The 217,577-nt window shown below is 59.5% G+C and carries 242 protein-coding genes, 6 tRNA genes and 3 pseudogenes (2 of these 251 running past the window's edge); 141 read left to right on the forward strand and 110 right to left on the reverse strand.

Annotation, left to right across the window (positions count from 1 at the left end; translation table 11 throughout):
• From AC2GXZ_RS12335 to AC2GXZ_RS12345, 3 genes are all read right to left on the reverse strand, one after another.
• Window positions 1–247, reverse strand: partial view of an ABC transporter substrate-binding protein gene (locus AC2GXZ_RS12335; RefSeq protein ID WP_483759480.1) — the beginning only. It extends 1,346 nt beyond the left edge of the window; only the first 247 of its 1,593 coding nucleotides appear in the window; it begins with the start codon at window positions 245–247; its stop codon lies off the left edge, out of view.
• Between the two features lie 52 nt (window positions 248–299).
• A complete protein-coding gene (locus tag AC2GXZ_RS12340; protein WP_483759481.1) occupies window positions 300–980 on the reverse strand; it encodes an AroM family protein in 681 nt (226 codons plus the stop codon).
• 176 nt (window positions 981–1,156) lie between these two features.
• Entirely contained in the window at window positions 1,157–2,047 is an 891-nt protein-coding gene (locus AC2GXZ_RS12345; protein WP_483760239.1) for an AroM family protein, read from the reverse strand.
• Window positions 2,048–2,258: 211 nt separating this feature from the next.
• Here AC2GXZ_RS12345 and AC2GXZ_RS12350 point away from each other — a divergent pair, with 211 nt between their 5' ends.
• From AC2GXZ_RS12350 to AC2GXZ_RS12360, 3 genes are all read left to right on the forward strand, one after another.
• On the forward strand, window positions 2,259–3,338 hold the full coding sequence (locus AC2GXZ_RS12350) for a DUF917 domain-containing protein (protein WP_483759482.1): 1,080 nt from the start codon (window positions 2,259–2,261) through the stop codon (window positions 3,336–3,338).
• Window positions 3,335–4,897: a hydantoinase/oxoprolinase N-terminal domain-containing protein gene (locus AC2GXZ_RS12355; RefSeq protein WP_483759483.1), complete on the forward strand. Its 1,563-nt coding sequence runs from the start codon at window positions 3,335–3,337 to the stop codon at window positions 4,895–4,897. The genes AC2GXZ_RS12350 and AC2GXZ_RS12355 overlap by 4 nt, the downstream gene beginning before the upstream one ends.
• A 95-nt stretch (window positions 4,898–4,992) precedes the next feature.
• Entirely contained in the window at window positions 4,993–6,033 is a 1,041-nt protein-coding gene (locus AC2GXZ_RS12360; RefSeq protein ID WP_483759484.1) for a zinc-dependent alcohol dehydrogenase family protein, read from the forward strand.
• A gap of 14 nt (window positions 6,034–6,047) precedes the next feature.
• Here the strand turns inward: AC2GXZ_RS12360 and AC2GXZ_RS12365 are convergent, their stop codons facing one another.
• The 9 genes from AC2GXZ_RS12365 to AC2GXZ_RS12405 form a co-directional block, all read right to left on the reverse strand.
• On the reverse strand, window positions 6,048–7,793 hold the full coding sequence (locus AC2GXZ_RS12365) for a nitrilase-related carbon-nitrogen hydrolase (RefSeq protein ID WP_483759485.1): 1,746 nt from the start codon (window positions 7,791–7,793) through the stop codon (window positions 6,048–6,050).
• A 63-nt stretch (window positions 7,794–7,856) separates the two neighbouring features.
• Window positions 7,857–8,855 carry an acetamidase/formamidase family protein gene (locus tag AC2GXZ_RS12370; protein ID WP_483759486.1) on the reverse strand — a complete coding sequence of 333 codons (999 nt, stop codon included), beginning with the start codon at window positions 8,853–8,855 and terminating at the stop codon, window positions 7,857–7,859.
• Between the two features lie 41 nt (window positions 8,856–8,896).
• On the reverse strand, window positions 8,897–9,613 hold the full coding sequence (locus AC2GXZ_RS12375; protein ID WP_483759487.1) for an ABC transporter ATP-binding protein: 717 nt from the start codon (window positions 9,611–9,613) through the stop codon (window positions 8,897–8,899).
• Window positions 9,606–10,325, reverse strand: a complete 720-nt coding sequence (locus AC2GXZ_RS12380; protein ID WP_483759488.1) for an ABC transporter ATP-binding protein — start codon at window positions 10,323–10,325, stop codon at window positions 9,606–9,608. Before AC2GXZ_RS12380 ends, AC2GXZ_RS12375 begins: the two co-directional genes overlap by 8 nt.
• A gap of 2 nt (window positions 10,326–10,327) precedes the next feature.
• Window positions 10,328–11,404: a branched-chain amino acid ABC transporter permease gene (locus AC2GXZ_RS12385; protein ID WP_483759489.1), complete on the reverse strand. Its 1,077-nt coding sequence runs from the start codon at window positions 11,402–11,404 to the stop codon at window positions 10,328–10,330.
• Window positions 11,405–11,409: 5 nt separating this feature from the next.
• The gene (locus AC2GXZ_RS12390; protein WP_483759490.1) at window positions 11,410–12,282 is read right to left on the reverse strand and encodes an ABC transporter permease subunit; all 873 of its coding nucleotides are present in this window, start codon (window positions 12,280–12,282) and stop codon (window positions 11,410–11,412) included.
• 79 nt (window positions 12,283–12,361) lie between these two features.
• A complete protein-coding gene (locus AC2GXZ_RS12395) occupies window positions 12,362–13,567 on the reverse strand; it encodes an urea ABC transporter substrate-binding protein (protein WP_483760240.1) in 1,206 nt (401 codons plus the stop codon).
• Window positions 13,568–13,616: 49 nt separating this feature from the next.
• Entirely contained in the window at window positions 13,617–14,270 is a 654-nt protein-coding gene (locus AC2GXZ_RS12400) for an ANTAR domain-containing response regulator (RefSeq protein ID WP_483759491.1), read from the reverse strand.
• Window positions 14,267–15,424: a transporter substrate-binding domain-containing protein gene (locus AC2GXZ_RS12405; protein ID WP_483759492.1), complete on the reverse strand. Its 1,158-nt coding sequence runs from the start codon at window positions 15,422–15,424 to the stop codon at window positions 14,267–14,269. The genes AC2GXZ_RS12400 and AC2GXZ_RS12405 overlap by 4 nt, the downstream gene beginning before the upstream one ends.
• 266 nt (window positions 15,425–15,690) lie before the next feature.
• On the opposite strand from AC2GXZ_RS12405, the gene AC2GXZ_RS12410 reads away from it, so the two are divergent.
• Both AC2GXZ_RS12410 and dnaE read left to right on the forward strand, forming a co-directional pair.
• Window positions 15,691–16,452: an SDR family NAD(P)-dependent oxidoreductase gene (locus tag AC2GXZ_RS12410; protein WP_483759493.1), complete on the forward strand. Its 762-nt coding sequence runs from the start codon at window positions 15,691–15,693 to the stop codon at window positions 16,450–16,452.
• Between the two features lie 393 nt (window positions 16,453–16,845).
• On the forward strand, window positions 16,846–20,340 hold the full coding sequence (gene dnaE, locus AC2GXZ_RS12415; protein ID WP_483759494.1) for a DNA polymerase III subunit alpha: 3,495 nt from the start codon (window positions 16,846–16,848) through the stop codon (window positions 20,338–20,340).
• 75 nt (window positions 20,341–20,415) lie between these two features.
• Here the strand turns inward: dnaE and AC2GXZ_RS12420 are convergent, their stop codons facing one another.
• The gene (locus AC2GXZ_RS12420; protein WP_483759495.1) at window positions 20,416–21,744 is read right to left on the reverse strand and encodes a L,D-transpeptidase family protein; all 1,329 of its coding nucleotides are present in this window, start codon (window positions 21,742–21,744) and stop codon (window positions 20,416–20,418) included.
• 160 nt (window positions 21,745–21,904) lie between these two features.
• On the opposite strand from AC2GXZ_RS12420, the gene AC2GXZ_RS12425 reads away from it, so the two are divergent.
• Window positions 21,905–22,306: a hypothetical protein gene (locus tag AC2GXZ_RS12425; protein WP_483759496.1), complete on the forward strand. Its 402-nt coding sequence runs from the start codon at window positions 21,905–21,907 to the stop codon at window positions 22,304–22,306.
• A gap of 121 nt (window positions 22,307–22,427) precedes the next feature.
• Here AC2GXZ_RS12425 and AC2GXZ_RS12430 read toward each other — a convergent pair whose 3' ends face one another.
• Window positions 22,428–22,967: a YidB family protein gene (locus AC2GXZ_RS12430; protein ID WP_483759497.1), complete on the reverse strand. Its 540-nt coding sequence runs from the start codon at window positions 22,965–22,967 to the stop codon at window positions 22,428–22,430.
• Between the two features lie 250 nt (window positions 22,968–23,217).
• Window positions 23,218–24,504, reverse strand: coding sequence for a DNA polymerase IV (locus AC2GXZ_RS12435; protein ID WP_483759498.1), 1,287 nt, complete (start codon window positions 24,502–24,504; stop codon window positions 23,218–23,220).
• Between the two features lie 89 nt (window positions 24,505–24,593).
• Here AC2GXZ_RS12435 and AC2GXZ_RS12440 point away from each other — a divergent pair, with 89 nt between their 5' ends.
• Window positions 24,594–25,175, forward strand: coding sequence for a GNAT family N-acetyltransferase (locus AC2GXZ_RS12440; RefSeq protein ID WP_483759499.1), 582 nt, complete (start codon window positions 24,594–24,596; stop codon window positions 25,173–25,175).
• On the opposite strand, the gene AC2GXZ_RS12445 is transcribed toward AC2GXZ_RS12440, so the two are convergent.
• Both AC2GXZ_RS12445 and AC2GXZ_RS12450 read right to left on the reverse strand, forming a co-directional pair.
• Complete coding sequence (locus tag AC2GXZ_RS12445; protein ID WP_483759500.1) at window positions 25,167–25,820, reverse strand: hypothetical protein; 654 nt, start codon at window positions 25,818–25,820, stop codon at window positions 25,167–25,169. The genes AC2GXZ_RS12440 and AC2GXZ_RS12445 overlap by 9 nt on opposite strands.
• Before the next feature lies 1 nt (window position 25,821).
• A complete protein-coding gene (locus AC2GXZ_RS12450; RefSeq protein ID WP_483759501.1) occupies window positions 25,822–26,130 on the reverse strand; it encodes a DUF3572 domain-containing protein in 309 nt (102 codons plus the stop codon).
• A gap of 130 nt (window positions 26,131–26,260) precedes the next feature.
• Between AC2GXZ_RS12450 and AC2GXZ_RS12455 the strand changes: the two genes are divergently transcribed.
• Entirely contained in the window at window positions 26,261–26,632 is a 372-nt protein-coding gene (locus tag AC2GXZ_RS12455) for a response regulator (RefSeq protein WP_483760241.1), read from the forward strand.
• Window positions 26,633–26,648: 16 nt separating this feature from the next.
• Window positions 26,649–28,019: a PleD family two-component system response regulator gene (locus AC2GXZ_RS12460; protein ID WP_483759502.1), complete on the forward strand. Its 1,371-nt coding sequence runs from the start codon at window positions 26,649–26,651 to the stop codon at window positions 28,017–28,019.
• Between the two features lie 797 nt (window positions 28,020–28,816).
• On the opposite strand, the gene rpmG is transcribed toward AC2GXZ_RS12460, so the two are convergent.
• The 6 genes from rpmG to topA form a co-directional block, all read right to left on the reverse strand.
• Window positions 28,817–28,984: a 50S ribosomal protein L33 gene (gene rpmG / locus AC2GXZ_RS12465; RefSeq protein ID WP_003547442.1), complete on the reverse strand. Its 168-nt coding sequence runs from the start codon at window positions 28,982–28,984 to the stop codon at window positions 28,817–28,819.
• A 90-nt stretch (window positions 28,985–29,074) separates the two neighbouring features.
• On the reverse strand, window positions 29,075–30,259 hold the full coding sequence (locus AC2GXZ_RS12470; protein WP_483759503.1) for an MFS transporter: 1,185 nt from the start codon (window positions 30,257–30,259) through the stop codon (window positions 29,075–29,077).
• Between the two features lie 10 nt (window positions 30,260–30,269).
• Complete coding sequence (locus AC2GXZ_RS12475) at window positions 30,270–30,893, reverse strand: NUDIX domain-containing protein (RefSeq protein ID WP_483760242.1); 624 nt, start codon at window positions 30,891–30,893, stop codon at window positions 30,270–30,272.
• A gap of 62 nt (window positions 30,894–30,955) precedes the next feature.
• Window positions 30,956–31,405 (reverse strand): DUF983 domain-containing protein, encoded by a 450-nt coding sequence (locus AC2GXZ_RS12480; protein ID WP_483759504.1) that lies wholly within the window; start codon window positions 31,403–31,405, stop codon window positions 30,956–30,958.
• A gap of 1 nt (window position 31,406) precedes the next feature.
• Window positions 31,407–33,710 carry a ribonuclease R gene (gene rnr / locus AC2GXZ_RS12485; RefSeq protein WP_483760243.1) on the reverse strand — a complete coding sequence of 768 codons (2,304 nt, stop codon included), beginning with the start codon at window positions 33,708–33,710 and terminating at the stop codon, window positions 31,407–31,409.
• A 68-nt stretch (window positions 33,711–33,778) separates the two neighbouring features.
• Window positions 33,779–36,454, reverse strand: coding sequence for a type I DNA topoisomerase (topA, locus tag AC2GXZ_RS12490; RefSeq protein ID WP_483759505.1), 2,676 nt, complete (start codon window positions 36,452–36,454; stop codon window positions 33,779–33,781).
• 238 nt (window positions 36,455–36,692) lie between these two features.
• On the opposite strand from topA, the gene AC2GXZ_RS12495 reads away from it, so the two are divergent.
• Window positions 36,693–36,947 (forward strand): hypothetical protein, encoded by a 255-nt coding sequence (locus tag AC2GXZ_RS12495; RefSeq protein WP_483760244.1) that lies wholly within the window; start codon window positions 36,693–36,695, stop codon window positions 36,945–36,947.
• Here AC2GXZ_RS12495 and dprA read toward each other — a convergent pair.
• The 6 genes from dprA to AC2GXZ_RS12525 form a co-directional block, all read right to left on the reverse strand.
• Window positions 36,873–38,021, reverse strand: a complete 1,149-nt coding sequence (gene dprA, locus AC2GXZ_RS12500; protein ID WP_483759506.1) for a DNA-processing protein DprA — start codon at window positions 38,019–38,021, stop codon at window positions 36,873–36,875. The genes AC2GXZ_RS12495 and dprA overlap by 75 nt on opposite strands.
• A gap of 132 nt (window positions 38,022–38,153) precedes the next feature.
• Window positions 38,154–38,990 (reverse strand): molybdate ABC transporter permease subunit, encoded by an 837-nt coding sequence (locus tag AC2GXZ_RS12505; RefSeq protein ID WP_483759507.1) that lies wholly within the window; start codon window positions 38,988–38,990, stop codon window positions 38,154–38,156.
• Complete coding sequence (locus AC2GXZ_RS12510; protein WP_483759508.1) at window positions 38,974–39,900, reverse strand: extracellular solute-binding protein; 927 nt, start codon at window positions 39,898–39,900, stop codon at window positions 38,974–38,976. The genes AC2GXZ_RS12505 and AC2GXZ_RS12510 overlap by 17 nt, the downstream gene beginning before the upstream one ends.
• Window positions 39,901–40,057: 157 nt before the next feature.
• A complete protein-coding gene (gene plsY / locus AC2GXZ_RS12515; protein ID WP_483759509.1) occupies window positions 40,058–40,675 on the reverse strand; it encodes a glycerol-3-phosphate 1-O-acyltransferase PlsY in 618 nt (205 codons plus the stop codon).
• On the reverse strand, window positions 40,672–41,988 hold the full coding sequence (locus tag AC2GXZ_RS12520) for a dihydroorotase (protein WP_483759510.1): 1,317 nt from the start codon (window positions 41,986–41,988) through the stop codon (window positions 40,672–40,674). Before AC2GXZ_RS12520 ends, plsY begins: the two co-directional genes overlap by 4 nt.
• On the reverse strand, window positions 41,985–42,923 hold the full coding sequence (locus AC2GXZ_RS12525) for an aspartate carbamoyltransferase catalytic subunit (protein WP_483759511.1): 939 nt from the start codon (window positions 42,921–42,923) through the stop codon (window positions 41,985–41,987). The genes AC2GXZ_RS12520 and AC2GXZ_RS12525 overlap by 4 nt, the downstream gene beginning before the upstream one ends.
• A 417-nt stretch (window positions 42,924–43,340) precedes the next feature.
• On the opposite strand from AC2GXZ_RS12525, the gene AC2GXZ_RS12530 reads away from it, so the two are divergent.
• The gene (locus tag AC2GXZ_RS12530; RefSeq protein WP_483759512.1) at window positions 43,341–44,993 is read left to right on the forward strand and encodes an acyl-CoA dehydrogenase family protein; all 1,653 of its coding nucleotides are present in this window, start codon (window positions 43,341–43,343) and stop codon (window positions 44,991–44,993) included.
• Here AC2GXZ_RS12530 and AC2GXZ_RS12535 read toward each other — a convergent pair.
• Window positions 44,975–45,922, reverse strand: a complete 948-nt coding sequence (locus tag AC2GXZ_RS12535) for an AEC family transporter (protein WP_483759513.1) — start codon at window positions 45,920–45,922, stop codon at window positions 44,975–44,977. The genes AC2GXZ_RS12530 and AC2GXZ_RS12535 overlap by 19 nt on opposite strands.
• A 200-nt stretch (window positions 45,923–46,122) precedes the next feature.
• On the opposite strand from AC2GXZ_RS12535, the gene AC2GXZ_RS12540 reads away from it, so the two are divergent.
• Window positions 46,123–46,782 carry a TetR/AcrR family transcriptional regulator gene (locus tag AC2GXZ_RS12540; RefSeq protein WP_483759514.1) on the forward strand — a complete coding sequence of 220 codons (660 nt, stop codon included), beginning with the start codon at window positions 46,123–46,125 and terminating at the stop codon, window positions 46,780–46,782.
• Window positions 46,783–46,971: 189 nt separating this feature from the next.
• Here the strand turns inward: AC2GXZ_RS12540 and AC2GXZ_RS12545 are convergent, their stop codons facing one another.
• Complete coding sequence (locus AC2GXZ_RS12545; protein ID WP_483759515.1) at window positions 46,972–47,598, reverse strand: hypothetical protein; 627 nt, start codon at window positions 47,596–47,598, stop codon at window positions 46,972–46,974.
• Between the two features lie 342 nt (window positions 47,599–47,940).
• On the opposite strand from AC2GXZ_RS12545, the gene AC2GXZ_RS12550 reads away from it, so the two are divergent.
• Window positions 47,941–48,120, forward strand: coding sequence for a hypothetical protein (locus tag AC2GXZ_RS12550; protein WP_483759516.1), 180 nt, complete (start codon window positions 47,941–47,943; stop codon window positions 48,118–48,120).
• On the forward strand, window positions 48,117–48,449 hold the full coding sequence (locus AC2GXZ_RS12555) for a DUF6105 family protein (protein ID WP_483759517.1): 333 nt from the start codon (window positions 48,117–48,119) through the stop codon (window positions 48,447–48,449). Before AC2GXZ_RS12550 ends, AC2GXZ_RS12555 begins: the two co-directional genes overlap by 4 nt.
• Here the strand turns inward: AC2GXZ_RS12555 and ruvX are convergent.
• The gene (ruvX, locus tag AC2GXZ_RS12560; protein ID WP_483759518.1) at window positions 48,386–48,880 is read right to left on the reverse strand and encodes a Holliday junction resolvase RuvX; all 495 of its coding nucleotides are present in this window, start codon (window positions 48,878–48,880) and stop codon (window positions 48,386–48,388) included. The two genes, AC2GXZ_RS12555 and ruvX, sit on opposite strands and share 64 nt — an antisense overlap.
• Window positions 48,881–48,889: 9 nt before the next feature.
• The gene (locus AC2GXZ_RS12565; protein WP_483759519.1) at window positions 48,890–49,195 is read right to left on the reverse strand and encodes an alkylphosphonate utilization protein; all 306 of its coding nucleotides are present in this window, start codon (window positions 49,193–49,195) and stop codon (window positions 48,890–48,892) included.
• Between the two features lie 463 nt (window positions 49,196–49,658).
• Between AC2GXZ_RS12565 and AC2GXZ_RS12570 the strand changes: the two genes are divergently transcribed.
• From AC2GXZ_RS12570 to AC2GXZ_RS12590, 5 genes are all read left to right on the forward strand, one after another.
• Complete coding sequence (locus AC2GXZ_RS12570; RefSeq protein ID WP_483759520.1) at window positions 49,659–50,369, forward strand: metal-dependent hydrolase; 711 nt, start codon at window positions 49,659–49,661, stop codon at window positions 50,367–50,369.
• Window positions 50,370–50,476: 107 nt separating this feature from the next.
• Window positions 50,477–50,764 carry an Asp-tRNA(Asn)/Glu-tRNA(Gln) amidotransferase subunit GatC gene (gatC, locus tag AC2GXZ_RS12575; protein ID WP_483759521.1) on the forward strand — a complete coding sequence of 96 codons (288 nt, stop codon included), beginning with the start codon at window positions 50,477–50,479 and terminating at the stop codon, window positions 50,762–50,764.
• A gap of 60 nt (window positions 50,765–50,824) precedes the next feature.
• Window positions 50,825–52,306 carry an Asp-tRNA(Asn)/Glu-tRNA(Gln) amidotransferase subunit GatA gene (gatA, locus tag AC2GXZ_RS12580; protein WP_483759522.1) on the forward strand — a complete coding sequence of 494 codons (1,482 nt, stop codon included), beginning with the start codon at window positions 50,825–50,827 and terminating at the stop codon, window positions 52,304–52,306.
• A gap of 20 nt (window positions 52,307–52,326) precedes the next feature.
• The gene (locus AC2GXZ_RS12585) at window positions 52,327–52,791 is read left to right on the forward strand and encodes a GNAT family N-acetyltransferase (protein ID WP_483759523.1); all 465 of its coding nucleotides are present in this window, start codon (window positions 52,327–52,329) and stop codon (window positions 52,789–52,791) included.
• A gap of 21 nt (window positions 52,792–52,812) precedes the next feature.
• Entirely contained in the window at window positions 52,813–53,085 is a 273-nt protein-coding gene (locus AC2GXZ_RS12590; RefSeq protein WP_483759524.1) for a hypothetical protein, read from the forward strand.
• Window positions 53,086–53,171: 86 nt separating this feature from the next.
• On the opposite strand, the gene AC2GXZ_RS12595 is transcribed toward AC2GXZ_RS12590, so the two are convergent.
• Entirely contained in the window at window positions 53,172–55,601 is a 2,430-nt protein-coding gene (locus tag AC2GXZ_RS12595) for a membrane-bound PQQ-dependent dehydrogenase, glucose/quinate/shikimate family (RefSeq protein WP_483759525.1), read from the reverse strand.
• Window positions 55,602–55,883: 282 nt separating this feature from the next.
• Here AC2GXZ_RS12595 and AC2GXZ_RS12600 point away from each other — a divergent pair, with 282 nt between their 5' ends.
• Window positions 55,884–56,393 (forward strand): GNAT family N-acetyltransferase, encoded by a 510-nt coding sequence (locus tag AC2GXZ_RS12600; RefSeq protein WP_483759526.1) that lies wholly within the window; start codon window positions 55,884–55,886, stop codon window positions 56,391–56,393.
• On the opposite strand, the gene AC2GXZ_RS12605 is transcribed toward AC2GXZ_RS12600, so the two are convergent.
• Entirely contained in the window at window positions 56,390–56,710 is a 321-nt protein-coding gene (locus tag AC2GXZ_RS12605) for a DUF1294 domain-containing protein (protein ID WP_483759527.1), read from the reverse strand. The genes AC2GXZ_RS12600 and AC2GXZ_RS12605 overlap by 4 nt on opposite strands.
• Window positions 56,711–56,838: 128 nt before the next feature.
• Here AC2GXZ_RS12605 and gatB point away from each other — a divergent pair, with 128 nt between their 5' ends.
• The 5 genes from gatB (at window position 56,839) to AC2GXZ_RS12630 (ending at window position 60,358) form a co-directional block, all read left to right on the forward strand.
• On the forward strand, window positions 56,839–58,341 hold the full coding sequence (gatB, locus tag AC2GXZ_RS12610; RefSeq protein ID WP_483759528.1) for an Asp-tRNA(Asn)/Glu-tRNA(Gln) amidotransferase subunit GatB: 1,503 nt from the start codon (window positions 56,839–56,841) through the stop codon (window positions 58,339–58,341).
• A 5-nt stretch (window positions 58,342–58,346) separates the two neighbouring features.
• Window positions 58,347–58,853: an N-acetyltransferase family protein gene (locus AC2GXZ_RS12615; RefSeq protein WP_483759529.1), complete on the forward strand. Its 507-nt coding sequence runs from the start codon at window positions 58,347–58,349 to the stop codon at window positions 58,851–58,853.
• Window positions 58,854–58,878: 25 nt separating this feature from the next.
• The gene (locus AC2GXZ_RS12620) at window positions 58,879–59,340 is read left to right on the forward strand and encodes a GNAT family N-acetyltransferase (protein WP_483759530.1); all 462 of its coding nucleotides are present in this window, start codon (window positions 58,879–58,881) and stop codon (window positions 59,338–59,340) included.
• Between the two features lie 110 nt (window positions 59,341–59,450).
• Window positions 59,451–59,849 carry an NADH:ubiquinone oxidoreductase subunit NDUFA12 gene (locus tag AC2GXZ_RS12625; protein ID WP_483759531.1) on the forward strand — a complete coding sequence of 133 codons (399 nt, stop codon included), beginning with the start codon at window positions 59,451–59,453 and terminating at the stop codon, window positions 59,847–59,849.
• Between the two features lie 86 nt (window positions 59,850–59,935).
• Window positions 59,936–60,358, forward strand: coding sequence for a DUF2155 domain-containing protein (locus tag AC2GXZ_RS12630; protein ID WP_483760245.1), 423 nt, complete (start codon window positions 59,936–59,938; stop codon window positions 60,356–60,358).
• Between the two features lie 14 nt (window positions 60,359–60,372).
• Here the strand turns inward: AC2GXZ_RS12630 and aat are convergent, their stop codons facing one another.
• The 6 genes from aat to AC2GXZ_RS12660 all read right to left on the reverse strand — a co-directional run bounded on the left by aat (window position 60,373) and on the right by AC2GXZ_RS12660 (window position 67,423).
• Window positions 60,373–60,990: a leucyl/phenylalanyl-tRNA--protein transferase gene (gene aat / locus AC2GXZ_RS12635; protein ID WP_483759532.1), complete on the reverse strand. Its 618-nt coding sequence runs from the start codon at window positions 60,988–60,990 to the stop codon at window positions 60,373–60,375.
• Window positions 60,991–61,045: 55 nt separating this feature from the next.
• Entirely contained in the window at window positions 61,046–62,392 is a 1,347-nt protein-coding gene (gene accC, locus AC2GXZ_RS12640) for an acetyl-CoA carboxylase biotin carboxylase subunit (RefSeq protein ID WP_483759533.1), read from the reverse strand.
• 9 nt (window positions 62,393–62,401) lie between these two features.
• A complete protein-coding gene (accB, locus tag AC2GXZ_RS12645) occupies window positions 62,402–62,869 on the reverse strand; it encodes an acetyl-CoA carboxylase biotin carboxyl carrier protein (protein ID WP_483759534.1) in 468 nt (155 codons plus the stop codon).
• 29 nt (window positions 62,870–62,898) lie between these two features.
• Entirely contained in the window at window positions 62,899–63,336 is a 438-nt protein-coding gene (gene aroQ, locus AC2GXZ_RS12650; protein ID WP_483759535.1) for a type II 3-dehydroquinate dehydratase, read from the reverse strand.
• Between the two features lie 134 nt (window positions 63,337–63,470).
• Entirely contained in the window at window positions 63,471–64,232 is a 762-nt protein-coding gene (locus tag AC2GXZ_RS12655; RefSeq protein ID WP_483759536.1) for a DsbA family protein, read from the reverse strand.
• A 290-nt stretch (window positions 64,233–64,522) separates the two neighbouring features.
• Complete coding sequence (locus AC2GXZ_RS12660) at window positions 64,523–67,423, reverse strand: Rne/Rng family ribonuclease (RefSeq protein WP_483759537.1); 2,901 nt, start codon at window positions 67,421–67,423, stop codon at window positions 64,523–64,525.
• 625 nt (window positions 67,424–68,048) lie between these two features.
• Between AC2GXZ_RS12660 and AC2GXZ_RS12665 the strand changes: the two genes are divergently transcribed.
• The 3 genes from AC2GXZ_RS12665 to prfB all read left to right on the forward strand — a co-directional run bounded on the left by AC2GXZ_RS12665 (window position 68,049) and on the right by prfB (window position 73,266).
• Window positions 68,049–69,290 carry an N-acetylmuramoyl-L-alanine amidase gene (locus AC2GXZ_RS12665; protein WP_483760246.1) on the forward strand — a complete coding sequence of 414 codons (1,242 nt, stop codon included), beginning with the start codon at window positions 68,049–68,051 and terminating at the stop codon, window positions 69,288–69,290.
• 267 nt (window positions 69,291–69,557) lie between these two features.
• Complete coding sequence (locus tag AC2GXZ_RS12670; protein WP_483759538.1) at window positions 69,558–72,029, forward strand: penicillin-binding protein 1A; 2,472 nt, start codon at window positions 69,558–69,560, stop codon at window positions 72,027–72,029.
• 105 nt (window positions 72,030–72,134) lie between these two features.
• Window positions 72,135–73,266 (forward strand): peptide chain release factor 2 gene (gene prfB / locus AC2GXZ_RS12675; RefSeq protein WP_483759539.1). Its coding sequence is split into 2 segments (ribosomal slippage): window positions 72,135–72,203 and window positions 72,205–73,266, totalling 1,131 coding nucleotides; the frame shifts between segments, so codons are not numbered across the junction.
• Between the two features lie 102 nt (window positions 73,267–73,368).
• Here prfB and fabF read toward each other — a convergent pair.
• The 3 genes from fabF to AC2GXZ_RS12690 all read right to left on the reverse strand — a co-directional run bounded on the left by fabF (window position 73,369) and on the right by AC2GXZ_RS12690 (window position 76,386).
• On the reverse strand, window positions 73,369–74,637 hold the full coding sequence (gene fabF / locus AC2GXZ_RS12680) for a beta-ketoacyl-ACP synthase II (RefSeq protein ID WP_483759540.1): 1,269 nt from the start codon (window positions 74,635–74,637) through the stop codon (window positions 73,369–73,371).
• A gap of 72 nt (window positions 74,638–74,709) precedes the next feature.
• Window positions 74,710–75,132, reverse strand: a complete 423-nt coding sequence (locus tag AC2GXZ_RS12685) for a MarR family winged helix-turn-helix transcriptional regulator (protein WP_483759541.1) — start codon at window positions 75,130–75,132, stop codon at window positions 74,710–74,712.
• Window positions 75,133–75,192: 60 nt separating this feature from the next.
• On the reverse strand, window positions 75,193–76,386 hold the full coding sequence (locus tag AC2GXZ_RS12690; RefSeq protein WP_483759542.1) for a multidrug effflux MFS transporter: 1,194 nt from the start codon (window positions 76,384–76,386) through the stop codon (window positions 75,193–75,195).
• A 170-nt stretch (window positions 76,387–76,556) separates the two neighbouring features.
• Here AC2GXZ_RS12690 and AC2GXZ_RS12695 point away from each other — a divergent pair, with 170 nt between their 5' ends.
• A complete protein-coding gene (locus AC2GXZ_RS12695) occupies window positions 76,557–77,210 on the forward strand; it encodes a TetR/AcrR family transcriptional regulator (RefSeq protein ID WP_483759543.1) in 654 nt (217 codons plus the stop codon).
• A gap of 13 nt (window positions 77,211–77,223) precedes the next feature.
• Here AC2GXZ_RS12695 and AC2GXZ_RS12700 read toward each other — a convergent pair whose 3' ends face one another.
• Window positions 77,224–77,997 carry an NAD kinase gene (locus AC2GXZ_RS12700; RefSeq protein ID WP_483759544.1) on the reverse strand — a complete coding sequence of 258 codons (774 nt, stop codon included), beginning with the start codon at window positions 77,995–77,997 and terminating at the stop codon, window positions 77,224–77,226.
• Window positions 77,998–78,027: 30 nt separating this feature from the next.
• Here AC2GXZ_RS12700 and AC2GXZ_RS12705 point away from each other — a divergent pair, with 30 nt between their 5' ends.
• Window positions 78,028–78,273, forward strand: coding sequence for a hypothetical protein (locus tag AC2GXZ_RS12705; protein ID WP_483759545.1), 246 nt, complete (start codon window positions 78,028–78,030; stop codon window positions 78,271–78,273).
• Between the two features lie 192 nt (window positions 78,274–78,465).
• Here the strand turns inward: AC2GXZ_RS12705 and AC2GXZ_RS12710 are convergent, their stop codons facing one another.
• The 7 genes from AC2GXZ_RS12710 to rlmB form a co-directional block, all read right to left on the reverse strand.
• Window positions 78,466–78,681: a hypothetical protein gene (locus AC2GXZ_RS12710; protein ID WP_483759546.1), complete on the reverse strand. Its 216-nt coding sequence runs from the start codon at window positions 78,679–78,681 to the stop codon at window positions 78,466–78,468.
• Window positions 78,682–78,745: 64 nt separating this feature from the next.
• Window positions 78,746–79,444 (reverse strand): YrbL family protein, encoded by a 699-nt coding sequence (locus tag AC2GXZ_RS12715; protein ID WP_483759547.1) that lies wholly within the window; start codon window positions 79,442–79,444, stop codon window positions 78,746–78,748.
• A 338-nt stretch (window positions 79,445–79,782) separates the two neighbouring features.
• Window positions 79,783–80,028 (reverse strand): DUF982 domain-containing protein, encoded by a 246-nt coding sequence (locus AC2GXZ_RS12720; protein ID WP_483759548.1) that lies wholly within the window; start codon window positions 80,026–80,028, stop codon window positions 79,783–79,785.
• Between the two features lie 239 nt (window positions 80,029–80,267).
• Window positions 80,268–80,396 carry a hypothetical protein gene (locus tag AC2GXZ_RS12725; RefSeq protein WP_483759549.1) on the reverse strand — a complete coding sequence of 43 codons (129 nt, stop codon included), beginning with the start codon at window positions 80,394–80,396 and terminating at the stop codon, window positions 80,268–80,270.
• A gap of 209 nt (window positions 80,397–80,605) precedes the next feature.
• Window positions 80,606–81,424: a 3'(2'),5'-bisphosphate nucleotidase CysQ gene (cysQ, locus tag AC2GXZ_RS12730; RefSeq protein WP_483759550.1), complete on the reverse strand. Its 819-nt coding sequence runs from the start codon at window positions 81,422–81,424 to the stop codon at window positions 80,606–80,608.
• A gap of 244 nt (window positions 81,425–81,668) precedes the next feature.
• Entirely contained in the window at window positions 81,669–82,250 is a 582-nt protein-coding gene (locus AC2GXZ_RS12735) for a DUF982 domain-containing protein (RefSeq protein ID WP_483759551.1), read from the reverse strand.
• A 91-nt stretch (window positions 82,251–82,341) separates the two neighbouring features.
• The gene (rlmB, locus tag AC2GXZ_RS12740) at window positions 82,342–83,220 is read right to left on the reverse strand and encodes a 23S rRNA (guanosine(2251)-2'-O)-methyltransferase RlmB (RefSeq protein ID WP_483759552.1); all 879 of its coding nucleotides are present in this window, start codon (window positions 83,218–83,220) and stop codon (window positions 82,342–82,344) included.
• 211 nt (window positions 83,221–83,431) lie between these two features.
• Here rlmB and AC2GXZ_RS12745 point away from each other — a divergent pair.
• The 3 genes from AC2GXZ_RS12745 (at window position 83,432) to tuf (AC2GXZ_RS12755) (ending at window position 85,020) form a co-directional block, all read left to right on the forward strand.
• A tRNA-Tyr gene (locus AC2GXZ_RS12745) sits at window positions 83,432–83,516 on the forward strand.
• A gap of 31 nt (window positions 83,517–83,547) precedes the next feature.
• Window positions 83,548–83,621 (forward strand) — tRNA-Gly (locus tag AC2GXZ_RS12750).
• 223 nt (window positions 83,622–83,844) lie between these two features.
• Complete coding sequence (gene tuf / locus AC2GXZ_RS12755; RefSeq protein ID WP_483759553.1) at window positions 83,845–85,020, forward strand: elongation factor Tu; 1,176 nt, start codon at window positions 83,845–83,847, stop codon at window positions 85,018–85,020.
• 119 nt (window positions 85,021–85,139) lie between these two features.
• Here tuf (AC2GXZ_RS12755) and AC2GXZ_RS12760 read toward each other — a convergent pair whose 3' ends face one another.
• Complete coding sequence (locus AC2GXZ_RS12760) at window positions 85,140–86,435, reverse strand: capsule biosynthesis protein (protein WP_483759554.1); 1,296 nt, start codon at window positions 86,433–86,435, stop codon at window positions 85,140–85,142.
• Window positions 86,436–86,691: 256 nt separating this feature from the next.
• Between AC2GXZ_RS12760 and AC2GXZ_RS12765 the strand changes: the two genes are divergently transcribed.
• The 11 genes from AC2GXZ_RS12765 (at window position 86,692) to AC2GXZ_RS12815 (ending at window position 101,774) form a co-directional block, all read left to right on the forward strand.
• Window positions 86,692–87,987, forward strand: coding sequence for a capsule biosynthesis protein (locus AC2GXZ_RS12765; RefSeq protein ID WP_483759555.1), 1,296 nt, complete (start codon window positions 86,692–86,694; stop codon window positions 87,985–87,987).
• 112 nt (window positions 87,988–88,099) lie between these two features.
• Window positions 88,100–88,175 (forward strand) — tRNA-Trp (locus tag AC2GXZ_RS12770).
• A gap of 190 nt (window positions 88,176–88,365) precedes the next feature.
• Complete coding sequence (secE, locus tag AC2GXZ_RS12775) at window positions 88,366–88,566, forward strand: preprotein translocase subunit SecE (protein WP_483759556.1); 201 nt, start codon at window positions 88,366–88,368, stop codon at window positions 88,564–88,566.
• Window positions 88,567–88,581: 15 nt separating this feature from the next.
• Entirely contained in the window at window positions 88,582–89,112 is a 531-nt protein-coding gene (nusG, locus tag AC2GXZ_RS12780) for a transcription termination/antitermination protein NusG (RefSeq protein WP_483759557.1), read from the forward strand.
• Window positions 89,113–89,287: 175 nt separating this feature from the next.
• Complete coding sequence (gene rplK, locus AC2GXZ_RS12785) at window positions 89,288–89,719, forward strand: 50S ribosomal protein L11 (RefSeq protein WP_483759558.1); 432 nt, start codon at window positions 89,288–89,290, stop codon at window positions 89,717–89,719.
• A 1-nt stretch (window position 89,720) separates the two neighbouring features.
• Window positions 89,721–90,416 (forward strand): 50S ribosomal protein L1, encoded by a 696-nt coding sequence (gene rplA, locus AC2GXZ_RS12790; RefSeq protein WP_483759559.1) that lies wholly within the window; start codon window positions 89,721–89,723, stop codon window positions 90,414–90,416.
• A gap of 365 nt (window positions 90,417–90,781) precedes the next feature.
• The gene (gene rplJ / locus AC2GXZ_RS12795; protein ID WP_483760247.1) at window positions 90,782–91,300 is read left to right on the forward strand and encodes a 50S ribosomal protein L10; all 519 of its coding nucleotides are present in this window, start codon (window positions 90,782–90,784) and stop codon (window positions 91,298–91,300) included.
• Between the two features lie 54 nt (window positions 91,301–91,354).
• Window positions 91,355–91,729: a 50S ribosomal protein L7/L12 gene (rplL, locus tag AC2GXZ_RS12800; RefSeq protein ID WP_483759560.1), complete on the forward strand. Its 375-nt coding sequence runs from the start codon at window positions 91,355–91,357 to the stop codon at window positions 91,727–91,729.
• Window positions 91,730–91,978: 249 nt separating this feature from the next.
• Window positions 91,979–96,145: a DNA-directed RNA polymerase subunit beta gene (gene rpoB / locus AC2GXZ_RS12805; RefSeq protein ID WP_483759561.1), complete on the forward strand. Its 4,167-nt coding sequence runs from the start codon at window positions 91,979–91,981 to the stop codon at window positions 96,143–96,145.
• Window positions 96,146–96,332: 187 nt separating this feature from the next.
• Complete coding sequence (rpoC, locus tag AC2GXZ_RS12810; protein WP_483759562.1) at window positions 96,333–100,541, forward strand: DNA-directed RNA polymerase subunit beta'; 4,209 nt, start codon at window positions 96,333–96,335, stop codon at window positions 100,539–100,541.
• A 171-nt stretch (window positions 100,542–100,712) separates the two neighbouring features.
• Window positions 100,713–101,774 (forward strand): cytochrome-c peroxidase, encoded by a 1,062-nt coding sequence (locus tag AC2GXZ_RS12815; protein WP_483759563.1) that lies wholly within the window; start codon window positions 100,713–100,715, stop codon window positions 101,772–101,774.
• 82 nt (window positions 101,775–101,856) lie between these two features.
• Here AC2GXZ_RS12815 and AC2GXZ_RS12820 read toward each other — a convergent pair whose 3' ends face one another.
• On the reverse strand, window positions 101,857–102,147 hold the full coding sequence (locus AC2GXZ_RS12820) for a transcriptional regulator (protein ID WP_483759564.1): 291 nt from the start codon (window positions 102,145–102,147) through the stop codon (window positions 101,857–101,859).
• Between the two features lie 484 nt (window positions 102,148–102,631).
• Between AC2GXZ_RS12820 and rpsL the strand changes: the two genes are divergently transcribed.
• From rpsL to AC2GXZ_RS12995, 35 genes are all read left to right on the forward strand, one after another.
• On the forward strand, window positions 102,632–103,003 hold the full coding sequence (rpsL, locus tag AC2GXZ_RS12825) for a 30S ribosomal protein S12 (protein ID WP_003547537.1): 372 nt from the start codon (window positions 102,632–102,634) through the stop codon (window positions 103,001–103,003).
• 87 nt (window positions 103,004–103,090) lie between these two features.
• Window positions 103,091–103,561, forward strand: a complete 471-nt coding sequence (gene rpsG / locus AC2GXZ_RS12830) for a 30S ribosomal protein S7 (protein ID WP_483759565.1) — start codon at window positions 103,091–103,093, stop codon at window positions 103,559–103,561.
• Window positions 103,562–103,594: 33 nt separating this feature from the next.
• On the forward strand, window positions 103,595–105,694 hold the full coding sequence (gene fusA, locus AC2GXZ_RS12835; protein ID WP_483759566.1) for an elongation factor G: 2,100 nt from the start codon (window positions 103,595–103,597) through the stop codon (window positions 105,692–105,694).
• 96 nt (window positions 105,695–105,790) lie between these two features.
• Window positions 105,791–106,966: an elongation factor Tu gene (gene tuf / locus AC2GXZ_RS12840; protein ID WP_483759553.1), complete on the forward strand. Its 1,176-nt coding sequence runs from the start codon at window positions 105,791–105,793 to the stop codon at window positions 106,964–106,966.
• A 315-nt stretch (window positions 106,967–107,281) separates the two neighbouring features.
• The gene (gene rpsJ, locus AC2GXZ_RS12845) at window positions 107,282–107,590 is read left to right on the forward strand and encodes a 30S ribosomal protein S10 (RefSeq protein ID WP_003547547.1); all 309 of its coding nucleotides are present in this window, start codon (window positions 107,282–107,284) and stop codon (window positions 107,588–107,590) included.
• Window positions 107,591–107,622: 32 nt separating this feature from the next.
• Window positions 107,623–108,264, forward strand: a complete 642-nt coding sequence (gene rplC / locus AC2GXZ_RS12850; RefSeq protein WP_483759567.1) for a 50S ribosomal protein L3 — start codon at window positions 107,623–107,625, stop codon at window positions 108,262–108,264.
• Window positions 108,265–108,277: 13 nt separating this feature from the next.
• The gene (rplD, locus tag AC2GXZ_RS12855; RefSeq protein WP_483759568.1) at window positions 108,278–108,898 is read left to right on the forward strand and encodes a 50S ribosomal protein L4; all 621 of its coding nucleotides are present in this window, start codon (window positions 108,278–108,280) and stop codon (window positions 108,896–108,898) included.
• On the forward strand, window positions 108,895–109,188 hold the full coding sequence (locus AC2GXZ_RS12860; RefSeq protein ID WP_483759569.1) for a 50S ribosomal protein L23: 294 nt from the start codon (window positions 108,895–108,897) through the stop codon (window positions 109,186–109,188). Before rplD ends, AC2GXZ_RS12860 begins: the two co-directional genes overlap by 4 nt.
• An 11-nt stretch (window positions 109,189–109,199) precedes the next feature.
• Window positions 109,200–110,033, forward strand: a complete 834-nt coding sequence (gene rplB, locus AC2GXZ_RS12865; protein ID WP_483759570.1) for a 50S ribosomal protein L2 — start codon at window positions 109,200–109,202, stop codon at window positions 110,031–110,033.
• A gap of 16 nt (window positions 110,034–110,049) precedes the next feature.
• On the forward strand, window positions 110,050–110,328 hold the full coding sequence (gene rpsS / locus AC2GXZ_RS12870) for a 30S ribosomal protein S19 (RefSeq protein ID WP_112454903.1): 279 nt from the start codon (window positions 110,050–110,052) through the stop codon (window positions 110,326–110,328).
• Window positions 110,329–110,330: 2 nt separating this feature from the next.
• Window positions 110,331–110,720, forward strand: a complete 390-nt coding sequence (rplV, locus tag AC2GXZ_RS12875) for a 50S ribosomal protein L22 (RefSeq protein WP_483759571.1) — start codon at window positions 110,331–110,333, stop codon at window positions 110,718–110,720.
• Window positions 110,720–111,457: a 30S ribosomal protein S3 gene (rpsC, locus tag AC2GXZ_RS12880; RefSeq protein WP_483759572.1), complete on the forward strand. Its 738-nt coding sequence runs from the start codon at window positions 110,720–110,722 to the stop codon at window positions 111,455–111,457. The genes rplV and rpsC overlap by 1 nt, the downstream gene beginning before the upstream one ends.
• Window positions 111,458–111,495: 38 nt before the next feature.
• Window positions 111,496–111,909, forward strand: coding sequence for a 50S ribosomal protein L16 (gene rplP, locus AC2GXZ_RS12885; protein WP_093000489.1), 414 nt, complete (start codon window positions 111,496–111,498; stop codon window positions 111,907–111,909).
• A gap of 12 nt (window positions 111,910–111,921) precedes the next feature.
• Window positions 111,922–112,122, forward strand: coding sequence for a 50S ribosomal protein L29 (rpmC, locus tag AC2GXZ_RS12890; protein ID WP_093000490.1), 201 nt, complete (start codon window positions 111,922–111,924; stop codon window positions 112,120–112,122).
• A gap of 11 nt (window positions 112,123–112,133) precedes the next feature.
• Window positions 112,134–112,370, forward strand: a complete 237-nt coding sequence (gene rpsQ, locus AC2GXZ_RS12895) for a 30S ribosomal protein S17 (RefSeq protein ID WP_483759573.1) — start codon at window positions 112,134–112,136, stop codon at window positions 112,368–112,370.
• A gap of 235 nt (window positions 112,371–112,605) precedes the next feature.
• Window positions 112,606–112,974 carry a 50S ribosomal protein L14 gene (gene rplN, locus AC2GXZ_RS12900; RefSeq protein ID WP_003495199.1) on the forward strand — a complete coding sequence of 123 codons (369 nt, stop codon included), beginning with the start codon at window positions 112,606–112,608 and terminating at the stop codon, window positions 112,972–112,974.
• Between the two features lie 12 nt (window positions 112,975–112,986).
• Window positions 112,987–113,295, forward strand: coding sequence for a 50S ribosomal protein L24 (gene rplX / locus AC2GXZ_RS12905; RefSeq protein WP_483759574.1), 309 nt, complete (start codon window positions 112,987–112,989; stop codon window positions 113,293–113,295).
• Window positions 113,288–113,845, forward strand: a complete 558-nt coding sequence (gene rplE, locus AC2GXZ_RS12910) for a 50S ribosomal protein L5 (RefSeq protein WP_483759575.1) — start codon at window positions 113,288–113,290, stop codon at window positions 113,843–113,845. Before rplX ends, rplE begins: the two co-directional genes overlap by 8 nt.
• A gap of 33 nt (window positions 113,846–113,878) precedes the next feature.
• Window positions 113,879–114,184: a 30S ribosomal protein S14 gene (gene rpsN, locus AC2GXZ_RS12915; protein ID WP_119939785.1), complete on the forward strand. Its 306-nt coding sequence runs from the start codon at window positions 113,879–113,881 to the stop codon at window positions 114,182–114,184.
• A gap of 12 nt (window positions 114,185–114,196) precedes the next feature.
• Window positions 114,197–114,595 (forward strand): 30S ribosomal protein S8, encoded by a 399-nt coding sequence (gene rpsH / locus AC2GXZ_RS12920; protein ID WP_471887391.1) that lies wholly within the window; start codon window positions 114,197–114,199, stop codon window positions 114,593–114,595.
• Window positions 114,596–114,637: 42 nt separating this feature from the next.
• Window positions 114,638–115,171 (forward strand): 50S ribosomal protein L6, encoded by a 534-nt coding sequence (rplF, locus tag AC2GXZ_RS12925; RefSeq protein WP_483759576.1) that lies wholly within the window; start codon window positions 114,638–114,640, stop codon window positions 115,169–115,171.
• A 12-nt stretch (window positions 115,172–115,183) separates the two neighbouring features.
• Complete coding sequence (rplR, locus tag AC2GXZ_RS12930) at window positions 115,184–115,546, forward strand: 50S ribosomal protein L18 (RefSeq protein ID WP_483759577.1); 363 nt, start codon at window positions 115,184–115,186, stop codon at window positions 115,544–115,546.
• 142 nt (window positions 115,547–115,688) lie between these two features.
• Complete coding sequence (gene rpsE, locus AC2GXZ_RS12935) at window positions 115,689–116,258, forward strand: 30S ribosomal protein S5 (protein WP_483759578.1); 570 nt, start codon at window positions 115,689–115,691, stop codon at window positions 116,256–116,258.
• 14 nt (window positions 116,259–116,272) lie between these two features.
• Window positions 116,273–116,482 (forward strand): 50S ribosomal protein L30, encoded by a 210-nt coding sequence (gene rpmD, locus AC2GXZ_RS12940; protein ID WP_483759579.1) that lies wholly within the window; start codon window positions 116,273–116,275, stop codon window positions 116,480–116,482.
• Window positions 116,483–116,498: 16 nt separating this feature from the next.
• Window positions 116,499–116,978 (forward strand): 50S ribosomal protein L15, encoded by a 480-nt coding sequence (gene rplO / locus AC2GXZ_RS12945; protein ID WP_483759580.1) that lies wholly within the window; start codon window positions 116,499–116,501, stop codon window positions 116,976–116,978.
• A 222-nt stretch (window positions 116,979–117,200) separates the two neighbouring features.
• Window positions 117,201–118,541 carry a preprotein translocase subunit SecY gene (gene secY / locus AC2GXZ_RS12950; RefSeq protein ID WP_483759581.1) on the forward strand — a complete coding sequence of 447 codons (1,341 nt, stop codon included), beginning with the start codon at window positions 117,201–117,203 and terminating at the stop codon, window positions 118,539–118,541.
• Window positions 118,538–119,188, forward strand: a complete 651-nt coding sequence (locus AC2GXZ_RS12955) for an adenylate kinase (RefSeq protein ID WP_483759582.1) — start codon at window positions 118,538–118,540, stop codon at window positions 119,186–119,188. The genes secY and AC2GXZ_RS12955 overlap by 4 nt, the downstream gene beginning before the upstream one ends.
• Before the next feature lie 272 nt (window positions 119,189–119,460).
• Complete coding sequence (gene rpsM / locus AC2GXZ_RS12960; protein WP_483759583.1) at window positions 119,461–119,829, forward strand: 30S ribosomal protein S13; 369 nt, start codon at window positions 119,461–119,463, stop codon at window positions 119,827–119,829.
• A 113-nt stretch (window positions 119,830–119,942) separates the two neighbouring features.
• Window positions 119,943–120,332, forward strand: coding sequence for a 30S ribosomal protein S11 (gene rpsK, locus AC2GXZ_RS12965; protein ID WP_007766864.1), 390 nt, complete (start codon window positions 119,943–119,945; stop codon window positions 120,330–120,332).
• 172 nt (window positions 120,333–120,504) lie between these two features.
• Window positions 120,505–121,515: a DNA-directed RNA polymerase subunit alpha gene (locus AC2GXZ_RS12970; RefSeq protein ID WP_483759584.1), complete on the forward strand. Its 1,011-nt coding sequence runs from the start codon at window positions 120,505–120,507 to the stop codon at window positions 121,513–121,515.
• Window positions 121,516–121,654: 139 nt separating this feature from the next.
• Entirely contained in the window at window positions 121,655–122,080 is a 426-nt protein-coding gene (gene rplQ, locus AC2GXZ_RS12975; RefSeq protein ID WP_483759585.1) for a 50S ribosomal protein L17, read from the forward strand.
• A 71-nt stretch (window positions 122,081–122,151) separates the two neighbouring features.
• Window positions 122,152–122,568, forward strand: a complete 417-nt coding sequence (locus AC2GXZ_RS12980; protein ID WP_483759586.1) for a ribosomal maturation YjgA family protein — start codon at window positions 122,152–122,154, stop codon at window positions 122,566–122,568.
• A 61-nt stretch (window positions 122,569–122,629) separates the two neighbouring features.
• On the forward strand, window positions 122,630–123,208 hold the full coding sequence (locus AC2GXZ_RS12985) for a DoxX family protein (RefSeq protein WP_483759587.1): 579 nt from the start codon (window positions 122,630–122,632) through the stop codon (window positions 123,206–123,208).
• 157 nt (window positions 123,209–123,365) lie between these two features.
• A complete protein-coding gene (locus AC2GXZ_RS12990; RefSeq protein WP_483759588.1) occupies window positions 123,366–123,797 on the forward strand; it encodes a DUF1801 domain-containing protein in 432 nt (143 codons plus the stop codon).
• Between the two features lie 9 nt (window positions 123,798–123,806).
• Window positions 123,807–124,220: a DUF1801 domain-containing protein gene (locus AC2GXZ_RS12995; RefSeq protein ID WP_483759589.1), complete on the forward strand. Its 414-nt coding sequence runs from the start codon at window positions 123,807–123,809 to the stop codon at window positions 124,218–124,220.
• An 80-nt stretch (window positions 124,221–124,300) separates the two neighbouring features.
• On the opposite strand, the gene msrQ is transcribed toward AC2GXZ_RS12995, so the two are convergent.
• The gene (gene msrQ, locus AC2GXZ_RS13000) at window positions 124,301–124,954 is read right to left on the reverse strand and encodes a protein-methionine-sulfoxide reductase heme-binding subunit MsrQ (protein ID WP_483759590.1); all 654 of its coding nucleotides are present in this window, start codon (window positions 124,952–124,954) and stop codon (window positions 124,301–124,303) included.
• A gap of 2 nt (window positions 124,955–124,956) precedes the next feature.
• On the reverse strand, window positions 124,957–125,901 hold the full coding sequence (gene msrP, locus AC2GXZ_RS13005) for a protein-methionine-sulfoxide reductase catalytic subunit MsrP (RefSeq protein ID WP_483759591.1): 945 nt from the start codon (window positions 125,899–125,901) through the stop codon (window positions 124,957–124,959).
• A gap of 191 nt (window positions 125,902–126,092) precedes the next feature.
• Between msrP and AC2GXZ_RS13010 the strand changes: the two genes are divergently transcribed.
• Complete coding sequence (locus AC2GXZ_RS13010; protein WP_483759592.1) at window positions 126,093–126,515, forward strand: DUF4112 domain-containing protein; 423 nt, start codon at window positions 126,093–126,095, stop codon at window positions 126,513–126,515.
• A 2-nt stretch (window positions 126,516–126,517) separates the two neighbouring features.
• On the opposite strand, the pseudogene AC2GXZ_RS13015 reads toward AC2GXZ_RS13010, so the two are convergent.
• Both AC2GXZ_RS13015 and AC2GXZ_RS13020 read right to left on the reverse strand, forming a co-directional pair.
• Window positions 126,518–126,711: pseudogene (locus AC2GXZ_RS13015) on the reverse strand (type II toxin-antitoxin system HicA family toxin).
• Between the two features lie 2 nt (window positions 126,712–126,713).
• Window positions 126,714–126,911: pseudogene (locus AC2GXZ_RS13020) on the reverse strand (DUF1902 domain-containing protein); the annotation flags it as partial.
• Between the two features lie 303 nt (window positions 126,912–127,214).
• On the opposite strand from AC2GXZ_RS13020, the gene ilvD reads away from it, so the two are divergent.
• On the forward strand, window positions 127,215–129,050 hold the full coding sequence (gene ilvD / locus AC2GXZ_RS13025) for a dihydroxy-acid dehydratase (protein ID WP_483759593.1): 1,836 nt from the start codon (window positions 127,215–127,217) through the stop codon (window positions 129,048–129,050).
• 72 nt (window positions 129,051–129,122) lie between these two features.
• Here the strand turns inward: ilvD and AC2GXZ_RS13030 are convergent, their stop codons facing one another.
• From AC2GXZ_RS13030 to AC2GXZ_RS13040, 3 genes are all read right to left on the reverse strand, one after another.
• Window positions 129,123–130,049: a bestrophin family protein gene (locus tag AC2GXZ_RS13030; protein WP_483759594.1), complete on the reverse strand. Its 927-nt coding sequence runs from the start codon at window positions 130,047–130,049 to the stop codon at window positions 129,123–129,125.
• Between the two features lie 227 nt (window positions 130,050–130,276).
• The gene (locus tag AC2GXZ_RS13035; RefSeq protein ID WP_483760248.1) at window positions 130,277–130,591 is read right to left on the reverse strand and encodes a lysozyme inhibitor LprI family protein; all 315 of its coding nucleotides are present in this window, start codon (window positions 130,589–130,591) and stop codon (window positions 130,277–130,279) included.
• 72 nt (window positions 130,592–130,663) lie between these two features.
• Entirely contained in the window at window positions 130,664–131,038 is a 375-nt protein-coding gene (locus AC2GXZ_RS13040) for a YkvA family protein (protein ID WP_483759595.1), read from the reverse strand.
• A 129-nt stretch (window positions 131,039–131,167) separates the two neighbouring features.
• On the opposite strand from AC2GXZ_RS13040, the gene AC2GXZ_RS13045 reads away from it, so the two are divergent.
• On the forward strand, window positions 131,168–132,571 hold the full coding sequence (locus AC2GXZ_RS13045) for a DegQ family serine endoprotease (protein WP_483759596.1): 1,404 nt from the start codon (window positions 131,168–131,170) through the stop codon (window positions 132,569–132,571).
• Window positions 132,568–133,881, forward strand: coding sequence for a replication-associated recombination protein A (locus AC2GXZ_RS13050; protein WP_483759597.1), 1,314 nt, complete (start codon window positions 132,568–132,570; stop codon window positions 133,879–133,881). Before AC2GXZ_RS13045 ends, AC2GXZ_RS13050 begins: the two co-directional genes overlap by 4 nt.
• Window positions 133,882–133,915: 34 nt before the next feature.
• Here the strand turns inward: AC2GXZ_RS13050 and AC2GXZ_RS13055 are convergent.
• The 4 genes and pseudogenes from AC2GXZ_RS13055 to AC2GXZ_RS13070 all read right to left on the reverse strand — a co-directional run.
• Window positions 133,916–134,206, reverse strand: a pseudogene (locus AC2GXZ_RS13055) (DUF1883 domain-containing protein); the annotation flags it as partial.
• A gap of 252 nt (window positions 134,207–134,458) precedes the next feature.
• Window positions 134,459–135,460, reverse strand: a complete 1,002-nt coding sequence (locus AC2GXZ_RS13060) for a ketopantoate reductase family protein (RefSeq protein ID WP_483759598.1) — start codon at window positions 135,458–135,460, stop codon at window positions 134,459–134,461.
• A 96-nt stretch (window positions 135,461–135,556) separates the two neighbouring features.
• On the reverse strand, window positions 135,557–135,772 hold the full coding sequence (locus AC2GXZ_RS13065; protein ID WP_483759599.1) for a hypothetical protein: 216 nt from the start codon (window positions 135,770–135,772) through the stop codon (window positions 135,557–135,559).
• A gap of 83 nt (window positions 135,773–135,855) precedes the next feature.
• Window positions 135,856–136,950 carry an acyltransferase family protein gene (locus tag AC2GXZ_RS13070; protein ID WP_483759600.1) on the reverse strand — a complete coding sequence of 365 codons (1,095 nt, stop codon included), beginning with the start codon at window positions 136,948–136,950 and terminating at the stop codon, window positions 135,856–135,858.
• A gap of 381 nt (window positions 136,951–137,331) precedes the next feature.
• Between AC2GXZ_RS13070 and AC2GXZ_RS13075 the strand changes: the two genes are divergently transcribed.
• Complete coding sequence (locus AC2GXZ_RS13075; protein ID WP_483759601.1) at window positions 137,332–137,967, forward strand: outer membrane protein; 636 nt, start codon at window positions 137,332–137,334, stop codon at window positions 137,965–137,967.
• 476 nt (window positions 137,968–138,443) lie between these two features.
• Entirely contained in the window at window positions 138,444–140,426 is a 1,983-nt protein-coding gene (locus tag AC2GXZ_RS13080; protein WP_483759602.1) for a methyl-accepting chemotaxis protein, read from the forward strand.
• A gap of 92 nt (window positions 140,427–140,518) precedes the next feature.
• On the opposite strand, the gene AC2GXZ_RS13085 is transcribed toward AC2GXZ_RS13080, so the two are convergent.
• Both AC2GXZ_RS13085 and AC2GXZ_RS13090 read right to left on the reverse strand, forming a co-directional pair.
• Complete coding sequence (locus AC2GXZ_RS13085) at window positions 140,519–140,701, reverse strand: YegP family protein (protein WP_483759603.1); 183 nt, start codon at window positions 140,699–140,701, stop codon at window positions 140,519–140,521.
• A 142-nt stretch (window positions 140,702–140,843) separates the two neighbouring features.
• The gene (locus AC2GXZ_RS13090; RefSeq protein ID WP_483760249.1) at window positions 140,844–142,169 is read right to left on the reverse strand and encodes a peptidoglycan L,D-endopeptidase MepK; all 1,326 of its coding nucleotides are present in this window, start codon (window positions 142,167–142,169) and stop codon (window positions 140,844–140,846) included.
• 478 nt (window positions 142,170–142,647) lie between these two features.
• Here AC2GXZ_RS13090 and AC2GXZ_RS13095 point away from each other — a divergent pair, with 478 nt between their 5' ends.
• Complete coding sequence (locus AC2GXZ_RS13095; protein ID WP_483759604.1) at window positions 142,648–143,739, forward strand: glycerol dehydrogenase; 1,092 nt, start codon at window positions 142,648–142,650, stop codon at window positions 143,737–143,739.
• Between the two features lie 163 nt (window positions 143,740–143,902).
• Here the strand turns inward: AC2GXZ_RS13095 and AC2GXZ_RS13100 are convergent, their stop codons facing one another.
• From AC2GXZ_RS13100 to AC2GXZ_RS13110, 3 genes are all read right to left on the reverse strand, one after another.
• The gene (locus tag AC2GXZ_RS13100) at window positions 143,903–147,721 is read right to left on the reverse strand and encodes a vitamin B12-dependent ribonucleotide reductase (protein WP_483759605.1); all 3,819 of its coding nucleotides are present in this window, start codon (window positions 147,719–147,721) and stop codon (window positions 143,903–143,905) included.
• Window positions 147,722–148,470: 749 nt separating this feature from the next.
• Window positions 148,471–148,968: a xanthine phosphoribosyltransferase gene (gene gpt, locus AC2GXZ_RS13105; protein ID WP_483759606.1), complete on the reverse strand. Its 498-nt coding sequence runs from the start codon at window positions 148,966–148,968 to the stop codon at window positions 148,471–148,473.
• A gap of 118 nt (window positions 148,969–149,086) precedes the next feature.
• Entirely contained in the window at window positions 149,087–150,361 is a 1,275-nt protein-coding gene (locus tag AC2GXZ_RS13110) for an MFS transporter (RefSeq protein ID WP_483759607.1), read from the reverse strand.
• An 88-nt stretch (window positions 150,362–150,449) separates the two neighbouring features.
• On the opposite strand from AC2GXZ_RS13110, the gene AC2GXZ_RS13115 reads away from it, so the two are divergent.
• Window positions 150,450–151,391 carry a LysR family transcriptional regulator gene (locus AC2GXZ_RS13115; RefSeq protein ID WP_483759608.1) on the forward strand — a complete coding sequence of 314 codons (942 nt, stop codon included), beginning with the start codon at window positions 150,450–150,452 and terminating at the stop codon, window positions 151,389–151,391.
• Here AC2GXZ_RS13115 and AC2GXZ_RS13120 read toward each other — a convergent pair.
• Window positions 151,378–152,217, reverse strand: coding sequence for a universal stress protein (locus AC2GXZ_RS13120; RefSeq protein ID WP_483759609.1), 840 nt, complete (start codon window positions 152,215–152,217; stop codon window positions 151,378–151,380). The genes AC2GXZ_RS13115 and AC2GXZ_RS13120 overlap by 14 nt on opposite strands.
• 77 nt (window positions 152,218–152,294) lie before the next feature.
• Entirely contained in the window at window positions 152,295–153,080 is a 786-nt protein-coding gene (locus AC2GXZ_RS13125) for a competence/damage-inducible protein A (protein ID WP_483759610.1), read from the reverse strand.
• 295 nt (window positions 153,081–153,375) lie between these two features.
• Here AC2GXZ_RS13125 and wrbA point away from each other — a divergent pair, with 295 nt between their 5' ends.
• Complete coding sequence (gene wrbA / locus AC2GXZ_RS13130) at window positions 153,376–153,975, forward strand: NAD(P)H:quinone oxidoreductase type IV (RefSeq protein ID WP_483759611.1); 600 nt, start codon at window positions 153,376–153,378, stop codon at window positions 153,973–153,975.
• 121 nt (window positions 153,976–154,096) lie between these two features.
• Here wrbA and AC2GXZ_RS13135 read toward each other — a convergent pair.
• Both AC2GXZ_RS13135 and AC2GXZ_RS13140 read right to left on the reverse strand, forming a co-directional pair.
• Window positions 154,097–154,181: transfer RNA gene (locus AC2GXZ_RS13135), tRNA-Leu, on the reverse strand.
• A 205-nt stretch (window positions 154,182–154,386) separates the two neighbouring features.
• Window positions 154,387–154,809, reverse strand: a complete 423-nt coding sequence (locus AC2GXZ_RS13140; protein WP_483759612.1) for a DUF3597 domain-containing protein — start codon at window positions 154,807–154,809, stop codon at window positions 154,387–154,389.
• Between the two features lie 193 nt (window positions 154,810–155,002).
• Here AC2GXZ_RS13140 and AC2GXZ_RS13145 point away from each other — a divergent pair, with 193 nt between their 5' ends.
• The 5 genes from AC2GXZ_RS13145 (at window position 155,003) to AC2GXZ_RS13165 (ending at window position 162,247) form a co-directional block, all read left to right on the forward strand.
• On the forward strand, window positions 155,003–155,902 hold the full coding sequence (locus tag AC2GXZ_RS13145) for an alpha/beta hydrolase (RefSeq protein WP_483759613.1): 900 nt from the start codon (window positions 155,003–155,005) through the stop codon (window positions 155,900–155,902).
• 144 nt (window positions 155,903–156,046) lie between these two features.
• Entirely contained in the window at window positions 156,047–157,315 is a 1,269-nt protein-coding gene (gene ilvA, locus AC2GXZ_RS13150; protein ID WP_483759614.1) for a threonine ammonia-lyase, read from the forward strand.
• An 81-nt stretch (window positions 157,316–157,396) separates the two neighbouring features.
• Entirely contained in the window at window positions 157,397–157,717 is a 321-nt protein-coding gene (locus AC2GXZ_RS13155; RefSeq protein ID WP_483759615.1) for an HlyU family transcriptional regulator, read from the forward strand.
• A 145-nt stretch (window positions 157,718–157,862) separates the two neighbouring features.
• Complete coding sequence (locus AC2GXZ_RS13160; RefSeq protein ID WP_483759616.1) at window positions 157,863–160,907, forward strand: EAL domain-containing protein; 3,045 nt, start codon at window positions 157,863–157,865, stop codon at window positions 160,905–160,907.
• 74 nt (window positions 160,908–160,981) lie between these two features.
• Window positions 160,982–162,247 (forward strand): GGDEF domain-containing protein, encoded by a 1,266-nt coding sequence (locus AC2GXZ_RS13165; RefSeq protein ID WP_483759617.1) that lies wholly within the window; start codon window positions 160,982–160,984, stop codon window positions 162,245–162,247.
• Between the two features lie 55 nt (window positions 162,248–162,302).
• Here the strand turns inward: AC2GXZ_RS13165 and AC2GXZ_RS13170 are convergent, their stop codons facing one another.
• Complete coding sequence (locus AC2GXZ_RS13170) at window positions 162,303–162,920, reverse strand: FMN-dependent NADH-azoreductase (protein WP_483759618.1); 618 nt, start codon at window positions 162,918–162,920, stop codon at window positions 162,303–162,305.
• A 154-nt stretch (window positions 162,921–163,074) separates the two neighbouring features.
• On the opposite strand from AC2GXZ_RS13170, the gene AC2GXZ_RS13175 reads away from it, so the two are divergent.
• Window positions 163,075–164,046 carry a LysR family transcriptional regulator gene (locus tag AC2GXZ_RS13175; protein WP_483759619.1) on the forward strand — a complete coding sequence of 324 codons (972 nt, stop codon included), beginning with the start codon at window positions 163,075–163,077 and terminating at the stop codon, window positions 164,044–164,046.
• Between the two features lie 198 nt (window positions 164,047–164,244).
• Window positions 164,245–164,805 (forward strand): DUF2087 domain-containing protein, encoded by a 561-nt coding sequence (locus tag AC2GXZ_RS13180; protein ID WP_483759620.1) that lies wholly within the window; start codon window positions 164,245–164,247, stop codon window positions 164,803–164,805.
• Window positions 164,806–164,842: 37 nt separating this feature from the next.
• On the opposite strand, the gene AC2GXZ_RS13185 is transcribed toward AC2GXZ_RS13180, so the two are convergent.
• Window positions 164,843–166,822: a bifunctional 2',3'-cyclic-nucleotide 2'-phosphodiesterase/3'-nucleotidase gene (locus AC2GXZ_RS13185; RefSeq protein ID WP_483760250.1), complete on the reverse strand. Its 1,980-nt coding sequence runs from the start codon at window positions 166,820–166,822 to the stop codon at window positions 164,843–164,845.
• 124 nt (window positions 166,823–166,946) lie between these two features.
• The gene (locus AC2GXZ_RS13190; RefSeq protein WP_483759621.1) at window positions 166,947–167,285 is read right to left on the reverse strand and encodes a PilZ domain-containing protein; all 339 of its coding nucleotides are present in this window, start codon (window positions 167,283–167,285) and stop codon (window positions 166,947–166,949) included.
• 216 nt (window positions 167,286–167,501) lie between these two features.
• Between AC2GXZ_RS13190 and AC2GXZ_RS13195 the strand changes: the two genes are divergently transcribed.
• Window positions 167,502–168,335 carry an EamA family transporter gene (locus tag AC2GXZ_RS13195; protein ID WP_483759622.1) on the forward strand — a complete coding sequence of 278 codons (834 nt, stop codon included), beginning with the start codon at window positions 167,502–167,504 and terminating at the stop codon, window positions 168,333–168,335.
• Here the strand turns inward: AC2GXZ_RS13195 and AC2GXZ_RS13200 are convergent.
• Window positions 168,330–168,791, reverse strand: a complete 462-nt coding sequence (locus AC2GXZ_RS13200; RefSeq protein WP_483759623.1) for an Lrp/AsnC family transcriptional regulator — start codon at window positions 168,789–168,791, stop codon at window positions 168,330–168,332. The two genes, AC2GXZ_RS13195 and AC2GXZ_RS13200, sit on opposite strands and share 6 nt — an antisense overlap.
• A 156-nt stretch (window positions 168,792–168,947) precedes the next feature.
• Here AC2GXZ_RS13200 and ald point away from each other — a divergent pair, with 156 nt between their 5' ends.
• Together ald and AC2GXZ_RS13210 are read left to right on the forward strand one after the other, a co-directional pair.
• Window positions 168,948–170,066 (forward strand): alanine dehydrogenase, encoded by a 1,119-nt coding sequence (gene ald, locus AC2GXZ_RS13205; RefSeq protein WP_483759624.1) that lies wholly within the window; start codon window positions 168,948–168,950, stop codon window positions 170,064–170,066.
• Between the two features lie 162 nt (window positions 170,067–170,228).
• Complete coding sequence (locus tag AC2GXZ_RS13210; RefSeq protein ID WP_483759625.1) at window positions 170,229–170,966, forward strand: PadR family transcriptional regulator; 738 nt, start codon at window positions 170,229–170,231, stop codon at window positions 170,964–170,966.
• 740 nt (window positions 170,967–171,706) lie between these two features.
• On the opposite strand, the gene AC2GXZ_RS13215 is transcribed toward AC2GXZ_RS13210, so the two are convergent.
• From AC2GXZ_RS13215 to AC2GXZ_RS13235, 5 genes are all read right to left on the reverse strand, one after another.
• Window positions 171,707–172,240 (reverse strand): DUF1203 domain-containing protein, encoded by a 534-nt coding sequence (locus AC2GXZ_RS13215; protein WP_483759626.1) that lies wholly within the window; start codon window positions 172,238–172,240, stop codon window positions 171,707–171,709.
• Window positions 172,241–172,318: 78 nt separating this feature from the next.
• Window positions 172,319–172,876: a GNAT family N-acetyltransferase gene (locus tag AC2GXZ_RS13220; protein ID WP_483759627.1), complete on the reverse strand. Its 558-nt coding sequence runs from the start codon at window positions 172,874–172,876 to the stop codon at window positions 172,319–172,321.
• A gap of 14 nt (window positions 172,877–172,890) precedes the next feature.
• The gene (gene sseA, locus AC2GXZ_RS13225; protein ID WP_483759628.1) at window positions 172,891–173,751 is read right to left on the reverse strand and encodes a 3-mercaptopyruvate sulfurtransferase; all 861 of its coding nucleotides are present in this window, start codon (window positions 173,749–173,751) and stop codon (window positions 172,891–172,893) included.
• A 78-nt stretch (window positions 173,752–173,829) separates the two neighbouring features.
• The gene (locus tag AC2GXZ_RS13230) at window positions 173,830–174,567 is read right to left on the reverse strand and encodes an alanyl-tRNA editing protein (protein ID WP_483759629.1); all 738 of its coding nucleotides are present in this window, start codon (window positions 174,565–174,567) and stop codon (window positions 173,830–173,832) included.
• A gap of 20 nt (window positions 174,568–174,587) precedes the next feature.
• Window positions 174,588–175,625 carry a cysteine synthase A gene (locus AC2GXZ_RS13235; protein ID WP_483759630.1) on the reverse strand — a complete coding sequence of 346 codons (1,038 nt, stop codon included), beginning with the start codon at window positions 175,623–175,625 and terminating at the stop codon, window positions 174,588–174,590.
• A gap of 213 nt (window positions 175,626–175,838) precedes the next feature.
• On the opposite strand from AC2GXZ_RS13235, the gene AC2GXZ_RS13240 reads away from it, so the two are divergent.
• Complete coding sequence (locus tag AC2GXZ_RS13240) at window positions 175,839–176,486, forward strand: cupin domain-containing protein (protein WP_483759631.1); 648 nt, start codon at window positions 175,839–175,841, stop codon at window positions 176,484–176,486.
• Between the two features lie 109 nt (window positions 176,487–176,595).
• Here the strand turns inward: AC2GXZ_RS13240 and AC2GXZ_RS13245 are convergent, their stop codons facing one another.
• Both AC2GXZ_RS13245 and AC2GXZ_RS13250 read right to left on the reverse strand, forming a co-directional pair.
• Window positions 176,596–176,838: a DUF982 domain-containing protein gene (locus tag AC2GXZ_RS13245; RefSeq protein ID WP_483759632.1), complete on the reverse strand. Its 243-nt coding sequence runs from the start codon at window positions 176,836–176,838 to the stop codon at window positions 176,596–176,598.
• Window positions 176,839–176,957: 119 nt separating this feature from the next.
• Window positions 176,958–177,263: a hypothetical protein gene (locus AC2GXZ_RS13250; protein ID WP_483759633.1), complete on the reverse strand. Its 306-nt coding sequence runs from the start codon at window positions 177,261–177,263 to the stop codon at window positions 176,958–176,960.
• A 148-nt stretch (window positions 177,264–177,411) separates the two neighbouring features.
• Between AC2GXZ_RS13250 and AC2GXZ_RS13255 the strand changes: the two genes are divergently transcribed.
• Both AC2GXZ_RS13255 and AC2GXZ_RS13260 read left to right on the forward strand, forming a co-directional pair.
• Window positions 177,412–177,486: transfer RNA gene (locus AC2GXZ_RS13255), tRNA-Asn, on the forward strand.
• 233 nt (window positions 177,487–177,719) lie between these two features.
• Window positions 177,720–177,893: a hypothetical protein gene (locus AC2GXZ_RS13260; protein WP_483759634.1), complete on the forward strand. Its 174-nt coding sequence runs from the start codon at window positions 177,720–177,722 to the stop codon at window positions 177,891–177,893.
• Between the two features lie 48 nt (window positions 177,894–177,941).
• Here AC2GXZ_RS13260 and AC2GXZ_RS13265 read toward each other — a convergent pair whose 3' ends face one another.
• The 24 genes from AC2GXZ_RS13265 to AC2GXZ_RS13380 all read right to left on the reverse strand — a co-directional run bounded on the left by AC2GXZ_RS13265 (window position 177,942) and on the right by AC2GXZ_RS13380 (window position 192,941).
• Entirely contained in the window at window positions 177,942–178,586 is a 645-nt protein-coding gene (locus tag AC2GXZ_RS13265; RefSeq protein ID WP_483759635.1) for an exopolysaccharide biosynthesis protein, read from the reverse strand.
• Between the two features lie 664 nt (window positions 178,587–179,250).
• The gene (locus AC2GXZ_RS13270) at window positions 179,251–179,508 is read right to left on the reverse strand and encodes a DUF982 domain-containing protein (RefSeq protein ID WP_483759636.1); all 258 of its coding nucleotides are present in this window, start codon (window positions 179,506–179,508) and stop codon (window positions 179,251–179,253) included.
• A 192-nt stretch (window positions 179,509–179,700) separates the two neighbouring features.
• On the reverse strand, window positions 179,701–180,297 hold the full coding sequence (locus AC2GXZ_RS13275; protein ID WP_483759637.1) for a CatB-related O-acetyltransferase: 597 nt from the start codon (window positions 180,295–180,297) through the stop codon (window positions 179,701–179,703).
• A gap of 239 nt (window positions 180,298–180,536) precedes the next feature.
• Window positions 180,537–181,703 carry a tyrosine-type recombinase/integrase gene (locus tag AC2GXZ_RS13280; RefSeq protein ID WP_483759638.1) on the reverse strand — a complete coding sequence of 389 codons (1,167 nt, stop codon included), beginning with the start codon at window positions 181,701–181,703 and terminating at the stop codon, window positions 180,537–180,539.
• Window positions 181,700–181,960 carry a helix-turn-helix transcriptional regulator gene (locus AC2GXZ_RS13285; RefSeq protein WP_483759639.1) on the reverse strand — a complete coding sequence of 87 codons (261 nt, stop codon included), beginning with the start codon at window positions 181,958–181,960 and terminating at the stop codon, window positions 181,700–181,702. Before AC2GXZ_RS13285 ends, AC2GXZ_RS13280 begins: the two co-directional genes overlap by 4 nt.
• A 97-nt stretch (window positions 181,961–182,057) precedes the next feature.
• On the reverse strand, window positions 182,058–182,324 hold the full coding sequence (locus tag AC2GXZ_RS13290) for a hypothetical protein (protein WP_483759640.1): 267 nt from the start codon (window positions 182,322–182,324) through the stop codon (window positions 182,058–182,060).
• Window positions 182,314–182,949: a hypothetical protein gene (locus AC2GXZ_RS13295; RefSeq protein ID WP_483759641.1), complete on the reverse strand. Its 636-nt coding sequence runs from the start codon at window positions 182,947–182,949 to the stop codon at window positions 182,314–182,316. The genes AC2GXZ_RS13290 and AC2GXZ_RS13295 overlap by 11 nt, the downstream gene beginning before the upstream one ends.
• Window positions 182,946–183,530 (reverse strand): hypothetical protein, encoded by a 585-nt coding sequence (locus AC2GXZ_RS13300; RefSeq protein ID WP_483759642.1) that lies wholly within the window; start codon window positions 183,528–183,530, stop codon window positions 182,946–182,948. Before AC2GXZ_RS13300 ends, AC2GXZ_RS13295 begins: the two co-directional genes overlap by 4 nt.
• Window positions 183,531–183,532: 2 nt before the next feature.
• The gene (locus AC2GXZ_RS13305; protein WP_483759643.1) at window positions 183,533–184,186 is read right to left on the reverse strand and encodes a hypothetical protein; all 654 of its coding nucleotides are present in this window, start codon (window positions 184,184–184,186) and stop codon (window positions 183,533–183,535) included.
• Between the two features lie 58 nt (window positions 184,187–184,244).
• Entirely contained in the window at window positions 184,245–184,640 is a 396-nt protein-coding gene (locus AC2GXZ_RS13310) for an HNH endonuclease (RefSeq protein ID WP_483759644.1), read from the reverse strand.
• Complete coding sequence (locus tag AC2GXZ_RS13315) at window positions 184,637–185,584, reverse strand: HNH endonuclease (RefSeq protein WP_483759645.1); 948 nt, start codon at window positions 185,582–185,584, stop codon at window positions 184,637–184,639. The genes AC2GXZ_RS13310 and AC2GXZ_RS13315 overlap by 4 nt, the downstream gene beginning before the upstream one ends.
• Window positions 185,581–186,165, reverse strand: coding sequence for a J domain-containing protein (locus AC2GXZ_RS13320; protein WP_483759646.1), 585 nt, complete (start codon window positions 186,163–186,165; stop codon window positions 185,581–185,583). The genes AC2GXZ_RS13315 and AC2GXZ_RS13320 overlap by 4 nt, the downstream gene beginning before the upstream one ends.
• Window positions 186,162–186,398: a hypothetical protein gene (locus AC2GXZ_RS13325; protein ID WP_483759647.1), complete on the reverse strand. Its 237-nt coding sequence runs from the start codon at window positions 186,396–186,398 to the stop codon at window positions 186,162–186,164. Before AC2GXZ_RS13325 ends, AC2GXZ_RS13320 begins: the two co-directional genes overlap by 4 nt.
• Window positions 186,395–186,730, reverse strand: a complete 336-nt coding sequence (locus tag AC2GXZ_RS13330) for a YkgJ family cysteine cluster protein (protein WP_483759648.1) — start codon at window positions 186,728–186,730, stop codon at window positions 186,395–186,397. Before AC2GXZ_RS13330 ends, AC2GXZ_RS13325 begins: the two co-directional genes overlap by 4 nt.
• Entirely contained in the window at window positions 186,727–187,161 is a 435-nt protein-coding gene (locus tag AC2GXZ_RS13335) for a hypothetical protein (RefSeq protein WP_483759649.1), read from the reverse strand. Before AC2GXZ_RS13335 ends, AC2GXZ_RS13330 begins: the two co-directional genes overlap by 4 nt.
• Window positions 187,161–188,066 (reverse strand): ATP-binding protein, encoded by a 906-nt coding sequence (locus tag AC2GXZ_RS13340; RefSeq protein ID WP_483759650.1) that lies wholly within the window; start codon window positions 188,064–188,066, stop codon window positions 187,161–187,163. Before AC2GXZ_RS13340 ends, AC2GXZ_RS13335 begins: the two co-directional genes overlap by 1 nt.
• Complete coding sequence (locus AC2GXZ_RS13345) at window positions 188,066–189,031, reverse strand: PD-(D/E)XK nuclease family protein (protein ID WP_483759651.1); 966 nt, start codon at window positions 189,029–189,031, stop codon at window positions 188,066–188,068. The genes AC2GXZ_RS13340 and AC2GXZ_RS13345 overlap by 1 nt, the downstream gene beginning before the upstream one ends.
• A complete protein-coding gene (locus AC2GXZ_RS13350; protein WP_483759652.1) occupies window positions 189,028–189,234 on the reverse strand; it encodes a hypothetical protein in 207 nt (68 codons plus the stop codon). The genes AC2GXZ_RS13345 and AC2GXZ_RS13350 overlap by 4 nt, the downstream gene beginning before the upstream one ends.
• Window positions 189,234–189,494 (reverse strand): hypothetical protein, encoded by a 261-nt coding sequence (locus tag AC2GXZ_RS13355; RefSeq protein WP_483759653.1) that lies wholly within the window; start codon window positions 189,492–189,494, stop codon window positions 189,234–189,236. Before AC2GXZ_RS13355 ends, AC2GXZ_RS13350 begins: the two co-directional genes overlap by 1 nt.
• Entirely contained in the window at window positions 189,487–190,641 is a 1,155-nt protein-coding gene (locus AC2GXZ_RS13360) for a DUF7666 domain-containing protein (protein WP_483759654.1), read from the reverse strand. Before AC2GXZ_RS13360 ends, AC2GXZ_RS13355 begins: the two co-directional genes overlap by 8 nt.
• A 26-nt stretch (window positions 190,642–190,667) precedes the next feature.
• The gene (locus AC2GXZ_RS13365) at window positions 190,668–190,946 is read right to left on the reverse strand and encodes a hypothetical protein (protein WP_483759655.1); all 279 of its coding nucleotides are present in this window, start codon (window positions 190,944–190,946) and stop codon (window positions 190,668–190,670) included.
• A 251-nt stretch (window positions 190,947–191,197) separates the two neighbouring features.
• The gene (locus AC2GXZ_RS13370) at window positions 191,198–191,944 is read right to left on the reverse strand and encodes a DUF3800 domain-containing protein (RefSeq protein ID WP_483759656.1); all 747 of its coding nucleotides are present in this window, start codon (window positions 191,942–191,944) and stop codon (window positions 191,198–191,200) included.
• Between the two features lie 12 nt (window positions 191,945–191,956).
• Window positions 191,957–192,175, reverse strand: a complete 219-nt coding sequence (locus tag AC2GXZ_RS13375; RefSeq protein WP_483759657.1) for a hypothetical protein — start codon at window positions 192,173–192,175, stop codon at window positions 191,957–191,959.
• 184 nt (window positions 192,176–192,359) lie between these two features.
• A complete protein-coding gene (locus tag AC2GXZ_RS13380; RefSeq protein ID WP_483759658.1) occupies window positions 192,360–192,941 on the reverse strand; it encodes a hypothetical protein in 582 nt (193 codons plus the stop codon).
• A 93-nt stretch (window positions 192,942–193,034) separates the two neighbouring features.
• Between AC2GXZ_RS13380 and AC2GXZ_RS13385 the strand changes: the two genes are divergently transcribed.
• From AC2GXZ_RS13385 to AC2GXZ_RS13525, 29 genes are all read left to right on the forward strand, one after another.
• Complete coding sequence (locus AC2GXZ_RS13385; RefSeq protein WP_483759659.1) at window positions 193,035–193,235, forward strand: helix-turn-helix domain-containing protein; 201 nt, start codon at window positions 193,035–193,037, stop codon at window positions 193,233–193,235.
• Window positions 193,232–193,933: a hypothetical protein gene (locus tag AC2GXZ_RS13390; RefSeq protein WP_483759660.1), complete on the forward strand. Its 702-nt coding sequence runs from the start codon at window positions 193,232–193,234 to the stop codon at window positions 193,931–193,933. Before AC2GXZ_RS13385 ends, AC2GXZ_RS13390 begins: the two co-directional genes overlap by 4 nt.
• Window positions 193,930–194,610, forward strand: coding sequence for an NERD domain-containing protein (locus AC2GXZ_RS13395; RefSeq protein ID WP_483759661.1), 681 nt, complete (start codon window positions 193,930–193,932; stop codon window positions 194,608–194,610). The genes AC2GXZ_RS13390 and AC2GXZ_RS13395 overlap by 4 nt, the downstream gene beginning before the upstream one ends.
• Before the next feature lie 139 nt (window positions 194,611–194,749).
• Window positions 194,750–194,947: a hypothetical protein gene (locus AC2GXZ_RS13400; protein WP_483759662.1), complete on the forward strand. Its 198-nt coding sequence runs from the start codon at window positions 194,750–194,752 to the stop codon at window positions 194,945–194,947.
• 348 nt (window positions 194,948–195,295) lie between these two features.
• The gene (locus AC2GXZ_RS13405) at window positions 195,296–195,676 is read left to right on the forward strand and encodes a hypothetical protein (protein WP_483759663.1); all 381 of its coding nucleotides are present in this window, start codon (window positions 195,296–195,298) and stop codon (window positions 195,674–195,676) included.
• 3 nt (window positions 195,677–195,679) lie between these two features.
• Complete coding sequence (locus AC2GXZ_RS13410) at window positions 195,680–195,880, forward strand: hypothetical protein (protein ID WP_483759664.1); 201 nt, start codon at window positions 195,680–195,682, stop codon at window positions 195,878–195,880.
• Window positions 195,877–196,131 carry a hypothetical protein gene (locus AC2GXZ_RS13415; protein ID WP_483759665.1) on the forward strand — a complete coding sequence of 85 codons (255 nt, stop codon included), beginning with the start codon at window positions 195,877–195,879 and terminating at the stop codon, window positions 196,129–196,131. Before AC2GXZ_RS13410 ends, AC2GXZ_RS13415 begins: the two co-directional genes overlap by 4 nt.
• Window positions 196,128–196,775 carry a methyltransferase gene (locus AC2GXZ_RS13420; protein ID WP_483759666.1) on the forward strand — a complete coding sequence of 216 codons (648 nt, stop codon included), beginning with the start codon at window positions 196,128–196,130 and terminating at the stop codon, window positions 196,773–196,775. The genes AC2GXZ_RS13415 and AC2GXZ_RS13420 overlap by 4 nt, the downstream gene beginning before the upstream one ends.
• The gene (locus tag AC2GXZ_RS13425; protein ID WP_483759667.1) at window positions 196,772–197,038 is read left to right on the forward strand and encodes a hypothetical protein; all 267 of its coding nucleotides are present in this window, start codon (window positions 196,772–196,774) and stop codon (window positions 197,036–197,038) included. Before AC2GXZ_RS13420 ends, AC2GXZ_RS13425 begins: the two co-directional genes overlap by 4 nt.
• Complete coding sequence (locus AC2GXZ_RS13430; RefSeq protein ID WP_483759668.1) at window positions 197,035–197,397, forward strand: RusA family crossover junction endodeoxyribonuclease; 363 nt, start codon at window positions 197,035–197,037, stop codon at window positions 197,395–197,397. The genes AC2GXZ_RS13425 and AC2GXZ_RS13430 overlap by 4 nt, the downstream gene beginning before the upstream one ends.
• Window positions 197,394–197,918 carry a hypothetical protein gene (locus AC2GXZ_RS13435; RefSeq protein ID WP_483759669.1) on the forward strand — a complete coding sequence of 175 codons (525 nt, stop codon included), beginning with the start codon at window positions 197,394–197,396 and terminating at the stop codon, window positions 197,916–197,918. Before AC2GXZ_RS13430 ends, AC2GXZ_RS13435 begins: the two co-directional genes overlap by 4 nt.
• Entirely contained in the window at window positions 197,911–198,549 is a 639-nt protein-coding gene (locus AC2GXZ_RS13440; protein WP_483759670.1) for a hypothetical protein, read from the forward strand. The genes AC2GXZ_RS13435 and AC2GXZ_RS13440 overlap by 8 nt, the downstream gene beginning before the upstream one ends.
• Window positions 198,546–199,055 carry a helix-turn-helix domain-containing protein gene (locus AC2GXZ_RS13445; RefSeq protein ID WP_483759671.1) on the forward strand — a complete coding sequence of 170 codons (510 nt, stop codon included), beginning with the start codon at window positions 198,546–198,548 and terminating at the stop codon, window positions 199,053–199,055. The genes AC2GXZ_RS13440 and AC2GXZ_RS13445 overlap by 4 nt, the downstream gene beginning before the upstream one ends.
• Complete coding sequence (locus tag AC2GXZ_RS13450; RefSeq protein WP_483759672.1) at window positions 199,052–199,450, forward strand: hypothetical protein; 399 nt, start codon at window positions 199,052–199,054, stop codon at window positions 199,448–199,450. Before AC2GXZ_RS13445 ends, AC2GXZ_RS13450 begins: the two co-directional genes overlap by 4 nt.
• 47 nt (window positions 199,451–199,497) lie before the next feature.
• A complete protein-coding gene (locus AC2GXZ_RS13455; protein WP_483759673.1) occupies window positions 199,498–199,743 on the forward strand; it encodes a hypothetical protein in 246 nt (81 codons plus the stop codon).
• Window positions 199,740–199,985: a hypothetical protein gene (locus tag AC2GXZ_RS13460; RefSeq protein WP_483759674.1), complete on the forward strand. Its 246-nt coding sequence runs from the start codon at window positions 199,740–199,742 to the stop codon at window positions 199,983–199,985. Before AC2GXZ_RS13455 ends, AC2GXZ_RS13460 begins: the two co-directional genes overlap by 4 nt.
• Window positions 199,986–200,018: 33 nt before the next feature.
• The gene (locus AC2GXZ_RS13465) at window positions 200,019–200,570 is read left to right on the forward strand and encodes a DUF6362 family protein (protein ID WP_483759675.1); all 552 of its coding nucleotides are present in this window, start codon (window positions 200,019–200,021) and stop codon (window positions 200,568–200,570) included.
• A gap of 884 nt (window positions 200,571–201,454) precedes the next feature.
• A tRNA-Thr gene (locus AC2GXZ_RS13470) sits at window positions 201,455–201,530 on the forward strand.
• A 560-nt stretch (window positions 201,531–202,090) separates the two neighbouring features.
• Complete coding sequence (locus tag AC2GXZ_RS13475; protein WP_483759676.1) at window positions 202,091–202,387, forward strand: DUF5681 domain-containing protein; 297 nt, start codon at window positions 202,091–202,093, stop codon at window positions 202,385–202,387.
• Window positions 202,351–203,805: a PBSX family phage terminase large subunit gene (locus tag AC2GXZ_RS13480; protein WP_483759677.1), complete on the forward strand. Its 1,455-nt coding sequence runs from the start codon at window positions 202,351–202,353 to the stop codon at window positions 203,803–203,805. The genes AC2GXZ_RS13475 and AC2GXZ_RS13480 overlap by 37 nt, the downstream gene beginning before the upstream one ends.
• 16 nt (window positions 203,806–203,821) lie before the next feature.
• Window positions 203,822–205,207 carry an anti-CBASS protein Acb1 family protein gene (locus tag AC2GXZ_RS13485; RefSeq protein WP_483759678.1) on the forward strand — a complete coding sequence of 462 codons (1,386 nt, stop codon included), beginning with the start codon at window positions 203,822–203,824 and terminating at the stop codon, window positions 205,205–205,207.
• A gap of 333 nt (window positions 205,208–205,540) precedes the next feature.
• Window positions 205,541–205,876 (forward strand): HNH endonuclease, encoded by a 336-nt coding sequence (locus AC2GXZ_RS13490; RefSeq protein ID WP_483759679.1) that lies wholly within the window; start codon window positions 205,541–205,543, stop codon window positions 205,874–205,876.
• Window positions 205,877–205,964: 88 nt separating this feature from the next.
• Window positions 205,965–206,162 (forward strand): hypothetical protein, encoded by a 198-nt coding sequence (locus AC2GXZ_RS13495; protein ID WP_483759680.1) that lies wholly within the window; start codon window positions 205,965–205,967, stop codon window positions 206,160–206,162.
• A complete protein-coding gene (locus AC2GXZ_RS13500) occupies window positions 206,159–207,283 on the forward strand; it encodes a hypothetical protein (protein ID WP_483759681.1) in 1,125 nt (374 codons plus the stop codon). The genes AC2GXZ_RS13495 and AC2GXZ_RS13500 overlap by 4 nt, the downstream gene beginning before the upstream one ends.
• Before the next feature lies 1 nt (window position 207,284).
• Window positions 207,285–207,731 (forward strand): hypothetical protein, encoded by a 447-nt coding sequence (locus tag AC2GXZ_RS13505; protein ID WP_483759682.1) that lies wholly within the window; start codon window positions 207,285–207,287, stop codon window positions 207,729–207,731.
• 12 nt (window positions 207,732–207,743) lie between these two features.
• Window positions 207,744–208,778 (forward strand): major capsid protein, encoded by a 1,035-nt coding sequence (locus tag AC2GXZ_RS13510; RefSeq protein ID WP_483759683.1) that lies wholly within the window; start codon window positions 207,744–207,746, stop codon window positions 208,776–208,778.
• Window positions 208,779–208,830: 52 nt separating this feature from the next.
• Window positions 208,831–209,160: a hypothetical protein gene (locus AC2GXZ_RS13515; RefSeq protein ID WP_483759684.1), complete on the forward strand. Its 330-nt coding sequence runs from the start codon at window positions 208,831–208,833 to the stop codon at window positions 209,158–209,160.
• A gap of 36 nt (window positions 209,161–209,196) precedes the next feature.
• Entirely contained in the window at window positions 209,197–210,690 is a 1,494-nt protein-coding gene (locus tag AC2GXZ_RS13520) for a hypothetical protein (protein ID WP_483759685.1), read from the forward strand.
• A 405-nt stretch (window positions 210,691–211,095) separates the two neighbouring features.
• A complete protein-coding gene (locus tag AC2GXZ_RS13525; RefSeq protein WP_483759686.1) occupies window positions 211,096–211,602 on the forward strand; it encodes a DnaT-like ssDNA-binding protein in 507 nt (168 codons plus the stop codon).
• 6 nt (window positions 211,603–211,608) lie between these two features.
• Here the strand turns inward: AC2GXZ_RS13525 and AC2GXZ_RS13530 are convergent, their stop codons facing one another.
• Window positions 211,609–211,806, reverse strand: a complete 198-nt coding sequence (locus tag AC2GXZ_RS13530) for a hypothetical protein (RefSeq protein WP_483759687.1) — start codon at window positions 211,804–211,806, stop codon at window positions 211,609–211,611.
• 44 nt (window positions 211,807–211,850) lie between these two features.
• Between AC2GXZ_RS13530 and AC2GXZ_RS13535 the strand changes: the two genes are divergently transcribed.
• The 11 genes from AC2GXZ_RS13535 to AC2GXZ_RS13585 form a co-directional block, all read left to right on the forward strand.
• A complete protein-coding gene (locus AC2GXZ_RS13535) occupies window positions 211,851–212,213 on the forward strand; it encodes a hypothetical protein (protein WP_483759688.1) in 363 nt (120 codons plus the stop codon).
• Window positions 212,214–212,252: 39 nt separating this feature from the next.
• Window positions 212,253–212,726: a hypothetical protein gene (locus AC2GXZ_RS13540; RefSeq protein WP_483759689.1), complete on the forward strand. Its 474-nt coding sequence runs from the start codon at window positions 212,253–212,255 to the stop codon at window positions 212,724–212,726.
• A 72-nt stretch (window positions 212,727–212,798) separates the two neighbouring features.
• Window positions 212,799–212,972 (forward strand): hypothetical protein, encoded by a 174-nt coding sequence (locus tag AC2GXZ_RS13545; RefSeq protein WP_483759690.1) that lies wholly within the window; start codon window positions 212,799–212,801, stop codon window positions 212,970–212,972.
• A complete protein-coding gene (locus AC2GXZ_RS13550) occupies window positions 212,969–213,199 on the forward strand; it encodes a twin-arginine translocation signal domain-containing protein (RefSeq protein WP_483759691.1) in 231 nt (76 codons plus the stop codon). The genes AC2GXZ_RS13545 and AC2GXZ_RS13550 overlap by 4 nt, the downstream gene beginning before the upstream one ends.
• Window positions 213,199–214,251 carry a head morphogenesis protein gene (locus tag AC2GXZ_RS13555; protein WP_483759692.1) on the forward strand — a complete coding sequence of 351 codons (1,053 nt, stop codon included), beginning with the start codon at window positions 213,199–213,201 and terminating at the stop codon, window positions 214,249–214,251. Before AC2GXZ_RS13550 ends, AC2GXZ_RS13555 begins: the two co-directional genes overlap by 1 nt.
• A complete protein-coding gene (locus AC2GXZ_RS13560) occupies window positions 214,251–214,721 on the forward strand; it encodes a hypothetical protein (RefSeq protein WP_483759693.1) in 471 nt (156 codons plus the stop codon). Before AC2GXZ_RS13555 ends, AC2GXZ_RS13560 begins: the two co-directional genes overlap by 1 nt.
• A 170-nt stretch (window positions 214,722–214,891) precedes the next feature.
• Complete coding sequence (locus AC2GXZ_RS13565; protein WP_483759694.1) at window positions 214,892–215,323, forward strand: phage tail terminator-like protein; 432 nt, start codon at window positions 214,892–214,894, stop codon at window positions 215,321–215,323.
• A gap of 59 nt (window positions 215,324–215,382) precedes the next feature.
• Window positions 215,383–216,114, forward strand: a complete 732-nt coding sequence (locus AC2GXZ_RS13570) for a hypothetical protein (protein WP_483759695.1) — start codon at window positions 215,383–215,385, stop codon at window positions 216,112–216,114.
• A 13-nt stretch (window positions 216,115–216,127) separates the two neighbouring features.
• Complete coding sequence (locus AC2GXZ_RS13575) at window positions 216,128–216,550, forward strand: hypothetical protein (protein ID WP_483759696.1); 423 nt, start codon at window positions 216,128–216,130, stop codon at window positions 216,548–216,550.
• Between the two features lie 20 nt (window positions 216,551–216,570).
• Entirely contained in the window at window positions 216,571–216,897 is a 327-nt protein-coding gene (locus AC2GXZ_RS13580; RefSeq protein WP_483759697.1) for a phage tail assembly chaperone, read from the forward strand.
• Between the two features lie 299 nt (window positions 216,898–217,196).
• Window positions 217,197–217,577 carry the 5' portion of a hypothetical protein gene (locus tag AC2GXZ_RS13585; protein WP_483759698.1) on the forward strand. Its footprint extends 30 nt past the window's final position, so only the first 381 of its 411 coding nucleotides appear in the window; the start codon lies at window positions 217,197–217,199; the stop codon falls past the right edge of the window.

A 217,577-nucleotide genomic window follows, 5' to 3' on the forward strand; every position in this document is an offset into this window, starting at 1 on the left:
CAAGCCAGGGCTTGATCTCGGCCGGATCGCCCTCGTATTTGACCAGACCATCATAAACGGCCTGCTGCATCATGCGCGTCGACCAGTCATAGCGGATATGCGGATCGAGAACCGGGATGGCCTGGCGGCCGCCAAACACGATGACATTGCCCTTGTCGGTGCGCTCGAAAGCGCTGGCAGGGGTATTCAGAACCGACGAGGCAAGCAGCCCCGCGATTGCGATATTCCTGATGATCTTGCCGAACATGTAGTTCCCTCTCTTTTTTAAACGGCTTTTCCGGCCGGGCCGAAATCCATTGTCACAGCATCTGGCGCACGACGCCTGCGACGAGTCGGCGTGACAGCAGCACCGGCGCATCGATCGAGTTGCGCACATGCTCATGCATGTCGGCCGAATAGCCCATGCAGTGCATGACCACGAGATCGCAGCCCTCGAGCAGCTTGGCCCGTTCGCCCATGTCGTCGCCGGCATAGGGCGACGCGGAGACGAGGCTGGGATTACCGGGCAGAACATGGCGCTCTTCGAAATCCTTGACCTGCCGCTCAAGCGGCACAATGACGCCGAGCCTGCGGGCAGACGCCGCCAGTGCCTCGACCGTCGAATCGACGATGCGCTGGGCTTCGACCACAAGGGTGTTTTCAAGCGGCTCGATTGTGGTGCCGGTGCATAAGAGCACGACGATATCAAAACCTTCGCCGTCGATCTTCTGAAGCAGGGCGTTCAGCTTTTCTTCCGTCAGCGCCTTTGAAGAGACGATCTCTTCGCCGTTGTTCAGCCGTGTGGCAAAGGAATGTTCGCCGTCCCTTGCACGCATCGCGTCGAGTTCTGCCGCGCTCATGCCGTCAAGCACGCCGAACTCTTTGTATTCGATACGGCCCTTTGGCAGGCCGACCGTGATCTCGGCCATCATTTCCGGAACGAGATCGACGCGCGGCGTCTGGCCGATGGTCACGAATGCAATCTTGGATGTGGAAGGCATGCTCTCGTTCGTTCCCTGCATGTGTCTTGTTGACAGGGAGCCTAGCGCCCGATGGCGCGGCTTCACTATAGGGTAATGCCCCTAGAGCGGCACAATTCCAACAGGGTGTTAGTGATCAAGTTTTAGGCGTTTTGCGTTTTTCCCGCAACTTTATTGCGCAAGAGCGATTATTTTCGTTACGGATGCCCAGCCGCAACGACCATCCGGATCAACGCGTTCGAAGAGGTCACTTCCATTTTCGCCATCACGTTGGAGCGATGGATTTCGACCGTTTTCGGGCTAATCCCGAGTTGCCGCGCAATTGCCTTGTTCGACAGACCTTCGGCCACCAGTGAAAGCACTTGTCGTTCGCGCGGCGTGAGGCGCTGGAGCTTTTCCGAAAATTCCGCCGGCACGCCCGGCAATGCGGCCGGATGCGTTCCGTGCAGAAGCAGGCGGATCGCGCTTGCAACGATGCGCCGGGCAAGAACCACAGGTTTGCCGCTCGCCTTGGCAACTGTCTGCCGGTCGGTTTCGGTAAAGCTTACCGAATTCAGAACGATGATTTCCGTGTCCGCGAGATCGACGAGAGCGCTTGCAAGCAAACGCTTGTCGCCGTCTGCAGCATAGCTGGCGGTGATCTTGTAAGGTGCAAGCGCTGGAATATCGAGTTCATCTATCTGCTGCTGCAACGGCTGGATCAGACCGACGGCAGAGCCGTGCGCGGCAAGCGAAATCACGGTCGATTCCATTGCGCGCTGGGCGTTGACCATCGGGCATGTGCTCTCGAAATCCCGGAAAAGCCCGGTCGAAAGGATCACCACCAAGTCAAATTCATTGGGCTGGAATGCAGCGGCGATCTTGGCCATCCGCTCAGCAATCCGAGGTTTGGACACGATGATGTCGCTGCCGTCAAAAAGCCGGGTGACGATGCTTGTCTCGCCAGGCTTCACCTTCAGATCATTGATCTCGGCCTGAGAAAGGCCGTCCAGAGCGCCGATTTCCAGCGCTTCGATCGGCAGATCGAGATTAACCAGCATGTCGTCGATAATGTCTGCACGCGGCGACTGGCCGACGCTTAAAAACATCACTCGATGAGGCGGTTCCGCTGCTTCAGGGTGAGGCGAAGACAGATTGTAAGGGCTCTTCGTCACGGGCAGGGAATCGGTCCTTCTGATCGTCTCGGCATGCTGGTTCTAGGCATGCACAAATTAAAGGCAAGCTCATTCTAGGGGCAGTCCCCTATAGGCATCCTTCGTCTCACATGGCTAGGTTCTAGCACATTATTCGGAGGCAAACATGATCCGTGATTTCGAAGCAAGCGAGATCGATCCGCTTGCCGTTGGTGCCTGGATTCTCGGGACCGGCGGCGGTGGCAGCCCTTATCTGGCGCAGCTTAACCTGAAAAAGCTCTACAAGGAGGGTAAGCGCGTCAAACTTATCGATCCAAACGCGCTCGACGATGGCGATGCCGTCGCCGTGGTCTCCAAGATGGGCGCACCGCTCGTCGGCCAGGAACGTCTGGTCGATCCGGCCCATCTCGCCCGCGCCATGCAGCTGATGGAAGAATATACCGGCCGCAAGTTCCGCGCCGTGATGAGCGTCGAGATCGGTGGCGGCAACGCGCTGTCGCCGTTCCTCGCAGCCGCCATGCTCGACATTCCGGTCGTTGACGCAGACGCGATGGGCCGCGCTTACCCGGAAGCGCAGATGACCAGCTTTGCCATCGGCGATCTGCCGATGTACCCGCTGACGCTGGTCGACTGCCGCGACAACGAGGCGATCGTCGCCAAGGCTGCATCCTGGAAGTGGATGGAACGCATCTCGCGAAAGATATGCACCGAAGTCGGCTCGACGTCTGCCACCTGCAAGGCCCCGCGCACCGGCAGGGAAGTCAAGGACTGGGGTGTGCTCCACACCGTCACCAAGGCTGTCAGCCTCGGCCGTGCGGTACTCGAAGCCCGCGCCGCCCACACGGATCCGATCGAGGCGGTGCTTGCGCATGAAGGCGGAAAAATCCTGTTCAAGGGCAAGGTTGCCGACGTTGATCGCACCACGACCGGCGGCTTCCTGCGCGGTGCAGCCCAGATTGATGGCCTCGACGCAGATCGCGGCGCCAAGGTCGAACTCGCCTTCCAGAACGAGTGGGCGGTTGCGTTCCGCGACGGTAAGCCGATTGCCATGACGCCTGACCTGATCTGCCTGCTCGACACCGTGTCGGGCGAAGCGATCGGCACGGAAACGGTGCGTTACGGCCAGCGTGTGACAGTCGTCGCTTTGCCGGCACCGGCGGTTCTGACCAGTCCCAAGGGCCTCGAACATGTCGGCCCGCGTGCCTTCGGATATGATCTGGATTTCAAATCGGTGTTTGCAGCATGAAGCGGATCGGAATTGACGTTGGCGGCACCAATACGGATGCCGTGCTCATCGATGGCGAGAAAGTCGTCTCGGCCATCAAGTTTCCCACCACCGCGGATGTGATGCAGGGCGTGGTCAACGCCATCGGTCATGTCGTCGCATCGCAGACACCTGACGCATCGCCGATCGATGCGGTGATGATCGGCACGACGCATTTTACCAACGCCGTCGTCGAGCGTGCCCGCCTCGAGCGGATTGCTGCGATCCGCATCGCCATGCCGGCCGGCGCATCCCTGCCGCCGATGATCGACTGGCCAGATGACCTGCGCGAAAGCGTTGAACCTTTGTCCTTCATGGTCCATGGCGGCCATGAATATGACGGTCGCCCGCTTGTGCCGCTCGGCCGCGACGAAATCCGTAACGCGGCGATGAAGATCCGCGATGCCGGCATCACCTCCGTCGGTATCACCGCGCTCTTTTCGCCATTAACGGCTGAAGGGGAGCTTGAAGCCGCCGAGATCGTCCGTTCGATCATCCCGGATGCGCGTATCACGCTGTCGCACACACTTGGCCGTATCGGCCTTTTGGAACGCGAAAACGTCACGCTTCTCAATGCAGCACTTCAGGGCCTCGGCACCAAGACGATCGACGCCTTCAAGGATGCACTCAAGCAGGCAGGCGTCAACGCACCCTTCTACCTGACGCAGAACGACGGCACTGTGGTACTTGCAGATGTCGCAGCCGCCAACCCGGTCTACAGCTTCGCATCCGGCCCGACCAATTCGATGCGCGGCGCAGCTTTTCTGACCGGTCTCAAGGAAGCCATGGTCATCGATGTCGGCGGCACCACGTCGGATGTCGGCTGCCTCGTCGGCGGTTTTCCGCGCGAAGCCAACAACGTCGTTGAAGTCGGCGGCGTGCGCACCTTGTTCCGCATGCCCGACCTTTTGCCGATGGCACTTGGCGGCGGCACGATCATCGACCCGCAAACCCGCAAGATCGGTCCGCGTTCGGTCGGTTATCGTATTACCGAAAAGGCGCTCGTCTTCGGCGGCGATACGTTGACCACGACGGACGTGGCGGTTGCTGCCGGCCTCGTCGAGATCGGTGACCGTGATCGTGTAAAACATCTCGACAAGGCGATGGTCGCCGACCTCCTGAAGCGTATCGAAGCCATGGTCGAGGATGGCGTCGACCGGATGAAGACATCGGCAGATGGTGTCAGCCTCATCGCCGTTGGCGGCGGTGCGTTCCTCATCCCGGAAAAGCTCAAAGGTGCAAACGAAGTTCTGCGCGTCGAGCACGCCGGCGTCGCCAATGCACTGGGTGCCGCAATGGCACAGGTTTCCGGTGAGGTTGATCAGGTCTTCTCCGACATGTCACGCGATAATGCGATTGCCGAAGCCGATCGCCTTGCTCGCCAGTGCGCAATTGAAGCCGGTGCCGATCCGAGCTCCATCGTCACGCTGGATACCGAAGACATACCGATCGCCTATCTTCCAGGTGATGCCCGCCGCGTCCGTGTCCGCGTCGTCGGCGATATCGCTTTCATGAAGGATCAGCATAAACAGGCTTCGTAAAAGCGGTTCACCGCGTTACCGTAGCCGAAGCGAACAGAGGTCCCCGATCCCGCGCGAGATCGGGGACTTTTCATTGTCACCAGCAAGGATGCGTCATGAAAGCCATGTATTACGAAGCGTTCGAACAGACGCCCGAAATCAGGACGCTTCCCGATCCCGAACCGACCTTCGCTGGCGTGGTCATCAAGGTCGGCGCGACCGGTCTTTGCCGCAGCGATTGGCATGGCTGGAAAGGCCATGATCCCGACATTCAACTGCCGCATGTTCCAGGCCACGAACTGGCCGGCAAGGTGGTGGCGACGGGCAAGGGCGTCATGCGCTTCAAGGTCGGCGATCGTGTCACCGTGCCCTTCGTATCAGGCTGCGGCCATTGCGCCGAGTGCCATTCCGGCAACAGCCAAGTCTGCCCCGATCAGTTCCAGCCGGGCTTCACCCATTGGGGATCGTTCGCCGAATATGTCGCGATTAACTACGCCGACACCAACCTGGTGCATCTGCCGGAGGAAATCGACGATGCGACGGCTGCAAGCCTCGGCTGCCGTTTTGCAACATCCTTCCGTGCGGTCGCGGATCAAGCCCGCACCGGTCCCGGCGACTGGGTGGCCGTGCATGGCTGCGGCGGTGTTGGCCTCTCGGCGATCATGATCGCCACCGCACTCGGCGCCAATGTCATCGGTATCGACCTGACCGAAGACAAGCTTGCGTTTGCAAGGCAATGCGGCGCGGTTGCGACGATCAATGCCGGTTCGGTGCCGGATGTCGTGGAAGCCGTCAGGGAAATCACCAAGGGTGGTGCGCATGTCTCGATCGACGCGCTCGGCCACCCGACGACCTGCTTCAACTCGATCAAGAACCTGCGCCGCCGCGGCCGTCACGTTCAGGTCGGCCTTATGCTCGGCGAACACGCGACACCACAGATCCCGATGGCGCAGGTGATCGGCCATGAACTCGAGATCTACGGAAGCCACGGCATGCAGGCCTGGCGTTACGACGCGATGCTCTCCATGCTTGCTGCCGGCAAGATGAAGCCGCAGCAGCTGATCGCAAAGAGGATGGATCTTGCCGACGCAGTCTGCGAATTGGTCAATCTGGACAAGGCCGAAACGCCTGGTATCGCCGTGATCACCAGCTTCTGAAACGAGACGTGACGTCAGGCTCGGGAGTTTACAAGTGCTAAATAATGATGCGGTTGTCGCATCAGAACCAGATCCTTTCGGCGCACCACGTTGGTCGGGTAGATGCTGCCTGTGCTGGACAGATCTATATCGGCAAACGTCAGTTCTCCGTTGATAAGGATCGCTTCGTTTCTCGGGAAGGCGAACGTGTCTGGTCCAAAGATCCCGCTGAGCCCGGTCTTGTTGCTGCCGTCCGGTCGGGTATTGGCAAACGCAAGGTAGCAATTATTCTCGCCGGCCCGAACGCGGTAATGGTGCCAATGCACAGGGTCGGCGCCAACGGGGATCGGCTCCGGCTGCCGCACCGTGCTGCCGGCATGACCGAAATAAAACCCGTCGGTTATGTTTGACGGGCAGCAGATGATATCACAGCCCTTAAGCGCCAATATTCGACCAGCTTCCGGGAAGGCTGCATCATGGCCGATGAGGACACCCATTCTTCCAAACGGCAGGTCGATCACGCAAAATTCGTCTCCTGCCGTCGCCCAGCGACGCTCGCTGACCGTCAGATGGATTTGGCGGTAGCTTTTCAAAGCCTGTCCGGGCACGGCGATCACCGCACTGCAGAATGTCCGGACACCGCTTTTTTCCGCAAGGCCTGCAACGATGCTGATGCCCAGCCGCTGCGACAGGGCGTCGAGAACCTCGATGGCCGGATGAGAGATAGCAGGATCAGAGATGGCAATGGCGTTTGCCGCAGGGTCTTCCGCTCCCGTCAGTGCGAAGGCCGGGAAAACCAATAATTCCACTCCCTCGTTTTTCGCGGTTTCCGAAAGGCGGGTGATTGTCTTCAGGTTGTCCTCGACATCAGATACCGGCGCAAACTCCGCGACCGCGATCCGGGCGACACGCCCGTCAGGCATCGGCTGGTGTCCGTAAAGTCGATAAAAGTCGTTCGGATTCCAGACGAAGGTGTTGGTCATCAGCTCCATGTAGAGTTCCGGCCGGCGCTGGCTCATGACGGGTTCTCCGCCGACCTGCCGCAAACGGGCCCGCTGCGGATCGATCATGCCGTAAGCAATCCCGTCGCCGTCGTCGACGACATTAAGGATTTCGGCATCCGGCGCGATGATGCAGCTGCCGCCGGAAAACTTGACGCCACGTTCCAGACCCCAGCGATTGCTTTCCATCAGGTAGCAACCATTCTCGAATGCGCGGCTGATCCAATAGGGGGCAGGGGTCCGCTCAGCCAGCCAATTGGAGATGTGGCAGATCACATCGGTACCGCCGAGGGCGACCAGGCGCGCCGTCTCGATGAAGTGGATATCCATGCAGATCAGCATCGCGATGCGGCCGATCTTGGTGTCGAACACCTGGTGGCCAAGGTCGCCGGATGCCGCCCATTTGGGCTCGGAAATATAAGGATGTGTCTTGCGGTGAACACCGACCAGGCCTTCGGGCCCGATCAGAGCCGCAGAATTATAATAGATATTCGTGTCCGCATCGACTTCCGGCAGGCCGAGGACGACGTAGCAGTCGTATGTGCGGGCGATTTCGGCAAAACGATTAGTGCTCGGCCCGGGAATGGTTTCGACAAAGCCGGTGACTTCGCCGCGGTCGTACCAGCAATAGCCGGTCGTGCCCATTTCCGGCGTGGTGATGAGTTTTGCTCCGGCTTTTGCTGCCTCTTCCACCAGCGTCAAAAGCGCATCGATATTGCGCTCTTTTTCGCCGAAATGCGGTTCGAACTGGATTGCTGCGGCTTTGAAGGGGGCGATCATCACGGGCTCCATCGGCGATTGGAAAAGAGCCGCCCGCAAAGGCGGCTCTGCAGGTTTTTTTCGTCAGGCAGCGATGCCGATGATCGATTTCAGCACCGAGGCGCCGACCGTATATTTCGGGTCGACCATATTGCCGAGGCGCACGCGACCGCACTGGGTCAAAAGCATGTAGGCGTCGATCTCGTCGAAGCCGAAATCGGCGACCATCCAGCGGATGAGCTCGCGATAGGCGCTGCGGGCAGCATCCTCCATCGGCCGGGCCGAACCGACCGTCATGTAGAAGCGGTCGTTTTCAAGACGTGGGGTCTTGATCGTCCAGCCCTTGATCAGATCGATCTGCAGCGTCGTGACTGTCGGGTGTTCGAGCGCCACGCCGCAAAGTTCGCCATCGCCCTGGGCGGCATGGCAGTCGCCAAGGTAAAGATAGGCGCCGGCGGTGTTGACCGGCAGGTAGACCACCGTGTCGAGGCAGACATCGGGCAGGTCCATGTTGCCGCCGTAATAGTCTGGAACGAGCGACGATATCGCCTCGATCTCCGGTGCCGTGCCGATCGTACCGATGAAGGGCTCGTAGGGCAGGGTGATCTTGTCGCTCCATTTGATGCCCGTTTCAGCATCGACATGCAGCTTGCGCACGCGCTCGGGAAGCGGTGCTGTCAGCAATGCCGTATCCGCGGTCGGAACAAGCCCGCCGAATTCCGGCATGATCACCGTCGTTCCGCGTGGCTGCGGCCCGCGCGGCACGATGCTCTTGATGTAGACGGCAAGGCAGTCGCCCTTCTCCGCGCCGTTCACATAGATAGGCCCGTTCTGAGGGTTGAGAAACGGGAAATTGAGGATTTTGGACGGAATGTCTGTCTCGTTCTTTATGGCTCCCTCAAAGGCGTCATGTGTCTCCGCCGAGACCACCGAGCCCGGATCGACCTTCAGCACGGGATCGACATAGGCGCCGTAGACATAATGATATTTGCCCTGGCTTTCCTCGGTGATGCTGTAGGTTTCTCCGACCTTGCCCCTGGCAATGCCCTTGCGGGCCATGATCGTTTCGTCGAACCAGCTCATCGGTGCGCTCCTTTGTTCGCTCATTTTGCTGTTTTCAGATGTCAGACTGCCAGGTAGCGGCGGACGGCATCGCGGTCCTCCAGCGTTTCCGGCATGATCTCGTTTGTGATCCGGCCCTTGTCGATGACATAACAGCGCTGCGCCATCGCTCTGATCATGTCGATATTCTGCTCGACGAAGACGACGGTCACGCCGGTCGACCTGTTGAGTTCGACCATGATGCGCGCAATGTCCTGGACGATGTTTGGCTGGATGCCTTCGGAAGGTTCGTCGAGCAGGATCAGGGATGGTTTGCCCATCAAAACACGGCCGATCGCAAGCTGCTGCTGTTGACCACCCGACATCGTGCCTGCCGGCTGATTGCGACGTTCCTTCAGGATCGGGAAATAGCTGAAGATCTGCTCGATCTCATCGGCCGTTGCTCGTTTGCCGCTGATCGACTGGCCGACCATCAGGTTTTCGATGACGCTCAGCCGCGGAAACACGTCGCGCCCCTGCGGCACATAACCGATACCAAGTCTGGCGCGTTTATAGGCGGCAACCGCGTCGATCGAGGAACCGCGAAAAATGACCGATCCCTTTGTCCCCGGCAGAAGCCCGATCAGGCTTTTCATCAGCGTTGACTTGCCGACCCCGTTGCGCCCGATGACGGCGACGATTTCGCCCTCGCGGACCTGGATGTCGACGCCCTGCAAGACCGGCTTTCCACCATAACCGGACCACAGGCCGACCGTGTTCAACAGGACTTCGCTACGCATGGACGGTATCTCCGAGATAGATTGCAGCCACCCGCTCGTCGGCGACGATCTCGTCGATCGTGCCTTGGGCGAAAATCTTGCCGAAATGGAGAACCGTCACCTTGTGGGCGATCTGGCGCACAAACGCCATGTCGTGCTCGACGGCAAGAACGGTCACGCCGTCTCTGTTCAACGCCTGCACCATTTCGCCTGTGGCGGCAGTCTCGTCGGGTGTCATGCCGGCGGTCGGCTCGTCGAGCAACAGAAGCCGCGGCCTCAATCCGACGGCCATGCCGATCTCCAGCCATTGTTTCTGGCCGTGGCTGAGGTTGCCGGCCAACTGGTAGCGCGCCTCAGAAAGCTTCAGGAATTCGAGAATTCGGTCGATCTCCTCGTCGAGTTCAGATGGTGCGCGGTGGTGCTGCAGCGCGATCTGCAGGTTCTGGCGGACGCTGAGTGCCTTGAATATGCCCGGAACCTGAAACTTGACGCTGATGCCGCGACGAATGCGCTCGAAGGATTTCGCCTTGGTAATGTCGGCACCCTCGTAGAGGATCTGACCGCTGCTCGGCAGATGTTCTCCAAGGATGAGGCGAAAAAGCGTGCTCTTGCCGGCGCCGTTCGGGCCGATCAGGCAATGGATCTCTCCAGGCTCAAGCGAAAAATTGACACCGCCTGTCACATGCAGGCCGCCAAACCATTTGTTGAGGTCACGTGTCTTAAGAATGGCCATGCTCATTCTCCCCGACCAGTTGTTTTGCGGCGCAATAGTTGGGTGGCAAACGCTGCAAGCCCGAAAATCAGCCCGCGCGGTGCAATCAACACGGTCAGCACCAAAAGCACGCCCATGACCACCAGCGCATATTGGCTGCCGTGGATCGTCAGCGCCTGAAATCCGGCAAGGACGACGACGGTACCGATCAGTGTCGTGGTCAGGTCGCTCCGGCCGCCCACCGCCACCCAGACGATCGGCAGCGCCGCTGCCGTCATTCCCATCGATGCCGGCGTTATGTAATTGCCCCAGGAGGTGTAGAGAACTCCGGAAAGCCCTGCCAGTGCCGAGCCGATGATGAAGGTGACAAGCTGGTAGACACGAATGTCATAACCGAGCATTTCCGCACGTTGCGGGTTCTCACGAATGGCGACCAGCACGTTGCCGAAGCGGGAATTCACCAGAATGCGAAGGCCAAGGTAGCAGAGCACCAGCAGTGCCAGCGTGAAATAATAAAGCTGGATGTCGGGAAAAAGCACGATGTCGCCGCCGAACCAGGGGATCGTCAGTGATGGCATGGCTCCCATGCCGTTATAGCCATTCAGCCTTGCCGTCCCGACCCGCCATTCCGGACCTGCGGTCTGGGCCATGAAGCGCTCCAGCACGAGCGTGATGGAAAGTGTCACGATCCCTAAAAATACGCCGCTGATGCGGCCGAAGAACAGGAAGTAGCCGAGAACGGCCGAAAGCAGCGCGGCTGCCGTAACCGATGCAATAAGGGCGAAAAGCGTCAGACCATAGGCATCGCCGAGATTGATCGAGATAATACCGTAAGTGTAGCCGGCGACGCCGAAAAAGGCGGTCTGACCGAAGCTTAAGGTTCCGCCGTAACCCCAGATCAGGCTGAGGCCCAGCGCCATGAAGGCCCAGTTGAAGAAGTAGACGTTGTTGCCGACGTCATAACCGTCGGCAAACAGCGGATAAAGTGAGGCCAGCACGATCACCAGCGTGAAGACGGCCCAGAAGGATCTGCCGCGACCGAGTGTCTGCGGCCCCTGTAACAGTGCAAGTGTTTTCGACAAGCGATTGCCTTTATGCATGGGTGTCAGGCTCTCTCACGTAGGATCCAGCCGGAAATGCCGCGCGGCAGGATGCGGATGACGATGATGACGGCGACCAGAAGGCCGATCTGGCCGGCGAGTTGCCCCTGCCAGGACGTCAGCGCAGCCTTCACCGCACCAAGGATGAGGGCGGCAGGGGCGGTGCCGAGGAAAATATCGGCTCCTCCAACGACGACGGTGACGAAGGCTTCAACCACGAACGAGGCCCCCATTGTCGGCACGAGCGTCATCGTCGGCGCGTAAAGGCCGCCGGCAAGGCCGGCAAGGGCTGCGCCAAGGCCGAAGGTGAGGCTATAGACAAGGCCGGTATTAACGCCGAGCGCCTGGGCGATATGCGGCACCTGGATCGTCGCCCGTGCCAGCACGCCGAAGCGGGTCTTGGTAAAGCCGAGAAAGAGCAGGCCAAGCGTTGCCAGTGCGGCCGCCATCAGCACGACGCGATAGATCGAATAGGAATAGGGGCCGACGGCAAAGCTGCCGAACGGTGTGCCTGTGCCCGGCATGGTCGATCCGAGCAGGATCAGCGTGCCCTGGGTGACGATCATCGAAACACCCCATGTCGCCACAATCGTGTCGAGCGGCCGGTCGTAGAGAGGACGGATGACGATCCTCTCGATAACCATTCCGGCGATGCCGGCAGCGACGGCACCTGCAACGATTGCCAGGGGAAGCGGCAGGCCGGCCCGCGCGGTGGCTGAACAGACATAGGCGCCGCACATGATGAATTCGCCATGGGCAAGGTTGATGACGCCCATCATGCCGAAGATGATCGCCAGCCCGCAGGCCGACAGGACGAGAAAGGCAAAAGCGTCGCCGGTCTGGTAGAGGAAGCTGAACAAGGTGAAGAGAACGGTCATCGCGAGGGACTTCCTTGCGCCTGGAGGAGCGGCCGATTCAGAGAAAAAAACGGCCGGAGAGGCTCCGGCCGCCCACGCGTCACTTCGAAGGTGGCGGGCTTGACGGCGTATATTGTGCGCTCGGATCGTTCTTCGTCAGGTCGCAGCCCGAATCGCCCAGCCAGTAAGGCTTGATGTCGTTCCAGACCTTCGGGAAGCTGATCGAATGATCGTTGTTGACCTTTGCCAGGTAGATGGTGTGCGACATATGCTGGCTTTTCGGGTCAAGGCAGACCTTGCCTTCAGGCGCGTCGTAGCAGACATCACCCTCGGCGATGACCTTGCGCAGGTCGTCCTTCTTCGTCGATCCCTTCGCCCGCTCGATCATCTGCTTGTAGAGGTAGACGGCGAGATAGGAATTTTCTGCTTCCTGGTTGATATAGGGCTCGTCCGGGAACTTCTTGTGCCACTTCTCGACGAAGGCCTTCGACTGCGGATTGTCGACCTCTTCGATCCAGTTGACGGTGGCATACATGTTGGCAAGGCTCGGCGGCTTGAAGCGCTTGTGCTCGTAACCCTGGCCGACATTGACGGAGGATGCCATCGGCTTGTTGACGTTGGCCGCTGCCGCCTGTTCGTAATAGGAGGCCTGCGCCGTGCCGACGAGAAGCGTCACGATGAAGTCCGGCTTGGCCGCCTGAATGTTCTGGATCGTTTGCGAGAACTGCGAGACGCCGAGCGGGACAAATTCCTCACCGACCATTTCGCCGCCGTTTTCCTTGACGATGTTGCGCACCCATTCGGCCGAGATCTGGCCGAAATTGTAGTCGGCGGCGATCGTGTAGACCTTCTTGCCATAGGTCTGCATCATGTAGGGCAGGAGGGTCGAGAACTGCTGTTCGGGAACCGCGCCGGTGACGATCATGTTGGCGTCGCAGACGCCGCCCTCATACTGGTTGTTGTAGAAGGCAAGCGCGTCGAACTGGTTTACGATTGGCCGGTAAGCCTCGCGCGAGGCCGACGAAAAGCCGGCAAACACTGCATCCACCTTGTCGCGTTGAAGCACGCGACGCATGAACTCCTGATACCGGGTATTGTCCGACTGGGTGTCGTAGATCACCAGTTCGAGCGGCCGACCGGCAATGCCGCCGCCCGCATTGATCTCTTCCGTCGCAAGTTGGATGCCGTGAACCTTGCCGATCGTGGCAGCGGCGAAATCGCCGGACTGGTCTTCGAGCACGCCGAGCTTGATCGGCTCCTGGGCACTGGCCGCGGAGCAAAGCAAAATCAGGCCGAGCGCCGTCATGGCGCCGTTAAGCGTCTTCATCATCTTGTTCTCCATGGAGGTGGTTTGGTTAGTCGGCGGCGGCCTGTTTCTTGCCAGGTTCCGTATCGCAGACAGTGCGCGTCGTGCTTCGTTGAACGACGCCTTCACAATAGGCTTCCAGGCTCAGACGCGCGCGCATGGCCTCCTTGCGGAGAAGCGCGAACGCTCCCTCATCGTCGAGGGAATGGGATTTCATCACCATCGTCACCGCCTTGATGACGTGCCGGCGATAGCGACGGCGGTGCTCGAGTTCTGCGATGGAAAGGCGCAGATCCGCCTTCTGATCGAATGTATTGATGGCCAGATAAAGAGCCGAGAAGATCGATCCGCTCTGAATTGGCTTGGACAGGAATGCGGTTGCGCCGAACTGCATCAATGTCCGCAGTCGGCTCGGCGCTTCGATGCCGACCAGCCCGATAACGGGAATATGCGCCAGCTCGGCCGTGGCACCCTGACTGGTTTCTGGGAAGAGGTTGAGGTCTCCGTCAAGAAACAGCACGTCGCGCTGGGCATCTGCTGCGTCCAGAATGGCGCGAAATTCGCCATCGACCAGCGATAGCGGTTCCATCGACATGCCAAGCCTGGCCACCATGGCAGCGGTCGTCTCGACGGCACGGGCATCGTTGCTGAGCACAAGCGCGCGGCGCTGGCGAAAGTTCTGGACGTAACGGTTGGACCTCATGACACAATCCTCAGGGCTGGGCGGCGTGACGGAGCCTCAAGAGTGGAGGTGGAGTTGATGAGATAGGGATCGGGTGCGACCGGTTTTCCCGCGTCATAGACGATATCGAACTGGCCATCCTGTCGTGATCGCCCGATGCGCGGCGTTAAAAAGGCATGGAACGTGTTCGGGTCGATGGCGACCTTTCCCTGGGGGGCCAGGATATGCTGGCGTGCCGCGCAGGCCTTGACCGCCTCCATGGCGTCGCTGCCCGCATCGCGCAGCGACTGCGCCAGGAAGATCACCGCGGTATAGGCCGCCTCCGCCTCTGCAGAGGGTGCGCTTTCTTCAGGAAAGGCGTGATTGTACCGGCTGACGAAGTCATGGTTTTCGCGCGTGTCGATCGAGGCGAAATAGACGCTGGAACTCAGATGGCCGGCGACCGCATCCTTTCCGATGCGATCCAGTTCCGGTTCCGACAGGTTGCAACTTGCGACCGGATAACGTTTGACCTGGTCAATGCCGCGCTCCGTGCAGGCGGCGCGGAAGGCACGGAAAAACGCATAGGCGGACTCACCGATCAGCGAGTTGAACACAATGTCCGGATCGGCATTGAAGATCGACTGGATGATGTTTTCGAAATCCGTCTCGCCGACCGCAAGATAGCGCTCGCCCACCAATGCCCCGTGCCGCAATGCGAGTTCCTCGCGCAAAACCCGGTTGCTCTCCCAAGCCCAGATGTAATTCGATCCGACGCAGAAAACCCGCCGGCCGATATGCCGGGTGAAATAGTCGACGAGCGGCAGCATGTGATGGTTGGGCGCCGCACCCGTGTAGATGACGTTGGCGCAACTCTCGAAGCCTTCGTAATGTGTCGGATACCACAAAAGCGCATCGCGCTTCTCAAACACCGGTATCACTTCCTTCCGGCTCGATGACGTGTAGCAGCCGACAATGTGCTTCACGCCGCTGCCGATGATGTCTTCAACGGCCGGGGCGTAGGCATTGAGGTCGCAACCGGGATTATGTTCGACCGGCCGCAGCCTGATGCCGAACTTGGATTGGCCATTGATCTGTTCGACGGCAAGTTTGGCGCCATTCAGCATGGATTTGCCGATGGTTCCGTACGACCCTGTGGTCGAAAATAGCAATCCGACGGGATATTCCCTGACCATGTTCCGGCAGCCACGAGGTTGGACCAATCAGCGTTCGCTGATGGTGGCGACGTTGCCAAGAAATGAAACGGATTCCCCAGTTTTGGCGCAATTTTGAGCATCTTTGCTCGGCGCCGCGAAATTAAGCTGCCGGTTTGCCCGCGGGATGTCAAGCGGTCGATTTCAACTTTTTTGCGCCATGAATGGCCTTGACGCCCCTCGAAAACGGGACGGATCCTATACGCGTATGGGCGCCGGCGAGACGGCTCAAAAACGAGGGGAACAGAATGGATCTGGGTTTGAAAGGCCTGCGGGCCGTGGTGACAGGCGGGACACGTGGGATCGGGCTGAAGATCGCCGAAACGCTTGCATCCGAGGGCGCACATGTCGCCATTTGCAGCCGTAATGGCGACGAGGCGAAAGCCGTTGCTGCGGGCCTTTCTGAGAAAGGCGTTTCCACCCTGGGTAGTTTCGTCGATGTGGCTGACGGTCCTGCGATCGCGGCCTGGGTGGAGACGGCGGCCGGACTGTTCGGCGGTGTTGACATCGTTGTGGCCAATGTCAGCGCTCTATCGATCGGCAACGACGAGGAAAGCTGGAAACAGGGCTTTGACGTCGACATGATGGGAACCGTCAGACTGGTCAATGCGGCCATGCCCTATCTTGAAAAAAGCAAGGCGGCATCGATCGTTGCCATATCCTCGGTTTCCGGCCGGGAGATCGACTTCGCAGCCGGACCCTATGGGGCCTTCAAGGCCGCACTGACCCATTATACCCAAGGGCTTGCCTATCAGCTCGCGCCCAGGGGGATCCGTGCAAATACCGTATCTCCTGGAAACACCTACTTCGCCGGTGGTGTGTGGGAGAACATCGAGAAAGGCAATCCGGAGTTGTTTGCGGCTTCGCTTGCATTGAACCCGACCGGGCGCATGGCGACGCCGCAGGAAATTGCCAATGCGGTGGCATTTCTTGCCAGCCCCGCCGCAAGTTTTATCTATGGCACGAACCTCGTGGTCGACGGTGCGCTGACCCGTGGCGTGCAGCTTTAAAGCCGTTCGGAGCCGCAGTTCTGGCCAGTCGGGGGCGGGCAGGCTGAGGTTAAACGATAAGTCGGTGGCAAATTAACCATGGTTTAAAGGTTGGAATTCTCTTTTTGTTCTTCTGTTGACTCTCGGACGAAAAGAGAACAAAAAGAAAACATAACGAACACGGGAGACAACGATGACCGACCTTCTTCGTGATATTGCCGCATTCGCATCCATCGCAACCTTCGTCGCGACACTGTCGATGATCATGATGGCGATGTAGGAGATCGCTCCGGCACGTCACGTGCCGGCGCCGGATTGCCCCGAAAGACGTTGACCACCGGAATCTGAACTGGACTTGTGTGGTCGCGCGCCCGAAAATGCCCCCGATTGAATCAGTGGTGATGGCGCATAGATATGGCAGAGCAGGCAAACACAGGATCAGCGGACGAAAACATGGGTGCGAGCCCGCAATTCGTTCACCTGCGTCTGCATTCCGCCTATTCGCTGCTCGAAGGTGCCTTGCCACTCAAGAAGGTCTTGGGCAAGGCGGTCGCGGACAACCAGCCTGCGATTGCCATCACCGATACCAATAATCTGTTCGTCGCGCTCGAATTTGCCCAGAAGGCAATCGGTGACGGATTACAGCCGATTATCGGCTGCCAGCTGTCGATCGACATGCAGGATCAGGACGAAGACCGGCGGGCAAATCAGCAGCTTGCCAAGCTCCCGGCCATCGTCCTGCTTGCTGCGACGTCCGAAGGCTATGAGCGGCTGGTTGATATGGTCAGTCGCGCCTATCTTGCCGGCGAGGGAAGCAGCGAAATCCATATCTGCGCCTCCTGGCTGGAGGAGGGCGGGACGGCCGGGCTGATTGCCCTTTCCGGCGCTGCATTCGGGCCGGTCGACAGGGCGGTCAGGGAAGGGCATGCAGAGCTTGCCGCGAACCGCCTCCTGCGGTTGAAGGACCTGTTCGGCGACCGGCTCTATATCGAATTACAACGCCACGGTGCTTACGATCGCCGTCATGAGCAGCGGATGATCGACATGGCGTATCGCCATGACATCCCGCTTGTGGCGACCAACGAGGCTTTTTTCCCCACCAAGGCCGATTATGACGCCCATGATGCATTGATGGCGGTTGCCCACGGCGCGATCGTCTCTGATGACAGCCGTTTCCGTCTGACGCCGGACCACTACCTGAAGAGCCGTGCCGAGATGGCAAAGCTCTTTGCCGATCTGCCGGAAGCACTGGAGAACACCGTCGAGATTGCCAGACGCTGCTCTTTCGTCCTCAAGACACGCAACCCTATCCTCCCGCGCTTTACCGGCGCGACCGACGATCCGGGGGAAGCCGAGCGCGCCGAGGCTGAGGAATTGCGCCGGCAGGCGGTCGAGGGACTTGATCATCGTATCGCCGAACTCGGATTGAGCGCCGGTTTTACCGAGAAGGAATATCGCGAGCGTCTGGATTTCGAACTCGGCGTCATCGAGAAGATGAAGTTTCCCGGCTACTTCCTGATCGTTGCCGACTTCATCAAATGGGCCAAACTCCAGAATATTCCAGTCGGCCCCGGCCGCGGTTCGGGTGCGGGCTCTCTGGTCGCTTACGCGCTGACCATTACCGACGTCGATCCGTTGCGCTTTTCGTTGCTGTTCGAACGGTTCCTTAACCCGGACCGCGTTTCGATGCCCGACTTCGACATCGACTTCTGCCAGGATCGCCGTGAAGAGGTGATCCGCTATGTGCAGCGGAAATACGGTCGCGAGCAGGTTGCGCAGATCATCACCTTCGGTTCGCTGCAGGCGCGTGCGGCCTTGCGCGACGTCGGCCGCGTTCTGGAAATGCCCTACGGTCAGGTCGATCGTATCTGCAAGCTGGTGCCCAACAACCCGGCCAATCCCACGCCATTGTCGAAGGCGATCGAGGAAGAGCCGAAGTTTCAGGAAGAGATCGACAAGGAGCCGGTGGTCGGGCGCCTTCTCGATATCGCCCAGAAGATCGAGGGTCTTTACCGCCACGCCTCGACCCACGCTGCCGGCATCGTCATCGGTGACCGGCCATTGTCGAAGCTGGTGCCGATGTACCGGGATCCGCGCTCCGACATGCCGGTCACCCAGTTCAACATGAAATGGGTGGAGCAGGCCGGGCTCGTCAAATTCGACTTTCTTGGTCTGAAGACGCTCACCGTGTTGAAGACGGCGGTCGATTTCTGCCGCAAGCGCAATATCGAGGTCGATCTGGCGAAAATCCCGCTCGACGATAAGCTGACCTATGAAATGCTCTCGCGCGGCGAAACCGTTGGCGTGTTCCAGGTGGAAAGTGCCGGCATGCGCAAGGCGCTGATAGGCATGCGGCCGGACTGTATTGAGGATATTATTGCGCTTGTGGCGCTCTATCGTCCTGGCCCGATGGAGAACATCCCGACCTACAATGCCCGCAAGCACGGTGAGGAGGAGATTGAATCGGTCCATCCCTCGATCGACTATCTGCTGAAGGAAACCCAGGGCGTTATCGTCTACCAGGAACAGGTGATGCAGATCGCCCAGGTTCTGTCCGGTTATTCGCTCGGCGAAGCCGATCTTCTGCGCCGTGCGATGGGCAAGAAGATCAAGGAGGAGATGGACAAGCAGAGCGAACGCTTCGTCGACGGCGCCATCAAGAACGGTGTCTCCAAACCGCAGGCGAAGAATATTTTCGAACTGCTTGCCAAGTTCGCCAACTACGGTTTCAACAAGTCGCACGCGGCCGCCTACGCCATCGTGTCTTATCAGACCGCCTATATGAAGGCGCATTATCCGGTTGAATTCCTCGCCGCGACGATGACCTACGATATGGCAAATAGCGAGAAGCTGAATGACTTCCGCGAGGATGCCGGGCGTCTCGGCATCAAGGTCATCCCGCCATCGGTACAGACGTCGTTCCGTCATTTCGAGACGGGAGAGGCGAAGATCTATTATGCGCTCGCTGCCATCAAGGGCGTCGGCGAATCGGCCGTCGAGCACATTACAGAGGTCCGTGGCGACAAGCCGTTTGCCGGCATCGAGGATTTTTGCCTGCGCGTCGATCCGAAGCAGATCAATCGTCGTGTCCTCGAAAGCCTGATTTCGGCCGGCGCATTCGATTGTTTCGGTTTTGACCGCGCCCAGTTGATTGCCGGCCTCGACCGGGTGATCGGCTACGCCCAGCGGGCGCAGGAAGAGAAAGTCTCCGGCCAGTCGGATTTCTTCGGCTCATCGGCCAATAGCGGACCCGAAAAGCTGGTCCTGCCGGCTTTCGACCCGCTGATGCCATCGGAAAAGCTGATGCGCGAATTCCAGGTCCTCGGCTTTTATCTTTCGGCTCATCCGCTCGATACCTATGCCGATGTGCTTGCCAAGATGCGGGTCCAGACATTTGCCGATTTTTCCGCGGCAGTGCGTCAGGGGGCGACCGCCGGTCGTCTGGCAGGCACGGTGACAGGTCGTCAGGAGCGCAAGACCCGCACCGGCAACAAGATGGGTATCGTGACGTTTTCGGATTCATCCGGTCAGTTCGAGGCGATTTTGTTTTCCGAAGCGCTGGCGCAGTATCGCGATCTTCTCGAGCCGGGCAAATCGCTGGTGATCACCGTGCAGGCCGACGAGCGCCCTGAAGGGATCGGCCTGCGCATTCAAACAGTGCAGTCGCTGGAAGAGCAGTCGGTGCGTATGCAGAAGGCGCTGCGGGTTTTCGTGCGCGACGCCGGGCCTTTGAAAACTGTCGCACGTCATCTCAATGCGAGAGGCGAGGGACTGGTGTCCTTCATCGTCATCAAGGAGGATGGTCGTCGGGAGATCGAGGTCGAGTTGACCGACAGATATCGCCTTTCGCCCGAGATGGCGGCCGCACTCAAGGCGGCGCCGGGCGTTCTCGATGTCGAACTCGTCTGACCGAGATTTGGCCTGAACCCTTCGCCTTCATCGATGGATAAGAGAAAAGGGGCCGTTCGGCCCCTTTTTCCTTGATCAGTAAAGCCCGACGCCACTGGCATAGGAGCTTTTCGACCGCCGCGCCGGTTTCTGCTGGCCGTCGGATGGCTGGACGAGCGCGAGATTGGCCTGTGAGCGGGTCAGTGTCACGAAATCGGTGCCCTTGCCGGTTTCCGGTCCGAGCCCTTGGTCGGTGATCGTCAGGGATGTGCCGTTTGCCATCAGGACGCCGATTTCGTCGCGGATATCCTTGGGAATATCGATCCGGTCGAGTGCTGCAGTGGCGGCATTCGGCAGGCTGTCATCGGCCGCCTTTACGATGCCGAACTGCTTCATTTCGTCGTCGGTCATTTCGTTTTTCAGCGTCACCGCATGCCATTCGGCAGTTTCGGCATTGCGCTGGATATGATCGGCGGTGAAGAAATGCGTGCCGAGTGCTCTTTCCGGGTCCTTGATGCCGACCGGTGCCTCGAACAGTGGTTCGAAATTCCGGCGCACCAGGATCTGGCCCGCCGGCGCTTCCGGCTTGCCCGCCGACTGGTAGAGCGCGGCGAGAAATTCCTTGCCGATCATCGGGCCGTTGGCGGCCATGCCCTTCCAGCGTTTGTAGGCGGCGATCGCCTCGCGGGTCGTCGGACCGGCAATGCCGTCAACCGTGCCGGCGTCGAACCCGAGTTCGGTCAAAAGCGCCTGGACATCGAGCATGGTTTCGCGTGCGCCGCGGCGATGGATGAGGATGCGCAGCGGTGCATCGTCTTCTTCGACCATCGGCTGCAGCGAGCCCGTCGTTACCGGGTCGGTTCCGGCCATTGCCACATCATAGGAACCGTCGGCAGCCTTTTTCATTGCTGTCGGACGCAGGTCCGCGTTCGGGAACAGCGGCGCGGACGGCATCGGCTTCAGTGGCTTGAACAGCTTGATATCGTCGATCCTGACCGGAACCACCGGCGCATCGGAGATCACCACATGGACGCCGCGCTCGGTCATGTCGTAGAGCGCCTTGGCGGTGCCCGTCGGGATGCGCACACAGCCGTGAGACGCCGGATAGTTGGGTACCTTGCCTTCATGGAGCGCAATACCCGACCATGTCAGACGCTGCATGAACGGCATGGGCGCATTCGAATAGATGTTCGATTCGTGATATTTGGCCTTTTCCAGAATGGAAAAAATGCCGCTCGGCGTCGTATGTCCGGCTTTGCCTGTCGATACCTTGGTCGTCGTCACGACCTTGTCGCCGTCATAGACCGTCATCGACTGCTGGTCCTTGGAGACGATGATCTGGAGTGTCGCGGCTTCGGCAAAAGCAGACTGTGAGAGAATGGTCCCGGACAGGAGCCCGAGGCTGAAAATGATGCCACGCAACATGAAGACCTCTTACGCATTACAATGGTCATCACATTAGCGCGTCGAACTTAATGAAAATTTTCTGAAAAGTGGCGAGATCGTGTCAATTCATCACGTTCCTGCGATTTCCTGTGGCTTCATCAGGGCAGGTCCCATGCATGATCCCGAGCAGGCATGACGGATGCGACCAGACATTGGACGGGGCTCTGCCCCATTCATCCACGCAGGGAATTTCCCCGCATACCTCTGCCTCTCCACGGCAACGTTATCGGAAAAACGCCTCAAGCATGGAAACACCGCCAATCGGCGCGATAATCAAGGCGAGGACATTGAAGGCAAGGATCAATATGCAGATTTTTTCTTCTCGCGGCGTCAGCCTGCGTGGCGGTTTGGGACGTTCCGGGCGCGAATGATAACCATTCAGATCACGAAACATTATCTCGTCCTTCCCGCCGGTTTTGATGACTGGCGATCATGTGGGATCGAACAGGAATTCGGCTCAAACGCCGTGTTGATCAAAGCCCTGCAGGTTTATATTGGCAAGTGTTATTCCGGCAGGCAGCCAACACGAATGTCTCGTTGATTGCAGCAAATCGGCCTCCCGGCCCCAAGGCAGGGTCCGGGATTGCCGGGAGAGGTCGTCGGTCAGCACGCATCCCTGGATGCCCGCACCCTTGGATGCCCGCACCATCGACCGCGCGGGGCTATGATGAATAAAAGCTATGTGCGTCCGGCAATTTGCCGCCGGGCGTCAGATCGTCGACAGCCTTGGGCAGGTCACGGCCCAGCCTGGCGAGAATTTCATCGGAGGAAAGGCCGGTCTTTTCCGCCAGTTCCCGAAGCACATCCGGACCGATTGCCTGAGAAAGCTGATCGGGCTCGATGTCGGCATTGTCTCCCGGATCCACCCAGGATTTGGCCTTGTCGCCCTGACCGTTCTGCTGGAAGGTTTCCAGAAGATCGCCAAGCCCGCCACTCAGGATGCCGCCGGCCGTAAGCCCTCCCAACAATCCGCCAAGGCCACCTGCGCTGCCGCCTCCGCCTGTCAGGCTGCCGAGAATATCTCCAAGCCCGCCGTGCCGGGCAGCGCCGGCATCCGGCGATGGTGGGGACCCATCGGGTTGCTGTGATCCCTCGGGTTGCGGATTTTGTATGCCGCGCAGGACTTCTGCAATCTTGTCCCTGTTCTGGTAGCCGGCGACGGCGAGAACGCCGAGCAGGGCTTTCAGTTGACCGCTTACCATGATCTGCTCCTATTGGGTTCGAGGAGCGGCGTGTGTCTGCTTGATCAGTCTGTCCCGCTCATCACTCGCTTCAACGCCATGCCGGCAAGCTGGTTCCGGCGCTTCAGGGTAGGCCGAAAAATACTATCGCTGAGCGTCGCCGGTTCGTTATGGATGGCGAGCCGACGGCGTCGACCACCGTCGTTTGCATGAAGCCCCCTGGTGAACTGAGCGCGATGAAAAGCGCACCGTGGGAGTGCCTCTTTGGCGACTAGCGGCGCTTGTCGCCAAACGTGTATCCGGTCTCCACCGCCGTTTTTCCGAACCTGTCGCGAAGCTTGTCCATCGCCGCTTCCGCTGCCGCCCGGCGGCCTGCCTGATGATCGACGAGGTCAGGCGGATCGGCGAGTGCGGGATCGCACAGATCGGTCACGCCGATGCCGAGAAGGCGAAATTTGGTGCCGTCGGTTTCCCGCTCCATCAGCGACAGTCCTGTACGAAAGATCCGATCGGCAAGCTGGGTAGGGTCTTCCAGCCGCTTGTTGCGCGTACGGCTCCTGAAGTCCGCCGTTTTCATCTTGAGGACGACAGTATGGCCGGCAATCTCGTGCTTCTTCAGACGTGCCGAAACCTTCTCGGACAAACGACGAAGAATGGGGACCAGATCGTCGTGGCGGGAAATGTCGTCGAAGAATGTGGTTTCGGCAGACACGCTTTTGGCCGGGTCGTTGGGATGCACGTCACGCTCGTCCATGCCCCGGGAAAGCCGGTAAAGCCGTTGGCCCATCGAGCCGTAGCGTCGCATCAGCGCGCCTTCCTCCATCTGCTGGAGCTGACCGATCGTGCGGATGCCATCAGCCTCAAGCGTGTTGTTGAAAGCCTTGCCGACACCCCAGATCGTGGTGACCGGTCGGGGCGCCAGAAAATCCCGCGCCTCCGCTTCGCCGATGACGGAAAAGCCGCGCGGTTTCTGCAGATCGGAGGCCACCTTGGCGAGAAATTTGCAATAGGAAAGGCCGACCGAAATCGTGATGCCGAGCTCGCTTTCGACACGTTTGGCAAGCCGTGCCAGAATGCGCGCCGGTGGGTCGCGATGCAGGCGCTCGGTTCCCGCCAGTTCGAGGAATGCCTCGTCGATCGAAAGTGGTTGAACGAGAGGCGTCAGCTCCATCATCAACTGCCGCACCTGCCGTCCGACGGCGACATATTTTTCCATATTCGGCCGGACCACCACGGCATCGGGGCAAAGCTCCAGAGCCTTGAACATCGGCATTGCCGAGCGAACGCCGCTGATGCGGGCGATGTAGCAGGCTGTCGACACGACGCCGCGCTTGCCGCCGCCGATGATCACCGGCCTGTCGGCAATCTCCGGATTGTCCCGTTTTTCGATCGTTGCATAAAAGGCGTCGCAGTCGACATGCGCCAGCGTCAGGTCGTAAAGCTCGCGGTGATAGACGAGGCGTGGCGAGCCGCAGGATCGGCATCGGCGCTGTTCTGCCTTCTGCTCGGCAAGGCAGTCGCGACAGAAGCCGGTCATGTTGTCGGCCGGAGACGCCATATGTCGAATAAACTCGCCTGGAACAAAGATTGAACATCTGCACAATAGGCGCTAACCTGGCATTCCTCAAGGGTATGCGGGGGGAATGCATGAATGCGTTTCAAGCCTGTCCGTTGACGCCGGACCGATGGGCCGATTTCGTCCTGCTGTTTGGCCCGAGCGGTGCCTGTTACGGCTGTTGGTGCACCTATTTCCGCATCCGGCCGGCGGAGCGGAAACTGCTTCGCCGCGATGACAAGCGGGACTTCATCCGCCAAAGGATTTTGGCCGGGCCTCCGCCCGGTATGCTCGGTTATGTCGACGGCGTGCCGGCCGCCTGGATACAGGTCGGGCCGCGTTCGGATGTCCCGCAATGGAATTCGCCACGCGCGGTATCGCGGCCGCTTGAGCCGGGCGATGCGGAGGACGAAAATGTCTGGGCCGTCAGCTGTTTCTTCATCGGCCGGCGCTTCAGGGGGCAGGGCAACAGCCACCTTATCCTCAAGGCTGCCGTCGATTTTGCTGCGGGTCACGGCGCCCGGTTCGTTGAAAGCTGTCCGATGGAGCATGCGAACACCGCCAATTCACCCGGTCTTTATGTCGGGTCTGCCAGCGTGTTCCGCTCTGCGGGTTTTGTCGAGATCGCCAGCCGCAAGCCAGGGCGGCCGCTGATGCGGCTGACGTTAGGGTGAGGGAGTGCGGGCGATATGTGCGCGGATCAACTCGCCGGCATGCGGCCAGTCCACCGCTCTGGCGATGCCGTCGTCCGGCTTGGGGGCAAGCAGATGCAGCGGCGAATCCGGCATCATATGCAAGACAAGGCAGCCATCCACATGGTCGCGGACAGAATGGAGATTATGCGCCATGTCGTCGATGAATGCCGAGGCAAACAAGCGATCGCCGTGAATTCGGCGCATCACCGGACCTTTCGGTTCTTCCGTTGCGACCAGCGGAAAATCGAGGCCGAGACGGTCGAGCAGCCGGCGGCGAACCTGACTGTATCGTGGGGGCATGGCAGTCAGGAACATGACGTCCGCATCTTGGGCGAGCGCATGCAGCGTGTCGGTCGCCTGGTCGAACGGCGTCTGCCATTCATCCTGCCGTTCGAAAAACGAACCGATCAGCTGCTTGACCGCAATCTCCTCCAAAGCCACCTGCGTTTCGACCGATACGATATTTCCGGTCAACCGGAAGGAGCGGGGCAGAAGTTCCAGACCGTCCTTTTTCAGATAGTCCTCGAATGGAGCGAAAAAATTCAGCACCACGTCGTCGACATCGCAGACGACCAGCGGCCTGTCGGTAACCCGGACATGGGAAAGGTCAAGTATCTCGCTCATCTCAATAATCACCCGATCCCATATAGGGGCCGCAATAGTGATGCGATGCCGCCACCACCGTTTCCGGCTTCGTTCCTGTCGCTTCGCAGAAGGCCAGAAGTGTCGGTTCATGTCCCATCACGAAGTCGATCATGCCGGCGAGAAAACCGGGTTCTGTCATGGCTGAGCGGATCTGGTTCGGAGCAACGCCCGATAATGACAGGAAGCGTTGCAGCATGTCCGGCTCGCCGGCCAGCCAGCCGAGGACCGCTGCAGCAGTTTCCTCCGCCTGTTTTGCCGCGGGCTCTTGTAGATTTGCTTTCGGTGGCATTGGCGGGAAGTTACCTCTTTTCAACTAAATGGCCTTAGCCTTGTCGGAGCAGGCTCCACGGAATCGATCGCACCGGAGCTTATATATCGAAGATATGCTTTTGAAGGCGCGATTTAAGGAACGGATCGCAATGCCCAAACGGGTCATGATTGTCGAAGACAACGAGCTGAACATGAAGCTCTTCCGCGATCTGATTGAGGCGTCGGGCTATGAAACGATTCAGACGCGCAATGGTATGGAAGCACTCGATCTTGCGCGCAAGCATCGCCCGGATCTCATCTTGATGGATATCCAGCTGCCGGAGGTCTCGGGGCTTGAGGTCACCAAATGGCTGAAGGAAGACGATGAACTGCACATCATCCCGGTCATCGCGGTCACCGCCTTCGCGATGAAGGGTGATGAGGAACGCATTCGCCAGGGGGGCTGCGAGGCTTACGTGTCGAAACCGATTTCGGTGCCGAAATTTATTGAGACGATAAAGACCTATCTGGGCGACGCATGAAGCGGGGAACACGGGTATGACAGCACGGATATTGGTCGTCGACGACATTCCGGCAAACGTAAAGCTGCTCGAAGCCCGGCTTCTTGCCGAATATTTCGATGTTCTAACGGCCGATGATGGCTACAAGGCGCTGTCGATCTGCGACAATACCAATGTCGACCTCATCCTGCTCGACATCATGATGCCCGGAATCGATGGATTTGAAGTCTGCGAGCGGTTGAAAGCCAATCCGAAGACCGCTCATATCCCGGTCGTGATGGTGACGGCGCTGGACCAGCCTTCGGACCGCGTGCGTGGACTGAAAGCCGGTGCCGATGACTTTCTCACCAAGCCGGTCAACGATATCCAGCTGATCTCGCGCGTCCGCAGTCTTGTGCGGTTGAAGACGCTGAGCGACGAATTGCGCATTCGCGCGGATACGACCCACAACCTCGTACTGGAAGACATGCTGAAGGGCGTCGAGGGGCGCGACGACAGCGCGCAGGTTCTGCTCGTCGATGGCCGCGCGAGCTCGCAGGAGCGCATCATCAAGGCATTGAAGCCCGTCTGCAACGTCGTCGCCATCTCTGATCCCCAGGCGGCGCTGTTCGAGGCTGCCGAAAGCGCCTGGGACCTGGTGATCGTCAACGCCAATTTCGATGACTATGATCCGCTTCGGCTCTGCTCGCAGCTCCGGTCTTTGGAGCGGACCCGCTTTCTGCCGATCCTGCTTGCCGCGGAAACCGGCGCCGAGGACATGATCGTTCGCGCGCTCGATCTCGGCGTCAATGACTATATCGTCCGCCCGATCGATCCCAATGAGCTCCTCGCGCGCACCCTGACCCAGGTCAAGCGCAAGCGTTACAATGATCGCTTACGGATGAGCGTCAAGCAGACGATCGAACTGGCCGTCACCGATGGCCTGACGGGGCTCAACAATCGCCGCTATCTCGACAATCACCTGAAGATCCTGTTTACCCGCGCAGCCGTCCGTTCGCGCCCGCTGTCGATTTGCCTGATCGATATCGACCGCTTCAAGTCGGTAAACGATACATACGGACATGATGCTGGCGATGACGTGCTGCGGGAATTTTCGACGCGTATCCGCTCGACGGTGCGCGGTGCGGATCTCGCCTGCCGTTATGGCGGCGAGGAATTTGTGGTCGTCATGCCGGACACCGATCCGGCGGCCGCAGCAGCGGTTGCCGAGCGCCTCCGCGCGATCATAGAGAAGACGCCATTCATGCTGAAAAGCGCTGGCACCGCCCTGAATTTGACGGCGTCCTTCGGTCTGTCCTGCAGCATCAGCGGAGCCGAAACGCCCGAACAGTTGTTGAAGCAGGCCGATCAGGCGCTTTACACGGCAAAGGCCGAGGGCCGCAATCGAGTGGTCGCCAACGCCGCCTGATCGGAACTTATGACCTGACTTCCGGTCACTTTTTTGTCAGATTGGTGTCGTGCGGCGGCTCTAATCGCCGATTTTTGCCATGCAAACTGCAATAATCACAGATTTTTGGCGCCTTGGAAGTGCTTGGTGCTGACTGCGCCAAGACAGTTGGCATGGGCACTTTCAGTATTTTAACCTCTGCGACATTCGTCGGCTCAAGGTAGACGGCAAGGATATACGATGTCTAGCGGTTGCAATATCATCGAGATCGCCGGTCTCCGTCGGGTTTGATCGATCGCAAGTTGTTCTCGTCAAGAATTTAGATCGATCTCGCCGGCGGATTTACTTCCACGCTATTGGCAAAGCTTACTTGACGTTGCGGCAGAGCACGTAAATTTTAACCAACAGTGGAACCAATTTTTCCGCCCAGTTAAGAATCTATTGATTTTCTTTTTACTTTGCGCAATTTTGACCCTAACGACAAACATGTGCCTTTAAGCGGCACCGTCATACCCCATGATGCTCAGGTCCGCCGCATCTCCTGGGTCGTGGGGTCGGTCGACCGGCAGGCATGCCAATGCGGTTCCTCGTGCCGTTATTGCAGGCTGGTCGACCCCCAATTTTAAACGCCGCTCCCGTTACGGGATGCGGCGTTTTTTCGTTTCCGGACCGGAAGTTGCAAAACTCTGCAACCGTTTGGCTTCTGGAATTGCACGGAAAGCCTGGTCCGCAGGGCAGGGAGTGAGGCCGCATGCCGGACAAAAGAAAAGGCGCCTGACCAATGGTCGGCGCCTTTTTCTAAAACCCATTATCAAGTCTTACTTGATCTTGGTTTCCTTGAACTCGACATGCTTCTTCGCAACCGGGTCATACTTGGTCTTGGTCATCTTGTCGGTCATCGTGCGGCTGTTCTTCGTCGTGACGTAGAAGAAACCGGTGTCAGCCGTCGACAGCAGCTTGATCTTGATGGTCGTAGCTTTCGCCATGGTTGTTCTGCCTCTAACAAATAGGAAGCCGCTGGCGCGGTGTGCACCACAGCTAAATCTGGCGCGAAATTACAAATTGCGAGCCAAAAGTCAACTCCGTTTTGACTGGAAAAGCGGTCGGCTGAGCGCCACGAGCACGTAAAAGCCGAAGAAAGCCGCCAGTGTCCAGGCGTAACCGCTGTTTCCGACGACATCCATGGCCGCGCCGATCCCCTGCGGGCCGACGACCGTTCCCACCGCGTAACAGAAAATGAAGGCTGCGTTTGCGGCTGCCAGATCCGCGCCGGTGAGTCGCGCTCCAAGATGCGCAAGCCCGACCGTATAGAGGCCGGACACGCAGCCGCCCCAGAAAAACAGGATGATCGCCATCAGCACCCAGTTGTGGATCAGCAACGGCAGGGCGAGCGAGCCAAGCACGCCGAGGATCGCCATGCCGGCCAGAAGAGGGCGACGGTCGTGCAAACGGTCCGACATCAGGCCGAGCGGGATCTGGAAGGCCATGTTGCCGATCCCCATGATGGTCAGCAGCACAGCCGCCTGCGATTCCTGCAACTGTTCGCGCAATGCGTAGATCGGAAACAGCGAAAGACCGCCGGCTGAAACCGCCCCGAAAGCGAAGACTGCGGCGGTCGCCGTGGGCACGAGGAAGATGTAGTGGAGGAAATGCCGCTCCGGCGCCGTATCGAGAACCGGGCTTTCATGCCGGGCAATGAAGATGGGGATCAGCGCCAGAAGAATGATCAGCGCGCCGACGAGGAAAGGCATCACGCCGTCGCTCCCGAGCGCCGAAAACAGCAGCGGCCCGCCGGCAAAGCCGATGGCCAGCACCGTGGCATAGATGCCGAGCACGAGACCACGGCGGCGCGGCGGCGCAGCAGCATTGATCCAGAATTCCGACAGGATGAACAGCGTCGTCGTTGCGCCGTGAAAGGTGAAGCGCAGCGGAAACCACATCCAGAACGATTTCGCATAATAGAAGCCGAGTGCGCTGATCGCAGCGACGACCACGGCAAACATCATCGTCCTCGCCACGCCGCAGCGATGCGCGAGTTTGGTCGTGACCGGTGCAGCCAGCATCGAGGCAATGCCGGCCATGGCGGCGTTCAGCCCGATCAGCGTCGATGGAATGCCGCGCTTTTCCAGAATGATGGACAAAAGCGGCAGGCCGAGGCCGATCGCGATCCCCACCGCGCTGATTGCGGCGATGGCGGCGGCCAGCGATGACCAGTGGATTGTCTCGACATGCCCGTTTTCGTCGGTCGTCGGCTGCGGCATTCACTCTTCCTTACAGTCGGCTCTGGACGAAACGCCCGTGACGCATCGAATAAAAGGGAACGGGGGTTCCGAAGGGCAAAGACTGATTGAGCTTTATCAGGTCTTCGACGTCTTCCAGCACCGTCTTTGTAATAGGCGCGAGTTTCAGACTAAAAATTGTTGCAATGTCAAGCCATTGCACGTCCTCCAGCTCGTCCGTATCGCCGAAATGCGACATGTCGAAGACACTGCCTTCGCAAAAGCTAAGAAAGAAGCGGGTGTCATAGCGGCGCGGGTGGCCGGGCGGCGTGACGGCCCGCGCGACATAACGCAGCATGCTGAGATCGGGACCATCTGCGCCGGCCGCTTTTATCCCGGTTTCTTCCCGCAATTCGCGCAGGGCAGCGAGTGCGAGTGCCCGGGCGCGGGCCGGGCCCATGCGCCGCGGCACGCCCGCCATCAGCTTTTCCATGACCTGCGGATTGAGGTCGCGGCTGAACGGAAGCGCATGGTCGCCGCGATCGCGGCGACCGCCGGGAAAGACATAGACGTCGGGCAGGAACACGTGTTTGGCTGCCCGCCGTCCGATCAGGATGCGGGGGGTGGAAAGCGACCGATCGACGAGGATCAGCGATGCGGCGTCGTGGATGCGCACGCCAACCGTGCTTGGCCCGCTGCCTTTTTCCAGCGCCTCTCGTTTATCAACGCTCTCGGCGATCACCGCTGCGGGCCATCGATATCGGCGTTGTCCTTGCCGCTGGTAGCGGAAAAGCCATGCATCCGGTTGGCCCATTGCAATCCGATGACACCGCCCTTGATCGGCTGGATTGTTGCGATCGCCGAAAGCACCGCAAGCGGTATCCATATCGCCGCATGCACCCAGAAAGGCGCCCGCCAGATCATGTCGGTCAGCATGTAGCCGGTCATCAGCACATGGCCGACGATGATGATGACCAGATAGGCGGGCAGGTCGTCGGCGCGCTGCGGCGTATAGTCTTCGCCGCAGACGGCGCAATGATCGACGGGTTTGAGGAAGGCACGAAACAACCGGCCTTCACCGCAATTCGGGCAGCGGCACTTGAGGCCACGCTTGATCGAGCGGCCCAATGGCCGTTCCGCCTCGCGCTGGCCTCCATATTTGACGGTCGATCCTGCGCGCTCGTTCATCTTACCTCCCGCGGCCGCGGGGAGGGCGCGTGCCAGGCTTTTTCGGTCCGCCGCCTGGCCGGTTGCGTCTGCCGGTCTTGTGGAACGAGCGCGTCGCTGTCGGCAGCTTCTTGCCTTCGCTCAGCATCTCGAACTGCAATGCGCCGGCAAGCGGTATGGCAGCTTTCAGCCTGACATCCACCATGTCCCCGAGCTGGTATCCGAGCCCGCTGCGCTCACCCGACAGCGCCTGATACGCTTCGTCATAGATGTAATAGTCGTTGCCGATCGTCGAGATCGGCACAAAACCATCGGCGCCATAGGTCGGCAATGAGACGAACAGGCCCGCCTTGGTGACACCGGAAATCCGCCCCTCGAAATCCTCACCGATGCGTGTCGCGAGATGATGGGCGACGAGACGGTTGACGGTGTCGCGTTCGGCAGCCATTGCCCGGCGCTCGAAGGTCGAGATTTCCGCGGCGATGTCGTCGAGCTGCGCTTCCTCCTCCGGCCTGATGCCGCCGTCTCCAAGGCCCAACGAACCGACCAGTGCGCGATGTACGATCAAGTCGGCATAACGACGGATCGGCGAGGTGAAATGCGAGTATTTCATCAGGTTGAGGCCGAAATGCCCGATATTGTCCGGGCTGTATACGGCCTGGCTCTGTGAACGCAGCACCATCTCGTTGACCATGATCTGATGCGGCGTGCCTTGCGCCTGCGACAGGATGCCGTTGAACGAGTTGGAACGCATGTTGCCGCCCTTGGCCATGGAAATGCCGAGCGTGGCGAGAAACTCGCGCAGCGTTTCCTGCTTGGCCAGCGACGGCCCGTCATGGGCGCGGTAGATCAGCGCCTGTTTCTTTTTTTCCAGCGTTTCGGCGGCGCAGACATTGGCCTGGATCATCATCTCTTCGATGAGCTTGTGCGCGTCCAGACGTTCCGGCACGAACACCCGGTCGACGGTGCCGTCGGGTTTCAACAGGATCTTGCGTTCCGGCATGTCGAGTTCGAGCGGCTGTCGGCGGTCGCGACCGATCTTCATGATCCGGTAGGCGTCCCACAGAGGCTTCAGGATCGGCTCGAGCAGCGGCCCGGACTTGTCGTCCGGCCGACCATCGATTGCGGCCTGCGCCTGTTGATAGGACAGCTTGGCGGCACTCTTCATCATGATGCGATGGAACGTGTGGCCGGCCTTCCGGCCTTCCTTCGAAAACGTCATCCGCACGGCAAGCGCCGGGCGATCCTCGCCTTCGCGCAGCGAGCAGAGATCGTTGGAAATCCGCTCCGGCAGCATCGGCACGACGCGGTCGGGGAAATAGACGGAATTGCCGCGCTTCAGCGCCTCGCGGTCGAGCGGTGAACCGGTGCGCACATACCAGGAGACATCAGCAATCGCGACCGTCACGATCACACCGCCGGGATTGTCGGGTGACGCGTCCGGTTCGGCATAGACGGCGTCGTCATGGTCCTTGGCGTCGGCCGGGTCGATCGTCACCAGCGGCACGTCGCGCCAGTCTTCCCGTTTCACCATCGTCGCAGCCTTGGCCGCTTCCGCTTCATCCATCACCTGTTTGGGGAAGATATGCGGAATGCCATGTGAATAAATCGCGATCATCGAGATCGCCTTTTCGGACGCAACCGATCCGACCACAGACAGAACGCGGGCACGCGGCAGGCCAAAACGGCCGCTGCGAACGGTTTCCGCCTCGACCAGATCGCCATCCTTGGCATCGCCCATGCCATCGGGCTCGATGACCATTTCCTCGCCGCGCCTGTCGGTCGGCAAAAGACGTATTTCGCCATCGGCGAGTTTCTGCACGACGCCGAGCGAAGCGCCGCGCCTTTTGTCGATTACCTTGATCACACGGGCCGTATAGGCAGGGCCGGAACGGTCCTTGTTCGGAAAGATCTTTGCGAGAATCCGGTCGTTGAGCCCAGCAGCCGGGGCCTTGCCCTTGCCACGGTTATCCGACGACTGGCGGATCAGCACTGCCGGTGCCGCCCCCTGATCCTCGGGCCATTCGGCAGGGCGGCCGATCAGTTCGCCGTCCTTGTCGCGGGTGGTGATGTCGAGAACGGTAACCGGCGGCAGGGCGCCCGGCCGCGCCAGCGACTTGCGGTTCTTGGTCAAAAGGCCTTCGTCTTCGAGCTGGCGCAGCAGGTCCTTCAGCTCGACGCGTGTCTCGCCTTTCAGCCCGAAAGCCTTGGAGATTTCACGCTTCGATGCCTTGTCCGGGTTGTCGGAGATGAATTCGAGCAGGACTTCGCGCGGCGGAATGGCGCCCTGGATGATCGCGGGCCGGCCTTTCGAGCCGGCGGCCATACCCCGTTCGGCTCGCTCTGTGCGTTTCCGCTGTCGGTGCGATCTGTTGTCGTCGTCCTGCTCTTCGCTCACGTATCCGTCTTCTTTGCCTTCGGAGCAGCTTTCTTGGCCGATGCCTTTTTGGCAGGCGCCTTCTTGGCCGCGGTCTTCGTCTTGTTCTCGCCGTCTGCCTTGGCAGCGGCTGCCTTTTTCGGTTTGGCCTTGGCCTTGCCCGATGATGCCTTGCCACCCTTTTCGATGATCAGCGCCATCGCCTGTTCCATCGTCACGGATTGCGGGTCCATGCCCTTCGGCAATGTCGCGTTGACCTTGCCCCAATTGACGTAAGGCCCGTATTTGCCGTCGCGTACCGTCACCGATCCGCCATCCGGATGATCGCCGAGTTCCTTCAGCGCCGCCGGCGTGCCACGCCCACGTCCACCCGGACCCTTTGCTGCCTTTTCGGCAATCACCGTCACTGCGCGGTTGAGGCCGATCGAAAACACGTCCTCGATGCTTTCGAGATTGGCATAACCGCCATCATGCAGCAGGAACGGCCCATAACGACCGAGCCCGGCCGAGATCATCTTGCCCGTCTCGGGATGCTGGCCCACGTCGCGCGGCAGGCCGATCAACGCCAGCGCCTTTTCGTGGTCGATGTCTTCCGGCTTCCAGCCCTTTGGCAGCGAGGAGCGTTTGGCTTCTTTGCCGTCGCCACGCTGGATATAGGGTCCGAACCGGCCCGAGCGAAGCGTCAACGGCTCGCCGGTATGCGGATCGTCGCCGAGCGCCTTCGGTTCGTTGAGGCCGGAGGCTTCCGCATCCGTGCCGCCTTCGGAGGAAAGCTGGCGGGTGAAATTGCATTCGGGATAGTTCGAGCAGCCGACGAAAGCGCCGTATTTGCCGAGCTTCAGCGACAGGTTTCCAGTGCCGCAGACTTGGCAAATGCGCGGATCCGAACCGTCTTCGCGTTTCGGGAAGACGAGCGGAGCCAAGGCCTCGTTGAGGGCATCCAGCACGTTGGTAACGCGCAGTTCCTTGGTGTCTTCGATCTGGGCAAAAAAGTCCTGCCAGAAATCACGCAGGACCTGTTTCCAGTCGAGTTCGCCGGCGGAAATCTTGTCGAGCTTCTCTTCCAGATCGGCGGTGAAATCATATTCCACATATTTGGTGAAGAAGCTCTCGAGGAACGCCGTCACCAGACGGCCCTTCGAATGCGGGATCAGCTTGCGCTTTTCAGTGACCACATATTCGCGGTCCGACAGCGTCTTCAGCGTCGCGGCATAGGTGGAAGGGCGGCCGATGCCGAGCTCTTCCATCTTCTTGATCAGCGAGGCTTCCGAATAACGCGGTGGCGGTTCGGTGAAATGCTGGCTGGAATTGATCTTCTGCTTGGCGAGGTTTTCGCGCGCATTGATCTCCGGCAGGCGGCCATCCTCATCGTCATCCTCGGACTTTTCGTCCTCGTCACGGCGGTCCATGTAGGCGCCGAGGAAGCCATCAAAACGCACGACAGAGCCAACCGCCCTGAGGCCCGCTCTGTCTGCGCCATTGGAGGCGAGGATTTCGACTGTTGTCCGCTCCATCTCGGCGGACGCCATCTGGCTGGCAATGCCGCGCTTCCAGATCAGTTCGTAAAGACGGGCCTGATCGGCGTCGAGGAACTTGCGCACCTTGTCCGGCGTGCGGTTGAAGTCGGTCGGGCGAATCGCTTCATGCGCTTCCTGGGCGTTTTTTGCCTTGGTGGAATAGACGCGCGGCTTTTCCGGCAGGTAGCGATTGCCGAACTGATCGACGATCGCCGCACGGGCGGCATCGATTGCTTCCGGCGCCATCTGCACGCCGTCGGTACGCATATAGGTGATCAGACCGACGGTCTCGCCATCGATGTCGAAACCTTCATAAAGCTTCTGCGCCACCTGCATGGTGCGCGACGCATTGAAGCCGAGATTGGAAGACGCCGCCTGCTGCAGCGTCGACGTCGTGAACGGAGGGCCGGGATTGCGCTTGACCGGCTTCGCCTCGACCGTGTCGACGACATAGGACGCGCCTTCGAGCAAAGTTTTCAGCCGGTTGGCATCGTCTCCGGTCTTGATCGAGCGGCCTGCCAAGCGCTTGCCATCGGCCTGCACCAGCTTGGCCTCGAACTCGTCGCCGCGCGGCGTCTTCAAAAGCGCCGAGAGGTTCCAGTATTCTTCCGAAACAAAGCGCTCGATCTCGTTTTCGCGGTCGCAGACGAGGCGCAGCGCCACCGACTGCACGCGGCCGGCCGAGCGGGCGCCGGGCAGCTTGCGCCAGAGGACCGGCGACAAGTTGAAGCCGACGAGATAATCGAGAGCACGGCGGGCGAGATAGGCATCGACCAGCGGCACGTCGATGTCGCGGGGGCTGGCCATCGCGTCGAGCACGGCTTTCTTTGTGATGGCGTTGAAGACGACCCGCTTGACCGGCATATCGCCGAGCACGCGCTTCTTTTTCAAAAGATCGAGGACATGCCAGGAGATGGCTTCACCTTCGCGATCCGGGTCGGTCGCGAGAAACAGACCATCGGAGCCCTTGACGGCGTCGGCTATGTCTTTCATCCGCTTTTGCGATGCGCTGTCGACCTCCCAGGACATTTCGAAGTCCTGGTCGGGAAGCACGGACCCGTCTTTCGCCGGGAGATCGCGGACATGGCCGAAGGATGCGAGAACCTTGTAGCCCGAGCCGAGATACTTATTGATCGTCTTGGCTTTGGACGGGGATTCTACAACGACAACATTCATTTTGTTTCTCTGCAATAGAGCGAGACCCGGAACTCTTTTCGGTCCAGGCGGAACTTTGACTTCCCGACATGGAGGGCGTTTGTCCTCCGGTCAAGGCCTTAAGTGAAATTAGCGCACTTCAAGGAATGCTCTCAATGAGAGTTATTATGCGACTTGCAATCATGAATATTTCTAATAAAGTCCACTATATTCAATCTGGTGAATAAAATTTCATATGATGATTGGTGAGGGATGGGGCATGTCAATTCATTTGAGTGGGCTCCGCGAGGGGCATTCGGTCGAGAATGTCGCATATATTCGTCAGATGCTGGGTGAGCTGCGGCAAGTGGCCTCCGGTGAAGGCGCAGACATGCTCTGCTATCTTATCGAAATGGCCTATGTCGAAGCCGGTGACATCCAGTCGGGCAGGCGGCCCTGCTCATTCGTCGGGCGCAATGGAAACAAGCCCGCCGGGATGGCGGTAGAGCCGCCCTGCGAGATCCAGCTCAAGTAGCACCAGATAGACAGACGAGGCCGGAAGGCCGGTATGACGGATGATGTCGTCGATCTCTGCAGGGCTCGGCCCGAGCGCGCAGACGATCCTGTACCGCTCTTCGTCGTCGGGCGGCAGCATCGTTCCCGTCGGCTTGTCCGGTTCGTCGATCACCGGCGGCTCGAACAAGTCGAGTTGCGACAGGGGTGCCAGCGCGTCGAGCACATCTTCCGGACCGGTCGTCACCACCGCGCCCTGCTTGAGCAGGCCATTGGTGCCATGGCAACGCGGATCGAGCGGAGATCCCGGCACGGCAAACACGATCCGTCCGAAATCGCCGGCCATCCGCGCGGTGATCAGCGAGCCGGATTTCTCCGCCGCCTCGACCACCACGATGCCGAGCGAAATGCCGGCGATCAGCCTGTTGCGGCGTGGAAAATCCCGTGCCCGTGGCTCCCAGCCGAACGGCATTTCGCTGACGGCTATTCCCGCGCCGCCGGTAATCTCATCCAGAAGCCCGAGATTTTCCGGCGGGTAGGGCCGGTCGAGCCCGCCTGCCAGAACTGCGGTCGTGCCGCTCTCGACGCCCGCCCTGTGCGCTGCCGTATCGATCCCGCGCGCCAGTCCGGAGGTGATGACGTAACCGGCCTGGCCGCAGCGGCGGGCGATCATGGCAGCGAACTTGGCGCCGACGACGGAAGCATTGCGTGAGCCGACGATCCCGAGAGAGGGGCGGGTGGCACTGGCAAGATCCCCCTTCATCGCCAGCAGCGGCGGGGCACCATCGACATGTCGGAGCGCCGGCGGGTAATCCGGCTCGCCGATGCCGACGAACGAGGCGCCGCAGCGGTATGCGGTTTCCAGTTCGCGTTCCGCTTCGGCAACGCTTGCAATGCGCAAGGTTCGCGTGGCGCCGCCACGCTGGGAAAGCTCCGGCAGCATGGACAGCGCACTTTCCGCCGAGCCGTAGTGATTGATGAGTTGCCGGAAGGTCGCCGGGCCGACATTTTCTGAACGGATCAGCCGCAGCCAGGCGATCCGCTGCCTTTCCGTCAGTCGTATGCCTGCACGTTTTTCCCCGATGTCGGCGGCCATGCTTTGAGGTCCTGCGGCAAAGATATGGGTGATGACGGAAGACTGCCGGCCTGCCGGTTGACGGTTGCTTTCGATTATCCGAGACGTTATCGCAAAATCGGCGAATGCCGCAAGTCGCAGCCTTGTTTCGGCCTAACACGCTGACGCCCGATCGCGGCGTTTCAATAGAAACAGGCCGGCGAGCGGCAGGGGAAGCGTCACGGCAAGCATCAGCCACAGCAGTGCATAGACCTGGTCGATGCCTTCATTCTGCAGATTGACGTAAAGCTTGACCGGAATTCCCTGGGGAAAGTAGGCGAAGATGGTAACGATGCCGAATTCCCCCATCACACGCACGAAGGCGACGATCAATCCGGCGAGAAGCCCGCGCACGGCAAGCGGCACCGTGACCCGCAGGAAGGTCTGGATGCCGGTGGCGCCGAGCACGGTTGCCGCTTCTTCGTTATCGGCGGGCACGCCTTCGAACGCTGCCGTTGCCGCCATGATGAAATAGGCGATCCCGCCGTAGACCTGCGATAGAATGAAGGCGCCGGCATTGTTGTTGAGTTCGATGCCGATCCTGCCGAGCAGTTCTCCGACCGTCGCATAGGGGCCGTAGACGGAAAGCAGCAGAATTCCCATTGCAAGCGGCGGGGTCAGAAGCACCGCCAGCACCATGACATCGACGATCGGCTTCAGGCGTGAACGTGTCCGTGCCAGCCAGAATGCCACAGGCGTGCCGAGCGCAAGGATGAGAATGATCGAAACGAGCCCCAGCCCGAGCGACACGGCAACCGCGTCGCCGTCGCCATAGGCAAGGTGGACCGTATCCCAGCGCGTCACCCAGCCGAGCCCCGCAAAGGGCAGGATGCAAAGAAGGATGGCAGGCAGGGCGAACAGGGCGGGGGCGGGGAGGCCAAGGCTGAGCGACCGGCTCATCGAGCCGGCCGCCGGCTTTGCGGGCCGGATTGGATCAATGATAGAGTTCATCGCCTTTCGGTGTGTCATAGCCATTGTCGGCAAACAGCTTCTGGCCGTCTGCGCTGTTCATGAACGCCACGAATTTTTGCGCGGCATCCGGATTGGGCGCATTTTTCAGCACGGCCGCGTAAAAGACCAGCGGCTGCGGTTTCAGCGTCTGTTGCTTGCCGTCTGCGCCAGTCACCTGGAAGCTGACGGTGTCGTACCAGCTGGCCGAATCCGTCGGATTGCTGAGATTGATCTCGTCAGGCAGTTCGACATAGGGCAGCTTGGCCGAAATGACGGCGCTCTTGTAACCCGAAGACGCATCGATCTGGCCGGCTTCGAGCCGCGCCAGCATACTGCCCTCCATGAACACCTGGTCATGGTTCAGCACTTCGCCGAGCGCGGTTTCCTCCAGCTTCGGCTGCTTGTAGTATTTTTCGGCCAGGAGCATGGTGAAGATGATGTTCTGGCCCTGCGGGTCGCCGACAGGATCGGTACGACCGAACTTGAGGCCTGGGGTTTCGAGGATTTTCCACCACGGATTATTTCCACCAGTGCCGGTCGCTGCGGCCTTGAAGGCCTCGCCGTATTTTCCCTTCGGATTATACGCGATCACCATGCTGGTGCTGGCAACGGGAACTGCCGTGTCGACCAGTCCAGCCTGTTTCAAGAGGTCCATCGGTCCGGGTGTGATCGAAACGAAGACGTCGGCGGGGACCTGTTTGGAAATGATCAGCCGCGCCATGGCATAAGCGCCGCGCCCTTGTCCCTGGTAGGTGACGTCGTTGCTCTTGGCAAAGCTCGGCCCCAGCGCCTTTTCCATCACCACACCCATCGACCCGGCATAGGTGACGTTGAGAGCGGCGGCATTGGCGAATGAGGCGCCCGAGACCATTGCCGAGGCGATGGTCAGTAGCCTTATATATCTGATCACGCTGAAATTCCTTCGTTATATCCGTGCGGATACATTGATGGTTAGACCAATGCCGCCCGCCTGCGAATATCCAAGGCGCACGCGGAATTTCACGTTTGTGTGAGACGGATCAAGGCGAGGTTCTGGTGCGGGACGGGACGCTCGCGCCCCGGTTGCCTCAGCCTTTCTTGCCGATCTTGCTTTCTGTGCCGGCAATCAGCCGTTCGATATTGGCCCTGTGTTTGGCCCAGGAGATCACGGTCATGATCGCCATGATAGTTGCGATCTTCGGTTCGTCCATGAACAACAGGACCACCGGCACGACGAGCGTGGCGATCAGCGCCGAGAGGGACGAATATTTGCTGATCTTGGCAACCGACAGCCAGACGGCGGCGAAAACCAGCACCATGATGGGGGCAACGCCGAGCAAAGTGCCGATATAGGTGGCGACACCCTTGCCACCCTTGAAACCGAGCCAGACCGGGTAAAGATGCCCGAGAAAGGCTGCAAAACCTGCCAGCAGGCCCGCTTCCGGACCAAAGGCATACGTCCCTATCAGGGCAGCGACCGTCGCTTTCAGCGCGTCGAGCAGAAGTGTTGCCGCCGCCAGCTTCTTGTTGCCGGTGCGAAGAACATTGGTCGCGCCGATATTGCCCGATCCGATCGAGCGGATGTCGCCGAGACCCGCCGAGCGGGTCAGGATCAGGCCGAACGGGATCGAGCCGAGCAGATAACCGAGGATCAGTGCTCCGGCGGCAATCGGCAGGGTGATCTGCCAGGTGAGGAGTTCGGTCACGCTCTATCCTCCCAGATTGCGTGCACGCATTTGCCGGCGACATAGGTTGCAACCGCCCGGCCGGAGAACCGCGCTTCATCGAACGGCGTGTTTTTCGACCGGGAGATGATTGCATCCTTGGAGACGATCCAGGGATGGTCAATATCGATCAGGGTTATATCGGCTTTCGAGCCCGGCTTCAAACTTCCAGCCTCAAGGCCGAAGATCTGCGCCGGCCGCGTTGACATCGCATCGATCAGCCGCATCAGCGGCACGCGGTTGTCGTGATGGAGGCGAAGTGCTGCCGACAACATGGTCTCCAATCCGATTGCGCCATCGGCGGCGTCGGCGAAGGGCAGCCGTTTGGTGTCGACATCCTGCGGATCATGCGAGGAGACGATGATGTCTATCGTCCCGTCGGAAAGCGCATCCACCATGGCGCTGCGATCGTCTTCCGTGCGAAGCGGCGGCGACAGCTTGAAGAAGCTGCGGTATTCGCCGATATCGTTCTCGTTGAGCGACAGATGGTTGATCGATATGCCGCAGGTGGCGTTGGCGCCACGCGAGCGGGCAAGCTTCATTGCCTCGACCGATTCCGGCACCGAGATCTTGGCGGCGTGATATTTGCCCTTGGTCAGCGCCGCGATCCGCAGATCCCGTTCGAGAGGAATGAGCTCCGCTTCCTTCGGCACGCCGGAAAGACCGAGCCAGGATGCAAACAGGCCCTCGTTCATCACTCCGTTGCCGAGATATTTTTCCTTGAGTTCGAGCGAGATGACCGCATCGAATTCGCGCGCATAGGTCATCGCGCGGCGCAGAAGCAGCGTATCCGAAAGCCCATGACGGCCATTGGTGAAGGCGACCGCACCGGCTTCCTGCAGAAGCCCGAATTCGGTCATTTCGCGGCCTTCCAGTCCCCTGGTCAGGGCGGCGGCCGCATAGACGTTGACGATCGCCTTGTCGCGCGCGGTCTTGTGAACGAATTCGACCAGCGCGATGTCGTCGATCACCGGATCGGTCTCCGGCATCATGATGAAGGAGGTGACACCGCCGGCAGCCGCCGCGCGGCTTGCCGATTCGATCGTCTCCGTGTGCTCGGCACCGGGTTCGCCGACGTAGACGCGGGCATCGACGAGGCCGGGTGTGGCAACAAGGCCGCTGCAGTCGCGAACCGTAGCACCGTCGGGAACGCCCTGGTTCTGCGCCTGCCGGCCGGCGGCGAGGATGCGGCCGTCATCGCCGATGATGATCGTGCCGGTCTCGTCGAGATTGCGCGACGGATCGACGATGCGGACATTCTTGAGGACCGCGCTCTTTGAAAGGCTTGGCGTCATGCGCGTTCTCCCTGGTTGGAGGTGAGAAGCGTCTCCATCACCGCCATGCGCACGGCAACCCCCATTTCGACCTGCTGTTCGATGACGCTCTGCGGTCCGTCGGCGACTTCCGAGGCAATTTCGACGCCGCGGTTCATCGGGCCGGGATGCATGACGAGGGCGTCTTCCTTGGCAGCCTTCAGCTTTTCAGCATCCAGCCCGTAGAAATGGAAATATTCACGCACCGAAGGCACGAAGGCGCCGGCCATCCGCTCGCGCTGCAGTCGCAGCATCATCACCACGTCGGCGTCCTTGAGGCCTTCCTCCATCGAGTGGAAGACTTCGACGCCCATGTCGCGAATGCCCGAAGGCAGAAGCGTCGATGGCGCGACGACACGCACGCGCGCTCCCATGGCGTTGAGCAGCAGGATATTGGAGCGCGCCACGCGCGAATGCAGAACATCGCCGCAGATCGCCACGATGATGCGCGACAATTTACCCTTGGCGCGGCGGATCGTCAGTGCGTCGAGCAGAGCCTGGGTCGGATGTTCGTGCTGGCCGTCACCGGCATTGACCACCGAGCAGGCGACCTTTTGCGCCAGAAGTGCGGCCGCACCGGCAGACGAGTGGCGCAGCACCAGCACGTCGGGACGCATCGCGTTCAGCGTCATCGCCGTATCGATCAGCGTCTCGCCCTTCTTCACCGAAGAATTGCCGACCGACATGTTCATCACGTCGGCGCCAAGCCGTTTGCCGGCAAGTTCGAACGAGGACTGGGTTCTGGTCGAGGCTTCGAAGAAGAGGTTGATTTGCGTAAGGCCGCGTAAGGTGGACGTCTTTTTCTCCCGTTGCCGGGAAATCTTCACGGCCTCGTCGGCCTTGTCGAGAAGAAAGGTGATGTCCTGTTCGGTAAGACCCTTGATGCCGAGGAGGTGGCGATGGGGGAAGAAGACCATGGATCGTGTCTCCGCTTGCGTTCGGCGGTCTATAGGCCGTGGGACGAGAGGCTGCAAGCGGGCGTTAAGGTTATCTACGGCTTGTTCGTCATCATATCGTTGCGGCGGCGGATGATGCGCAAGCCAAGGTGCGGTCAGGCGAGCGGTATATCTGTTTGCAAAAATCGCCATCCTTATAGAAAAGCCGCTCGCCGGTGAGCTTTGCCAGCGCGTAGCAAAAGCAATCGCGATAGTTTTAGGCGAACTCGCGACACTTGATCTGCCCACCTATCGAGCCGGGGTGCGCTGACGACTGCTGGGCTCCGGATGATCAATCGCGCGGTAGGCTAATCCATGACTGCGACCTTTTGTTGAGAACGGCCGAATTCCTCAAACGGCGCCGTTTCCACTCCCGTTAACTTCCGCTAGAAGCGGAGCATGAACGACTTGACCCGCGCCGAAGAAAAATTTGCCGAATTGAACCAGCCTGCGCCCTGGTCCGGCATCAATGCCTATCGCTCCGATCCGCTTCTGGTCGATCTGACGGGCGGTCTCAACCGCACGATCCGCGAGGAATATGACCAGCTCGGCCGCTATGTTACATCGCCTGAGGCGCAGGAACTGGCGCGCATGGCCAATGAGAACCCGCCAAAGCTGAAGACCCACGGTCCGCGTGGCGAGCGTCTCGATATCACCGAATTTCACCCGGCCTGGCACGCGCTGATGCGGCGCTCGATGCAGAGCGGCCTTCATTCTTCGATCTGGGAAAATATCCCGGAAGCCAAGGGCAACGAACACAAGGTTCGCGCCACCCGTTTCTATCTCACGGCACAGCTGGAGACCGGGCATCTTTGCCCGCTGACCATGACCAGCGCATCCGTTGCCGCCCTGATGGCCTCGCCCCGCGTTCAGAAGGAATGGGCGCCAAAAATCCTGTCGCGCAAATATGATTCGACCAACCGCCCGGCGATGCAGAAGTCGGCGGTTACGCTGGGCATGGGCATGACCGAAAAGCAGGGCGGTACCGATGTGCGCGCCAACCGGTCGACGGCCGAGCGGGTGGGGGAGGGCATCTATCGCCTGTCCGGCCACAAGTGGTTCATGTCGTCGCCGATGAGCGACGGTTTCGTCATGCTGGCCAAGACCAGGGATGATGTCAGTTGTTTTCTCGTGCCTCGATTGCTGGAAGACGGCTCCGCCAACGGCCTGCAGTTCCAGCGCCTGAAGGACAAGCTCGGCAATCGTTCGAACGCCTCGGCCGAAGTCGAGTTTTCCGATGCCTTCGGATACCTGCTCGGCGATCCGGGTGCCGGCATCCGCACCATTCTCGACATGGTGACGCTGACGAGGCTCGACTGCGCGATCGCTTCTGCCGGCATGATGCGCGCCTCGCTTGCAGAGGCTGTCCATCATACGCGTGGCCGCAGCGTCTTCGGCAAGAAGCTTGTCGACCAGCCGCTGATGACGCGGGTTCTGGCAGACATGGCGCTTGATGTCGCGGCGGCCACGGCGCTCGGTTTCCGTCTCGCCGAAGCGTTTGATCGTGCTGCCAGCAACCCGGCCGATGCCGCCTTTGCCCGCGTCATGACACCGGTCGTCAAATACTGGAATTGCAAGATTGCGCCGTCGCTGATTTACGAGGCGATGGAATGCCTTGGCGGCAATGGTTACGTCGAGGAACGCCCGATCGCCCGTCATTACCGCGAGGCGCCGGTCAATGCGATCTGGGAAGGCTCCGGCAACGTCATGGCGCTTGACGTTCTTCGCGTCCTGCAGCGTGGCCGCGATCTGTTCGATCTGGTTCTCGCGGGCTTCGAGCGCGATCTCGGCGCATCGGGCCGCAAGACGGTTGAGGTCCTGAGGGCGGCCATGGCGCTGTGCGAGCGTGATGAAGGGGCGGCCCGTCTTCTCGTCGAGCAGCTGGCGCTCGCAGCCGGTGCCGCCGAACTGGCGCGTCTTGGTGCCGGCAAGATCGCCGACGCCTATGTCGAAACGCGTCTCGCCGGCGGCTGGCGGTCAACCTACGGCATGCTCGATGCCCGTTTCGACGCCAGCTATATCGTCGATCTGCTTTATCCCCCAGCGGCGTAAATGGCGGCGTAGTTGGCCAGATACATGGCGATCGGGATGGTGAAGAAGGCAAGCGCCGTCTGCACCGTGGCGGCGGCGGCGTAGAAATCCGCATCGCCGCCCATCTGCTTGGCCAGCACATAGCCGTTCATCGCCGTCGGTACGGCAGCGCTCAGCGCCAGAAGGGCAAGATTGGTGCCGGTGAGGCCGACGGCCATGCCGACTGCGATCGCAAGCACCGGAAAGACCACCAGCTTCATGACGACGGCAGACAGCACGCCAATGCTGGGTTTCAGCGCGTCCGCCACCTTGAGGCCGGCACCGACGGTGATCAGGCCGAGGCTGAGCGATGCCTGCGACAGGAGGTCGACGGTTGCCATCAGCGGCCGGTAGATCGGAATGCCGATCAGGTTGACGCCAATGCCGAGGATGGTGGCGATGATCATCGGATTGCTGAGGATGCGGATGACGATGGCGCGGTAATCACGCTTGCGCCCGGAAAAGACGGCAAGAACCGCAATGCTTCCGGCGTTGACCGGTACGATGACCGCCGCCATCACCATGCCGACAACAACAAGCCCATGCGCATCATACGTCTTTGCGGCAATCGCAAGCGCCATGAAGCCGTTCCAACGGGTCGAGGTCTGGTAGAGCGAGGTGAAGGTGGACGGCGTCATCCGTCCGCGCTTGAGTACCGGCCAGGATGCCAGCACAACGACCGACATGGTGGTAAAGGCGAGGATGGCGATAAGGCTGACATGGACGCTGCTTGCGTCGGAAAAATCGGCTCTTGCCATGGTCTGGAACAGCAGGGCGGGAAATAGCACATAATAGCTGCACTGCTCCATCCCTTCCCAGAAATTGGCATTGATCACGGATGTCCGCTTGAGGCCGATGCCGAGAAGCACGAGCAGGAAAACGGGCAGGATGCTTTCGAATATGGTCAGCATGGGAATGTCGATGGAGAATGTGACGGGTGATAAGGCGATCTCTGATCCAACAGGCCCGGAGATGCCGTAAAAGCGCCAATGTGCATGGAAAATGCGGGAAAGCAATGCCCGCATTTCTGTGCATCATGTCGCAACCCGCTTGCCGCTGGTCTTTTCGCAGCTTATCCGACATCGACGGATTTTCTGGAGACCGGCGACGAATGCTGCAAATGCCCGACGCGATGACGCCCGACGCGATGACCAAGCAAGGCATGGCCTTGAGGCCGCGCAATCGCGCGAGCACCGAAAAGGCGATCTTCAATGCGGCCCGTGACCTTCTCGCCGAACAGGGTTTCCAGGGTTTCGGCATCAATGCCGTCGCACGCCGCGCCGGCTGCGACAAGCAGTTGATCTACCGTTATTTCGGCGGCCTCGACGGCCTGATCGACGCGATCGGCGAGGAACTCGGCAGCTGGGTCAACGACAAGATCCCGCAGGATACCGGCGGCATGTTCATCCTCACCTATGGCGACCTGATGGAAAAGCTCTCCATGTATTTCATGGAGGCCCTGAGGGACGACCCGCTGGTCTGCAAGATCATCGCCTGGGAAGTCTCGCAGGATACGCCGCAGGTCCGTCGCCTGTCCGAGTCGCGCATGAAGGCGCTCGGCAAGTGGCTGGAAAAGATGCGCGGTTCGCTGACCCTTCCCAAAGGCGTCGATACCGCGACCACCAATGCGCTCCTGTTTGCCGCCATCCAGCATCTGGTGATTTCCGCTTCCGTCAGCGGCCAGTTCGCCGGCGTTCCGTTGAAGACGGAGAAGGACTGGGAGAAGGTCGCGGCTTCCGTTCGCCGTCTCGTTCGAGCGATATACGGCTAAGCCCTGCAGTGACCCGCAAGTGAAACGCCGTGCCGATACGTCGGCTGCTTTCTTTGTTCTGATCCCTGTACCGTCTGGCGAAAGGCCGGCTTCGATTAAGCTTTTAGGCAGGTGGGCTGCCATCGGTATCAGCCGCGGGAAGGCCCTTGGCGCCTGACCATCCATTAAAGGCCCTGCGAGGGTGTAAAGTCAGCGAAGAAGACCGTCGCTCCCGAACTCGTCCCATCCCCGTAGATCAGGGTCGTGTTCGTCAGCTCCAGCAGTTTTCGAGGTCTTGCCCGGCGCCTTCTTCAAAGAGCGCGTCAGCTTCGCCTGATAGGCAGCCTTGAGCCGCTTTTCCGCCTTCGCTTCGGCATCCTGCTCGCGCCATTCGTCCGCCGCACCCCGATTAAGCAGGTCCTCGACGATCCGGGGGTCGAAGACATGGAATGTAATCTGCCGCGCGCGGCCGTTCAGCCTGACCGTCCTCGTGCCGGCGCTCTGCAGACGTCCGTCCGCAAGCCAGCGGTGCCGTTCGCTGGTCTTGATGGTGAGAATGTCTTCAATCTCGCGCGGGATGACAGGCAGGTTTTCGGCCTCCGCCATCGTCCTTGTGACGATGGCCACCGCGGCATTGAACGCAGCCTTTTCGCTCGCGGGCATGGCCAGGGTGATATCGCTGCCTTCGAGGATGACGGATTTTTTCGACACGGCAGGCAGCCGCGCCTGCATCTCCTGCAGAATCCCCTTGGCGCGGACCGAAGATCCCAATGTCGCTGCCGCCGGCAGCGCCCATGTCCTCAGGAGTTCGATGTCTGTCTTCTCGTGTTTCGGCATGCCTGTTAGATGGCCCCCTTTATCTCCCGCGTCAACGATATGCCAAGGCCAAGGAAACGCGGCCATCTTGCCGTCCGAGGTCAAAGGCTGGACGGCCGCCACCGAATACCCGTTGGGTAGCCTGCTTGTCTGGCTTTCCATGTTCGGGACTGGCAGGCCGTCGCTCTAGACCCAATCCCGGCTTCGTTGAGATTGCGTTTCGTCGATTGACGGCAGCATCCCGCACCCCGGCTTGTCCACAGTTGGCCCGTCGAAATTAACCATACTGCGTGGTTTGCGTTGCATTGCACTGGTGCAGCTCTAGGCTGGTTAATGTATTGTTAACCAGGTTTCGTAACACAAATGCCAGGTGTGGTAACATTCATCAGACAGCGTGCGCTGCTTTTGGTCCTGACGGGGGCGTTTGCGGCATTGGCACTCAATATCGCGGTTCCTGCGGTGGTGCTGAGCGTAATGGCGCTGTCGCGATGGGTGGTCTCGGCGGATATGGATCTGGCAGAGTTGGAAGGTAAGGCCGCATGAAGTGGTTCTTGATACTCTGGGCTGGTCCGGTTGCCCTTTTGGGCAGCTGGTACGGGCTGTCCTATTACGACATGAGCTTCGGTTTCTTCATGCTGACCCGCAACACACATGATCTCGTGTTCCAGGTCTATGGCAACATCCTCGGTATCCCGCCGGAGACGATCCCGCCGCTGGTCGCTCGTGCGATCGCATTCGACAGCCTGATCGTTTTTGCCATCATTGCCTACCGCAAGAGAAAGGCGATTTCCGCCTGGTGGCGGAAGCGTCAGGCGTCCGGCATGCCTGTCGCCGACGTGCGCAGCGAAAAGAGCCTGTCCAGCGCACCCTGAAGAATGAAGCTGGCGGCCGCCGAATCGATCCGTTCGGCGCGCTTGGCCCGTGACACGTCCATCTCCAGCAAAGCCCTTTCCGCCGCGACAGTCGATAGTCGTTCGTCCCAGTAGATGAACGGCAGGTCGGTCTTGTCCGACATCGCGCGCACGAAAGCGCGCGTCGCCTGAACCCGGGGACCGGCCGAGCCATCCATGTTCACCGGCAGGCCGATGATAAAAGCCGCGACCTTTTCTCTCGCCGCGAAATCCATAAGCACGACCGCATCCTGGGTGAATTTAACCCGCTTGATCACCGTTCGTGGCGACGCGAATCGACGGCCGAGATCCGACATGGCAAGGCCGATCGTCTTGGTGCCGAGGTCGAGCCCGGCAATCGCCTGGTTCGGCGCGAGCTGTCCGGCGAGTTCCTCGATTGTCAGCGTTGCCATGTGTTGTTCCTAGCTTTTCTTGCGGACGAATTCGGTGCGCAGCACCAGACCCTTGATCGCATCATGCCGGCAATCGATCTCTTCCGGATTGTCGGTCAGCCGGATCGAACGGATGACGGTACCCTGCTTCAGCGTCTGGCCGGCGCCCTTGACCTTGAGATCCTTGATCAGCGTGACCGCATCGCCGTCGGCAAGCACATTGCCGGCGCTGTCGTAGACTGCAGAAGCCGCAGCGGCCTTTGCCGCAGCCTCGGAAGCCGGCAGCCATTCGCCGCTTGCTTCGTCATAGATATAGTCGTCGTCATTGCCTGCCATTTTATGTCCTTAGGTCCTGAAAAGAGCGGCGTTGCCGATATTGCTCAAAAGAGCTGGCAACGGCTGCAGGTCGCTTAGCCCACGGCCCCGCTGCTTGCAACCGCAGTCGGCGGTCGCGCCAGCCGGATTGCTCTGCTTCCGGTGGTCGGCATCATCAAGCCGCGGACGCACAAGACAACCATCGCGAAGTTTGAAATCGCCGGGTGCCGTGCTATCATTGACAGAGGAGGTGAGACGACCTTCTTTCCGGTGGGAGCCGGGCTTTCGCCCGACCCCCGTTCTGTTAACGGCTCATCGTCAGTGTCAGGCGCCAACCGAACAAACTAACGATTACCGTAACCCGGATTTTCAATCGTCTCACCTCCTTTCGTCGCGTCGAAACCTCCGTTTCGACCTTTCCCTTCTATCAAAGTTCATTTGGTCTTGTTCCCCCTCATTCGACCATGTTGAAGGATGCTTTCCCATGAAGATCACCTGGCTCGGCCACGCCGCGTTCCGTATCGAGACCGCCAAGGCCAAAATCCTGATCGACCCGTTCCTGTCCTATAACCAGCCCTTCGCCGATGCCGGCCTCGACTTGAAGGACGTGACCGAAGGGATCACCCATATCCTTCTCACCCACGGCCATGCCGACCATGTTGGTGATACCGCCGCGATTGCCAAGGAAAAGGGTGCCGTCGTCCTGGCCAATGCCGATCTCGCCTCATGGCTCGGCACCAAGGGCGTCGAGAAGATCGAGATGGGCAATACCGGTGGCACGGTCGGTTTCGAGGGGTTTACCGCGACCTTCACCCAGGCGCTGCATTCCTCCGGCCAGGTTGATGAAATGGGCGTCGCCCATTCGCTCGGATCGGCCAACGGCCTGATGCTGCATTTCGATGACGAAATGTCCGTGCTGCACATGGGCGATACCGACATCTTCACCGACATGGGCCTGATCAACGAATTGCACCAGCCGGATATCGGCCTCGTGCCGGTCGGCGATCGCTTCACCATGGGCGGTGCCGTAGCAGCTCTTGCCTGCCAGCGCTTCTTCGATTTCAAGCACGCCATTCCCTGCCATTACGGCACATTCCCGATCATCGACCAGACGCCGGAAAAGTTCGTCAAGGGCATGGAAGGCAGCCGCACCCGTATCGAGACGCCGACACCCGGTACGACGCTCAGCTACTGACAAGTCCAGACATTATGCAGCGCCGGTGAAATGAACGGCGCTGCCTGTTGCGAAGGGCGGGCATGGCCATTATAGCGGAGGGGATTTTTATTGCCCGGAGTTGAGCCATGTCCGTCGATCTCGCCACCGTCAAGCGCGTTGCGCGCCTTGCCCGTATTGCCGTCTCAGAAGACGACGCCAATCGCATGGTCGGCGAGTTGAATGGCATCATCGATTTCGTCGAACAGCTTTCCGAAGTCGATGTGACCGGCGTCGAGCCGATGACATCAGTAACCCCGATGGACATGCGCAAGCGCCAGGACGCCGTGACCGACGGCGACAAGGCCGACGATATCGTCGCCAATGCGCCCGTCACCGACCGCAATTTCTTCCTGGTGCCGAAGGTCGTCGAATAAGCCGCTCCTACACTCGAGCGCTTCCGACCTCTCCACGCATTCGAACATTTTGAAGAGACCATGACCGAACTCACCAGCCTCACCATTGCCGAAGCCCGCGAGAAGCTCGCCTCCAAGGAGATCACCTCGGTCGAACTGACCAAGGCCTATGTCGATGCAATCGACGCCTTTAACGGCACGTTTAATGCCTACATCACCACCACGCCGGAAAAGGCGATGGAAATGGCAAAGGCCTCAGACGAACGCCGCGCGTCCGGCAAGGTCGGTGCGCTGGAAGGCATTCCGCTCGGCATCAAGGACCTGTTCGCCACCGAAGGCGTCCACACCCAGGCCGCCTCGCACATTCTCGACGGCTTCAAGCCGAAATACGAATCGACCGTCACCCAGAACCTCTGGGACGATGGCGCCGTCATGCTCGGCAAGCTGAACATGGACGAATTCGCCATGGGCTCGTCCAACGAAACCTCGTTCTACGGCCCCGTCATCAACCCGTGGAAGGCCGAAGGCTCCAACCAGCAGCTCGTTCCGGGCGGCTCGTCGGGTGGTTCTGCCGCAGCCGTTGCCGCTCATCTGTGCGCCGGCGCCACCGCCACCGATACCGGCGGCTCGATCCGCCAGCCGGCTGCGTTTACCGGCACGGTCGGCATCAAGCCGACCTATGGCCGCTGCTCGCGCTGGGGCACGGTTGCGTTTGCATCCTCGCTCGATCAGGCAGGCCCGATCGCCCGCGACGTGCGCGATGCCGCGATCATGCTGAAGTCGATGGCCTCGGTCGACAAGAAGGACACGACCTCGGTCGATCTGCCGATCCCGGATTACGAAGCAGCGCTCGGCCAGTCGGTCAAGGGCATGAAGATCGGCATTCCGAAGGAATACCGCGTCGACAACATGCCGGAAGAGATCGAAGCGCTCTGGCAACAGGGTATCGCTTTCCTCAAGGATGCCGGTGCCGAGATCGTCGACATCACTTTGCCGCACACCAAATACGCCCTGCCGGCATATTATATCGTGGCGCCTGCCGAAGCCTCGTCCAACCTTGCCCGTTATGACGGCGTTCGTTACGGCCTGCGCGTCGACGGCAAGGACATTGCCGACATGTATGAAAAGACCCGCGCCGCCGGTTTCGGCACCGAGGTCAAGCGCCGCATCATGATCGGCACCTATGTTCTGTCGGCCGGTTATTACGACGCCTATTACCTGCAGGCGCAGAAGGTCCGCACGCTGATCAAGCGCGATTTCGAACTGGCCTTCCATGCCGGTGTCGACGCGATCCTGACCCCGGCCACCCCGTCGTCTGCCTTCGGCATCGCCGACGAAAACCTCGCAGCCGATCCGGTCGCCATGTACCTGAACGACATCTTCACGGTGACGGTCAACATGGCTGGACTTCCGGGGATTGCAGTTCCCGCCGGCCTCGACAAGAAGGGCCTGCCGCTCGGCCTGCAGCTCATCGGCAAGCCGTTTGAGGAAGAAACGCTCTTCCGCACCGCTTACGTCATCGAACAGGCCGCGGGGAAATTCACCCCCGCCAAGTGGTGGTAAGCGGACTGAGCATACGGAATATGACTGTCGCCGACCACATCATGGTCGGCGAAGTCGGTTTTGCTGCCTGGCAATCCAGCGACGCCTTCAAGGGCGTCGACCTTTCTGCCGATGTGCTGGAGCGAACCCGCAAGGCCTACGAGATTTTTGCGGGCGAAACCAAAGGCGACATCTGGATTGCCGAGCTTGATGGCAGGGTCGTCGGCTGGTGTGCCCGCGATGGCGCGCGCAACTATATTTCCGATCTCTGGGTCTTGCCGGACTGCCAGGGCAGGGGCATCGGCCGGGCGCTCGTGCTTTACGCCTGCGACCGGATCAGGGCGGATGGCCACGAGACGGCAACCATCCAAACCCATGCCCGAAACACAGGTGCGATCCGGCTTTACGAGCGCTGCGGTTTCAAGATCGTCTGGCGCGGCATCGAGCCCTCGAAAAGCATGGGCGTCGATCTTGAAAAGATCCATCTCGCAAAACCGCTGGACTGACCAAACCATCTGGAGATCGCGATGAAGCCCGAAATTGCCTCACTGATCGCCACCCTCGACAGATTGGCCATCGACGATTTCACGATGGGATCGGACTGGGCAGCCGTTCATGATCTATGCCAGGCCAATGAAGGCGAGGCGCCCTTCGACTGGGCCCATGCGCTCTGCCATCGCATCGAAGGTGATGACTGGAATGCCGCCTACTGGTATCGCCGCGCCGGCAAGCCGGTCGCAACCGGTTCGTTTGCAGGCGAATGGGCGGCGATGAGGACTGCTCTCGACGCGCTCCGTTGAGCGTCTCTCCAGACTGATCCGCTGCACACAAAAAAACGCGCCGGTCTCCGGGCGCGTTTTTCAATCTCAAAATATCCTGTCGCTGCTCAGTCGAGCGTATAGGCAATCACCGAATCGCCCGGTGTCGTGCCGAGCGAGCCGTGGCCGCCGGCGGCAACGACGATATACTGTTTGCCGTCCTTGCCGCGATAGGTCATCGGCGTGGCCTGGCCACCGGCGGGCAGCGCCATTTTCCACAATACTTCACCGGTCTGCATGTCGTAACCGCGGATCGCGTCGTCGAGGGCAGCAGCCGTAAACGCCACGCCACCGGCGGTCGTCAGCGTGCCGCCATGGGCGAGCATGCCCATTTCGAACGGGATCGGGAACTTGACGCCGGCGAACTTCTGTCCGGCAACCGTACCGTTGCGGTATTTCCAGGCGGTCTTGCCGGTCGTCAGATCGACGCCGACGCGAACGCCCCAGGCCGGTGCATTGCACGGTGCGGCAAGCGCCGAACGGAAATGCTGGATCGATACGGCATAGGGTCCGCCGAGGTTTTCGTTGCCGGGCTTGGATTCGCCGCCCGAATTGTCGCCACCGAACATCCGTTTGTCGAGCTGACCTGCCGGACGCGGATAGAGCTGGTAGAGATAGGCGAGATATTGCGGTGTGCCGATCAGCCACTTGTTGACCGGATCAACGGCGATCGAACCCCAGTTGAACACACCGATATTGCCCGGCCATACGAGCGAGCCGGTCGTCGTCGGCGGTGTCCAAGGATTGCCGTCATAACGATACTGGTTGTAGGTCGTGCGGCATGCCATCTGGTCGAACGGCGTCGCACCCCACATGTCGGCTTCGCGCAACGGCGCCGGCGTGAAGTTGAGCGACGACATTGGCTGCGTCGGCGAAAGTTTTTCACCGGCAATATCGGTATTGGTCTTCACCGGCACGTCGCTGATCGGCAGGATCGGCTTGCCGTTGGTCCGGTCGAGAACCCACAGATTGCCGATCTTGGTCGGGATGATGATCGCCGGCGTATCGACGCCGTCCTTCGGCAGGTTCAACAGAACCGGCTGCGAAGGGTTGTCGCGATCCCAGAGATCGTGATGCGAGGTCTGGAATTTCCACTTCAGCTGGCCGGTCTTCAGGTCGAGCGCGGCGAGCGCATCAACGAAGGCCTCCTGTTCGGGCGTGCGCGAAATGCCGACCTGGTCGGGAGATGCGTTGCCGAACGGGATATAGGCAAGACCGAGCTTTTCGTCGGCGGCAAACTGCGTCCAGGCAACGACCGAGTTCGGTTCGTAATGCTGGCCAGGAGCAAGCGGTGCCGTGTCGTTCGGCTTGCTGGCATCGAACTTCCAGACGATCTTGCCGGTGCGCACATCGAAGGCGCGGATGACGCCCGACGGATTGTTTTCGTAATAGTTGTCGGCGATCGCGCTGCCGAGGATGATCAGATCTTTGGTCACCAGCGGCGCGGATGTCTGCTGGTAGGTGGCGCGGTTGGTATCGATCATGCCGTCCATCAGGTCGACATAACCGTCCGTGCCGAATGTCTTGCACAGGGCGCCGGTATCGGCGTTGAGCGCAAACAGGCGGGCATCGACCGTCGAGGCAAGGATGCGGCGCGGGCACTCGGCTACAGCCGCAGCGGTTGCTGCCTGCTGATCGGGAGCGCTGTCGGCCGGAGCGGCAAAGGCGGTCGAATCATTCCATGACACGCCGCGGCATGTCTGGTGCTGATAGAACGGATCGCGCTTCATCATCGGGTCGAAGGACCAGCGGACCTTGCCGGTTTCCGGCTCGAGCGACTGGATGACATTGTGCGGCGTGCAGAAATAAAGACCGCCATCGACTTTGATCGGCGTCGCCTCGAACGTGTATTCGGACGAATCCTGATCGGCCTTGCGCAGGTCGCCGGTATGGTGTTCCCAGGCAACCTTGAGGCCCTTGACGTTCTGGACATTGACGTCCTTCAGCGCCGAATACCGCTGGCCGAGATTGGTGCCACCATAGGCGGTCCAGTCATTGGCAGGGTAGGGTGTGCCGCTTGGATCGGTCGCGACATCCGCGGAGGCCGTCTTGGCGAGCTTGCCGGTGATCGACAGCGGATCGTAGAACCAGGCGATGACGCCGAGAACCGCGATGACGGCAACGACGGCGCGCAAGGCGAAGACGCCATTGCCAAGGCTCGGTGCCCAAAGCTTCTGCGGTCGGTCACGCAGGCCGTTGGTGACGAAAGGCAGGCTGAGAAGAATGCCGAGGAAAATGACCAGTGCACCGCGCGGAATCCACTGCCACTTGTCGAACCCGACTTCGTAGAGCGTCCAGATGAAGGTTGCGGCCAACGTCAGCGCATAGACCCAAAGGCCGGCCTGGCGCCGCATCATCAGCAATATGCCGGCAACGGTCAGGCCAAGCCCCATGAGGACATAAAACGGGGAACCTCCCGCAAGCGCCAGCTTTCCTCCATAACCGAGAATAGCGAGGCCGAGCAGAGCGGTAATAACCCCTCCGATACGAGACATCATGGCGATGTGCTCCTTTGTGTTGAGTTCAGAAATTGAGTTCAAGAAATGTCGAATTGCCCAGGAAGGGTGCGACGTAAGGCCGCGACCTCACTATCGAGGAGGTATGCCTCATAATTCTTGTACGCAATGCTCTTAAAGTTGCGTTGGCGTGCGTTTTGTCAATTGCCAAGCAAGGGTCTGCAATTGAAAGTGGATTAGGCGCCGGCTGGCGGGGAATGGGAGCGTTGCCTCTGGCCAAATTCCGGACACGATGTTTCTATCGTGCCGACAACAGGGGAACGCATGGCCACGACGCGCAACGCACGGGAAGACGATGTGGACATGCTGGCCGAGATCGGCTTTCGAGCCTGGGAAAAGGCGATGGAGGCGATCGGCGATATGGCCGATATGCGCGGCAATGCCCGCAGTGCCTTCCTGAATTTTGCCCGCTCGTCCTGGATCACCATCACCGTCGTCGAGCAGCATGGTTATCTGGCCGGCTGGGCGGCGCGCGAACATCTGGATGAGCTGATTTCGGATTTCTGGATCGATCCGCAATATCAGGGGCAGGGGCTTGGCAAGGCTTTACTCGATGAAGTCGAGGCGGAAGTCGTCCGCCAGGGTTTTGAGAAGACGCGGATCGAAACCCACGCGCAGAACAACGAGGCGATCGGCTTTTTCGAGAAGCACGGTTATGCCATCCATTGGCTCTCGGTCGCCTATTCGCCGAAGATCGATCGCGACGTTCAGTCCGTCGGACTGTCGAAGCAATTGGTGGAAAGCCCGACCGAAGCTTATGGAAGGGAATTCTAGCCGGCGCTCACCCTCTCCAGCAATGTGAGCGCTGCATCGGGCGCCACTGTCGCCATGATCAGCAGCAGGATCTGCAGCCCGAAAAACAAGGGCAACAGCACCGGAAAGGGCTGTTTGCGGGTCTTGTGGCGCAGCAGTCTCTGGGCGGCAAGCGCTCCGGCGCCTCCACCGGCAAAGGCCAGCAGCAGCAAGGTTGTCTCCTGCACCCGCCATGTGCCGTTGCGGGCCGCCTGCTTGTCCCACCAGTAAACCCCGTAGACGATCAAGTTATAGAGGATCGTCATTGCGGCGAGCGACAGGATTGTCTGGATCGTCATGAAAACTCCGGAAGTCTGCTTTTTTGTCTGGCCGGACGGCTGCCATCCGGCGCCCACAAGCCTTGCGCCACCACGGCATTTGTTCTACCTCACGACTTCAAAGAATTCACGCATGAGACGAGCCCAAGATGACCCTGATCGACGTCCGTACCCCTGATCCGAAACGCTTCATTCCCGGCGCCACCGGCGATTGGGAAGTGATCATCGGCATGGAGGTTCACGCTCAGGTCCTCTCCAATTCAAAACTCTTTTCCGGCGCCTCGACGGAATTCGGCAAGCCTGCCAACGGCAACGTCTCGCTGGTCGATGCCGCGATGCCTGGCATGCTGCCGGTCATCAACGAGGAATGCGTTCGTCAGGCCGTGCGCACCGGTCTTGGCCTCAAAGCCCAGATCAACAAGCGCTCGATCTTCGACCGCAAGAACTATTTCTATCCCGACCTGCCGCAGGGCTACCAGATCTCGCAGTTCAAGGATCCGATCGTTGGCGAGGGCCAGATCGTCATCTCGCTCGGCCCGGATCGCCAGGGCCAGTTCGAGGATATCGAGATCGGCATCGAGCGCCTGCATCTGGAACAGGATGCCGGCAAGTCGATGCATGACCAGCATCCGACCATGTCCTATGTCGACCTCAACCGCTCCGGCGTGGCGCTGATGGAAATCGTCTCCAAGCCCGACATGCGGTCTTCCGATGAAGCCAAGGCCTATATGACCAAGCTGCGCTCGATCGTCCGCTATCTCGGCACCTGCGACGGCAACATGGACGAAGGTTCGATGCGCGCCGACGTCAACGTTTCCGTTCGCCGTCCGGGCGAAGGTTTCGGCACGCGCTGCGAGATCAAAAACGTCAACTCCATCCGCTTCATCGGTCAGGCGATCGAATACGAAGCCCGCCGCCAGATCGCCATCCTCGAAGACGGTGGCGTGATCGATCAGGAGACCCGCCTCTTCGACCCGGGCAAGGGCGAGACGCGTTCGATGCGGTCCAAGGAAGACGCGCATGATTATCGCTATTTCCCCGATCCGGATCTCTTGCCGCTTGAATTCGACGATGCCTTCATCGAACGGATGCGCGCCGACCTGACCGAACTGCCGGACGACAAGAAGGCTCGGTTTGTCGCCGAACTCGGCCTGTCGATCTATGACGCGTCGGTGCTGGTTTCGGAAAAGGCGATTGCTGACTATTTCGAGGCCGTTGCCGAAGGCCGCGATGGCAAGATGGCGGCCAACTGGGTCATCAACGACCTGCTGGGCGCCTTGAACAGAACCGGCAAAGACATTGAAGAGACTCCGGTTTCTCCCGCTCAGCTCGGATCGATCATCGACCTCATCAAGTCCGAAACCATTTCCGGCAAGATCGCCAAGGACCTGTTCGAGATCGTGCTCACCGAAGGCGGTGATCCGGCAGAGCTCGTCGAGACGCGCGGCATGAAGCAGGTCACCGATACCGGCGCAATCGAAAAGGCGGTCGACGAAATCATCGCGGCGAACCCGGATCAGGTCGAGAAGGTCAAGGCCAAGCCGACGCTTGCCGGCTGGTTCGTCGGCCAGGTGATGAAGTCGACCGGCGGTAAGGCCAACCCGCAGGCCGTCCAGGCACTGGTCAAGGCCAAGCTCGGCATCGAGGAATAAGCCTCTTGGTCTACTTCGTTCGTACAGCCGGGCAGGAGGACGTGGAGAAGATCCGCGCCCTTCTGGGCGAGACATTCCACGCGACCTACGATCAGTTCTACGGAACGGATAAGGTTGCGCAGATGGTGGGTGGCTGGCACACCGCCAACGCGATCCGCTCGCGTATCGGCAAGAAGGACGGTGAATTCCTCGTCGCCGACGACGGGCGTCGGATCGGGGGCATCGCTTATGCCGCCGTGTATCCGAAAATGGCCAAGACCGTGATGCTGCATCAGCTTTATGTCCGGCCGTCCTGCCAGAACGAAGGCATAGGTCGCGATCTTTTCGCCGAGATCGAAACCTGCTTCCCCGATGCGGAAATCATGCGGGTCGAGGTTGCTCTTCCGAATATCCGCGCCATGTCCTTTTATCAGCGCCTCGGTTTTTCCGAAGTCGACCGGATGGAGGAATGGGGCGCACCGAATTCCGGCCTGCCCGCAATCATCATGGAAAAGCGGTTGCAGCAGCACTGAGGTTAATATGGGGGAGGCAGGTCCTATGGGCGAACTGATCATCAGAAGGGCGCATGAAGAGGACCTGGGCGCCCTGATCGCAATGTTTGCCGAGGACGACAAGGGCGGCCACGGCGATACGACCGACGCGGATGCCTACGAAGACTATCTTCGCGCCTTTCATGTCATCGATCACTCCGCCAACGAGCAGCTTTTCATCGCCGAACTGAATGGCGAGGTCGTCGGCACATTCCAGCTTCTTTTTACCCGCACGCTGACATCGCGCGGCTCGCTCAGCATGATCATCGAGGCGGTGCAGACGAGACCGGACATGCGTGGTCGCGGTGTCGGCGCGCGGATGATGGATTTTGCTGTCGAGGAGGCCAAGCGCCGGGATTGCCGGCTGGCCCAGGTAACCTCCAACGCCGCCCGCACCGATGCCCACCGCTTTTATGAACGGCAGGGGTTCATCAGGACCCATGCCGGTTTCAAGATGAAGCTGAGATAGTCAGGCCTTGAGAATCGCTGGACATCAACAACCGCAGGCGTCATAAGCAGGAAAGCCGTTCTTCGGCCCCGCGTGTCCAATCCGATCATGTCAAATCGACGGAATGCCCCATGAAAGAACTTCTGCTGCAGATATTCACCTGGTGGAACGGTCAGACGATGGGGACGCGTTTCTTCACCTGGCGGCACGGCAAGAAGGTCGGTGAAGACGAATTGGGCAACATCTACTACGAAGGCCCGATGGCGTCCTGGGGCAAGCCGAAGCGCTGGGTCGTCTACAAGGGATATGCCGACGCCTCTGCAATTCCTCCCGGCTGGCACGGCTGGATGCATTACCGCACGGACGTGCCCCCGTCGCAGGAAAGCTACAAGCCGCGCGAATGGCAGAAGGCTCACCAGCCTAACATGACCGGCACGCCGCTCGCCTATTACCCTGAAGGGTCAATGGCCGGCAGTGGGGAACGTCCCCGCGTTACCGGCGACTACGATGCCTGGACGCCCGGCAACTGACGCTTATTGGCCATAATCGCAGTCTAGTCACTGATGCGCGTCGCTCACGCGCTTGGCGCAAGAGTGACAGTATGGATATGACACGTATGATGATTTCTCCCCGCAAATTCGTTCTCGGCGCACTTGTTGCGATGGCGCCATTGGCTGTGGGAGAAACTGCATTCGCAGCCCGGATTTCTAATCCGGTGGCCGTTTTTGCCGGTATCGACAAGATCACCGGCCGCATCACCACCTTCGATGTCTATGTCAACGAGACGGTGCAATATGGCGCGCTCCAGGTGACGCCAAAGGTCTGTTATTCGCGCGACGACAGCGAGGCGCAGAAGATCGACGGTTTTGTCGAGGTTGACGAGATCACGCTTGACCGCAAGATCCGCCGTATCTTTTCCGGCTGGATGTTTGCCGACAGCCCGGGCCTCAACGCCGTCGAGCATCCGATCTATGACATTTGGCTGACCGGCTGCAAGCCGAAATCCGATGTGCCGCCACCAGCCGACGCGACCAACTGATCATCCAACCTGAGTTAAAACGGCATATGCGGTGTATCCACCGCGGCTCTCAGCATCACGATATAGTCGTCCTTCGGCACGTCGATCGCGCCGAAGGTTTTCAGGTGGTCTGTGGTGAACTGCGTGTCGAGCAGTCTGAAGCCGTTTCGGTTCAGGTGCTCCACCAGATGCACGAGGCAGATTTTCGAGGCGTCCGTGCGCCTTGAAAACATGCTCTCACCGAAAAACGCTGCTCCCAGCGACACGCCATAGAGACCGCCCACCATCTCGTCTCCATCCCATGCCTCGACGCTATGGGCATGCCCCATGCTGAAAAGCTCGTTATAGAGTTGCCTGATGGTCGCGTTGATCCAGGTGCTTGGCCGATCCTCCGCCGTCTCGGCGCACATGCAGATCACCTTCTCGAAGGCGCTGTCGAAGCGGATTTCGAAAGGTGCCTTGCGGATGGTCTTGGAGAGGCTTTTGGAGATGTGGAAGTCGTCGAGCGGAATGATGCCCCGCATCTCCGGCTCGACCCAGAAGATTTCCGGATCGTCGGCCGACTCGGCCATCGGGAACAGGCCTATCGAATAGGCTCGCAACAGAACGTCCGGGGTGATTGCCGGGTAATATCTGCCGCGCCGCCCTGCCATCTTGATCCCTGCAGAAAAACGCCCGGAAGCGGTTGCCCCGGGCGTTGTATTATACTCAGTGTTCCTTGGTCCCGGCCAGATAATTTTCCAGCCAGTGAATATCGTAGTCGCCCTTGGCGATATCCGGATTGTCGACCAGATCCTGGAACAGCGGCAGGGTGGTCTTGATACCGTCGACGACGAACTCGTCCAGCACGCGGCGAAGGCGCTTGATGCATTCCTCGCGCGTGCGGCCATGCACGATCAGCTTGCCGATCAGGCTGTCGTAATAGGGCGGGATCTTGTAGCCGGCATAGACGCCGGAATCGACGCGCACGCCGAGACCGCCGGGCGCATGATAATAGGTGATCGTGCCCGGAGACGGAACGAAGGTCCGTGGATCCTCGGCATTGATACGGCATTCGATCGCATGACCCTGGAACTGGATCTCTTCCTGCGTGACCGAAAGGCCGTTGCCCGAAGCGACGCGAATTTGTTCGTGCACCAGATCGATATTGGTGATCGCTTCGGTGATTGGATGTTCGACCTGAAGACGGGTGTTCATTTCGATGAAATAGAACTCGCCGTTTTCGTAGAGGAACTCGATCGTGCCGGCGCCGCGATATTTCATCTTCTTCATCGCATCGGCGCAGATCTGGCCGATGTTCATGCGCTGCTCGACGGTCAGGGCAGGGGAATTGGCTTCTTCCCAGACCTTCTGGTGACGACGCTGAAGCGAGCAGTCACGCTCGCCGAGATGGATCGCATTGCCTTCGCCGTCGCCGACGACCTGGATCTCGATATGCCGCGGCTTGCCGAGATATTTTTCCATGTAGACGGCACCGTTGCCGAAGGCTGCGAGCGCTTCGGTACGGGCAGTGTTGAAGGCTTCCTCGAGGTCGTCTTCGGTTTTGGCGACCTTCATGCCGCGTCCGCCGCCGCCGGCCGTTGCCTTGATCAACACCGGGAAACCGATGTTGCGGCCGGTTTCCAGCACGTTTTCAGGCGTAACTTCGCCTTCAGAACCGGGAACGACCGGGATGCCGAGCTCGACGGCCGTCTGCTTGGCGGTGATCTTGTCACCCATCAGGCGGATGTGCTCAGCGGTCGGGCCGATAAAAGTAATGCCATGTGCTTCGAGGATTTCCGCGAACTTGGCATTTTCCGACAGGAAGCCGTAGCCCGGATGCACGGCGTCAGCGCCGGTGATCTCGCAGGCCGCGACAATCTGATGGATGTTGAGATAGCTTTCGCGCGACGGCGGGGGGCCGATGCAAACGCTCTCGTCGGCGAGGCGGACATGCATGGCGTCCGCATCGGCCGTGGAATGCACGGCGACGGTGGCAATGCCGAGCTCTTTGCAGGCTCTCAGCACGCGCAACGCGATCTCGCCGCGATTGGCTATGAGGATCTTGGAAATCATGAAGGTGCCTTACTCGACGATGACGAGCGGCTGACCGTATTCTACCGGCTGCCCGTCGTTGACCAGGATTTCAGTGACCTTGCCGGAGCGCGGCGCCGGGATCTGGTTCATGGTCTTCATCGCTTCGATGATGAGAAGCGTCTGGCCTTCCTTGACGGTCGCGCCGACTTCGATGAATGCCTTGGCGCCTGGAGCAGGCGACAGATATGCCGTTCCGACCATTGGCGCGGTCACGGCATTCTTGTTGTCGGCGGCACTCGCAACCGGTGCAGCAGCAGCAGCGGCCGCAGGCGCAGCGACTGCGGCAGGAGCGGCAGCGGCGATCGGAGCCTGGACATACTGCATCGTTGAAGCGCGCGAGACGCGGATGCGCATATCATCCTGTTCGACTTCGATCTCGGTGAGATCGGTATCGTTGAGGATGTTCGCGAGGTCGCGGATCAGTCCCTTGTCGATCCCGTTCTTCTTCTCAGACATGGCAAACCCTATTGTTCTGTTTTATCTTGTCAGGCGATTGTGTATTTCAAGGCATGCAGCGCGAGAATGTAGCTCGCCGTGCCGAAACCGCAGATGACGCCTTTGGCAGCCGGCGCGATCATCGACGTATGGCGGAATTCCTCGCGTGCATGAACATTCGAGATGTGCAACTCGATCACCGGCACGGATACGGCCTTGATCGCATCATGAAGCGCGATCGACGTATGCGTATAGGCGCCGGCATTGATTGCCACGCCCACAGCCTCGGTCCCGGCCTCGTGAATCCAGTCGATCAGCGTGCCTTCGTGGTTGCTCTGCCGGAAGTCCACATCGAAACCGAGCTCCTTGCCCATTGAAAGGCATTGGCTCTTGACGTCCTCAAGAGTCTGTCCGCCATAGATGCCGGGCTCTCTTTTGCCAAGCATGTTGAGGTTCGGGCCGTTGAGGACGAAAACCGTCTTGCTCATCACTGATCTATTGTTCCATCCGAATTTAGCGGCCACCTATAGACCGTGAGGCTCGCAAGGGAAAGCCCCCGCCGCGCCGAAACGCCGCTGGTCCACCGCCCGGAGATAAATGGGAGCTGCCGTGGGGTTAAAGGTCAGCAGCTGGCCTTGCCGCAGGAACGGACATTCTTCACCTTGCCCTCGATTTCTTCCAGCCCGACGGCGCCGAACACGGCCTCGTCACCGACAACATAGGTCGGTGTGCCGGTAATGCCGATCGCATTGGCCAGCTGGTACGCCTGGCGTACCACGTCGTCGTTGGGGTTTTCGGTCATCGACTTGCGGATCGCGGCTTCATCGATGCCCAGCCCGGTTGCGACCGCCATGGCGGTATCTTCCGAAGCATGCTCCTGTCCACCCAGCAGGTCACGGTGGAACTCGGCATATTTGTCCGGCGCCACAAGCCGAACGGCATTGGCAACTTTGTGCGCGGCAAGCGAATCGGGACCGAGGATCGGGAATTCCTTCAGCACGAAGCGGATATTCTTGTCCTTCGAAAGGATGTCGTCCATGTCGCCCATCGCGCGTTTGCAATAGCCGCAATTGTAGTCGAAGAACTCGACGACGGTGACGTCGCCCTTGGGATTGCCCAGCACCACGTCGGTCGGCGAGGAAAAGATCTCGTCCTTGTTGGCAGCCACCGCCTTGGTCGACTGATCGGTACGCTGCGCCTGCTGCTTGGCTTCCAGCGCGTTCTGAACCTCGATCATCACTTCCGGGTTCTGGATCAGATATTCGCGAATGAACTCGCCCATTTCTTTCTTTTGGGTGTCGTCCAGGGCAAAGGCCGGCGCTGCAGCGCAAAGTGCCAGCGACAGGCAGGCGCCGGCAGCGAGGGTCTTGAACAGGCGGATCATCGTTTTCCTCATCGGTTGGCGATCGCGAATCCACGCCGCCGCAATATCATGTGCCTGGCGAGGCTAAGCCAACCGGCGCGCATGAGAAATAGGAAATGTGCATTGCGGCATGAGCAAGGCTTCACATCTGTGTAGTGATCGCCGGCAAAGGCGACAATGCTCCCGCACAAACAACAGCATGCCGGGATTTCATGATTCATTTTGCGAGCCCCGCTCTGGTCAGGAATGGACGGCGCTGCAAAAGAAAATGGCCGCAGAAGCGGCCATTTTCATCGGATGTTTTCTTCGGATCAGAAGAAGCCGCGGCGCTGCCACCAGCCGGCCTTTTTCGGCTTCGACGGATCGCCATCACCTTCCGGCGCGCTGCTGCCTTCAGAGCTCTTCACCACCGCCTCGCTGGAGGAAATGTTGGAGCCGCGATTGCCGCGAACCGGCTTGGCTTCGTCATTCTCGACCGTTGCCTCGGCCTCGACAGCCTTCGGAGCAGCGTCTTCGACCTTTGGTTCAGCAACGGTGATTTCCGCGGGCTGAGGCTCTGCGGCCTTCGGCTCTTCAACGACGGGAGCGACCACAACCGGCTCGGCGATAACTTCGACGGCTGCTGCAGCCTCTGCTGCGGCCGCCTCGGCCTCGATCGCCTTCTTGCTGCGACGGGCACGCTTCGGCTTTGGCGCCGCTTCGGCCTCGACGGCGGGTTCGATGACGACCGCTTCGACAACGGTTTCCGCGACAACGGGCTCGGCGGCAACTTCCGCCTGAGCTTCGGTTTCGACAGCAACGGAGGCCGCGTCGCCTTCCAAAGCGTCATTGTCGCCGTCTGCGCTGACTTCTACGCCGTCCTCGCCATTGCGGTTGCGACGGCCACCACGCTTGCCGCGGCGGCGGCGCTTGCGGCGGTTGCCTTCATCGGTATCGGCGTCATCGGCTGCTTCGGTCGAAGTCGATGCTTCTGCCGCATCATCCTCGTCCTCGTCGTCACCCTCATCGGCGTCGTCGGAAATCTGTTCGACATTGCCGCCCTGCGCCAGCGCATCGCCATCGCGTTCGCCGTTGCGGTTGCGACGACGCCGGCGGCGCTTGCGCTTGCGACCATTCTGATCGTCGCCCTCAGCGCGTTCCGGCTTGGCAACGGCCTGTACCGGTGCCAGCTCTTCGTCTTCTTCCTCTTCCATGTCGATGACGACATCATCGTCGTCTTCCTCGACCGGAATGGCAGCGAACTGCATCAGGCTTTCGATCTTGACCGGGTTTTCCACCGGCTCGCCACGGTCGATCGCGAAGTGGCTGGAACCGACGCCGGCATCGGATTCGATGAAGATCGAGACGCCGAAGCGGTCTTCGTAATCCACCACGGTGCCGCGCTTGTGGTTGAGCAGGAACAGCGCGATGTCAGGCGTGGTGCGCACGGTGATGTCATGCGTGGTGTTCTTCAGCAGATATTCCTCGATGCCGCGCAGGACGTGCAGGGCAACGGAAGACTGCGAACGAACGTGGCCGGTACCACCGCAATGCGAGCAGATCTGCGTCGTCGATTCCAGAACCGAGGCGCGGATACGCTGACGCGACATTTCCAGAAGGCCGAAATGCGAGATGCGTCCGACTTGGATGCGGGCGCGGTCATTCTTCAGGCAATCCTTCAGCTTCTTCTCGACGGCGCGGTTATTGCGCTTTTCTTCCATGTCGATGAAGTCGATGACGATCAGGCCGGCAAGGTCGCGCAAACGAAGCTGGCGGGCGACTTCCTCAGCCGCTTCGAGATTGGTCTGGAGTGCGGTGTCCTCGATCGAGTGCTCACGGGTCGAACGACCGGAGTTCACGTCGACGGCCACCAGCGCTTCCGTCTGGTTGATGATCAGGTAACCGCCGGACTTCAGCGTTACCTGCGGCTGCAGCATGCGATCGAGCTGCGCCTCGATGCCCGAGCGGGCAAAGATCGGATGCAGGTCGCGATACGGCTGGACCACCTTGGCATGGCTCGGCATCAGCATCTTCATGAAGTCTTTCGCTTCACGATAGCCTTCCTCGCCGGAAACGACGATCTCGCTGATATCCTTGTTGTAGAGATCGCGGATCGAACGTTTGATCAGCGAGCCTTCTTCATAAACGAGGCATGGCGCAGTCGACGACAGCGTCAGCGTTCTGACGTTTTCCCAAAGGCGCATCAGGTATTCGAAGTCGCGCTTGACTTCGACGCGGGTGCGGTTGGCACCGGCGGTACGCAGGATCACGCCCATGCCCTGCGGCACGTCGAGCTCGCGGGCGATTTCCTTCAGGCGCTTGCGGTCCTGCGGCTGAGTGATCTTGCGGGAAATGCCACCGCCACGCGCCGTGTTCGGCATCAAAACCGAATAACGACCGGCAAGCGACAGATAGGTGGTGAGAGCGGCGCCCTTGTTGCCACGTTCTTCCTTGGCGACCTGCACGAGCAGGATCTGGCGGCGCTTGATGACTTCCTGGATACGATACTGCTTGCGCGGCTTGCGCTGGATACGGTCCGGAACCTCTTCCATGGCGTCTTCCGCGCCAACGGATTCGATCTCTTCCTTCTCGTGGTTGTCATCATCGTCATCGTCGTCACCATCGTGACGGCGACGCGAATCGACATCTTCCGAAATCGTGTCGGTGTCGATCATCGCAGCCATGCTGTCCGGCGTCGAATCGTCGCCTTCAGAAGCTGCACCTTCCGATGCCTCTGCTGCGGTTTCTTCGACCGAGGCCTCGACGACCTTCTTGCGCGAACGGGCGCGCTTCGGCTTGGCCTTCTTTTCGGGCTCGGCGGCTTCTACGGAAGCTGCCGGCTCAGCCGCGGCTTTGGCTTCAGCAACAATGCCGACATCCGGCTGGTCTTCGTGGGCCAGATCGACAGCCGGATCGGCGGCTTCCGCCTCGGCGATCTTGCGCTGATCCTCGGCTTCCTGCTGCATCAGGGCCTGACGGTCTGCCAGCGGAATCTGGTAATAATCCGGATGGATTTCCGCAAAGGCGAGGAAGCCGTGACGGTTGCCGCCGTAATCGACAAAAGCAGCCTGAAGCGACGGTTCGACGCGCGTTACCTTCGCCAGGTAAATATTGCCTCGGATCTGCTTCTTGTGCTGCGATTCGAAATCGAATTCTTCGATGCGATTGCCGCGAACGACAACTACGCGCGTCTCCTCTTCGTGGGACGCATCGATAAGCATTTTGTCTGCCATTGAAATTCTGCTCCTCGGCGTAGCCGCGCAAATGCACGAAAGCCTGTCGCGAGGACAGGCTCGTTATGCAGAACGGTCATGACGCCGGATAAAGGTGATCCCGCACGGTCGAGGCGATACGGCAACCGGAAAGGCAATGAAGCCGCGGGCCTCTTCCTTCTTTCCGTGATCTGAAAAATTTGCCGCAACATTAAGGACCAGACGAGAATGACGATAACTGGATCCTGGGGGATCCGATGGGGTGCTCCATGCGAGCGGTGGGTGGCGTACCACCCGGCATTGTTCCGGCCGCGGCCGGAGTGATCGTTTACTAAAGGTCAAAGTGTTGCGACGGCGGATGTTTACCGGTACTTGGCGCCAGATCCTTGAGGCTGGCCAGCCCATCGGCAGACTATCCCGTCAACCCTCTAACCTGTCTGGCTTTGTATGTTTTATCTGTCACAATAGCAAGGGAAAAGCCGTATCCGCCACATTGTCGATGGATTTGACGGCCTTATCAAAAATAGGGTTCTCGCGTCGATTCTTGATCGCTGGAACAGAAATGCCTGAAATGCAGGCCTTTCATGCGGATGGCAGGTTTTGCATGGAAGATCAGAAGGCGGAATATTGGTTGAAATTGGCTAGAATGTTAGTGATCTGCGCCGCCGTCGGAATGCGGGCTGCAAGCGGGATTTGGCGAATCGCTGGCCGGATATTGCCCGCCGCGTTTCTTGCGTCGTTCGTTGTGGCAGGCCAGGGGTTTGCCGCCCAGCAGCCGGTGCTGGCATTTTCCGCCCGTGTCGCCGGTGACGACGCCCGCACCCGCGTGGTGATCGATTTCGAGGAAAAGCCGTCCTTTTCCATCCATTATATTGGCGGCCCCGAACGTATCGTCGTTGATCTGCCCGCCACGGCCTTCGGGTTTCCGGCAGCCGATCTTGCTCCGCGTGGCCTGTTCAAGGATATCCGTTACGGCACGATGGGCGCCGAAAGCGCCCGCCTGGTGTTCACCACCAGCAGGCCGGTCAAGTTGGTCACTGCCGAGGTTCAGCAGAATGAGGAGAGGGGATATCGCCTCGTCCTCGATGCCGAAATCACCTCCAAGCAGCAGTTCCAGGACATGTTGAAGACGCAGGACTGGACGTCGTCGGCCGCCGTGCCGCCGCATGATGTCGAGCCGGTGGTCGAGGATGGTGTCTTTACCGTCGCGGTCGACGCCGGGCATGGCGGCATCGATGCCGGCGCCAGCGGGGCGGTGACGAAGACGCCGGAAAAGACCGTGACGCTCGACTTTGCAAAACTGCTCGCCGACCGGTTGAACAAGATCCAGGGCGTGAAGGCTTTTCTGACGCGTGAGGATGATACGTTCCTGTCGTTGTCCGAGCGTGTCGTGATCGCCCGCCAGCATCATGCCGATCTCTTCATCTCCATCCATGCCGATACTCTGGGGCAAAAGGACATCCGCGGCGCGACGGTCTACACCCTTTCCGACAAGGCATCGGACCGAATGGCCGAGAACCTCGCTGCGCGCGAAAACCTGTCCGATCAGCTGGCGGGGTTCAAGATCGAGGAAGGCAGGCCGGAAGTGGCTGATATCCTGCTCGATCTGACGCGCCGCGAAACCCAGGCCTTTTCGGTCGCGCTGGCGGAAAACGTGGTGAAATCCTTCGATGGCCAGGTGGGCCTTATCAACCATCCGCACCGCCAAGCCAATTTTCAGGTTCTGCGGGCCCCCGATATCCCCTCGGTACTGCTCGAAATGGGCTTCCTGTCGAATGGCGAGGACGAAAAACTGCTGCTCGACGAGGGCTGGAGGACAAAGGTTTCGGCCTTGCTGGCCGATGCGGTGGATCGTTACCGCAAGCGCTCCATGGCCAATGGAGATTGAACGGGCGACCGGGTAGAGGAGGCGTGACTTCGATACCACAGTCGCCCGCCGATCCTCATGCGAAGGGCGGAAGTGGCGGAAATACTTGTCAAAAGCCCTACTTTCCTCACATTCGAAGGGCATTGCGCCAGGATGGTTTTCGCATGGACCGAAGTTTCGCAGAGTTGAACCGGTCTCCCTTGCGCTGGTGGAAACGTCGTGCAAAAGGCCTGCATGCATGCGATGGTGCTTTTGCGCCGATAGAAAAGCTTAAACGGTAGCTCAGACATGATCAGACTGATTGGATATTTCTTCGGAGTGGCGTGCGTGCTCTTCCTGGGCGTTGCGGCCGCCGCTGCCATCTATCTGAATGGCATGACCAAGGATTTGCCCGATTACGAGGTCCTGAGCTCCTACGAGCCGCCGGTGGCGACGCGCGTTCACGCCGGTAACGGCGCGCTGATGTCGGAATATGCCCGCGAGCGGCGTCTGTTCCTGCCGATCCAGGCCATTCCCGATCGTGTCAAGGCGGCGTTCCTGTCTGCCGAAGACAAGAATTTCTACAATCATCCGGGCGTCGATATTTTCGGCCTTGGTCGCGCCGTGGTCAACAACCTGCAGAATTTCGGTTCTGGCCGCCGTCCTGAAGGCGCGTCGACGATCACCCAGCAGGTGGCGAAGAACTTCCTGCTGTCCGCCGACCAGACGATCGACCGCAAGGTCAAGGAAGCGGTCCTCTCCTTCCGCATCGAGCAGGCCTATTCCAAGGACAAGATCCTCGAACTCTATCTGAACGAAATTTTCTTCGGCCTGAATTCCTACGGCATTGCCGGTGCGGCACTCACTTATTTCGACAAGTCGGTGACGGAACTGACCACCGCCGAGGCCGCCTATCTTGCAGCCCTGCCCAAGGGGCCGAACAACTATAACCCGTTCCGCCATACCCAGGCGGCGCTTGATCGCCGCAACTGGGTGATCGACCGCATGGCCGAGAATGGCTACATCACGCAGGCCGATGCCGACGATGCCAAGACGCAGTCGCTCGGCGTCAAGCCGCGCCGCGGTTCCTCGGGCCTTTTGGGTTCGGAATATTTCTCCGAAGCCGTCCGCCGCCAGATCATCGAACGTTATGGCGACAAGGCCCTCTACGAGGGTGGCCTGTCGGTCCGCACCTCGCTTGATCCCGATCTGCAGGTTCTCGCCCGCGCTGCCCTGCAGAAGGGGCTAGTCGATTACGATGAACGCCGTGGTTTCCATGGTCCGCTCACAAATATCGAAATCTCGCCTGACTGGGCCGTTCCGCTCGTCACCCTTGTGGCGGACAACAAGGTCCCCGAACTGCGCGACGTGCCGGAATGGACAATCGCCGTGGTGCTCAGCGTGTCGGCCAAGGGCGTCGAGATTGGGCTTGAACCGCAAAACGGCAGCAAGACCGATCCGGACCGCAAGACCGGCACGATCGCTGCCGACGATATGAAATGGGCCTATCGCGATGCCGACGGCGATCGCAAGACCGCCAAGTCCCCCGAAGGCGTGCTGAAGCCGGGCGACGTGGTCTATGTCGAACCGTTGACCAAGGACGGCAACGCCTACAGGCTTCACCAGCCGCCGAAGGTCCAGGGTGGCCTCGTGGCGATGGACCCGAATACCGGCCGTGTTCTCGCCATGGTCGGCGGCTTCTCCTATTCGCGTTCGGAATTTAACCGCGCAACCCAGGCGATGCGTCAGCCGGGTTCGTCGTTCAAGCCGTTCGTCTACGCTGCAGCACTCGATAACGGCTACACGCCGGCCTCCGTCGTGCTCGACGCCCCGATCGAAGTCGTCTCCGGCGGCCAGACCTGGAGCCCGAACAATTACGGCAATGAAGGCAGCAACGGCCCTTCGACCCTGCGCTTCGGCATCGAGCATTCCCGCAACCAGATGACGGTCCGCCTGGCGCAGGACATGGGCATGGATCTCGTCGCCGAATATGCCGAACGTTTCGGCATCTATGACAAGATGCTGCCGGTTTTGGCCATGTCGCTCGGCTCCGGTGAAACCACCGTCATGCGCATGGTGTCCGCCTATGCGGTGATCGCCAACGGCGGCAAGCAGATCAAGCCGACCGTGATCGACCGCATTCAGGACCGTTACGGCAAGACGATTTTCCGTCACGAGGAGCGCGGTTGCGACGGCTGCAATGCCAGCGGCTGGAACAATCAGGAAGAGCCGGTTCTGGTCGACAACCGTGAACAGGTTCTCGACCCGATGACCGCCTACCAGATCACCACGATGATGGAAGGCGTCGTCCAGCGTGGAACGGCCGCCGGCAAGATCCATATCAGTGACCGCCCGGTCGCCGGCAAGACGGGCACGACCAATGACGAGAAGGACGCCTGGTTCGTCGGCTTCACTCCCAATCTTGTGGCCGGACTATATGTCGGTTTCGACACTCCGGCACCGCTTGGTCGCGGCGCCACCGGCTCAGGCCTTGCCGTGCCGATCTTCGCCGACTTCATGGAAGCGGCTGCCAAGCAGACGCCGGCCGAAAAATTCCATGTGCCGGATGGCATGAAGTTCATCCCGGTCAACCGCAAGACCGGCATGATGGCCTTCGAGGGTGAGCCGGACACGATTGTCGAGGCCTTCAAGCCCGGAACCGGCCCGGCCGATGTGTTTCAGGTCATCGGCGACGGCGAATACATGACGCAGGACCAGATCCTGGATTCGTCGCCACAGGCCCAGCAGGCCATCACATCGGGCGCTTCGGGTCTGTACTGATCCGCTGAACGTCGTTTGCGGCCGGGCGCGGGCTTTACATCCGCCCCCGGCGCAACTATGTCCCACCGCATCTCAAATCCCCAATGATGAAGAGAAGAATACGCCATGCGCGCGGAAATGCTGAATGTTGTCGACGAAATCAAGCAGGCCATAAGCCTGCTGAGGAGGCATCTTTGACTGGGATCAGGCTGTAAGAAGACTGGACTGGTTGAATAACAAGTCAGAGGATCCGAACCTCTGGAACGACGCCCAGGAAGCCCAGAAGCTGATGCGCGAGCGTCAGCAGCTCGACGACGGCATCGGTGGCGTCAAGGCGATGGAGCAGCAGCTCTCCGACAATATCGAGCTTATCGAGCTTGGTGAGGAAGAGGGCGACGAGGCGATCGTCAAGGAAGCCGAAGACGCGCTGAAGGCCCTCAAGGCCGAGGCCGGCCGCCGTCAGGTGGAAGCCATGCTGTCCGGCGAGGCAGACAGCAACGACACCTATGTCGAAGTGCATTCGGGTGCCGGCGGTACCGAAAGCCAGGACTGGGCGAACATGCTTTTGCGCATGTATACCCGTTGGGCTGAACGTCAGGGCTACAAGGTCGAGCTGCTCGAAGTCCACGACGGCGAAGAAGCGGGCATCAAGTCCGCGACCATCCTCGTCAAGGGACACAACGCTTTCGGCTGGATGAAGACCGAATCGGGCGTGCATCGCCTCGTTCGTATCTCGCCCTACGATTCGAATGCGCGTCGCCACACCTCGTTCTCTTCGATCTGGGTCTATCCGGTCGTTGATGACACGATCAATATCGAGATCAACGAAAGCGATTGCCGCATCGACACCTACCGTTCGTCGGGTGCCGGTGGACAGCACGTCAACACCACCGATTCGGCCGTGCGTATCACCCATATCCCGACCAATATCGTGGTCGCCTGCCAGCAGGAGCGTTCGCAGCATAAGAACCGTGCCAAGGCGTGGGAAATGCTGCGCGCTCGCATGTATGAGGCGGAATTGATGAAGCGCGAAGCCGCCGCCAACGCGGAAGCCGCTTCCAAGAGCGATATCGGCTGGGGCCACCAGATTCGTTCCTACGTGCTGCAGCCCTATCAGCTGGTCAAGGATCTGCGCACCGGCGTTGCCAGCACTGCTCCGGACGACGTGTTGGACGGCGACCTGAACGAGTTCATGGAGGCAGCCCTGGCGCACCGTATCAGCGGCAAGCCGGATGTCGACGCTGCCGACGCCGACTGAGGCAGTCTCGAAGAAATACAAAAGGCCGGGCTCAACGCCCGGCCTTTTTGTTTTGACATCGACTCCCGGCAGCAAAGCCCTGGAATTCCGCCAGGCGACCCGTCAGCGATATTCGCTGAACACCAGTGCTGCATTGACACCCCCGAAACCGAAGGCGTTGGAAAGCGCATGGCTGATCCGGGCGGGGCGAGCCCCTGTCCTGATCAGATTGAAGTCTTCGGCCTTGGGCATCGGCATATCGATGTTGAGGCTCGGCGGGAGGATCTGTCGCTGGATGGCGAGAATGGAGAATACCGCCTCAATCGCTCCGGCTGCTCCCAGCATGTGGCCCGTCGCCGATTTGGTCGAGCTGATCGGCACTTGTCCGCCGCCGCGGCCAAACAGTTTTTCGAGCGCCGCCAGTTCTGCAGCGTCACCGACCGGAGTGGAGGTGGCGTGGGCGTTGATATAACCGATCTCGCCGGGAGTGACGCCTGCCATATGCAGCGCGATGTCCATCGCCCGGGCGGCCTCTCGACCATCCGGCCATCCCGACGTCACGTGATGCCCATCGGTCGTGGTCCCGTAACCTGCCAGCACGGCCAGAGGGCGGGCGCCCCGTCGTTCGGCATGGCTGAGCGTTTCTATGACCAGCATCGCAGCACCTTCCGATAACACGAAGCCGTCGTGCCCGGCATCGAAGGGCCGTGAGGCTTTCTGCGGCTCTTCATTGAAATCGAAGGAAAGCGCCTTGGCTGCGGTGAAGCCGCCGATCGCTACCGGATCGACACAGGCTTCCGTGCCGCCGCAAAGAGCAATATCGACCTCGCCGGCGCGGATCATCCGCATCGCATCGCCAATCGCCTGGGCCGAGGCGGCGCAGGCCGTGGTCGGCGAACCGGCGGGACCATGGAAGCCGAAGCGAATGGCGATCTGGCCGGCGGCAAGGTTGGGAAGGAAGGACGGAACCACAAATGGCGATAGCCGTCGCACGCCGGATATGCGGATGGTGTCGCTTGCAGCGGTAATCGCCGGCACCCCACCGACGCCCGTGCCGATCACCGTCGCGGTGCGCGTCCGGTCAGCATTGAGCTCTGGACGCCAGCCGGACTGATCGAGCGCTTCCTGCGCGGCCGCCATGGCGTATTGGATGAAAAGATCGTTGCGACGCACGTCCCGTGCGTCCATCGCGCTCTCGGGGTCAAAGCCATCCGGGTCATCCATATGGCTGGGGACCAGCCCGGCGATACGGCATTTCCAGTCAGCCGTATCAAAGCGCGTATTGGTGCCTATGCCGCTTTTTCCTGCAATCAATCGGTTCCAGTTTGTCTCAACGCCAGCACCAAGAGGCGATATTGCTCCGAGCCCGGTTATAACAATGGGATCTTTCATCACGGTTCCTCAGTCATTACGCTAAGTGTGTATATACACAGTAAGTGACGTCGGCAATATTCGTCATACGCGTCACTCTGACGTCAGATGTCGCGCGACCCGGAGATAGGTTTCCACATCCTGGCTGGAAAAATCCTTGAGGAGCGCGGTCTGTGACTGTTGCCATTCGACCATCAGCTGATCGAGAAGCAGGTCGCCGCTCCCGGTTAGTTCGCACAGGCGCGCATTTCCGGTCTCGTTCGATACACGCTGAACCAGTTCCTTGCGCTGAAGGAGGTCGAGATTGCGGGTCAGGCTGGTTCGATCGAGCAGAATGCGCTGGGCCAGCACCATGACGGGTTCGCCGGGGTGGAACCGGATGGCGGCAAGCAGTGAGAATTGCTGTACCGTAACCCCGTAGGGCCGCAGCTTCGCATCCCCGATCCGCAGCAACATGCGCGACGCGGCAACCGTGTTGAGGATGAGGCAGTTCGAAAGTTCATCAGGCATCGACATGGTGAAACTTGGCGGGCCTTTTCCCGTCCAAGTCAAGGCCGGGTTTCGCATTTGTTGCCGTCATTCCGCTGCGGACATGCCCGCGCGGCTGCGCAGCACGAACACGGAAAGCATCAGAACCACGACGGAGCACATTGCGATGATCGTGGTCATCGGCCGTGCCGTGCCGTCCATCACCAGCCCGCCGAGGCCGATCACGATCGCCGAGGTGATGAACTGGATCGTTCCCATCATTGCCGATGCGGTGCCGGCAATCCGGCCATGGTGTTCGAGCGCCAGCACCGCGGCAGTCGGTACGATCAGGCCGAGGAAACCATAACCACCGAACAGAAATGCAGCCATCACCTCGAGCCGGTCGAAGCCGAGCGACATGGTCAGCACCATCAGCACCATCATCGAGGAATAGCCGATCGTGGCGCCGCGGATCACCCGGCGCAGTCCGATGCGCCGCGAAAGCCATCCGTTCAGCTGCGACATGCCGATGAAGGCGACCGCGTTCACCGAGAAGACGATGCTGTAGAAGGACGGTGACAGACCGTAATGGTCGATCAGGATGAAGGACGAATTCGCCACGTAGATCATGTAGCTCGACATGCCGAAGGAGGCGATCATCACCAGGCCGAGATAATAGGGGTCCCGGAGCAGCATGCCATAGGAGCGCAACGCTCCGCCGATGCTGCTTTCGCTGCGCGCTGCCGGCAATCTGGTCTCTTCGAGAAAGAACAGCGCGACGATCAACCCGGCCACGCCGGCACCGACCATCACCCAGAAGATCAGCCGCCAGTCGCCGAATGCCGTGACGATACTGCCGGCAAGCGGCGCAAGGATCGGCGAGACGCTGAACACCAGCATCAGACGCGACATCAATTGTGCAGCGGCAGGACCCGTATGCAGGTCACGCACGACGGCACGGGAGATGACGACGCCGGCGCAGGCGCCCATGCCCTGTAGGAAGCGGAAGCCGATCAGCCAATCGATATTTGCCGACAGCGCACAGCCGACGCCACCAAGGATATAGAGACAGAGCCCCGCATAAAGCGGCGGCTTGCGGCCGAACATGTCCGACAGCGGGCCGTAGATGATCTGCGACATGGCCATCGCCGCGAAGAACGAGATCAGGCTCGCCTGCACGGCATGGCTGTCCGCTTGCAGGTCCCGGCTGATCGTGGGAAGAGCAGGAAGATACATGTCGAGGGCAAACAGCCCGACGGCCGACAGCAGTCCGAGCGAAAGGGCGTGGGATGGAGCGCGCATTGGAAAAGACCTTTCCCGTCGCCACATCCAACGCATAAGCGATAGGGCGGAAGACGATGATCGATTGCGAAAAATGGGTGCCAGTGCAGGACAAGGCTGCTGCATGTTCGGCGTCGTCAATAATTTTGGACACAATTGTCCAATTCGTCAAGGCCTGTTAGGGTGATGTCATGAAAGTTTCGTCCGCGGATGCAAAACCTGATTCTGCCGCATGGCCGCCGGCGCAGACCAAACGCCAGGCGATCCTCAATGCGGCGGCCGATGTTTTCGCCGCGGATGGCTTTGCCGCAGCCAGCATCGATGCGATCGCCGCAAGGGCAGGGGTATCGCGCCAGACGGTCTATAATCAGGTCGGCGACAAGGATAATCTGTTCAAGATCGTCGTATCGGAAATTACCGACCGCTCGAGTGCCGGTTTCTTCCGTGTGCTCGACACATTCCCAGCCGCTCCGCAGAACCTCGAGGACGAACTGACGGCGTTTTCGGCGCAACTGTTGCGCAAGGCGATCTGTGATCCGAACGGCCGCTGGCTGCGCAAGCTCGTCGAGACGGAGGGCACGCGGTTTCCCGAGCTTTTCGAGACCTGGCGGGAATATGGGCCGGGCAAGAAATACCCGGCGATTGCCGCGCGTCTGGCGCAACTGGCCCATGCCGGTTATCTGGAAATCGACGACCCCGCACTTGCCGCGCGCCAGTATATGGCCCTGCTTGCAACCGATCTCCGCATCGACCAGCAGATCGGTCGACAGACGCCCGAGACGGAAATAGACCGTATGGCGCAGTCTGCCACACGCACTTTCCTGAGGGCTTTCGCCAGGCGTTAGAGGCGAAGCCGGATCAGTTGGTGAACTGCTCGGCCAGAATCCGGTCGGACCAGGAATGATCCGGGTCGGAAAGGATGCGTGCCGTCAGCTCCGTCGATTGCGATATATGCACGTGCAGAACCGACTTGACCTCTGCATTGTCCGCCACCGCATTGACCGGCCGCTTTTCCGGCTCGAGGATGGTGAGATCGACATGCACGTGGTTCGGCAGCAAGGCGCCGCGCCAGCGTCGCGGACGATAGGGTGAGACCGGCGTCATTGCCAGAAGCGGTGCCTCGAGCGGCAGGATCGGGCCGTGGGCGGACAGATTGTAGGCGGTCGAGCCGGCGGGCGTCGCGACCATCACTCCGTCGCAAATCAGTTCGTCCAGTCGCACATGGCCATCGACCTCCACCCTCAGCTTCGCTGCCTGATAGGACTGGCGAAACAGGTAGACCTCATTGATCGCCAGTGCCACCGACGTCGAGCCGTCGGTGCTCGTCGCCGTCATTTTCAGCGGATGGAATTCGTTTTCCACGGCAACCGCGATCCGCGCCGGCAGGTCGTCCGTTCTGAAATCATTCATCAGGAAGCCGACCGAGCCGCGGTTCATGCCATAGACGCGTGGTCCATGCGTGATGTTTTCATGAAGTGTCTGCAGCATGAAACCATCGCCGCCGAGCGCGACGATGACGTCGGCGTCTCTGATCGGCGTGTTTTTGTAACGCCGGGTAAGCTCCTCGAGCGCGGCCTGCGCCTCCGGTGCCGGGGAGGCGATGAACGAGAGCTTCTCGCATGGGCTGGGCATAAACGGACGGGCCTCTGACGATGCCGATTTTTGATCGCGCCGGCGGGATTGCTGAAACACCTTGCAGCCGAAAGGCCTAAGGCGTTCCACTGGTACAGGAAAAGAGCTGCCAAGGACAAGCATCTTGGGCTTGTGCAACAGGCGATTGGCCGCTGCCGACAGGCGGACGGCCGCCAGATGATCGGCAACTCGAACCAACTGCGACATTTTGCTGAATGGCAGACCGAAATCTGGCACCCCGCCCAATCCGGCAGTGCCATTGCCGTCCGGTTGTGAGAGCGGCTGATTTGCGTTCAGGTCAAGAAAGGTCCGAGCCCTGCGGGGCGGGCAGTTGGTCTGCCGGCCCAATTCTTCGCCAATCTTTCCGTCCCATGCGCGGCGGCCTCATTACCGACTGTTGTCACGGCACAGGCTGCGTTGGTCAGCTTGAATGTTTTCGCCGGGGCTCGAGAATTTTTCTCGATCGTCTCAGAGATGGTCGATGATCCGGCCGTCGAGGGCGTCGATGCCGAGGCAGAGTATGGCCAGTGAAAAAATAACGATCAGATAGGTCGTGGCTTGCGCCCTGAACCTGCTGCGCGGTGCGCCTTCCACGGCGGATGCCAACAAGGCGTTGGCGGAGCTGATTTTACCAGCGAGCGCTTCATTCAATATGTTGTCAGCAATGTCTCGGTCATTCTTCATGCGAAAGGTCCTTGATCAAAGGTCCCAGGTAACGGGTGTTGCTGACAATCACCTGAAGACCTGTTCACACGGTCATACCAACCAAAGATGACACATTCATGCCAGCGGCCTGTGCCTGCGCGCGGATATGTGCGTGCAGCTTGGCCTGATAGCGTTTCAGTTTCAGTCGATTGAGCGCACTGCTCATCGCATAGAGACCGAACACGGATTTCTCGCCGGTCCCGTCGACGCAGATGACCCGCGGCTCCCCCTCGTGGCTGTTGCACCAGACGAAGTTTCCAAGATTGGCATCCATCAACACCACATGGAGTTTTGCCGCTTCCCGAAAAAAGCTGTTCAATCCATCAAGATGTTTCTGTTCAAAGCGCTTTTCCTGGATGAGGCGCCGCAGCGTCGGAGCAAGGGAGCCATCACGCGACGCGATCCGCTCGACCACCATTCCCAGCCCCTGGCTTGTCTGGACGAAGCCGTGAATTTTCGCGATCGGCAGTTTCTGCTGTTCACCGCCGAATTTACGCGCAAGGTTGAGATATTCCTCAAGCTCCCGGCGAAAAACCATATAGGCGCCAAAACGGCGCTTCTTTTTCAGAAAGTAGAGCCTGCTCTTGACCTTGCGGTTTCCACCTGCGGTCTGGGCACTGGCCTTGACGGTCTTGATAAGAATATCCGGGTTCGACCTGCTTTCGAACAGATTGCGAGCGGCGCCTTGTCCGGCGAGCCTCCATTGGGCGAGATCCACCCATTCAGAAATCAGGTGCGTCATGCAATATTCCGTCGTTACATAAATGTGCCTCGGCCTGTGCGACGTCGCTCAGCCGATCTTCCGGCAGAGGATCCATGGCTGGGATTCGTCTGCGGCGTGGACAAGCATATTATTATGCGCTTGCAGTCGACCAATGCAATCCGAAGATCGCGGCAGTCCCGAGATTGAACGTTACTATATAGAAACGTGACGCGGTCCGGACAGTGGATCGTGCCCTATGCCGCAGGTCGTCATTGAGCATGACTGTCATCGCCGGCAATTCGAATCGCGGGAGCAGCCGGCTGCGCCATGGTGCCGTTGCAACCGACACGAATGTCGGCAGCCGTGCAGCCCTGGCGCTAATCCTTGATCTCGATCCCCGCTTCGATTGCCGCGGCAATGAATGCGAGCTTGGCGGCTTCCGCCGATTTCTTGCCTTTCATGGCCTGTTCGAACACGATCAGCGCCTTGTCGAGCGCATCTCCGTCTTCGACCGGCCAATCTTCGATCAGTGCCCACGAGGCTTCTTGAAGGTTGCTGATGGTGGTGAATTGACCGGGGCCTTCCAGCGCCAGGGTCACTCCCTTGTTCCAGCTGATGCTCAACTCGCTATCTCCAGATGCAGATTTGGCAACCTCTTAGCGCCAACCGGCAGACATTGCGAGATGTCGGCATCCTTATCTCCTTGCCGATAAGGTATGTGCTGTCCCGCATGCCCTAGAGCCAGCGAGGCTCAACCGAACGGCGAGGCCACGAGGTATGGAGCCGGAGCTTTTCGCACAGGAGGCCATGACCATCCTGCAGCCACTCCGGATCATCCCGTCCCGGCCTCGCTCTTGTCGTATCACTTCTTTTTCACACCGCTATCTGTGTTTTTGACCTGTGAACCGAGCGTGGCGGCGGGCGTTGCAGCCGCCTTGTCCTTCTTGGGTTTGCGGGTTTCCTTGTTGCTTCGAACTTGACCTTTAGCCATTGTCTGCTCCTGCTGTGTCTGGAAGCGCATAACCCGCCCAAAGCAAAGGGAATGCAAGCGTTTTTGTCGGGGCTTTGCTCGAAATGATTGCCGATCCTGCAAGCCGCAGGATTTAACCGTCGAGGTCGATCCGCATGGCGTGGAAAACTGCCCGTGGCCGGATAAAGCGACACCCGCCAGAGGATCGGGAGGCCGGTACGACACGAGATCTATCCGGCGCGATTTCCCGCGCCGCACCGCGCGACAAAGTCTGGATTGGCGAAGTCGGCGCAGTCCGCACGCCCGGTTTTGCCGTAACGCAGCGGCTGCCCATTGAGGTCGAATGTCATTCCGCCTGCGGCCCGAAGCACGGCGTCGCCGGCAGCAGTGTCCCATTCCATCGTTCGGCCAAAGCGCGGATAGATATCGGCCGTACCTTCGGCGATCAGGCAGAACTTCAGCGAAGACCCGACAGTCCTGATTTCCGAGGCGCCGCAGCGGCTGAGAAAAGCGTCCGTTTCCGGTGACCGGTGAGAGCGGCTGGCAAGCGCGATATCCGGCATGGCGAGTGTTCGGGCGCGCATCGGTTCGCGGCGCAGGACCTGAAAATGCCCGTCGATCCAGAGTTTTTCCGCGCCGTTCGGACTGCCGAGATAGGCGATGCCAAGCGCCGGGGCATAAACGACGCCTGCGACCGGCACGCCATTCTCGATCAACGCGATATTGACGGTAAAGTCGTCATGGCCGCCGACGAATTCCTTCGTGCCGTCGAGCGGATCGACCAGAATGAAGGGCGTGCCGGCAATCTTCGGGATGTGCCCGGCGGCAGCCGATTCTTCGGCGACGACCGGGATCCGCGGGCAGGAAGAGTGGAGTTCAGACAGAATGATCGCCTCGGCCCGCTCGTCGGCTTCGGTCACCGGCGAGGCATCGGCCTTGTAATGGACATCCGGTCCGGCAAGGTGGATGTCCATGATGGGCTGTCCGGCCAGAAGGGCCGCGCGTTCGAAAATGGACAGGATGGCGGTGAGGGGTGGGGTGATCATCATGATCGTCATCCCATGCCACGTTTTCGGACTTTATTGGAGTCCCTCGTCAAAACATGGTGGGCAAAGGCATTCGGCGGTGCCGACATCTGACGCGGCAACCACCTGAGGCGTCAAAGGCGATCCTAATGATTGCGTCGCGCATCAGAGCAATTCCAGCGAAATTAGGAACCGGTCTTGTGTCCGGAATTGCGTGGAAACAAAAAAGCAGGAGCAGTTTCGCGTCTCGAAGAGAGGCAGAGATGCTCTAATGTGCCTGCCTGCCTGTCCTCCTCACCATTCCGACGGTGAAAAGGCTGGTAAGGGACCAGACGATCTCGAGGCCGATCTGCCCGAGCAGATGGATCAGCCTCCCCATCAGCTCGATGAGACCGGGCTCCTGCATGTTCGGCATCTGCGGCAGCGGCCGTGAGCCGGGAACTGCCGTATGATCGGCGGCAGTTCTAGCCGCGGAACTGTCCGTCCCTGTATCACCGCTCGCCAGCATTGCCCGCTTGCTGATCAGCGCCGCCAGCCCGAGCGTCGGCCGCTGCGTGTCATCATCCTGCGGCGTCAGGTCCCACCGGCCGGATAGAAACGTCTCCGGTTCTATCCGGTAGCCGGCCTCGATGGCAGCCTCGATGAAGTGAACCCGCGCCAGCGCCGGCTCGGCACTGCCGGTCAGGACGTTGCGGCAGGAGAGCACCGCCGCCATATGGGTTTCGGTCCGCTTCGTCGGCCATGCGCCGACCAGCATCAATGCGGCGTCAAGCGTGTCGGTAATGAACACCGTCCCCGGTCGTCCATACATCTCGATGACGACGGGAGTTTTCCAGGCACCTGTTTCCATGCGTGTCTCCTGCGTTCAATATTAGGAGATGAGCATGTAAAGCTTGCGCCAGGATGGATTTATGAGGAAATCCTAATTTTACCGAACGCCATCAGCGCTTGGCCGCCAGATGCAGGCGAGACGCATAAAGAGCGATCGCTGCAGCATTGGAGACGTTAAGTGATTTGATCACGCCGGGCATGTCGAGACGGGCGAGTGCACTCACGGTTTCGCGGGTTTTCTGCCTGATACCCTTGCCTTCCGACCCCAGCACCAGAGCGATCCGATCACCCGTAAGCGTTGCCTCGATCGGGGCAGGGCCCTCCGAATCGAGCCCGATCGTCAGGAAGCCGAGCTTGTGAAGTTCCTGCAGCGCATCGGCAAGATTGGTGATCTGGATATAAGGAATGAGTTCGAGCGCGCCGGACGCCGACTTGGCGAGCACGCCGGATTCGGTCGGGCTATGTCTCTGGGTGGTGATCACGGCGCCGGCGCCGAAAGCGACGGCCGAGCGCATGATGGCGCCGACATTGTGCGGGTCCGTCACCTGGTCGAGGACCAGAATCAGCGGGCTCTCCTTCAGGGCTTCGAGCCGGCGTACTGGAAGCGGCTGGGTTTCCAGCATCACGCCCTGATGGATTGCCTCGGGGCCGAGTACCTTGTCTATATCCTGCGGCGAGACGAATTCGACAGGGAAGGGAAGGTCCGTCGAGACACCGATATCGAGCCGCACGAAGGCATTCTGCGTGACCGTAAGCTTGATCAGCTTGCGTTCCGGATTGTCGAGCGCCGCACGCACCGTATGCAGGCCATAAAGATAGACCTGGTCCGCCTGCAGTTGCGGCGGCTTCCAGTCCTTGGCCGGTTTCTGGCGCGTCGGGCGCGGCGTGGGGATTTCTCCGCTTTCACGCTTCTGGTCGCGCACCGCGCGCCTCAACGTTGCGTAATGCGTGTCGCGGGGAGATTTGTTTTTGGGGTCTTTTGTGCTCATGCAGCCTTATATCTGTGAGCGCCTGCGCAGCATAGCCCTCTCAGTTGGGGGTAATGCAGCGAATGAAATTTTTTCGTCATTTTTCCAAAGAGGTCGTGTTGACAGACGGAAACGAGGCGGTCATATAGCCGCCACAGACGACGGGGCGACAAGCTTTCGGGCCAAGCCTCCTGATCTGACGAACTTGGTCTCACGATCCAGACGGAATACTGGAGGGATGCCCGAGTGGTTAAAGGGGACGGACTGTAAATCCGTTGGCTCAGCCTACGTTGGTTCAAATCCAACTCCCTCCACCATTCTGTCACCGGATCGGAACCAACCCATACCGCGGGTATAGCTCAATGGTAGAGCAGCAGCCTTCCAAGCTGAATACGCGGGTTCGATTCCCGCTACCCGCTCCAAAAAATCCGATCAAAGACCATCTGTAAACGCGCAAACGACGCCTTCGGCCGCGTTTTGTAGGCAGCTGCCTCGCTTTTATACGGCCCGCAGCAAGGCTTTTTCCCCTCCTCCCTTGTCCCGGAGGCCTGCCGCAATTATGTCTTGCGCAATCCCATGGAAAGCCTTAAACGGCTGCACCAAACCCGGGTCCGGGTCCACCTCTATATTCACAGGAAGCATTCAATGGCAAAGAGCAAGTTTGAGCGCAACAAGCCTCACGTTAACATCGGCACGATTGGTCACGTTGACCACGGCAAGACGTCGTTGACGGCAGCGATCACGAAATACTTCGGTGAATACAAGGCGTATGACCAGATCGACGCTGCTCCGGAAGAAAAGGCGCGCGGCATCACCATCTCGACGGCGCACGTCGAGTATGAGACGCCGGCTCGCCACTACGCCCACGTTGACTGCCCCGGCCACGCCGACTACGTCAAGAACATGATCACCGGTGCCGCGCAGATGGACGGCGCGATCCTGGTTTGCTCGGCCGCCGACGGCCCGATGCCGCAGACCCGCGAGCACATCCTGCTTGCTCGTCAGGTTGGCGTTCCGGCTCTGGTCGTGTTCCTCAACAAGGTCGATCAGGTCGACGACGCGGAACTTCTCGAGCTCGTCGAAATGGAAGTTCGCGAACTTCTGTCGTCCTACGACTTCCCGGGCGATGATGTTCCTGTCGTCAAGGGTTCGGCTCTGGCTGCTCTCAACGATTCTGACAAGACGATCGGTGAAGACGCGATCCGCGAGCTGATGGCTGCTGTCGACGCCTACATCCCGACGCCTGAGCGTCCGATCGACCAGCCGTTCCTGATGCCGATCGAAGACGTGTTCTCGATCTCGGGTCGCGGTACGGTTGTGACCGGTCGCGTCGAGCGCGGCATTGTCAAGGTTGGCGAAGAAGTCGAAATCGTCGGCATCAAGGCAACCTCGAAAACGACGGTTACCGGCGTTGAAATGTTCCGCAAGCTGCTCGACCAGGGCCAGGCCGGCGACAACATCGGTGCGCTCGTTCGCGGCGTCCAGCGTGACGGCGTCGAGCGTGGCCAGATCCTGTGCAAGCCGGGCTCTGTCAAGCCGCACAAGAAGTTCATGGCTGAAGCCTACATCCTGACGAAGGAAGAAGGCGGCCGTCATACGCCGTTCTTCACCAACTACCGTCCGCAGTTCTACTTCCGCACGACGGACGTGACGGGCATCGTTTCGCTGCCGGAAGGCACGGAAATGGTTATGCCTGGTGACAACGTCACGGTTCAGGTTGAACTGATCGTTCCGATCGCGATGGAAGAAAAGCTGCGCTTCGCAATCCGCGAAGGCGGCCGCACCGTCGGCGCCGGCATCGTTGCTTCGATCATCGAGTAATCGATAGATCTTCGGATCAGAAAAAAGCCCCGCTGGAGACAGCGGGGCTTTTTTCGTCAGTGTCGTGCCGATAAGGGCTTCGACGGAGGATGTGTTTCCGGCGCTGACAAAGAGCCAAGTTAGCCGCCAAGAAGCTCCTGTACATAACGGAATGTGCCGCGGTTGCGCGGCTTTCTCCATCTTTCCGGCAGCCGTGTGTCTTTTTCCATCAATCGCGCAGCAATGTTATTTGCGCCGGTCTCGAGTGCCGCACGGCCGATAAAGCCGCCGCGTACCTGCGTCGTCGCGGCGAGCGCCCGCATGAAGATGTCGAACAGTTCTGGATCGGGAAGGGGCGGGGCGGTCCAGAATTCCGCCAGCGGCGCCTGAGACGTCAGTCCCGCCACGTCATATATGGCCGAGCCGAGAGCAATGACTGGCCGGTTGAGGCCGAGAGCCGTCAGCCCGACTGTCGAGTTGACGGTCACCACGCCGGCGGCCTGTTCGATCAGCCTGTCCGTATTTCCTCCGTCCGCAAGGAAAATACGTTCACCGACGCCAAGGCGGGCGGCGACGCCGCCGATCCTGTCGGGCCAGCGCGACAGTCCGTTATCGATCGGATGAACCTTGAAGAGAAGCCGCGTTTGCGGTGACGCATGGCGGGCAAAGGACGCGATAACTGCATCGACTATGCGATACAGGTCACCGCCTGGTGAGTGGCGGATGATCTGGTAGTCGCCGGGCAATTGCAGCGGAAACAGGAAGAAGCACGCATCGCTTCCGTCGGGCAATGTCGTTGCCGTCGTAATGGTTCGCCCGGCCTCGCGCCGTCGCCGCCCGGCGGTAAGGCCTTTGCGGATCCAGCCGCTATATTCGAGGAAGGGATGGACCGCTCCATGCGTCCTGTAATGCGGATGAAACAGCGGTCCGGGCACGACATTGGGCAGGTGATAGGCGAGATCATAAAGAGCGTATGTCAGGAAACTCGCCGGGAACAGGCCGCCGCCTGTCACCGGCGCAGCATCGGCGGCAAGCGCCCTGATCGCTTCCGGCGCCTGTGGAAAACGCGAATGCGCCGACATGCCGTCCGGCTCGACGGTCAGCCAGTCCGGCCTCAGATACCCATGCTCGATGATATGGACCCTGACACCGGATGTTTGGCCGATCTCGGCAGCCGCTGCATGATAGTCGCGTCCATCGCCCAGCATCACGATGTCCGTCACCAATCGGTGACGCAGGAATTCGGCGAGATAGCGCGGCCATTCGCTTCGGCGGCCACGATAGAACGTGCCTTTCCTCGGCCACCAGAACACCATGTCGCCGAGGCTGAAATTGATACGCTCGACGCGCGCCCCGGCGGCCTCCAGCCGGTCGGCGACCAGTCTGAATATCGGGGAGGCAGGTCCCTGGAGAAACAGGAAGCTTCGTGCTTTCATGCCACACTGCTAACGTGATTTAACAACTTGAATCCGTATTTGCATTGACGACGCAGCGCGTTTGATGAGAATGCCGGATACCTTAACGACAAATAGCCGATTATCACTGCTTTTGTGTCGAAATATTCGGTGCATCCAAGGTCTCGAAGGTACCAGATCGCGTATGACCAAAGTTCTCTTTCTGCAAGGTCCCCCTTCGGTTTTCTGGAGGGAACTCTCAGATGCCTTCGAGGCGCAGGGGGTGGAGACCCGGCGGGTGAATTTTTCCTTTGGCGACCAGGTGTACTGGTTCAAGCGGGGCGCCATCAATTACCGCGGCACGCTGAAGAAGTGGCCGCGTTATCTCGCCGAACTGCTGAAGCGCGAAGGCATTACCGACATTCTCTATTACGCCGACCGTCTGCCCTATCACCGGTTTGCCGCAAGGGTGGCACGCCGTCTGGGTGTGCGCTGTCACGCGGTTGAGTTCGGCTATCTGCGGCCTGATTGGGTGACACTTGAACGAGACGGCATGGGCCGCTTCTCGCATTTTCCCAATGATCCCGACAGCATTCGCCGGATCGCCGCGCAGGTTGGCGACCCGGACTTGAAGAATCGCTATCCGCATACATTCGGGCAGGAAGCGACCAACGAGGTCATCTATAATCTCGTCGCCTATTTCGGCCGCGTGATGTTCCCGTTCTTCCGGTCCGACAAATATTACGATCCGCTTTTCGACTACCTGTCATGGCTGCCGCGCATGTTCAGGCAAAGACACGACCTGCCGGAAGGGTATTTCGACGACAAGCTGAAGCGCAACTACCTGCTCGCACTGCAGCTCCAGAGCGACTACCAGATCAGGGCGAATTCGCCTTACCATCATCTGTCGCAGATGCTTGATCAGGTGATGCAGTCGTTTTCCCGCCATGCGCCGGAAAACGGCCGGCTGATCATCAAGCAGCATCCGCTCGATAACGATCTCGAGAACTGGCGCAAGGTCGTCGGCGAACTGGCGGAAAAATACCACATCCAGAATCGTGTCCTCTTCATCGAGAAGGGCAATCTGGCGGAGATCCTGCGGCATTGCCATGGCTCGATCGTCGTCAACTCGACCACTGGCCTGCACAGCCTGAGGGCGGATGTGCCGACCATCGTGCTCGGCGCGGCAATCTTCGACATAGCTGGTCTCACCCATCAGGGCGGGCTCGACGCATTCTGGCGGCACCCGGAGCGAATCGATCGCAGCCTTCTTGCCTGTTTCATCCGTGCGCTTGCCGGCACCATTCAGGTAAAGGGCAATTTCTATCATCCGGAAGGTCGGAAACTGGGGATATCGACAATCATCGAGCGGATTGTCGCCGAGCGGGTCAATCAGCCTGACGCCTATGTCGCGGATCCTCCGCGCCTTGCCTGGCAAAGATTGCCGTGGCGCCAGCAACGCAAGGGTGTTCAGGCTCTTTTGCCCGGTGCAATCGACATTACCGGCGGTGATCTTCTCGGTGCCGGCGAGCCGGCGCTTTCGGGCGCACGCCTGGGCGATGGCGCCGATCCGCGGGGCAGTGGCTACCGATAGCGGCGGGAACGCAAAAAACACACTTGCCAAGTCGGGCGCTGCGTCTTAAAGGGAGCGCCTAGCTTACGTACGACGGTGAAAATGATTGTCATTTCACCGTTGGCCAGGGCGAAGGGGTATAGCTCAGTTGGTAGAGCGGCGGTCTCCAAAACCGCAGGTCGTCGGTTCAAGCCCGGCTGCCCCTGCCATTTAAAGATGGTCGCCGAGGCGAAATCTGGAAGCCGTTATTGGATATCCGGATGGCTGGGCGAAATTTAATCGAACATTGTTTTTCCTCTTGTGTAAAGAGGATGCGGTGTTTATGTAAGGCAAAACAGACACGCGGTGCGTGGAGCTGAGCGGAATCGGCTTTACGTGCCGTAATCGCGTGGAAAATCGATGGCATCCAAGACCAATCCGGTAACGTTCTTCAAGCAGGTTCGCTCCGAAGCCTTGAAAATTACATGGCCGTCCCGCCGTGAGACTGGGATCTCGACGGCGATGGTTCTGGTGATGGTTGTCTTTGCTGCACTGTTTTTCTTTGCTGCAGACCAGCTGATCGGTTGGCTGATACGGCTCGTGCTGAACGTCAGCGTTTGAATCTGGAGAGTGAAGATGGCGGCGCGCTGGTATATCGTCCACGCATATTCGAACTTTGAAAAGAAGGTCGCAGACGACATCGAGAACAAGGCTCGCCAGAAGGGGCTTGAGCATTTGTTCGAGAAGATTCTCGTTCCGACCGAAAAGGTGGTTGAAGTGCGCCGCGGCCGCAAGGTTGAAGCCGAGCGCAAGTTCTTCCCGGGTTACGTTCTCGTTCGCGCCAACCTGACGGACGAAGCCTACCACCTGATCAAGAACACGCCGAAGGTTACCGGGTTCCTCGGATCCGATAGCAAGCCGGTTCCGATCCCGGATTTTGAAGCCGACCGCATCCTTGGTCAGGTTCAGGAAGGTGTCGAGCGGCCGAAGTCCTCGATCTCGTTCGAGATCGGCGAGCAGGTTCGTGTTTCCGATGGTCCGTTCGCGTCGTTCAACGGCGTCGTGCAGGATGTCGACGAAGAGCGTTCGCGCCTCAAGGTCGAAGTTTCGATCTTCGGCCGCGCAACGCCGGTCGAGCTTGAATACGCTCAGGTCGAGAAGGTCTGAGTTTTGGGAATGGGATCCGCTTGGCGGGTCTCGCGCGGCGACAAGTCGCGAACCGCGTGGAAGGTGAGGGGTCTTAGCCGGACCTCAAATGATCCGCACCACGCAACCGCAGCCGCCGGACTTGTTCCGGCATCGAGGGTCGGGCAACCGGCTCGTTAGTGAAAGGCAGAGAGATATGGCTAAGAAAGTAGCAGGCCAGCTCAAGCTTCAGGTCAAGGCAGGATCGGCAAACCCGTCCCCGCCAATCGGCCCGGCGCTTGGTCAGCGTGGCATCAACATCATGGAATTCTGCAAGGCGTTCAATGCCGCCACGCAGGAAATGGAAAAGGGCATGCCGATCCCGGTCGTCATTACCTATTACCAGGACAAGTCCTTCACCTTCGCGATGAAGCAGCCTCCGGTCAGCTACTGGCTGAAGAAGGAAGCGAAGATCACCTCCGGTTCCAAGACGCCCGGCAAGGGTGGCAAGGCCGGTACCCTCACCAAGGCTCAGATCAAGACGATCGCCGAGGCCAAGATGAAGGATCTGAACGCCGCTGATATCGAAGGCGCAATGGCCATGATCGAGGGCTCTGCCCGCGCCATGGGTCTGGAAGTGGTGGCTTAACATGGCAAAGATTGCAAAGCGTCTCCAGAAGATCCGCGAAGGCGTTGATCCGACGAAGCTTATCGCTCTGACCGATGCCATCGGCATGGTCAAGGAACGGGCTGTCGCCAAGTTCGACGAAACCATCGAGATCTCGATGAATCTCGGCGTTGACCCGCGTCATGCTGACCAGATGGTCCGCGGCGTTGTCAACCTGCCGAACGGCACCGGCCGTGACGTTCGCGTCGCTGTCTTCGCACGTGGCGTCAAGGCTGACGAAGCGAAGGCTGCCGGCGCAGACATCGTTGGTGCCGAAGACCTCGTCGAAATCGTCCAGGGCGGCAAGATCGACTTCGATCGTTGCATCGCAACCCCGGACATGATGCCGCTCGTCGGTCGCCTCGGTAAGGTTCTCGGCCCGCGTGGCATGATGCCGAACCCGAAGGTCGGTACGGTTACGATGGATGTCGCTGGTGCCGTCAAGGCTTCCAAGGGCGGCGCCGTTGAATTCCGCGTCGAAAAGGCTGGTATCGTCCATGCCGGCATCGGCAAGGCCTCTTTCGAAGCCAAGGCTCTCGAAGAAAACATCAAGGCATTTGCCGACGCGGTCATCAAGGCCAAGCCGGCTGGCGCCAAAGGCAACTACGTCAAGCGTGTAGCGATCTCCTCGACCATGGGTCCGGGCGTAAAGATCGATCCGTCGAGCGTATCGGCCTGATTAAGAATTGCCGGCACCTGATTGATTTCGGGTGCCGGCGGCATGAATTCCTGGCTCTTTTGAGCCGGGAATTTCCGGAGAAATCCGGAATTCCTGTCCGAGATTGTGGGTGGCTTTAGATCCTTCGGGACTGCGGCCTTAATAATTCAAACCTGCATGAGACGGGTAAGACCCAAGTTTTCAGATGCTTGAGGCATCTCTAGAAGTTTGGTTCGAGCCTGGTGTGCCTTGTGCCTGTAGCAGATGCTGCAGAGCAGGGGGGCAGGATCCTCAAGCGCCGCTTGGGGTCTTGAAAGAGGCCCTTTGTGGCAAAGGCAAACCGATGGGGCCTGCAGGATTGCGGTCCCGTCAACTGGAGACAGACAGTGGAAAGAGCGGAAAAACGCGAATTCGTCACGGAGCTGAACGAAGTCTTCAAGGCTTCCGGTTCGGTTGTCGTGGCCCACTATGCTGGTGTCACAGTTGCGCAGATGAACGACTTCCGTTCGAAGATGCGCGCTGCTGGCGGCACCGTCAAAGTCGCGAAGAACCGCCTGGCCAAGATCGCTCTTCAGGGTACGGAGTCCGAGGGGATCGTTGATCTCTTCAAGGGTCAGACGCTTATCGCATATAGCGAAGACCCGATTGTGGCACCGAAGGTCGTCATGGATTTCGCCAAGACCAACGACAAGGTCGTTGTTCTGGGCGGCGCCATGGGTTCCACGACGCTCGACGCCGAAGCAGTCAAGTCGCTTGCGACCCTGCCTTCGCTCGACGAGCTGCGTGCAAAGCTTCTGGGCATGATCCAGACGCCGGCTACCCGTATCGCAGGGGTTGTTGCAGCACCGGCAAGCCAGCTTGCCCGCGTGTTCGCGGCCTATGCAAAGAAGGACGAAGCCGCTTAAGGCGGTTTTTCGCTGTTCAAAACCAAGTTCGAACCCATATAAGGAACTATGAAAATGGCTGATCTCGCAAAGATCGTTGAAGACCTCTCGGCTCTGACCGTTCTGGAAGCTGCTGAGCTTTCCAAGCTTCTCGAAGAAAAGTGGGGCGTTTCTGCCGCTGCTCCGGTAGCTGTTGCTGCTGCTGGCGGTGCTGCTGCTGCCGTCGTTGAAGAAGAAAAGACCGAGTTCGACGTCATCCTCACGGATGCCGGCGCGAACAAGATCAACGTCATCAAGGAAGTCCGCGCCATCACCGGCCTGGGCCTCAAGGAAGCCAAGGACCTCGTCGAAGGCGCTCCGAAGGCTGTCAAGGAAGCTGTTTCCAAGGCTGAAGCTGCTGACCTCAAGAAGAAGCTCGAAGACGCCGGCGCTAAGGTCGACGTTAAGTAATATCGAATACGACGGGGGAGAGATCATCTCTCTCCCGTTGATTTCTTCCGAACTTTTTACCCAGGATCCGTGTCGAAACGGATCCTGGGTAATGGGTTCTCAAGAGGATGGTCCCCACCGAGGTGCTAGGCAATCCGGCCTAGGGTTTCGGCAAGCGGGACGAGATTGAGAATTCATGTTCGACGGGATATCGGTTGGCCTCCGATAGCCGTCCGTTGCAGGCCCGGATGCAATTTTGAAGGAGCGACGATGGCTCAGCAGACCCTTTCGTTTAATGGTCGCAGGCGCGTACGCAAGTTTTTTGGTAAAATCCCTGAAGTCACGGAGATGCCGAACCTGATCGAGGTTCAAAAGGCATCCTATGACCAGTTTCTGATGGTTGAAGAGCCTAAGGGCGGCCGTCCGGACGAGGGCCTCAATGCGGTCTTCAAGTCCGTCTTCCCGATCACAGACTTCTCCGGCGCTTCGATGCTCGAGTTCGTGTCCTACGAATTCGATCCTCCGAAGTTCGACGTCGAGGAATGCCGTCAGCGCGATCTGACCTACGCAGCTCCCCTCAAGGTGACGCTGCGCCTCATCGTGTTCGATATCGACGAGGATACGGGCGCGAAGTCCATCAAGGACATCAAGGAACAGTCTGTCTACATGGGCGACATGCCGCTCATGACGGATAACGGTACGTTCATCGTCAACGGCACCGAGCGCGTTATCGTGTCTCAGATGCACCGTTCGCCGGGCGTCTTCTTCGACCATGACAAGGGCAAGAGCCACTCTTCCGGCAAGCTGCTTTTCGCAGCCCGCGTCATCCCCTATCGCGGTTCCTGGCTCGACATCGAATTCGACGCCAAGGACATCGTTTTTGCCCGTATCGACCGTCGCCGCAAGATCCCGGTATCGTCGCTGCTGATGGCGCTCGGCATGGACGGCGAGGAAATTCTCTCGACCTTCTATACCAAGTCGATCTACAAGCGTGACGACAAGGGCTGGCGCATTCCGTTCCAGCCTGAGACGCTGCGCGGCACCAAGAACCTTGCCGATCTCGTAGACGCTGACAGCGGTGAAGTTCTGGTCGAATCCGGCAAGAAGTTGACCCCGCGTCTGCTCAAGCAGCTGACCGAAAAGGGCGTCAAGGCTCTGCGCGCGACCGATGAAGACCTCATCGGTTCGTTCATCGCTGAAGATATCGTCAACCCGGAAACCGGTGAAATCTACCTGGAAGCCGGCGACGAACTGGATATGGCAATTGACGCCAAGTCCGGTGAGCGCAAGGGCACCCTGATCGATCTGATGAATCTCGGCTTCGACGAGATTCCGGTTCTCGGCATCGACCATATCAATGTCGGCGCCTATATCCGCAACACGCTTGCGGCCGACAAGAATGTCAGCCGTCAGGATGCGTTGTTCGACATCTATCGCGTTATGCGTCCCGGCGAACCGCCGACGATGGATTCTGCCGAAGCGATGTTCAACTCGCTGTTCTTCGATGCGGAGCGTTACGACCTGTCGGCTGTCGGCCGCGTCAAGATGAACATGCGCCTCGACCTTGATGCGCCTGATACGATGCGCGTCCTGCGCAAGGAGGACATCCTTGCGGTCGTTCGCATGCTCGTCGAGCTGCGTGACGGCAAGGGTGAAATCGACGACATCGACAACCTCGGCAACCGCCGTGTTCGTTCTGTCGGCGAACTGATGGAAAACCAGTACCGTCTCGGCCTGCTCCGCATGGAGCGCGCGATCAAGGAGCGCATGTCGTCGATCGAAATCGACACCGTCATGCCGCAGGATCTGATCAACGCCAAGCCGGCTGCTGCTGCCGTCCGCGAATTCTTCGGCTCGTCGCAGCTGTCGCAGTTCATGGACCAGGTGAACCCGCTTTCGGAAATCACCCACAAGCGCCGTCTTTCGGCTCTTGGCCCGGGTGGTCTGACCCGCGAGCGCGCAGGCTTCGAAGTCCGCGACGTTCATCCGACCCATTACGGCCGTATTTGCCCGATCGAAACGCCGGAAGGCCCGAACATCGGTCTGATCAACTCGCTTGCCACCTTCGCCCGCGTCAACAAGTACGGCTTCATTGAATCGCCTTACCGCAAGATCGTCGACGGTGTCGTGACCAAGGAAGTGCTTTACCTCTCCGCAATGGAAGAGGCGAAGTATTATGTCGCGCAGGCAAACTCCGAGCTGACGTCGGACGGTTCGTTTGTTGAAGAGTTCGTGGTCTGCCGTCATGCCGGCGAAGTCATGCTGTCCCCGCGCGACACCATCAACCTGATGGACGTCTCGCCGAAACAGCTCGTCTCCGTCGCTGCGGCTCTGATCCCGTTCCTCGAAAACGACGACGCCAACCGCGCTCTGATGGGCTCGAACATGCAGCGTCAGGCCGTGCCTCTGGTGCGCGCCGAAGCGCCGTTCGTCGGTACCGGCATGGAACCGGTTGTTGCCCGTGACTCGGGTGCAGCGATTGCGGCACGCCGCAGCGGTGTGGTCGACCAGGTCGACGCGACGCGTATCGTTATCCGCGCCACCGAAGATCTCGATGCCGGCAAGTCCGGTGTTGACATCTACCGCCTGCAGAAGTTCCAGCGCTCCAACCAGAACACCTGCGTCAACCAGCGTCCGCTGGTGGCCGTCGGCGACATTCTGAACAAGGGCGACATCATCGCTGACGGTCCGTCGACCGACCTCGGTGACCTGGCGCTCGGCCGCAACGCGCTCGTCGCGTTCATGCCGTGGAACGGTTACAACTACGAAGACTCGATCCTGATGTCGGAACGCATCGTCGCTGACGACGTGTTCACCTCCATCCACATCGAGGAATTCGAAGTCGCTGCCCGTGATACCAAGCTTGGTCCGGAAGAAATCACCCGCGACATTCCGAACGTTTCGGAAGAAGCGCTGAAGAACCTCGACGAAGCCGGCATCGTCTATATCGGTGCGGAAGTTGCTCCTGGCGACATCCTCGTCGGCAAGATCACGCCGAAGGGCGAAAGCCCGATGACGCCGGAAGAAAAGCTTCTGCGCGCCATCTTCGGTGAAAAGGCCTCCGACGTTCGCGACACCTCCATGCGCATGCCTCCGGGCACGTTCGGAACGATCGTCGAAGTTCGCGTCTTCAACCGTCACGGCGTCGAAAAGGACGAACGTGCGATGGCGATCGAGCGTGAGGAAATCGAACGCCTCGCCAAGGACCGCGACGACGAACAGGCGATCCTCGACCGTAACGTCTACGGTCGTCTGGTCGACATGCTGCGTGGTCAGATGTCTGTTGCCGGTCCGAAGGGCTTCAAGAAGGGCATCGAGCTTTCGAACGCCGTCGTCTCCGAATATCCCCGCTCGCAGTGGTGGATGTTCGCTGTCGAGGACGAGAAGGTCCAGGGCGAGATCGAAGCGCTTCGTGGCCAGTACGACGAGTCGAAGTCGCTGCTCGAGCATCGCTTCATGGACAAGGTCGAAAAGGTCCAGCGCGGCGATGAAATGCCTCCGGGCGTCATGAAGATGGTCAAGGTCTTCGTCGCTGTGAAGCGCAAGATCCAGCCGGGCGACAAGATGGCCGGCCGTCACGGTAACAAGGGCGTTGTCTCGCGTATCGTGCCTGTCGAAGACATGCCGTTCCTCGAGGACGGTACCCATGTCGACATCTGCTTGAACCCGCTCGGCGTGCCGTCGCGCATGAACGTCGGTCAGATCCTCGAAACCCACCTTGCCTGGGCTTGCGCCGGCATGGGTAAGAAGATCGGCGAAATGCTCGACGAGTACCGCAAGACCATGGACATCACGAACCTGAAGACGGTTCTGACGGACGTGTATTCCAGTGAAGCCAAGGACGAAGTCGCACACTTCGACGACGACTCTCTCGTCAAGCTGGCCGAACAGTCCCGCAAGGGCGTCTCCATCGCAACGCCGGTCTTCGACGGTGCGCATGAGCCGGACGTTGCTGCGATGCTGACCAAGGCTGGTCTGCATTCGTCGGGTCAGTCGGTCCTGTACGATGGTCGTACCGGTGAGCCCTTCGACCGCAAGGTCACTGTCGGCTACATGTACATGATCAAGCTGAACCATCTCGTGGACGACAAGATCCACGCGCGTTCGATCGGTCCGTACTCGCTCGTCACCCAGCAGCCGCTCGGTGGTAAGGCGCAGTTCGGCGGCCAGCGTTTCGGGGAAATGGAAGTCTGGGCTCTGGAAGCCTATGGCGCTGCCTACACCCTGCAGGAAATGCTGACCGTGAAGTCGGACGACGTGGCCGGCCGTACCAAGGTCTACGAGGCGATCGTCCGTGGCGACGACACGTTCGAGGCCGGCATTCCGGAGAGCTTCAACGTTCTCGTCAAGGAAATGCGGTCGCTTGGTCTGTCCGTCGAGCTGGAGAACTCGAAGATCGAGACTCCGGAAGGTCAGCTGCCCGACGCAGCCGAATAATATTTTGACAACGGCGTGCGTGAGAAATCGCGCACGCCATTCCCTCCCTGATCGGACCCACCGGTCGGGGAAGGGGAGTTTCGCCGCATTTGGCGTCTATTGTCATTAAGGGTCAGGTTCGGCAGCCCGGGAATTTGCCGAAACCGCGACCCATCTGAGGGCTCTAAGCCCCATCAAGGAGACAGGCATGAACCAAGAGGTCATGAACCTTTTCAATCCGACAGTGCCCGCACAGCACTTCGATTCGATCCGCATCTCGATTGCGAGCCCGGAAAAGATTCTGTCGTGGTCCTACGGCGAAATCAAAAAGCCGGAAACCATCAACTACCGTACGTTCAAGCCTGAGCGCGACGGCCTGTTCTGCGCGCGCATCTTTGGACCGATCAAGGACTACGAATGCTTGTGCGGCAAGTACAAGCGTATGAAATACAAGGGCATCATCTGCGAAAAGTGCGGCGTCGAAGTCACGCTGTCGCGCGTTCGCCGTGAGCGCATGGGCCATATCGAGCTCGCCGCTCCGGTTGCCCATATCTGGTTCCTGAAGTCGCTTCCTTCGCGTATCTCGACATTGCTCGACATGACGCTGAAGGATGTCGAGCGCGTTCTCTATTTCGAGAACTACATCGTCACCGAGCCCGGCCTGACTGCTTTGAAGGAGAACCAGCTTCTCTCCGAAGAAGAGTACATGATCGCCATCGACGAATATGGTGAAGATCAGTTCACGGCGATGATCGGTGCGGAAGCCATCTACGAGATGCTCGCCTCGATGCAGCTCGACAAGATCGCCGGCGACCTGCGCACCGATCTGGCTGAGACCACCTCGGATCTCAAGCAGAAGAAGCTGATGAAGCGCTTGAAGATCGTCGAGAACTTCATCGAATCCGGCAACCGCCCGGAATGGATGATCATGAAGGTCGTACCTGTCATCCCGCCGGACCTGCGCCCGCTGGTTCCGCTCGATGGCGGCCGTTTCGCGACGTCTGACCTGAACGATCTCTATCGCCGCGTCATCAACCGTAACAACCGTCTGAAGCGCCTGATCGAACTGCGCGCTCCGGGCATCATCATCCGCAACGAAAAGCGCATGCTGCAGGAATCTGTAGACGCGCTGTTCGACAACGGCCGTCGTGGCCGCGTCATCACCGGTGCCAACAAGCGTCCGCTGAAGTCGCTGTCCGACATGCTCAAGGGCAAGCAGGGTCGCTTCCGCCAGAACCTTCTCGGCAAGCGAGTCGACTATTCCGGCCGCTCGGTTATCGTGACGGGTCCGGAACTGAAGCTGCACCAGTGCGGCCTGCCGAAGAAGATGGCGCTCGAGCTGTTCAAGCCGTTCATCTACGCCCGTCTTGACGCCAAGGGCTTCTCGTCCACCGTCAAGCAGGCCAAGAAGCTGGTCGAAAAGGAAAAGCCGGAAGTCTGGGATATCCTCGACGAGGTCATCCGCGAGCATCCGGTTCTGTTGAACCGCGCACCGACGTTGCACCGCCTGGGCATCCAGGCCTTCGAACCGATCCTGGTCGAAGGCAAGGCCATCCAGCTGCACCCGCTCGTCTGCACGGCCTTCAACGCCGACTTCGACGGTGACCAGATGGCCGTTCACGTGCCGCTGTCGCTCGAAGCCCAGCTCGAAGCCCGCGTCCTGATGATGTCGACGAACAACATCCTGCACCCTGCAAACGGTGCACCGATCATCGTTCCGTCGCAGGACATGGTTCTCGGTCTCTACTATCTGTCGATCATGAACCAGAACGAACCGGGCGAAGGCATGGCTTTCTCCGACATGGGCGAACTGCACCATGCTCTGGAAAACAAGGTCGTCACCCTGCATTCCAAGATCAAGGGCCGTTTCAAGACCATGGATGCCGACGGCAAGTTGGTTTCCAAGATCTATGACACGACGCCTGGTCGCCTGATCATCGGCGAACTTCTGCCGAAGAACGTCAACGTGCCTTACGAAACCTGCAACCAGGAAATGACCAAGAAGAACATCTCCAAGATGATCGACACGGTCTACCGTCATTGCGGTCAGAAGGACACGGTGATCTTCTGCGACCGGATCATGCAGCTCGGCTTTACCCATGCTTGCCGCGCCGGCATTTCGTTCGGCAAGGACGACATGATCATCCCGGACAGCAAGGTCAAGATCGTCGGCGACACCGAAGCTCTCGTCAAGGAATACGAGCAGCAGTACAATGACGGCCTGATCACTCAGGGCGAAAAGTACAACAAGGTCGTCGACGCCTGGGGCAAGGCAACCGAAAAGGTCGCCGAAGACATGATGGCCCGCATTAAGGCTATCGAGTTCGATCCGGAAACCAAGCGCCAGAAGCCGATGAACGCCATCTACATGATGTCGCACTCGGGTGCCCGTGGTTCTCCGAACCAGATGCGCCAGCTGGGCGGCATGCGCGGCCTGATGGCAAAACCGTCGGGTGAGATCATCGAGACCCCGATCATCTCGAACTTCAAGGAAGGCCTGACCGTTAACGAGTACTTCAACTCGACCCACGGTGCCCGTAAGGGTCTCGCAGACACCGCCTTGAAGACGGCTAACTCCGGTTACCTGACCCGTCGTCTCGTCGACGTGGCCCAGGACTGCATCGTCAACCTCGTGGATTGCGGTACCGATACCGGCCTCACCATGACTGCCATCGTCGATGCCGGTCAGGTTGTTGCTTCGATCGGTGTTCGCGTTCTCGGACGTACCGCCCTCGACAATATCGACCATCCGGTCACGGGTGAGCGTATCGTTGATGCCGGCAAGATGATCCTCGAGCCGGATGTCATCGAGATTGAAAAGGCTGGCATCCAGTCGATCCGCATCCGCTCCGCATTGACCTGCGCGGTACAGACGGGCGTTTGCTCGGTCTGCTACGGCCGTGACCTTGCGCGCGGTACGCCGGTCAACATGGGCGAAGCAGTCGGCGTTATCGCGGCTCAGTCGATCGGCGAGCCGGGCACGCAGCTGACCATGCGTACGTTCCACCTTGGTGGTACGGCAAACGTGGTTGACCAGTCGTTCCTGGAAGCCTCCTACGAAGGCACGATCCAGATCAAGAACCGCAACATGCTGCGCAACTCGGAAGGCGTTCTCGTCGCGATGGGCCGCAACATGGCGGTGACCATTCTTGACGAGCGTGGCGTCGAGCGTTCTTCGCAGCGCGTCGCATACGGTTCGAAGATCTTTGTCGATGACGGTGACAAGGTTAAGCGTGGTCAGCGTTTCGCCGAGTGGGACCCCTACACACGCCCGATGATGACGGAAGTCGCCGGTACGGTTCAGTTCGAAGACGTGGTCGACTCGATCTCGGTTTCGGAATCCACCGACGAATCCACCGGTATCACCAAGCGTCAGGTTATCGACTGGCGTTCGACCCCGCGCGGTGTGGACCTCAAGCCTGCGATCGTCATCAAGGATGATGCCGGCAACATCCTGAAGCTGGCCCGTGGCAGCGATGCTCGCTTCAACCTCTCGGTTGATGCGATCCTGTCGGTCGAACCGGGTCAGAAGATTGCTCAGGGTGACGTGCTTGCACGTATCCCGATGGAAAGCGCCAAGACCAAGGACATCACCGGTGGTCTGCCGCGCGTCGCAGAACTGTTCGAAGCCCGTCGTCCGAAGGACCATGCCATCATCGCTGAGATTGATGGTACGATCCGCCTCGGCCGCGACTACAAGAACAAGCGTCGCGTCATGATCGAACCTGCCGAAGATGGCGTCGAAGCAGTCGAATACCTGATCCCGAAGGGCAAGCCTTTCCATCTTCAGGATGGCGACTACATCGAAAAGGGCGACTACATCCTCGACGGCAATCCTGCGCCGCACGACATTCTGGCGATCAAGGGCGTGGAGGCACTCGCTTCTTACCTCGTGAACGAAATCCAGGAAGTCTACCGACTGCAGGGCGTTGTCATCAACGACAAGCATATCGAAGTCATCGTCCGTCAGATGCTTCAGAAGGTCGAGATCACCGACAGTGGCGACAGCCAGTACATCGTCGGTGACAATGTCGACCGGATCGAGCTGGACGATGCCAACGACGCGCTGATCGAAGAAGGCAAGAAGCCTGCCTATGGCGATCCGGTTCTTCTCGGCATCACCAAGGCATCGCTGCAGACGCCGTCCTTCATCTCGGCCGCATCCTTCCAGGAAACCACCAAGGTTCTCACGGAAGCTGCGATCGCCGGCAAGGTGGACACGCTGCAGGGCCTGAAGGAAAACGTCATCGTCGGCCGTCTTATCCCGGCCGGTACCGGCGGCACCATGACGCAGATCCGCCGTATCGCCACCTCGCGCGACGAGCTCATCCTCGAAGAGCGCAAGAAGGGCACCGGATCGGATACAGCGACACCGATGCTGCGGGACATGAACACGGAAACGACGCCTGCCGAATAAGGCAGGCGAGGGGCCACGCGCCCCGCCGGTTCAACCTTTGTGATATAGAAACGCCCGGAGCAATCTGGGCGTTTTTTTTGTTTTGAATAGATCTAGACTATTGATTGAGGACAAAGCAGCAGATTGGAGAGGTTCTAAGCTTCCCGAATTCGACGACGAATGGAGGCTCGAATGAAACGCTTTTTCTCATCTGCCGCTATCTGTCTGTTGCTGGCGACGACCGCTTTCGCTGCAGACATCAATCCCGCCGATCTACGCCAGCAGGCCCAGGACATCTTCAAGCCGCTCCCGTCAACGGTTCCGGCAGTCAAGGGCAACAAGATTACCGCGGAAAAGATCACGCTCGGCAAGGCATTGTTCTTCGACCCGCGCATGTCCGCTTCGGGTGTGTTTTCCTGCTATTCCTGCCACAACCTTACGACCGGTGGTGACGATAATCTGGAAACGTCCATCGGCCATGGCTGGCAGAAGGGGCCGCGCAACGCACCGACCGTCTTCAACGCCGTCTTTAACATCGCCCAGTTCTGGGATGGCCGGGCGGAAGACTTGAAGGCGCAGGCCAAGGGGCCCGTTCAGGCGGGTGTCGAGATGGCCAATACGCCGGGCCAGGTGGTCGCCACGCTGAAATCGATGCCGCAATATGACGAGTGGTTCAAGGCGGCTTTCCCCGGCGAAGCCGACCCGGTGACCTTCGACAATTTCGCCAAGGCGATCGAGGCCTTCGAGGCAACGCTGATCACGCCGGCACCTTTCGATGCCTTTTTGAATGGTGATGACGATGCGATGACTGCCGAAGCCAAACAGGGATTGTCGGTTTTCATCGAGACCGGCTGCGCATCCTGTCACAACGGCATCAATGTCGGTGGCGAGGCCTATTATCCCTTCGGCCTGATCGAAAAGCCTGGCGCCGACGTCTTGCCGGAAAAGGACAAGGGGCGTTTTGCGGTCACCAATACGGCAGATGACAGCTATGTCTTTCGCGCCGGTCCGCTCCGCAACATCGCCCTGACCGCCCCGTATTTCCATTCAGGCAAGGTTTGGGATCTGAAGCAGGCCGTCGCGATCATGGGGACATCCCAACTTGGGGAAAAGCTCGAGGACAAGGATGTCGATCTGATCGTTGCCTTCCTCAATTCGCTGACGGGTAGGGCTCCGGAAGTGGTTTATCCGGTGCTGCCAGCCGAAACGGGAACCACGCCGCGGCCGACAGGTGTCGTTCGTTCGGCGAATTAGGGCAGGGCGGCATCCCTGGTCATTCATGCCGAGACACAAGACCGCGCCGGATAAAGCGCGGTCTTGCCAATTCCAGCGAAACTCAGTCGAAGCGGATGATCGCCACTTCTCCTTCGAGCGCGCCCTGATAGGCCGACGCATGCGGTTCTTCCGGCGGCTCTTCCTGCAGCACGCCGATCTGGTCGAGATCGGCTTCGAGGAAACCTTCCTCGGTCAGCGCGTTCAACGCTTCGCGGACCGCCGAATCGTCGTCCGGAGCTCGCAGCATGATGTGAAGTTCGACACCTTCACCGCCCTTCGTCTCGTAACCCTTGCCGATGATGATGAAAATCATCGGCTCATCGCTGTTGTCATTGTCGGCGGGCGAAATCATGATAGTCTCCTGAATAGGTGCTCTTGGGACCCAAGGCGATCGGAAGAGGAAAGTTCCCTCATCCCATAGACTCGTCTCCGGCGATTCCCAAACACAATCCGCAATCGTCCTCCGTCGTGACGGATGAGTGACCGCTGCGGTGGAGGAAACCCCGGCAAACAGGGCTTCAGGGCATTATTTTAGGCCCCGCCCTTGACGCAGAAGGGTTAAGACAGTAAACGCCCGGCATCAGATGCGATGTGAGACTTGCGCATCCGGAGTGCCAAAATTCCGGAGTTCGTCTCAAACAGGCTTCTAAAACGCACGAAGACTAAAAGAATGCTGCACGCATGACGCATTTCTGATGCGTCCTCTGCCTTCCGTGGTCCATCCGTACAGGGATTGGGCCACGTTTGTGTATGAGGGATGTGGGTGCTTCAGCCGGAAACGGCACCAGGATGGTTCCGCAAGGGGCTTTGAAGAAGATTTTGCAAGGGATGGTTATATGCCTACCGTAAACCAGCTGATCCGTAAGCCGCGTCAGGCAAACGTAAAGCGCAATAAGGTTCCTGCCCTGCAGGAAAACCCGCAGAAGCGTGGCGTTTGCACGCGCGTCTACACCACGACCCCGAAGAAGCCGAACTCGGCTCTGCGTAAGGTTGCCAAGATCCGTCTGACCAATGGCTTCGAAGTCATCGGCTACATTCCGGGTGAAGGCCACAACCTGCAGGAACACTCTGTCGTCATGATCCGTGGCGGCCGCGTAAAGGACTTGCCGGGCGTTCGTTACCACATCATCCGCGGCGTTCTCGATACCCAGGGTGTCAAGAACCGTAAGCAGCGCCGTTCGAAGTACGGTGCAAAGCGTCCGAAGTAATCCTTCGGACCTTGAATTTATCAATCCGGCGCTGCGCGAGGTTCTCCGCGTGATGAAGCGCCCGTAACGTTTAGAGACGAGATTAGTATGTCCAGACGCCATCGTGCAGAGAAGCGTGAGATCAACCCGGACCCGAAGTTCGGCGACCTGATCGTCACCAAGTTCATGAATGCCATCATGCTCCACGGCAAGAAGTCCGTAGCTGAAAGCATTGTTTACGGCGCATTTGACGCTGTGCAGGGCAAGGCCAAGGCCGACCCGCTGGGTATCTTCCATTCGGCGCTCGACAATGTCGCGCCGCATGTCGAAGTTCGCTCGCGTCGTGTTGGTGGTGCGACCTATCAGGTTCCGGTTGACGTGCGTCCGGAGCGCCGCCAGGCCCTCGCAATTCGCTGGCTGATCACTGCAGCCCGCAAGCGCAATGAAACCACCATGATCGATCGTCTTTCGGGCGAACTCATGGATGCCGCAAACAACCGTGGCTCGGCCGTCAAGAAGCGTGAAGACACGCACAAGATGGCAGACGCGAACCGCGCATTCTCGCATTATCGCTGGTAATCTTAACCGATCGAATTTCGAAAGGCAGTCATTATGGCTCGCGAATATAAAATCGAAGACTACCGCAACTTCGGTATCATGGCGCATATCGACGCCGGCAAGACCACGACCACCGAGCGTATTCTTTATTACACCGGCAAGTCGCACAAGATCGGCGAAGTTCATGATGGCGCCGCCACCATGGACTGGATGGAGCAGGAGCAGGAGCGTGGCATCACGATCACCTCCGCTGCCACCACGACCTTCTGGAAGGGTCGCGACGGCACCATGCGCCGCTTCAACATCATCGACACCCCCGGCCACGTCGACTTCACCATCGAAGTCGAACGTTCGCTGCGCGTTCTCGACGGTGCGGTTGCTCTTCTCGATGCAAACGCCGGCGTAGAGCCGCAGACGGAAACCGTCTGGCGTCAGGCTGAGAAGTACAACGTTCCGCGCATGATCTTCTGCAACAAGATGGACAAGACCGGCGCGGACTTCTACCGCTCGGTCGAAATGATCAAGACCCGTCTGGGCGCGATCGCTGTCGTCATGCAGCTGCCGATCGGTGCGGAAACTGAATTCAAGGGCGTTGTCGACCTGATCGAGATGAATGCTCTCGTATGGCGCGACGAATCCCTCGGTGCGGCCTGGGATGTCGTTGAAATCCCGGACGACCTGAAGGAAAAGGCTGCCGAATATCGCGAGAAGATGATCGAACAGGTCGTCGAAGTCGATGAAGAAGCGCTGGAAGCCTACCTGAACGGCGACATGCCGGACAACGACAAGATCCGCGCCCTGGTTCGCCGCGGTACGATCGACGTCAAGTTCCACCCGATGTTCTGCGGCACTGCCTTCAAGAACAAGGGCGTTCAGCCGCTGCTCGACGCCGTTGTCGAATACCTGCCTTCGCCGCTGGATATCCCGGCGATCAAGGGCATCGACTTCAAGACCGAAGCAGAAATCGAGCGTCACGCTGACGATGCCGAGCCGCTTTCGATGCTGGCGTTCAAGATCATGAACGACCCCTTCGTTGGTTCGCTGACCTTCGCGCGCATCTACTCCGGCAAGCTCGAAAAGGGTACGTCGGTTCTGAACACGGTCAAGGACAAGCGCGAGCGTGTCGGCCGTATGCTGCAGATGCATTCCAACAGCCGTGAAGACATCGAAGAAGCCTTTGCAGGCGACATCGTTGCTCTCGCTGGCCTCAAGGAAACCACCACTGGCGATACGCTCTGCGATCCGCTGAAGCCGGTTATCCTCGAGCGCATGGAATTCCCCGAGCCGGTCATCCAGATCGCGATCGAGCCGAAGTCCAAGGGCGACCAGGAAAAGATGGGCCTCGCGCTCAACCGCCTGGCAGCAGAAGATCCGTCGTTCCGCGTCAAGACCGACCAGGAATCCGGCCAGACGATCATCGCCGGCATGGGCGAACTTCACCTCGACATTCTCGTCGACCGTATGCGTCGCGAGTTCAAGGTTGAAGCCAACGTCGGTGCTCCGCAGGTTGCCTACCGCGAAACCATCACGCGTCAGCACGAAGAAGATTACACGCACAAGAAGCAGTCCGGTGGTACCGGTCAGTTCGCGCGCGTCAAGATTGTCTTCGAACCGAACCCTGAAGGCGAAGACTTCAAGTTCGAATCCAAGATCGTCGGTGGTTCTGTTCCGAAGGAATACATCCCGGGCGTTCAGAAGGGTATCGAAAGCGTCCTGTCTTCCGGTCCGCTCGCTGGCTTCCCGATGCTCGGCGTCAAGGCCACCCTCATCGATGGTGCCTTCCATGACGTCGACTCCTCGGTCCTCGCCTTCGAAATCGCATCGCGTGCCTGCTTCCGTGAAGCAGCCAAGAAGGCCGGCGCTCAGCTGCTCGAGCCGATGATGAAGGTCGAAGTCGTAACGCCGGAAGATTACGTCGGTGACGTTATCGGCGACCTGAACTCGCGTCGTGGCCAGATCCAGGGCCAGGAACAGCGCGGCATCGCGATCGTGATCAATGCTCACGTACCGCTCGCCAACATGTTCAAGTATGTCGACAACCTGCGCTCCATGTCGCAGGGCCGTGCACAGTATTCGATGACCTTCGATCACTACGCACCGGTTCCGTCGAACGTCGCGACCGAAATCCAGGCGAAGTATTCCGGCCAGAAGTAACCGGAATACCGATCCAGAAATACGCCCCGGTCACGCGCCGGGGCGATCACATGAATGAGAGCCCTCCGGGTTCAGACAAATTATGGAGAGCCTGTAATGGCAAAGAGCAAGTTTGAGCGCAACAAGCCTCACGTTAACATCGGCACGATTGGTCACGTTGACCACGGCAAGACGTCGTTGACGGCAGCGATCACGAAATACTTCGGTGAATACAAGGCGTATGACCAGATCGACGCTGCTCCGGAAGAAAAGGCGCGCGGCATCACCATCTCGACGGCGCACGTTGAGTATGAGACGCCGGCTCGCCACTACGCCCACGTTGACTGCCCCGGCCACGCCGACTACGTCAAGAACATGATCACCGGTGCCGCGCAGATGGACGGCGCGATCCTGGTTTGCTCGGCCGCCGACGGCCCGATGCCGCAGACCCGCGAGCACATCCTGCTTGCTCGTCAGGTTGGCGTTCCGGCTCTGGTCGTGTTCCTCAACAAGGTCGACCAGGTCGACGACGCGGAACTTCTCGAACTCGTCGAAATGGAAGTTCGCGAACTTCTGTCGTCCTACGACTTCCCGGGCGACGATGTTCCTGTCGTCAAGGGTTCGGCTCTGGCTGCTCTCAACGATTCTGACAAGACGATCGGTGAAGACGCGATCCGCGAGCTGATGGCTGCTGTCGACGCCTACATCCCGACGCCTGAGCGTCCGATCGACCAGCCGTTCCTGATGCCGATCGAAGACGTGTTCTCGATCTCGGGTCGTGGTACGGTTGTGACCGGTCGCGTCGAGCGCGGCATCGTCAAGGTTGGCGAAGAAGTCGAAATCGTCGGCATCAAGGCAACCTCGAAGACGACGGTTACCGGCGTTGAAATGTTCCGCAAGCTGCTCGACCAGGGCCAGGCCGGCGACAACATCGGTGCGCTCGTTCGCGGCGTCCAGCGTGACGGCGTCGAGCGTGGCCAGATCCTGTGCAAGCCGGGCTCTGTCAAGCCGCACAAGAAGTTCATGGCTGAAGCCTACATCCTGACGAAGGAAGAAGGCGGCCGTCATACGCCGTTCTTCACCAACTACCGTCCGCAGTTCTACTTCCGCACGACGGACGTGACGGGCATCGTTTCGCTGCCGGAAGGCACGGAAATGGTTATGCCTGGCGACAACGTCACGGTTCAGGTTGAACTGATCGTTCCGATCGCGATGGAAGAAAAGCTGCGCTTCGCAATCCGCGAAGGCGGCCGCACCGTCGGCGCCGGCATCGTTGCCTCGATCATCGAGTAATCGATAAGGGCAGGGCGGTATCTACCGATACCGCCCGCTTCAATTTTTTTTAAGCAAGTGGCGATTAGCGACTTGCTTATGACACAAAAACATAGCAAATGGCGCGCAAGCGCGATTTGCGCCTGCTTCGCTATGGCGGCGCAGGAAGTTGCACAAGAATTTAAGGTGGGCCTTCGGGCCTGAAGGCTGGAAGTGGGCGCCTGCTGGAAGCGGTGTCCTCTTCGATCTTTGAAACCGGTGATCCGCCTTAGGTAAACGAACAACCCGTGCCATCACGTTTGGTCTCGGGAGAACAGAAAACAAGGATAACGTCGAATGAACGGCCAAAATATCCGCATTCGCCTTAAGGCATTCGATCACCGTATTCTCGACGCTTCTACGCGCGAGATCGTGTCGACGGCGAAGCGCACCGGAGCAAGTGTCCGGGGCCCCGTTCCGCTTCCGACCCGCATCGAGAAGTTTACGGTTAACCGGTCCCCCCACATCGACAAGAAGAGCCGCGAGCAGTTCGAGATGCGCACTCATAAGCGCCTTCTCGATATCGTTGACCCGACACCTCAGACGGTGGACGCGCTGATGAAGCTCGACCTCGCCGCAGGCGTCGATGTTGAGATCAAGCTCTGAGAAATCAGAGCTGAGTTGGAAGGATTGAACCGATGCGTTCAGGTGTAATTGCACAAAAGATTGGGATGACCCGCGTCTATAACGACGCCGGTGAGCATATCCCGGTAACCGTATTGCGTCTCGACAGCTGCCAGGTTGTTGCACACCGTACCGTAGAAAAGAACGGCTACACGGCTGTTCAGCTCGGTGCAGGCGTTGCCAAGGTGAAGAACACCTCCAAGGCTATGCGTGGCAACTTTGCCATCGCCAATGTCGAGCCGAAGTCGAAGCTCGTCGAGTTTCGCGTTTCTGAAGACAACATGATCGAAGTCGGCGCTGAGCTGAAGGCCGATCATTTTGCTGCTGGTCAGCTGGTCGACGTGACCGGTACTTCGATCGGTAAGGGCTTTGCCGGCGCCATGAAGCGCCATAACTTCGGCGGTCTGCGCGCAACCCACGGCGTTTCCGTTTCGCACCGTTCGCACGGTTCGACCGGTAACAACCAGGATCCGGGCAAGGTCTGGAAGGGCAAGCGTATGGCTGGTCACATGGGCAGCACGCGCATCACCACCCAGAACCTCGAAGTCGTGTCCACCGATGAAGGCCGCGGCCTGATCCTCGTCAAGGGTGCCGTCCCCGGCTCCAAGGGCGCCTGGATCGTTGTTCGCGATGCCGTCAAGTCGGCAGCGAAGTAAGGGAACCAAGCACATGGAATTCAACGTCAAGACCCTCGAGGGAAAAGACGCCGGCAAGGTCTCCCTGTCGGACGCGATTTTCGGCCTCGACCCGCGCGAGGATATCCTCGCCCGCATGGTTCGTTACCAGCTCGCCAAGAAGCAGCAGGGCACGCACAAGACGCTTACGCGCGCTGAAGTTTCGCGCACCGGCGCCAAGATGTTCAAGCAGAAGGGTACGGGCCGCGCTCGTCACCATTCGGCTCGCGCTCCGCAGTTCCGCGGTGGTGGTAAGGCTCACGGCCCGGTTACCCGGAGCCATGCCTTCGACCTGCCGAAGAAGGTTCGCGCTCTGGCCCTGCGTCACGCGCTCTCTGCCAAGCTGAAGTCCGAAGATCTGATCGTCATCGACGACCTGGTTTCGACCGAAGCAAAGACCAAGGCTCTCGTCGGCACGTTCGCGTCGCTCGGCCTGACCAATGCTCTGGTCATCGGCGGCGCCGAGATCGACACCAACTTCAAGCTCGCAGCCCAGAACATCCCGAACGTCGATGTTCTGCCTGTTCAGGGCATCAACGTTTACGACATTCTGCGTCGCGGCAAGCTCGTGCTGTCGAAGGCCGCAGTTGAAGCTCTAGAGGAGCGTTTCAAGTGACCGATCTTCGCCACTATGATGTGATCGTATCTCCCTCGATCACCGAAAAGTCGACCCTGCTGTCCGAGCAGAACCAGGTCGTCTTCAACGTTGCCAAGACTGCTTCCAAGCCCGAGATCAAGGCTGCCGTAGAAGCTCTCTTCGGTGTGAAAGTCACTGCCGTCAATACGCTGGTCCGTTTGGGCAAAACGAAGCGCTTCAAGGGCTTCATCGGTAAGCAGAAGGACGTCAAGAAGGCTGTTGTCACCCTGGCCGAAGGTCAGACGATCGACATCTCCACCGGTCTCTGAGGTAAAGAAAAATGGCACTGAAAAGCTATAATCCGACGACCCCGAGCCAGCGTCAGCTGGTCATCGTCGACCGTTCGGGCCTGTGGAAGGGTAAGCCTGTCAAGGCGCTCACCGAAGGTCTTTCCAAGAGCGGCGGCCGTAACAACAACGGCCGCATCACCGCCCGCTTCATCGGCGGCGGTCACAAGCGTACCTACCGCCTGGTCGACTTCAAGCGTCGCAAGTTCGACGTTGAAGGTACGGTCGAGCGTCTGGAATACGACCCGAACCGCTCTGCGTTCATCGCGCTCGTCACCTATGCCGACGGCGAACAGGCCTACATCATCGCTCCGCAGCGTCTTGCTGCCGGCGACAAGGTCATCGCTTCCGACAAGGCTGTCGACGTCAAGCCCGGCAACACCATGCCGCTGCAGTACATCCCGGTTGGCTCGATCGTTCATAACGTTGAGATGAAGCCGGGCAAGGGTGGCCAGATCGCGCGTTCGGCTGGCACCTATGTACAGCTCGTCGGTCGTGATAGCGGCATGGCTATCCTTCGTCTGAACTCTGGCGAGCAGCGTCTCGTCCCGGGTTCCTGCCTTGCTTCGATTGGCGCCGTATCCAACCCGGATCACGGCAACATCAACGACGGTAAGGCCGGTCGTACCGTATGGCGTGGCAAGCGTCCGCATAACCGCGGCGTTGTCATGAACCCGGTCGACCACCCGCACGGCGGTGGTGAAGGTCGCACCTCGGGTGGCCGTCATCCGGTTTCGCCTTGGGGCAAGCCCACCAAGGGCAAGCGCACACGTTCGAACAAGTCCACGGATAAGTTCATCATGCGCTCGCGCCACGTGAAGAAGTAAGAGAGGAAGTCGTTCAATGGCTCGTTCAGTATGGAAAGGTCCGTTTGTTGACGGCTATCTTCTCGCGAAGGCTGAGAAGGTACGTGAAGGCGGCCGCAACGAAGTGATCAAGATGTGGAGCCGTCGCTCCACCATCTTGCCGCAGTTCGTCGGTCTGACCTTCGGCGTCTACAATGGCTCCAAGCACATCCCGGTTAATGTCAACGAAGACATGGTCGGTCATAAATTCGGTGAATTCGCTCCCACCCGGACCTATTACGGTCATGGCGCGGACAAGAAGGCGAAGAGGAAGTAGTCATGGCTAAGGCAAAGACCGAACGCCGGCTGAAGGACAACGAGGCACAGGCAATCGCCCGTACTCTCCGCGTCAGCCCGCAGAAGCTGAACCTGGTTGCCGCCATGATCCGCGGCAAGAAGGTTGAACGTGCGCTCGCAGAACTCGAGTTCTCGCGTAAGCGTATCGCAAGCACGGTGAAGAAGACTCTCGAGTCCGCTATCGCCAACGCTGAAAACAACCATGACCTCGACGTCGACTCCTTGATCGTCGCCGAAGCCTATGTCGGCAAGTCGATCACCATGAAGCGTTTCCACGCTCGTGGCCGTGGCCGCGCCTCGCGCATTGAAAAGCCGTTCGCGCATCTGACGATCGTCGTGCGCGAAGTCGAGGAAAAAGGGGAGGCCGCATAATGGGTCAGAAAATCAATCCTATCGGTTTCCGCCTCGGCATTAACCGTACCTGGGACAGCCGTTGGTTCGCCGACAATGCCGAATACGGCCAGCTGCTCCATGAGGACCTGAAGATTCGTGCATACCTCATGCAGGAACTCAAGCAGGCCGGCATCGCCAAGGTGGTCATCGAGCGTCCGCACAAGAAGTGCCGCGTCACGATCCACTCGGCTCGTCCGGGCCTGATCATCGGCAAGAAGGGCGCCGACATCGAAAAGCTTCGCAAGAAGATCGCTTCGATGACCAATTCCGAAACGCACCTCAACATTGTTGAAGTGCGCAAGCCGGAAGTCGACGCAACTCTGGTTGCCCAGTCGATCGCCCAGCAGCTCGAGCGCCGCGTGGCTTTCCGCCGTGCGATGAAGCGTGCTGTTCAGTCCGCAATGCGTCTTGGCGCCGAAGGCATCAAGATCACCTGCGCAGGCCGTCTCGGCGGCGCGGAAATCGCTCGTACCGAATGGTACCGCGAAGGCCGCGTTCCGCTTCACACGCTGCGCGCCGACATCGACTACGGGACGGCTGAAGCCGAAACCGCATTCGGTATTTGCGGCATCAAGGTATGGATCTTCAAGGGCGAGATCCTTGAGCATGATCCGATGGCTTCCGAACGCCGCGCGCTGGAAGGCGACGCTCAGGGTCCGGCAAGCCGTGAGCGTGGCGACCGTGGCGACCGTCGCCGCGAGCGCGAAAACGCTTGATTGACGCTGGCGAAAGATAAGCTCGGAGAAGTAATAAAATGTTGCAGCCAAAGCGTACCAAGTACCGCAAGCAGTTCAAAGGTCGCATCAAGGGTGTGGCCAAGGGCGGCTTCGATCTGGCATTCGGCGAATTCGGCCTGAAGGCTCAGGAACCGAACCGCGTGAACGCCCGCGAAATCGAGGCGGCTCGCCGCGCGATTACGCGTTACATGAAGCGCGCGGGTCGAGTTTGGATCCGCGTATTTCCTGATGTTCCGGTCACTGCCAAGCCTACCGAAGTTCGTATGGGTAAGGGCAAGGGTTCGGTCGAATACTGGGCTTGCAAGGTCAAGCCTGGTCGTATCATGTTCGAGATCGACGGCGTTTCGGAAGAAATCGCGCGCGAGGCACTTCGCCTCGGTTCTGCCAAGCTCTCGGTCACGACGCGCTTCGTTCAGCGCATCGCAGAGTAAGGAGAAGGCACGATGAAAGCCGAAGACGTACGCGGCCTCAGCGCCGACCAGCTCAAGGACAAGCTCGCCGACCTTAAGAAAGAGCAGTTCAACCTGCGCTTCCAGAAGGCCACCGGTCAGCTCGAGAAGTCCTCGCGCATCACCGAAGTCCGCAAGGACATCGCTCGCGTGAAAACCATTGCCCGCCAGAAGGCGGCAGAAGCCAAGGCCTAAGGAAAAATAATATGCCAAAACGCATTCTGCAGGGCGTTGTCGTTTCCGACAAGAACGAGAAGACCGTTGTTGTCCGCGTCGAGCGCCGCTTCGCGCACCCGCTGCTTCAGAAGACCGTTCGCCGGTCCAAGAAGTACAAGGCGCATGACGAAAGCAACCAGTACAAGGTTGGTGATGTTGTTTCCATCGAGGAATGCGCACCGATTTCCAAGGATAAGCGCTGGACGGTAATTGCCGCCCAGGCTTAAAACGACCAGGATGTTCCGCCAGGCCCTTGCGTCTGGCGGAGAATCCTGTATGAAGCACGCCACTGGCGTAGAACGCTCGGAAACGGGCGTTCTTTTGCTTTGAGCGCACGGAAGGTCCCTTTCAGGGAAACCACCTTGGCAAGACCCATCCAGCGCACACTGAAGATCTGTTCATTGCCGGCTCCGGGCGTTTTTTCGCTTGGATGCTCCGGTCATTAGAAAAAGGCGACCTGACATGATTCAGATGCAAACAAACCTCGACGTGGCGGATAATTCCGGCGCACGTCGTGTCATGTGCATCAAGGTGCTGGGCGGCTCCAAGCGCAAGTACGCTTCGGTCGGCGACATTATCGTCGTTTCGATCAAGGAAGCTATTCCGCGCGGCCGCGTGAAGAAGGGCGACGTGATGAAGGCGGTTGTTGTGCGTACCGCTAAAGACATCCGTCGCGCCGACGGCAGCGTCATCCGCTTCGACAACAACGCAGCGGTCCTCATCGACAACAAAAAAGAGCCGATCGGCACCCGTATCTTCGGACCGGTTCCGCGCGAACTTCGCGCCAAGAACCACATGAAGATCATCTCGCTGGCTCCAGAAGTACTGTAAGGAGCGGGACCCATGCAGAAGATTAAGAAGGGCGACAACGTCGTCATCCTCGCCGGCAAGGACAAGGGCCGTACCGGTGAAGTTCTCCAGGTTATGCCGAAGGAAGACCGTGCGGTCGTCCGTGGCATCAACATGGTGAAGCGCCACCAGCGTCAGACACAGACTCAGGAAGCTGGCATCATCAACAAGGAAGCATCCATCCATCTGTCGAACATCGCAGTTGCTGCGAAAGACGGTAAGCCGACCCGCGTTGGCTTCTCTGTCGTCGACGGTAAGAAGGTGCGTGTAGCCAAGCGTACGGGAGATGTCATCGATGGCTGAGGCAAAGTATGAGCCGCGGCTCAAGACGGAATACGTAAGCCGCATCCGCGCTGCGCTGCAGGAGCAGTTCTCCTTCGCCAACGAGATGATGATCCCCAAGATGGACAAGATCGTCATCAACATGGGCGTTGGTGAAGCCACTGCCGACAGCAAGAAGCCTACGATTGCTGCAGCCGACCTCGCAGCGATTGCCGGCCAGAAGCCTGTCATCACGCGCGCTCGCAACTCGATTGCCGGCTTCAAGGTTCGTGAAGACATGCCGATCGGCGCGAAGGTTACTCTCCGCGGCGCCCGCATGTATGAATTCATGGATCGCCTGGTCAATATCGCGCTTCCGCGCGTTCGCGACTTTCGCGGCCTGAATCCGAAGTCCTTCGATGGTCGTGGCAACTTTGCCATGGGCCTCAAGGAGCACATTGTGTTCCCGGAAATCAACTACGACAAGGTTGATCAGATGTGGGGCATGGACATCATCGTTTGCACGACGGCTACCAACGACGACGAAGCTCGGGCTCTCCTGAAAGAGTTCAACTTCCCGTTCCGCACGTAACCGTAACGACGAGCGTTAAAAAGGAACTACGATATGGCGAAGACCAGCGCAGTTGAAAAGAACAAGCGCCGCCGCAAGACAGTTGCCGACCATGCCGCCAAGCGCGCTGCATTGAAGGCAACCATCATGAACCAGGAACTTCCGATCGAAGAACGGTTCAAGGCAACTCTGAAGCTCGCTTCCCTGCCGCGCGATGGCTCGAAGACGCGTATCCGCAACCGTTGTGAAGTCACCGGTCGCCCGCGCGCTTTCTATCGCAAGCTCAAGATGTCGCGTATTGCGCTTCGTGAGCTCGGCAACCTCGGCAAGGTGCCGGGTATTGTTAAGTCGAGCTGGTAAGGAGATCGTTCGATGACCATGACTGATCCCTTGGGCGATATGCTCACCCGCATCCGCAATGGCGCTTCCCGCCGCAAGTCGACCGTCACGACGCCTGCTTCCAGGCTCCGTGCTCGCGTTCTCGACGTGCTCCAGGCTGAAGGCTACATCCGCGGTTACACGGAAACCGACTTCGGTAACGGCAAGGCCGAGATCGAAATCGAACTGAAGTATTACGAAGGCGCGTCGGTGATCCGTGAGATCGGCCGCGTGTCCAAGCCGGGCCGCCGAGTTTATGTCTCGGTCAAGTCCATTCCTCAGGTCGCGAACGGCCTCGGCATCACCATCCTTTCGACCCCGAAGGGCGTGATGGCCGATCACCAGGCTCGCGAACAGAACGTAGGCGGCGAGGTTCTTTGCTCGGTCTTCTAAGGCTGAGCAGAGATCTCCATAACGGACAGACAGGATAACAAAATGTCTCGTATCGGTAAGAAGCCCGTTCCGGTTCCTGCAGGCGTGACGGCTACCGTCGACGGCCAGAAGGTCACCGCAAAGGGCCCGAAGGGCGAACTTTTCTTCGTCGCCAATGACGAAGTGAAGGTCGAGTTCAACGACAACGCTGTATCGGTCACCCCGGTCGCTCAGACCAAGGATGCTCGTTCGAAGTGGGGCATGTCCCGCACGATGATCGAGAACATCTTCAAGGGTGTTAAGGACGGCTATGAGCGCAAGCTCGAAATCAACGGCGTCGGTTACCGCGCGTCGCTGCAGGGCAAGAACCTGCAGCTGGCACTCGGTTTCAGCCACGACGTTGTGTATCAGACGCCGGAAGGCATCACCATTGCCGTGCCGAAGCCGACGGAAATCATCGTCTCCGGTATCAATAAACAGCAGGTCGGTCAGGTAGCAGCGGAAATCCGCGAATACCGCGGTCCAGAGCCCTACAAGGGCAAAGGCGTCAAGTACGCTGAGGAACGGATCGTCCGCAAGGAAGGCAAGAAGAAGTAAGGACGCGGGATCATGGCAACCAGAAAAGAAGCACTCACCAAGCGTGCGAGCCGTGTTCGCCGTCAGATCAAGAAGGTCGCAAATGGCCGTCCGCGTCTGTCGGTTCACCGCTCCTCGAAGAACATCTACGTACAGGTCATCGACGACGTGGCCGGCCGCACGCTTGCTGCCGCCTCCACGCTCGACGTCGATCTGCGCAAGTCGCTGAAGACCGGTGCGGACGTTGCAGCAGCTGCTGCCGTCGGCAAGCTGGTCGCAGAGCGCGCCGAAAAGGCTGGCGTGAAGGAAGTCGTGTTCGATCGCGGCGCCTTCATCTACCACGGCCGTATCAAGGCACTTGCTGAAGCTGCCCGCGAAGGCGGCCTGAGCTTCTAAGAAATTTCGCCCGGTCTGCCTTTTGAAGAGGGCAGGCCGGGCGAATTGCGGTTCTGCCGCATCTCCTCCGGACCGTTGAACTGACGTGCCGGAAATAATGTGAACCTGCCGTTCCACCCGTAAAAGAAAAAGGACAAGGACAATGGCACAGGAAAGAAGAGGTTCGGGCAACGATCGCCAGAACCGCGAAGAACGCGATAGCGAATTCGTCGACAAGCTGGTCGCGATCAACCGCGTCGCCAAGGTCGTCAAGGGCGGCCGTCGTTTCGGTTTTGCTGCTCTCGTCGTCGTCGGCGACCAGAAGGGCCGCGTCGGCTTCGGTCATGGCAAGGCACGTGAAGTGCCGGAAGCCATCCGCAAGGCGACAGAAGCTGCCAAGCGCGAGCTGATCTTCGTACCGCTGCGCGACGGCCGTACGCTGCATCACGACGTCAATGGTCGTCACGGCGCAGGCAAGGTTCTGCTTCGTTCGGCCAAGGCTGGTACCGGTATCATCGCCGGCGGCCCGATGCGCGCCGTTTTCGAAACGCTCGGCGTTCATGACGTTGTTGCGAAGTCGACCGGTTCGTCGAACCCGTACAACATGATTCGTGCGACGTTCGATGCTCTCAAGCACCAGGTGCATCCGAAGGACGTGGCAGCTCAGCGTGGCATGAAGTATGCTACGCTTCAGGCTCGCCGTGCCGCTTCCGGCGTTGCATCGGAAGAATAAGAGGAGTCTGAACCATGGCTAAGGCTACGAAGAAGACTGAAGCAAAGACGATCACGGTCGAGCAGATCGGTTCGCCTATTCGCCGTCCGGCCGTCCAGCGCGCAACGCTGGTTGGTCTGGGCCTCAACAAGATGCACCGGGTAAGCACGCTGGAAGATACGCCTTCCGTTCGTGGCATGATCCGGGCTGTCCAGCATCTCGTTCGCGTCGTCGACGAGAAGTGAGACGGAGGAAACGATCATGAAACTGAATGAGATCAAGGACAACGAAGGCTCTTCGAAGGACCGCATCCGCGTAGGTCGCGGTATCGGTTCGGGCAAGGGCAAGACCGGTGGCCGCGGCGTCAAGGGTCAGAAGGCCCGTTCCGGCGTTGCCGTCAACGGCTTCGAAGGCGGTCAGATGCCAATCTACCGTCGTCTGCCGAAGCGTGGCTTCAACAACATCTTCGCATCTGAATACGTCACCGTTTCGGTTGGCCGTATCCAGGCAGCGCTCGATGCCAAGAAGCTCGACCCGAAGGCCACGATCGATGCAGCAGCTCTCAAGGCTGCCGGCGTCATCCGTCGCCTCAAGGACGGCGTTCGCGTCCTGTCCGGCGGCGAACTGACGACCAAGGTTACGATCGAAGTTGCCGGTGCCTCCAAGGCTGCCGTCGAAAAGATCGAAAAGGCTGGCGGTTCCGTCAAGCTGCTCGCTGCTGCAGAAACTGCCGCAGAGTAAAACGTTTAAAATCGCCCGGCGTGTGCTTCACACCGGGCGATTTTATGTCCATATGTGAGCCTCACGATTTGGCGGCCCCAATGGGCGCCGATCACATGAAGACAGGGTGAGGCACCCGATTGCGACAGCAATCTCCGCGCCCGGTTTTTTGAACCAGAATTCACGATCGCTTTCCTGGCCAGGCAATTTCAGCCGGCGGACTGTGATCGGGCGGAGAAATGCATGGCTTCTGCAGCGGAACAACTTGCTTCGAACCTTAATTTTTCGACCTTCGCCAAGGCTGAGGATCTCAAGAAGCGGCTGTGGTTTACCCTCGCTGCTCTCCTCGTTTATCGCCTCGGCACGCATATCCCGCTTCCAGGTCTCAATCCGGAAGCCTATGCGCAGGCCTTCCGCGGCCAGGCCGGCGGCATCCTCGGTCTTTTCAACATGTTTGCTGGCGGCGCCGTCGAGCGCATGGCGATCTTCGCGCTCGGAATCATGCCGTATATTTCCGCGTCGATCATCGTCCAGCTGATGACCTCGGTGGTTCCCTCGCTCGAAAACCTGAAAAAGGAAGGCGAGGCGGGCCGCAAGATCATCAATCAGTATACCCGCTACGGTACGGTTATCCTCGGCGCGCTTCAGGCCTACGGCATTTCTGCCGGTCTTGAAGCAGGGCAGGGCATCGTCAACGATCCGGGCATGTTCTTCCGCCTCTCGACGGTGGTTACGCTTCTCGGCGGCACCATGTTCCTGATGTGGCTCGGCGAACAGATCACCTCGCGCGGTATCGGCAACGGTATTTCGCTGATCATCTTTGCCGGTATTGCCGCAGGTCTGCCGACGGCTCTCGCCAGCACGATGGAACTGGGTCGCACCGGTGCTCTTTCGACCGGACTGATTCTCCTCGTTCTGATCGTCGCGATCTTCGTCATCGCTTTGATCGTGTTCGTCGAGCGCGCCCAGCGTCGCCTTCTGATCCAGTATCCGAAGCGTCAGGTCGGCAACCGCATGTTCCAGGGCGACACGTCGCACCTGCCGCTCAAGCTCAACACGTCCGGTGTCATCCCTGCGATCTTCGCCTCGTCGCTGCTGCTTCTGCCGGCCACTGCTGCAGGCTTTGCCGGCGGCGCGGATATGCCTGCCTGGGCGACGGCTGCAATTGCATCGCTCGGTCACGGCCAGCCGCTGTTCATGCTGTTCTACGGCCTGCTGATTGCCTTTTTTGCCTTCTTCTACACGGCCATCGTCTTCAATCCGAAGGATACGGCCGACAACCTGAAGAAACACGGCGGTTTCATTCCGGGCATCCGTCCGGGCGAGCGTACCGCCGAGTATATTGACTATGTGCTGACCCGCATCACGGTTATCGGCGCGATCTACCTCGTATTCGTCTGCATTCTGCCGGAGTTTCTGATCGCCCGTACAGGCGTCCCATTAGCCCTTGGTGGTACTTCGCTTTTGATTGTTGTCAGTGTTACCCTTGATACGGTTGCGCAGATCCAAGGACATCTCATCGCGCAGCAGTATGAGGGTCTGATCAAGAAGTCGAAGCTGCGCGGAGGAAAGAGGGGACGATGAGACTGATACTTTTAGGACCGCCGGGCGCTGGTAAAGGAACCCAGGCCCAGCGGATCGTGGAGAAGCACGGCATTCCGCAGCTTTCCACGGGTGATATGCTGCGCGCCGCCGTTGCGGCCGAGACGGAAGTCGGCAAGCGTGCAAAGGCTGTCATGGACGCCGGCAACCTGGTCTCTGACGAGATCGTAAATGCCATCGTTTCCGAACGTATCGATCAGCCCGACTGTGCCAACGGTTTCATTCTCGATGGTTTCCCCAGGACGCTGGTCCAGGCGGATGCCACCGAGAAGATGCTGGCTGCAAAGGGCATGGATCTGTCGGTCGTCATCGAGCTTCGCGTCGACGACAAGGAGCTCGTCCGCCGGGTGTCCGGTCGTTATTCGTGCGGCCAGTGCGGCACCGTCTACCACGACACGGACAAGAAGCCTTCCAAGGAAGGCGTCTGCGACAAGTGCGGCTCGACTCACTTCAAGCGTCGGCCCGACGACAATGCCGAGACGATGACCAAGCGCCTTGAGGTCTACTACAAGGAAACCTCGCCGCTGATTGGCTATTATTATGCCAAGGGCAAGCTCAAGGTCGTCGACGGCATGGCCGAGATGGACAAGGTCACGGCCGATATCGAAAAGATCGTCGACGGGCTCTGAAACCGCGCCTCGGAAGGGGCTCGGGGTCGGAACTGTCACCGGTCTGTTAAAGAATCTTGGGGTCAGCAGTTGCATTCGAGCGCTGATTCCGTTAAACACCGCGCCAACTCGCGATAGACTTGAGCGATTGGCGCGGATTTCCGAGCAGGTTATCCGGGGCTGATCGTTTTGACCTGTCTCGTATGGTGTTGTTGAACTGGTGACCTTTCGGGGTTGCTATCATGGAAGAAGTACCGCTTGCCGGATGGCAACCGGAACGAAGGAGAATAGACGTGGCACGTATCGCTGGCGTCAACATCCCGACTGCGAAGCGCGTTGTAATCGCGCTGACCTATATTCACGGGATCGGCCCGAAGTTTGCGCAGGAAATCATGGAAAAGGTCGGTCTTCCGGCCGAAAAGCGCGTCCATCAGCTGACGGATTCTGAAGTTCTTCAGATCCGCGAAACCATCGACCGCGATTATCAGGTGGAGGGCGATCTTCGCCGCGAAACCTCGATGAACATCAAGCGTCTGATGGACCTCGGTTGCTACCGTGGTCTGCGTCATCGTCGTGGCCTTCCGGTCCGCGGTCAGCGCACCCACACCAATGCCCGCACCCGCAAGGGTCCGGCTAAGGCAATCGCCGGTAAGAAGAAGTAATTTTGGATGGATGTCGCGGAGCGGGCAGGTTCCTGTCCGCTCGATTGTGACATTGCGTTCCAAGGTGGAGCCGCTGGAACTACGGCGGTGCAGAGATCAACGAAAGGGAAAAAATGGCCAAGGAAGCCACACGCGTTCGTCGTCGCGAACGTAAGAATATCACGTCGGGCGTTGCCCACGTCAATTCTACCTTCAACAACACCATGATCACCATCACCGACGCGCAGGGCAATGCTATTGCCTGGTCGTCTGCCGGTGCAAAGGGCTTCAAGGGTTCGCGTAAGTCGACCCCGTTCGCGGCTCAGATCGCTGCTGAAGACTGCGCCAAGAAGGCTCAGGAACACGGCATGAAGTCGCTTGAAGTTGAAGTTTGCGGTCCGGGTTCGGGTCGTGAATCGGCACTTCGCGCCCTCCAGGCTGCCGGCTTCATGATCACTTCTATCCGCGACGTCACGCCGATCCCGCACAACGGTTGCCGCCCGCGCAAGAAGCGCCGCGTCTAATGGACGTTTTTGGAGATCGCTTTGCGGCGATTTCCATCTGAACTCGGGAATAGCCGCTTCGCCTCTGGAAAGTTGCGAGGCGGCTTTCACCGTATCGCCGGATGGGTATCCGGTGTTCCTAGTGCTCGGTTGCCACGATTGGATGGTGGCAACGAACGGAAGGTAGTAGGTCATGATCCAGAAGAACTGGCAGGAACTGATTAAGCCGAACAAGGTGGAGTTCACCTCGTCCGGTCGTACCAAGGTAACGCTTATTGCCGAACCTCTTGAGCGCGGCTTCGGCCTGACGCTCGGCAACGCGCTTCGTCGCGTGCTTTTGTCGTCGCTTCGCGGCGCTGCCGTTACGGCAGTCCAGATCGACGGCGTCCTGCACGAGTTCTCCTCTATCCCGGGCGTTCGGGAAGATGTGACGGACATCGTGCTGAACATCAAGGAAATCGCCATCAAGATGGACGGCGATGACCCGAAGCGCATGGTCGTGCGTAAGCAGGGCCCGGGTTCGGTAACCGCCGGAGACATCCAGACGGTTGGCGACATCGAGATCCTCAACCCCGACCACGTGATCTGCACGCTGGACGACGGTGCCGAGATCCGCATGGAATTCACGGTCAACAACGGCAAGGGTTATGTCCCGGCCGATCGTAACCGTGCCGAGGATGCCCCGATCGGTCTTATCCCGGTCGACAGCCTCTACTCGCCGGTCAAGAAAGTGTCCTACAAGGTGGAAAACACCCGTGAAGGCCAGGTTCTCGACTACGACAAGCTGACCATGACCATCGAAACCGATGGCTCGGTCACGGGTGAAGACGCCGTAGCCTTTGCCGCCCGCATCCTTCAGGATCAGCTCGCTGTATTCGTCAACTTCGACGAACCGCAGAAGGAAGCTGAAGAGGAATCCGTCACTGAACTCGCGTTCAACCCGGCGCTCCTCAAGAAGGTCGACGAACTGGAACTTTCCGTCCGTTCGGCCAACTGCCTGAAGAACGACAACATCGTTTATATCGGCGACCTCATCCAGAAGACCGAGGCGGAAATGCTCCGTACTCCTAACTTTGGTCGCAAGTCGCTGAACGAGATCAAGGAAGTTCTCGCATCCATGGGCCTCCATCTTGGCATGGAAGTTCCCGCATGGCCGCCGGAAAACATCGAAGATCTCGCTAAGCGTTACGAAGACCAATACTAAGGTCGCCCGCGCCCGCAAGGGCGCGGAAAGCTGACCTTGGCAACTGAAACTTGCGCATGGACCTTTATCCCGCAGATGCGGAATGGACATGCGCCTAATCAGACTGCAGGCGAATGCCTGCAAGTGAAGGAGACCAGATATGCGCCACGGAAAATCCGGCCGCAAGCTTAACCGCACCGCAAGCCACCGCAAGGCTATGTTCACCAACATGGCTGCCTCGCTCATCACCCATGAGCAGATCGTAACCACGCTGCCGAAGGCGAAGGAAATTCGCCCGATCGTCGAAAAGCTCGTCACGCTTGGTAAGCGCGGCGATCTGCACGCTCGTCGTCAGGCCGTTTCGCAGGTTCAGGATCAGGACGCAGTTCGCAAGCTGTTCGACGTCATCGCTTCGCGTTACGCAACCCGCAACGGCGGTTACCTGCGTATCATGAAGGCCGGCTACCGTCAGGGCGACAACGCTCCGATGGCCGTCATCGAGTTCGTTGAACGCGACGTCACTGCCAAGGGCGCAGCCGACAAGGCTCGCGCTGCTGCAGAAGCAGAAGCCGCAGAAGCTGCATAATTCGATCTTTGATCGTAAGTTTGAAAAGCCGGGTGGAAACGCCCGGCTTTTTTTATTTGCAGGGGTAGAGCATGACGGTTGGAAACTGGCTTTCGGCAGCGCGAGGGCGAAGGATCTTGGGGGCCATCGTTGTTATTGCCGCCGGGCTCGCGCTGCGCCGTTTCGGCTATGAGTTGGGTTTGCCTTTCACAGTTGTGAAATACGGAGGCTCAACGCTTTGGGGCGCGATGGTCTTTCTGCTGGTCGCATTTGCCTTGGGCCGGCGTGGAGTGATCGTTTCCGCCGCAACGGCGCTGGCGATCGCGGTCGCCGTCGAATTTTCCAGACTCTACCACACACCGCTACTCGATGAGTTTCGCCTGACGATGGCAGGAAAGCTGCTGCTTGGCCGTGTGTTTTCTCTCTGGAATATTCTTGCCTATGCCGCAGGTATCGGACTTGGCATGGCAGCCGATATCCGGTTGCGATCTGTTGACCGGAATCAATGATGGATCGCAAGGGCAGCATAATGTCGGAACACATCAACCAGTGGGGTTGTGAGGGACGACAATGGCATACACACCCGTATTCGATAACGAACGTAAAGACCTGATTATTCCGGCGCTCGGCGGCTTCTACGAGAAGGTCGCGCAGCCGATGGCATGGAGCATTTTCCGGCTGGCGGTCGGCGGCATGCTGGTCCTCGAAGGCTGGCCGAAGCTGATGGCCCCGTTTGCGCAGATAGGTTTTGTCGAAAATCTCGGCTTTTACCCCGGCTGGTTTTGGTCCCCGACACTTGCGGTCATCCAGGTGCTGGGAGGGATATTGCTGGCTATCGGCCTGTTCACCCGGCCGGCGGCTCTCGCGGGTGGCGTCATGTTGGCGATCACGCTGTGGTACCACTTTGCCCACCCCTATGGCGGCGCCGTCCTCACCCAGGCGGGCATTGATGCCCTGAAGGCCGGCGGCGACCTGTTTACCCAAAATGGCGTGGCCCGTCTGGCCGATGGTGGCGTCAAATTCCTCGGCCAGGTCCAGGAAAAGGCCGAGCAGGACTCGCTGTTCTGGACCGGCGGTGCTTTCCTTTTCGCAGCCTTTGGCGGCGGTTACCTGTCGCTGGATCGCCTCCTGTTCAGGAAACAGTTCTGAAGGCAGGGCCGGGGTCTCTATAACGCGCGGCAACGGCCGGATCATTGCGATCCGGCCGTTTTGCTCTCTGCATCATCGTGCCGCAGCATACGGATTGGCCGGCAGGCCCGACGCGGTTATGATCGCCAAGGGATGCGAGGGAGAGGAGCCCGAAGGCATGACCGGCAAAACCACGACAAAAGCGATCGAGCCGAAACTCCTGTCTGGCGGCAATCCGCAGATTGGCAAGGGGGATGGCAATGCGCCCGTGCAGGCCTATATCGCCGCAATGCCGGGCTGGAAGGCCGAGGTCGGGCGCAAGCTGGACATTCTGGTGGAAAGCACCGTGCCCGACGTGGCAAAGGCGGTGAAGTGGAACAGTCCGTTTTACGGCGTAAAAGCGCAGGGCTGGTTCCTGACCGTCCACTGTTTCAACAGATATGTAAAGCTCACCTTTTTCCGCGGTTCGGCGCTCGATCCGTCTCCGCCTGAGCCATCGAGGACAGCTGGGGTACGGAGTTTCCATATTCATGAAACGCACGAGTGGAATGAGGTCCAGCTCCGCTCCTGGATCAGCCAGGCAAGTCTGCTGCCGGGCGAGAAACTATAGGAGGAAACCATGACGGACGATGCACAGCAAAATGGGCCAGACCCCGCCCGGCTGATCGACCAGCGAATCGCGGAACTGGGGGACTGGCGGGGAAAGACGCTCGCGCATGTTCGTGCGCTCATTCACCACGCGCTGCCCGATGTCATCGAGACATGGAAATGGAGGGGCGTGCCGGTATGGGAGAAGGATGGCATCCTCTGTACCGGCGAAACATACCGGAACGTCGTCAAGCTCACTTTCGCCAAAGGGGCGTCGATCGATGATCCCTCCGGCCTGTTCAACGCGAGCCTTGAGGGCAATACCCGCCGGGCGATCGACCTGCAGGATGGCATGATAATCGACGAGGCAGCGTTCGTCACGCTCATCGGAAACGCAGCCGCACTGAATGCGTCAAAGACCGCAAGCAAGACCACGCGCAGCTGATTGGGTCATTGACCCGCGGGGTGTCCGAGCCTCTTTTGCGGGAAGCCAATCCTTGGACCGGTTGTCGCTTATGGGCGACGTCAGCGCGTTGCCTGCGCCGGCTGACGCCGTCCCCGCTTCCAGTTCATGATTGGTCGCCGCAGTGGCCGGTAAGCGAGAAGCAATGCGATCAGTCCGATATGGATTGCCGGGCCGGTGGTGATCGACTTGACCGCCAGGAAATAATGCAGGGCGCCGCCAAGCGCGATCGGGTAGATCAAGTGATGCATGTCGATCCACAGCCGGCCAAGGCGGCGGATCGAATAATTGTTTGATGTCACCGCCAGCGGTACCAGTGCCGCAAGACAGACCATGCCGATGGTGATGTAGGGACGCTTCAGGATGTCTCCGACAACGGAGTGAAGATCCATGCCAAGGTCGAGCAGCATCCAGACGGCAAAATGCATCAGCACATAATAGAAGGCGAGCAGCCCGAGTGCCCGGCGGTAGCGCACCCAGTTTATACCGACTAGATCACGCAGCGGCGTGACGACGAGCGTGGCAATGATCAGGCGCAACGCCCATATGCCGAGAAGATGCTCGAATTCCTTCACCGGGTTGAACCCCAGTCCGCCGGTTGCCGCCTGATAGAAATACCAGGCCGCCGGACACAGGCCGATGACGTAAAGCGCCCAGATGCTGGCGGCGTGATATTTGCGGGGCAGGGCGGGAAGGATGGCTGACGGAAAAGCCATGATCAATAATTCGCCTTCAGGTCCATGCCCGCATAAAGGCTTGCCACTTCCGTGCCGTAACCGTTGAACGGCAGCGTATCGACCCGCTTGGTGCCGAAGAAGCCGCCTTCACCTATCCGCTGCTCGGTTGCCTGGCTCCAGCGCGGATGATCGACCGCCGGATTGACGTTCGAAAAGAACCCGTATTCGCGGGCGTTGGAATTTTTCCACGTCGTTTCCGGCTGTTTCTCGACAAGCTTGATCTTGACGATCGACTTGATGCTCTTGAAACCGTATTTCCACGGAACGACGAGCCGGATCGGCGCACCATTCTGGTTGGGCAGCGTCTCGCCGTAAAGCCCGACGGCCAGAATGGTCAGCGGATGGCTGGCCTCGTCCATCCTCAGTCCCTCGACATAGGGCCAGGGCAGGGGCTGGAAAAGTCCGCTCTGGCCGGGCATTTCCTCGGGCCGCACGACGGTCTCGAAGGCCACATATTTGGCGCTGCCAAGCGGCTCGACCTCGTCGAGCATGGCAGAGAGCGGAAAGCCGATCCACGGAATGACCATCGACCAGCCTTCGACACAGCGCATCCGGTAGGTTCGGTCCTCGAGTTTCATCTTGAGGATTTCATCGAGCCCGAATTCTTTCGGCTTGCCGACCAGGCCTTCGACCTTCACCGTCCATGGCGTCGGTTTGAAGCTCTCGGAATTCTGAGCCGGGTCTTCCTTGTTGACGCCGAATTCGTAGAAATTGTTATAGGTCGTCACCGCCTTTTGCGGCGTCAGCTTTTCGTCGAGCTTGTAGGGACCGGGGCTTGCGGTCAGCGGTGCGGCAAATGTCTCGCCTGCCCCCAGCACAAGCCCGGCGGCAGCCGCCGCAGTGCCGATAAACTGGCGACGTGAGACGTAGATATCCTTCGGGGTGATCTGCGAAGGCGCAATATGCGGCGGGCGATAGGCGGGCATGTCCATGTCTCCTTCGACGTCGTGCCGTTCCTGAGCTTATACGTAATCCGGACCGGTGCGGTTTCACAGCCTAGCAGATATTCCCGCAAACCACGTTTGCGTGAGAAAAACCGCATGTACTCTGGCTGACACCTCTTGGAACCGCCGGCGTCGATGTTCATTTGTAGTCCTGAACATGGACGAGGACGACGATGGCCACAAAGACCTGGGATGCCGCCACCAAGCGATTTGTCGATGAAGGGCTCGATCATGTCGAGCGCTTGCGGCGTCTGCGCCGGCTGCATGCTGTTGCCCGGATGATGGATACGGCCATCAGGATACCCGGCACAGGCATCCGTTTCGGCGCGGATTCCGTCTTCGGGCTGATCCCGGTCATCGGCGACGCGGGTGGTGCGCTGGTCGGTCTTTACATCGTCAACGAGGCGCGCCGCATGGGGGTGCCGGTCAACAAGCTCGTCCAGATGCTCGGCAATATCGCAGCCGATGGAGTGCTTGGCAGCGTTCCGGTCGCCGGTGATCTTTTCGATCTGTTCTTCAAGTCGAACCGCCGCAACCTCGATATCATCCTCGACCATTTCGACGTGCGGGCGGAAGAGTTGAGGAACGCACGTTAGTGTCATAACGCTTTGGGAGGTCCCGCTTGTTTCAATGTCTCGTTGGCAGTGTGCCGAGATTTTACGCCATGATCCACGGTGAAATAACGCTTGTTGATCGGACTATACCAAATCTCATGGCCGCCTTTGCCTGAGCGATGAAATGAGCATCCGCCTTCTCAAGCAAGTCCTTGAGTTCCCGCAGATAGCCTCCCATCGTCAGGCCGCATAGGGATTGGAAACGCGTGAAGTTTGCTCGGCGATGATGGGGAACGAAATTTCCTTCAGTGGCGAAGAGATGCCGTTGAGCTCGATCAGATCGGTCAGCGCAGCCCTCACTTTAGGCTTCAGCGCCTCCAAACTGCCTGCTTCGACGATGAGTCCGTCAATATCCATGCTGGTGGCAACCCAGATCGATGCCTCCTCATCCTAGGTGGCTTGGACGATGATGGACAGGGTAGGCGTCATGGGTTTTACCTCTCGATCGGCGAAACCAACTCGCTATCTGCGGAATTGCATAATTTGAGACTGACCATATACCGCACCGAACCGTACCGTACCGTACTGTTTTGCCTCGATCTGGCAGTGACAGCCGGTGCTGGTCCGGCTAGGAGAAACTAAAACAATTGGCTTTTTGCGCCTCCGCTGTGAAGCGGATAGAATGATGGCCTGCTAAAGGCCGCGGGCAAAGGCCGAAATTAAGTGAGCGAGGAAAGATCCATGCCAGTTTATCGTTCGAGAACCACCACCCACGGCCGCAACATGGCCGGTGCCCGCGGCCTCTGGCGCGCCACCGGGATGAAGGACGGCGATTTCGGCAAGCCGATCATTGCGGTCGTCAATTCGTTCACCCAGTTCGTGCCGGGCCATGTGCACCTGAAGGATCTCGGCCAGCTGGTCGCCCGCGAGATCGAGGCGGCCGGCGGTGTCGCCAAGGAATTCAACACGATCGCCGTTGATGACGGCATCGCCATGGGCCATGACGGCATGCTTTATTCGCTGCCGTCGCGCGAGATCATCGCCGACTCGGTCGAATACATGGTCAACGCCCATTGCGCCGACGCCATGGTCTGCATCTCCAATTGCGACAAGATCACCCCCGGCATGCTGAACGCCGCCATGCGGCTCAACATCCCCGCCGTCTTCGTCTCCGGCGGTCCGATGGAGGCAGGCAAGGTCACGCTGCATGGCAAGACGGTCGCTCTCGACCTCGTCGATGCCATGGTCGCGGCAGCCGACGACAAGATTTCCGACGAGGACGTCGCCGTCATCGAACGGTCTGCCTGTCCCACCTGTGGCTCGTGCTCCGGCATGTTCACCGCCAACTCGATGAACTGCCTGACCGAAGCGCTCGGCCTGTCGCTGCCGGGCAACGGCTCGACGCTTGCCACCCATTCGGACCGCAAGCGCCTGTTCGTCGAGGCCGGCCATCTGATCGTCGATCTCGCCCGTCGTTATTACGAGCAGGATGACGAGACCGTTCTGCCGCGCAACATCGCCACCAAACAGGCGTTTGAAAATGCCATGTCGCTCGACATTGCCATGGGCGGCTCGACCAACACCGTGCTGCATATCCTTGCAGCCGCCTATGAGGGCGGCGTCGATTTTGGTATGGAAGACATCGACAAGCTGTCGCGCAAGGTGCCGTGCCTGTCCAAGGTCGCGCCGGCCAAACAGGACGTCCACATGGAAGATGTCCACCGTGCAGGCGGCATCATGCGCATTCTGGGCGAACTCGAGCGCGGCGGCCTGATCAATCGTGATTGCTACACCGTCCACGAGGCAACGCTCGGTGACGCGATCGACCGCTGGGACATTACCCGCACCAATTCCGAGACCGTTCGCGAATTCTTCAAGGCAGCCCCCGGCGGCGTGCCCACCCAGGTCGCCTTCTCGCAGTCCTCGCGTTGGGACGACCTCGACACCGATAGCGACAAGGGCGTCATCCGCTCGGTCGAAAAGCCGTTCTCGAAGGATGGCGGTCTGGCCGTGCTTTACGGCAATATCGCGCTGGACGGCTGCATCGTGAAGACCGCCGGCGTCGACGAATCGATCCTGAAATTCACCGGTCCGGCCGTCGTTTTCGAAAGCCAGGACGCCGCCGTGAAGGGTATTCTCAGCAATGAGGTCAAGGCCGGCGATGTCGTCGTTATCCGCTACGAAGGCCCCAAGGGCGGCCCCGGCATGCAGGAAATGCTCTATCCGACCAGCTATCTGAAGTCGAAGGGCCTCGGCAAAGCCTGCGCGCTGATCACTGACGGCCGTTTCTCCGGTGGCACCTCTGGCCTGTCGATCGGTCACGCGTCTCCCGAAGCGGCTCAGGGCGGCGCCATCGGACTCGTCCAGCCGGGTGACCTGATCGCGATCGACATCCCCAACCGGACGATCCATCTGGACGTTTCCGATGCCGAGCTCTCCGCCCGCCGTCACGAACAGGATGCGCTCGGCTGGAAGCCGGCAGCGCCCCGTAAGCGCAATGTCACGACGGCACTGAAGGCCTATGCCGCCTTCGCCTCCTCCGCCGACAAGGGCGCCGTGCGGATCCTGCCGGAGTAGTCTCTGTCACGGGCGAAAAACAAAAAAAGGCCGGCGAATCGCCGGCCTCTTGCGTCGTGAATCAGACCCTCTTCACATCAGGATATAATCCACCGGTTTTGGCATCGACGGCAGGTCGGTATCGCCCAGCATGCCGCGTGTCTCGATCTCGATGACGGTCGCGATCGCAGCGATCGGCAGGTCGTTCGGCATCGATCCGAACGGTTCCTCCAGTTCGTCCCCAAGCGCGTCGAGGCCGAAGAACGTATAGGCGACGAGGCCGGCTGCAAGCGGCGTGACCAGACCCAGCACATCGGCAAAGCCGAACGGCACCATGAAGCAGAACAGATGGGCCGTGCGATGAATGAGCAGCGTGTATCCGAACGGCACCGGCGTGTTTCTCAGGCGCTCGCAGGCGGCAATCGCATCGGCGAGCCGCGTCACGGTCCGCTCGAGAAGCGTGAACTCGATATCGCTGATGACCTTGCCGTTCAGGAGCGCGATTAGTTCGCGGTTCATCCGGTTGATGATCTCGGCAGGTGGATTGCGCGACGCGCGCACCGCGGCCGCAACCTTCACCGGCAAAAGCCGCCGCGTGGCATTGCTGGGACATTCGCCGCCGCGCAGGAATTTCACCGTCTCGTCGGCAAGTGCTGCAGTCAGCAGCAGGATCGTGCGGCGGGCGGCTGTTGCCGCTTCGCCGCGTTGCTCGAAGAGTTCGCTCTGGCGGGACAGGTGACGGCTGACGGCGAGCAATTCGCCCCACAGCTTGCGGGCTTCCCACCAGCGATCATAGCAGGCACTGTTGCGGAAGCTCAGGAAGATAGAAAGCGCGATACCGATCAGCGCGAAAGGCGCACCGGCAACGGAAGGCACGAATTGCGGCACTTCGCGATGTCCCCACACGATGAGGGCGGACATCGCCATGACGACGAGGATCTGCGGGAAAATGCGAGGGAGGACGGAACCGCGCAGGATGAAGAAAAGCTGCCCGAGATTGGGGCGTTCACGAATGATCATGGATGGACTGCCGGAAAGGCTGGATACGGGGAGGGGTTTTCCGGGCACGTGCCGGACCCGGTCGCGGGTCGTTGAAGGAAATCCTGCCCTCGGCGATTCCCTCAGGAAAACCATCCGCGACCACTCGACGCAATCAAACTAGTCGAATGCCGGTCGGGCTGGATAGAAGAAGAAGGCACATGCGGCGGAAAGCCGCATGCACGCTTGCGCCAGATCAATGCGAAATCTCACAGAGGCCGGCTTAGCCCTTTATAGGCCTCGTTGAGCTCTTTCATCCGCTCTTCATAGGCGGCCGCCAGACAGGCCGCATCGGCGCCGCATGCCTGGCGTTTCTTCAGCCACGCGCTTTGCCCATCCTTCAACTGGTCGCGATTGCCCATCGCCAGCAGGCTGGTCAGGATGTCGAATGTTGTCGCCATCTTCACGTCGGCATCGTTGAGACTGCGCGTGTCGCAGATCATCTTCTCATCGGCTGCGAGACCGGCCTTTTCGCAGTCGAAACTGGCCGCCGCCGCGGGCAGGCAGAAAATGGCGGTGAACATTCCGCTGATGAGGCTGATTGCAGCCACCTGTCGTTTCATGCCGGATACTCCTGATCTTTCCTCGGAGCCTGTTCAGAAATAATCCCTGATGCTCCAGACGAGGAAGATGATGCAGCAGAGCCAGATGGCAAGGATGACGGCGAGACCGGTACGGCTGGCCGGGCGGCTGGAACGCCGCGCCGCTTCGAGCCGGAATTCGGTCATCAGCGCCTGTGGCACAAGGCGGATCGCCAGCACTATCCCGAGCGGCACGATGATCAGGTCATCGAGATAGCCGAGTATCGGAATGAAATCCGGAATGAGATCGACGGGAGACAGGGCGTAGGCCGCCACCGCGCCCGCTGCAAGTTTGGCGCCGAGCGGCACGCGCGAATCCCGTGCCGCGATCCAGAGCGCGACGATATCCCGTTTCAGCGCCTTTGCCCATGTTTTTGCCTTTTTCAGCATCATCTTGTCCCTGCATCTGCCCGATATCCATATAGACGAACAAGATCCTGTTTCGTCTGGTTTCGGCCACCTTTCTTTTCCTGCCCGCAACGCTAAAACTTCAAGCGGAATTTTCTGAAGAGGAATCAAATGCTCAGCCTGTTCAAGCATATGTCGGTCGGCCTTGTTGCCCTGGCTGTGATTTGTCCCGCGACGGCCTTCGCCCAGGAGGCGAGGACCCTCCCGCAGACCCGCGAGGAAATGCAGCTGTCGTTTTCGCCGCTCGTCAAACAGACGGCGGGGGCGGTGGTCAATGTTTATGCGGAACGCGTCGTCCAGCGTCAGGGTTCGATGACCGGCGATCCCTTCTTCGACCAGTTTTTCGGCCAGCGCATGCCGAACCGTTCGGAAAAGCAGTCCTCGCTCGGCTCGGGCGTGATCCTGTCGCATGACGGTCTGGTGGTGACCAACAATCACGTCATCAAGGGGGCCGACGACATCAAGATCGCACTCGCCGATGGTCGCGAATTTGCCTGTGATGTGGTGCTCAAGGATGAGACCGTCGATCTGGCGGTGCTCCGTATCAAGAGCAAGGAAAACTTCCCGGTCCTGCCGATCGGCAATTCCGACAGCGCCGAAGTCGGTGACCTCGTGCTGGCCATCGGCAATCCGTTTGGCGTCGGCCAGACGGTGACCAGCGGCATCGTCTCCGGCCTTGCACGCAACCAGATCACCGACGGCGATTTCGGCTTCTTCATCCAGACCGATGCGTCGATCAATCCGGGCAATTCCGGAGGTGCGCTGATGAACATGAAAGGTGAGCTGATCGGAGTCAACACGGCGATCTTCTCCCGCGGTGGCGGTTCGAACGGCGTCGGTTTTGCCATTCCCGCCAATCTGGTCAAGGTCTTCCTTGCGGCAGCGGCCGAAGGCAAGACCACATTCGATCGTCCCTATGTCGGCGCCACTTTCGATGCCGTGACCTCCGACATTGCCGAGGCGCTCGGCCTGAAATCCGCGCGTGGTGCACTGGTCGTCAGAACCGTCGAGGGCGGACCGGCCGACAAGGCGGGTCTCAAGCCGGGTGAGGTGATCACTGCCGTCAACGGTATTTCGGTCGAACATCCCGATGCCCTCGGCTATCGCCTCACCACCGCCGGCCTCGGCAAGAAGGCCGAACTGGCGGTCCAGACCAGCGAAGGCCAGCGGCAGATGACGCTGATGCTCAACACCGCGCCGGAAACGACGCCGCGCGACGAGCGGCTGATCGAGGGACGCAATCCCTTTGCCGGGCTGCATGTCGCCAATCTTTCGCCCAAGCTTGCCACCGAGCTTCGCGTCCCGGTCGAAAAGACCGGCGTCGTCGTCACCGATGTGACCCGCGGTTCGCCATCGGGCCGCCTCGGTTTCCAGCCGAACGACATCATCGTCTCGATCAATGGTGCGGATGTCGCAACCACCAAGACCATGGCCGGCATGATCGATCAGGATCCCGGCTTCTGGCGGGTGGAAATCGAACGCGACGGCCAGCGCATCCGGCAATTTTTCCGATGAGCGGCGACCTGTTCTCTCCCAATCTGCCCAAGGATGTCGCCAGCCGGAGACCCCTGGCTGATAGGCTGCGTCCGACGTCGCTTGGCGAAGTCACCGGCCAGTCGCATTTGACGGGGGAGGACGGTGCGCTGCGGCGCATGATAGCCTCGGGCACGCTCGGTTCGATGATCTTCTGGGGCCCGCCCGGAACCGGCAAGACCACCGTCGCCCGTCTCCTGTCGGGTGAGACGGGGCTGGCGTTCGAGCAGATCTCGGCGATCTTTTCCGGTGTCGCCGACCTGAAACGGGTTTTTGAGACGGCAAGGCTGCGACGCATGGATGGCCGCCAGACGCTGTTGTTCGTCGACGAGATCCACCGCTTCAACCGGGCCCAGCAGGACAGCTTTCTGCCGGTCATGGAGGATGGCACGGTGATCCTCGTCGGCGCGACGACCGAGAATCCGAGCTTCGAACTCAATGCCGCTCTTTTGTCCCGCGCCCGCGTCCTGACATTCAAGTCCCATGACGAGGAAAGCCTCGAAGAACTGCTCAAGCGTGCCGAACAGGTGGAGCAAAAGCCGCTGCCGCTTGACGGTGATGCCAGGCTCACGCTGGTCCGCATGGCTGATGGCGACGGGCGGGCGGTACTGACGCTGGCCGAGGAAGTTTGGCGTGCCGCAAGGCAAGGGGAGGTCTTCGATACCGCCGGGCTGACGGAAATCGTCCAGCGCCGCGCCCCGGTCTACGACAAGGGCCAGGATGGCCACTACAATCTGATTTCCGCCTTGCATAAATCGGTGCGCGGTTCGGATCCCGACGCGGCACTTTATTATCTCGCGCGGATGTTTGATGCCGGTGAGGATCCGCTTTATATCGGCCGTCGGCTGGTGCGCATGGCGATCGAGGATGTCGGCCTTGCCGACCCTCAGGCACTCGTCATCGCCAATGCCGCCAAGGATGCCTATGACTATCTCGGTTCGCCCGAGGGCGAGCTCGCCTTTGCCCAGGCCTGCGTCTATATCGCCACCGCGCCGAAGTCGAATGCGATCGAGATGGCGCTGGCTGCGGCCTCGCAGGCGGCCAAGCAATATGGCTCGCTGATGCCGCCAAAGCATATTCTCAACGCGCCGACCAAGCTGATGAAGCAGGAAGGTTACAACGACGGCTATCGTTACGATCATAACGAGCCGGACGCCTTTTCAGGCCAGGACTATTTCCCCGAAAAAATGGGGCGCCAGACCTTCTACGATCCGGCGGAGCGTGGCTTCGAACGCGAAATCAGGAAGCGGATGGATTGGTGGGCAAAACTGCGCAAGGAGCGCAACGCCTGACTGTTGAGCTTGAGGAGGCCTGTTTCTGCGGACTCTGCAATGCCGGGCCGGCAAGCATCTTCACCGAGGATTCGGCAAGCCCGTGATGGCCTTCCATGTCGACGATCAGGTGCCAGTGGCCGTTTTCGGGAATGACCAGCCGAATGGGCGACTTGCGCGCAACGCCGCCGACATACTTGAAGTCGAGGCGCTCGGTGAAACGCTGGTAATTGCCCGCATTCATCAGCCGGACATTATTAACCACGCTGAGGGTCACCTCGATCGCCGTGCCCGCGCGCTGCGGCTTCAGATCGTAGTGGGTGAAGCGGAAATTTGGCTCAGCCATGTCTGTCTCGTCGATATGTAATCCGGGTTTGCTCAACCATAGCGGCTACCGAGTTAAGGATTGGTGGAACTTAAACCGTGCTGGCGGGTTATCTTTGCAAGTGACAGAGAAGACAGCAACCACGCTGTGTCACAGCGAATAAAAACGGCGGTGCCCGTCCCCTGTGCCGTCAAACAATAATAATTTTTGACCTCCAATTAAAACCTCGCCGCGTCCCCTCGGCGAGGTTTTCTTTTGTTTGTGAACGGCCGCTCAGCGGCGGTTCTCGACATCGAGTTGCTGGGTCAGCGACAGAATGGTCTCGCAGACGGGGGTCGGCACGCCGGCAAGCCTGCCGAGTGACACGACCATGCCGTTGAGCGGCACGATTTCCAATGCCTTGCCGGCATTCAGATCCTGCAGCATCGAGGTCTTTACCGGGCCGAACCCGTTGGCGCTGGCAAACTGCTCGTCGGCCGAGCGTGTGAAACGGCAGCCGAGTGCGGTGCCGACCGCCTGCACCTCGTTCATGATCTTGCGAACCATCTGCGCCAGATCCGCATTGGCCATTAGATCGACCATCAGCGCGCGGGTCAGCGCGCTGATCGGATTGAAGGCCGCGTTACCGCGCAGCTTCGCCCAGATCTCGTCGCGAATGCGTGCCGTCGGGCGGGTGTCGAGATTGGCTTGGGCCAGAAGGTCGGTTATCGCCTGCAGGTCGGAGGACATTTCTCCGCTTGGCTCGCCGAGGTGGAAATGGCCATTGCCGCTGAGCTTCGTGCAGCCCGGCTCGATCACCTCCGCGCCCTGATAGGCGACGCAGCCGATCACCCGTTCCGGTCCGATCGACTGCCACAGGCGACCGTCCGGATCGACCTCCGGCAATTGCCGTCCTGAAAATGCGCTATCCTTGTCCGCGTGAAAATACCACCACGGAATGCCGTTGAGGATCATCACCACCCGCGTGCGATCATGAAGCAGCGAGCCTATACCATCCGCTGCCGCGGAAAGCTGATGTCCCTTGAGGCCGGTGATGACGAGGTCCTGGGGAGGCAGGCTCGACGGATCGTCGGTCGCCGTGACGCTGGCAGAGATCGAAGCGAGGTTCGGATCGTCATAAACGATGCGGAGGCCGATTTTGCGGATTGCTTCGAGCTGTGCTCCGCGTGCAATGACGGAAATCTCTACCTTATCGTGGCAGGCGCTGGCGATTTTGGTTGCAAACGCGCCTCCGAGCGCGCCTGCGCCATAAATGCAAACTGTCTTGATGGTCATTGTCCCTCGCTGCATGCCGGCTGTCGGTATCGGCAAGACTTAGAGCAGCGGGGTTGATCAGGCGAACGAGTTTTTGTGATGAATGAAGTCTGGTTTTTAATGAGGCCAGCTGATCGGCAACAACTCGTTGCGCCGCAACTCATCGATTGCGGCCACCGCTTCATTCAGCGGCCAGCCGGCATTGAGCGCAGCCGACAGCATCTTGACCTCGGCTTCCTGTTCCAACGCCAGAAAGAGTGGTTCCAGTGCCTCCTGGACGGTGAGAACGTGTTCTTCGGGCGAGGTGACAGCTTGGCGTGCAGCGTTCGGCATGGGGACGGTTCTCCTCTCTCTTTCGTGAACGAATCCTTGTAAATCCCCCTGCAACCGGAAAAGTTCCGTCGTCTCGCGATATTTTATCTCTGGGTCGCAGCCATGCGTCTGAGCACCTGCCTTTTCAGCAGCCTCTGCAGTGGCTGATCGAGCCTTACCGTCAGGCACCAGGAGATCAGCACGATCAGTGTCACCAGCATGATCCCCGCATAGGGTCTCAAATCCGGGTTGGCGATATCCGGCCAGAGGACATGCGCCCAGTCGAGAAGCGGCGTGTGCATCACGTAGACGGCGTAGGATGCTGTCCCGAGGAAACTTGCAATGGCGGTCGTTATCTTTCCAGGCACGATCGCGCTTGCCCAGTAGAGCATTGCCGGCCAGACGAGAAACACGACGGTGAGGTCAAAGATCCAGCGCATCTCCCGCGGCGTTGGAAAAGCCAGGATGACCATCAGCAGCGCCAGGCAGGCGAGCGCCTGAAACGGCCGCACCAGCGGTACTTTGCGGCGATACCGATAGATCAGCACGCCGGCCGAGAAGGAGAAGAATACCCGCGCCATGCCGGCATACATCTCATGCCAGCGAAAACCGGCATGCAGGCGGTCGAATTGCAGCGCTGCGATCACCAGCAATACGGCGCTGATGCCAAGGACGATGCCGATCTGGCGCAATGTCGCCCTGGCGCCGCGAAGTGCGTAGAAAAAATTGGCCACCAGCTCGTTGAACAGCGACCATGCGGGGTGGACGAGGAAAAGTGCGGCATTGAACGAGATTGTCAGCGGTGAGGGCAGGAACAGCAGACCGGTAAAAAACGCCAGCACCAGTTCTCTCGGCGCCACATATTCATCGGCCATCACCAGCCGGCCGGCCAGATACATGTGGATGTAATAGCCGGTCGCCAGCGCCAGCGCGACGGCATAGAGCGGATAAAGCCGCATCAGCCGTGCCTTCATGAACTGGCGCGTCGACATGCGGCCATCCGAAAGTACAGAACCATAGGCATGCGCCAGCACAAAACCGCTCAGGGCGAAAAACAGATCGACTCCGAGATAGCTGGACGGCAGCGCATTGCCGAGCAGGTCTTCAGCATGGCGCTGGATGATGAAGATGGCTGCGACGCCTCTGAGCCCATCGAGAAGCACGAAGCGGTTGGCTGACGGGTTTGTCTTGTCTGTCATCTGTTCTCTGGTGTCGGGTCGGTGGCGGCGCCGGCCATTGGTCTTTTGCCGGCGGAAGATAACATCGATCGCCGCGCTGGCCAGCCGGATAGCCGGCGTCTCGGTGACATTGTCGCGATCATATGAGGTTTCGAGGCCGAGTTTCCGCCCAGGGTCGGGCACCTCGCGGATTCGTGATCTCGGGCCGCATGTCATATTTTCGGTCGTCGCTCCGCGGTTAATGGAGTGTTTATGAATTCATGAAAATAGAAGGCTATCGGTGCGTGATCGCACATGCGGCCAGGGGTAGGGCAAATCCGCATGAGTGGTCCGCTTACTGTAAAGTCGGATGTATCGCCTGCCCATCCGCCAGACGCAGGCTGTGTATGGAGTAACAGTATCATGACTAAGAAGCCCCTCGCGCTGGCGATTGTCGCCGCTTTCATTTCTGCCCCCGCTTTTTCCGTATCGGCTGCCGACTTGGCCAGCTCCTATGAGCCGCCGGCCTATAACGAGCCTTCCGTTCCGTCCTCGGATTGGACTGGCGCCTATGCCGGTATTCATGCCGGTTCGGCGAACGACGATATCAGCCCCTTCTCGAGCGGCTCGAAGTTCATGGGCGGCGTCCATGGCGGTTACAACACCGAGATCAATGGCGTCGTTGTCGGCGGTGAACTCGAACTTTCGCATATGGGCGACACCAAGGTCGACGTTCGCGGCGGCAAGCTCGCTGAACGCCAGCGCGTTGCCATCAAGGGCAAGGTCGGCGCACCGCTCGGCAGCACGCTGGTCTACGGTACGGCCGGTGCAGCCATGACCAACCTGCGCGACACGTCGAGCGCCGAAGGCCCGGATGGCTGGAAGCCCGGTTACGTCATCGGCGCCGGCGTCGAGCAGAAGATCACCGGCAATCTGTCCGGCCGCGTTGAGTACAACTACACGCATACAAGCGATGTCCGCAGCTTCAACGGCGTCTCGACGTCTGAAAGCAGCATCGGCGATCACACGATCAAGGCCGGCGTGAACTACAAGTTCTAGTCTTTGAGCGGGCCTCGGCCCGCTGCCAAAAACATCTGCAGCGCCGCGTACCCCCGGGTACGTGGCGCTTTTTGCGTTTTGGCCCAATCGCGTTTGTCGGTGGCTTTGACGCCGCAGGCGCCTGTCGGATTGGCGTGCCTTTCGAAGGGCCGACATTCGTTGAATTAATAGTATTATCTGATTTCTGTATTCAATTCCATTTATTGCTGAATTTTCGTATTTTTAAAGGCATGGAAACGTCGAAATAAATACATGTAATATTGGCGTATGCTAAGTAATGTCCGACTGTTCGCAGTGCTTTATTATGCTGCTGTTAATTGCCGCCGCTTCTTATGGGGCCGTACAGGCGATGCTGTACCGATCCGCCGCATGATGCGCGCCAAAATCACCCCTTAGCACCAGACAATTAGCCGACGCCGATTGCGCCGTGGGGATGGCCCATGGCCGTTCGGCCGGATTTTATAGGCGATATTACGATGTTGAAGCATATACGCATCAAAACCAAGATCCTCCTGTCCATCTGCGCTCTGGCTCTCGTCTCCATTTGCGGACTGTCCTTCGTGACCTACAAGTTCAACGAGGCGAGCATCAGCTACAACGACTTCCTCAACCGGGAAGCCAAGGCCGCCTTGCTTTCGGCAAGGGCAAGTTCCGGTGTTAACGCCTCGGCGGTGCGTCTGGGCCGGCTCATTTTTACCGCGCCCGATAGTCCGCAATTTTCGACCGCCCAGAAGGAGTTCGATTCCCTTCTGGGCATTGCCGTCGACCGTATGAAGGAATTGTCGACGCTGGTCCCCGGCACCAAGGCGGCGATGGATGATCTTATGCCGGATATCGGCGATCTTCGCACGCTGCTGGCCGACGTGGTCAAACTGCGCCAGGCGGGGCAGAACGAGGCCGCCATCACTCGCATTGCGGCGCTCGAAGCCATTACCAGCCGCATCTCGAAGAAATTCAACGACAGCAATTCCGCGTTGCAGGCGGTTCAGACCGCCGGCACGGATCGGTTGGCAACACTGGTGCATGATACGATTGTGGCAAACATTGTCGGCATGGCCGTCGGCGTCGTGATCGCTCTCCTGCTTGCCGCCTATTTCGTGCAGGTAGGCATTACCCGGCCGATGAACAGTTTGCGCCAGCGGATGCAATTGCTGGCAGAGGGAGAGACCATGGCTGAAATCGTCGGCACGGATCGCCGCGACGAGATTGGCGAGATGGCGGTAACCGTCTCCGTCTTCCGGGAAAACGCCGTGGAGCGTGCGCGTCTGGAAAACGAAACGGAAGCGGCCAGAGATCTTGCGGAAGGTGAGAGAGACCGCCGGGAGCGCGATAAGGCCGCAGAGGCCGGGAATGTTCAATTTGCGCTTCGCTCGCTCGGTGATGGCCTCAGGCGCCTGGCCGGAGGTGATCTCGTCACGGTGATCGATATGCCGTTCACCGCCGATCTCGATCCCGTCCGGCAGGACTTCAACCATTCGCTCGGCAGGGTCCGCGAGGCAATGCAGGCGGTCGGTGTCAATGCCCAGGCAATCAGTGCCAGTGCAAACGAGATGCTGGCCTCGTCGGACGACATGTCCACCCGCACCGAACAGCAGGCCGCCTCCGTCGAGGAAACGGCAGCAGCACTCGAAGAGATCACCACGACGGTCAAGGATGCCGCAAGCCGTGCCGAGGAGGCGAGTCAGCTGGTTGCCCGCACCCGTGCCGGTGCCGAGAGGTCGGGTGAGATCGTCCGCAGCACGGTGAGCGCGATGCAGCAGATCGAACGCTCTTCGTCCGAAATCAGCAATATCATCGGCGTGATCGACGATATTGCCTTTCAGACCAATCTTCTCGCGTTGAATGCCGGCGTCGAGGCTGCCCGTGCAGGTGATGCCGGCAAGGGGTTTGCCGTGGTCGCCCAGGAAGTGCGCGAGCTTGCGCAGCGCTCGGCCGCTGCCGCCAAGGAGATCAAGACGCTGATCAATACCTCGGGCGGTCACGTCGAGCACGGGGTTAATCTCGTCGGCGAGACAGGCAAGGCGCTTGATGCGATCGTCGCCGAAGTGCATGAGATCAACCGCCACGTCCAGGCGATCGCCGAGGCCTCCCGCGAACAGTCGATCGGCCTCCAGGAGATCAGCACGGCGGTCAATACGATCGATCAGGGCACGCAGAAAAACGCGGCGATGGTCGAACAATCCACCGCCGCAAGCCACGGCCTTGCAACCGATGCGGCGGCGCTGATGTCTCTTCTGGCCCAGTTCCAGGTCGGCGATGAGAGCGCCCTGGTGCCGCCGGCACATTATCCCGCCAACCGTCGACCACAGCCCGTCTCGCCAGGTGTCCATCCTGCCTTGCAGGACGAGCGGCCCCAGTCGTCACCGGCGCGGGCGCTCGGCCGCAGGCTCGCCTCGGCCTTCGGTGGTGCCTCCGCCTCGTCTGCAGTGGCGAAAAATCAGGAATGGTCGGAGTTCTGACGTCTTTCGGTTGACGGCAGGCCTGAACGAGCAGAAACGGCGCCGCATCATGGAATGAACGCGGCGCCGTCTTTTATGCGAAAGGGGTTTTTCTACACCGGATTGCAGGTCATCCCGTTGCGCTTGGCATTGGCGATGCAATCGCTTCTGTTATTGTATCCCTCGGACGATTGACCGACGATGCGCCCGTTGGCGGCCGTCCGCCGCCAGCGCCATTCGCTGCCGCTCTGGTAGATTTCCCAGGTGTCCCCATTGCTTTCCTTGCAACTTGCCATGGTTTTCCTCCCTTTTGTTGCGAGGCAAACCTAGGCAAATTTAAACGCCACCACCACGAAGCGGACGCAATCTAAGGTGGTGCATTTGTGTGCGGCGGGTTGAGCCGCCGGCCGGGAATCATGCTGCGGCGGAGGCCTTATATCAGCCGCCGGACCAGAACCTGTCGGTGTCGAATTCTTCATCGATCGCGCGCGGCAGCGGCTCCGTCCGGGATGCTTTCGCCGTCAGGTCGGTCAACGTCCGGCCGACAAGCACCGGAGCGGCCATTCCTGCTGCTTCGCCCGGTGCCGAAAGCGCCCAGGCGAGCACCGTGTCCTCGCCGTCGAATTCGTCCTCGACATCGAGATCCGGCCCGGTGATCGGCAGGAGCGCCAGCGAACCTTCCGCCATGCGCAATTGCCGGCCCATCGACGGACGCTCAAACGATGCAGCCTTGCGGAAGGCCGAAGTGGAGGCGAGCTTTGGTTCCGCGACCGGTTGCGGAAGGGCAGACAAGAGCGGCACCGCCGGTGCGATCGACGCCGTCCGAACCGGATCCACCGCAGGCGCCGGTGCTGGTGCCGGGCGCAAAAGCGGCAGCGGCGCCGCAAGCGATGCCAGATCGGCAAATCCTGACTCCGCTTTGTCCGAAGGTCTTGCCACCGGCTGCGGATTGGCCTGCTCGGCCAGCGCCTCTATGGCGCGGCTCTTGGGGGTCGGCAGCATGGCCGCGATCAGGCCGCTGCCCGGGCGCTTGGCGGAGCCGTTATCGTCGTCGTCATCCGGCAGGGTGCTGGCGATCTGGATAGACTTTGCCCCGACGCGACGCTTGTAGTCGGCCACTGCCTGATCGTAACCGGGCAGGGGGCCGCCGCTTGCCGGAAGATGCATGGTCTTGCCGCCCGGGAAAATCCGCGCCAGTTCCTTGCGCGACATTCTCGGCCAGGCGCGGACATTGCCGACATCGAGATGCACGAAGGGTGAGCCAGAGGTCGGATAGAAGCCGACGCCGCCGATCTGCATCTGCATGGCAAGCTGCCTGAGCGTCGCCAGCTTGACGCCTGGAATGTAGAAATCCATCGCCTTGCCGAGTGTATGCTGGCTCATCTTTGCGACGCCCGAACTGCGCGACCGGCCTCTCAGCATCTTGTTGGTGCCGGGTGAGCGATAGGCGGAAACGACATGGATATAATCTTTTGCACCGCTGCGATCATAGACTTCCCAGACGAGGTCGAGCAGGCGCGGGTCCATGCGGGTCGGTTCGTTCTTGCGCCAGTCGCGCAGCAACCGGTTGATCTTGGCAAGGCCCTGGGTGTCGAAACGGCCGTCACGTTTGTAGGTGATGGTGGCGCGTTCGCCGGTATGGATGAAATACAGCCTGAGCGACCTGTCTTCGGCTTCTGCGCCGACGGTCGAACCGAGCAATGCCGCCAGCCCGAAGGTCGCAGCACGAGAGGCACTGGAAATTCGGCTGCCGATCGATCGCAGGGCGCAAAGCGCAGCCTCCGCGACAAGGCTCGCGATGGGGCGGACAGGCTGGGACACACTCGACTGATACTCGGACACGACAAGACCCGTTCGATGAAACACCGCAATCGCGGGGCACTCTGCTTGGCAGGCGTCCCGGTTCGAACCGCCATTATGGTCAATGAAAGGCTAATGGAAGGTTGACGAATGGTTAGGACGGCGGGCGGATGTGCCGGATTGGAAACACAGTGTCCACCATGTGCCGCAGACCGTCGGTCCGACATCGCCTGTCCTTGTCCCGGAAATCGCCTAACGCCTTGCTTTTGCTGGGCTCCAATTTCGCCGCTGCAATGATCTCCCTCAATGAATGAACCGATGTCGCAGCCTAGCCTGCCCGGTAACGGTTTCGTTGGTTGGTGCTCCAACTCTTGCCCTGGACTGCCAGCCGACCGATATCCGCCGCGTAGTTTTGTCCATTGACGAATTGGAAGTGACAGACATGAGCAAGCGAATTTTTGCATCCCCCGGCCGTTATATTCAGGGCAGCGGCGTGATTGCCGAACTGGGGGATTATCTTTCCGAAATGGGCAGCAAGGCCCTATTGGTAGCGGACGATATCGTCTGGGGCCTGATCGGCCAGAAGGTCGAAACGGCTTTGTCCGGCAAGCTCGAATCCCAGCGGGAACGGTTTTCCGGCGAAGCCTCCAGCAACGAGATCAATCGCCTTGTCGAACTGGCGAAAAAGGCCGGCACCAACCTCGTCGTCGGCATCGGCGGCGGCAAGACGCTCGATACCGTCAAGGCGGTGGCCGATGAACTGAAACAGCCCGTCATCATCGTGCCGACCATCGCCTCCACCGATGCGCCCTGCAGCGCACTGTCGGTCATCTACAGCGATGACGGCGTCTTCGAACAATATCGTTTCTACGCGAAAAACCCGGATCTCGTCCTCGTCGATACCTGGGTCTGCGCCCAGGCGCCGGTTCGCCTGTTCGCCTCGGGGATTGCCGATGGCCTTGCAACCTACGTCGAGGCGCTCGCCGTCCAGCGTTCAAATTCGAAGACCATGGTCGGCGGTGCAACCACGATTGCCGGCATGGCAATTGCCGAAGCCTGCGAAAAGACGCTTTTGACCTATGGTCTGAGTGCCTATCAGGCCGTCGAACAGAAGTTGGTCACACCTGCCGTCGAAGCGGTCGTTGAGGCCGCCACACTTCTCTCCGGCCTCGGTTTCGAAAATGGTGGCCTTGCGGGCGCCCACGCCATCCATAACGGCTTTACCGCGTTGCACGGCGATATCCATCACCTGACCCACGGCGAAAAGGTGGCCTACGGCACGCTCGCCCACATGATCCTCGAACAGCGCCCCGACGACGAGATCGCCGGTTACATCGACTTCTACCGCTCGATCAAGATGCCGGTGACGCTGGCCGAACTGCATCTGGAAGGTGTGTCCCGCGAGGACCTGATCAAGGTCGGCAAACTCGCCAACAGCGATCAGGACACGCTGAAAAACCTGCGCACCGATTTCACTGCCGAAGAAGTGGCCGACGCGATCTTTGCGGTGGATGCACTGGCCAAGGTTGTTTGACCTTTTCCTCCCCCGCAAAGGGGGAGAAAGAGATCGCGGCTTCCCCGAAAAACTCTTCTCCCCTTGCGGGAGAAGGGCGCGGTTCTTCAGGTATTTTCTCGATGTCACGAAAAAGGCTCTGCTGTTTCCAGCAGAGCCTTTTTCATTTTTAAAACCCGTCAGCTCAAGAGCAACCGCTCGTTGCGCCGCATGTGTCGCACTTCTCGCATGTCCCGTTGCGCACCATCGTGAAGTTCTGGCACTCGGAGCACATGTTGCCGGTGTAACCCTGCATCATCGACTTCATCCGGCGGTCGTTTTCCACCTTTTTGGCTTCCGTCTTGGCGGCAGCGGCGTCGGCTGCAGCCTTGTCGGAAAACAGTGCGGTGGCCGACTGCCGGCTTTCGCTGTGGAGTTCCTCATGAACCTCCTCGGCGATCTCCTCGGCCAGTTCCTTGGCGCGCTCTTCGTAGTCGCGTTTGAAGGAGACGACTTCCGAGGTCGAGATGGCCACCGTCGGTTCCAGCTTGCGGGCGGCAGAGCCGGCAAACGAGGTTACCGTGGCCGAGGCGCGGGCAGGGGCGGCGGTGGCCGATCCCTTCGGTTCGCCGGAAGCCCGGTCGAGGCCGGTATTGGAGACGAGCGTCGGCTTGTAGCCGCGTGTCCAGCCGGTCGACACCAGGTTGGTTTTGCCTTCCTTGATGCCCTTGCCGAGTGCCGTGTTGGAAAAATCCGACGTGTCGACATGCGCCAGGTCATGACGGCCGAGATAGGAAACGGCGAGTTCGCGGAACACGTAGTCGAGGATCGACGTGGCATTCTTGATCGCGTCATTGCCCGTCACGATGCCGGCCGGCTCGAACTTGGTGAAGGTGAAGGCCTCCACATATTCTTCCAGCGGTACGCCGTACTGGAGACCCAGCGAGATGGCGATGGCGAAGTTGTTCATCATCGCACGGAAGGCAGCACCTTCCTTGTGCATGTCGATGAAGATCTCGCCGATCCGGCCATCGCCGAATTCGCCGGTGCGCAGATAGACCTTGTGTCCGCCGACATTGGCCTTCTGGGTGTAACCCTGACGGCGGTTCGGCAGCTTTTCGCGTTCGCGGGTGACGCGCTCGATGACGCGTTCGACAATCTTTTCAGTGATCTGCACCGCCTGGGCGGCGATCGGAGCCTGCAGCAGTTCCTCGATCGCGTCGTCCGCATCGTCTTCATCGATCAGCGAAGCATTCAGCGGCTGGCTGAGCTTGGAGCCGTCACGATAAAGCGCGTTGGCCTTCAGGGCCAGCTTCCAGGACAGCATGTAGGCGGCGCCGCAATCCTCGACGGTTGCGTCGTTCGGCATGTTGATCGTCTTGGAGATCGCCCCCGAGATGAACGGCTGGGCAGCCGCCATCATGCGGATATGGCTTTCGACCGAGAGGTAACGCTTGCCGATCTTGCCGCAGGGATTGGCGCAATCGAACACGGCCAGGTGCTCGTCCTTGAGGAACGGCGAGCCTTCCAGCGTCATCGCACCGCAGACATGGATATTGGCAGCTTCGATGTCCTTCTTCGAAAAGCCGATATGTTCGAGCAGGTTGAAGCTCATGTCGGCAAGCTGTTCGTCGCTGACCTTGAGCGTGTCCTTGAGGAAATCGGTGCCCAAGGTCCACTGGTTGAAGACGAACTTGATGTCGAATGCAGCCTTGGTGGCGCCGTTGATGGCTTCGATCTTCTCGTCGGAAAAACCCTTGGCCTTCAGCGAGCCGGGGTTGATGCCGGGAGCCTGATTGATGTTGCCGTGACCGATGGCATAGGCCTCGATTTCGGCGATCTGGCTTTCGGAGTAACCCAGCGTGCGCAGGGCTTCCGGAACTGCACCGTTGATGATCTTGAAGTAACCGCCGCCGGCGAGCTTCTTGAACTTCACCAAGGCGAAATCGGGTTCGATGCCGGTCGTGTCGCAATCCATGACCAGGCCGATCGTGCCGGTCGGCGCGATAACCGTTGTCTGGGCGTTGCGGTAGCCGTGCTTCTCGCCGAGTTCAAGCGCCTTGTCCCAGGCGGCCTTGGCATGGGCGGAAAGATCCTGGTCCGGGTTTTCCGAATGGTAGAGCGGAACCGGGTCGACCGAGAGCGCTTCGTAACCGGTCGTCTCGCCGTAGGCTGCGCGGCGATGGTTGCGGATGACGCGCAGCATGCTTTCGCGGTTCGGTGCAAAATTCGGGAACGGGCCGAGTTCGCCGGCGATTTCAGCAGACGTCGCATAGGAAATACCGGTCATGATTGCTGTCAGCGAACCGGCAATCGCACGGCCTTCCTTCGAGTCGTAGGGAATGCCCGACGACATCAGGAAACCGCCGATGTTTGCATAACCGAGGCCGAGCGTGCGGTACTGGTAGGAGAGTTCGGCGATTTCCTTCGACGGGAACTGCGCCATCATCACCGACACTTCGAGAACGACGGTCCACAGGCGAACCGCGTGTTCGTAATCGGCGATCGCGATGTTCTTCGTTGCCTTGTCCTTGAACTGGAGAAGGTTGAGCGAAGCAAGGTTGCAGGCCGTGTCGTCGAGGAACATGTATTCCGAGCACGGGTTGGAGCCGCGGATCGGGCCACCGGCAGGCGACGTGTGCCAGTCATTCATCGTCGTGTTGAAATGGATGCCCGGATCGGCAGACGCCCATGCGGCATAGGAGATCTGTTCCCACAGGTCCTTGGCCTTCAGGGTCTTCATCACCTTGCCGTCCTTGCGGGCGGTCAGGTTCCAGTCGCCGTCGTTTTCGACGGCCTTGAGGAAGTCGTCCTTCAGCGAAACGGAGTTGTTGGAGTTCTGGCCCGATACGGTCAGATAGGCTTCCGAATCCCAGTCGGTGTCATAGGTCTTGAACTCGAGATCCTTGTAGCCCTGGCGGGCGAACTGGATGACGCGTTTGACGTAGTTTTCCGGAACCTGATCCTTCTTGGCAGCGCGGACTTCGCGCTTCAGGGCAGGGTTCTTCATCGGGTCGTAGCAATCGTCGCCATCTGCTTCGCAGTTGACGCAGGCCTTCATGATCGCCTTGAGGTGACGGTTGACGATCTTCGAGCCGGTCACGAGGGCAGCAACCTTCTGCTCTTCCTTGACCTTCCAGTTGATGTATTCCTCGATATCCGGATGGTCGATATCGACGACGACCATCTTGGCCGCGCGGCGGGTCGTGCCGCCCGACTTGATCGCGCCGGCTGCCCGGTCACCGATCTTGAGGAAGCTCATCAGGCCGCTGGAGCGACCGCCGCCTGAAAGCCTTTCACCTGCACCGCGCAGATGCGAGAAGTTCGAGCCGGTGCCGGAACCGTATTTGAACAGGCGCGCTTCGCGAACCCACAGGTCCATGATGCCGCCTTCGTTGACCAGATCGTCGCCGACGGACTGGATGAAGCAGGCATGCGGCTGCGGATGTTCATAGGCAGACTTCGACTTGGTCAGCTTGCCGGTGAAGGGGTCGACATAAAAATGGCCCTGGCCGGGACCGTCGATGCCATAGGCCCAATGCAGGCCGGTATTGAACCACTGCGGGGAATTGGGGGCAACGCGCTGGGTTGCGAGCATGTAGGCAAGCTCGTCCATGAAGGCGGATGCATCGTCTTCGGACGAGAAATAGCCGCCCTTCCAGCCCCAATAGGTCCAGGTGCCGGCAAGACGCGAGAAAACCTGACGGGCATCGGTTTCCGAACCGTAGCGCTCGTCTTCGGCAATGTCCTTCATCGCCTTTTCGTCGGCGACCGAGCGCCACAGGAAGGAAGGCACGTCGTTTTCCTCGACGCGCTTCAGGATTTTCGGAACGCCGGCCTTGCGGAAATACTTCTGCGCCAGAACGTCGGTCGCCACCTGGGAAAATTGCGAGGGCACGTCAATGTCGGCAAGCCGGAAGACGATGGAACCGTCCGGGTTGCGGATCTCGCTGGTCGCCTTGCGGAATTCGATGGTTCCGTAGGCGCCTGTCTCAGGCTTGGTGAAACGACGTTCGATGCGCATTGCCTTTTGTCCCTCATCCTTTGTCGCCATAGAGGCGCACGTGTCCGCTGCGGCCGCTCTCCATCATGGGCAGCCGGCTGAAATTCCATCCAGAATCATTGGATGTCTATCTGTATATTGTGCTGGATGATGGCTGCCAACACTAAATATAGTGTTAATAAGGTCTTTCCACCAGTACCAATCACCGTCTCGAAAGCGTTTTCGAACACACGGAAACCCATCGCCCAGCTGCCTGTCAAAACAAGCCGTGCGCTCAAATGTTTCCGGAAACCTCGAAAAAGAACCGGCCTCGATACTCCCGGTTCAGTCGCCGCCGCAACATGGGTTCATTCATGACGATTCGAGAGATTCGGGTCAAGCCGTAGTTCGTAGGACTTTTTAAACCACAAGATATTGTGGCTCATGCCTGTGGATAATGGGGAATAAAAAACAGCGTTGTTTCTCAAGCGTTTGGCGGAACAGGCTGAAACTTGCGCGAAGCTTGCAGGCTCCAATTGTGGCATCATCTGGGCCGGTCGGGAGGGCCGGAAGCCCTTCTACAAGGGGTGTTTTAGCAGCTTGTCATGCCATATTGAGACATCTTGGTAACAGGCGGTCCCAAATGTCGAACGGCCCGCCATTCTGTGGATGACGGGCCGGCTATTGACACCGAAACGGCAGGGCAGGGTATGTCTCACTGCATATCACGCGGCCCACGGTTGCGCGGGCGTCTGGATCACTATCCGTTGCGCCGGCTCTAACCTGATAGTCTATCCCTTGTGTCCCTTGGCGATCGGCTCCTGGTAGGTGAAACCCATGTCCCAGGGAAAATAGATCCAGGTGTCCTGGGAAACTTCGGTGACGAACGTGTCGATCGTCGGCACGCCGGAGGGTTTTGCATAAACGCAGGCGAAATGCGCCTTGGGCAGCATCTCGCGCACTTCCTTGGCTGTCTTGCCGGTATCCGTCAGGTCGTCGACCACCAGCACGCCTTCGCCGCTATCCACCATCAGTTCCGGCGAAATGCCCTTGAGCAGCAGCGTGTCACCCTGATCAACGTAATCATGGCGGGTCGCGATACAGACGGTGTCGATCAGCCGGATATTGAGTTCGCGCGAGATGATGGCCGCAGGTACAAGGCCGCCGCGGGTGATGCAGACGATCGCCTTGAATTCCCGGTTGAGGCCCGAAAGGCGCCAGGAAAGCGCACGGGTATCGCGGTGGAATTGGTCCCAGGAAACGGGAAATGCTTTTTCGGGAAGAGACATGGAATTTGCCGCCAGAACGAGAGTTTCTTTGGCTCTCGCTAATAGCGGGAAGAGGGGGCAAAGCGCAAGCGGTTGAAGGTCAGGCCTCGTGGGCTGGTTTTGCCCCCGCCGGTTGCCCTCACGCGGCCGGCTCGCGACCGCTGACGGAAGGCGGCAGATGCCGGTCGAAGCTGAAACCGACAAGCAAACCGATCACCGCGCAGGCCGAGGTCAGCCCGGCGACAGCCGCCCACCCGCCATGGATCCAGAACCAGCCGCCCACCCAGCCCGTCACGCTGGCGCCGATATAATAAAACAGCAGGTAGAGCGCCGATGCATGGCTCTTCGCGGCCCCGGAACTTGCCCCGACGCCGCTGCTTGCCGCTGAATGGCCGATGAAAAAGCCGATCGTGATCAGTGATATGCCCAAAATCGTCAGGATCAGGCTGACGGTCAGTGTCATCAGCACGCCGATGAGAATGGTCGCGAAGGTGACGATCAGCATCGTGCGTCGTCCGAACCGGTCGACCAGCCGCCCGCCGGAAGACGAGGCGACGATTCCGAGCGCATAGGTGAGGAAAATCATGCTGACGGCAGTCGGGCCGAGACCGTAAGGCGGACCGGACAGCCGGAATGTCGAATAGTTGAACACCGTGGTGAACACGCTCGTCAGCATCGTGCCGATCAGATAGAGGCGCAGCAGGGTGGGGTTGGCGAGATGCTGCCGCCAAAGATGAAGATGCCGCCTCAAGGGCATGGACTGCGGCCGGAAGTTCCGCGACGGCGGCAAAAGCACAAAGAAGCCGATTGCGGCGGCGACGCAGGCGGTGCCGAGCGCATACATGGCGAAATGCCAGGAGGTGAAGGCCGACATCAACCCCATTCCGACCCGCCCGACCATCGCCCCGAAGGCTGTGCCGCCGACGTAAAGGCCCATGGCGCGGCCAAGGCTTGCAGGCTCGATCTCTTCGGCCAGATAGGCCATGGCGATCGCCGGCACCCCGCCAAGCACAAACCCTTCGATCGCCCTTGCTGCCAGAAGCCAGCCCCAGCCGCCGGCACTTGCGGCAACAAGATTGCAGACGGCCGCCAACATCATCGAAGTGAACATCAGGCTCTTGCGGCTGACGATCTGTGCAAATGCGCCGGACAGCAGGATCGCGAAGGCAAGCGCCCCGGTGGTCGCCGACAGCGCCAGCGAGGCCGTCGCGGCATTGACGCCGAATTCTCCCGGAAATTCCGGCAAAAGTGGCTGGACGCAGTAGATCAGCGAGAAACTGGCGAAACCTGCCAGAAACAAGGCCCAGCTCGCCCGGCGAAAGGCCGCGCTGTCACCGGCAATCCACACGGGCGCCGCTGCCGGCTGATCCTGGGGAATGCCGATCTCGACGGTGACTTGCTGCGGCTGTGGCATGACGGGTCCTTTTCATCGACCTATAGCGCCGCGTCGTCTTCACCGCTAATATATGGATGAGACATTCTCCATATGCGGAATTAATATCATGGAGCTGCGGCACATCCGCTATTTCATTGCCATCGCGGAAGAGGGCAGCTTCACGCGGGCCGCGGCACGGCTCGGCATCGCGCAGCCGCCGCTCAGCCAGCAGATCAAGCTGCTGGAACAGGACATCGGCGTACGGCTTTTCCGCCGCCTGTCGCATGGCGTCGACCTGACGCCTGCGGGCAAGGCTTTTCACGCCGCGATCGGCAATGTTCCTCACCAGGTCACTGAGGCAACCCGGCTGGCGAAAAAGGCGGCGGCCGGCGAAAGCGGTGTCATCCGCATCGGTTTTACCGGCACGGCCGCCCTGAGCCCGGTCGTGCCAGCCTGTATCCGCCGGTTCCGAAGCGCCTATCCGGATGTCGAGATCCAGGTGACCGAGGCCAATTCGGTGGCGCTGGCGCAGGCACTGATCGACGACCGGCTGGATATCGCCATCCTGCGGCCGTCGAACTCCGATCCTGACACGCTGGGCGAGGATATCCTTGCCGATGAGCCGATGCTGGCAGCGCTGCCCGCGACCCATCCGCTGGCGACGGTGCACCGGCCGATAGACCTGGCCGAGCTTCGCGAGGATCCCTTCATCTTCACCCCGCGCAGTGTCGGCGTCAGTCTTCACGATGCGATACTGGCAGCCTGCGCCCGTGCCGGCTTCACGCCGCGGGCAGGGCCCACCGCCCCTCATATCGCCTCGATTTTGTCGCTGGTCGCAGCCGATCTCGGCGTCTCGCTGGTCCCCGCATCAAGCGCCAGTGTCAGCCTTGCCGGTACGGTCTTCCGTCATCTTGTGGGGCCGCCCGTCAACGTTGCGATCGCCATTGCCTATCGTCGCACGACAACATCACCCGTGGTGCGGAATTTCCGCGCCGTGGCCAGGCGGCTGCCGGTGGACGGTGAGAATGCCCAAGGACTGGCGAGCCGGCCCGGCGTCAACGCGAAATAAGCGTCAACGCCGTCATCGAATCGAGCAGGCTGCGGGTCACACCGCCGAAAAACACTTCCCACCAGCGCGAATGGCCGTAACCGCCCATCACGAGCAGATCGATGCTCTGGTCGGCAAGCCGGTTCTCGATCGCTGTCGCCGCCGAGTTGCGGCCGCTGTCCTGCGTCGTCACGGTTACGGTGATCCCGTGGCGATCAAGCGCTGCGGCGATTTCCGCCCCGGCAAATTCCGGGCTCTGGCTGCCGCGCTCCGGCGGATCGATGACGAGGATTTCGACCGATGAGGCAAGTTTCAGAAGGGGAAGCGAATCGAATGTGGCGCGGGCGGCCTCACGTGAGCCGTTCCAGGCGATCAGCACCCGCTCGATTGGTCGCGGCTGTTTCAGCGTATAGGGCACCAGCAGCAAAGGCCTTCCGCTTTCGAACAGGAATGTCTCGAGGTCGGCACGGTGATCGGCCTTGCTCGGATCGCTCTGGTTGGCGACGATCAGGTCGGCCGTGCGTGCCGTCTCCTGCACCGAACTCGAGGCATAACCGGCCGCCAGCATGTAGCTGCGCCATTCCGCCGAAAGCCCCTCGCTCACCGTATGCTGCCTGAAGATCTGCTCGATTGCCGCGGTTTCCTTCTGGGCGCTTTCCTGCAGGATTTCCACCGCGGTCGGATCGGGGATTTCCATCGGCGCGATCAGCGGCACCGCCGCCAGTGTCTCGGCATGCACGCCGATCAGATGGGCGTCGAATTTCTGCGCGATCGCGACGGCGAAATCGCTGATCTGCGCTGCGTTGCGCTGGGTGTCGAGGACGGCGAGAATGGTCTTGTAGGACATCGATATTTCCTCATCGGGCAGCTTTTGCCAGGCCTTCTGTCCATAAGGTGGGGCGGGGTCCGGTGCCGGTCAATGCATCAGGCGTCAGCCGTCGGATTGGCGGCAAGCCCGGCCTTGTCCAGCCCGTCGATCATCGCGATAACGGCTTCGGCAGCAGCATCCATCGGTCCTTCGGCGCGTGCCCGAACGACGATCTCGGTCGAGAATTTCTTGCCGTCGAAACGTGGATAGGAACCGATGCTGGTGTCCGGATGCGCCTTCTGGATATCGGCCAGCAACGTTCCGATATCGCCCTCGCCGTAAGGGCAGGAGACGGCCCGCGACAGCATTTTCGCGCCGGAGCGGAGCGTCGGCAAAACATTGTCGACCATCGCCTGGAACACCTGCGGCACGCCCGCCATCACATGCACATTGCCGATCACGAAACCCGGCGCGGTCGACACCGGATTGTCGATATGCGCGGCACCTTCCGGCATGCGGGCCATGCGCTGGCGCGCCGGAGTGAACTCCATCTCGCGGCGTTTGTACATGTCCGCAAGCAGCGTCATCGCTTTCGGATCGTGGATGCAGGCCACGCCGAACGCCTTCGATATCGCATCGGCGGTAATGTCGTCATGGGTCGGCCCGATCCCGCCCGAGGTGAAGACATAATCATAGCGCGCCCGCAGCGCATTCAGCGCCTCGACGATGGCATCCTCCTCATCGGCGACGATCCGCACCTCCTTGAGGTCGATTGCCGACAGCGTCAGCATGTCCGCCAGATGGCCGATGTTTTTGTCCTTGGTGCGCCCGGACAGCAATTCGTCGCCGATCGCCAGCATGGCGGCGGTGACGATGGTGGAGGAGGCGTGGTCGTCGGTCATGATGCTTCTCTTTCTGTGTTGTCCCGACCCTAATCCGCCCGCCGCCGAATGCAATCCTGTGGCCGTCGGGTTGACGATGCTCAAATTGAACAAGATCCGGCGCTATCGTTCAGAAATAGTGGACAGTGCGTCGTGATGCAGCCGTCTGGCCGACAATGCGGCACTCCGCTAGCTATTGGTCACACGCTTGTAAAAAGGCAGATCGATGATCGTTGAATTCTTGAAAAGAGTGCTTGGCGGCGCACCTTCCACAAGTCCCGTAACTGTTTCCACACCTCAAAAGGAAATGAAGAAAATGACGAAAGTTCTGGTTCTCTATTATTCTTCCTACGGCCATATCGAAACGATGGCCTATGCGGTTGCCGAGGGCGTCAAGTCCACCGGCGCCGAAGTCACGGTAAAGCGTGTGCCGGAACTGGTTTCGGAAGAGGTGGCCAAGGCCTCCCATTTCAAGCTGGATCAGCAGGCGCCGATCGCCACGGTCGACGAGCTCGACCAGTATGACGCCATCATCGTCGGCGCCGGCACTCGCTTCGGCACCGTCGCGTCGCAGATGCGCAATTTCTGGGATCAGACCGGTGGCCTGTGGTTCAACGGCAAGCTGGTCGGCAAGGTCGGTTCGGTATTCACCTCGTCGGCGACCCAGCATGGCGGCCAGGAATCCACCATCCTCGGCTTCATCCCGACGCTTCTCCACCATGGTATGGCCGTTGTCGGTCTTCCTTATGCCTTCCAGGGCCAGATGGGTACCGAGGAAGTCAAGGGCGGTTCGCCTTACGGCGCAACGACGATCGCCAATGGCGACGGTTCGCGCCAGCCTTCAGAAGTCGAACTCGAAGGTGCAAAATTCCAGGGCGCCCACGTCGCCAGGATCGCAGCCAAGCTGTCTGCCTGATCGACATCCGATCCTGAAATCACAAAAAGGGGAGTGGCCACGCCGCTCCCTTTTTCAGTTCCGCCGATCTGACGCAACGCAGGTGCAGGGCAAGCACGTCGGCAGAGACAATATTGTAATCTGGTGCGGACGGCGGGGATCGAACCCGCATGACCGAAGTCGAGAGATTTTAAGTCTCTTGCGTCTACCAGTTTCGCCACGTCCGCGTGGCCTTGCTTTTCAGGTAGATAGACGATTCCGTCAAGCGCGCCGCTACAAATCATTTGCAGGCGGGCTTGTTAAGGCTTGACCTGCCGTGTCCGGCTGGGGAGGGCGCTGAGGCGCTTTGCCTATGCCTGCAGCGTTAAATCCGCAAAAAGATGGGGCCATGCCCGCGCATTGCCCCATCCTTGAAGTTTCGCCGGGCTTTGCCTAGTCGAGAAGCTCGGCCGGAACCTTGCCGCCATTTTCCGAGAGCTTCTTCATCAGCGCCTTGTGCAGCCACATGTTCATTTTGGCGGAATCGCCGGTGTCGCCGGTATAGCCGAGCTCGTCGGCAAGCTCCTTGCGTTCGGCAAGGCTTGCATCCATGCCGAGCGCCTTCATCAGGTCGACGATCGAATGGCGCCAATCGAGCTTCTGGCCGTTCTTCTTGACTGCGGCATCGAGGATCGGCGCGACATCGACGGCTGTGGCAGCCGGCGTGCCGGCGGCGGGTGCGGCGGCGGTGGCTGTTGCGGCCGGTGTCGAAGATGACGGCGTGGCAGGGGATGTCTCGCCGGCAGCTGCCGGGGCTTCTGCTGCTGCGGCAGGGGATCCGAAAATCGCGTTTTTGATCTTGCTGAATATGCTCATGGGTGCGCTCCTCTAAATTAGGCAAGGCAGAAACTAGGGCGCCAGGGCCTGCGTGGAAATCCCCTTGTGTTCCAAAGAGAAACAAAATCATCTGCCGCCCGACGACGGATCTTTCGCCGCTGCCGCCCGATCGCAGGTTGACCTCTCCCGCCACGAAGCTATCTGCTGCTACCTGAACCTGGAGGAGACCTGTATGTTGAGGAAAGTGTTGTTCTTTCTGATGGCGATCTGCGCCGCGTCAGTCGCCCGTGCCGAGGGCACGGTCAAGGAAGGGCAGTTCATGGCGAGCCGCATTCTCAACAGGAATGTCGAGTTCACGCTTTACCTTCCGCCGGGTTACGGTCGCGACGACCGGCGGTATCCGGTCATTTTCCTGATGCATGGCGGTGGCGACGGCAGAAACCAGGACTGGTATCGTTTCGGCAATGCCAATCTCATCTTCGACAAGTTGATCGAAAGCGGCGAGGTGCCGCCGTTCATCGCCGTCACTCCGGATGGCTTGCGCGACGAAAGCAATGCCTTCAACACCTATTACATGAACGACGCGGACGGAAAATATCTCTGGCAGGACATGTTCGTGAAGGAATTCGTGCCTTATGTCGAAAAAACCTTTCCGGTCAGGCCCGGCAAGACGTCGCGCGGCATTCTCGGCCTGTCGATGGGCGGATATGCCGCCATGGCCTTCTCGCTCAAATATCCCGATCTCTTTGTCGGTGCCGCAGCCTTGAGCGCGGCCTTCCGCACCGACCAGCAGATCGTCGATATGGACCAGGCCGGTTATGACCGCCGTTACGGCAAGGCCTGGGGCATCGGGCTGAACGGCCGCGATCGGCTCAACGGCGCCTATTATGCCAACAGCGTTCTGGATCTGGTCGACAAGACGCCGCCCGAGGTGATCCGCAAGACCGAACTTTACCTCGATTGCGGTTCCTATGATGATTTCTTCGTCGGCAATGCCGAGCTGACGCTGAAACTGCAGAAGCTGAAAATCCCGCACCATTTCACGGCACGGGAAGGACAGCACGACTGGACCTATTGGCGAACCGGACTGCCGGATGCCACGCGGTTTCTCGGCCGGCTTTTCCTCCAGTAGCCGGCCGGCGGCCCGTCGATCCTTTGGCCGCCGCATCTGCCGGGCAGCAAAGACCGCGAGGGAACCGAAAGGCCGCAAAACGGGCTTGGTCTTGGGTCGCAAGCTATGGCATAGCGAGGGCGAATTGACGACGCAGGATTGCAAATGTTGACGAAGACCGGTGTAGACGATGCCAGGGCGGCGGTAAGGACGATCTTTCCCGAGACGCCGCTGCAGTTGAACGAGCACTTGAGCCGCCGCTTTGGCGCGGATATCTGGCTGAAGCGCGAGGACCTGTCTCCGGTTCGCTCCTATAAGATTCGCGGCGCCTTCAATTTCCTGCGTAAGGCGATCGCCGCGATGCGCGAGACCGGTGGCGTCGGGGACAAGACCTTCGTCTGCGCCTCCGCCGGCAATCATGCCCAGGGTTTTGCGTTTGTCTGCCGGCATTTCGAGGTGCAGGGCATCGTGTTCATGCCGGTCACCACGCCGCAGCAGAAAATCGACAAGACCCGCACCTTCGGCGGCGAATTCATCACCATCAAGCTGGTCGGCGATATTTTCGACCAGTGTTACGCTGCGGCCCGCACCCATGTGGAAGAAATCGGCGGCATGATGGTGCCACCCTTCGACGATGCCGACATCATCGAGGGCCAGGCAACCGTCGCCTCGGAAATCGTCTCGCAACTGCCCGACGGCGTGACCCCGGACATGGTTATCCTGCCTGTCGGCGGTGGCGGCCTTGCCTCCGGCGTCACAGGGTACCTGATCGACAAGGTCGGTGCCGATGGGTTCCTGTTCACCGAGCCGACCGGCGCGCCGAGCCTGAAGAAAAGTCTCGAGGAGGGCGCCCCGGTCACCCTGTCGAAGGTCGACAACTTTGTCGATGGCGCAGCCGTTGCCCGTATCGGCATGGCAAATTTCGAGGCGCTGAAAGGCTTTTCGCCGGATCAGGTGCTTCTCGTCCCGGAAAACGCGATCTGCGTGACGATGACCGACATGCTGAATGTCGAGGGAGTCGTGCTCGAACCCGCCGGCGCATTGTCGATCACCGCCCTTGCTCTGCTTGAGCCCGAAAAGATTGCCGGCAAGACAATCGTCTGCGTCGTGTCCGGTGGCAATTTCGATTTCGAGCGGCTGCCCGACGTCAAGGAACGGGCCATGCGTTATGCCGGCCTGAAGAAATATTTCATCCTGCGTTTGCCCCAGCGCCCCGGCGCGCTGCGTGACTTCCTCAATCTTCTCGGCCCGGATGATGATATCGCCCGGTTCGAATATCTGAAAAAGTCGGCCCGCAATTTCGGTTCGATCCTGATCGGCATCGAGACGACGGCGTCCGACAATTTCGCCGGTCTCTACGAGCGTTTCGAGGCGGCCGGTCTCGGCTACGAGGATATCACCGAAAACGAGATCCTGGCGAACCTCATCATCTGACGGTTTCGTCGATTGCGACGTGGACAACAATCCGGCCTGACGGGCGCTTCCGGCGCGCAAGGCAATGTGTTAGGCAAGGTTATGGCATCGATATTTTCATCTCTGATTTCCGCCTTCTCGGGCAAGGACAAGCCGGTCAAGGCCGCGCGCGAAGCCGAGCCCGTGCCTTACAACGACTGCCTGATCTTTGCGGCGCCGATCGCCGAGGGTGGCCAGTACCGGCTTGCCGGCCGGATCGAAAAGGATGTCCAGGGTGAAAAACTGGTCAGGCACATCATTCGCGCCGACATGTTCTCCTCGATGGAGGACGCGGTAACCTTCACCGTACGCAAGGCCGAACAGATCATCGACCAGAACGGAACATCGCTTTTTTCCGATGGTGAAAAGTCCCGCTCTGCCTGAGCCAGCACTTCTTTGAGCCGGTCACGTCTTGATCCGGCGCTCGTCGGCGAAGGCTGAACGCCGCAGAAATTCTGTCACTCACTCATTATTAAAATCTGTCAATTAGAACCGTTGGACATTTATCAATTTTCAGCGGTTTTTATCGATGGAATTTCGGCGGCTATTCACGGTCGTACAAAGCTTTTTCCTGACCGCAGCTTGCCTGCCGCGCAATGCTTATTCTGCTGAATTCGGTTCGCGGCAAGGCTCGGCCGGCTTCGGCTCGTCGTCTTCCAGCCTGCCCGCCGAGTGGTTGCCCGCCGAGTGGTTGATCGCCTGCCTCGCGCTGGCAATGCTCGCCTATCTGGGCTTCTCGCTGCTGGCCCGAAACGTTGCGCCGCAGCAAAAATCTCCGTCCACACTCGTCAGGGAGCTCTCCGGTCTGGGGCTTTGCTGTGCTTTTTTTACCGTCCCCGGCCTGATGCTGGCCTTTTCGCAATCGGCCGGCATGCCCTTCGGTTCCAGCTGGAGCATCTACCGCCCTGGTGATGCCGCGATGCCGGCGGTCGCCTTCTTCGCCTTCCAGGCGATGCTCTGCTCCATGGCCGTTATCGCGGCCGGCGCCCCGCTTGCGGCGCGGATCGGTTATCCTGCCCGTCTGTTCATCGCTCTTTTTCTGTCGGCGGTCATCTTCCCGATCTTCCTGCATTGGGCGCGCGGCGACACGATGGTCGGCAATGCCACCGCCTTTCTTGCCAATCTCGATTTCGTCGATCTCGGCGGTGCCGTCGTCCTTCATGCAACGGCCGGCTGGGCGGCGCTCTCTGCTCTGATGATCACCGGCCGGGCAGGGGCGGCGTTGCCTGTCCATGTCCGGCCGGGTCTCGATGGCCGCAGGGTTTCGATCCGGACGATTGCCGCTGTCCTTCTTCTTCTGTCGGTCTGGACCGGCGTCAACGCAGTGTCGGCGATCTCAGCCGGTATGCCGGTGGTGCCGGTCATCGTAAACAGCCTCCTTGCCGCCATGGCGGGCATCGCCATCGCCTTTGCCATTGGCGCCGGTCGCGGGCAGATGTTGTCTTCAAGGATGATTGCCGCCGGCGCTCTGGGCGGCGTTATCGCGGTCGCGGCAGGGGCGCATCTGTTCGGGCCGTTCGCAGCACTGGTTGTCGGCGCGCTTGGAGCATTAGCAGCGATTGCCGGCAACGCCTTCGTCGATCGCTGGTTGAAAGTTTCAGATCCCATCGGTGTTGTCGGAATGCACGCCTTTGCCGGATCCGCCGGAGCATTGCTTCTGCCGTTTTTCGCGGCCGCCGGCAATCAGCCCGCGGGCGGCATGCTGATGCAGCTTTGGGTACAGGCGGTCGGCATCGGCATCAATTTTTACTGGGCTTTTGGACTGACCTACATCGTCCTGCGGCTTTTCGCGCGACGTCTCGTAGCTGTCGCGTCGCAGACGGAATGCCCACCGACAGGTCAGATTGTCCGCAGCGGATCGGAAGAGGCGGAACGTCTGGCGGCGCTGGCCAAGGCAACGTTCGAGGCGATCATGATCCATCGCAACGGCATCGTCGTGGATGGCAATGACGAATTGGCCAAGCTGGTCGGCCGGCCCCTGGAGGATCTCGTCGGTCGCTCCATCTTCGAGTTTCTCCGCGATGGACATGCGATCAGTGTCTCCGACGTCATCAAACTGAATGACGATGCCAGCCACGAGCTGTGCATCTGCCTGCCAGGTGGCGAGGAAGTGCCGGTGGCTGCAAGGGGGCGCGACATCACCTTCCTCGGCGAGAAGGCCCGGGTGGGGTGTTTCGTCGATCTGCGCGAGCGCAGGGCGGCCGAGAGACGGATCCGCCACCTCGCACAGCACGATCCGCTGACCGGACTGCCGAACCGGGTGCTGTTTACCGAGCGGCTGACGGAGGTCATGACGCGCGCAGATGGACGCCAGAGCTGTGGCATCGTGATCATCGATTTCGACCGGTTCAAGGATATCAACGACCTTCACGGACATCGGGCCGGCGATGCGGTGATCAACGAGGTCGCAGCGCGGTTTGCCGCTCTTGCGGGGCCTCATGATATCGTCGCCCGGCTTGGCGGTGACGAATTTGCCGCCATTCTCGGCCAGCTGTCGAGCGAGGACGAGCTCGAGGCGTTTGGCCGTCGCGTGCTGGCAGCGATGGCGGCGCCGATCCATATCCGGCACAATGAGCAGGTCAATGTCACCGTCAGTGTCGGTGGCGCGCTTTATCCGGCCCATGCTGGCGAGATCGATGCGCTGATCGGCTGCGCCGATATTGCGCTCCATCACGCGAAAACCTCGGGCAGAAATGCCTTCCGGTTGTTTCTCCCGGGCATGAATGAACTGATCGACAAGCGGCGCGCCCTTGAGGCGGACCTGGAACAGGCGCTGCATCAAGGGCAATTCGAGCTTTACCTGCAGCCGCGCGTCAACGTCGGCGATCTCTCCATCAGCGGCTACGAGGCCCTGCTTCGCTGGTTCCATCCGACGCGCGGCATGGTCAGTCCGGCGGATTTCATCCCGGTGGCCGAGGCCTCGGGAAAGATCATCCAGCTCGGCGAATGGGTGCTGGCCGAGGCCGTCAAACTGCTTGGACGGATAGACGGACATATCAGCGTCAATGTCAGCCCATTGCAGTTCCGTCATTCGGATTTCGTCGCCAATCTGGCGCAATTGCTCAAGCGTTCAGGCGCCGATCCCCGCCGCATCGAACTGGAGATCACCGAAAGCGTGCTGATCGACGACGACAGTCGCGCCGTCCAGATCCTCGACGAGCTGAAGCGCATGGGCTTTGCCATTGCGCTTGATGATTTCGGCACCGGTTATTCGTCGCTGAGTTATCTCAGTCGTTATCCCTTCGACACGATCAAGATCGATCGCAGTTTCGTCCAGAATCTCAGCCTTGCCGACAAGACGCAGCTGATCGTCAGGACGATTATCGATCTGGGCGAAGCGCTGGGGATGAAGGTCGTGGCCGAAGGTGTCGAAACGATCGAGGAGGCACTGTTCCTCAGTCAGTCGGGATGCCACGAATTGCAAGGTTATCTGCTCGGAAAACCGTCGAAAGTGGCCGAGCTGGCGAAAAGCATTGCGCCTGAAGTGTCGGCGCTTTTGAAGGCAATGCCGGCAAATCGCCGCGACCGTTCCGTGCCGAAAGCCTTGCCGAAGATTGATGGCGCTCATGCCTGAACGGCCGGGAGTTTGATAAACCTTAACCGTGGGACCTCTAGAAGGAAATATACGAATGGGGCGAAGGGTTTCCCATGCATTGGCTTAATCTCGGCCTCTTCCTGATCGAGGCAGTCGTCTACTTCTCCGTCATGACCCTGTTTCTGCATTTTCGCAGGCCGCTCGGGCTGGGCGTGTTCCTGGCAGCGCTTGGCGTCATGCATTTCATGGAGACCTATCTCGCTGCGGTCTTCTATGTCCATCTGCCGTTCGGCACTGTTTCGCCGGGATCGTCGGTATTTTTTGCCGGCAAGCTGATGATGATCCTGCTGCTCTACATCAAGGAAGATGCAGCGACTGTACGCCAGCCGATCTACGGCCTTTTCCTCGGCAACCTTCTGACCGTCGGCATCGCGCAGATCCTGCAAGCCCATGCCTCCGTCACCCTGCCGGGCGGCCGTGTCGCCGATATGGCCTTTCTCGACGAGATGGGCTGGCTGATGGTCTGGGGAACCTCGATCCTCTATCTGGATTCGATCGGCATCATCCTCTTCTACGAGCGGCTGGGGCGTTTCATGGAACGCCATCTCGTCTTGAGGTTTGCGATCAGCGGTGCCGTGCTGCTGACCTTCGATCAGATCGCCTTCTACATCGTCCTTCACATCCTTCTGGATGCGCCTCTCTCCGTCCTCTTCGGCGGCTGGTATGCCAAGATGCTGTCGGTGGGCATCTACTCGCTTCTCTACGCCGCCTACCTGAAGATCGACAAGAACGACCGCTGGTCCAACCCGTCGCGCCAGATTACCGATATCTTCCATGACCTGACCTTCCGCGAACGGTACCAGGCCTTGCTTGCAAGGGCCGGCGTCGACGGTCTGACGGGCGTGTTCGATCGTGGCCGTTACGAGGCCGACGGTCCCGAACTGCTGAAGGAAAGCATTGCCAGGGCGCGGCCGATCAGCATGGTGATGATCGATGCAGACCGGTTCAAGGAAATCAACGACCGGTTCGGTCATCAGCGGGGTGACGCTGTGTTGAAGGAACTGGCCGCCTGTCTGACCAAATGTGTCCGTCCGGGCGATCACCTGTCGCGGTTCGGCGGCGAGGAATTCGTCCTGCTCCTCGGCGACACCGATCACGAAACCGCACTGCGCGTTGCCGAGCGGCTGAGGCTGGATATCCGTGGCTTCATCATTCGCCCGGACGGGGAGGGGCTGACCGTTTCCGTCGGTGTCGCAACGGCGCCCGATGACGGCAGGACGCTCGACCTGCTTCTAGGACGGGCGGATGAACGGCTCTACCAGGCAAAAAACAGCGGCCGCGATAATGTTCACGGCCGCCTGGGAAGGTTTGTCGCCTGATCGGGCGAATGGATCCGCCGATTCGATCAGGAGGATTTGGCGCCGGCTGGCGAAATTACGCCGCGAGGGCGAGTTGCTGGCTGCGTTCCTGGGCCGAGGCTATTGCCTTGTCGAAGGCCTCCGGGCCGAAAGCCGTGCCTTCGACATAGATCACTTCGACATCGGTCATGCCCATGAAGCCGAGAACCGTCTTCAGGTAAGGGATGGCATGGTTCATCGCCATCGCCGGGCCTTCCGAATAGATGCCGGCGGCCGACAGCACGATATAGACCTTCTTGCCGGTCGCGAGGCCTTCCGGGCCTTCAGCCGTGTAACGGAAGGTCATGCCGGCGCGTGCAACATTGTCGATCCAGCTCTTCAGCGTCGAATAGATGTTGAAGTTGATCAGGCCGGTCGCCAGCACGACGGTGTCGGCGGCGAGCAGTTCGGCAACCAGCTTGTCGGAGACTTCGGCGGCAGCGGCTTCGTCTGCATTGCGGGCGTCGGCCGGCTTGCGGATGGCCGCGGTCGTGACCGTATCCAGATGGGCGATCGGGTTCTGGCCGAGGTCGCGGTTGACGACGGTCGAGCCGGGGTTGTTCGCCTTCAGCTTATCGACGAATTCGTTGGCGATCTTGGTCGACAGGGATTCGTCGCCGCGCGGGCTGGAGGTCACGAGAAGGATGGAGGACATGGTGCCAATTCCTTGATTATCTTGGAGGCCTTCTGTCGACCTCATGTTGCCTTGCGAGACTGGAGGGCTCGTCTGGCAGAGAAATAGGAGTAGACCGCTATCGATAAAACGGTGATAATGTCGAAGGTTATTATCGAATATCTGGATAGCTCGCATGGATGCCAATCCGACCCTCGATCAGTTGCAGGTGTTTATCGCAATTGCTGAAACCGGAAGCTTTTCGGCCGCTGCAAGGTCGCTTAACCGGGCGCAATCCGTCGTCAGCTACACGATCGGCAATCTCGAGGCACAGCTGGAAGTCACGCTTTTCGAGCGCAGCGGTGCACGCCAGCCGAAGCTGACAGAGGCGGGCAGGGCGATGCTGGCCGATGCAAGGCGGATCGTTGCCGACCTGCAGGTCATGCGATCGCGCGCCAAGGGCATAAGGCAGGGGCTGGAAGCGGAAATATCGCTGGCGATCAGCGTCATGGTCCCGGCCGATGCGCTGGTTGCCGAACTCAAAGAGTTCCGCCAGGAATTTCCGACCGTTGCGCTCAATCTGAATGTCGGTGAACTCGGCATGGTGATGAACCTTGTCATGACCGGCAAGGCCGATATCGGCATCGGCGGTGCCCTGTTGAAACAGGATGACGCGCTTATCGCCGACCGGATAGGCCATGCCTTCCTGCTGCCGGTCGCGGCCGCCGATCACCCTCTGGTTCGGCTGGGCCGCCCGCTGACGCTGGCCGACGTCCGCGAGGAGACGCAGCTGGTGGTCACCGATGCCTCGGGCATCACCACCGGCCGTGATTTCAACGTCCTCTCCTACAAGATCTGGCGCGTCAGCGACATCGCCACCAAGCACCACCTGGTCAAGGGCGGGCTCGGTTGGGGCGGCCTGCCGGCCTCGCTGGTGCGTGATGACGTGCGCGAGGGCAATCTGGTCGTCCTCGATATCGACGCCTACGAGCAGGGCGAATATCCGCTTTACGCGCTGCGCCGCACGGCCAATCCGCCGGGTCCTGCCGGCCAGTGGCTGATCGATAGCTTCGCCCGGCGGCTTTCGACCTGCCCGAACAAGGAGCATTTCACCGAGAGCCTGCAGGCCGATCGAGGCCGGCAGACCTATCCGCAAGCGGCGGAATGACGGGCGGCGTGCCGAGGGCGTTGACCGTGCTTCACGGATCTTGATATAGGTTGTGCACGGTCAGCAGTTCACCGAGGCGTCACCGTCCCTTATGGGAAGCTAAACCTGCGAAGAGAAGATCAGCACTTATCCCGTGCCGAAGTCGACAAGACGGTGACCAGCGACAGTCAGAGATGATCGGCGCATCGAGGATAAGCCATGCCCAGAACCATCTTCCCGATGGCCGTCGCAGATATGTCGGCCTTCGCCAAATCCCTGAGAGACCAGATCGACCGGCTTGACCACAAGCCGAGCCATGTCGAGATGCTCAATCTCTTGAGCCGCGCCGCCGGCTTTCGCAACTATCAGCATTTTCGCGCAACGTCGCACAGTACCGATGCGAGTGAACCCCGCGGTATCGCGTCCGAGCCCGAACCACAGGCCGATCAGCGCCGTGTCATGCACACGCTGCGCGTCTTCGACGCCGAAGGCCGTATCATCCGCTGGCCGGGAAAGCGTGCTCAACAGCAGCTTTGCCTCTGGTATCTCTGGTCAAAGACGCCGCGCGGAAAGTCCTTTTCAGAGCGCGAGATCGGCGCATTTTTGAACGACCTGCATCTGTTCGGTGATGCGGCCTTGTTGAGGCGCGATCTTTTCGATCTCGGCCTCGTCACCCGCAAACGCGACGGCAGCGATTATCGGCGGGTGGAACGCAAGCCGCCACCCGAACTGACATTGCTGTTGTCACGCTTCGGCCGTGACGCAAGGAGGGCCGCCTGAGAGCGGCCTCCTCGCCGATCAACCTGCGTGCCAGTCGTTACAGCACCAGTCGGAATTTGGCGAAACCGTTCTCGCCGTCGCCGGCATCCTCGATTTTCGCGCCCTTGATCTCGTCGGCAAAGTGACGCCCCTTTGGTCCGGTCTCGAATACTGCCGTGGTACCCGGCAACGGCTTGAACGACCAGTTGTCGTCCGCAGAAGGATTAATCGTGCCCTGGTCGACGATATAGCGGACGATCACGTCACGATTGGTATCGGGTGCGACGAAGATCACCTTGTCGCCGGCGATTTCAGGAAACTTGCCGCCGCCACCGGCGCGGTAGTTGTTTGTCGCGACGACAAATTTCTGTTCGCGATCAATCGCTTTTCCGCCGAACTTAAGGTTGAATATGCGGTTTGAATCGGCATTGACCAGTTTGCCGTCCTTGTCGAAACGCACAGGCTGCGACACGTCTATCTGATAGGTCACACCATCGATGACATCGTAGTTATAGGATGGAAAACCGTCATTCAGCAGGGCCGCGTCCTTCGACCCTTGGCTGATCTGGTTGAACATGCCGGCCGACATTTCCAGCCAGTTCTTCACCTGCTCGCCGGTGACCAGTACCGCCTGGACCGTGTTGGGATAGAGGTAGAGATCGGCGACGTTCCGGATGGCGATGTCGCCGGCCGGAACGTCGGTGTAATATTCGGCGCCGCCGCGACCGCCGGCCTTGAACGGGGCTGCGGCCGACAGGATCGGATAGTGCTTGTACGGTCCGTCCTTCAGCATCTCCCGGATATACCAGGTCTGCGCATTGGAGACGATCTGCACCGAGGGATCGTCGGCCACCAGCGCGAAATAGGAATAGAGCGGCGCGGATGTCTTGCCGACCGGGCGCCGCACATAGGCAAGCGTCGCCTCATGCTCGGTCTTTGCGGCAGCCAGCACTTGCGGTTTGTCGGCGACGTCGGCGACGATCTTGCGGTTCTCGTCGCGGTGATAGATCGGCCGGGCCTCGGAGGTGGAGGAAATGATCTTCCAGCTGTTGCCGTCCTTTTCGACGAGCAGGTCGATCAGCCCCATATGCGATCCCCAGAACCCGGCCATCACCGCCGGCTTGCCCATCAGCGTGCCTTTTTTGGCATCCGCACCGGCGATCCCGTCGAAATCCTTCGGGCCGGGAAACACCAGATGCTGGTGGCCGGTAAAGATCGCGTCGATCCCTTCGACACCGGCAAGATAAAGCGAGGCATTCTCCATCCGCTCGCTCTGGCCGGCTCCATCAATGCCGGAATGCGAGAGCGCAATGACGATATCGGCGCCTTCCTCCTTCATCTGCGGCACCCAGGCCTTGGCCGCATCGACGATATCGCGCGTCTGTGCCTTGCCCTCGAGGTTCTTGGCGTCCCAGGTCATGATCGGCGGCGGCACGAAGCCGATGAACCCGACCTTGATCTTGCCCATCGCGCCGGACCCGTCACGGATCTGTTTTTCTAGGATCACATAGGGCTTGAAGAACAGCTCATCCTCTTTCGCATCGGATGCCAGCATACCTTTGGTAAGGTTTGCACAAACATAAGGGAAGCCCGATCCGGACAGCACCTTGAACATGAAGCCCAGGCCGTAGTTGAATTCGTGGTTGCCGAGCGTTCCGACATCATAGCCGAGCACGTTCATCGCCTCGATGACCGGATGCTTGTCGCCCTCCTTCATGCCGCGTTCAAGCGCGATATAATCGCCGAGCGGATTGCCCTGCAGGAAATCGCCATTGTCTATCAGCATCGAATTGCCGGCTTCGGCGCGGATCGCATCGATGATCGATGCGGTGCGCGCGAGCCCGAGCGTATCGTTCGGCTTGTCGGCATAATAGTCGTAAGGGAAGACATGGACATGGATGTCCGTCGTTTCCATGATCCGCAGATGTGCCTGATTGGCCTGCGCAAGTGCTGCGAACGGATGCAGCACGACAAGCGCCGACGAGGCGGCCGCGCCGGCAAGAACCGAGCGGCGCGACATCGGCTGGGCCGTCATCATTGGCGATTGGGTGGAAAGCGACATGATATTTCCCTCATTCGTCATTGAAAGGCGTGACACTAGGCCCATTCGCACGGACCTGCATCAGCAAAATGACAGGGGGAAATATCGACGCCTGAGTGTTTTACGACCTCAGGGTCGGCGTGACGTCCCGGTGGAAGAACCGGAAATAGGCGGCCACCTGGGCGGCGGCATTGGTGTTCGGCCGGAACTGGATGCCGAGCCGGCCGCTATGCTGCCACTTGACGGTGCCTTCCAGAACACCGAGTTCCTCGCTGTCGATTCTGATCGGGCTGCCCGGTGCGGCGTTGAACGGGCCGCTGAGATCGAGCGCCAGGCCCGTCGCTGAAATGTCGACGACACGGCCGCTGACCGATTGCCCGTAATATTTCACCGTGCCCGCGATACGCGCCTTGCGACGCGGTGCCGAGCGCACTTTCATGTTCAGATTGTTGACCGCCATGGATCCTGCTCCTGTCTCTGTCCGATCATAAGCTGACATCAATTGAAACGGGTTTAGCGACCATCACAAAATTGTAGCGAATCGGGTAACCACGGCTTTACTTACGCATCTGGCGGGCGCGAATAGGGCTGTCTGGGAAGTGTGATTCCCGCTTGGGGAGGAACGGCAACTGCCCGTATCGAGCGCCGATTATGCGATGACCGACGGGCGTGCCGCATGAGCACCTCCGTGATCTTCCTGGCGCTGTTTGCCGCCGTGCTTCATGCAAGCTGGAATGCCTTCCTGCGCTCCGGTGCGGACCGTTTCTGGATGATGACGGTGATGAACCTCGCCATCAGCATTGCAGCTCTTCCGGTCGCCCTCTTCCTGCCTTGGCCGGCACCCGCTGCCTGGCCCTATATTTTCGGATCGTCGGTTTTCCAGGTGGCCTACGGTTTGCTGCTCGTCGCAGCCTATCGCCACGGCGAACTGGGTCAGGTCTATCCGATCATCCGCGGCAGCGCGCCTCTGCTGGTCACCGCCGCCAGTTTCTGGCTGATCGGCGAAGTGCTGCATCCGCTGGCCATGCTTGGCACCGGCTCGATCGTCATCGGCATCATGGCGCTTGCCTTCGGCAAGGCGAGGGCATCGACAACCTCCATGCTGTTTGCGCTGGCGACGGGCGTGGCGATTGCCGGTTATTCCACCGTCGATGCGATCGGCATCAGGCTGTCGGGTGGAAGGGCTTCCTATATCGCCTGGGTCTTCATCCTGCCCGGTTTCATGCTGATGGTCGCCTATATGCTGATGCGCGGCCCGCTGCGCATCGATCCTCGTACCTCCGAGACCCGCAAGGCGATCGGCGGCGGTCTGGTGTCTTTATGTTCCTACGGCACCGTGCTTTTCGCTTATTCGATGGCGCCCGCAGGTCCCGTCTCGGCATTGCGCGAGACCAGCGTCGTTTTCGCCGCCCTGATCGGCTGGAAGTTCCTGGGCGAAAAGCTGACGCCTAAGCGCGTCGTCGCCTGTATCATGGTTGCGGCCGGCGCAGTTCTGATTGGCGTCTCATAACCCGACATTCGGTCGGTCGATGACCTCGCGCAGCGCAAAGCTGGAATTGATCTTCACCACATGCGGCAGCGCCGAGATCCAGTCCCGGTGCACACGCTCGTAATCTTGCAGGTCCTTTGCCGCGACCCGCAGGATATAGTCGTATTCTCCCGACATCAGATAACAGACCAGCACGTTGGGGCAGAGTTTCACCGCCGCCTCGAATTCGGTCAGTGTTTTGGCAAACTGCCCCGATAGCGAGATGTGCACGATGGCGATCATCCTGTAGTCGAGCGCCTCGTTGGAAAGGCGCGCATAATAACCGCTGATCGTGCCTTTCCGCTCCAGAATGTCGAGCCGGCGGGAACAGGCGGATGGCGACAGGCCGACGCGCTCGGCAAGCTCGGCATTGGAGATCCGGCCGTTTTCCTGCAGCGTGCGCATCATCGCACGATCGATTGCGTCAAAGCTGCTCATTCGATGGTCCTTCGAAATTGGCCGGTCTGGCGCAATAGTCTTCGAAAATTGTGGTTCCGGCAATTCGTCTTCGCAAGGACATTCTGTCGCTTTTCTGGTGTGCTTGCCCGGCAAGAAACAACTGGCGGATGCCATGATAAAAGAGAGGAATGCTGCATGCGTGTCGGATGCCCAAAGGAAATCAAGAACCATGAATATCGTGTCGGCCTGACCCCCGGTGCCGTGCGCGAATATGTGGCCCACGGCCATGACGTGCTGATCGAAACGAAGGCCGGCGCCGGCATCGGTGCCGATGACGCCGCCTATCAGGCCGCCGGCGCAAGGATTGTCGCCAGCTCGAAAGATATCTTCGAAAAATCCGACATGGTGGTAAAGGTCAAGGAACCGCAGCCGGCGGAGTGGGCTGAGCTTCGCGATGGCCAGATCCTCTATACCTATCTGCATCTGGCGCCCGATCCGGAACAGACCAGGGGGTTGCTTGCCTCCGGCGTCACCGGCGTCGCCTACGAGACCGTCACCGACGAACGCGGCGGCCTGCCGCTTCTGGCGCCGATGTCGGAAGTTGCCGGCCGTCTGGCGATCCAGGCAGGCGCCACCGCCCTGCAAAAGGCCAATGGTGGCCTCGGCATCCTGCTCGGCGGCGTACCCGGCGTGCTGCCGGCCAAGGTCGTGGTGCTGGGCGGCGGTGTCGTCGGCCTGCATGCGGCCAGAATGGCGGCCGGCCTCGGCGCCGATGTCTCGATCATCGATCGTTCGCTGCCGCGCCTGCGCCAACTGGACGACCTGTTTGCCGGCCGCGTCCATACCCGCTATTCGACCATCGATGCGCTGGAGGAAGAAGTCTTTTCCGCCGATCTGGTTATCGGCGCAGTCCTGATTCCGGGTGCGGCCGCGCCAAAGCTGGTCACCCGTGAAATGTTGTCGGGCATGAAAAAGGGCGCGGTCATGGTCGATGTCGCGATCGATCAGGGCGGCTGCTTCGAGACCTCGCATGCCACGACCCATTCCAATCCGACCTATGAGGTCGACGGCATCGTCCATTATTGCGTTGCCAATATGCCGGGCGCAGTACCTGTCACCTCGACCCATGCGCTCAACAACGCCACGCTGCAGCATGGCCTTGCACTGGCCGACCGCGGCCTGCGGGCAATTGCCGAGGATCGGCATCTGCGCAACGGCCTCAATGTTCACAAGGGCAGGGTGACCAATAGTGCCGTCGCAGAGGCCCTCGGTTACGAGGCCTTCGCGGCGGAAAAGCTTCTGAACGTCGCCTGATCCGGCTGAAATTCCAGCCGATAGAACGCCGGCCGTGCGCGTCCGGCGTTTTTCTGTCAGCAAATTCAATCCGATATGATTTAGATATATCGAACATCTTGTGCGGGAAAATCCGATCGACTACCTTTAGATATATCGAAAGACAGTCTTAAGGAGGCAGAAATGTTTGGACACAGGTTTGATGGCCGCGATGGATGCGGCGAACATGGAGGCCGCAAGGGCGGCCACAGGGGTTTCGAGGAAATCTTCGCGATGCGCGGTGGCCCGTTCGGCCGCGGTTTTGGCGGTCCGGGTCGCGGCGGCCGCGGTGGTCCGCATGGCGGGCCGGGCGGTGGTGGTCCGGGCGGTCGCGGTTTCGGTGACGACGGGGATGGCCGCATCGGCCGCTTCCTGATGCAGGGTGATCTGCGTCTTCTGGTTCTCGCCCTGATCGAAAAGGAGCCGCGCCACGGCTACGAGATCATCCGGCATATCGAGGAAATGACCTACGGGTTTTATGCCCCGAGCCCGGGCGTCGTTTATCCGACGCTGACCTATCTCGAAGAAGCCGGTTATGTGGTCTCCGAGCCCGATGGCAACAAGAAGCGTTATGCCATCACCGAGGAGGGCCGTGCCCATCTCGACGAAAACCGCAGTTTTGCCACGACCATTCTCGACCGGCTTTCCGAGCTCGCCGAGCACATCAAGCAGCGGCAGGAAAAAAGCGAACGCCATCAGCAGAAGGAAAGAGGCCCGGACCTGCCGCGCAGCGTCGATGCCGCACTCCTCAACCTTCGAGAAGTCATCGCCGGAAAACTGTCGGGGGATCAGAAGAAGGCAGGCGACATCGTCCGACTTCTTCTGCAGGTGGCCGAGGATCTCGATGGCAAGGATGGCGAAGGCGAAGAAGGCCGGGATTGATCCGGTCTTCTGGAGTGCTGCAAGGCGCTCACCGGTCCTGCGAAAAGACCCTCCCAAGCCCTCCCCACAAGGGGAGGGCTTAACCTAGCCGAGCCGTCTAAGCCAAATCGAGGCAGGCGAGCGCCACGAGTCTTCTCCCCCTTGTGGGGGAGATGGCCGGCAGGCCAGAGGGAGACTTTGTGCGCAGAGCAGAGGTATCAGCCGGTTTGCTTTGAATCTGCCTCGCATTGGGGATTTTTCGTCACCCTGCCTGAGCAATTTCAACCAATTGCCTCCGCTGCCATCCCTCTCTCTCAACCCATGCCTAAAATCACCTCGTTCCGCTTCGGCTACAGCGGTCCGCATAACCGGCGAGGCGGGGCCGGTGATCCGGCAAACCGCCCTTATGCAGGCGGCAACCGGGGGCCGCGCAGAAAATGGTCTGCCTCTCCTGAGCAAGGGGGCGGTGCGTGTGTCGCACACATACCGGTCCAGGCAGCCCGCAAGGGCATAAGTCCCGGATCGCCGCAGACGGACCGGAGTTGCGCGGAAAAACACACCGAACGGGACACGCCGTGTGTCATTTTATAAAAAATCAATTCGAGGCACCCGACGTGCCCCGGCCGACCTGAAAAAAAACGGGATCGCCAAGGGAGGACGCTGTGCTGCTGCTGCAACGCATTGAACCTCGCAGCCTTTTCCGAACACGGCAGGCGCTACAACCGGCGCCATACCCGTCACGATGCCTTGCGGTTTCTCGCTCAGATACCCGCCCCGGCATCGGCGAAATCGGCAACGAGAGACCTGTCGATCCGGCACTGGTAGCAATTGTTGCGCGCCGAACGCACATGCAAATAGGCGATATCCGGCCGCTCGAACAGTTCCATTGCCCTTTCCCGGATGATCGCCGTTGGTGTCACCGCGCCGCTGCCATAGACGATCCGGTCGTCGCGCCCGTAACCGCGGACGATATAGTCGGGACTTTCGAGCATCGGCGGCAATTCCTCCTCGCAGGCATAACGCCGGCAGGGCGTCGCGTGCAGGAAGATCGGCCCGGTTTCGGCATAGGGCTGCAATGCGGGGAAGGGGCGATAAGCCAGAACCAGCAGAGCTTCGCCGGAATCGATATTGTTCAGGCAATGGCGGCAGGGATAACCGCTGCCATCGGAAACCTTTGTCTCCGGCGCATTTGCATAGGCATCGCGGCCGCCGTTCCACAGCCTCTCGGCATCGGCGGTCGGCATGGCTTTGAAACGGATTGCAGGAGGGATTGCGGACATGGGGATTACAGGCATGAGGGTCTCCTTCGGTTCGAGACCCCATCTGATGGCGGTGATTTGACCCGGCCGCCACCCGAAACCTGCAGGATCGGACTATCCGTCGATTGCCTTGAAAAGTTCGGCATCCGTCATCGGCAGGATCAGCCCTTCGCTGGTGCCCACCGGCGAAAATCCCATCATCTGGTAAAGTTGCAGGGCGCGCGGATGGTCGAGATTATTGGTGGTCACCGTCACTTTCGACGGATTGTCCTGCCATGCGGCATAAAGAGCCTGCAGCAGGAACCATTTGCCGATGCCAAGCCCCATCGCGCGCTCGAACAGGCCGAAATAGGAAAGCTCCATCACGTCGTCGGCCTGTTGTGCAAGCTCGAAGAAACCCGAAGGAGCACCATCGACATAAAGAACGCAGATCGACACGTTCTTGGCGTGGATCACCGCCGTCAGCTCGTCATTGCTCATCCGCAGCCGTTCATACCATTGCCAGCGCTTGCCGATCTGCCGGTAGAGATAGCGGTAGAAATGCAGCGGTATCTCCGGCGTGCGCATGATCGCCGTCTGCACGTTGACCGGCACCGGCAGGCTCGCCCTGGGCGGTGCCGTCATGTCGAGCCGGGTGACATGAACGGTCTGCGGAACGGGTTTCTTCGCCATCGAAACGTCCTGACCTATCGTGCGTCCGCAGGGCCGGTCACCACCGGTGCCTCGTCGCGTGCGCCCCACTCGGTCCATGAACCGTCATAAAGCGCATTGTCCTCGTGCCCGAGCGATTCGAGCGCCAGCGTGATGATCGCCGCGGTAATGCCCGATCCGCAGCTGGTGACGATCGGCTGGCCGAAATCGATGCCGGCATCCTCGATCGCCTGGCGCAGTTCCGGCAGGCTCCTCAGCTTGCCATTAACCGAAAACGTGCCCGAGGGAAGGCTGCGGGCACCCGGCATATGGCCAGAGCGCAGGCCGGGTCGGGTTTCCAGCTCGGTTGCGGCAAATCGTGCCCCGCTCCGCGCATCGGCGATCTGTCGTTTGCCGTCGACGACGATCGACAGCATCTCGCGAAAATCGATCACCTTGTCGAGGCGAAGGTCCGCCTTGAAGGTCGCAGCTGATGGGGCAGGAGTTGCGGTCTCCAGCGTCCGTCCCTCGGCCTTCCAGCCATCCAGCCCGCCATCGAGCACGAAGACCTGGGTGGCCCCCATGACGCGAAACAGCCACCAGCCGCGCGGCGCCGAAAATATTCCCGGACCGTCATAAACGACGATCCGGTCGTTTTCGCAGATGCCGAGCTTGCCGACCGCATCGGCAAAGAATTCTGGCGTCGGAACCATATGCGGCAGGCCGGTGGAATGGTCGGCGATCCTGTCATGGTCGAAACGGATGGCGCCCGGAATATGGCCGGCGGCATATTCGGCATCGGCATCGCGGCCCTGCGCCGGCAGGTAAAAGGAAGCATCGACGACTTTGAGGTCAGACGCGCCGAGCTCGGCCTCCAGCCACTCGGACGAAACCACGAAACGGCTTTTTTCGGTCATCGGATGCCTCCCAATTCTCTTCAGGCTTTTTGGTTCACGGCCGTGCGCGCCATGTCCCGGTTTGTCACGCCGTGATCGTCAGGCGTCTGGCGCGGGATCGCCGAACCGGATCCGGAAGCGGCGGTTCTCCTTGCCCTTTTTCTCGATCTTGGCGATGTGGATGGCGCCGACTTCGCTGGTGCGCGCCACATGTGTGCCGCCGCAGGGCTGGCTGTCAACGCTGGAATTTTCCCCGATGCAGACGAGGCTGACCCGCCCGAGCCCGACCGGCGGCCGCACGTTCTTCGACTTGACGATACCCGGATTGGCCGCCAGTTCCGCGTCGGTGATCCATTGCAGATAAATCGGATGGTCCGCCTCGACCAGTGCCATCAGCTTTGCCGTGACCTCGTGTCTGTCGATCGTCTCCGTCATGTCGAAATCGACGCGCGACTCTTCCTCGCCGACGGCTGCACCGGTGATCGGATATTGGCAGACGACCGACAGCAGATGGCAGGCCGTATGCATCCGCATTAGGTTGAAACGGCGCGGCCAGTCGATCTGCAATACCACCGTCTCGCCGACCACCGGCTGCGGCTGGCCTTCGAGCGGCACATGGATGACGATGTCCTTTGTCGCTCCATGCCGCGCCTGGTTAAGCAGGATACGCGTCCCGTCGGCCCGGTCGAGAAACCCAGTGTCGCCGGGTTGCCCGCCGGATGTCGCATAAAAACAGGTGCGGTCGAATTCGAGCCCACCATCCTCATGGACGACGGTCACGACCGCGTCCGTCGAGGCGAGATAAAAATCGTCGCGGTAAAGGAGCTGGGAAGACATGTATGACTCGCGAATTTCGCTCAGGCGGTTTCGAACGGCACGGCGATATGCCGCTTCTGCGTCAGCCATGGCGGCACTGGCAGCCCCTTCGACTTGAGGAAGTCGGGATTGAACAGCTTTGACTGGTAGCGGTTGCCATAGTCGCAGAGAACGGTGACCACCGTATGGCCCGGCCCCAAATCCTTCGCCAGCCGGATCGCGCCGGCAATGTTGATGCCCGACGAGCCGCCAAGGCAAAGCCCTTCGGTCTCGACCAGATCGAAAATGTAAGGCAGGGCTTCCGCGTCCGGAATGCGGTAGGAAAAGTCCGGCGTAAAACCCTCGAGATTGGCGGTGATGCGGCCCTGGCCGATGCCTTCGGTGATCGAATTGCCTTCCGACTTCAATTCGCCATGGGCGTAGAACTCGTAAAGTGCCGCGCCTTCAGGATCGGCAATACCGATCTTGATGCCGGGGTTCTTCGCCCGCAACCCCATCGCCGTGCCGACCAGCGTGCCGCCGGAACCGACCGAGCAGATGAAACCGTCGACCTTGCCGCCGGTCTGCTGGAAAATTTCCGGTGCCGTCGTTTCGATATGGGCCTGGCGATTGGCGACATTGTCGAACTGGTTGGCCCAGATCGCGCCGGCTGGTTCGGTCTTTGCCAATTGCTCGGCAAGCCGCCCGGACACTTTCACGTAATTGTTCGGGTTCTTGTAGGGAACCGCCGGGACCTCGACCAGTTCCGCGCCGAGAAGCCGCAGCGCATCCTTCTTCTCCTGGCTCTGCGTTTCCGGAATGACGATCACCGTCCGGTAGCCGAGCGCCTTGGCGACCAGCGTCAGCCCGATGCCGGTATTGCCGGCCGTGCCTTCGACGATCACGCCGCCGGGCTTCAGCAACCCACGGCGTTCGGCATCGCGGATGATGAACAGCGCCGCCCTGTCCTTCACCGACTGGCCGGGATTGAGAAATTCGGCCTTGCCGAGGATCTCGCAGCCCGTCTCGTCAGATGCGGCCTTGAGCCGGATCAGGGGAGTGTTGCCGATGATATCGATGACGTTGGGATAGGGGGTCATGAAAACGCGCCTTTTTTTCCAGACTTAAGCTGCGTCTTTTCCACCGGCAAGCTTGTCTGCGCAAGAAAATCCGTTCCCGGTCGTCAATCCCGCAGGAAATCATCTTCCCGAACCATGCAGGGGCTCTCCTTCTGCGTCAGTGCCGCCCGAGCGTACCCCTGAAATCTACCATCTTTACGTTGTGGACTGTTGCCGCTAGATTTGACGATAGACATGTTGCTAAATCTCGAACGGCTCGATTTTCTGATTGCGCATTACGTCGCCGGTTGTCTGCCGGAGCCGGCGCATATCCTCATGGGCTCTCATCTGGAGATGCATTCGTCATCCGCAAGGATGGCGGATAGGCTCGATGATCTTGCCGGCCAGAGCCTCGACATGGAGGTGCCGAACCCTCTGTCGGCTGCGGCTGAAAGATTAAAGGCGATTTTCGAATCATCGCCGCAGGACACCCCCAGGACGCTGGCGCCGGCGGATGAAAATCCGCATCTGCCGCGTTTCCTCAGGTCCTATGCCGGCACGGATCTCGATGGGGTTCCTTGGAAGAACAAGCTTCCCGGTCTCAAACAGCATGTGATCGAAAAGTCTGACGGCATGGAGGCGAGCCTGTTATGGGCAAAGCCTGGCCGCGCCCTGCCGCATCATCGCCATCGCGGGCTGGAGCTGACGCTGGTTCTCAACGGCGAGTTTCACGATCACAGGGGTGCATTCACGCAAGGCCATGTCTCCGTGGCCGACGAAACCATCGTTCACCGTCCCGTGGCCGGTGCCGATGCGCCATGCCTGTGCTTCTCGGTGCTGATGGCGCCGATCGCCTTGAGCGGTCCGGCCGTCAGGGTCGTCGCGGATATATTGGGACTATAGACGGGAAACGCTCCGGCTCGCATGTCCGGAGCGCCCCATGGGCATTTGTCCACCCGCAAACCCGTATGTGCTTGCCGGCCCTGTCAATTGCTGTCTGCGATGCCGACCGTCAGTTGACGTGCAGCTGTGCCTCGCTGACGGCCTGCTCGAACTGCTGTCTTGCTTCTTCCGGCGTGCGGCGCCCGTCGAGCGCTGCCCGGCAGAAGCTGCGTGCCTTGACGAAATGCGGCCCGCGCAGATCCGGCCAGCGATCGGCAAGCACTGCCAATGCTTCGGAGGGGCAGGTGACCACCTCCGTACCGAGATTTCCGAATGCAACCTGTACCGGCTTTTGCCAATGTGCCTGCGGCATGAACCATCCTCCCAGTGATTTGCCTTGAACACCGTGGAGACTACACCTCAAGTTGTTATCGCACCATGAATTCTTTGCTGGCCGTCGGGCGATCTCGCCGCGGCATGCTGTCGCCTGTTTCAGCCTCTCTGCGGCTTGTCGGATGCGGCGGCCCGGCGTGCGCGCCGCCGTGCCCACCAGACGGCCATGCGCCGGCGGCGGCGGCGGATGAAGGATATGTCGTTCGACAGTACCACGACACCCAGAGGCAGCATCCAGAAGCCGAGCACGGGCAGGAAGCCGAGCGTACCGCCGACCATCAGCGCCGAACCGATGCCGATGCGACCGGCCCGCGAACGCGGCATGGGAATGTGCCACGAGCCGAGAACCAGTTTGCCGCTGCGCGGATCGATGCCGAACCGCCGTGTTTGCCGTGTTTCCACCATCAGGCCAGGCTTCCTCCAATGCTTTTTCTTAACCGGCAGATGGTGAGGAGTTGGGGATTACGCAAGTTAGTTTGATTTTTTTCGAAAAATCGCTTGGCAAATCGGAAAAGCATTTGTATTACCCGCCGCACACGCAGCGACGCTGTGTTCCCTGGTAGCTCAGCGGTAGAGCATTCGACTGTTAATCGACAGGTCGCCGGTTCGAATCCGGCCCGGGGAGCCAAATTCAAACGCCTGTTTCCATTCAATATGGAAGCAGGCGTTTTCATTTCCAGACACATTTCGCTATCGGCAACGCAACGCCGCTTTAGCCCCGTCGTCCGGCCAGCTCTCCTCCTCATCCCACGCATGCCGATCGTTTTTAGATCCCTGATTTCGGTCCTGCAGCCCGCGACGCATGCCTCTTGACTTTCATGCATGGAAATGGAACATATAGAGAACAAGATGGAGGTGCATATGAGACGTGCCGATGAAGTCGCAGAACGTGCCTTGGCTCTTGTGGCAGCATCCCGTGCTTTGCGGGAGCGCCAGGACCAGCAACGTCGGGAAGTTTACGAGCGCGTGCAGATCGCAACGCTGCGAAAGCCCTATATCCCGAAAGGTATCCAGCTGAGATTAAACCTGCAGTGATCCCGTAAGTCGCGGCTGGTGATGTCCGTAACCGTGTCCGTGATGGGATCAGCTGAAAAAGCTGGCGAGGCCCTGGCCTGCACTGAAGGCTGCGTAGGCGAGTGCCGCAAAATAGACGATCGTTATGACGTTGAAGAGATGTCCGCCGAGCACGATTGCGCCGTCGCGCTGAAGAATGCCGGCGGCCAGAAGCAGGATCGCGATGCCGGGCAGGGTATTGGAAAACGGAATGAGGCCGAGCGGAAACATCAGCAGCACGCCAGCCAGCGTGATGGCAAGTCCGTTCACGCGATTGACCGTCACGCCCGTCGTAAATGCCGTCAGGCGCGGTTTGAGGTAACGATCGAGGCGTGAGACGAGGTTGGCACCCTTTTGCAGTGCCGGCAGCAACTTTTGCGTATCGAGCCGGCGATCGAGTATCCTGGCAGGAAGCCAAGGCATCCGGTTCAGCGTGATTGCGATGCTGACAAGGATAATCGCCGCTCCGAACACCGTGCTGACGCCCGGAATGGAAACCGGAATGAGAAAAGGAAGGGCGGCCAAGGCGCACACGAGCAGCAGCCCCTGTTCGCCGATGCGCTGCATCAACTGGCGCAAGGTGACGCTCGGCCCCTCGATACTGCCGATCAGCTGCCGCAATGTCTCGCTGAGCGACGTATTCGTATCCTGAAAGTCCGACGTGTCGTGCAACATCACTCTCCCTGTCGCCTCATGGGAGTGACAGGGATAACAGCATCCGCTGATCAATCAAAGCCGAACGGCTTACTTTTGCGGGAAATCGCGCAGCAGGATACGGCCTGTGATCCGTATTTTCTACTTGTGGTGTGTCTCGATCCAGCGATCATAAACGCCGCAGATCACCACGACGGCCAGCACGCCGAGCACGAACGGATTTATGGACGTGAAAAAATCCAGGTAATGCATCTCGGTCTCCTCCTTATGCATTGCTGTGACCGGCGTCTCCCACACCGGTACATCTGCATATTATCACTGACGAGGAAGTGATGCAAAACCATTGAATGCCGGCAAAAGGACGCAGCCGGGCGGCTGCGCAGCCTTTGGCGAGGCGGGCGCTCTATGTCAGCAAAAATCGGACATGCCGGTCAGAACAGCGCGACCACGACATGCAGGACATAGAGGATGCTGGAAAACGATATGATAGCGGCGAACGCAGCAAAGGCGTCTGAAAGGGTCAGCTTCATGTCAATCATCGCCGTCATGGCGATCCTTCTTGAATAAAAAGGTACTCGCGGCAACATCGCCGACATGGACATGAATAGCCAAACCATCTGAAAAATGGTTCAACAGGGACCGTAAACGATAGGTTAAAGACGCGAGCGGTCGATGCGCTGGCCGTTCAGCCGAGCATCTTCGCCTCGATGCTCGCCAGAACGAATGTCTCGCGCACCCTGTCGAGCGGGATCTGCCGCTGCAGCGATGCGGCACATTCCTTGAGTGCCTTCATGTAATAAACGCCCTCGCGCACCGGCCAGCGCCAGTTGAGGTAATCGAGCGCTTCGCGAGGCCCTCTGATCGTTTCGGCAAAACCGTAACCGACGCGAACCCGCACCGGCTCCGACCAGATGATCTGGTCGTCAAATTGTCTGTCGCTCATTATAGCACCTTCATTGCGGCGCTTAGAACGGGCGAGGACGGTCATGGTTCCGCCAAATCGCCAAAAAAATTAGGCGGGTGCCGGAAAGATGATCGGACAGGAATGTGGTGGCGGACCTGGTCTGCCGCGATGGCCCAAGGCCACGGCGGAGCGTGGGATATCCGATGGCCCGTAGTCTGGCCGGTAATGGCCTCAGTTGGCCTCAGGGGAGGCGCTGGTGGCGAGATGGCGGTCGACGAATGCCTCGATAGGTCCGGCGAGGTTTTCGGCTTCGCTGCGTATCCTCTCGTCGCTCCAGTCCCACCAGCGGATTGCCAGCATCTGGCGGATATAGTCTTCCGATGTCCTCATGCGGATCGGTCTGGCCGGATTGCCGGCAACCACCCCATAGGGCGGCACGTCCTTCGTCACCACCGAACCGGCGCCGATCACCGCCCCGTCGCCGATCGTGACGCCTGGAAGAACCATGGCGCCGCGGCCGATCCAGACGTCATTGCCGACCGAAATGCCCGCCTTGCCATGTGGCAGATCACGGCTTCTGTCCTGCAGCAGGACACGGTGGATTGGAAACACCGATGCGGCCTTCAAATCGTGGCCGCCGGCATGGCAGAGAAACAGCACGTCCTTGGCGACGGAACAGAACGCGCCGATGGTGAGCGGCGAGTTCGCGGTTGCCCGAAAGGCATTTTCCGATCCGACCCCATAGGTATGCCGCCCGACGCGGATATGCGGGTTGCGGATCGTCGATCCGCGCCACCTGCTCTTGAGGCGTTTCAAAAACTTGAGCACTCGGCAATCTCCGCCTTTGGTATCGTTGCTCTGCATCCGGCCACGCCCGGTCGCTGCGATGGGATGAAACATGATTCGGACGCCGACCGTGGAAATAAGGCGGGTGGCATCGATATCAGGTGTAAGTCGTATTGCTCAGGAAGGGGATGGAGGCCTCGCCCGGTCCTCCCAATGTCAATGATCACATACTCTTAAGAGCGCAATGTGCCACACGGCGCTAATTTAAATAGTGAATGATTTCAGTCCGCGCCGCCACACCGCGCCACACCTTTTCCGTCATCGTCGATCGGCAGAAGCTTTGTACCGATACCGTCCCAATTTATCTTGGCGACGGTCTGTCTGGCAAGCCGCGCCCGCTCAGCCTGGCGGGTGTAGATCTTCGATGTCTTTCCATCTTTCCAGCCGAACATAGCCTCAAGCATGCTGTCCGTCGCCTCATTGTGGGCGGCGTCTGTTGCCGCTCCCTTACGCACCGAATGGGAGGTGAGATGAGGCATGTCCGCTTGACGGAACCAGTCTGAAATCCTGTTACCGAGGCCCTTGACGCTGAACGGCTTCCCGTACTCGGTCACCAAATAGGTGAGGTCGGTGATCTTGTGTGAAGCTAGTACCGCCTCAAGAATGGGGTGGATGATCAACTCGATATCAACCGGCGTCCGGTTCCTGTTCTTGAACAGGCGCAGTCGGAGCGCATCCCTGCGGCGATGCTGGGGGCCAAGGACAGCCAAGTCCGATACACGCAGGCCGGTATACATCCCGAGAGCCAGGTAGAGAACGGCCTTAGATTGAGTGCCGTGATGGGCGATGAATCTTTCGAGTTCTTCCGGCGTTGCTGTGGCGTGCCCATCGGAGCGGACTTTGAATGGTTCCACCAATCTGGCGTGGTTCGCCACAAATGGCTTCCCGTCAGGTCGCTTGAGGTCCATCACCTGTCGGAGAACCTTCAAGCGTTCGTCGGCCGCGAACGGGACATTTTGCTTTCTGTCGCGCAGTGCCGTTATGTTGGCCACATCCATGCGGTTCATGGGCATGTCGCCGAACCGGCGATCGTCCTTCGGTCCAAGCCGCTCTTCCCACATTGATTCCATGATCGACCGGCGACGAGCCTGCGTCGTCACATCCAAGCTGGTGAAGGCCATATCCTTCATGTAAGCCATGCACAGCCATTGAAAGCTGTTCGGCTTAACGGAAAGATGAGCAAGCCGTTTTGCCGGCTCCTCCCTTTTTAGGTAGCTTTCGGCCGCCCTTCGGGCCTTCCAATACTCGATTGAGAATTCTTCGCTGTTGATATCATTCGGCAGCCGGCAGATGCGTTTGCCATCGATCCGCAAATAATACCGGATCGTCTTGTGACGACTTTTGTTCGTCTCAACATACGGCAGGTCTACATTGGCCACGTCGTTCATGCAGACGCCCGCCAGTCATCACCGTCGTCAGCGCCTTCCTCTACCTTGGTTCCTTCTTCCGGCCACGAAGCTATCGCTGCGACGACATCCGCGACAAGCCAAACTTTGCGGGTGTGCCATTTGCGTGGCCTCGGAAGAAAACCCTCCTCAACCATGGCATCCACCGTGTTTGCGCTCACCCCGAGCGCCATCGCGACCTCAAGCCGGTTCAGCCCAAGGCGCGGCACATTGCGGTTCAGATCAACGCTGTTCGCCATCAATCCCCGCTTTCCCCGTTATTAACAGGCTGGTTGTCCACAGGTAGACCCATCGCCCTCGGTGCAGGGGATGGGTTCTGGTTATCGGCCATGGTCATCACCCCGCTACCGAGTGAACGCATGAAGGGAAGCGAACATACACAGTGCCGCCGTTGATATCCGCTCCCGCTGCCGCAACGGCGGCGCCGAAATCCAAACGTTCGTTGCGGGACTGGATATCGTTGATGGCGCGCTCTTTGCTCCCGTCATAAACGGTCACGGCTGGATCGCCGATTGTGTAGAAGCCGAGACGCTTGGAAGGGCAGGCGTCGAGGATGGCTTGCCGATCTGCAAGCCATTTCTTTTCAGCGGCATTAAGCTTCATTGCTCTTGCCCTCCATTTGTGGTGAGGGCGGCGCGTCGTCTGGCTGATCGCGGCCGGTCTTGGTCGCGTTGTCCAGAAGGTTGAGGATTTCGAAACGATCAACGATGCGCTGGATCATGGTCGCCGCATCGGGCTGGTGACGAATGTCGTCTTCCATGCCTAGGCAGTAACGATACTCGCCATCGCCGCCCGTCTTCTGGTCGATGTCCTGCACGGCTTCTTCGTAGCCGTCGCGCTTGGCAATCTCGCACATTTCATCGCATTCGGCCTGCGTGTACGTCACCTCCATTTGTGGTTGGGGCGAGGCAGCGAAGGCCATCATGGCCCTGGCGATGACGACATACGCATCGGTTTTCAGGATCTTGTCGTCAGCTTCCTGCCAAGCAGCCTGTGCGGCGCGCAAGGCAGCTTCAGGAATGGTGCCGTCTGCCTTCGGTGACGGTGAGGGGCTGGCCTCGCCCCGGATCATCTCGACGAGTTTTTGCGCAATGTGCTTCAAAGCGACCGACTGCCAGCCATGGTTGGGGCCGATTTCATCTACCGGCAAACCGAATAGGCCGAACAGTTTCAGACGCTGTTCGTCGTTCAGGTCGCGGAAGAACCACAGTTTGATTTTGTCGGTCATGATCCGCTCCTCATTTTGATGGTCGGCAAGGTGCGATCGTCCTGCAGGGCGCGATAGGCGAAGCGCTGGTTCCAACGGGAATGGGTAGAAAAGCCGAATGCGTGCTGGCCGATGTTCTGCCGCGCCTGGCGTTCGGCCATCTGAATGCGCAGGGTCATGATGGCGATGTCTCGCCGGCACTGGCCGCTGTTTCGCAGGATGTCGACGAGCAAGCCCCATCCGGGTTCCTCGGCCTTCGACAGGCGGGGTGGCCGCTTCACGACGCGCCATGTAGAACCGTCCCATTCGATGAGGCCGGCCCACGGCGGCACGTCCAGCTTCGTCAGGAGGCCCGGCGGGGTCACGTAGATGAAGCGGTCGGAATGGCGCAGCGCGCCTGTCTGCTTCTCTTCGCTGTCGCGCTTGAAGTCCTGTCGGGAAACCTTGATCTCGTAGCTAGTCGCACGAAATCCAGCGGATCGGGTCGGCTCCAAGGTCCAGAAGTCGATGCGCGTCGTCGATCCGCGGAATGGAACCTCGGTGGCCCAGATCTTGTCGCCGCTGATGGAAACCAGCGCGTCAAGGATATGATCGGCGGTCATGCTCATGGCTGGCCCTCCGTGGTGAGAGCAGGTGCAATCCGGCGCTGGTAGACACGCTCAAGATAGGCTTTTGCCTCCTCGTAGCCATCCTCATAGACCGTGCCCTGATGCTCGCCAGGCTTCGTGATGTACGTTTTTCCACCTGGGAAATACCAGACTTCCCATTTTCCGAGGATGCTGTCCGCTACGGCCGCTTCGCGATCCGTTACATCCAGCGCTCTCCATTCGAGCGGCTTCACCCGTGGTGAGGGCGGCGTAGCCGGCTTCAAGCGCGGCCGCTCCATCTGTTCGCGATGGATGTCTTCCATCGTTTGTGGTGAGGGTGCCATAGCTCGGATCGCAACGTCCGCAAGTTCGGGGTAGCCGCCGCCTTCTGAAAGCTGGCGATCTATCTCCTTCTCAAGTGCGTCGGCTACGGCAACCCGCAAAAGCGTCTGGTGCGGTGGGTTATGCGTCAATGAAGCGACATGTTCCTTGCGATGCGCTCGTATTTCCCGTTCCATCTGGTCGAACAGGTTGAACATATCGGTGAGGTCGACATCAGAGTTTCGATTGCGCATGGATTCGGCAGCTAAGCTGTCCAGTGGATCAGGCCAGCCGGGTGATGGCCCTCTCTGGTCGAGTTCAGAAGGCAAATGCTTTTGATCGTCGGTCATGGCTAAAACTCCCGCGAGGGCAGGCGATTGGCGCCGGCAAGGTGTTGATTGATGATAGTCATCTCTGGTGTCCTCTGATTACCTCACCAGTCCGGCGGTCAACGACCGTGCCGTCCATCAGGCGTTTGAGTATTGGGTGGTTAAGGTTGGAAGGCTTCTTGCCAAGAAGATGTTTTTTCTTCACCCGCGCGATCTTGGACTTCACGCCCATCTCGACTGCAGTTTTCTTGCGATGTGCCTCTCGAAGCGCAGGAAAGAGGTTTGTCTCCCGGTGTTCGCCCCCGAGGATCAGCGACACTTTGTGATCAAAATCGAACTCGTCTCGCAGCGGGTCGATCCTGGCCCCGGTGATATGACAGACGAAGTTTTCGCGCTCCAGTATCCTGACTTTGACCCGATCTGGAACCTTGGTGTCGTCGGTTTTCCCTATCCACTCGTCTACAGCGCGGGTCATAGAAGCCTCCCCAGAGAACGCATGTAGTCGATAGGGTCTTTGGCGCTTTTCCGGACATTGCACGGCGCGCATAATATTTGGATGTTGCGGGGTGCGTGCTCCCCTCCCTTCGATAAGGGAGTGATGTGATCGACATGAAAGCCGTCATTCAGCTTCACCCTGCAGATGGCGCATTTGTTTTTCTGGATAGATCGGATGGACGCTACGGTTCCGCGCGGTAATCTTCCCGTCGCCGACTTGGCAGCCCTCCTCCTCTGTGAAAACTCCCTGATCTTTTCAGGATTTTCTCTGCGGTAGCGTCTAACCCATTCAGCAGATTTCCCAGAACTGATCTGGCGCTCTCGAAGAGCTTTGGGCCCTCCTTTCCAAAGTGGGTTTCCCGGGCCAGAACGAAAAACAACCTGACCTCTAGCGATGGCCTTGCGTCTTCCTTCTTGAGCCAGTGCTAAGTGTTCCGTCGAGGTAATGCGTCCATCTGCGTTATTGCATTTCTGAGAGCAAAAGCGCTGGGTCTTGTTCCAAGCGCTAAAGTCGGCGCCGCATACGACGCACTTTTTAGCAAGGGCACGCTCAGTCAGCTCTATACGGCACTCTAAGCTGCAGAACCTTCTGTTGGTTTTCGACGGCGGAAGGTGCATCGTTTTGTGGCAACCTTCACAGTCCTTCTCTACCGTTGTGTCGCGCTTCTCCCATATGCGCCCTGCCCAGGCAGCGACTTTTGGGCCGGATAGGGACAACTGGATGCAGGACCGAGAGCAATTCGAAATCTGGGATATCTTTGAAGCTGGGACGAACATTGCGCGCCCGCAGGTCTTGCACGGCTTTTCTACCGCAGACTTCCTCTCAACAAAGAGGTTATCCATCCAGCCTTTGCTCTTCGCTGCCTTTGTCTTTGGTGTTGGGGCTGGGGAGGCGGTCTGTGCCGCTATACGGAAAGCGCTCATCCCTTGATCTCCTTCAAGGCTTCGGACCTAGCCGAGTTGAGTTCCGCCATGGCTGCATCACTGCCGCCGGCATCAGGATGAGCGCGCTTCGCATATGAACGGAAGGCGATATCTATGCCTTCACGGGATGGATACGCGCCGGCAGGAAAGCCCAGGATTTCACGCCATGTCTTCTTTGCGTTGGGTGACGGCAATGCAGTGAAGCCGGTGAAGGCTCGCTCCAGCATGTCGGATGCTCCCCACCTCTCAATGCCGCGGATCGCCTCGATGGTCTTTTCCAGCGCCCGGATGTTGTCTTTGATCCGATCCCATCGGTCGCAGGCAAAGACACGCTGTTGACCCTTCCACTGGAAGTAGACGGCCACGCCTTTATCTGCCGGCTCCCGTTGGTTGGCGTAAGGAAGTCCATCACGGCGAAGCTCAAGGTCGCTGGACAGAATCGGCAGCTTGCCACCTAGGAGGCGGATCTGCTCCATGAGGCCGTCGCGAGCCGATGTGAACGGCACATCGAAGCGGGAACGGGCTGGGGTCTTTGTGCGCGGCCATCCATCGGGCCAGGAGAGCGGGAAAGCCTCGATCATCCCCGATACCCCGCTCTCCTGGCAAGGGCCATGAGCTGGTCTGCTATTTCGGAAAGGGTGGAACGACCGGGGCCTGGTACCGGATCGGCTATGGGCTTCGCGAGGCGGTCGTCGTTGGCCCCGATCAGTTCGACACCCCATTTCCGCGCAAAGGTCGCGCGCTTTGCTTCCATGACGGATGCAAACGGATCGTCCTTGCCGCGAGTGTGGGCTTTGACATTGGTCTTGGTCATGCCGCGCTCCTCAATATCTCGCGGCTCTGCGCATCGGTCATGAGGCGCTTAGGTCCGCAACCCATGGGGCATTTCATGTTCGGGTGATCGACGGCGCCAAAGAGACGGCACACGGTCGGGCGGTTTTCATAGATCGCGCAGCCCTGCTCGGTGACGAATGGGCACTTCATCGTCATCAGCGCGGAGACGGCAACCCATGTGCCATTGGCGAAAGGCTCCCACTGCTCAAGCGGGCGGACCGCTGACGCCTTGTCGCGCTCGGCCGTCGAGAATGGAACGATCCCGCAGCACTCATGACAGCCAGACTTGCAGGTGAAGGCAGGGATTTTCATGCCACCCTCCGGTTTTCGTTGGCATTCCGCTCCGGCGGCACGTAGCCGAACTCGCGGGCAAGCAGCTCTGTGGCCGCGTTGAAGAATGCCATCATCTCAGGCTCTTCGCATTCGCGGGTGTTGATCGCGCGAGGAACGCCGACGAGGAATCCATTCGCCAGCCGGATCGTGTCGACGTAGTTCACGGCTGGGCGGATGTAGCTGTCCAGCGCCTCCTTGCTCGGAGCGCAGCCGGTGGCCTCGACGCAATCGTGAAGCATGCACCAGTAGGCAGCGAGGCGATCCATGTTCCGCCACTGCTTGATTTCGATGCGGATCTTCTGGCCTTGGGCTACGCCGTCGAGGGCCTGCAGGTCGTATTCCATCTCAGGCACGAGAGCGTTGCCGCGACGGACGAAGGCGTAGACGGGTTTGTCCTTCCTCTTGACCATCAGGCCGCCTCCTGCCGCGCCTCGACGTATTCATCAGAGGCCTTGTCGAAGGTTAGGCCGAGGGCCTTGGACCGGTCATGGACCATGACGACGAGGTCGCGGCCACCGGATCGGGCGCGGCCTAAGACGCCGTTGAGCCCGTCAGCATCGTTGATCTTAGGCAGGCTCTCAGAGAACCAATCGATTTCCTGCTTGTGTTCAAGCTGAGCTTCGGAAAGGTCGTTGAGGCGTTCCTTGATTTGGCTGATGATGCCAGCCAGGCATTCGGCATATTCCGGCGCATCGGCGGACGGTACCGCGACTTCGCCAAGCGCAGCGGGATCCTTGCCAAAGGCCGTCTCGGTCGGAGAAAAGACGAGATAACGCTGCTTGGCGATGATCGATATCCGGGCGATAACGTCGCTGTCGGTCAGGACTAGGTCTTTCGACCCGCCGGAGATCTTCAAGCGTTCCTTGATAGCGTCCCCGTCCTTCTGCTCGTCCATGTGAGCGATCAGCACCACATCTTTGCCGAACCCGCGCAGGAGCTTGAGGAAGGCGGAGAACCGAACGCCAAGCTGGCCCCATCCTTGCTGGCTGAGCGCGCCGCCGTGAGACAGGCGAGAGTTGCCGCGAATGATGTCCTGAGCCAGAACGTCCAGCGCCTTGCCGACTGTGTCGATGATGATCGTATCGTAAGCTGCAACGTCGGCTGCCGTGATGGCGGCAACGTCGCGCCAGTCGGAAACCTGCACCGTGTCCTTGCGATCAACGGCGCGGTGGGCACCCTTGTCGAAGTCCAGCAGCAAAGGCTTGGAAGCCGTGAACGCGAGGCTCGTCTTGCCGAGGCCAGGCTGGGAATAGAGCGTGACGCAAAGCGTTTCGACCTTGATCAGCTCGTCGGAGCGGGTGACTTTCAGTGCCATTATGCTGCCTCCCTCAAGTCAGAGATCGCGACCTGCAGTGCCTTCGGAACGTCGAACATGCCGCCGTCGGAAAGCTTCGGGTTCATGAGCCAGGAGAGATAGCTGTCGGGCAGTTCGGAGATGTGCTTGCCGGAATGCTTGCCGAAGGTGACATAGCCCTGAGCCGCAAGGTCTTCCGTGCCGGGACCAACGAGAAGCTTGATCTTGCCCTCGAGCGCATCCTCGTAGGCCTGCATGACTTCCTCGTCCCAGTAGAAGCTCTCGACATTGAGAGAGAGCGACCGCAGAAGCGTTTCGCCATCGTCGGCCTTCGCCAGAGCTTTCTGCAGGCTGAGGGCAGCGCGGCGCATGGTGGTAAGGGAGGCGTCGTCAGGCTGGATGTCGAACGCGATCGACTTCTTGTCGGTGACGTAGGTCAGGGCGACTGGGACGCCGCGAGCCTTCGCATAGAGCGCGGCCTGCCAGCGTTGCGAGATCGAGACGCTTTCCAGCTTCGAAGGGCAGCGTGTCGTTGTCTTCAACTCGACGATGCGCTTGTCTTCGAAGAGGAAGTCGATCTTGCCGTAAATCGGAACGTCGACATCGTCGAGGAAGGTTTCGACGCCGAACTGAGTGCCCATGACGTTGGCCGGATTACTGGTGCTGACCACGATGATGGCCTGTTCGACCATGCCGGGGATGCCCTTGACGACTTCCTCAATTTCTTCTGACGTTTCACCGGCGGCGCGCTGCCAGAACGTATCGACAGCAAGAGCCTTGGCATTCGCCATCGCATCTTCGCGGCTCCGGTTATAGAGCCAGAACTGCAGGCCGGCTTCGACTGCATCGCCACGCCACATTTTGGCGTTGGCTTTGCCCTTGATGCCGTAGAGGCGTCGAAGCACGATGGTGGCCGGTGCGGCATCCCACTGCGCGATCATCGTCGGGGAGAGGCTTTTGATATTGAAGCGTTCGAAAGCGTTCATGCTGCAATCTCCAGTTTGATCTTTGGCGCGTACCAGGAGGCGCGCATCTCGTAGTCCTCGGCGCGTTCAATGTGCCGGTCGTGTTCTGCGATGAGGTGGAAGGCGCGGGCCGGGGATGCTGTCTCAGCCTCGACGAGGCACTCAGCAGCTGTCTTCCGGGCCATGATCGCGCCGTTGGTGAAGTTCTCAAAAGCGCTGGCCATCACACGCGCTCCGCAATCATGATTTCCCGGTCCATCGCCACCAGCTCTTTCCCGAGGAGAACCCCAGCAGTTCCGATGCAAAGGAAGGCGATGAAGAGAGTGATGAAGTAGCCGGCAGCCCATCCAGCGCGGGACTTCGCGAGAACCGTGCCGAGGGTCCGGTTTTCAGCCTTGGCAAAACGTCCGAGCGGTATAGTCGCGCTCTTGCATTCAGTGCCGCAGTTGCAATCCTGGAAGGGTTTGAAGCCGCAATCACGCATCGTCGTCTTCCACTTCGACGAGTTCGCCGGCCTTCGCGCGATACCAGACGTTCGGCTTCAAGCCGTTCTGCCCGACGATGCCGGAGGCGGTGGAAATCGCGGGGTAGCCGCTGCCCTCCCAATCGCCGCGTTCAACGGCGAACAAAACGACGCCGTCGACGCCGGAAACTTTTCCATCCTTGCCAGGAGCCATTGCCGCGCCCTGATCTCCGGTGGCGGATGCCGCGCCCCGAGTGCCGGTGGCGGATGCCGCGCCCTGATAGCCGGTGGCGGATGCCGCGCCCTGATCTCCGGTGGCGGATGCCGCGCCCTGATAGCCGGTGGCGGATGCCGCGCCCCGAGTGCCGGTGGCGGATGCCGCGCCCCGAGTGCCGGTGGCGGATGCCGCGCCCTGATCTCCGGTGGCGGATGCCGCGCCCTGATAGCCGGTGGCGGATGCCGCGCCCCGAGTGCCGGTGGCGGATGCCGCACCCTGATCTCCGGTGGCGGATGCCGCGCCCTGATCTCCGGTGGCGGATGCCGCGCCCCGAGTGCCGGTGGCGGATGCCGCGCCCTGATCTCCGGTGGCGGATGCCGCGCCCTGATCTCCGGTGGCGGATGCCGCGCCCTGAGTGCCGGTGGCGGATGCCGCGCCCTGATCGCCGGTGGCGGATGCCGCGCCCTGATCTCCGGTGGCGGATGCCGCGCCCTGATCTCCGGTGGCGGATGCCGCGCCCTGATCTCCGGTGGCGGATGCCGCGCCCCGAGTGCCGGTGGCGTGTCCACCTTCCTCAAGCTTGGCTCGGTCCATCACCCACTTCACTGCTCTGGAAACGAGTTCGGGGATTTTGATCTCGGCCTTGATGGTGATCTCTGCCGCCGCGATCTTGCTATCGCCTTCATGGCGAGCAAGTTGGCCGCGCAGCTCCACCTCGTGAAAGACCGAAGTGCCGGGAGCGTAGTAGTTAAAGACTTCCAGCGGGTAACCTTCGATGGCATGGAAGCCGCCACGGCAGGCCTCGACCACGCCGTCATGCTTGTGCGTCTTGCCCAGTTCGAACTGGTAGCCACGGCACGAGAGGTTCTTGTCGAAGCCCTTCACGGCCATAACGACTTCCTGCTCTGCCTGCGTATTCACGGAGTCCTGCTTCTTCGCCTTGGTCGGCATGGATGTGTCCTCTGAATTGGAAAGGGTTACTCGGCGGCTTCGAGATGGCCCCGAAGGCCAGAGACGAGTGCCGGGACTTCACCGCGGAAGTCGTCGTCGGCTTCTTCATCGTTGCGGTCGCGGATGCGCTGCATCGCGGTTTGTGCGCTCGGGACGTCCATCTCAGCGCAGAGGCGGTCGAACTCCTCACGCTCGCTTTCCGTGAAATATCCGGTGTCAACGAAGCTCTTCACCATGAACCGGCGGCGCATGAAGGTGACGAGAGCGATCATGTCTCGGCTGTCGAAGTTGGATGTCTGTGCCATCTGCTGACCCCATCTATGGCGCCGTCCGTGTCGGGCGGCTGATGGAGAAAGCATGTCACCATTTTGGTGACGGCGCAATAGGCCGTAACCGTTTTGGTGACAAAAAATAAAGCGCGCACAAAAAAGCCCGCCAAAGCGGGCCGTATCATAAGATTAGAATAGGATTTCTTGTTTATTCGGCTGAATCGCCTATCTGTATGTCAAGGCCTTCGCAGCCCGAATACGCTGGCTAGACCAGCCGTGCTCTAGAGCTAGGGCTGCGAGGGACCTGCAACCTTCCCCTTGAAATGCCAAACAGTTAGAAATCTAGCGTCTCGGTTCGTTTCCGTCGCCCAAGTCTGGCGTCCCGATGCTCGTAGCACATAATCCGCTAGGTCACCTTTAGGCGAACTGTGCACGACGGCGTTTTGCTTCGCTGCGATCGCACCTACGAAAACGTCTGCCATCTGCATTATGCCGTTGTGGGCAGAGTTTACGGGCTCAATGCTTCTGACGCAATTCGGAAGCGCATTATGCTTTTTATAGGCATCGGCACACAACTGATCACGCATTGCGCATATGTCGGCAGAATCGTTTCCGGCATCGAGCCGAATGTGTATCGCCCGCCGCTTTCCATAGAAACGCGCGAGGCGATGCAGGCACATTTGATAGTACATTCGATTGACGCTGGTGTCACGGTTTTCGCCCTTGCGGCCTTTGTGGTTGTAGTCTTTGAAGGGGGAAATGATAACGTGCAGTGCTGCGTAGCGTTTGTTCACGAGGTCGAATCCGTAATCAATCAGCGCTTGGTATGCCGCTGATCGTTTTCCGCCCCGGTACTCGGCCCAATGAAATTCAGACCTAATTCCAAAGTCGTCGCGTAGGCCTGCTATGTAGTCCTCGATTTCTCTAATACGGTTCCCTGAAATGGCAAAACCACCTGCGACCATGTAATCCTTATCGCGGCTGCTGGAATCCCCATAAAACGTCAAGTTCGGGACAACCTTGACTTCAACCATGTACGAAATCACTCACAGGGCTGCCCTCTTGCCGCGGTATGTCTTCGGAGGCGGTAGCGCCTGGTGAGATTGCGCCAGCACTTCTAGCCAGGCAGCTAGGCCGACCGGAACTTCCTCGTTTCCAGTTTCCAGCGCTTCCACCCACGACAGATCGCATTGCAGCGCCGACGCCAGATTGATCGGAGTCCACCGGATCACGCGAAGGCATTCGTTGAAGCGGTCGGTGGTCATAAGCCTTCCTGATTTATGCGAGCGCGCAGGTGGTTGATCTCTTTCTGTAGATCACCCACCCAATAGGCGAGGGCGGCTATCGTAACACAAGCCCATGTCATGAGGCCCGCCGTCTGCCCTTCGATGTAGCCACCGATCAATCCTGCTGGAACACCTACGCAGAGAACAAACGACGGGCCTACTTTCATCGCGGACGCATCCCGACAACCGGCGCCGCCCACTCGATTATGGCGCCGTCAGTATGCACAGACCCGTCTCCGGAGATCAGTTTCACGCCGCGTTTCTTTGTGCGCTCAACCCACTTGATAAGAGTTTCATTCTGATCAGTACCGACGACGCAAAGGCGGCCGTAAAGAGAATCATCCCAGCGATCCCGATGGCCAATAATTGCATACCAGCCCTCAAACATTCCGAGGCTGTCACCGGATATCGTCGCGGCACCCCATGGTTGACCAGATACGATTGAAATCGGCGGCGCGTCAGCGCTTAAGTCATCATCATCAATATCTATAATAGCGCCACCAGCGCCAACGCGCCCAGCAACTTTCGTCTCTGGGATCTCTGGCAGCAGCAGCAGTTTACTTACGCTGACGCCGAGATGGGGAGCCATCAACGCTGCGACTTCTGGCTTTAACCGCTGCTCCTGTTTCCGCCAACGTAATATGCTTTGCTTGGGTTTTTTTATCAGATCTCCAAGCGCGGTCGGGCCAATACCCTTGGCCGCCATCGCCTCTTCGAGGCCATTGGGAAACTTTCCTTCGGTCATTTCGAAGCATTGTCACCGAATTGGCTACGTATCGAGTATCCAAAATGGTGACAGGCACTTGCGCCGTCACCAAAATGGTGACAGAATGCGTGTATGACCCTAGCAACCTGGCTCACCCAAACCAAAACGTCCGACGCTGAATTCGCTGAACGTATCGGCGTGAGCAGGCAGTCGCTCTGGAGATACAAGGCGATGGAGCGCGTTCCCCGTCCCAAGATCATGGCGAAGATACAGGCCGAGACGTTCGGCGCTGTCACTGCGAATGACTTCATCGTTGCCGAGGTGGCAGCATGATCACCCGTCGTTCCCTCGCTGACGAAATCGACCTTATCGACGCGGACATCAAAGCCCTCAACGACAGCAAGCGCGACTGCTTCAACGCCTACCGCGATCAATTGATCGGCGCTGGCGTCGGCAAGGCTAATGTCAAGGCTGAAATCGACGCAGTTAAGGTCGCGATCAAGCGCCGCCGCGAGGCTGCGAAGGACGAGCATGCGCTGATCGAGAAAGACGAGCTGATCGACGAGGTTTTCCACGAGATCACTCGTGCGCCGCGCGCACACGTAGAAAAGATTGAGGAATTTGACCCGATCTCGGGTGAATTCCTCGACGAAGACCAAGCTTCGGACGGGTCTGCAAACGCCGTCCTTACATCGCTGGCAGCGCGCGATGCCGAAGAAAGCGCTGCATCGAATTCCCCCATCGCTCCGGCCTCTCAAGGCGAAGCCGAAGCCCCCACGCCGATGGACGTAAGTCTCCCCGCTGATGGAGTGAGCAGTGAAGGCGCAGCCACAGGAGGCGACAATGTAGACGCTTCGAATTCCTCCGCACATCAGCAGGGTCGGGGCCTCGTCAGTACTTCCCCGACCCGTCATCCCGTCCTTCTCCTTCGTCCGAACTGCCAAAGACCCGGTGAGGAAACCTGCGGCGGCTCCGGTTCGAAACACTGCCGGGAGTGTGCAGCGGCGATGCGTGAGGAGGAGGTGGCATGACATCCTCCGCTGAAAGAGAAATCAGGGACGCCGTTGTGGCTCGACTGCGCGAATTGGCGCCGACCGCTCGCATAGTTCACGAACTGAACTGCGCAGGGCAGGGAACGAACCGCATCGATGTGGCGGCGATCACCCGAGACGTCATTGTCGGTGTCGAGGTCAAGTCCGAGAAGGATGTTCTCAAGCGCCTGACCGATCAGCTCACGGCTTTCCGAAAGTGCTGCCACGTCGTCATTGTCGCAGCTCACACTAAGCACTTCAAGGAATACCGCGACCCGCGCTGGCGCGCTGAGACGGAAAGCGAATTTCAGCTCGATCATCCAGATTTCTACGGCAAGCGCCGCGATCGCTATGTCTGGCAATATCCCCGTCCCGAGAAATTGAAATGGGGCGGAACGCCCTGGCATTTCGAATTGACAAAAGAGACATCTGGTTGGGCCTTCCCGCCGCGCAGTTCCGATCTCCTGCAGATGCTTTGGGCGGAAGAGCTTCGTCTCGAATGCGCACGTCACCGGTTGCCAAGCGGTAGCCGCGAGACGCGCGGTTCGATGATCCAATTCATGTCGATGCTTATGACCGGTCGTGAAGTCGGTCAGGCGGTTTGCCGCCAGTTGAGGGCGAGAAGGTTTGCCGAAGCCGATGCCCCGGTCTTCGAAGAAACGGCGGTGGCAGCATGACCAAGCGCCCCGGCCCATCCGAAAAGCCATCCGACATTCAATCCGCTCAAACAGACATAGACGCTCAAGACGCCATTGAGGCCACGCAAGGCGCGGCCCGTTGGGAGCGGAAACAGGTCCCAGCACCAAGGAGGCAGGCATGATCCTCATGGCATTCGGCACTCTGATCGGCATCGTCATCGGCTTTGCTCTGACCCTGGCCGTTCTTTTCATCTTCATCCTGATCAGCATGAGCCGTCACGCGAAGCTGCAGTACCGAGACGACTGCAACTGCCGGCCAACCGGCGAAAACAACGTCATCGCATTTCCGAACACGGCGGTCTCAGCTCCCAGGTGAGCCGTCGTCATCGGCCCGGTCTTTACCCCCAGCCCCCACTGAGACCGGGCCGAACGCTCTTAAACGGCTGCTGCCGAGGCGCATGATTACTGCAGCCACAGCAGTGCCAAGGGGAATGAATGGGTGTCCCGAGTCCTCCTCGGGACACCCGGCAGGGACCGAGGCAGCGGTATCCCTGCGAGGGAATGGAAACGGAATTACATGGCTCGCCGTTGCGGCGGACTGAGACGAGGGCGCTAACTTGCGACCCGCATGAGCGCAGCGGGCGTCCTCGTCTCCATCAGTTTGAGTGCCTTTGGTCATCAGCAAGCTCCGTGAACAAGAGCCTTATGAACCAAGGGAAATGTCATGGGTGACAAATTTACTGACGCGGAAAACAGGATTTCAGACAGGGATAACAAGATGAGTATGGCGTTCACTGTTGATGATGCGAAGGGAATGGCCGGCTTTTTGCTGGCGAAGGAATTCCGCGGTCCCGGGGATACGATCGAGGCCGCCGCAAGCCGTGTCGAGACGAAGCAGGGCGTTCCTGCATCCATCCTGCTCCGTCTCAGGAACCGGGATGTCAGCGACATGTATCTGTCGAGCTTTTCAGCCCTGACGACGGCTTACCTCAAAACAAAATCCAGGGTGGAGAAGGCATACGATCATGAGCGGTCTTTGGCGGTTGATACGAAAATCCTTCGCTTTGCTGATTTTGTGGCTGGCAAGGAAGCTTCGGAGACGTAACCGATGACCGACCCAGCAGAGATGATCCAATGGCTCGATCGCCGCATCGCTTCCGCCATGACCTGGCTTGATGACCACGGCCGCCACAGCAAGAAACCTCGCTCAATCGATCTGATCGAAACCAAGGAATACGACATCGCCCGGTTCGAAGAGATCAAGGGCGCGTATCTCAAGGCATTGGCCAAGAGGGAGAGCGCGGCATGACCAGCTGGTACGAGTCCGCAAAGGATCACATCCGAAAGCTCGACGCCACCCTTCCGGCTGACCTTCCTATCAAGGAACGCAAGGCAGCGGTCAGTGCCGCATATCCATGGGGTGAGCGTAGGATGCTCCCCTATAAAATGTGGCTGAAGGCGCAGAAAGAATATCTCTCCAGGTTCGTGAAGTCGGACGCGGCTGTGCCGCCGAAACATCTTTCCCCGCTTGAGCGGATGATGAGGAGGGCAGGGGCGTGAGCCAAAACACTTCCTCCGCCGTCATGCAGCAGCGCAGTGAGCCGCACGATAGCCTCGACGACTTCCCGACCCAGCCATGGGCCACGCGGGCGCTGTGCAAGCACGTCATCAACGACCATTACCTGTTCCAACAGACGGTATGGGAGCCTGCCTGCAATCGCGGCCACATGGCGCTACCTCTGTCGGAAAGCTTCAACGAGGTTCTGGCCAGCGATATCTTCGCTTACGGCTATGGTGTCCAAGGTGATTTCCTCATCCCTGGATTGATTCCGTGGGACGACGGTCTCTTCGTGGATTGGGTCATCACCAACCCGCCGTTCCGCCTGGCAGAGCAGTTCATCGCTCGCGCGCTGGATATCGCCACCGTCGGCGTGGCCATGATCGTGCGAACCTCGTTCCTTGAGGGCGTGGGCCGCTATGAGAACCTTTTCAGCAAGAACCCGCCCTCGATCGTCGCTCAGTTCTCCGAGCGCGTGCCGATGGTCAAGGGCCGTCTGACTGCGACCGGGTCGACTGCCACCTCCTATTGCTGGCTGGTCTGGCAGAAGGGCATCACCGGCACGAAGCTGGTTTGGATCCCGCCATGTCGGAAGAAGCTTGAGCGCCCCGAGGATTATGCAGCCTATCGCGAGGTGGCAGCATGACCACCTTCTCCATCCTCTATGCACTGCATGGGCCTGACGTCGAGTTGATCGCCGCTGCGCTTGGCATCCAGCCCTCATCCGTTGATCGCCTCATCAACAAGGCAATGGACGAAAATTATGCCGCCGCAAAGAAGGAGGCAGAACGCCGATCCTACGAGCGCGCCTACCGGGAAGAAAACCGGGAAACGATCATCGCCAACCGCAAGCGCCACAACGCCCAGATCAGGGCGGGCCTTCGCGAGATCAAAGCGGGGCTCGCATGACCGAGACGCTGACAATCTCCTTGCCTTGGCCATCCAAGAGCCTTTCCCCAAATGCCCGCGTCCATTGGCGCCGGGTAGCCGAGATCAAGAAACTCGCCAAGCGTGATGCGTTCTATGCAACGCGGTCGGTCCGCAAGGGTGAGATCGAGACTGAGGCGTTGACGGCGCGCATCACCTTTTCCCCGCCTGACAGGCGTGCCCGAGATACCGACAACATGGTCGCCTCAATGAAGGCAGCGTTCGACGGAATCGCCCAAGCGATCGGCATCAATGACAGCCGGTGGAACCTGCAGCTCGCCCCGATCGGTGAGCCGGTGAAGCTCGGCAGGGTAACAATTCAATTGGAGTGGACGGCATGAGCCGCATACGATCAATACACCCCGGCTTGATGAGCGACGAGGCGTTTATGACGCTTACCGTCGAGCACCCGGTCGCTATTCCATTGCTGTTAGGCCTCTGGATGGAGGCTGATGATGATGGCGTGTTCGAATGGAAGCCGCTGACCATCAAGGCGAAGACCCTTCCGGCACCACTTGTGGACATCAATATTCTCCTTGATGTCCTCATCAGCCTCAACTTTATCCGAAAGTTCGAGGCGTCAGGCAAGCCTTATGGCGCAATTCGGAACTTTAAACAGTGGCAAAGACCGAAGTTGCCGAAGGTGAAGTGGCCGAAAGGCGACGGAATCAATGCTTATGTGGGGGCTAATTCCCCATCACTCCCCCACGACTTACCTATTGATGGGGAAAAGTCTCCGCAGAGGAAGGAGGGAGGAGGGAAGAGGAAGGAAGAAAAACCGAAAAGTGGTTTTTCTTCTAGCGCTGGCGCGCGAAAAAAATCCGATGTTTCTGAACTGATGGGGGCATTCGGCGATGTCTGAACTCATCCCCCAGGATATCTTCGACCAGCTTCCAGAGCAGTTCCGCCTTAGGGCTCGACAGATCAAAGCGCGCGTTGCTGAGATCGATCGAATGCTGCTTCCATGCCAAGTCTCGGACATTCGAGATGCTGCAGTTCGTCTTCGTGGGCAGCTTCGTCCCCAGCCGGATACGATTGTCGCCACCTTTGCCGAAGAATTCAAGCTCGCCTGCGCTGATATCCCCGCGTGGGCCATATCCGAAGCGGTGAACGATTACCTCGGCGGTCGTGTCGAAGGGCATAGCGGCCAGTTCATGCCGACATGCGCCGAGTTCGCCCGCCACGCCAGATTGATCGTCGCCCCATTCGCTGGCGAGAGAGTGATCATCCGCCGGGAAGCCAAGCAGTTGTTCAGCCGTGCCGAAGACGAGCGCCGTCGGCAGATCATAGCCCTTGAACGGCAAGACCCCAATCAGCGCAAGCGCATCCGCGCCATGATCGACGAAGCCCTCAAGGGCGCACCGAAGGTACTCGGTTCCAATCCCCACACGACAATCGATGAGGGAATGCAGGCACGACTCGACGCGCTCAAGCGTCCTCGCCCCGAGCATGTATCGAAAATCCCCCAAGCCATATCCAGGAGGATCAAATGATCGTCACAGCCAAAGAATACACCAGCGCCGCGGAGATGCTTGCACAGGCAGCAGCCATCCACGCCAGGCTGATGAAGCCGAAGACGCGGCCGATCCTCGCCCTGCCGGCGCCCGTCGTGTCAGAGAAGCGGGCGCCGCTCCTACCGATCTTCCGGCCAGAGTGGAAGCGGCAGGAAACCCGCTTCGACGCGCATGTCATCGAATCCCGCCGCATTCTCGAAATGCTGAAATCTGGCGAAATCGAACTGGTGAGGATCCAGACGAAATCGGTGGCGCAGATCGTTGGCGAGGTTCTTGAGCATTTCCCCGGCGTCAGTGTTGGCATGCTCAAAGGCCCAAGCCGGTTACGCGAGGTGTGCCGCGCTCGCATGGAAGCTGTCTACCAAGTCAGGAAGCAGCGCCCCGACCTTTCAACGCCTGCCATCGGGCGTTGGTTTGGAGGGCGCGACCATTCGACGATTCTTCACTCTGTCAGCAAGATCGAAGCGATGAGGGCATCAGCATGACCGCTCAAGACACGATACCGGAAGAAACGCCACGTTTTGATCTCGACGTGATCCGCACGGCTTTGCGAGATCCTGACATAGCACGGTTTCCAGACTTCGCCGATGAGGTTGAGCGAGTTCTGGATGAGCTTTACAGCGCCCGCGCCATCCTTGCCGAGCGCCAGCGCGACAATTGGCAGCCGATCGAGACGGCGCCGAAATCTGGGGAATACGTGCTGCTTCATGCGGCTTACGGGGTCAGCAGGGGGCGTTGGGAAAATGACAAATTCTCCCGCCGGCCTCGGCCGTATTGGGTCACCGAAAGGGGGTTTCTCTTCGGAAAGACCTATGACCGGGAAAATCAGCCGACCCACTGGCAGCCTCTTCCTGTTGCTCCGAAAGGCGGTGCAGCATGAACCGCTACGCCGGATACGCACATCAACTCCGCCGTGGATGGTGGGCCATGGTTCGCTTCGCCAAGGACAGCCACCCCAAGCCGATCATGGGGGAGGGCGGGGCTCCGGTCGTGTTCGATACCGAGATCGATGCGCTTCGGGCCGTCAACAAGAACCTGTTGCAATACCTCAATTTCCCGATCGTCGGAGGTGAGGTGGAGACGGGATCAACAGCGGCACGCGCAAAGGCTGAACGCCTGTTCCTCGGTGGCGGCCGTGTCGTCGAGGTCGAGCGGATGGAGGCGGCGCGATGACGAGGGAAGAACGGAAAGAACAGCTTCGGGTCGCGGCAACCAAGCTCATCACGGATAACAGTTTCTGGGGCGAGGCCTACTACCTGCGCCAGCGCCTCATCGAATACTACAACATGAGGCTTTCCTCGGACACCCTGAAAACTTGGATGCAAGAGCTTGCCGACGAGGGCCACTTCGTCAGGAGCAAATATCCCCACGGCGGGCAGGGCTACACCTGGTCGCTACCAGAACCACAGGCATAACCGAGCAGGCGGCTCGAATACGAGGGAAAGAGAATGGCGAAGATCAGACAGAAACGAGCGAAGAAACCGAAGGGCCTACCGCCGCCGGGGTGCATGGTCTTGCCGGAAGACGACGCGACCATTCGAGTGACGGCGAAGCACAGGCTCAATCCGCAGCCGCCGCGCAGGCCAGCGCCGCGGATCACGAAGGGTGAGCGTGTCTCCCGCACTGATGTTACCGAAAGGCTCATGCGGGCGCTGAAGACGCTGCGCGCGCTGCCGGATCGGGAGAAACGGTTCTTTGTGCAGAAGTCGTCATCCCCCGACTATGTGCGGGAATACATGGACGCCTACGACCCCGACAACGACTATGGACCGCGCTTCCATCCGACGCCGGCTGATGTATCTGACTGCCTCACGGCTCTGTCCTGGATCAGGCATCTCGATAAGTCGGCATGGCAGATCGTGTGGTGGCGATCCTTCGATATTTCGTTCGGCCTCATCGGCAAACGGATAGGCCGAAGCGATGAAACCGCCCGCCGCCGGTTCGAGGATGTCATCACTGATGCTTGGATAGCAGTGAATAATCCTAGAAAAGTGGCATGATGCATAACAAAATGGTTGGCAAACGTGGCAATATGTGGCCTATTCGCCTATAAGATCAGGTGATTTGCACGTTCACCAAAATCAGGCGGCTTAGGTCGCCTTTTTGATTCCCGCGATCCGGGACACCCAAGCCCGGCGCGAAGCCTGCTGCTTCCGGCTTTCAGCAGAGCGTGACCAAAGAAGTCGGCGCGCACGTCGCTTCCACGAAGGACACAAGCGCGACAATTCGAGGCAAGGCCTCAACGGAAACAGAACCCGCCACGCCTCTCCATGGAAGCGCACCCCGGCGGGTCATTCATCGGGGAACTGGAAAGGCTAGTCACCTTTTGGCCATGCTAGACTGGCGTGGTTAGTACCCGGAAAAATCCAAATCGTTCGGGAGCACGTTTGTGCGCGAGGCTCGAAAGAGCTTCCCCGGCGTCCAATCGGGGCTTGGAATACGCCGGTTCGATCCCGGCACGCTACCTGCGGGTGGCGTTAGCTTATGGTGGCCAAGAGCGCCAAGCAGCAGCGAGGCCAGCCTTCACGGCGTTTCTAGAGCGCTATGGTGGGCAACTCGTCCCCGTATCAAATCCCGTAGGGGATAGGGCGCCTGATCAGCGCCATCACTGAGGTAGTCTCCGGGCGGTCAAGCTCTCTGCCTCGAGAAAGAAATGAGAGTGGCCCGCCGGTTAAGGCCTCAGTAGGATCCGGCATCAGTTCCCAGCGCCTGTACCCACCCAGGCTAACCTTCGTACCGTCTCCGGCAATCCGGGCGTAAGGGACACGACAGCCGGCAGGCAACGGCGCTCCAACAGGAGGCCACAAGCCTGATAGCGAGGCGCGGAACGGGTCAACTAACCGGTCTACGGCACGGAGTGGGGAAGCCCCAGCCTCGAAGTTTCGCTGGCATAGCTCAGATGGTAGAGCGCCGTCTTTGTAATTAGGATGTCGCGGGTTCAATTCCTGCTGCCAGTTCCACCACCCACCCCGTCGTCAGGATGTCTCCTGCCGGCGGGTTTATTGATTCAACCCAGCAGAAAGGAAAGAGCATGCGCAAGCTTCGAAGTCTCCTCTGCGCTGGCCTTGCCATGATGGCGATGGGGCAATAGGATTGGCGGTTTGTCTCGCGTTTTGGTAGAAACGGATATGGAAAATCGCTTCTACGTCTACGAGCTTTCAGACCCAAGGGACGGCGTCACGTTCTATGTCGGTAAGGGGTGTGGAAACCGCGCCAACCAGCATGTTGCCGACGAATTCGTTTCTATGGTTTCCGTAAGCTGACGAATATCCAGCCCGGCACGTTGACAGCCATAGACCGCTCTAAGGTCGAGGCGCAGATCGACCTGTCTAGGCTCAAGCCGCACGATGAATGGATGAGAGAAAAGCCAAGGTCGCTGTTTGAAGTCGATCTCGCCGTTAAGGTGAGGGCCGAGATAGCCCACATTGCCCTCCATGGGCAGGTGACTGAGGTCACCATCAACAAATATGGCGTTCGGTTCCGCTAAGCTGGAACTTGAATAACAATCAAGGAAATCAAGATGGCCCACGGCGGCAAGCGTGAAGGCGCCGGCCGGAAGACTGGTGCTGTCAGCCAGGCGAAAATGGATCTGGCTGAGATGGCGAAGGATCACGCTGAAGCGGCGCTGAATGTTTTGGTCGAGATCGCCCAGACGGGAGAGAGCGAAGGCGCGAGGGTTTCCGCCGCTAACGCTATCCTTGACCGAGCCTACGGCAAGCCACCTCAGGCATTGGACCATAAATCGAGCGACGGCAGCATGAGCCCAACGGATCCGAGGACATGGCGAGAGGTTCTGCGCAGCGAAAAGAAGAGCTGAACGCCTCAACACCGCTTACCAACCCCGCGCTCTATGACTTTTGGGAAGGCGTCTTCTTCGGTGAGAATGACATCGCTGTCCTGCACGGCGGCCGGTCGAGTTCGAAGACGAGAGACACCGCCTGCCAGTTGGTGCGGCTGGTCGACCACGTCGGCGTCAGGATGCGGGTCCTCTGCATCCGTCGCTTCCAGAACCGAATTCAGGAGTCGGTCTACACCGAACTGAAATGGGCGATTGCTCATCTCGGTCTGACAGACGCCTACGAAGTCCAGAAGACCACGATCATCCACCGGGCGACCGGATCGGAGTTCATATTCTACGGCATTGAGCGAAACCTTGAGGATATCAAGGGAACGTCGGATGTCGATATCCTCTGGGTCGAGGAAGCGGAGAAGCTGACCGAAGATCAATGGGTGGTCATCGGCCCCACGATCCGCAAGGAAGACAGCCTGGCCATTCTCCTCTTCAACCCGAAGATGGTCACCGACTACGTCTGGAAAGACTTCGTCGTCAACACGCCGCCGCACTGCATCGTGCACCAGATAAATTATACGGAGAACCCGTTCCTTTCCGAGAAGGCCAAGCGCGATATAGCAGCTATGCAGGCCCGCGACCCGGAGATGTTCGAACACATCTATGGCGGCGTGCCTCTCGGAGACAGCGAGCTATCGATCTTCAAGCGCCGGTGGCTCGATGCCTGTGTCGATGCCCACAAGGTTCTCAAGATCGAACTGACCGGCCGAAACATCATCGGCTTCGACCCTGCCGACGATGGCGAGGACAAGAGCGCGACGGCCGACAAGATTGAGGGCGTCTTCACAGATGCCGAAGACTGGTCATCCGGCAAGGATCAGCTTGTCCAGAACGCCAAGCGGGTGTGGGCCAAGGCCAAGAATGCAGGCGCGACTGTCTCATACGACACGATCGGCGTCGGCGCCTTTGTCGGTGGCTATATCGATGAACAGAACGACGAGCATAAGGCCAGCGTTGAGCATTTCGCTTTCCATGCCGGGGGCAGTGTCATGGACCCGGATGAACCTAGCGACACGATGAACAACAACAGCCCGCTCAACAAGAATGAATATCTGAACCTGAAGGCGCAGGCATGGGCCAACACGGCACGCCGCGCCATGCTGACGTTCAATGCCGTGACCAGAGGCCAGCCAATCAGGCCCGAGGATGTCCTCTCGTTCTCGTCCTCGATCGGCAAGGACAAGTTGGATGCGCTCTTCACCGAGCTTTGCGTTCCATGGTGGGTTGAGACTGAGGGCAAGAAGCGCGTCGTGCCAAAGCTCAAGCTCAAGAAGGACTTGGGCGTGAAGTCTCACAATCTGGCTGACGCTGTGATTGCCGCCGACAACGTGAATATCGAGGCTGGCCCGTCCGTCGCCATGTTCCTTCGCAAGAAGCATCGCTAATGAATGGGAAGACCCGATGAACAATGTCGTTCGGCTCGCCAACTATGCGCAGCGCAGCCTCGGCGCGATGTTCCCCGGCTTCTTCCCCGGCTCATCGCCGAAGCATGACCACTATAAAGACTTCGGCTACCCGGAGGCGTTGAGCTTCGACAAGCTCTACCGCATGTACACCCGCAACGGCATAGCGGCTGCTGGCGTGGACAAGACGGTGCGCAAGACATGGCAGGACAATCCATTCCTGCTGGAGCAGGAGCGCGACGGCTCGCAGAAAGGAACCGCCAAGGAAACGAAACTTGAGGGCGAGATCCGCCAACGCTTCGATGATCTGCGTCTCTGGGCTCGCCTTGCCGAAGCAGACCGCATGTCGATGGTCGGGGCCTATGCGGGCGTCATTCTGCGGTTTGCCGACGGACTGCAGTTCAACCAGCCGGTTGGGAAGGTGAGTTCCGGTCTTGATGGCCTGGTCGAGATCATACCGGCATGGCAAGGCCAGCTCACCGTATCGGAGTGGGACAATGACGAGCGGTCCGAAACTTACGGCCTGCCGAAGATGTTCCAGTTTCAGGAAGCTGCGGCAGACAAGACGAAGCAGAACCCGCGCAACATCACCATCCACCCAGATCGGGTGCTAATCTGGTCAAAGGATGGCTCGGTCAACGGGTCATCGGCTCTTGAGCCTGGCTACAACTCACTCGTGGATATGGAAAAGGTGAGGGGCGCTGGGGGAGAGGGCTTCTGGAAGAACGCCAAGGCTGCACCTGTCCTTGAGATGGATAAGGATGCCAAGCCTGACCAGATGGCTAAGGCCATGGGGGTGAAGGTCGAAGAATTGGCCGACAAGATGAACGATCAGGTGGCGGATTATAACGCCGGCTTCGATCAGCTTCTCATGCTCATGGGCATCACGGCTAAGCCATTGGCGGTCAACCTGCCATCGCCGGAGCATTTCTATTCTATCGCCCTGCAGGATTTTGCTGCCTCGATCAACATGCCGGTGAAGATCCTCGTCGGCATGCAGACCGGAGAGCGCGCCAGCCAAGAAGACGCTGACGAGTGGGCGCAGACGAACATGTCGCGCCGCGCCAATCAGACCATACCGAGCGTGATGGATCTCGTGAAGCGGTTGGAGCGCGTCGGTATCCTGCCCGAAAAGGACTGGCATCTCGATTGGGCCGATCTGACGGAAGCATCGATGTCGGAGAAGGTTGACCGCGCCGACAAGATGGCCGGCGTCAATCAGAAGATGGGCAACTCGACCTACGTCTTCACCGACGACGAGATCCGCGGTGCGGTTGGCTATGAGCCGCTGAGCGATGCGGAAAAATATAGGGATGAACTGTCCGAGGAAGAATCAGAGGCCACTATCGGAGGTGGCAAAACACCTAAATCTATGCCAGATTAAGGCGAGCCGAGAAAGGATTGCCGTCCCGCCCCGGCTCTAACCAAGCCAACACGGATGAGGTGTCAGATGGCTACAAACTTCAAACCATGTTCTGTCGATGGATGCAACCGAAACGCTCACTGGACCGCCAAGGGAGCCAACGGGTGGTGCGGCGCGCACTATTTCAGATGGAGAAAGCATGGCGATCCGCTGGCGGGAAGAACAGCGGTCGGGTCTGCCTCGAACTGGATAGAGAATGTAGCGCTTTCTCACTCTGGCGATGATTGCTTGGCATGGCCGTTCGGGCGGACCCCGAGAGGATATGGTCAGGTCCACATCGGCGGACGGAATCAGATGGCCCATAGGGTCGTTTGTGCGGCTGCTCACGGATCTCCGCCTTCGGAAGATCATCATGCAGCCCATTCCTGCGGCAAAGGCGAAGAGGGTTGCGTTAGTCCGAAACACCTGAGATGGGCAACCGCATCTGAGAACCAGATGGACAGGATTGATCACGGAACAAGCAACCGAGGCGAAGCGAGCGGGCACTCGTATCTGACCGAGGCGCAGGTGCTGGACATCAAGCGAATGTCCAAAACGATGAAACCCGCAGAGATACAGGCGATAACCGGCGTAGATAGGCGCAGGGTTAGCGCGATAGCGAAAGGCTCAACGTGGGCTTGGCTCAAATGAGCCATCCATTTCTACAGCAGAAGAGCGGCCCTCGCGGGTCGCTTTTTTGTTGAGCGAAACGCCGCCGACCGAAGAGGAATAACCCCACATGAAAATCAAGGTACGCGGCGAGTGGATCGACGCCGAACGAGAACCTGTGGTCATCAGCCTAAACGATCGAGAACTCGAGCAGGTGAATGGCATCCCACGTGATGATGGGGACGATCGGCCTCGCCTTTACGCTCAGTTCCCAGACGGTTGGGGCGATGCAGACGCCATGCGAGCATACATGGAGATCGCCCAATGACTCAGGTGCGTGTGAACGTCAGGACACTGGCGAACGTGAAGGCTGTCCGCAAGGAAAAGCGGAACGGGCGTGATCTGGTCATCGTCCCATCGGTGACCCTTCCCGACAATATCGTCATGAACGGGATCAAGTATCCTGCCGATGAGATCGAGAAGAGCTTCATGTCTCTCAATCGGACCCCGGCGCCGCTTGGCCACCCTCTCGTCAATGGCAAGTTCGTGTCTGCCAGAGACCCGGAAGGCCTGAACATCGGTTACATCGGGGCGTGGAACGAAAATGTACGCCGTGAGGGTGGCCGTGTCCTGCTGGACAAGGTGATCGACGTGGAGGTTGCCAACCGTTCTGAAGGCGGCAAGGCAGTGCTCGCAGCAATCGAGGCAGGTGGCCCGATCCACACCTCCACTGGCCTGCTTGCCACCATGGAAGCAGTCAACGGCGCCGACCACAAGAAGATCGCCCGTAACATGGTCTTCGACCACGACTGCATCCTGCTGAACGAGGATGGCGCGGCTACTCCTGATCAGGGAGTCGGCATGCTGGTGAACGCCAAGGGCGAGACTGAAGAAATCGAGGTCATCAATTCCGCACTGACGGATTCCGCTGACCAGGAGATCGATTGGGCCGGCACGCGCCTCGTCGAAGCTCTCATGCGCCGACAGAACGTCAGCGTCTGGGAGAAAGTGAAATCCGCAATCATGGACGCCATCGGCTCCGGGCGGGAACCCTCAACCAACACAAAGGAAGACGATATGACGACTGTTACAAAGGAACAGTTCGATACGCTTTCCGCTGAGGTCAAAACCCTCTCGGAAGGTATCGGCAAAACGGTTGCCGAAGCCGTCGCAAACGCGGTCAAGACCGAAATCAAGCCGCTCACTGACGCGCACGCAGCCATGGTCGCCAACCAGAAGGCCAAGGACGACGCCGAGCATGCCGAGCTGGTGACGAAGATCGTCAACGCCAAGGTGCTCGACGAAGCCACGGCCAAGGCAACTCCGCTTGCCACGCTGCGCGCTCTCGCCCCGCAGACCGAGAAGAAGACAGCCGCCGCGTTGAACTCCGCTTTCAAGGGTGGCAGCGAAGACAAGGACGGCTTCAAGCTTCCGAAGGGAGACAAGTAAGATGGCTCGCTACAACAAGATCTATGGCGGTCCCGTCCAAGAGACCATGCCTCAGGTGCATGAAGCGATCTGCGATACCGCAGTGCTTCCCGGTACCGGCGTCGTCCGCACAGCCGGCAAGTTCGTGCCTGCCGTTGCTGCCTCCAAGGGACGTCTCTTCATCGTGCAGGACGACTACCTGGCCTTGAAGGACGTGGATACGGCATGGCCGGCCGGCGATCGCATCATCGGCATGGAACTGCTCGATGAGATGCTGTTCCGCGGCCGCGTGCCGACAGGCACCAGCATCACTCAGGATGCCCCCCTGTCGTTCAATGCGGCTGGCAAGCTGATCCCGGCAACCACCGGCACCTTCGTCGTCGCGTTCGCGAACGAGACCTACAACAACACCTCTGGTGCAGACCAGCTTGTCAGCGTTCGCGCGGCTCGCGGCTACACCTTCGCATAAGGAGCGACCGACATGCGCTATTTCGACGAAGAGCTTGTCGCGAACTCCGCGGCGCACGCAATGTGGTGGGGCGATCTTACCGCCAACCGCGAATGGTTCCACCGGGTTGAGGGGCAGCTTTCCGAGGTCATGAACGCTTCGGCGGTTCTGCCTCGCGATGCTTGGCTCGATCTGGACGGCATCACCCGCCGCGTCATGCGTGCTGACGAAGGTCAGGTATGGATGGCCGACCTGATGCCGCTGGCGAAGACTGTCAACATCGGCAAGATCGTCCACCTGAACCGCGTATCCGGCGATGCCGGCGCGGTTACCCGGTCGATTTCCGGGCAGGTTCCGGTCGGTCTCGATAAGGTCGCCTACGACTATCGTGGTACGCCCGTTCCGATCTTCCAGTCCGGCTATGGCCGTGAATGGCGGGAATGGAACAGCCTGCAGTCCGAGAACTTCGACGCTGTGTCCGACGATCAGGAAGCCATTACGGCCAAGATCCGCCGCGACAACGCGCTGTATGTTCTCAACGGCGATGCCACCATCGTATTCCAGGGATACACCGGCTACGGCATCAAGACCTCGCCTTATTCTAAGTCGATCAACATCGGACCATCGGGCAACAACATCGACCTGACCACGGCAACGTGGGCTCAGCTCGATGCGTTCTTCAATGGCCCGTTCGGCGCCATGCTCGATGCCAACTATGTCGTAGGGAAGGTCAACCTGTATGTCTCCCCGGAGATCATGCGAAACCTCGATCAGCAGATCAACCCGTCGGCAGGCTCCACTCTCGGCACCCGCCTTGAGCAGATCCTGAAGAACCGCCGCATCAACAAGATCGAAGTCTCCTTCGAATTGTCGGGCAACCAGTTCTTCGGTTTCGTCCCATCGGCTGAATACATCCGCCCGCTGATCGGTATGGCCACCAATACGACTGCTATGCCGCGCCAGATGCCAACGGCGAACTATCAGTTCCTGGTCATGAACGCGATGGGCATCGAGATCAGGGCCGACATCAACGGCCGCTCCGGCGTCTTCTACAGCGTCAGCACCTGATTGACCGCCTCGCCTTAATGGCGGGGCCTCACCCTCTCGCAGGAGAAAACCCATGCGTATCAAAATCATCGCGCCTTATAAGGGCGCAACCACGTCTGGCCTGTACGGCAAGCCATCGGACGAAAATCCGAGTGGTGAAATCCCAATCGGGACTGAGATTGAAGTGGCAAAAGAGCCCCTGGACTGGAAAGGCCGGTACGAGGTTCTTTCGTCTTCCGCCGCACCCGGTTATGCCGTGAAGAAGAAGGATAGCGGTTGGTACGTCATCACCAAGGATGGCGAGGAAGTCACCAAGAACTTCCGCGAAAGCGAACTCGAAGGCTTCGACGAGATGTCCGACGAGGACAAGACCGCATTCGTCGAACTGCACGCCAAAGACTGACCCTCCCAACCCCACCAGAGCGACAAGGAAAACCCGATGGCTCTTTCTCCGGTACAAGTTGCCGCCCTGGTGGGCGCAGGCGTCATCTCAACACAGGGCGGTGGGGTGCTGCCGCTTTCTTCTGATGGTCGCGTAGTCGCGTGGTGGGACTGGCGAGACGTTGCCGATGGTGCCGTTGCATCGCTGTTGAGCCGGAACGCTCAGCCCCAGGATGCTGCACAGGCAACGACTGCCAATCAGCCAGTTCGAAGCTCTGCGGGCTTGCTTTTCAACGGCACGTCCAGCGCCCTTACGGTCAGCCGTGTTAGGGCAAAGGCTTTGTCTTCGACGCTGTTGCCGGATGGCTCCGGTGGCGTCCCCGGTGCTGGTTTCACTTGCACCGGTCTCGACAAAACTGCTGATGGGATTTGGCTTGTTGGCAATGACGGCAGGACCAACGAAGCTGACCTGACGCCAGAGGCATCTATTGTCTTGCTCAACGCTTCTCTCGGGAAGGTTGGGGAAATTCTACTGATCCCGCTTTACGGGGCAAGCGTCACTATTCAGGGTGTTGCCTACGACGAAAGTGACAATACCATCTGGTTCGCCGATCCTGGCAACAACAAGGTTCGGCATCTGACCCGTGCGGGTGTGGCGATCACAGCCGATGAGATGACCCTGTCATATGCGCCCAATGGTCTCGCACGGTGGCCTTCGTCGGATTGCTTGTTGGTCGGCGCGGCGGACAGCGCGACACTCATCGAACAGCGATCGTGCACAGACGGATCGCTGGTGTCGAGCCGCAACATCGGCATGTCTGGTCGCGATCAGTTCTGGTTTGATGATGAATATGACGTCCTCGCTATCTCTGCTGGACTGAACGGCACAGAGGGCATCGTCTACTATTACTCTTGGGACCAACAGAACACGATCGGCTCGCGTATCATTACGGGTGCCGACGCGATCGAAGGCATATCGGTCGTGAAGGGAGCCCCGTGGAAGCTCAACACTGTCAATGACGCGGGCTTCCACGCTCAGCCTTCGGCTAAGAACGCCATGCTAGTCCACGAAACCGCGCCAGCTTACTCGACGAAGATCGTTCTGTTCTGGGTTGGCAAGGGTGTATCTGTAACCGCTTCATCGGCAAAAGGCTTGCTCAGCGTGCAAGACCCGGTCGTCGGGCAGGGTGTGGCGCTGGTCACCTACTCACCCACAGAGGCGCGCGTCATTGCCAATACGACCCCGACTGGCACGACAAAGCAGGTGACAGGAGCCGCAACAGGTCTCACGCTGACGAATGAGACCCGCATTATCGCGGAGATTGATACGGTTGCCGATACCATGAAAATGTGGGTCGATGGCGTACTCAAAAGCACGACGGACTGCTCGTTACTTGATCCGCTTCTGGCGACTGGCGGTCAAATCGATATCGGGCGCATCCCTTCCGGCTCGCGTTGGTCCAACAACTACACCAAGTTGGCTGGCGTGATCGCAGGAACGATGGATATCGCCGCGCTGGACGCTTTCCTTGCCGCCCGGCAAGCGGGCTGACCCCACCGCCCTGACATCATTTGCGGGGTGTCAAGTCATCCGCCTGATCATGCCGATGATGCGGTCGGTATCCTCGGTGCTTTGGTGCGCAAGCATCAGGTTGTCGACAAGTTCGCCAAGCGCGGCAAGGGCTTCCACCCTAGTCCATCCTGCCGCAACAGCAGTTGCGATAAGTTCTATCGTCGCGTTCTCCATGGCCTCTTGGCAGGATATCAGCCTATCGGGATGGTCATCTGCGATTGTCGGCGGTGTAATTTCCATGTCGCTTAAATAAGGCGACTGACTTGATAAGCAACATGCCATTTATTTGGAGGCCGTCATGGCTGTATCCACCACGCAAGTCGCGGTCCTCATAGCCGTGGGCGTCATCAAGCCTCCGGGCCAGAACTGAACGGATAATCGAAGATGGCTGGATACGGTGATGATGCAGGCTTCACGGCCTGGCTGAACGATAATGGGTACACGCTACCGAACGACCCGGGCACGCCGTCGGCCGCAGTTCTCCGCAACCGTGGCAGCAACTACATCGATGCGGTCTACGGGGCTCGGTTCCTCGGCTCTGTCGTAGATGCAGGGCAGGAACGTCAGTGGCCGCGCGAGGGCGCGATTGTCAACGGTAAGCTGATGTCGTCGACTGTTGTGCCTGCTGCCATCATCAACGCCTCGTATCAGGCTGCATGGCAGGAAGCGAGCGAGCCGGGAAGCCTGTCGGTGGTCGGATCGGCTTCCAGCGCCGTGAAGCGCGAGAAAGTCGGGCAGATCGAGGTCGAATATCAGGCCGCGGCATCCGATGGCACTGCCGCCAGCATCACGCCGCTGATCTCGATCGTCGACGGCATGCTGGCTCCGTTCCTCAAGGATGAGGATCTGCAGTGCTTCGGGATATGGTCTATCGGTGGTCGCTGTAAATAGGGAAGGTCAAGGCTCGAGCTTCTGTAGTTCTGCCTTGACTGACTCCCAAGCATAATCTGGCAACTGAAGCGCTGACCATACGTTCATCATAACATCGACCTTCGAAAGATCGATGCCGACGACTTGATCGTCGATCTTCAGCCCGTATTTTGCAGCGCCATTCGCCGGGTTGATGCCTGTCTGCTTAACGTCAATGTTTGTCATGCTGCCCTCCTTTGGCTGGCAACGATTAAGGCCGAATCGAAACCATGGCAAACCCGCTCTACGCCCGCCTGCAGGCCACAGCAAACCGCCTGATCACCAAATACGGCCAAGCAGGCACTGTGACGCGCAGCACGCCTCCTGACCCGAACGAAGGCGGCGATCCGGTAGAAACCGCATACCCGGCTAAGCTCGTGCCAATGGCATATCAGGCCCGCGAGATCGACGGCACGGTTATCCTCGTGGGTGACGTGCAGCTCTACATTTCGGCTATCGGTCTGGCGATCACGCCGACGCCCGGGGACTACACCAGCGTCAACGGCAAGACCTACCGCATCATCAACTCTGATCCCAACCTGTATGACGGGGCAACGCCTGTCGTTCATATTTGTCAGGCGAGGATTGCATGAGCAGCACGCGATGGTATTATTCGGGCGAAGGAGAATGCCATGAGCGACGTCGTTAAGGATATCTCGCCTGCTGAGAATGAGCGCGATCCAGAAATTGGCGTGAGCGGCTGGGAGCGAATAGCCGAAGGCGACTTTGATGTTCTTGGCTACTACTCAATCAGCATTTACAAGAAAGGCGATCTGTACGCACTTTCCATTGGTGATGCGTCTGGCACTGAGGCCCGATTTATACCGAAAGGTCTGGCAGATGCACTACTGACCGATCTTGTGAAGCCGACACCATTTCTGGTGCAGTCCTGCAGTCGAGACGAATCGGATTCTGATAGTTTGGCATGGACAGAGGTTTCTCTTGACCGGCCAGCAATTGAGCCAATCAAAGGCGTGATTACCGTGCAGGAGGAAATTCAAGTAATTGGCGCTCCGCCACGGAGAGAGATCAAGCTAACTGGCGACGGGTATGCTTACGGTGGCCGGTCGGACGAAGACGGAAAAGCTACGCTTCGTCTGATGTAACACCAGCACAATTACAGTAATCAAAGGGCTCGCTTTGGCGGGCCTTTTTCGTTCCCACAGGAAGGAAATCACATGGCACACGCTCTGCTCTCGAAAGACTACGCCGGCAACAAGGCAGGCACCCTTCTCAAGGACATCACCGACCGCGAGGTCAATACCATCGAGCGACTGGGTCTCGGCGCTGAGGTCAAGGACGAACCCGCCAAGGCTGATGCCAAGGGCAAGGGCGAGAAGGTGGCGGAATGAACCGGCGCGGCTTTCTCAGCGCATTGGCGCTTGCACCGGTTGCGGCGGTCGTCGCGCCAGCAGTCAAACCCGCATTCGCCTCCGGTGGCGGAATTCAGTCACGCCAGTATATCATGGGGGAGAGAGGTCCAGAACTCATCATCCCAAAGCATCTTACGCCTTCGAAGGATCTCATCAGGACCATCATGGAAGTCGAAGGCCGTCGTGACAGGATGCTCCGCGCCTAATGGCAACGCTTCGCCAGCAGTTACAGGAGCTGATCAACAGGCTTTCTCCCGAAATGGAGAAGGCATTCCAGGAGGCTATATCGGAGGTGAAATCCGAAATAGTCATCAAGGAAGTGGTCGAGCGGCTGGAGCGGCAGGATATCGAGGGGGCGATCGAGGCGCTGCATATCCAGCCAAGCGCGTTCAGGTCGATCGGTGAGGCGATACGACAGGCATTCAATGCCGGCGGATCTCTGGTCGCCAAAGCGATGCCAAAGCTGGCTGATTTCATTGGCGCCCGCGTCGTCTGGCGCTGGGATGTGAGCAATCAAAGGGCAGAGGCGAATATTCGTGACCTCTCTTCCAAGCTAATCACCAATGTCAGCGAGGGAGTAATAGAGGCAGCCCGCACGACGATCGTCTCCGGGTACTCGCAAGGGCAAGGCCCAAACAGCATAGCTCTTGACCTCGTAGGCAGGAAGTCTGCCGTTACCGGGCAGCGCGAAGGCGGCGTGATCGGTCTCAATGGCCCGCAAGCCGAACTGATGGCGCGAACCCGGATCAATCTGCTGTCAGGCGACCCGGCGCTGATGAAGAGATATCTGGACCTCAAGACGCGAGATAAGAGGTTCGATGGTGCGGTTCGCAAGGCGATCGCAACCGACAAGCCGCTGGATAAGGATACAGCCGAAAAGCTGCTGATGAAGCTTAGAGATCGCAATCTAAGACTTCGAGGTCAGACGATTGCAAGAACGGAGACGCTGACCTCAGTTATGTCAGCCAAGCACGAAGCTTACCTTCAGGGGCTGGATGCTGCGGGAAGAGACGAAAACCTCGTCACCCGCACATGGCGCAATTCTGGAAAGAAGACATCTCGTGACACGCACCAGCATCTCAACGGTCAAACAGTGCGCGGCATGACGCAGCCGTTTGTCTCTCGATCTGGCGCGATGATGTGCTTCCCGGGTGATACTTCTCTCGGAGCGCCTGCATCGGAAATCGTGAACTGCGAGTGCGATCAAGACTACGTCTTCAATTTCGGCGAGGCCTTTGCTCGATCGAGGGGGCGTTGATGGCCGGCTTTGCTGCATCCATCTCTGAATGGGCTCAACAGACCGAAGGCGCCCTCGAAGCTATCTTTCACGGCTCTGCGCAAACTGTCTTCGTCGAGGTTCGGACCTCGGTCGAGAATGGCGGCAGGATGCCAGTGAAAACAGGCAATCTTCGCCGCTCGTTCATGGCATCGACCGCAGAAATGCCGTCGATCAAGCAGGGTAAGCAAGACTTCACCGATGTGTCCGCGGCTTCGGAGCTGGTCATCGCTGGCGCAGAACTTGGTTCTACGGTCTACATCGGGGCTCAGGCCGCTTACGCCGCTCGCATGAATTACGGTTTCGTTGGCGAGGACGCGCTTGGGCGAACATACAATCAGGCCGGATACGGGTTCATCGAGTCAGTTTCGCAGAGATGGCCGCAGATCGTGGCCGCGGAAGAAGCTAAGGTTCGAACTCGTTTCGAAGGCGGTCCTCAGTCTTCGACATGATGATGAGGGCTTGCTGAAGCACCTCAAGATTGCGGATCGCAGCGCCTAGAACAGATTGGCCTTCGACCGTCAGCACAGTTTTGTTCAGCATTGATGACATGGCCGCGTGTAGCAGGTCGTGGACTTCCATATCGCTGAGCGGTTTATCGGCCATAGGAGAGGCATACAGCATGGCCGATACCCATGAAAAGCTGATTTATCAGGCGCTCCTCGCTGGTGTTCAGGCAATCGAGCTGCCGACTGGATGGGAGAAAGCAATCCCGGGTGTGGCATACACCCCGACCACGACAAGCCGGTTCGTCTCATTCGAGATCCATTTCAATCAAGGCATAGAGACAGACCTGTCCCTGCAGATGGACCCGATCCGACAGGGATTCGTCCGTTGCAACGTCATGCTGCCGAAGGGCAGGTCGGTCGTGGATGCCTACGAGATCGCCGGTCAGGTCCGCGCGGCGTTCAGGCGTGGCACCAAGCTTTACATGGGCTCTCTGCAAGTCCGGTTCGACGAAGATCCCGCGCTGGCCAACCTCATGACCAGCGATACCCACTATCAGGTGCCTGTGACGGCATTCTGGAAGTCATACCCACAAGTTCCGGCCTGATTGGCCTGCCGTTCTGCGCCTTCGGCAAGCGCAATCAGCCACCTCAAAAGGAGAAGACCATGCAGCTCTATCCCGTTGCTGGATCGAAAATCTATATCGGCCCGGCGGTGACCTCGGTGCCTGACGACGAAGACATGACGGAGGCACTGTTCGCGTCCACCGTCTGGACAGAGATCGACGGATGGCAGACCATGGGCGCCATTGGTGACAGCAAGACGCTCATCACCGAATCCGCCATCAACCGCGGTCGCGACATCAAGGCTGGCGGCACGAAGAACGCTGGCTCGATGCAGAATCAGTTCTTGATCCTGCCCGATGATGATGGTCAGATCGCGCTCATCGCTGCCGAGAACACCTCGTTCAACTATCCGTTCCGCATCATCCACGACGATGCGCCGCCGGCTCTTTCGTCTGTCGTTACCATGACGATCGCCGCTCCTGGCGTCATCACATGGACCGGCCACACTCTGGCCGTCGGCGATCGCGTCAAGTTCAGCACGACCGGCGCTCTCCCGACCGGCATCGTCGCAGGCACGACCTACTTCGTCGCCTCTACCGCCACGAACACGTTCAGCGTCTCAGCAACGCCCGGCGGTGCGGCAATCACCACGACCGGCACACAAAGCGGCGTCCATACCGCGGCAACGGTCCCGAATGGCTCGACTAAGCTCTTCTATGCCATCGTCATGGGATCCCCTGAGCAGGGCGGCGGCGCCAACACGGCCCGTATCGTTTCAACGACGCTGGAAATCAACTCCGCCATCCTCCGCATCCCGGCCGCTGCCGCGTAACTTTCGGTGATCCATGAGTGAGAAAGAAATAATCTTCATCGACCTGTCGCTGCTGGACGAAAACCTTCGGCTGCAGGAAGACGGCATCTCGGTCGAGATCGTAGGCCCGACGAACAAATCGACTGGCCTGATCATCGATATCTTCGGCCCTGACAGCACCGTCGCGGCGAAAGCTTCGGCGGAACTCGCCAAGCTCATCGAGCAGGAGGCGGCAGCCGAGAACAATGCCGACATCGACAGCCCGGAGGCGCAGCGTAAGCGGCAAATCCTCTATCTGGCGAAGATCACCAAGGGTTGGAACAAGCCGCCAATGGTCGACGGCAAGCAGTTGAGCTTTTCGGAAGAGAATGCCGTCCGGCTCTATACCAAGTACCCGATCATCGAAAACCAGATCCGGTTCAAGGCTGACCGCCGGGGATCTTTTATCGCAAGCTGATCGTCCGGCTCGAAAGGGCCTTGCGCGACCAGCTCAACGACAAGAAGCCTCGCATACCCGTAGCCGGGCGCCACGTTTGGGGGTGGTTCTGGAGTCTGGACCGGACCCGCGAGGGCACCGGCTACGGGATCAACCCGCTACAGCCAGCGCAAATGCAGGCTTGGTTCAGGATGAGGGGCATTGCCCCTCTCTCATGGCATCTCGATGCAATCGAGCGAATGGATGCCATTCGAATGAAGACCTATTTCGAAAAGCGGGACGAAAGCAGCAAGGCGGACAAGGATCAGGTTTCTTCACGTCCTCTGACCTCCCGCCTGTTCGATGCTTTATTCCCCGTAAAGAGGTGAGATCTCTAGGTAGCCGTGGGTGATCAACCAGTCGCGAAGAATGAAGCGCAGGGCCTCGGACTGGTTTGTGACCGGGACGTCGGCATCTCGGAGAACTTTGTCGACGGCGTCAGTCAACTTCGGTGACATGCGAACGCTGACATGCGGCTGCTTTCCAGTAGCCGGTCGGCCTCTCTTTTTAGGTGTTACATTTAATGTTGACGACATTATTTATGTGTGCCATAAAAGTCGGGCCGGAACAAGAGGCGGCAACCTCTCACCGGCCCTAACCGAAACGAAGATCACTGGAGGATCATCGAATGGCTGGCTTCGCCATACCTCTTTCCGCGCTTTTTAGCGACCCCTTTGTTGCGTCTGCTTTCCACCGCGCGGAGCGCGACAACGGTTCGGCGGTTGTCGCTTTATCGCCGACGGGTCCATCTCTGGATGGCGGCATGTCCGAACAGCGGGAAATGCTTGAACAATATGTCGATCGCCTCATCGCTGCGCTTGATGCCATGGATGGAGACGTTGACCTTGAAGACGGAGCAGACGATGAGCCGTCAATCCTATCCTCATCCAGGATGGGGCACAGTGGGGTCGAGGAAGATCTCGAACTAGACGATTCTGCTGATGAATACAGCCTCGGATGGGCAAACCCCCTGGGGCTTCGGGTCCAGATACCAGAAGAAAAACGAATG

The sequence above is a fragment of the Aliirhizobium sp. YIM B11859 genome (assembly GCF_057163345.1).

Excerpts from the sequence above, each read along its gene's own strand:
- rpsH (WP_471887391.1), top strand. The coding sequence starts at position 114,197 with ATGACCATGACTGATCCCTTGGGCGATATGCTCACCCGCATCCGCAAT.
- rplL (WP_483759560.1), top strand. The coding sequence starts at position 91,355 with ATGGCTGATCTCGCAAAGATCGTTGAAGACCTCTCGGCTCTGACCGTT.
- AC2GXZ_RS12380 (WP_483759488.1), bottom strand. The coding sequence starts at position 10,325 with ATGGCCATTCTTAAGACACGTGACCTCAACAAATGGTTTGGCGGCCTG.
- topA (WP_483759505.1), bottom strand. The coding sequence starts at position 36,454 with ATGAATGTTGTCGTTGTAGAATCCCCGTCCAAAGCCAAGACGATCAAT.
- rpmC (WP_093000490.1), top strand. The coding sequence starts at position 111,922 with ATGAAAGCCGAAGACGTACGCGGCCTCAGCGCCGACCAGCTCAAGGAC.
- AC2GXZ_RS12715 (WP_483759547.1), bottom strand. The coding sequence starts at position 79,444 with ATGACGCACCTGATTTCTGAATGGGTGGATCTCGCCCAATGGAGGCTC.
- AC2GXZ_RS13555 (WP_483759692.1), top strand. The coding sequence starts at position 213,199 with ATGGCAACGCTTCGCCAGCAGTTACAGGAGCTGATCAACAGGCTTTCT.
- rpsL (WP_003547537.1), top strand. The coding sequence starts at position 102,632 with ATGCCTACCGTAAACCAGCTGATCCGTAAGCCGCGTCAGGCAAACGTA.
- fusA (WP_483759566.1), top strand. The coding sequence starts at position 103,595 with ATGGCTCGCGAATATAAAATCGAAGACTACCGCAACTTCGGTATCATG.
- AC2GXZ_RS12355 (WP_483759483.1), top strand. The coding sequence starts at position 3,335 with ATGAAGCGGATCGGAATTGACGTTGGCGGCACCAATACGGATGCCGTG.
- AC2GXZ_RS13375 (WP_483759657.1), bottom strand. The coding sequence starts at position 192,175 with ATGACCACCGACCGCTTCAACGAATGCCTTCGCGTGATCCGGTGGACT.
- AC2GXZ_RS12585 (WP_483759523.1), top strand. The coding sequence starts at position 52,327 with ATGACTGTCGCCGACCACATCATGGTCGGCGAAGTCGGTTTTGCTGCC.
- AC2GXZ_RS13410 (WP_483759664.1), top strand. The coding sequence starts at position 195,680 with ATGACCGACCCAGCAGAGATGATCCAATGGCTCGATCGCCGCATCGCT.
- AC2GXZ_RS13265 (WP_483759635.1), bottom strand. The coding sequence starts at position 178,586 with ATGTTGCACGACACGTCGGACTTTCAGGATACGAATACGTCGCTCAGC.
- AC2GXZ_RS12455 (WP_483760241.1), top strand. The coding sequence starts at position 26,261 with ATGCCCAAACGGGTCATGATTGTCGAAGACAACGAGCTGAACATGAAG.
- AC2GXZ_RS12980 (WP_483759586.1), top strand. The coding sequence starts at position 122,152 with ATGACGGTTGGAAACTGGCTTTCGGCAGCGCGAGGGCGAAGGATCTTG.
- AC2GXZ_RS13245 (WP_483759632.1), bottom strand. The coding sequence starts at position 176,838 with ATGCCGCAGGCACATTGGCAAAAGCCGGTACAGGTTGCATTCGGAAAT.
- rplC (WP_483759567.1), top strand. The coding sequence starts at position 107,623 with ATGCGTTCAGGTGTAATTGCACAAAAGATTGGGATGACCCGCGTCTAT.
- AC2GXZ_RS13330 (WP_483759648.1), bottom strand. The coding sequence starts at position 186,730 with ATGAAAATCCCTGCCTTCACCTGCAAGTCTGGCTGTCATGAGTGCTGC.
- gatB (WP_483759528.1), top strand. The coding sequence starts at position 56,839 with ATGACCCTGATCGACGTCCGTACCCCTGATCCGAAACGCTTCATTCCC.
- AC2GXZ_RS12525 (WP_483759511.1), bottom strand. The coding sequence starts at position 42,923 with ATGGTCTTCTTCCCCCATCGCCACCTCCTCGGCATCAAGGGTCTTACC.
- AC2GXZ_RS12955 (WP_483759582.1), top strand. The coding sequence starts at position 118,538 with ATGAGACTGATACTTTTAGGACCGCCGGGCGCTGGTAAAGGAACCCAG.
- AC2GXZ_RS12470 (WP_483759503.1), bottom strand. The coding sequence starts at position 30,259 with ATGCCGCAGCCGACGACCGACGAAAACGGGCATGTCGAGACAATCCAC.
- AC2GXZ_RS12360 (WP_483759484.1), top strand. The coding sequence starts at position 4,993 with ATGAAAGCCATGTATTACGAAGCGTTCGAACAGACGCCCGAAATCAGG.
- AC2GXZ_RS12530 (WP_483759512.1), top strand. The coding sequence starts at position 43,341 with ATGAACGACTTGACCCGCGCCGAAGAAAAATTTGCCGAATTGAACCAG.
- AC2GXZ_RS13200 (WP_483759623.1), bottom strand. The coding sequence starts at position 168,791 with ATGAGCAGCTTTGACGCAATCGATCGTGCGATGATGCGCACGCTGCAG.
- AC2GXZ_RS13370 (WP_483759656.1), bottom strand. The coding sequence starts at position 191,944 with ATGGTTGAAGTCAAGGTTGTCCCGAACTTGACGTTTTATGGGGATTCC.
- AC2GXZ_RS13480 (WP_483759677.1), top strand. The coding sequence starts at position 202,351 with ATGGCGAGAGGTTCTGCGCAGCGAAAAGAAGAGCTGAACGCCTCAACA.
- AC2GXZ_RS12405 (WP_483759492.1), bottom strand. The coding sequence starts at position 15,424 with ATGGTCAGGGAATATCCCGTCGGATTGCTATTTTCGACCACAGGGTCG.
- AC2GXZ_RS13465 (WP_483759675.1), top strand. The coding sequence starts at position 200,019 with ATGGCGAAGATCAGACAGAAACGAGCGAAGAAACCGAAGGGCCTACCG.
- rplP (WP_093000489.1), top strand. The coding sequence starts at position 111,496 with ATGTTGCAGCCAAAGCGTACCAAGTACCGCAAGCAGTTCAAAGGTCGC.
- AC2GXZ_RS13050 (WP_483759597.1), top strand. The coding sequence starts at position 132,568 with ATGAGCGGCGACCTGTTCTCTCCCAATCTGCCCAAGGATGTCGCCAGC.
- AC2GXZ_RS12505 (WP_483759507.1), bottom strand. The coding sequence starts at position 38,990 with ATGAACTCTATCATTGATCCAATCCGGCCCGCAAAGCCGGCGGCCGGC.
- AC2GXZ_RS12520 (WP_483759510.1), bottom strand. The coding sequence starts at position 41,988 with ATGACGCCAAGCCTTTCAAAGAGCGCGGTCCTCAAGAATGTCCGCATC.
- rpsQ (WP_483759573.1), top strand. The coding sequence starts at position 112,134 with ATGCCAAAACGCATTCTGCAGGGCGTTGTCGTTTCCGACAAGAACGAG.
- AC2GXZ_RS12760 (WP_483759554.1), bottom strand. The coding sequence starts at position 86,435 with ATGAAAGCACGAAGCTTCCTGTTTCTCCAGGGACCTGCCTCCCCGATA.
- AC2GXZ_RS12340 (WP_483759481.1), bottom strand. The coding sequence starts at position 980 with ATGCCTTCCACATCCAAGATTGCATTCGTGACCATCGGCCAGACGCCG.
- fabF (WP_483759540.1), bottom strand. The coding sequence starts at position 74,637 with ATGAAAGATCCCATTGTTATAACCGGGCTCGGAGCAATATCGCCTCTT.
- AC2GXZ_RS13500 (WP_483759681.1), top strand. The coding sequence starts at position 206,159 with ATGACTCAGGTGCGTGTGAACGTCAGGACACTGGCGAACGTGAAGGCT.
- AC2GXZ_RS12390 (WP_483759490.1), bottom strand. The coding sequence starts at position 12,282 with ATGACCGTTCTCTTCACCTTGTTCAGCTTCCTCTACCAGACCGGCGAC.
- AC2GXZ_RS13415 (WP_483759665.1), top strand. The coding sequence starts at position 195,877 with ATGACCAGCTGGTACGAGTCCGCAAAGGATCACATCCGAAAGCTCGAC.
- rplX (WP_483759574.1), top strand. The coding sequence starts at position 112,987 with ATGCAGAAGATTAAGAAGGGCGACAACGTCGTCATCCTCGCCGGCAAG.
- nusG (WP_483759557.1), top strand. The coding sequence starts at position 88,582 with ATGGCGGCGCGCTGGTATATCGTCCACGCATATTCGAACTTTGAAAAG.
- AC2GXZ_RS13085 (WP_483759603.1), bottom strand. The coding sequence starts at position 140,701 with ATGGCAAGTTGCAAGGAAAGCAATGGGGACACCTGGGAAATCTACCAG.
- AC2GXZ_RS13570 (WP_483759695.1), top strand. The coding sequence starts at position 215,383 with ATGCAGCTCTATCCCGTTGCTGGATCGAAAATCTATATCGGCCCGGCG.
- AC2GXZ_RS12620 (WP_483759530.1), top strand. The coding sequence starts at position 58,879 with ATGGGCGAACTGATCATCAGAAGGGCGCATGAAGAGGACCTGGGCGCC.
- ilvD (WP_483759593.1), top strand. The coding sequence starts at position 127,215 with ATGCCAGTTTATCGTTCGAGAACCACCACCCACGGCCGCAACATGGCC.
- aat (WP_483759532.1), bottom strand. The coding sequence starts at position 60,990 with ATGGCAGGGCGGCGCGGCAGATATTACCCGGCAATCACCCCGGACGTT.
- AC2GXZ_RS13230 (WP_483759629.1), bottom strand. The coding sequence starts at position 174,567 with ATGTCTTCCCAGCTCCTTTACCGCGACGATTTTTATCTCGCCTCGACG.
- AC2GXZ_RS13540 (WP_483759689.1), top strand. The coding sequence starts at position 212,253 with ATGAGCGACGTCGTTAAGGATATCTCGCCTGCTGAGAATGAGCGCGAT.
- AC2GXZ_RS13435 (WP_483759669.1), top strand. The coding sequence starts at position 197,394 with ATGAGCCGCATACGATCAATACACCCCGGCTTGATGAGCGACGAGGCG.
- AC2GXZ_RS13280 (WP_483759638.1), bottom strand. The coding sequence starts at position 181,703 with ATGAACGACGTGGCCAATGTAGACCTGCCGTATGTTGAGACGAACAAA.
- AC2GXZ_RS12375 (WP_483759487.1), bottom strand. The coding sequence starts at position 9,613 with ATGCGTAGCGAAGTCCTGTTGAACACGGTCGGCCTGTGGTCCGGTTAT.
- AC2GXZ_RS13400 (WP_483759662.1), top strand. The coding sequence starts at position 194,750 with ATGATCCTCATGGCATTCGGCACTCTGATCGGCATCGTCATCGGCTTT.
- AC2GXZ_RS12700 (WP_483759544.1), bottom strand. The coding sequence starts at position 77,997 with ATGCCCAGCCCATGCGAGAAGCTCTCGTTCATCGCCTCCCCGGCACCG.
- AC2GXZ_RS13385 (WP_483759659.1), top strand. The coding sequence starts at position 193,035 with ATGACCCTAGCAACCTGGCTCACCCAAACCAAAACGTCCGACGCTGAA.
- AC2GXZ_RS13270 (WP_483759636.1), bottom strand. The coding sequence starts at position 179,508 with ATGAGCGACAGACAATTTGACGACCAGATCATCTGGTCGGAGCCGGTG.
- rpsJ (WP_003547547.1), top strand. The coding sequence starts at position 107,282 with ATGAACGGCCAAAATATCCGCATTCGCCTTAAGGCATTCGATCACCGT.
- AC2GXZ_RS12350 (WP_483759482.1), top strand. The coding sequence starts at position 2,259 with ATGATCCGTGATTTCGAAGCAAGCGAGATCGATCCGCTTGCCGTTGGT.
- AC2GXZ_RS12445 (WP_483759500.1), bottom strand. The coding sequence starts at position 25,820 with ATGAGCGAGATACTTGACCTTTCCCATGTCCGGGTTACCGACAGGCCG.
- AC2GXZ_RS13430 (WP_483759668.1), top strand. The coding sequence starts at position 197,035 with ATGACCGAGACGCTGACAATCTCCTTGCCTTGGCCATCCAAGAGCCTT.
- AC2GXZ_RS12655 (WP_483759536.1), bottom strand. The coding sequence starts at position 64,232 with ATGATCCGCCTGTTCAAGACCCTCGCTGCCGGCGCCTGCCTGTCGCTG.
- AC2GXZ_RS13305 (WP_483759643.1), bottom strand. The coding sequence starts at position 184,186 with ATGACCGACGATCAAAAGCATTTGCCTTCTGAACTCGACCAGAGAGGG.
- cysQ (WP_483759550.1), bottom strand. The coding sequence starts at position 81,424 with ATGATGATCACCCCACCCCTCACCGCCATCCTGTCCATTTTCGAACGC.
- AC2GXZ_RS13080 (WP_483759602.1), top strand. The coding sequence starts at position 138,444 with ATGTTGAAGCATATACGCATCAAAACCAAGATCCTCCTGTCCATCTGC.
- AC2GXZ_RS12430 (WP_483759497.1), bottom strand. The coding sequence starts at position 22,967 with ATGGTAAGCGGTCAACTGAAAGCCCTGCTCGGCGTTCTCGCCGTCGCC.
- AC2GXZ_RS13190 (WP_483759621.1), bottom strand. The coding sequence starts at position 167,285 with ATGGCGGTCAACAATCTGAACATGAAAGTGCGCTCGGCACCGCGTCGC.
- rplN (WP_003495199.1), top strand. The coding sequence starts at position 112,606 with ATGATTCAGATGCAAACAAACCTCGACGTGGCGGATAATTCCGGCGCA.
- AC2GXZ_RS13380 (WP_483759658.1), bottom strand. The coding sequence starts at position 192,941 with ATGACCGAAGGAAAGTTTCCCAATGGCCTCGAAGAGGCGATGGCGGCC.
- AC2GXZ_RS12630 (WP_483760245.1), top strand. The coding sequence starts at position 59,936 with ATGATGATTTCTCCCCGCAAATTCGTTCTCGGCGCACTTGTTGCGATG.
- wrbA (WP_483759611.1), top strand. The coding sequence starts at position 153,376 with ATGACGAAAGTTCTGGTTCTCTATTATTCTTCCTACGGCCATATCGAA.
- AC2GXZ_RS13390 (WP_483759660.1), top strand. The coding sequence starts at position 193,232 with ATGATCACCCGTCGTTCCCTCGCTGACGAAATCGACCTTATCGACGCG.
- AC2GXZ_RS12985 (WP_483759587.1), top strand. The coding sequence starts at position 122,630 with ATGGCATACACACCCGTATTCGATAACGAACGTAAAGACCTGATTATT.
- AC2GXZ_RS12735 (WP_483759551.1), bottom strand. The coding sequence starts at position 82,250 with ATGGAAACAGGTGCCTGGAAAACTCCCGTCGTCATCGAGATGTATGGA.
- AC2GXZ_RS13185 (WP_483760250.1), bottom strand. The coding sequence starts at position 166,822 with ATGATGACGGCCCAGCCGATGTCGCGCCGCTCGGTTCTTGCCGGCGCG.
- accC (WP_483759533.1), bottom strand. The coding sequence starts at position 62,392 with ATGATTTCCAAGATCCTCATAGCCAATCGCGGCGAGATCGCGTTGCGC.
- AC2GXZ_RS13320 (WP_483759646.1), bottom strand. The coding sequence starts at position 186,165 with ATGATCGAGGCTTTCCCGCTCTCCTGGCCCGATGGATGGCCGCGCACA.
- AC2GXZ_RS12385 (WP_483759489.1), bottom strand. The coding sequence starts at position 11,404 with ATGCATAAAGGCAATCGCTTGTCGAAAACACTTGCACTGTTACAGGGG.
- ruvX (WP_483759518.1), bottom strand. The coding sequence starts at position 48,880 with ATGGCAACGCTGACAATCGAGGAACTCGCCGGACAGCTCGCGCCGAAC.
- ilvA (WP_483759614.1), top strand. The coding sequence starts at position 156,047 with ATGTTGACGAAGACCGGTGTAGACGATGCCAGGGCGGCGGTAAGGACG.
- rpsG (WP_483759565.1), top strand. The coding sequence starts at position 103,091 with ATGTCCAGACGCCATCGTGCAGAGAAGCGTGAGATCAACCCGGACCCG.
- AC2GXZ_RS13110 (WP_483759607.1), bottom strand. The coding sequence starts at position 150,361 with ATGCCACAGCCGCAGCAAGTCACCGTCGAGATCGGCATTCCCCAGGAT.
- AC2GXZ_RS13140 (WP_483759612.1), bottom strand. The coding sequence starts at position 154,809 with ATGAGCATATTCAGCAAGATCAAAAACGCGATTTTCGGATCCCCTGCC.
- AC2GXZ_RS12410 (WP_483759493.1), top strand. The coding sequence starts at position 15,691 with ATGGATCTGGGTTTGAAAGGCCTGCGGGCCGTGGTGACAGGCGGGACA.
- AC2GXZ_RS13060 (WP_483759598.1), bottom strand. The coding sequence starts at position 135,460 with ATGACCATCAAGACAGTTTGCATTTATGGCGCAGGCGCGCTCGGAGGC.
- AC2GXZ_RS12600 (WP_483759526.1), top strand. The coding sequence starts at position 55,884 with ATGGCCACGACGCGCAACGCACGGGAAGACGATGTGGACATGCTGGCC.
- AC2GXZ_RS13490 (WP_483759679.1), top strand. The coding sequence starts at position 205,541 with ATGGCCCATAGGGTCGTTTGTGCGGCTGCTCACGGATCTCCGCCTTCG.
- AC2GXZ_RS13210 (WP_483759625.1), top strand. The coding sequence starts at position 170,229 with ATGTTTGGACACAGGTTTGATGGCCGCGATGGATGCGGCGAACATGGA.
- AC2GXZ_RS12440 (WP_483759499.1), top strand. The coding sequence starts at position 24,594 with ATGAATGCGTTTCAAGCCTGTCCGTTGACGCCGGACCGATGGGCCGAT.
- AC2GXZ_RS13260 (WP_483759634.1), top strand. The coding sequence starts at position 177,720 with ATGAGACGTGCCGATGAAGTCGCAGAACGTGCCTTGGCTCTTGTGGCA.
- AC2GXZ_RS13340 (WP_483759650.1), bottom strand. The coding sequence starts at position 188,066 with ATGGCACTGAAAGTCACCCGCTCCGACGAGCTGATCAAGGTCGAAACG.
- AC2GXZ_RS12665 (WP_483760246.1), top strand. The coding sequence starts at position 68,049 with ATGTTAGTGATCTGCGCCGCCGTCGGAATGCGGGCTGCAAGCGGGATT.
- AC2GXZ_RS12725 (WP_483759549.1), bottom strand. The coding sequence starts at position 80,396 with ATGGCTAAAGGTCAAGTTCGAAGCAACAAGGAAACCCGCAAACCCAAG.
- AC2GXZ_RS12555 (WP_483759517.1), top strand. The coding sequence starts at position 48,117 with ATGAAGTGGTTCTTGATACTCTGGGCTGGTCCGGTTGCCCTTTTGGGC.
- AC2GXZ_RS12395 (WP_483760240.1), bottom strand. The coding sequence starts at position 13,567 with ATGACGGCGCTCGGCCTGATTTTGCTTTGCTCCGCGGCCAGTGCCCAG.
- AC2GXZ_RS12400 (WP_483759491.1), bottom strand. The coding sequence starts at position 14,270 with ATGAGGTCCAACCGTTACGTCCAGAACTTTCGCCAGCGCCGCGCGCTT.
- AC2GXZ_RS13485 (WP_483759678.1), top strand. The coding sequence starts at position 203,822 with ATGAACAATGTCGTTCGGCTCGCCAACTATGCGCAGCGCAGCCTCGGC.
- AC2GXZ_RS12590 (WP_483759524.1), top strand. The coding sequence starts at position 52,813 with ATGAAGCCCGAAATTGCCTCACTGATCGCCACCCTCGACAGATTGGCC.
- rplD (WP_483759568.1), top strand. The coding sequence starts at position 108,278 with ATGGAATTCAACGTCAAGACCCTCGAGGGAAAAGACGCCGGCAAGGTC.
- gpt (WP_483759606.1), bottom strand. The coding sequence starts at position 148,968 with ATGTCTCTTCCCGAAAAAGCATTTCCCGTTTCCTGGGACCAATTCCAC.
- AC2GXZ_RS12970 (WP_483759584.1), top strand. The coding sequence starts at position 120,505 with ATGATCCAGAAGAACTGGCAGGAACTGATTAAGCCGAACAAGGTGGAG.
- AC2GXZ_RS13525 (WP_483759686.1), top strand. The coding sequence starts at position 211,096 with ATGGCTGGATACGGTGATGATGCAGGCTTCACGGCCTGGCTGAACGAT.
- AC2GXZ_RS13335 (WP_483759649.1), bottom strand. The coding sequence starts at position 187,161 with ATGGTCAAGAGGAAGGACAAACCCGTCTACGCCTTCGTCCGTCGCGGC.
- rplE (WP_483759575.1), top strand. The coding sequence starts at position 113,288 with ATGGCTGAGGCAAAGTATGAGCCGCGGCTCAAGACGGAATACGTAAGC.
- AC2GXZ_RS13095 (WP_483759604.1), top strand. The coding sequence starts at position 142,648 with ATGAGCAAGCGAATTTTTGCATCCCCCGGCCGTTATATTCAGGGCAGC.
- AC2GXZ_RS12370 (WP_483759486.1), bottom strand. The coding sequence starts at position 8,855 with ATGAGCTGGTTCGACGAAACGATCATGGCCCGCAAGGGCATTGCCAGG.
- AC2GXZ_RS13030 (WP_483759594.1), bottom strand. The coding sequence starts at position 130,049 with ATGATCATTCGTGAACGCCCCAATCTCGGGCAGCTTTTCTTCATCCTG.
- AC2GXZ_RS12605 (WP_483759527.1), bottom strand. The coding sequence starts at position 56,710 with ATGACGATCCAGACAATCCTGTCGCTCGCCGCAATGACGATCCTCTAT.
- gatA (WP_483759522.1), top strand. The coding sequence starts at position 50,825 with ATGACCGAACTCACCAGCCTCACCATTGCCGAAGCCCGCGAGAAGCTC.
- msrQ (WP_483759590.1), bottom strand. The coding sequence starts at position 124,954 with ATGGCTTTTCCGTCAGCCATCCTTCCCGCCCTGCCCCGCAAATATCAC.
- rplA (WP_483759559.1), top strand. The coding sequence starts at position 89,721 with ATGGCAAAGATTGCAAAGCGTCTCCAGAAGATCCGCGAAGGCGTTGAT.
- AC2GXZ_RS12695 (WP_483759543.1), top strand. The coding sequence starts at position 76,557 with ATGAAAGTTTCGTCCGCGGATGCAAAACCTGATTCTGCCGCATGGCCG.
- AC2GXZ_RS13565 (WP_483759694.1), top strand. The coding sequence starts at position 214,892 with ATGGCCGATACCCATGAAAAGCTGATTTATCAGGCGCTCCTCGCTGGT.
- AC2GXZ_RS13180 (WP_483759620.1), top strand. The coding sequence starts at position 164,245 with ATGCCCAGAACCATCTTCCCGATGGCCGTCGCAGATATGTCGGCCTTC.
- AC2GXZ_RS13250 (WP_483759633.1), bottom strand. The coding sequence starts at position 177,263 with ATGGTGGAAACACGGCAAACACGGCGGTTCGGCATCGATCCGCGCAGC.
- msrP (WP_483759591.1), bottom strand. The coding sequence starts at position 125,901 with ATGCCCGCCTATCGCCCGCCGCATATTGCGCCTTCGCAGATCACCCCG.
- AC2GXZ_RS12550 (WP_483759516.1), top strand. The coding sequence starts at position 47,941 with ATGCCAGGTGTGGTAACATTCATCAGACAGCGTGCGCTGCTTTTGGTC.
- rnr (WP_483760243.1), bottom strand. The coding sequence starts at position 33,710 with ATGGCCGCCGGCTCGAAAGGCCGGCCCGCGATCATCCAGGGCGCCATT.
- AC2GXZ_RS13520 (WP_483759685.1), top strand. The coding sequence starts at position 209,197 with ATGGCTCTTTCTCCGGTACAAGTTGCCGCCCTGGTGGGCGCAGGCGTC.
- AC2GXZ_RS13405 (WP_483759663.1), top strand. The coding sequence starts at position 195,296 with ATGGGTGACAAATTTACTGACGCGGAAAACAGGATTTCAGACAGGGAT.
- AC2GXZ_RS13550 (WP_483759691.1), top strand. The coding sequence starts at position 212,969 with ATGAACCGGCGCGGCTTTCTCAGCGCATTGGCGCTTGCACCGGTTGCG.
- tuf (WP_483759553.1), top strand. The coding sequence starts at position 83,845 with ATGGCAAAGAGCAAGTTTGAGCGCAACAAGCCTCACGTTAACATCGGC.
- AC2GXZ_RS13560 (WP_483759693.1), top strand. The coding sequence starts at position 214,251 with ATGGCCGGCTTTGCTGCATCCATCTCTGAATGGGCTCAACAGACCGAA.
- AC2GXZ_RS13145 (WP_483759613.1), top strand. The coding sequence starts at position 155,003 with ATGTTGAGGAAAGTGTTGTTCTTTCTGATGGCGATCTGCGCCGCGTCA.
- AC2GXZ_RS13235 (WP_483759630.1), bottom strand. The coding sequence starts at position 175,625 with ATGACCCCCTATCCCAACGTCATCGATATCATCGGCAACACTCCCCTG.
- sseA (WP_483759628.1), bottom strand. The coding sequence starts at position 173,751 with ATGACCGAAAAAAGCCGTTTCGTGGTTTCGTCCGAGTGGCTGGAGGCC.
- rpsK (WP_007766864.1), top strand. The coding sequence starts at position 119,943 with ATGGCCAAGGAAGCCACACGCGTTCGTCGTCGCGAACGTAAGAATATC.
- rplO (WP_483759580.1), top strand. The coding sequence starts at position 116,499 with ATGAAACTGAATGAGATCAAGGACAACGAAGGCTCTTCGAAGGACCGC.
- AC2GXZ_RS13545 (WP_483759690.1), top strand. The coding sequence starts at position 212,799 with ATGGCACACGCTCTGCTCTCGAAAGACTACGCCGGCAACAAGGCAGGC.
- AC2GXZ_RS12995 (WP_483759589.1), top strand. The coding sequence starts at position 123,807 with ATGACGGACGATGCACAGCAAAATGGGCCAGACCCCGCCCGGCTGATC.
- AC2GXZ_RS13065 (WP_483759599.1), bottom strand. The coding sequence starts at position 135,772 with ATGCCGAACGCTGCACGCCAAGCTGTCACCTCGCCCGAAGAACACGTT.
- AC2GXZ_RS13155 (WP_483759615.1), top strand. The coding sequence starts at position 157,397 with ATGGCATCGATATTTTCATCTCTGATTTCCGCCTTCTCGGGCAAGGAC.
- AC2GXZ_RS13495 (WP_483759680.1), top strand. The coding sequence starts at position 205,965 with ATGAAAATCAAGGTACGCGGCGAGTGGATCGACGCCGAACGAGAACCT.
- AC2GXZ_RS12540 (WP_483759514.1), top strand. The coding sequence starts at position 46,123 with ATGCTGCAAATGCCCGACGCGATGACGCCCGACGCGATGACCAAGCAA.
- AC2GXZ_RS12480 (WP_483759504.1), bottom strand. The coding sequence starts at position 31,405 with ATGAACGAGCGCGCAGGATCGACCGTCAAATATGGAGGCCAGCGCGAG.
- AC2GXZ_RS12345 (WP_483760239.1), bottom strand. The coding sequence starts at position 2,047 with ATGTTTTTAAGCGTCGGCCAGTCGCCGCGTGCAGACATTATCGACGAC.
- rpsE (WP_483759578.1), top strand. The coding sequence starts at position 115,689 with ATGGCACAGGAAAGAAGAGGTTCGGGCAACGATCGCCAGAACCGCGAA.
- AC2GXZ_RS12495 (WP_483760244.1), top strand. The coding sequence starts at position 36,693 with ATGTCAATTCATTTGAGTGGGCTCCGCGAGGGGCATTCGGTCGAGAAT.
- rplV (WP_483759571.1), top strand. The coding sequence starts at position 110,331 with ATGGCTAAGGCAAAGACCGAACGCCGGCTGAAGGACAACGAGGCACAG.
- rpoB (WP_483759561.1), top strand. The coding sequence starts at position 91,979 with ATGGCTCAGCAGACCCTTTCGTTTAATGGTCGCAGGCGCGTACGCAAG.
- rpmD (WP_483759579.1), top strand. The coding sequence starts at position 116,273 with ATGGCTAAGGCTACGAAGAAGACTGAAGCAAAGACGATCACGGTCGAG.
- dprA (WP_483759506.1), bottom strand. The coding sequence starts at position 38,021 with ATGGCCGCCGACATCGGGGAAAAACGTGCAGGCATACGACTGACGGAA.
- AC2GXZ_RS13195 (WP_483759622.1), top strand. The coding sequence starts at position 167,502 with ATGAGCACCTCCGTGATCTTCCTGGCGCTGTTTGCCGCCGTGCTTCAT.
- rpsC (WP_483759572.1), top strand. The coding sequence starts at position 110,720 with ATGGGTCAGAAAATCAATCCTATCGGTTTCCGCCTCGGCATTAACCGT.
- AC2GXZ_RS13215 (WP_483759626.1), bottom strand. The coding sequence starts at position 172,240 with ATGCCTGTAATCCCCATGTCCGCAATCCCTCCTGCAATCCGTTTCAAA.
- rplF (WP_483759576.1), top strand. The coding sequence starts at position 114,638 with ATGTCTCGTATCGGTAAGAAGCCCGTTCCGGTTCCTGCAGGCGTGACG.
- AC2GXZ_RS13350 (WP_483759652.1), bottom strand. The coding sequence starts at position 189,234 with ATGGCCAGCGCTTTTGAGAACTTCACCAACGGCGCGATCATGGCCCGG.
- AC2GXZ_RS12425 (WP_483759496.1), top strand. The coding sequence starts at position 21,905 with ATGCGACCAGACATTGGACGGGGCTCTGCCCCATTCATCCACGCAGGG.
- AC2GXZ_RS13325 (WP_483759647.1), bottom strand. The coding sequence starts at position 186,398 with ATGACCAAGACCAATGTCAAAGCCCACACTCGCGGCAAGGACGATCCG.
- AC2GXZ_RS13515 (WP_483759684.1), top strand. The coding sequence starts at position 208,831 with ATGCGTATCAAAATCATCGCGCCTTATAAGGGCGCAACCACGTCTGGC.
- AC2GXZ_RS12690 (WP_483759542.1), bottom strand. The coding sequence starts at position 76,386 with ATGCGCGCTCCATCCCACGCCCTTTCGCTCGGACTGCTGTCGGCCGTC.
- AC2GXZ_RS13445 (WP_483759671.1), top strand. The coding sequence starts at position 198,546 with ATGATCGTCACAGCCAAAGAATACACCAGCGCCGCGGAGATGCTTGCA.
- AC2GXZ_RS13160 (WP_483759616.1), top strand. The coding sequence starts at position 157,863 with ATGGAATTTCGGCGGCTATTCACGGTCGTACAAAGCTTTTTCCTGACC.
- AC2GXZ_RS13530 (WP_483759687.1), bottom strand. The coding sequence starts at position 211,806 with ATGACAAACATTGACGTTAAGCAGACAGGCATCAACCCGGCGAATGGC.
- AC2GXZ_RS13460 (WP_483759674.1), top strand. The coding sequence starts at position 199,740 with ATGACGAGGGAAGAACGGAAAGAACAGCTTCGGGTCGCGGCAACCAAG.
- AC2GXZ_RS12685 (WP_483759541.1), bottom strand. The coding sequence starts at position 75,132 with ATGTCGATGCCTGATGAACTTTCGAACTGCCTCATCCTCAACACGGTT.
- AC2GXZ_RS13120 (WP_483759609.1), bottom strand. The coding sequence starts at position 152,217 with ATGTCCTACAAGACCATTCTCGCCGTCCTCGACACCCAGCGCAACGCA.
- AC2GXZ_RS13115 (WP_483759608.1), top strand. The coding sequence starts at position 150,450 with ATGGAGCTGCGGCACATCCGCTATTTCATTGCCATCGCGGAAGAGGGC.
- AC2GXZ_RS13365 (WP_483759655.1), bottom strand. The coding sequence starts at position 190,946 with ATGGCACAGACATCCAACTTCGACAGCCGAGACATGATCGCTCTCGTC.
- AC2GXZ_RS13345 (WP_483759651.1), bottom strand. The coding sequence starts at position 189,031 with ATGAACGCTTTCGAACGCTTCAATATCAAAAGCCTCTCCCCGACGATG.
- AC2GXZ_RS13220 (WP_483759627.1), bottom strand. The coding sequence starts at position 172,876 with ATGGCGAAGAAACCCGTTCCGCAGACCGTTCATGTCACCCGGCTCGAC.
- accB (WP_483759534.1), bottom strand. The coding sequence starts at position 62,869 with ATGTCTGAGAAGAAGAACGGGATCGACAAGGGACTGATCCGCGACCTC.
- AC2GXZ_RS13175 (WP_483759619.1), top strand. The coding sequence starts at position 163,075 with ATGGATGCCAATCCGACCCTCGATCAGTTGCAGGTGTTTATCGCAATT.
- rpmG (WP_003547442.1), bottom strand. The coding sequence starts at position 28,984 with ATGGCGAAAGCTACGACCATCAAGATCAAGCTGCTGTCGACGGCTGAC.
- AC2GXZ_RS12545 (WP_483759515.1), bottom strand. The coding sequence starts at position 47,598 with ATGCCGAAACACGAGAAGACAGACATCGAACTCCTGAGGACATGGGCG.
- rplR (WP_483759577.1), top strand. The coding sequence starts at position 115,184 with ATGGCAACCAGAAAAGAAGCACTCACCAAGCGTGCGAGCCGTGTTCGC.
- AC2GXZ_RS12625 (WP_483759531.1), top strand. The coding sequence starts at position 59,451 with ATGAAAGAACTTCTGCTGCAGATATTCACCTGGTGGAACGGTCAGACG.
- rlmB (WP_483759552.1), bottom strand. The coding sequence starts at position 83,220 with ATGAGCACAAAAGACCCCAAAAACAAATCTCCCCGCGACACGCATTAC.
- rplB (WP_483759570.1), top strand. The coding sequence starts at position 109,200 with ATGGCACTGAAAAGCTATAATCCGACGACCCCGAGCCAGCGTCAGCTG.
- AC2GXZ_RS13285 (WP_483759639.1), bottom strand. The coding sequence starts at position 181,960 with ATGGCGAACAGCGTTGATCTGAACCGCAATGTGCCGCGCCTTGGGCTG.
- rpoC (WP_483759562.1), top strand. The coding sequence starts at position 96,333 with ATGAACCAAGAGGTCATGAACCTTTTCAATCCGACAGTGCCCGCACAG.
- AC2GXZ_RS13505 (WP_483759682.1), top strand. The coding sequence starts at position 207,285 with ATGGCTCGCTACAACAAGATCTATGGCGGTCCCGTCCAAGAGACCATG.
- AC2GXZ_RS13040 (WP_483759595.1), bottom strand. The coding sequence starts at position 131,038 with ATGCTGAAAAAGGCAAAAACATGGGCAAAGGCGCTGAAACGGGATATC.
- rpsN (WP_119939785.1), top strand. The coding sequence starts at position 113,879 with ATGGCGAAGACCAGCGCAGTTGAAAAGAACAAGCGCCGCCGCAAGACA.
- rplQ (WP_483759585.1), top strand. The coding sequence starts at position 121,655 with ATGCGCCACGGAAAATCCGGCCGCAAGCTTAACCGCACCGCAAGCCAC.
- AC2GXZ_RS13425 (WP_483759667.1), top strand. The coding sequence starts at position 196,772 with ATGACCACCTTCTCCATCCTCTATGCACTGCATGGGCCTGACGTCGAG.
- AC2GXZ_RS12450 (WP_483759501.1), bottom strand. The coding sequence starts at position 26,130 with ATGCCACCGAAAGCAAATCTACAAGAGCCCGCGGCAAAACAGGCGGAG.
- AC2GXZ_RS12820 (WP_483759564.1), bottom strand. The coding sequence starts at position 102,147 with ATGATTTCGCCCGCCGACAATGACAACAGCGATGAGCCGATGATTTTC.
- AC2GXZ_RS13315 (WP_483759645.1), bottom strand. The coding sequence starts at position 185,584 with ATGAGCGCTTTCCGTATAGCGGCACAGACCGCCTCCCCAGCCCCAACA.
- AC2GXZ_RS13360 (WP_483759654.1), bottom strand. The coding sequence starts at position 190,641 with ATGCCGACCAAGGCGAAGAAGCAGGACTCCGTGAATACGCAGGCAGAG.
- AC2GXZ_RS12660 (WP_483759537.1), bottom strand. The coding sequence starts at position 67,423 with ATGGCAGACAAAATGCTTATCGATGCGTCCCACGAAGAGGAGACGCGC.
- AC2GXZ_RS13355 (WP_483759653.1), bottom strand. The coding sequence starts at position 189,494 with ATGCGTGATTGCGGCTTCAAACCCTTCCAGGATTGCAACTGCGGCACT.
- AC2GXZ_RS13310 (WP_483759644.1), bottom strand. The coding sequence starts at position 184,640 with ATGACCCGCGCTGTAGACGAGTGGATAGGGAAAACCGACGACACCAAG.
- rplK (WP_483759558.1), top strand. The coding sequence starts at position 89,288 with ATGGCTAAGAAAGTAGCAGGCCAGCTCAAGCTTCAGGTCAAGGCAGGA.
- AC2GXZ_RS13165 (WP_483759617.1), top strand. The coding sequence starts at position 160,982 with ATGCATTGGCTTAATCTCGGCCTCTTCCTGATCGAGGCAGTCGTCTAC.
- AC2GXZ_RS12710 (WP_483759546.1), bottom strand. The coding sequence starts at position 78,681 with ATGAAGAATGACCGAGACATTGCTGACAACATATTGAATGAAGCGCTC.
- AC2GXZ_RS12670 (WP_483759538.1), top strand. The coding sequence starts at position 69,558 with ATGATCAGACTGATTGGATATTTCTTCGGAGTGGCGTGCGTGCTCTTC.
- rpsS (WP_112454903.1), top strand. The coding sequence starts at position 110,050 with ATGGCTCGTTCAGTATGGAAAGGTCCGTTTGTTGACGGCTATCTTCTC.
- AC2GXZ_RS12565 (WP_483759519.1), bottom strand. The coding sequence starts at position 49,195 with ATGGCAGGCAATGACGACGACTATATCTATGACGAAGCAAGCGGCGAA.
- AC2GXZ_RS13450 (WP_483759672.1), top strand. The coding sequence starts at position 199,052 with ATGACCGCTCAAGACACGATACCGGAAGAAACGCCACGTTTTGATCTC.
- AC2GXZ_RS13300 (WP_483759642.1), bottom strand. The coding sequence starts at position 183,530 with ATGACCGCCGATCATATCCTTGACGCGCTGGTTTCCATCAGCGGCGAC.
- AC2GXZ_RS13290 (WP_483759640.1), bottom strand. The coding sequence starts at position 182,324 with ATGAAGCTTAATGCCGCTGAAAAGAAATGGCTTGCAGATCGGCAAGCC.
- AC2GXZ_RS13075 (WP_483759601.1), top strand. The coding sequence starts at position 137,332 with ATGACTAAGAAGCCCCTCGCGCTGGCGATTGTCGCCGCTTTCATTTCT.
- AC2GXZ_RS12535 (WP_483759513.1), bottom strand. The coding sequence starts at position 45,922 with ATGCTGACCATATTCGAAAGCATCCTGCCCGTTTTCCTGCTCGTGCTT.
- AC2GXZ_RS13170 (WP_483759618.1), bottom strand. The coding sequence starts at position 162,920 with ATGTCCTCCATCCTTCTCGTGACCTCCAGCCCGCGCGGCGACGAATCC.
- secE (WP_483759556.1), top strand. The coding sequence starts at position 88,366 with ATGGCATCCAAGACCAATCCGGTAACGTTCTTCAAGCAGGTTCGCTCC.
- AC2GXZ_RS13395 (WP_483759661.1), top strand. The coding sequence starts at position 193,930 with ATGACATCCTCCGCTGAAAGAGAAATCAGGGACGCCGTTGTGGCTCGA.
- AC2GXZ_RS12815 (WP_483759563.1), top strand. The coding sequence starts at position 100,713 with ATGAAACGCTTTTTCTCATCTGCCGCTATCTGTCTGTTGCTGGCGACG.
- ald (WP_483759624.1), top strand. The coding sequence starts at position 168,948 with ATGCGTGTCGGATGCCCAAAGGAAATCAAGAACCATGAATATCGTGTC.
- AC2GXZ_RS12570 (WP_483759520.1), top strand. The coding sequence starts at position 49,659 with ATGAAGATCACCTGGCTCGGCCACGCCGCGTTCCGTATCGAGACCGCC.
- AC2GXZ_RS13475 (WP_483759676.1), top strand. The coding sequence starts at position 202,091 with ATGGCCCACGGCGGCAAGCGTGAAGGCGCCGGCCGGAAGACTGGTGCT.
- AC2GXZ_RS13575 (WP_483759696.1), top strand. The coding sequence starts at position 216,128 with ATGAGTGAGAAAGAAATAATCTTCATCGACCTGTCGCTGCTGGACGAA.
- gatC (WP_483759521.1), top strand. The coding sequence starts at position 50,477 with ATGTCCGTCGATCTCGCCACCGTCAAGCGCGTTGCGCGCCTTGCCCGT.
- AC2GXZ_RS13240 (WP_483759631.1), top strand. The coding sequence starts at position 175,839 with ATGTTGCTAAATCTCGAACGGCTCGATTTTCTGATTGCGCATTACGTC.
- AC2GXZ_RS13070 (WP_483759600.1), bottom strand. The coding sequence starts at position 136,950 with ATGACAGACAAGACAAACCCGTCAGCCAACCGCTTCGTGCTTCTCGAT.
- aroQ (WP_483759535.1), bottom strand. The coding sequence starts at position 63,336 with ATGAGCAAGACGGTTTTCGTCCTCAACGGCCCGAACCTCAACATGCTT.
- AC2GXZ_RS13295 (WP_483759641.1), bottom strand. The coding sequence starts at position 182,949 with ATGACCGACAAAATCAAACTGTGGTTCTTCCGCGACCTGAACGACGAA.
- AC2GXZ_RS12435 (WP_483759498.1), bottom strand. The coding sequence starts at position 24,504 with ATGGCGTCTCCGGCCGACAACATGACCGGCTTCTGTCGCGACTGCCTT.
- AC2GXZ_RS13510 (WP_483759683.1), top strand. The coding sequence starts at position 207,744 with ATGCGCTATTTCGACGAAGAGCTTGTCGCGAACTCCGCGGCGCACGCA.
- AC2GXZ_RS12365 (WP_483759485.1), bottom strand. The coding sequence starts at position 7,793 with ATGATCGCCCCCTTCAAAGCCGCAGCAATCCAGTTCGAACCGCATTTC.
- AC2GXZ_RS12595 (WP_483759525.1), bottom strand. The coding sequence starts at position 55,601 with ATGATGTCTCGTATCGGAGGGGTTATTACCGCTCTGCTCGGCCTCGCT.
- AC2GXZ_RS12990 (WP_483759588.1), top strand. The coding sequence starts at position 123,366 with ATGACCGGCAAAACCACGACAAAAGCGATCGAGCCGAAACTCCTGTCT.
- tuf (WP_483759553.1), top strand. The coding sequence starts at position 105,791 with ATGGCAAAGAGCAAGTTTGAGCGCAACAAGCCTCACGTTAACATCGGC.
- secY (WP_483759581.1), top strand. The coding sequence starts at position 117,201 with ATGGCTTCTGCAGCGGAACAACTTGCTTCGAACCTTAATTTTTCGACC.
- AC2GXZ_RS12420 (WP_483759495.1), bottom strand. The coding sequence starts at position 21,744 with ATGTTGCGTGGCATCATTTTCAGCCTCGGGCTCCTGTCCGGGACCATT.
- dnaE (WP_483759494.1), top strand. The coding sequence starts at position 16,846 with ATGGCAGAGCAGGCAAACACAGGATCAGCGGACGAAAACATGGGTGCG.
- AC2GXZ_RS12460 (WP_483759502.1), top strand. The coding sequence starts at position 26,649 with ATGACAGCACGGATATTGGTCGTCGACGACATTCCGGCAAACGTAAAG.
- AC2GXZ_RS13100 (WP_483759605.1), bottom strand. The coding sequence starts at position 147,721 with ATGCGCATCGAACGTCGTTTCACCAAGCCTGAGACAGGCGCCTACGGA.
- AC2GXZ_RS13045 (WP_483759596.1), top strand. The coding sequence starts at position 131,168 with ATGCTCAGCCTGTTCAAGCATATGTCGGTCGGCCTTGTTGCCCTGGCT.
- AC2GXZ_RS13535 (WP_483759688.1), top strand. The coding sequence starts at position 211,851 with ATGGCAAACCCGCTCTACGCCCGCCTGCAGGCCACAGCAAACCGCCTG.
- AC2GXZ_RS13035 (WP_483760248.1), bottom strand. The coding sequence starts at position 130,591 with ATGTTCACCGCCATTTTCTGCCTGCCCGCGGCGGCGGCCAGTTTCGAC.
- AC2GXZ_RS13440 (WP_483759670.1), top strand. The coding sequence starts at position 197,911 with ATGTCTGAACTCATCCCCCAGGATATCTTCGACCAGCTTCCAGAGCAG.
- AC2GXZ_RS13010 (WP_483759592.1), top strand. The coding sequence starts at position 126,093 with ATGGCCACAAAGACCTGGGATGCCGCCACCAAGCGATTTGTCGATGAA.
- AC2GXZ_RS13125 (WP_483759610.1), bottom strand. The coding sequence starts at position 153,080 with ATGACCGACGACCACGCCTCCTCCACCATCGTCACCGCCGCCATGCTG.
- AC2GXZ_RS13455 (WP_483759673.1), top strand. The coding sequence starts at position 199,498 with ATGGTTCGCTTCGCCAAGGACAGCCACCCCAAGCCGATCATGGGGGAG.